General features: G+C 63.2%; 161 protein-coding genes, 1 tRNA gene and 7 pseudogenes (1 of these 169 cut by a window edge). 53 read left to right on the top strand and 116 right to left on the bottom strand.

Annotated elements, in window-relative coordinates:
- Together LPA36_RS21425 and LPA36_RS21420 are read right to left on the bottom strand one after the other, a co-directional pair.
- The coding region (locus tag LPA36_RS21425; protein ID WP_228881167.1) for an FAD-dependent oxidoreductase at window positions 1-143 on the bottom strand (143 nt) is incomplete at its 3' end.
- Window positions 144-256: 113 nt separating this feature from the next.
- Window positions 257-541 carry a hypothetical protein gene (locus LPA36_RS21420; RefSeq protein WP_228881124.1) on the bottom strand — a complete coding sequence of 95 codons (285 nt, stop codon included), beginning with the start codon at window positions 539-541 and terminating at the stop codon, window positions 257-259.
- 412 nt (window positions 542-953) lie between these two features.
- Here LPA36_RS21420 and LPA36_RS21415 point away from each other — a divergent pair, with 412 nt between their 5' ends.
- From LPA36_RS21415 to LPA36_RS21400, 4 genes are all read left to right on the top strand, one after another.
- A complete protein-coding gene (locus tag LPA36_RS21415; protein WP_228881122.1) occupies window positions 954-2,243 on the top strand; it encodes an MFS transporter in 1,290 nt (429 codons plus the stop codon).
- A gap of 79 nt (window positions 2,244-2,322) precedes the next feature.
- Complete coding sequence (locus LPA36_RS21410; protein ID WP_228881119.1) at window positions 2,323-4,068, top strand: GMC family oxidoreductase; 1,746 nt, start codon at window positions 2,323-2,325, stop codon at window positions 4,066-4,068.
- 86 nt (window positions 4,069-4,154) lie between these two features.
- Window positions 4,155-5,072, top strand: a complete 918-nt coding sequence (locus tag LPA36_RS21405; protein WP_228881117.1) for a TauD/TfdA dioxygenase family protein — start codon at window positions 4,155-4,157, stop codon at window positions 5,070-5,072.
- A gap of 34 nt (window positions 5,073-5,106) precedes the next feature.
- A complete protein-coding gene (locus LPA36_RS21400) occupies window positions 5,107-6,528 on the top strand; it encodes an aldehyde dehydrogenase family protein (protein WP_228881114.1) in 1,422 nt (473 codons plus the stop codon).
- Window positions 6,529-6,684: 156 nt separating this feature from the next.
- Here the strand turns inward: LPA36_RS21400 and LPA36_RS21395 are convergent, their stop codons facing one another.
- Both LPA36_RS21395 and LPA36_RS21390 read right to left on the bottom strand, forming a co-directional pair.
- Window positions 6,685-7,035 (bottom strand): BON domain-containing protein, encoded by a 351-nt coding sequence (locus LPA36_RS21395; RefSeq protein WP_228881111.1) that lies wholly within the window; start codon window positions 7,033-7,035, stop codon window positions 6,685-6,687.
- Between the two features lie 98 nt (window positions 7,036-7,133).
- A complete protein-coding gene (locus LPA36_RS21390; protein WP_228881108.1) occupies window positions 7,134-8,297 on the bottom strand; it encodes a porin in 1,164 nt (387 codons plus the stop codon).
- A gap of 344 nt (window positions 8,298-8,641) precedes the next feature.
- Between LPA36_RS21390 and LPA36_RS21385 the strand changes: the two genes are divergently transcribed.
- The 9 genes from LPA36_RS21385 (at window position 8,642) to LPA36_RS21345 (ending at window position 19,707) form a co-directional block, all read left to right on the top strand.
- Window positions 8,642-9,274 (top strand): DUF2889 domain-containing protein, encoded by a 633-nt coding sequence (locus LPA36_RS21385; protein WP_267478902.1) that lies wholly within the window; start codon window positions 8,642-8,644, stop codon window positions 9,272-9,274.
- Window positions 9,275-9,405: 131 nt separating this feature from the next.
- Window positions 9,406-12,240 carry a LuxR C-terminal-related transcriptional regulator gene (locus LPA36_RS21380; protein WP_228881104.1) on the top strand — a complete coding sequence of 945 codons (2,835 nt, stop codon included), beginning with the start codon at window positions 9,406-9,408 and terminating at the stop codon, window positions 12,238-12,240.
- 211 nt (window positions 12,241-12,451) lie between these two features.
- Window positions 12,452-14,329, top strand: coding sequence for a feruloyl-CoA synthase (locus LPA36_RS21375; RefSeq protein ID WP_228881101.1), 1,878 nt, complete (start codon window positions 12,452-12,454; stop codon window positions 14,327-14,329).
- A gap of 45 nt (window positions 14,330-14,374) precedes the next feature.
- The gene (locus tag LPA36_RS21370; protein WP_228881099.1) at window positions 14,375-15,514 is read left to right on the top strand and encodes an acyl-CoA dehydrogenase family protein; all 1,140 of its coding nucleotides are present in this window, start codon (window positions 14,375-14,377) and stop codon (window positions 15,512-15,514) included.
- Between the two features lie 30 nt (window positions 15,515-15,544).
- Window positions 15,545-16,729, top strand: coding sequence for a lipid-transfer protein (locus tag LPA36_RS21365; protein WP_228881096.1), 1,185 nt, complete (start codon window positions 15,545-15,547; stop codon window positions 16,727-16,729).
- A 25-nt stretch (window positions 16,730-16,754) separates the two neighbouring features.
- On the top strand, window positions 16,755-17,195 hold the full coding sequence (locus tag LPA36_RS21360; RefSeq protein WP_228881094.1) for a MaoC family dehydratase N-terminal domain-containing protein: 441 nt from the start codon (window positions 16,755-16,757) through the stop codon (window positions 17,193-17,195).
- Between the two features lie 12 nt (window positions 17,196-17,207).
- Window positions 17,208-17,624 (top strand): MaoC family dehydratase, encoded by a 417-nt coding sequence (locus LPA36_RS21355; protein WP_228881092.1) that lies wholly within the window; start codon window positions 17,208-17,210, stop codon window positions 17,622-17,624.
- A gap of 26 nt (window positions 17,625-17,650) precedes the next feature.
- On the top strand, window positions 17,651-18,475 hold the full coding sequence (locus tag LPA36_RS21350) for an SDR family NAD(P)-dependent oxidoreductase (protein ID WP_228881090.1): 825 nt from the start codon (window positions 17,651-17,653) through the stop codon (window positions 18,473-18,475).
- Window positions 18,476-18,630: 155 nt separating this feature from the next.
- A complete protein-coding gene (locus LPA36_RS21345) occupies window positions 18,631-19,707 on the top strand; it encodes an MBL fold metallo-hydrolase (RefSeq protein ID WP_228881088.1) in 1,077 nt (358 codons plus the stop codon).
- A gap of 71 nt (window positions 19,708-19,778) precedes the next feature.
- Here LPA36_RS21345 and LPA36_RS21340 read toward each other — a convergent pair whose 3' ends face one another.
- The 24 genes from LPA36_RS21340 to LPA36_RS21225 all read right to left on the bottom strand — a co-directional run bounded on the left by LPA36_RS21340 (window position 19,779) and on the right by LPA36_RS21225 (window position 48,653).
- Window positions 19,779-20,723 (bottom strand): electron transfer flavoprotein subunit alpha/FixB family protein, encoded by a 945-nt coding sequence (locus tag LPA36_RS21340; protein ID WP_228881086.1) that lies wholly within the window; start codon window positions 20,721-20,723, stop codon window positions 19,779-19,781.
- 10 nt (window positions 20,724-20,733) lie between these two features.
- Window positions 20,734-21,483 (bottom strand): electron transfer flavoprotein subunit beta/FixA family protein, encoded by a 750-nt coding sequence (locus LPA36_RS21335; RefSeq protein ID WP_228881085.1) that lies wholly within the window; start codon window positions 21,481-21,483, stop codon window positions 20,734-20,736.
- Between the two features lie 31 nt (window positions 21,484-21,514).
- Window positions 21,515-22,675: a CaiB/BaiF CoA transferase family protein gene (locus LPA36_RS21330; RefSeq protein ID WP_228881083.1), complete on the bottom strand. Its 1,161-nt coding sequence runs from the start codon at window positions 22,673-22,675 to the stop codon at window positions 21,515-21,517.
- A 144-nt stretch (window positions 22,676-22,819) separates the two neighbouring features.
- Window positions 22,820-24,376, bottom strand: coding sequence for an acyl-CoA synthetase (locus LPA36_RS21325; protein WP_228881079.1), 1,557 nt, complete (start codon window positions 24,374-24,376; stop codon window positions 22,820-22,822).
- 99 nt (window positions 24,377-24,475) lie between these two features.
- The gene (locus LPA36_RS21320; RefSeq protein WP_228881076.1) at window positions 24,476-25,270 is read right to left on the bottom strand and encodes a crotonase/enoyl-CoA hydratase family protein; all 795 of its coding nucleotides are present in this window, start codon (window positions 25,268-25,270) and stop codon (window positions 24,476-24,478) included.
- 51 nt (window positions 25,271-25,321) lie between these two features.
- The gene (locus LPA36_RS21315; RefSeq protein WP_228881073.1) at window positions 25,322-26,314 is read right to left on the bottom strand and encodes an acyl-CoA dehydrogenase family protein; all 993 of its coding nucleotides are present in this window, start codon (window positions 26,312-26,314) and stop codon (window positions 25,322-25,324) included.
- 26 nt (window positions 26,315-26,340) lie between these two features.
- Complete coding sequence (locus LPA36_RS21310; RefSeq protein ID WP_228881070.1) at window positions 26,341-27,498, bottom strand: acyl-CoA dehydrogenase family protein; 1,158 nt, start codon at window positions 27,496-27,498, stop codon at window positions 26,341-26,343.
- 42 nt (window positions 27,499-27,540) lie between these two features.
- Entirely contained in the window at window positions 27,541-29,109 is a 1,569-nt protein-coding gene (locus tag LPA36_RS21305; RefSeq protein WP_228881068.1) for an acyl-CoA synthetase, read from the bottom strand.
- Window positions 29,110-29,145: 36 nt separating this feature from the next.
- Complete coding sequence (locus LPA36_RS21300; RefSeq protein WP_228881066.1) at window positions 29,146-30,081, bottom strand: SDR family oxidoreductase; 936 nt, start codon at window positions 30,079-30,081, stop codon at window positions 29,146-29,148.
- A gap of 71 nt (window positions 30,082-30,152) precedes the next feature.
- On the bottom strand, window positions 30,153-31,340 hold the full coding sequence (locus tag LPA36_RS21295) for a lipid-transfer protein (protein WP_228881063.1): 1,188 nt from the start codon (window positions 31,338-31,340) through the stop codon (window positions 30,153-30,155).
- Between the two features lie 26 nt (window positions 31,341-31,366).
- The gene (locus LPA36_RS21290) at window positions 31,367-32,506 is read right to left on the bottom strand and encodes an acyl-CoA dehydrogenase family protein (RefSeq protein WP_228881061.1); all 1,140 of its coding nucleotides are present in this window, start codon (window positions 32,504-32,506) and stop codon (window positions 31,367-31,369) included.
- 100 nt (window positions 32,507-32,606) lie between these two features.
- Window positions 32,607-35,402, bottom strand: coding sequence for a LuxR C-terminal-related transcriptional regulator (locus LPA36_RS21285; RefSeq protein WP_228881059.1), 2,796 nt, complete (start codon window positions 35,400-35,402; stop codon window positions 32,607-32,609).
- 210 nt (window positions 35,403-35,612) lie between these two features.
- Complete coding sequence (locus LPA36_RS21280) at window positions 35,613-37,535, bottom strand: SMP-30/gluconolactonase/LRE family protein (RefSeq protein ID WP_228881056.1); 1,923 nt, start codon at window positions 37,533-37,535, stop codon at window positions 35,613-35,615.
- A 246-nt stretch (window positions 37,536-37,781) separates the two neighbouring features.
- Complete coding sequence (locus tag LPA36_RS21275; RefSeq protein ID WP_228881054.1) at window positions 37,782-38,171, bottom strand: nuclear transport factor 2 family protein; 390 nt, start codon at window positions 38,169-38,171, stop codon at window positions 37,782-37,784.
- Between the two features lie 64 nt (window positions 38,172-38,235).
- A complete protein-coding gene (locus LPA36_RS21270; protein WP_228881053.1) occupies window positions 38,236-39,114 on the bottom strand; it encodes an NAD(P)-dependent oxidoreductase in 879 nt (292 codons plus the stop codon).
- On the bottom strand, window positions 39,114-39,455 hold the full coding sequence (locus LPA36_RS21265; protein WP_228881050.1) for a YciI family protein: 342 nt from the start codon (window positions 39,453-39,455) through the stop codon (window positions 39,114-39,116). The genes LPA36_RS21270 and LPA36_RS21265 overlap by 1 nt, the downstream gene beginning before the upstream one ends.
- 4 nt (window positions 39,456-39,459) lie before the next feature.
- Window positions 39,460-40,326 carry an intradiol ring-cleavage dioxygenase gene (locus LPA36_RS21260; RefSeq protein ID WP_228881048.1) on the bottom strand — a complete coding sequence of 289 codons (867 nt, stop codon included), beginning with the start codon at window positions 40,324-40,326 and terminating at the stop codon, window positions 39,460-39,462.
- A gap of 101 nt (window positions 40,327-40,427) precedes the next feature.
- Window positions 40,428-41,486 (bottom strand): maleylacetate reductase, encoded by a 1,059-nt coding sequence (locus LPA36_RS21255; RefSeq protein ID WP_228881046.1) that lies wholly within the window; start codon window positions 41,484-41,486, stop codon window positions 40,428-40,430.
- 95 nt (window positions 41,487-41,581) lie between these two features.
- Window positions 41,582-42,379, bottom strand: coding sequence for a citryl-CoA lyase (locus LPA36_RS21250; RefSeq protein WP_228881042.1), 798 nt, complete (start codon window positions 42,377-42,379; stop codon window positions 41,582-41,584).
- On the bottom strand, window positions 42,379-43,875 hold the full coding sequence (locus LPA36_RS21245) for a class I adenylate-forming enzyme family protein (protein ID WP_228881038.1): 1,497 nt from the start codon (window positions 43,873-43,875) through the stop codon (window positions 42,379-42,381). The genes LPA36_RS21250 and LPA36_RS21245 overlap by 1 nt, the downstream gene beginning before the upstream one ends.
- Window positions 43,876-44,032: 157 nt before the next feature.
- Window positions 44,033-45,739: a GMC family oxidoreductase gene (locus tag LPA36_RS21240; protein ID WP_324250961.1), complete on the bottom strand. Its 1,707-nt coding sequence runs from the start codon at window positions 45,737-45,739 to the stop codon at window positions 44,033-44,035.
- 39 nt (window positions 45,740-45,778) lie between these two features.
- Complete coding sequence (locus LPA36_RS21235) at window positions 45,779-47,155, bottom strand: amidohydrolase family protein (RefSeq protein WP_228881036.1); 1,377 nt, start codon at window positions 47,153-47,155, stop codon at window positions 45,779-45,781.
- A 63-nt stretch (window positions 47,156-47,218) separates the two neighbouring features.
- Window positions 47,219-47,569 (bottom strand): BON domain-containing protein, encoded by a 351-nt coding sequence (locus tag LPA36_RS21230; protein ID WP_228881033.1) that lies wholly within the window; start codon window positions 47,567-47,569, stop codon window positions 47,219-47,221.
- Window positions 47,570-47,606: 37 nt separating this feature from the next.
- Window positions 47,607-48,653 (bottom strand): porin, encoded by a 1,047-nt coding sequence (locus LPA36_RS21225; protein WP_456095333.1) that lies wholly within the window; start codon window positions 48,651-48,653, stop codon window positions 47,607-47,609.
- Window positions 48,654-48,885: 232 nt separating this feature from the next.
- Here LPA36_RS21225 and LPA36_RS21220 point away from each other — a divergent pair, with 232 nt between their 5' ends.
- Window positions 48,886-49,659, top strand: a complete 774-nt coding sequence (locus LPA36_RS21220; RefSeq protein ID WP_228881029.1) for a GntR family transcriptional regulator — start codon at window positions 48,886-48,888, stop codon at window positions 49,657-49,659.
- A gap of 84 nt (window positions 49,660-49,743) precedes the next feature.
- On the opposite strand, the pseudogene LPA36_RS21215 reads toward LPA36_RS21220, so the two are convergent.
- Window positions 49,744-50,646, bottom strand: a pseudogene (locus LPA36_RS21215) (LysR family transcriptional regulator).
- 150 nt (window positions 50,647-50,796) lie between these two features.
- Here LPA36_RS21215 and LPA36_RS21210 point away from each other — a divergent pair.
- Together LPA36_RS21210 and LPA36_RS21205 are read left to right on the top strand one after the other, a co-directional pair.
- Entirely contained in the window at window positions 50,797-51,684 is an 888-nt protein-coding gene (locus LPA36_RS21210; protein ID WP_228881025.1) for a pirin family protein, read from the top strand.
- A 250-nt stretch (window positions 51,685-51,934) separates the two neighbouring features.
- Window positions 51,935-52,573, top strand: coding sequence for a hydrolase (locus tag LPA36_RS21205; RefSeq protein WP_228881023.1), 639 nt, complete (start codon window positions 51,935-51,937; stop codon window positions 52,571-52,573).
- An 81-nt stretch (window positions 52,574-52,654) separates the two neighbouring features.
- On the opposite strand, the pseudogene LPA36_RS21200 reads toward LPA36_RS21205, so the two are convergent.
- Window positions 52,655-52,864, bottom strand: a pseudogene (locus tag LPA36_RS21200) (porin); the annotation flags it as partial.
- Window positions 52,865-53,091: 227 nt separating this feature from the next.
- On the opposite strand from LPA36_RS21200, the gene LPA36_RS21195 reads away from it, so the two are divergent.
- Window positions 53,092-54,666 carry an FAD-dependent oxidoreductase gene (locus LPA36_RS21195; protein ID WP_228881021.1) on the top strand — a complete coding sequence of 525 codons (1,575 nt, stop codon included), beginning with the start codon at window positions 53,092-53,094 and terminating at the stop codon, window positions 54,664-54,666.
- 26 nt (window positions 54,667-54,692) lie between these two features.
- Here LPA36_RS21195 and LPA36_RS21190 read toward each other — a convergent pair.
- The 4 genes and pseudogenes from LPA36_RS21190 to LPA36_RS21175 all read right to left on the bottom strand — a co-directional run.
- Window positions 54,693-55,040: pseudogene (locus LPA36_RS21190) on the bottom strand (uracil-DNA glycosylase family protein); the annotation flags it as partial.
- A gap of 58 nt (window positions 55,041-55,098) precedes the next feature.
- Complete coding sequence (locus tag LPA36_RS21185) at window positions 55,099-55,251, bottom strand: DUF6496 domain-containing protein (RefSeq protein WP_228881016.1); 153 nt, start codon at window positions 55,249-55,251, stop codon at window positions 55,099-55,101.
- Between the two features lie 93 nt (window positions 55,252-55,344).
- A complete protein-coding gene (locus LPA36_RS21180) occupies window positions 55,345-55,605 on the bottom strand; it encodes a DUF6723 family protein (protein ID WP_228881013.1) in 261 nt (86 codons plus the stop codon).
- A gap of 77 nt (window positions 55,606-55,682) precedes the next feature.
- Window positions 55,683-56,201 carry a low affinity iron permease family protein gene (locus LPA36_RS21175; RefSeq protein ID WP_228881010.1) on the bottom strand — a complete coding sequence of 173 codons (519 nt, stop codon included), beginning with the start codon at window positions 56,199-56,201 and terminating at the stop codon, window positions 55,683-55,685.
- A 189-nt stretch (window positions 56,202-56,390) separates the two neighbouring features.
- Here LPA36_RS21175 and LPA36_RS21170 point away from each other — a divergent pair, with 189 nt between their 5' ends.
- From LPA36_RS21170 to LPA36_RS21140, 7 genes are all read left to right on the top strand, one after another.
- Window positions 56,391-56,996: a ParB/Srx family N-terminal domain-containing protein gene (locus tag LPA36_RS21170; RefSeq protein ID WP_228881009.1), complete on the top strand. Its 606-nt coding sequence runs from the start codon at window positions 56,391-56,393 to the stop codon at window positions 56,994-56,996.
- 50 nt (window positions 56,997-57,046) lie between these two features.
- Window positions 57,047-57,550, top strand: a complete 504-nt coding sequence (locus LPA36_RS21165) for a DUF421 domain-containing protein (protein WP_228881007.1) — start codon at window positions 57,047-57,049, stop codon at window positions 57,548-57,550.
- Window positions 57,551-57,795: 245 nt separating this feature from the next.
- Window positions 57,796-58,689: a methylisocitrate lyase gene (gene prpB, locus LPA36_RS21160; RefSeq protein WP_228881006.1), complete on the top strand. Its 894-nt coding sequence runs from the start codon at window positions 57,796-57,798 to the stop codon at window positions 58,687-58,689.
- A gap of 23 nt (window positions 58,690-58,712) precedes the next feature.
- A complete protein-coding gene (gene prpC, locus LPA36_RS21155) occupies window positions 58,713-59,882 on the top strand; it encodes a bifunctional 2-methylcitrate synthase/citrate synthase (protein WP_228881004.1) in 1,170 nt (389 codons plus the stop codon).
- 399 nt (window positions 59,883-60,281) lie between these two features.
- Window positions 60,282-62,879 (top strand): Fe/S-dependent 2-methylisocitrate dehydratase AcnD, encoded by a 2,598-nt coding sequence (gene acnD / locus LPA36_RS21150; RefSeq protein WP_228881002.1) that lies wholly within the window; start codon window positions 60,282-60,284, stop codon window positions 62,877-62,879.
- 77 nt (window positions 62,880-62,956) lie between these two features.
- Window positions 62,957-64,153 (top strand): 2-methylaconitate cis-trans isomerase PrpF, encoded by a 1,197-nt coding sequence (prpF, locus tag LPA36_RS21145; protein ID WP_228881000.1) that lies wholly within the window; start codon window positions 62,957-62,959, stop codon window positions 64,151-64,153.
- Between the two features lie 160 nt (window positions 64,154-64,313).
- Window positions 64,314-64,841 (top strand): hypothetical protein, encoded by a 528-nt coding sequence (locus LPA36_RS21140; protein ID WP_228880997.1) that lies wholly within the window; start codon window positions 64,314-64,316, stop codon window positions 64,839-64,841.
- A 66-nt stretch (window positions 64,842-64,907) separates the two neighbouring features.
- Here the strand turns inward: LPA36_RS21140 and LPA36_RS21135 are convergent, their stop codons facing one another.
- The 4 genes from LPA36_RS21135 to LPA36_RS21120 all read right to left on the bottom strand — a co-directional run bounded on the left by LPA36_RS21135 (window position 64,908) and on the right by LPA36_RS21120 (window position 71,405).
- Window positions 64,908-67,406: a glycogen/starch/alpha-glucan phosphorylase gene (locus LPA36_RS21135; protein ID WP_228880995.1), complete on the bottom strand. Its 2,499-nt coding sequence runs from the start codon at window positions 67,404-67,406 to the stop codon at window positions 64,908-64,910.
- A 32-nt stretch (window positions 67,407-67,438) separates the two neighbouring features.
- Complete coding sequence (locus tag LPA36_RS21130) at window positions 67,439-69,838, bottom strand: phosphoketolase family protein (RefSeq protein WP_228880993.1); 2,400 nt, start codon at window positions 69,836-69,838, stop codon at window positions 67,439-67,441.
- A gap of 611 nt (window positions 69,839-70,449) precedes the next feature.
- Window positions 70,450-70,866 carry a VOC family protein gene (locus LPA36_RS21125; RefSeq protein ID WP_228880991.1) on the bottom strand — a complete coding sequence of 139 codons (417 nt, stop codon included), beginning with the start codon at window positions 70,864-70,866 and terminating at the stop codon, window positions 70,450-70,452.
- The gene (locus LPA36_RS21120; protein WP_228880989.1) at window positions 70,863-71,405 is read right to left on the bottom strand and encodes a helix-turn-helix domain-containing protein; all 543 of its coding nucleotides are present in this window, start codon (window positions 71,403-71,405) and stop codon (window positions 70,863-70,865) included. The genes LPA36_RS21125 and LPA36_RS21120 overlap by 4 nt, the downstream gene beginning before the upstream one ends.
- 262 nt (window positions 71,406-71,667) lie before the next feature.
- Here LPA36_RS21120 and LPA36_RS21115 point away from each other — a divergent pair, with 262 nt between their 5' ends.
- Window positions 71,668-72,150 (top strand): SgcJ/EcaC family oxidoreductase, encoded by a 483-nt coding sequence (locus tag LPA36_RS21115; protein ID WP_228880987.1) that lies wholly within the window; start codon window positions 71,668-71,670, stop codon window positions 72,148-72,150.
- A gap of 169 nt (window positions 72,151-72,319) precedes the next feature.
- On the opposite strand, the gene LPA36_RS21110 is transcribed toward LPA36_RS21115, so the two are convergent.
- Window positions 72,320-73,219 (bottom strand): LysR family transcriptional regulator, encoded by a 900-nt coding sequence (locus LPA36_RS21110; protein ID WP_228880986.1) that lies wholly within the window; start codon window positions 73,217-73,219, stop codon window positions 72,320-72,322.
- A gap of 122 nt (window positions 73,220-73,341) precedes the next feature.
- Between LPA36_RS21110 and LPA36_RS21105 the strand changes: the two genes are divergently transcribed.
- From LPA36_RS21105 to LPA36_RS21095, 3 genes are all read left to right on the top strand, one after another.
- Window positions 73,342-74,496, top strand: a complete 1,155-nt coding sequence (locus LPA36_RS21105; protein ID WP_228880985.1) for an amidohydrolase — start codon at window positions 73,342-73,344, stop codon at window positions 74,494-74,496.
- 41 nt (window positions 74,497-74,537) lie between these two features.
- Complete coding sequence (locus LPA36_RS21100; RefSeq protein ID WP_228880984.1) at window positions 74,538-75,344, top strand: ABC transporter substrate-binding protein; 807 nt, start codon at window positions 74,538-74,540, stop codon at window positions 75,342-75,344.
- A 121-nt stretch (window positions 75,345-75,465) separates the two neighbouring features.
- The gene (locus LPA36_RS21095) at window positions 75,466-76,614 is read left to right on the top strand and encodes a porin (RefSeq protein WP_324250959.1); all 1,149 of its coding nucleotides are present in this window, start codon (window positions 75,466-75,468) and stop codon (window positions 76,612-76,614) included.
- A gap of 83 nt (window positions 76,615-76,697) precedes the next feature.
- On the opposite strand, the gene LPA36_RS21090 is transcribed toward LPA36_RS21095, so the two are convergent.
- The 3 genes from LPA36_RS21090 to LPA36_RS21080 form a co-directional block, all read right to left on the bottom strand.
- Window positions 76,698-77,270, bottom strand: coding sequence for a 2OG-Fe(II) oxygenase (locus LPA36_RS21090; protein ID WP_228880982.1), 573 nt, complete (start codon window positions 77,268-77,270; stop codon window positions 76,698-76,700).
- A 506-nt stretch (window positions 77,271-77,776) separates the two neighbouring features.
- Window positions 77,777-78,301: a hypothetical protein gene (locus LPA36_RS21085; RefSeq protein WP_228880980.1), complete on the bottom strand. Its 525-nt coding sequence runs from the start codon at window positions 78,299-78,301 to the stop codon at window positions 77,777-77,779.
- A 9-nt stretch (window positions 78,302-78,310) separates the two neighbouring features.
- A complete protein-coding gene (locus tag LPA36_RS21080; protein ID WP_228880978.1) occupies window positions 78,311-80,365 on the bottom strand; it encodes an alkyl/aryl-sulfatase in 2,055 nt (684 codons plus the stop codon).
- Between the two features lie 385 nt (window positions 80,366-80,750).
- On the opposite strand from LPA36_RS21080, the pseudogene LPA36_RS21075 reads away from it, so the two are divergent.
- Both LPA36_RS21075 and LPA36_RS21070 read left to right on the top strand, forming a co-directional pair.
- Window positions 80,751-80,890, top strand: a pseudogene (locus LPA36_RS21075) (carbonic anhydrase); the annotation flags it as partial.
- 211 nt (window positions 80,891-81,101) lie between these two features.
- Window positions 81,102-81,572, top strand: a complete 471-nt coding sequence (locus LPA36_RS21070; RefSeq protein ID WP_228880974.1) for a ribonuclease — start codon at window positions 81,102-81,104, stop codon at window positions 81,570-81,572.
- Between the two features lie 166 nt (window positions 81,573-81,738).
- On the opposite strand, the gene LPA36_RS21065 is transcribed toward LPA36_RS21070, so the two are convergent.
- From LPA36_RS21065 to LPA36_RS21055, 3 genes are all read right to left on the bottom strand, one after another.
- Window positions 81,739-81,924, bottom strand: a complete 186-nt coding sequence (locus LPA36_RS21065; protein WP_228880972.1) for a hypothetical protein — start codon at window positions 81,922-81,924, stop codon at window positions 81,739-81,741.
- 79 nt (window positions 81,925-82,003) lie between these two features.
- On the bottom strand, window positions 82,004-82,420 hold the full coding sequence (locus LPA36_RS21060) for a DUF1398 domain-containing protein (RefSeq protein WP_228880971.1): 417 nt from the start codon (window positions 82,418-82,420) through the stop codon (window positions 82,004-82,006).
- 57 nt (window positions 82,421-82,477) lie between these two features.
- Window positions 82,478-82,948 (bottom strand): MarR family winged helix-turn-helix transcriptional regulator, encoded by a 471-nt coding sequence (locus tag LPA36_RS21055; RefSeq protein ID WP_228880970.1) that lies wholly within the window; start codon window positions 82,946-82,948, stop codon window positions 82,478-82,480.
- A 489-nt stretch (window positions 82,949-83,437) separates the two neighbouring features.
- On the opposite strand from LPA36_RS21055, the gene LPA36_RS21050 reads away from it, so the two are divergent.
- On the top strand, window positions 83,438-84,565 hold the full coding sequence (locus LPA36_RS21050; RefSeq protein ID WP_228881158.1) for an aminotransferase class V-fold PLP-dependent enzyme: 1,128 nt from the start codon (window positions 83,438-83,440) through the stop codon (window positions 84,563-84,565).
- A 398-nt stretch (window positions 84,566-84,963) separates the two neighbouring features.
- Here LPA36_RS21050 and LPA36_RS21045 read toward each other — a convergent pair whose 3' ends face one another.
- From LPA36_RS21045 to tssB, 22 genes are all read right to left on the bottom strand, one after another.
- Entirely contained in the window at window positions 84,964-85,563 is a 600-nt protein-coding gene (locus tag LPA36_RS21045; protein ID WP_228880968.1) for a porin, read from the bottom strand.
- Between the two features lie 57 nt (window positions 85,564-85,620).
- Complete coding sequence (locus tag LPA36_RS21040; RefSeq protein WP_228880966.1) at window positions 85,621-86,802, bottom strand: hypothetical protein; 1,182 nt, start codon at window positions 86,800-86,802, stop codon at window positions 85,621-85,623.
- A gap of 14 nt (window positions 86,803-86,816) precedes the next feature.
- A complete protein-coding gene (tssA, locus tag LPA36_RS21035) occupies window positions 86,817-87,950 on the bottom strand; it encodes a type VI secretion system protein TssA (protein ID WP_228880964.1) in 1,134 nt (377 codons plus the stop codon).
- On the bottom strand, window positions 87,947-92,185 hold the full coding sequence (locus LPA36_RS21030) for a type VI secretion system protein (protein WP_228880963.1): 4,239 nt from the start codon (window positions 92,183-92,185) through the stop codon (window positions 87,947-87,949). The genes tssA and LPA36_RS21030 overlap by 4 nt, the downstream gene beginning before the upstream one ends.
- 37 nt (window positions 92,186-92,222) lie before the next feature.
- Window positions 92,223-92,975 (bottom strand): DotU family type IV/VI secretion system protein, encoded by a 753-nt coding sequence (locus tag LPA36_RS21025; protein WP_228880961.1) that lies wholly within the window; start codon window positions 92,973-92,975, stop codon window positions 92,223-92,225.
- Between the two features lie 68 nt (window positions 92,976-93,043).
- Window positions 93,044-94,408: a type VI secretion system baseplate subunit TssK gene (gene tssK / locus LPA36_RS21020; RefSeq protein WP_228880958.1), complete on the bottom strand. Its 1,365-nt coding sequence runs from the start codon at window positions 94,406-94,408 to the stop codon at window positions 93,044-93,046.
- A 138-nt stretch (window positions 94,409-94,546) separates the two neighbouring features.
- A complete protein-coding gene (locus LPA36_RS21015; protein WP_228880955.1) occupies window positions 94,547-95,038 on the bottom strand; it encodes a hypothetical protein in 492 nt (163 codons plus the stop codon).
- A 70-nt stretch (window positions 95,039-95,108) separates the two neighbouring features.
- A complete protein-coding gene (locus tag LPA36_RS21010; protein ID WP_228880953.1) occupies window positions 95,109-96,533 on the bottom strand; it encodes a dicarboxylate/amino acid:cation symporter in 1,425 nt (474 codons plus the stop codon).
- Window positions 96,533-97,231 carry a cysteate racemase gene (cuyB, locus tag LPA36_RS21005; RefSeq protein ID WP_228880950.1) on the bottom strand — a complete coding sequence of 233 codons (699 nt, stop codon included), beginning with the start codon at window positions 97,229-97,231 and terminating at the stop codon, window positions 96,533-96,535. The genes LPA36_RS21010 and cuyB overlap by 1 nt, the downstream gene beginning before the upstream one ends.
- A 9-nt stretch (window positions 97,232-97,240) precedes the next feature.
- A complete protein-coding gene (locus tag LPA36_RS21000) occupies window positions 97,241-98,521 on the bottom strand; it encodes a dicarboxylate/amino acid:cation symporter (RefSeq protein ID WP_228880948.1) in 1,281 nt (426 codons plus the stop codon).
- A gap of 22 nt (window positions 98,522-98,543) precedes the next feature.
- Window positions 98,544-99,461 (bottom strand): substrate-binding periplasmic protein, encoded by a 918-nt coding sequence (locus LPA36_RS20995; RefSeq protein ID WP_228880946.1) that lies wholly within the window; start codon window positions 99,459-99,461, stop codon window positions 98,544-98,546.
- Between the two features lie 94 nt (window positions 99,462-99,555).
- Entirely contained in the window at window positions 99,556-99,813 is a 258-nt protein-coding gene (locus LPA36_RS20990; RefSeq protein WP_228880944.1) for a hypothetical protein, read from the bottom strand.
- A 13-nt stretch (window positions 99,814-99,826) separates the two neighbouring features.
- The gene (locus tag LPA36_RS20985; protein ID WP_228880942.1) at window positions 99,827-100,213 is read right to left on the bottom strand and encodes a DUF4280 domain-containing protein; all 387 of its coding nucleotides are present in this window, start codon (window positions 100,211-100,213) and stop codon (window positions 99,827-99,829) included.
- 3 nt (window positions 100,214-100,216) lie between these two features.
- On the bottom strand, window positions 100,217-100,924 hold the full coding sequence (locus LPA36_RS20980; RefSeq protein ID WP_228880939.1) for a toxin-antitoxin system YwqK family antitoxin: 708 nt from the start codon (window positions 100,922-100,924) through the stop codon (window positions 100,217-100,219).
- A gap of 7 nt (window positions 100,925-100,931) precedes the next feature.
- Window positions 100,932-102,860, bottom strand: coding sequence for a type VI secretion system Vgr family protein (locus LPA36_RS20975; protein ID WP_228880936.1), 1,929 nt, complete (start codon window positions 102,858-102,860; stop codon window positions 100,932-100,934).
- A gap of 4 nt (window positions 102,861-102,864) precedes the next feature.
- Window positions 102,865-105,555 (bottom strand): type VI secretion system ATPase TssH, encoded by a 2,691-nt coding sequence (tssH, locus tag LPA36_RS20970; RefSeq protein ID WP_228880934.1) that lies wholly within the window; start codon window positions 105,553-105,555, stop codon window positions 102,865-102,867.
- An 11-nt stretch (window positions 105,556-105,566) separates the two neighbouring features.
- Complete coding sequence (gene tssG / locus LPA36_RS20965; protein WP_228880932.1) at window positions 105,567-106,676, bottom strand: type VI secretion system baseplate subunit TssG; 1,110 nt, start codon at window positions 106,674-106,676, stop codon at window positions 105,567-105,569.
- A complete protein-coding gene (tssF, locus tag LPA36_RS20960) occupies window positions 106,631-108,394 on the bottom strand; it encodes a type VI secretion system baseplate subunit TssF (RefSeq protein ID WP_228880930.1) in 1,764 nt (587 codons plus the stop codon). Before tssF ends, tssG begins: the two co-directional genes overlap by 46 nt.
- Complete coding sequence (gene tssE / locus LPA36_RS20955) at window positions 108,387-108,854, bottom strand: type VI secretion system baseplate subunit TssE (RefSeq protein ID WP_228880928.1); 468 nt, start codon at window positions 108,852-108,854, stop codon at window positions 108,387-108,389. The genes tssF and tssE overlap by 8 nt, the downstream gene beginning before the upstream one ends.
- Before the next feature lie 54 nt (window positions 108,855-108,908).
- A complete protein-coding gene (locus tag LPA36_RS20950) occupies window positions 108,909-109,391 on the bottom strand; it encodes an Hcp family type VI secretion system effector (protein ID WP_228880927.1) in 483 nt (160 codons plus the stop codon).
- Window positions 109,392-109,438: 47 nt separating this feature from the next.
- The gene (gene tssC, locus LPA36_RS20945; RefSeq protein ID WP_228880926.1) at window positions 109,439-110,950 is read right to left on the bottom strand and encodes a type VI secretion system contractile sheath large subunit; all 1,512 of its coding nucleotides are present in this window, start codon (window positions 110,948-110,950) and stop codon (window positions 109,439-109,441) included.
- Window positions 110,951-111,013: 63 nt separating this feature from the next.
- The gene (gene tssB, locus LPA36_RS20940) at window positions 111,014-111,577 is read right to left on the bottom strand and encodes a type VI secretion system contractile sheath small subunit (protein ID WP_228881155.1); all 564 of its coding nucleotides are present in this window, start codon (window positions 111,575-111,577) and stop codon (window positions 111,014-111,016) included.
- 623 nt (window positions 111,578-112,200) lie between these two features.
- On the opposite strand from tssB, the gene LPA36_RS20935 reads away from it, so the two are divergent.
- Window positions 112,201-112,899: a response regulator transcription factor gene (locus LPA36_RS20935; protein ID WP_228880925.1), complete on the top strand. Its 699-nt coding sequence runs from the start codon at window positions 112,201-112,203 to the stop codon at window positions 112,897-112,899.
- A 98-nt stretch (window positions 112,900-112,997) separates the two neighbouring features.
- Here the strand turns inward: LPA36_RS20935 and LPA36_RS20930 are convergent.
- Window positions 112,998-113,234, bottom strand: a pseudogene (locus LPA36_RS20930) (GNAT family N-acetyltransferase); the annotation flags it as partial.
- Between the two features lie 63 nt (window positions 113,235-113,297).
- Here LPA36_RS20930 and LPA36_RS20925 point away from each other — a divergent pair.
- The 4 genes and pseudogenes from LPA36_RS20925 to LPA36_RS20915 all read left to right on the top strand — a co-directional run.
- Window positions 113,298-113,465 (top strand): annotated as a pseudogene (locus LPA36_RS20925) (IS6 family transposase); the annotation flags it as partial.
- Window positions 113,455-113,700, top strand: a complete 246-nt coding sequence (locus LPA36_RS29615) for a cytosine permease (protein WP_407674314.1) — start codon at window positions 113,455-113,457, stop codon at window positions 113,698-113,700. The pseudogene LPA36_RS20925 and the gene LPA36_RS29615, both read left to right, overlap by 11 nt.
- On the top strand, window positions 113,697-113,846 hold the full coding sequence (locus tag LPA36_RS20920) for a hypothetical protein (protein WP_228880924.1): 150 nt from the start codon (window positions 113,697-113,699) through the stop codon (window positions 113,844-113,846). Before LPA36_RS29615 ends, LPA36_RS20920 begins: the two co-directional genes overlap by 4 nt.
- Before the next feature lie 70 nt (window positions 113,847-113,916).
- A pseudogene (locus LPA36_RS20915) lies at window positions 113,917-114,273 on the top strand (transposase); the annotation flags it as partial.
- Here the strand turns inward: LPA36_RS20915 and LPA36_RS20910 are convergent.
- The 7 genes from LPA36_RS20910 to fdnG form a co-directional block, all read right to left on the bottom strand.
- Window positions 114,244-114,339, bottom strand: a tRNA-Sec gene (locus tag LPA36_RS20910). The pseudogene LPA36_RS20915 and the gene LPA36_RS20910 sit on opposite strands and share 30 nt — an antisense overlap.
- A gap of 31 nt (window positions 114,340-114,370) precedes the next feature.
- Entirely contained in the window at window positions 114,371-116,293 is a 1,923-nt protein-coding gene (gene selB, locus LPA36_RS20905; RefSeq protein ID WP_228880922.1) for a selenocysteine-specific translation elongation factor, read from the bottom strand.
- Window positions 116,290-117,717 carry an L-seryl-tRNA(Sec) selenium transferase gene (gene selA / locus LPA36_RS20900; protein WP_228881153.1) on the bottom strand — a complete coding sequence of 476 codons (1,428 nt, stop codon included), beginning with the start codon at window positions 117,715-117,717 and terminating at the stop codon, window positions 116,290-116,292. Before selA ends, selB begins: the two co-directional genes overlap by 4 nt.
- Window positions 117,718-117,740: 23 nt before the next feature.
- Window positions 117,741-118,667: a formate dehydrogenase accessory protein FdhE gene (gene fdhE, locus LPA36_RS20895; protein WP_228881150.1), complete on the bottom strand. Its 927-nt coding sequence runs from the start codon at window positions 118,665-118,667 to the stop codon at window positions 117,741-117,743.
- A 696-nt stretch (window positions 118,668-119,363) separates the two neighbouring features.
- Complete coding sequence (locus tag LPA36_RS20890; RefSeq protein WP_228880920.1) at window positions 119,364-119,990, bottom strand: formate dehydrogenase subunit gamma; 627 nt, start codon at window positions 119,988-119,990, stop codon at window positions 119,364-119,366.
- Window positions 119,977-120,900 carry a formate dehydrogenase subunit beta gene (gene fdxH, locus LPA36_RS20885; protein WP_228880918.1) on the bottom strand — a complete coding sequence of 308 codons (924 nt, stop codon included), beginning with the start codon at window positions 120,898-120,900 and terminating at the stop codon, window positions 119,977-119,979. Before fdxH ends, LPA36_RS20890 begins: the two co-directional genes overlap by 14 nt.
- 10 nt (window positions 120,901-120,910) lie before the next feature.
- Entirely contained in the window at window positions 120,911-123,982 is a 3,072-nt protein-coding gene (gene fdnG / locus LPA36_RS20880; RefSeq protein WP_228880915.1) for a formate dehydrogenase-N subunit alpha, read from the bottom strand.
- A gap of 240 nt (window positions 123,983-124,222) precedes the next feature.
- Between fdnG and LPA36_RS20875 the strand changes: the two genes are divergently transcribed.
- Window positions 124,223-125,488, top strand: coding sequence for a YihY/virulence factor BrkB family protein (locus tag LPA36_RS20875; RefSeq protein ID WP_228880912.1), 1,266 nt, complete (start codon window positions 124,223-124,225; stop codon window positions 125,486-125,488).
- Window positions 125,489-125,939: 451 nt separating this feature from the next.
- Window positions 125,940-127,088, top strand: a complete 1,149-nt coding sequence (locus tag LPA36_RS20870) for a porin (protein WP_228881148.1) — start codon at window positions 125,940-125,942, stop codon at window positions 127,086-127,088.
- Between the two features lie 184 nt (window positions 127,089-127,272).
- Here LPA36_RS20870 and LPA36_RS20865 read toward each other — a convergent pair whose 3' ends face one another.
- The 14 genes from LPA36_RS20865 to LPA36_RS20800 all read right to left on the bottom strand — a co-directional run bounded on the left by LPA36_RS20865 (window position 127,273) and on the right by LPA36_RS20800 (window position 145,740).
- Window positions 127,273-128,157, bottom strand: coding sequence for a proteasome-type protease (locus tag LPA36_RS20865; protein WP_228880910.1), 885 nt, complete (start codon window positions 128,155-128,157; stop codon window positions 127,273-127,275).
- A gap of 140 nt (window positions 128,158-128,297) precedes the next feature.
- Entirely contained in the window at window positions 128,298-129,098 is an 801-nt protein-coding gene (locus tag LPA36_RS20860; protein WP_228880907.1) for a transglutaminase family protein, read from the bottom strand.
- Window positions 129,099-129,111: 13 nt separating this feature from the next.
- Window positions 129,112-130,062 carry an alpha-E domain-containing protein gene (locus tag LPA36_RS20855; protein ID WP_228880905.1) on the bottom strand — a complete coding sequence of 317 codons (951 nt, stop codon included), beginning with the start codon at window positions 130,060-130,062 and terminating at the stop codon, window positions 129,112-129,114.
- Between the two features lie 160 nt (window positions 130,063-130,222).
- Complete coding sequence (locus LPA36_RS20850; protein ID WP_228880902.1) at window positions 130,223-131,632, bottom strand: circularly permuted type 2 ATP-grasp protein; 1,410 nt, start codon at window positions 131,630-131,632, stop codon at window positions 130,223-130,225.
- A gap of 438 nt (window positions 131,633-132,070) precedes the next feature.
- A complete protein-coding gene (locus LPA36_RS20845; RefSeq protein WP_228881144.1) occupies window positions 132,071-132,517 on the bottom strand; it encodes an HU family DNA-binding protein in 447 nt (148 codons plus the stop codon).
- Between the two features lie 318 nt (window positions 132,518-132,835).
- A complete protein-coding gene (gene pdxR, locus LPA36_RS20840; RefSeq protein WP_228880901.1) occupies window positions 132,836-134,296 on the bottom strand; it encodes a MocR-like pyridoxine biosynthesis transcription factor PdxR in 1,461 nt (486 codons plus the stop codon).
- A 33-nt stretch (window positions 134,297-134,329) separates the two neighbouring features.
- Entirely contained in the window at window positions 134,330-135,268 is a 939-nt protein-coding gene (gene panE / locus LPA36_RS20835) for a 2-dehydropantoate 2-reductase (protein ID WP_228881142.1), read from the bottom strand.
- A gap of 141 nt (window positions 135,269-135,409) precedes the next feature.
- Entirely contained in the window at window positions 135,410-136,594 is a 1,185-nt protein-coding gene (locus LPA36_RS20830; RefSeq protein ID WP_228880899.1) for a thiolase family protein, read from the bottom strand.
- Between the two features lie 44 nt (window positions 136,595-136,638).
- Complete coding sequence (locus LPA36_RS20825; RefSeq protein WP_228880896.1) at window positions 136,639-138,090, bottom strand: efflux transporter outer membrane subunit; 1,452 nt, start codon at window positions 138,088-138,090, stop codon at window positions 136,639-136,641.
- Window positions 138,091-138,100: 10 nt separating this feature from the next.
- Window positions 138,101-139,690 (bottom strand): DHA2 family efflux MFS transporter permease subunit, encoded by a 1,590-nt coding sequence (locus LPA36_RS20820; RefSeq protein ID WP_228880894.1) that lies wholly within the window; start codon window positions 139,688-139,690, stop codon window positions 138,101-138,103.
- 19 nt (window positions 139,691-139,709) lie between these two features.
- Window positions 139,710-140,795 carry an HlyD family secretion protein gene (locus LPA36_RS20815; protein ID WP_228880892.1) on the bottom strand — a complete coding sequence of 362 codons (1,086 nt, stop codon included), beginning with the start codon at window positions 140,793-140,795 and terminating at the stop codon, window positions 139,710-139,712.
- Window positions 140,796-140,891: 96 nt separating this feature from the next.
- Window positions 140,892-141,317, bottom strand: a complete 426-nt coding sequence (locus LPA36_RS20810; protein ID WP_228880890.1) for a MarR family winged helix-turn-helix transcriptional regulator — start codon at window positions 141,315-141,317, stop codon at window positions 140,892-140,894.
- Window positions 141,318-141,379: 62 nt separating this feature from the next.
- Entirely contained in the window at window positions 141,380-141,802 is a 423-nt protein-coding gene (locus LPA36_RS20805; RefSeq protein ID WP_228880888.1) for a MarR family winged helix-turn-helix transcriptional regulator, read from the bottom strand.
- A 68-nt stretch (window positions 141,803-141,870) separates the two neighbouring features.
- Window positions 141,871-145,740: a helix-turn-helix domain-containing protein gene (locus LPA36_RS20800; RefSeq protein WP_228880885.1), complete on the bottom strand. Its 3,870-nt coding sequence runs from the start codon at window positions 145,738-145,740 to the stop codon at window positions 141,871-141,873.
- A gap of 499 nt (window positions 145,741-146,239) precedes the next feature.
- On the opposite strand from LPA36_RS20800, the gene LPA36_RS20795 reads away from it, so the two are divergent.
- Window positions 146,240-146,767: a DUF3331 domain-containing protein gene (locus tag LPA36_RS20795; RefSeq protein WP_228880876.1), complete on the top strand. Its 528-nt coding sequence runs from the start codon at window positions 146,240-146,242 to the stop codon at window positions 146,765-146,767.
- Window positions 146,764-147,201 carry a carboxymuconolactone decarboxylase family protein gene (locus tag LPA36_RS20790; protein WP_228880874.1) on the top strand — a complete coding sequence of 146 codons (438 nt, stop codon included), beginning with the start codon at window positions 146,764-146,766 and terminating at the stop codon, window positions 147,199-147,201. The genes LPA36_RS20795 and LPA36_RS20790 overlap by 4 nt, the downstream gene beginning before the upstream one ends.
- Before the next feature lie 76 nt (window positions 147,202-147,277).
- On the opposite strand, the gene LPA36_RS20785 is transcribed toward LPA36_RS20790, so the two are convergent.
- From LPA36_RS20785 to LPA36_RS20775, 3 genes are read right to left on the bottom strand one after another with little or no spacing between them, the layout of a single operon-like run.
- Window positions 147,278-148,168: a transglutaminase family protein gene (locus tag LPA36_RS20785; protein WP_228880872.1), complete on the bottom strand. Its 891-nt coding sequence runs from the start codon at window positions 148,166-148,168 to the stop codon at window positions 147,278-147,280.
- Window positions 148,165-150,783: a circularly permuted type 2 ATP-grasp protein gene (locus LPA36_RS20780; protein WP_228880870.1), complete on the bottom strand. Its 2,619-nt coding sequence runs from the start codon at window positions 150,781-150,783 to the stop codon at window positions 148,165-148,167. Before LPA36_RS20780 ends, LPA36_RS20785 begins: the two co-directional genes overlap by 4 nt.
- A 26-nt stretch (window positions 150,784-150,809) precedes the next feature.
- Window positions 150,810-154,286: a transglutaminase family protein gene (locus LPA36_RS20775; RefSeq protein ID WP_228880868.1), complete on the bottom strand. Its 3,477-nt coding sequence runs from the start codon at window positions 154,284-154,286 to the stop codon at window positions 150,810-150,812.
- A 295-nt stretch (window positions 154,287-154,581) separates the two neighbouring features.
- On the opposite strand from LPA36_RS20775, the gene LPA36_RS20770 reads away from it, so the two are divergent.
- Window positions 154,582-155,709, top strand: a complete 1,128-nt coding sequence (locus LPA36_RS20770; protein WP_228880866.1) for a zinc-binding metallopeptidase family protein — start codon at window positions 154,582-154,584, stop codon at window positions 155,707-155,709.
- Between the two features lie 86 nt (window positions 155,710-155,795).
- On the opposite strand, the gene LPA36_RS20765 is transcribed toward LPA36_RS20770, so the two are convergent.
- The gene (locus LPA36_RS20765; protein WP_228880864.1) at window positions 155,796-156,206 is read right to left on the bottom strand and encodes a phasin family protein; all 411 of its coding nucleotides are present in this window, start codon (window positions 156,204-156,206) and stop codon (window positions 155,796-155,798) included.
- Between the two features lie 370 nt (window positions 156,207-156,576).
- Here LPA36_RS20765 and LPA36_RS20760 point away from each other — a divergent pair, with 370 nt between their 5' ends.
- Window positions 156,577-158,001, top strand: coding sequence for a cytochrome P450 (locus LPA36_RS20760; protein ID WP_228880862.1), 1,425 nt, complete (start codon window positions 156,577-156,579; stop codon window positions 157,999-158,001).
- A 33-nt stretch (window positions 158,002-158,034) separates the two neighbouring features.
- Here the strand turns inward: LPA36_RS20760 and LPA36_RS20755 are convergent, their stop codons facing one another.
- On the bottom strand, window positions 158,035-158,571 hold the full coding sequence (locus tag LPA36_RS20755) for a carboxymuconolactone decarboxylase family protein (RefSeq protein WP_228880859.1): 537 nt from the start codon (window positions 158,569-158,571) through the stop codon (window positions 158,035-158,037).
- Window positions 158,572-158,781: 210 nt separating this feature from the next.
- Here LPA36_RS20755 and LPA36_RS20750 point away from each other — a divergent pair, with 210 nt between their 5' ends.
- Complete coding sequence (locus LPA36_RS20750) at window positions 158,782-159,396, top strand: ABC transporter ATP-binding protein (protein ID WP_228880855.1); 615 nt, start codon at window positions 158,782-158,784, stop codon at window positions 159,394-159,396.
- Window positions 159,397-159,435: 39 nt separating this feature from the next.
- Here the strand turns inward: LPA36_RS20750 and LPA36_RS20745 are convergent, their stop codons facing one another.
- Window positions 159,436-160,287 (bottom strand): alpha/beta hydrolase, encoded by an 852-nt coding sequence (locus LPA36_RS20745; protein ID WP_228880853.1) that lies wholly within the window; start codon window positions 160,285-160,287, stop codon window positions 159,436-159,438.
- A 165-nt stretch (window positions 160,288-160,452) separates the two neighbouring features.
- On the bottom strand, window positions 160,453-161,367 hold the full coding sequence (gene cynR / locus LPA36_RS20740; protein WP_228880850.1) for a transcriptional regulator CynR: 915 nt from the start codon (window positions 161,365-161,367) through the stop codon (window positions 160,453-160,455).
- A gap of 98 nt (window positions 161,368-161,465) precedes the next feature.
- On the opposite strand from cynR, the gene LPA36_RS20735 reads away from it, so the two are divergent.
- Window positions 161,466-161,750 carry a hypothetical protein gene (locus tag LPA36_RS20735; protein WP_228880848.1) on the top strand — a complete coding sequence of 95 codons (285 nt, stop codon included), beginning with the start codon at window positions 161,466-161,468 and terminating at the stop codon, window positions 161,748-161,750.
- 391 nt (window positions 161,751-162,141) lie between these two features.
- Window positions 162,142-162,918 carry a 2-oxo-tetronate isomerase gene (gene otnI, locus LPA36_RS20730; protein WP_228880844.1) on the top strand — a complete coding sequence of 259 codons (777 nt, stop codon included), beginning with the start codon at window positions 162,142-162,144 and terminating at the stop codon, window positions 162,916-162,918.
- Between the two features lie 76 nt (window positions 162,919-162,994).
- Here the strand turns inward: otnI and LPA36_RS20725 are convergent, their stop codons facing one another.
- Together LPA36_RS20725 and LPA36_RS20720 are read right to left on the bottom strand one after the other, a co-directional pair.
- Window positions 162,995-163,825: an MFS transporter gene (locus LPA36_RS20725; RefSeq protein ID WP_228880841.1), complete on the bottom strand. Its 831-nt coding sequence runs from the start codon at window positions 163,823-163,825 to the stop codon at window positions 162,995-162,997.
- Window positions 163,825-164,676: a class I SAM-dependent methyltransferase gene (locus tag LPA36_RS20720; protein WP_228880838.1), complete on the bottom strand. Its 852-nt coding sequence runs from the start codon at window positions 164,674-164,676 to the stop codon at window positions 163,825-163,827. Before LPA36_RS20720 ends, LPA36_RS20725 begins: the two co-directional genes overlap by 1 nt.
- A gap of 129 nt (window positions 164,677-164,805) precedes the next feature.
- Here LPA36_RS20720 and LPA36_RS20715 point away from each other — a divergent pair, with 129 nt between their 5' ends.
- Window positions 164,806-165,744, top strand: coding sequence for a LysR family transcriptional regulator (locus LPA36_RS20715; RefSeq protein WP_228880836.1), 939 nt, complete (start codon window positions 164,806-164,808; stop codon window positions 165,742-165,744).
- A 22-nt stretch (window positions 165,745-165,766) separates the two neighbouring features.
- Here the strand turns inward: LPA36_RS20715 and LPA36_RS20710 are convergent, their stop codons facing one another.
- Both LPA36_RS20710 and LPA36_RS20705 read right to left on the bottom strand, forming a co-directional pair.
- Window positions 165,767-166,096 (bottom strand): hypothetical protein, encoded by a 330-nt coding sequence (locus LPA36_RS20710; protein ID WP_228880834.1) that lies wholly within the window; start codon window positions 166,094-166,096, stop codon window positions 165,767-165,769.
- A gap of 248 nt (window positions 166,097-166,344) precedes the next feature.
- On the bottom strand, window positions 166,345-167,250 hold the full coding sequence (locus tag LPA36_RS20705) for a lysozyme inhibitor LprI family protein (RefSeq protein ID WP_228880832.1): 906 nt from the start codon (window positions 167,248-167,250) through the stop codon (window positions 166,345-166,347).
- A gap of 219 nt (window positions 167,251-167,469) precedes the next feature.
- On the opposite strand from LPA36_RS20705, the gene LPA36_RS20700 reads away from it, so the two are divergent.
- Complete coding sequence (locus tag LPA36_RS20700) at window positions 167,470-168,093, top strand: LysE family translocator (RefSeq protein WP_228880830.1); 624 nt, start codon at window positions 167,470-167,472, stop codon at window positions 168,091-168,093.
- Window positions 168,094-168,107: 14 nt separating this feature from the next.
- Here the strand turns inward: LPA36_RS20700 and LPA36_RS20695 are convergent, their stop codons facing one another.
- Entirely contained in the window at window positions 168,108-169,514 is a 1,407-nt protein-coding gene (locus LPA36_RS20695) for an aminotransferase-like domain-containing protein (RefSeq protein ID WP_228880828.1), read from the bottom strand.
- 167 nt (window positions 169,515-169,681) lie between these two features.
- Here LPA36_RS20695 and LPA36_RS20690 point away from each other — a divergent pair, with 167 nt between their 5' ends.
- Window positions 169,682-171,010: an aspartate aminotransferase family protein gene (locus LPA36_RS20690; RefSeq protein ID WP_228880825.1), complete on the top strand. Its 1,329-nt coding sequence runs from the start codon at window positions 169,682-169,684 to the stop codon at window positions 171,008-171,010.
- Window positions 171,011-171,048: 38 nt separating this feature from the next.
- Here the strand turns inward: LPA36_RS20690 and LPA36_RS20685 are convergent, their stop codons facing one another.
- A complete protein-coding gene (locus LPA36_RS20685; RefSeq protein WP_228880823.1) occupies window positions 171,049-171,573 on the bottom strand; it encodes a DUF6496 domain-containing protein in 525 nt (174 codons plus the stop codon).
- Window positions 171,574-171,763: 190 nt separating this feature from the next.
- Between LPA36_RS20685 and LPA36_RS20680 the strand changes: the two genes are divergently transcribed.
- Window positions 171,764-172,015 (top strand): hypothetical protein, encoded by a 252-nt coding sequence (locus tag LPA36_RS20680; RefSeq protein ID WP_228880820.1) that lies wholly within the window; start codon window positions 171,764-171,766, stop codon window positions 172,013-172,015.
- Between the two features lie 81 nt (window positions 172,016-172,096).
- Here the strand turns inward: LPA36_RS20680 and LPA36_RS20675 are convergent, their stop codons facing one another.
- The 9 genes from LPA36_RS20675 to LPA36_RS20635 form a co-directional block, all read right to left on the bottom strand.
- Window positions 172,097-173,305, bottom strand: a complete 1,209-nt coding sequence (locus tag LPA36_RS20675; protein WP_228880818.1) for an ABC transporter substrate-binding protein — start codon at window positions 173,303-173,305, stop codon at window positions 172,097-172,099.
- Window positions 173,306-173,452: 147 nt separating this feature from the next.
- Window positions 173,453-174,166, bottom strand: a complete 714-nt coding sequence (locus LPA36_RS20670; RefSeq protein ID WP_228880814.1) for an ABC transporter ATP-binding protein — start codon at window positions 174,164-174,166, stop codon at window positions 173,453-173,455.
- Window positions 174,163-174,960: an ABC transporter ATP-binding protein gene (locus LPA36_RS20665; RefSeq protein WP_228880813.1), complete on the bottom strand. Its 798-nt coding sequence runs from the start codon at window positions 174,958-174,960 to the stop codon at window positions 174,163-174,165. Before LPA36_RS20665 ends, LPA36_RS20670 begins: the two co-directional genes overlap by 4 nt.
- Window positions 174,957-176,879: an ABC transporter permease gene (locus LPA36_RS20660; protein WP_228880811.1), complete on the bottom strand. Its 1,923-nt coding sequence runs from the start codon at window positions 176,877-176,879 to the stop codon at window positions 174,957-174,959. The genes LPA36_RS20665 and LPA36_RS20660 overlap by 4 nt, the downstream gene beginning before the upstream one ends.
- Window positions 176,880-177,133: 254 nt before the next feature.
- Complete coding sequence (pcaC, locus tag LPA36_RS20655) at window positions 177,134-177,544, bottom strand: 4-carboxymuconolactone decarboxylase (RefSeq protein ID WP_228880809.1); 411 nt, start codon at window positions 177,542-177,544, stop codon at window positions 177,134-177,136.
- Between the two features lie 2 nt (window positions 177,545-177,546).
- Window positions 177,547-178,332: a 3-oxoadipate enol-lactonase gene (gene pcaD, locus LPA36_RS20650; RefSeq protein ID WP_228880807.1), complete on the bottom strand. Its 786-nt coding sequence runs from the start codon at window positions 178,330-178,332 to the stop codon at window positions 177,547-177,549.
- 5 nt (window positions 178,333-178,337) lie between these two features.
- Window positions 178,338-179,717: a 3-carboxy-cis,cis-muconate cycloisomerase gene (locus LPA36_RS20645; RefSeq protein ID WP_228880804.1), complete on the bottom strand. Its 1,380-nt coding sequence runs from the start codon at window positions 179,715-179,717 to the stop codon at window positions 178,338-178,340.
- 114 nt (window positions 179,718-179,831) lie between these two features.
- The gene (locus LPA36_RS20640; protein ID WP_228880801.1) at window positions 179,832-180,494 is read right to left on the bottom strand and encodes a 3-oxoacid CoA-transferase subunit B; all 663 of its coding nucleotides are present in this window, start codon (window positions 180,492-180,494) and stop codon (window positions 179,832-179,834) included.
- A gap of 13 nt (window positions 180,495-180,507) precedes the next feature.
- On the bottom strand, window positions 180,508-181,197 hold the full coding sequence (locus LPA36_RS20635; RefSeq protein ID WP_228880798.1) for a 3-oxoacid CoA-transferase subunit A: 690 nt from the start codon (window positions 181,195-181,197) through the stop codon (window positions 180,508-180,510).
- Window positions 181,198-181,600: 403 nt separating this feature from the next.
- On the opposite strand from LPA36_RS20635, the gene LPA36_RS20630 reads away from it, so the two are divergent.
- Together LPA36_RS20630 and folE are read left to right on the top strand one after the other, a co-directional pair.
- The gene (locus LPA36_RS20630) at window positions 181,601-182,521 is read left to right on the top strand and encodes a LysR family transcriptional regulator (RefSeq protein WP_228881139.1); all 921 of its coding nucleotides are present in this window, start codon (window positions 181,601-181,603) and stop codon (window positions 182,519-182,521) included.
- 58 nt (window positions 182,522-182,579) lie between these two features.
- Window positions 182,580-183,206 carry a GTP cyclohydrolase I FolE gene (gene folE / locus LPA36_RS20625; RefSeq protein ID WP_228880795.1) on the top strand — a complete coding sequence of 209 codons (627 nt, stop codon included), beginning with the start codon at window positions 182,580-182,582 and terminating at the stop codon, window positions 183,204-183,206.
- Window positions 183,207-183,225: 19 nt separating this feature from the next.
- Here folE and LPA36_RS20620 read toward each other — a convergent pair whose 3' ends face one another.
- The 4 genes from LPA36_RS20620 to LPA36_RS20605 all read right to left on the bottom strand — a co-directional run bounded on the left by LPA36_RS20620 (window position 183,226) and on the right by LPA36_RS20605 (window position 186,404).
- Window positions 183,226-184,137 carry a DMT family transporter gene (locus tag LPA36_RS20620; RefSeq protein WP_228880792.1) on the bottom strand — a complete coding sequence of 304 codons (912 nt, stop codon included), beginning with the start codon at window positions 184,135-184,137 and terminating at the stop codon, window positions 183,226-183,228.
- A gap of 115 nt (window positions 184,138-184,252) precedes the next feature.
- Window positions 184,253-185,071, bottom strand: coding sequence for an AraC family transcriptional regulator (locus LPA36_RS20615; RefSeq protein WP_228880790.1), 819 nt, complete (start codon window positions 185,069-185,071; stop codon window positions 184,253-184,255).
- 60 nt (window positions 185,072-185,131) lie between these two features.
- Window positions 185,132-186,058: a serine O-acetyltransferase EpsC gene (gene epsC, locus LPA36_RS20610; protein WP_228880788.1), complete on the bottom strand. Its 927-nt coding sequence runs from the start codon at window positions 186,056-186,058 to the stop codon at window positions 185,132-185,134.
- 112 nt (window positions 186,059-186,170) lie between these two features.
- The gene (locus tag LPA36_RS20605; RefSeq protein ID WP_090538000.1) at window positions 186,171-186,404 is read right to left on the bottom strand and encodes a hypothetical protein; all 234 of its coding nucleotides are present in this window, start codon (window positions 186,402-186,404) and stop codon (window positions 186,171-186,173) included.
- 284 nt (window positions 186,405-186,688) lie between these two features.
- Between LPA36_RS20605 and LPA36_RS20600 the strand changes: the two genes are divergently transcribed.
- Both LPA36_RS20600 and LPA36_RS20595 read left to right on the top strand, forming a co-directional pair.
- The gene (locus tag LPA36_RS20600) at window positions 186,689-187,144 is read left to right on the top strand and encodes a DUF3005 domain-containing protein (protein WP_228880786.1); all 456 of its coding nucleotides are present in this window, start codon (window positions 186,689-186,691) and stop codon (window positions 187,142-187,144) included.
- Window positions 187,145-187,381: 237 nt separating this feature from the next.
- The gene (locus tag LPA36_RS20595) at window positions 187,382-187,984 is read left to right on the top strand and encodes a short chain dehydrogenase (protein ID WP_228880785.1); all 603 of its coding nucleotides are present in this window, start codon (window positions 187,382-187,384) and stop codon (window positions 187,982-187,984) included.
- Between the two features lie 105 nt (window positions 187,985-188,089).
- Here LPA36_RS20595 and araD read toward each other — a convergent pair whose 3' ends face one another.
- Window positions 188,090-188,456, bottom strand: the 3' portion of a protein-coding gene (gene araD, locus LPA36_RS20590) for an L-arabinonate dehydratase (protein WP_228880781.1). 1,367 nt of this gene lie beyond the right edge of the window; 367 of the gene's 1,734 nt are visible here — the last part of the coding sequence; its start codon lies off the right edge, out of view; its stop codon occupies window positions 188,090-188,092.

Here is a 188,456-nt window from a genome sequence, read left to right as displayed (position 1 = left end):
CCCAGCTCGACGCCGGTCTCCTGGGCACGCTGCTTCAGACGGATCGCCGCGGACAGCCCGGCGGGGCCACCGCCGACAATTACCACGTCGTATTCCATTGATTCGCGCGGGTTCACGATATCGTCTTCAAGGATGGTCGGAATTGACACTGCGTGGGTCTCCAATACTTCTTGATTTGCAAAACAAGAGAACGCCGGGAGCGGGCGAATCGGCCTTAACGTATCACCCGTGGAAGCCACTAAAACCCAGCTCGCCTTCAGGCTGTCGATGCGACAGGGCCTGGCGTGCCGGATAAAACAGGCATGCGTGGGACGCTCATCGTCGCCCGCCTGATCTCCGGCGGAAATACGGACCAGGAACCATCTTCATGGCGGAAGAAAAAGATCGAGAGCTCACCGGACGCCCGCCCGGCCGCGACGCACACATAACGCCACCGGTTCGCGGGGGAGTGACTGAACATCGTCACGCGAGCCCGCATCGCCGAATCAGGTCCGAACCATTTTTCCACCAGACGGCGCAACGAGGTTTCACGGGTATTCACGGCCTCTCCTTTCAATCGGGCTGGCACAGCCTCAAATCGCGACGCTCGGCAGCAGGCGGCCTCGCCTTCGCGCTGGCAATCCCGCTCGACGTTTCCGGACGCCACAGTAATTCAACGCCCCACCGGCGCCACTACCCCGGTGGAGTGGAGCCCCCGTCGCGCGCGACACCGGCGACCTGAAGCGCCGGACGATCTGCACCCTGACAGAACAAGGTTTTCCCTGGACTACCTGTTCCGGGTGGTTTCGCACCCGCCCGGACCTCGTACCGTGACGCCATAAAGCCGGATTGCCGGGACGGGCAGTAAAGCACGCCTGGATAAGGACTACCGCAACTCACTTGTAGGGGACCAGAGTCAGTGCCTTGCACCCGCTCTGGTCGACCGCAAGCATCTGGTCGACAGGAGACAACCGATGACCGCTTCCCCCGATTTCCAGGCCAGGTCCGCATGGACGATGACCCTCCTGCTGACGGGGCTCGCCCTCATCAATTTCCTGGACAAGATCGTGTTAGGTCTCGTCGCGGTACCGCTCACGGCCGAGCTGCATCTCTCGCCGGAGAAATTCGGCCTTGTCGCCGGCAGCTTCTTCTGGCTGTTTTCAATCTCGACCGTGCTCGTGGGATTTCTTTCGAATCGCTTCCCCACCCGCTGGCTCCTGCTTGCGATGGGCTTGAGCTGGGCCGCGCTTCAGTTGCCGCAGGCGATGGCGACAAGCGCACTGGGGCTGCTGGTCTGCCGCGTGATTCTCGGCGCTGCCGAAGGCCCGGCCTTTCCGGTCTCCGTGCACGCGCTGTACAAGTGGTTCCCTAACCGGAAACGCAATCTGCCGGTCGCGATCATCAACCAGGGCGCCGCCTTCGGCATGTTGCTGGCGGGTCTGCTGATCCCTGTCGTCACGAGACAGTGGGGATGGCGCACGAACTTCATGCTGCTCGGCGCGATCGGCGTGATGTGGAGCGTGCTGTGGGCGTGCTTCGGTCGCGAAGGAACGCTCGGTAAGCAGCAAGCCGCGCCGCTCGGGCAGACACCGACGAAACGGCTGCCGTATCGCCGGATCCTCACCGACCGTTCGGTACTCTCCGTCTTCGCGTTGGGGTTCACGGCCTACTGGACGCTGGGTCTGAGCCTGACCTGGATACCCACCTACTTCGAAAAGGGGCTCGGATTCACCGGCGTCGAAGCCGGCCGGTGCTTCGCCGTGGTGGTTGCGACCGCGACGCCGGTGAATGTCGGACTGAGCTGGCTGTCGCAACGCATGCTCGCCCACGGCGTGTCGACACGCAGGGCGCGCGTTCATCTGATCTGTCTGTCGGCGGTGACGGGTGGCCTGCTGTACGTCGCGCTCATGCTGCTTCACTGGCTGCCGCTGCAGAAAGTCGCGCTGCTCGCCATGGCGGGCGCGCTGCCGACGTTGAGCTTCACGCTCGCGCCCGCGTTGCTCGCCGAAATGGTCCCGGACAGCCAGCGCGGATCGCTCGTCGCGATCCACACGGCGCTCGCAAGCCTTGGGGCCGCCTTCGCGCCAATCGTGATGGGTCGTCTGTTACAGACCTACGGCGGCGACAGCAGCCATGCCTATGAACTCGGCTTCACGGTGAGTGCCGCACTGCTGATCGCAGCCTCTCTCGCCGCCCTGCTCTGGCTTCATCCTGACCGCTCGCACAAGACCCTCAACCATTTCGGTACCCAGGCCCCGGCGTAACGGGTGCCCGGCGAATCGGGCAGTGACTGCACAACCGGCGCCATGCGCGCGCAAACCTCAAATCACGTAGAGAGACTCCATGACGAGACGTGGCAAGAACGCTCATAGCACAACGATCGCGGCAGAGTACGACTACATCGTCGTCGGCGCGGGCTCTGCCGGATGCGCTGTCGCCGCCAGACTGGCCGAAGATCTGTCCGTCACGGTCGCGCTGCTGGAAGTGGGACCACACGATCATCACATGACCGTATGGATGCCAATCGGTCTTGCCGGCACCGTGCGAAAGCCCGGCCCGCGCAACTTCGCTTACCACACGGAGAGCCAGTCCGGCCTGCACGGACGTCCATCCTTCCAGCCGCGCGGACGCGGCCTGGGCGGCAGCTCCTCGATCAACGGCATGGTCTATATCCGTGGACATCGCAACGACTACGACGAATGGGCGCGCCTCGGCTGCACCGGCTGGGGTTTCGACGACGTACTGCCCTATTTCCGCCGCAGCGAATGCAATCAGCGCCACGCAGGAAGCAATGAAAATCCGTGGCACGGCGGCGATGGTCCGCTGCACGTCAGCGATCTGCGCACGCCGAATCCGTTTTCCCATCGTTTCGTGCAGGCCGCGCAGCAGGCCGGTTTCCCGTTGAACGCCGACTTCAACGGCGAAGAACAGGAAGGCGCAGGCCTCTATCAGGTCACGCAATACAACGGCGAGCGCTGGAACGCGGCGCGCGCTTATCTGCACGGCGGCAACGCAAAAGATCCGGGCCTGAACGGCGGCCGCCCGAACCTTCACGTCCTCACGGATGCGCAGGCGCTGCGCGTTGTCATCGAGGACAAACGGGCGCGCGGCGTGAGCATCGTGCGTGCAGGCGTCGTGCAGACGTTGCAGGCACGGCGCGAAGTCGTCATCAGTTGTGGGGCATTCAACTCGCCACAACTGCTGATGGCGTCGGGTGTCGGGCCGGCCGAACATCTGCGTAGTCACGGGATCGATGTCATACAGCATCTGCCCGGGGTCGGTGAGAACCTGCAGGACCATCTCGACGTGATCGTCAACAAGCAGGTCAAATCCACCGACCTCTTCGGCTATTCGTCGCGTGGCTTTCTGCGGCTCGCGTCCGAGATGTGGCGCTACCGGCGTAACCGCAGCGGCATGGTCGCGTCGAACTTCGCGGAGGCAGGCGCGTTCGTAAAGAGCCGCCCCTCGCTCGCCATCCCGGACATCCAGCTTGTCTTTGTTCTCGCCCTGCTAGGCAACAGCAACATGGCCAAACGCAGCGAACTCGGACACGGCTACTCGTGTCACGCGTACGTCCTGCGTCCCGAGAGTCGCGGTCACGTGCGTCTGCGCAGCGCGGACATGCGCGATGCGCCGTCGATCGATCCGCGCTTTCTGTCCGCCGAAGCGGACCTCGACACGCTGGTGGCGGGCGTGCGCATCGTGCGCCGGATCTTCGCGCAGCAGGCGCTGGCCGAAGCGGGCGGCAAGGAACTGCTGACGGATGATTTCGGACCGGACGATTCGAACGAGGACGCGATCCGCGCGTTCGTCCGCAGTCACGCCGACAGCGTCTATCACCCGGTCGGCACGTGCCAGATGGGCATCGACGAAATGGCCGTAGTCGATCCGCAACTGAGGGTACGCGGAATCGAAGGCCTGCGTGTGGCCGACGCGTCGATCATGCCGACGCTGATCGGCGGAAACACGAACGCACCGGCAATCATGATCGGTGAAAAAGCCGCCGACCTGATTCGGGCCGCCCACCGTCAAACGCCCGCCAGCGAATTGAACCTGCGACCGGCGTACGCGCACGACGCGCAGACGTGAACCCGGCCTCAACTGCCTGAAACGTCCGCAGCGCCGCGCGCCTGACGCACGACGGTACCTGCGGGCCCACATCAATGGAGACATGCATGCAAGCAACAGAGATCGCCCCTGAAGCGAAGGCGGTTCGCGCCGGTTCGGACGCGTGGCCATTCGCCGTCGAACGCTATACGCCGACGATCGGCGCGGAGATTCAAGGCGTCGATCTACGCGATCCGCTCGACGACGCGACTTACGCTGCGTTGCGCCGCGCGCTGTTGAAGTACAAGGTGCTGTTCTTTCGCGACCAGGATATCAGTCCGGCACAGCACGTTGCCGTCGCAAAACGCTTCGGCGAGCTGGAAATTCACCCTGCGTTTCCGCATCATCCCGATCATCCGGAACTCGTGATACTCGGGCGCAACGATACGAAGCGCGGCCGCGAGAACCTCTACCACTCCGACGTATCGTGGCGTGAGGTTCCTTCGATGGGCTCCATGCTGCGATGCGTGCAATGCCCGGACGTGGGCGGCGACACCATCTGGATCAACATGGTTGCGGCTTACGAAAATCTCCCCGAGGACGTGAAGGCGCGAATCGCGAACCTCAAGGCAGCCCATGATTTCCTTCCGCTGTTCGGCATTTCGATCCCCGAAGACCAGCACGCTTCAATGCGCGAGAAGTTCCCGCCCGTCGAGCATCCGGTTGTGCGAATCCACCCTGAAACAGGTGAGAAAATCCTCTACGTCAACGAGGCGTTTACCACGCACCTGTCGAACTACGGTCGCGTGACCATGAAGGAATATCGCGTCGGCTTCGACTACAAGCTCGCGGAAATGGACCTCCTGCAGTATCTGTTCCGCCAGGCCCAGGCGCCGGAATATCAGGTGCGCCTCAAATGGCAGCCGAACACGATCGCCTTCTGGGATAACCGCTCGTGCCAGCATTACGCAGTGCAGGATTACTTCCCGGCCCCACGTCACATGATGCGCGCAACGGTGATCGGCGATCACCCGGTCGCCGCCTGAGTCCGACTGGACCCAAAGAACCCCTGGAACCGAAATGAAAACGTTGAACATCTTCTACATCGGCGGCGAGTGGGTCGGGCCGTCTGCCGGCAGCACGCAGATGGACATTGTCAATCCGGCCACCGAAGCGCTCACCGGACGGCTGACGCTGGGCACCGCCGAAGACGCCGATCGCGCGATCGCGGCAGCACGCGCTGCGTTTGCCTCCTGGTCGGAATCGAGCCGCGAAACGCGGATCGCGCTGCTCGAGCGGATCATCGAACGCTACCGCGCACGACTCGACGACATCGCAGAAGCGGTCTGCATCGAAATCGGCGCCCCCATTACGCTGTGCAAAAACCTGCAGGCTGCCATTGGACTCGCGCACCTTGAAGCCTCGCTGGAAACGCTGCGCCACTTCGAGTTCGAGACGCAGCACGGCAAGAGCTACGTGCGGCGCGAAGCGATCGGCGTCGCGGCACTGATCACGCCCTGGAACTGGCCGTTGAACCAGATCGTCGCCAAGGTCGCGCCCGCGCTGGCAGCGGGTTGCACAGTCGTGCTCAAGCCATCGGAAATCGCACCGCTCGACGCTGTCATCTTCGCGGAGATCATGCACGAAGCGGGTACGCCGCCTGGCGTCTTCAACATGATCTTCGGGGAAGGACGTAGCGTCGGCGCACGGCTGTCGTCGCATCCCGATGTGGACATGGTGTCGATCACCGGGTCGACACGTGCTGGAGTGGAAGTGGCGATGAGTGCCGCGCCCACGGTGAAGCGTGTAGCACAGGAACTCGGTGGCAAGTCGCCCCTGCTGATTCTCGACGACGCCGACCTCAAGGCTGCGGTGACGAGCGGCGTCGCGCAGTGTATGGCCAATTCCGGCCAGACGTGCGTCGCGCCCACCCGCATGCTCGTGCCGCGCGAGCGGTACGACGAAGCCACTGCGATTGCTGCTGCAGTCGCCAATAGCATCACCATAGGTGACCCTCGGGATCCGGCCACCCGAATGGGCCCGATCTCAAACCGCGCGCAATACGAAAAGGTGCAGGCGATGATTCGCGCCGGTATCGAGGAAGGCGCACGGGTCGTAGCCGGGGGCCCCGGCAAGCCGGAAGGTATCGCACAGGGCTTTTATGCGCGTCCCACCGTTTTCGCAGATGTCCGCAACGACATGAAGATTGCGCGCGACGAGATCTTCGGCCCCGTGCTTGTGATGATCCCGTACGACGGCGAGGAACACGGGATCGCGATTGCCAACGATACGGAATATGGTCTCGCCGGCTATATCGCGAGCAGCGATCCGGAACGTGCGCGCCGCGTGGCAGCACGACTGCGCGTCGGCTCGGTGCGTATCAACGGCGCGATGCTGGACATCACCGTGCCGTTTGGCGGCTACAGGACGTCGGGTAACGGGCGCGAGTACGGTCGCGAAGGGCTTGCCGAGTTTCTCGAGTGCAAGTCGGTCACGGGTTGAGATGTCGTGAAACGGGCCTGCTCATCAACGATGCGGGTTGAGATGTCGTGAAACGGGCCTGCTCATCAACGATGCGGGTTGAGATGTCGTGAAACGGGCCTGCTCATCAACGATGAGCAGGCCCTGATGTAACAGCAGGGACGCGCGGGACGCCGCCTATAACGTAGACAACGTCAGCGCATTCGTCACAGAGGTCACGCCCTCGACACCTTCGGCCGCCTGGGTCGCGAGACCTACCTGCGACTGTTCCGGCACCGTGCCTTCCAGTGTCACTACGCCGTTGCGCGCGCGCACGGTGATCGTCGTGGCCCTGAGCCCTTTAGTCTTGCCCAGCGCACGCACCACACTCTTCTGGAGCGCACGGTCCGCGGCCTTGACGGCTTTCGCATCCGATGCAGACGGTCGGCCTGACGCACCAGCTGCATCGCTACCCTGTGCGTGTGCGCCAAGCGATGCGAGAACGATTACCGCTCCAGCTGCCAGCCTGATTACCCTGTTTTGATTCATCGAAGTTTTCCTTTTGTTGTTCTCGAGCCGACCGGAAGCGGCTTCAGTAGCGCTGATGGGAGACGTCGCGTGGCGACGTCTTCCCGTAACGCGATCCGTCAGAAGCGATGCGTCATGCCGAGCGCCGCCATGACCTGCTTCGAACCGGCCGCGACACCCGGCACACCGGGCCAGCTCATGTTCGCCGTGCCGTTGTTCTTCAGGTAACCCGCGCGCATGTAAAGACTCGTGCGCTTCGACAGGCTGTGATCGACGCCCACCTCGATACCCGGCGTGTTGTCGTGCACGCCACGCACATTGCGCTCAACACCGGCGACCTCGATGACGTCCGCTGCGGTCGCCTGGATCGTCGCACCCAGTTCCATGATGCTGTACGAGTGCACCAGCGCGGAAACCGGGATCCGCACCGTTGGCGTGATCGTAACGAGCGCGCCTGCGGGCGCGTCCTTCGGACGGTTATACGAATAGTTGAACTGGAAGTTCACGATGCCGAGCCTGTAGGCCAGTGCACCCGTAAAGTGCTCCGTCGCCATCAGATCGAAGGTCGTCAACAGCGTCGGCGCCGTGGGCACCAGCGGCGCGGTCTCCTGCGAGCCGTGCTGGTACTGGTAACCAACGCCCGCGTAGAAGCCGTAACCCGAATAGTTCGCTGCGAGATCGAGCATCGCGCCCGAGCGGACCGGCACCGGTTGCGTCACTGTAGCCGGCAGCGCATACATCGCGTAGAAATGCGCGCCCCTCAGGTCGGGCGACGTGTAGACGATCGAATTGCTGGTTCGTCCCGACACGTACTGCGTCGCGAGCGTGGAACGGTCAGTGGCGCCGGCCAGGTCGGCGGCAGCAAGCGGCGACATCACTTCGTTGCCGCGGAACGGGTCGGTGAAGTAGACGGCCCAGAAGCTCGGCTGATATTGACGACCAAAGGTCAACGAGCCATACGTGTCGTGCTTCAGGCCGACCCACGACTGCCGGTAGAACATCGCGGTGCTGTCGGCAAAGAATGCGCCATTGTTGATGTTGTAGCCGTTTTCGACGTCGAATACCGCCTTCAGTCCATTACCGAGATCTTCGTTTCCCTTGAGACCGAACAGAGAACCGGTCGAACCGCCGCTTCGTACGGAATACGAATGATTTCCGCCGTTATCCAGATACTGCACGAACGTGTCGGCTACTCCATACAACGTCACACTCGACTGGGCCGCCGCTCCCCCGGCGGCAAGAATCAACGTGGCTCCGCAGATGCCCTGACTCATAAAACGCATGCGTGTCTCCCTTTTATGTTTACCGCGTCCGACGGACGCGGGTCTAGCAAACTCATACAGATGTGCGCCGGGATGACGGTCCGTCAAAGTCTGGCCGGCCTTTGCGGGCTCATATTGCAGGGACGTTCGCGCAGAAAACCTACCCAAACAGAGGGGGGACGGGAATACCCCAAGGGATAAAAGGAGAGCACTACACATCGTCCGCCCCCCGGCACGGGGGGCGGCACGTGGTCGCCATATCGATAGGCTGACTGATATCGGTCACTCAAGAACGAACAGACGCGGCATCGCACTACGTCGTCTGAACGTAATTCGACTTCCACCGGCCGAGCGGCTGCTTTTTCATGAGCGAGATATCTATGTCTGTCACTTCATCGAGTGCTTCAACACGGCGGTCTCTTCACACCCGCCGTATCGAATGCGTGGGTTACGAACGAAGCGACGGCCTGTTCGATATTGAAGGCAGCATGCGGGACACGAAAAGCAGCGATGCCGATCTGCTCTTCAAGACGGTCCCCGCCGGCGCACCGCTTCACGACATGCGTATCGTCGTCACTATCGACTCGAAGCTGGTGATCCGTCATATCGAGGCGCATACCAACGCGTCGCCCAGCCGCTTCTGCACGGAAATCAACGATGCGTACAGGAATCTTGAAGGCTTGAGCATCGGCGCGGGCTTCATGAAAGAGGTCAAGAGCCGGCTGACCGGTCCGAAAGGCTGCACACATCTGACCGAACTGCTCGGGCCGATCGCCACGACAGCCATCCAGACGCTGATGAGCCTGCGCAAGACGCCTTCCGACCCAGGCGAATCCGTTGACGGAAAAGAAGCGGACCGGGTGCATCCGATGGCCGACACGTGTTACGCCTGGCGCGCAGGCGGCGAGGTCGTGCAATTCGCGACGCAGCGCAGACGACAGATGCAGCAACGCGAAGCACCCACTTTGGATGCGCGTCACCTGCAAGAAGAGCGATAAATCCGGGAAGACACCACCCTGCCGCATGTGAAAACGTCAGCTGCGCTGCGCTACAATGTGCCGATTATCATTTCGTCCTTTGGCCCACGCCGACATGGCGCAAAGCCGGAGCGCGCAAGGCGCAGGTCACGATGCCGCAGAATTTCCCTCCCGCGGACCCACGCCGCTCCCCCGGCGCCGCCGCCGAATCCCGTAGCGATCCCCGATTGACTCCGCCGCGCAGCAGCGCTCGCATCGTCGCGCGTGAACGTCTTCTGACGCAGCTCCTTGACGCGCGGCGCAACCGTTGCATCGTGCTTCAGGGTCCGGCGGGCTGCGGCAAGACAAGCCTCTTGATCGTATGGCGCGAGGCACTGCTGTCACTCGGCTTCGATATCGCGTGGCTCACGCTCGTGCCCGAAGACAACGAACTCACGCACTTTCTCGACTATCTTGTTGCAAGCCTCGCCCAGGTCGACCCCGCGATGTCCCATGAAGCGGCGTTGCTGGGCGGTCGCGGCATGGACGACGAAACGGTCGAGCGCACGATCATCGCGCTTGTCCGCGGCATTGCCGCCCATCCGAACGATGTCGTCCTGGTGCTGGACGACCTGCATCACATAACAAGCCCGCGTCACCACGAAGCATTGCAGTGGCTGCTCGACTACGCGCCGGCCAACCTTCATCTCGTGTTCGTCTCGCGCGGCACGGTGCCGCTTTCGCTCGGCCGCCCGCGTGACCAGGGTCTCGTGCTGGAACTGGACATGCGCGACCTGCGCTTCAGCGCCGCAGAGTCCGAAGCGTTCCTCAAGGCGCAGCTGGGCCAGATCAGCCCGCGCGACGCACGGCATATGCATGAACTGACCGACGGCTGGGTCGCAGGTCTGCAGCTCTTTGCGATGCGCCTGAAGCGGAAAAAACAGGGCGGAACAGACGTCGCGGCAGTCGATCCGCCCAATCACGCGCAGCTTCTGGATGCCCGCGGATTCGCGGAGTATTTCGAGCGCCAAGTGTTGTCGCGCCTCGCGCCGTCCGAAGTGGAACTGCTGATCCGGATGGCAGGCTGCACGCGCGTATGCGCGCCGTTGTGCGTCGCATTGACGGGCGACGAACAGTCGCCTGCCGAAGTCCGTGCGCTGCTGACGCGACTCGAAAGCGACAACTTGTTCATCGCGCCCATCGAGAGTTCGGGCAGCGAGTCGTGGTACCGGCTGAATCCGCTCTTTCGCGAGACGCTGCTCGAACGCTTTCGCGCGCGCAGCGAGCTGCATCAACGCGAAGTGCATCTGGCCGCGTGGATCTGGTTCCGCGATCACGAGCAGCCCGACGATGCCGTACGGCACGCGTTACTCGCCGGCGAACCGGCAGCGGCCGCCGACCTCGTGTTGAGCGTCGCGCGGACGATGCAGATCAGGGGCGAGCTGCGCAAGCTGGTCGTGCTGATACGCCTCTTGCCGCTTGCCGAAGTGCAGGCGCGGATCGGCCTGCGGCTATGGATGGTCCATCTGCAACTATACGCACGCGAATTCGAGGCCTGCGCGGCGGACATCGCGCGCCTTCACGACGATATTCCCGAAGGCGACGCGCATTCGCGCTACCGCCTGATCCTGCTGAAGGCGGCGCTCGCCGTCCAGCGCGACGACACGCACGACGCGATGTCGGTGCTGCCGCAACTTCAGCAAATTCCGGTGCACGCCGACAGTCTCGCCGTGGGCGGCCGTAACAACCTGCTGTCGTGGATCTACATGCGCCGTGGCGAGTACGAAGAGGCACGGCGCGTTCAGAGCGAGGCGCCGCCACTCTTCGTCGACGGCGCGCCGCTCCTTGGCACGTCAGCGGGCGCGCTGAATGGCCGCTGCATCGCGGGGTTCAGCTACGCGCTGGAGGGCAAGTTCATCCAGGTCGAGCGCATCAGCCGCGACGTGCTGTTCGACGCCGACCAGCGCGGCAGCGCCGCCGCCGAAGCCGCGTGTTTTGCGGCGGCGCTGCTTGGCGAAGTGCTCTACGAGTTCAACGATCTGGAAGCGGCCCGCAAGCTGCTGGAAGACCGCGTCGATGTGCTCGAACGGGTGTCCATTCCCGACTCCGTTCTGCGCGTGCTGACCGTGCTGTCGGCGGTCCACTGGGCGACCGGGCATCACCTCGATGCATTTGCCTGGCTCGAACGTCTCGAAGAATATGCGTCCCAGTATGGGTTGTCCCGGCTCGTCGCCCATAGCGTCGCCGAGCAGATTCACCGACATCTGCAGGGCGGCCAGTTCGACGCAGCGGAAGCCGGCCTTGCACGTCTCGACATGATCGCCGGGCGCGCGGCTGCGACGTCGTCCGGAACCGTCGCGGAAATCCACGCGATGGCCGAACGCTCGCACATCAACTGGTGCATCGCCCACGAGGATTTCGACGGCGCGGCGAGCCGGCTTCAGGCACTGGTTCCGTTCTGCGAGGCGCGCGGCTGGCAGCGGCATGTCGCGCATTTCCAGATGCAGGCCGCTGTGGTCGATGCGCGGCGCGGCCGGGCCGACGCCGCGCGTCAGGCGGTGCTCGCCGCGCTGCGCCGGGGTCACCGGCTGGGTCTCGTGCGCAGCCTGCTCGACGCCGCCCCCGGCGCGCTGGACCTCATTGCCGACGTCGCGCAGGGCGAAGCGCATGATCCGGTTCTGTCCTTCTATGTGAACCGGCTTCAGGCCGCGCAGAAAGCCACAGCCGCCAGTGTCGCGCAGCCCGCGGCACAATCCGGTGCCCGGAGTGCGCCGCCCGCTGGCGCCGAGATGCTCAGCGAGCGCGAAACACGGGTGGTGGGCCTGCTTGCGCAGGCATTGCCGAACAAGAAAATCGCCCGCACGCTCGGCATTTCGCCGGAAACCGTCAAGTGGCACTTGAAGAACATCTACGGCAAGCTTGGCGTGACGAGCCGCGACGAGGCGGTCGCCCGTGTTCGCGACCTCGAACTGGGCTCGCCGGCCGCCGGCGGCGACGAAGCCGGCTGACGCGCCCACGTCGCCGCGTGGCCACCCCACCCCGCCGCGCCGCCCGTCGTCCCGACCCGCCTCGCTACCCACCTTGGGTGGTCCACTCCCGTCTCACAGCCACTATCCTGTAACTCAAGGGGTCGCACGTAGCCGTCGATGGCATGCGCACCTCACAAAACAAACGCTGGTGCGTGCCATGGCGCGCACTGAAGCTCAGGAGACAGGCGTAATGACTACGCTCATGGCTAGTGAATACACGGCAGCCCCTTACCGTCCCGTACGCTTTCCGGAACGGCGTCCGCGCGTCGAACGCCGCGCCGATGGCACGCTGATGCTCAGCTGCGCCAGTGCGCCCCCCGATATCGCGCAGACCAGCTTTGCGGATTTCATACCCGGGTGGGCCGAACGCCGCGGCGACACGCCGGCCTTCCGCGAACGCGATGAAAACGGCGCGTGGCGCTCGATCAGCTGGAGCGATCTCTGGCGCCAGGTGCAGACGGTCGCGTCCGGCCTGCTGGAAATGGGGCTCGGCGGGGAGCGCCCGCTCGTGCTGCTGTCGGGCAATTCGATCGAACAGGCGGTGCTGCTGCTGGCGGCCGAGTACGTCGGCATTCCCGCGGCACCGGTATCGCCGGCCTATTCGACGCTCAGCAAGAGCTTCGCCCGTCTGAAGGGCGTGCTTGAACTCGTGCCGCCCGGCGCTGTGTTCGTGCAGGACGCGAAGCAGTTAGAACGCGCGCTCGCGCTCCCCGAACTCGCAGTGCCGGTCATCGCCGTACGCATCGGCGAAGGCGCACAACGCGCATGGACCGACCTGCTGGCCGGCGAGATGACGCCAGCGCGCGTCGAAGCGGTTGCTGCGGCACACGCGGCCATTCGCGAGGACGATACCGTCCGCGTCCTGTTCACGTCCGGCTCGACGGGTACGCCGAAAGGCGTGCCGCTCACCTACAGCAACTTCAAGGCGGTCGCCGCCTACTATGCCGACAATCTCGGCTGGCTGGGTGAAACCCAGCCGGTATTTCTCGACTGGCTGCCATGGCACCACGGCCTGGGCGGCGTCCTGAACATCGGGCGTTCGATCCAGTTTGGCGCAACCCACCATATCGACGACGGCCGGCCGCTGCCGGGCCTGATCGAGCGCACAGTGCGCAACCTGCGCGAAGTCTCGCCGACGATCTTCACGAGCGTGCCTTCGGCGTGGGCCGTGCTGGCGGGTGAGCTCGAACGCGACCCCGTGCTGGCCCGCAGCCTCTTCGCCAATGTCGAGTACTTCGGCTACGGCGGCGCCAGCCTGCCGACAGACGTGTGGCATCGCATCCAGCGCGTGGCGGTCGAGACGATCGGCAAACGCATCGTCTTCTCGACAGGCCTCGCGTGTACCGAGACAAGCGGCATGGGCACCTACTGCGGATGGCCTGCCCCGGATCTCGGCAATATCGGCGGCCCGGTGCCAGGTTCCGAAGTGAAGCTCCTGCCGCTCGAAGGCGGTGATGGCCGCTACGAAATCCGCATGCGCGGCGCGAACGTGTTTGCCGGCTACATCGGCGATCATGCGCTCACCGCCGCTGCTTTCGACGAAGAAGGTTATTTCCGGCTGGGCGACGCCGTGCGCCTCGCGAATCCCGACGATGCCGGCGAAGGTCTGCTCTTCGCCGGTCGCGTGGTCGAGGACTTCAAGCTGACGAACGGCACCTGGGTGCGCACCGGCGCCGTGCGGCTCGGCCTGCTCGACCTGTGTGCGCCGCTCATCTCCGATGCGGTGATCTGTGGCCATGACCACGAATTTCTCGCTGCGCTGGCATGGCCGAACGTGGCCGCCTGCCGGCGTCTCGCGCCGGAACTCGCTCAACTCGATGTGGCTGCGCTTGTCGAACATCCGGTCGTCGCCACCGCGCTGCGTGAACGTCTTGCCAGCCAGAAGAACGGTGGCGCCAGCCGGACAATCGAACGCCTGATGCTGATGGCAGAACCGCCTTCCATCGACGCCAACGAGATCGCCGAGAAAGGCTACGTGAACCAGGCCGTGACCCGCATGCGCCGTGCGCATCTGATCGAGCAGCTTTACCACACCGAACCCGCAGCGCATATCGCCTGCACGCGATAACGTCATCAACGGACTTACGTCGCACTCACCATCAGGAATTTAGTGATGCAAATTACCCGCACCGTTTTTCGTGACGATCATGAAATGCTGCGCACCACGGTGCGTCGCTTCCTTGAGCGCGAGTGCGCTCCGAAACAGGCCGAGTGGGACAAGGCGGGGCGCGTCGACCGTGAGACCTGGCTCAAGGCGGGTCGCGAAGGTCTCCTGTGTCTCACGCTGCCGACGGAATACGGCGGCGGCGGCGGCGACTTCGGCCACGCGGCGATCCTCAACGAGGAAGTGAACCGCGCGGGTCTGAGTGGTCTCGGCTTTGGCGTGCACTCCGACATCATCGCGCCGTATATCGCGCGCATCGGCAACGAAGAGCAGAAGCAGCAATGGCTGCCGAAGACGTGTACCGGCGAAGCGATTCTCGCGATCGGCATGACGGAGCCCGGCACGGGTAGCGATCTGAAGGCGATTCGCACCACCGCCATTCGCGACGGCGACGAATACGTCATCAACGGCAGCAAGACGTTCATCAGCAACGGCCTGAACGCCGACCTGATCATCCTCGTCTGCAAGACCGACCCCAGCGCGGGCTCCAAAGGCGTAAGCCTGATTGTCGTCGAAGCGACCAGCGAGGGATTCCGCCGCGGCCGCAAGCTCGACAAGGTCGGCATGCATTCGCAGGATACGGCCGAGCTGTTCTTCGACAACGTGCGTGTGCCGGTCAGCAATCGCCTCGGTGAAGAAGGAAAGGGCTTTGCGTATCTGATGGGCGAGCTTCCGCAGGAGCGGCTCTCGATCGCGATCGGCGCAGCGGCAAAACTCGAAGCCTGTCTCGAACACACGATCAACTACGTGAAGGACCGCCGCGCGTTCAACCAGACCGTGTGGGACTTCCAGAACACGAAGTTCAAGCTGGCCGACATCAAGGCGCAGGCAACTGCAGTGCGCGTGCTGGTCGATCACTACCTCGCCGAGCACGTGCGCCGGCGTCTTACCCTGGAAGAAGCGGCGATCGCCAAGCTGTTCGCCACCGAATCGCTCGGCAAGGCGCTCGACGACATGGTGCAACTTCACGGCGGCTACGGCTACATGCTGGAGTATCCGGTGGCCCGGGCTTTCGCCGATGCACGCGTGAACCGTATCTACGGCGGCACGAGCGAGGTCATGCGCGACCTCATCTCCCGCAAGCTTTAATCCGAACATCCCATACCAAGGAGCAATGATATGACCCGTAACGTGTTCGTCGCCGGCGTCGGCATGATTCCGTTCAGGAAACCCGGCACCAGCGACACCTACGACGTAATGGGCGCCGGTGCAGTACGTCAGGCGCTGGCCGATGCCGGCCTCGACTACGCAGATGTGCAGCAGGCCTATGCAGGGTACGTGTACGGCGACTCGACCTGTGGTCAGAAGGCGCTGTACCACGTCGGCATGACCGGCATTCCCGTCATCAACGTGAACAACAACTGCGCGACGGGCTCGTCGGCGCTGTTTCTCGCGCGTCAGGCTGTACAAAGCGGCGCGGTCGACTGCGCACTCGCGGTGGGCTTCGAGTTCATGCAGCCGGGCGCGCTGTCTTCAAAGTGGAGTGACCGCAAGCCCGCGCTCGAACGCGCGCTGAATCTGGTCGACGAACTTGTCGATCGCACTGATCTGCCGCCTGCCATCCGCCAGTTCAGCGGCGCAGGACGCGCACATATGGAGAAGTACGGCACCCGGCTCGAAACCTTCGCGAAGATTCGCGCCAAGGCGAGCCAGCACGCCGCGCGCAATCCGCTCGCCGTATTCCGCAACATCGTGACGCCGGAAGACGTGCTGGCCTCGCCGACGATCTGGGAAGGTGTATTGACACGCCTGATGGCCTGCCCGCCCACTTGCGGCGCGGCTGCGGCGCTCATCGTTTCGGAAGAGTTCGCCCGCAAGCGCGGCTTGCGCACCAACGTGCTGATCGCCGGCCAGTCTCTCACCACCGACCAGCCGAGCACTTACGACAGCCGCGACATGATCCGCGTGGTGGGTTTCGACATGACGCGCTCGGGTGCACAACTCGCGTACGAACAGGCCGGTGTCGGTCCTGAAGACATCGATGTGATCGAACTGCACGACTGCTTCGCGCAAAACGAATTGCTGACCTACGAAGGTCTCGGTCTGTGCGGCGAAGGCCAGGCGGAAAAGCTCGTCAACGACGGCGACAACACGTACGGTGGCAAGTGGGTGGTCAACCCTTCGGGCGGCCTGCTGTCCAAGGGCCATCCGCTCGGCGCCACGGGCCTCGCGCAGTGCTACGAGCTGACCCATCAGATGCGCGGCACGGCTGATCAACGCCAGGTGGAAGGCGCGAGAGTCGCGCTCGCTCACAACGTGGGTCTCGGTGGCGCATGCGTCACGACCGTGTACAAGGCAGCGTAATACGCCTTCCGAAGGAGCCCTCGACATGATCGACAAGAAACATATCGGCAAGGTCATTCCCGCGTTTCGCACGGTGGCCGAAGCGGGCCACCTGCGGTTCTTCGCGAAGGCGACCGGCGAAACCAGTCCGGTCTACTTCGACGAATCGGCCGCGCGCGACGCAGGCCATCCGAACCTGCCGCTGCCACCCACGTTCCTCTTTTCACTGGAACTGGAGCAGCCGGACAGGCGCTGGCGCGACGAGATCGGTATTCAGGTCGCACGCATCCTGCACGGCGAACAGTCGTTTACGTATCACCGGATGGCTTACGCCGGCGACGTGCTGCTCTTCGAATGCCACATCGCCGACATCTACGACAAGAAGGGTGGCGCACTCGATTTCGTGGTGCGCGAAACACGCGTGACCAATCAGAAAGGCGAGCATGTGGCCGATCTGCGCAGCGTGCTCGTACACCGCAACGGTTGAGAGGAGACACGAATGAGCACATTGAACTTCGATCACGTCAAGGTCGGCGACACGCTGCCGCCGCTGACGCTCGCGCCCATCGACCGCACGACGCTGGCGCTCTTTGCCGGCGCTTCGGGCGATCACAACGCGGTTCACATCGACCTCGATTTCGCGCGCCGCAGCGGCATGCCCGACGTAATCGCTCACGGCATGCTTTCGATGGCGTACCTCGGGCGGCTGCTGAACTGCTGGGTCGATCAACGACAGTTGCGTCAGTTCGGCGTGCGCTTTGTCGGCATCACGCATCTTGGACACCAGATCACATGCAGCGGCCGGGTCGTCGAGAAATTCGAAGCCGACGGCGAGCGCCGCGTGAAAGTGGAAATCCAGACTGCCAATCAATACGGTGAACCGCGCGTCCTGGGTGACGCGGTGGTCGCCCTGTAATTCGCATCAGACAAGGAGACGGAAACATGGGAAAGCTTGACGGCAAGGTGGCGCTCGTCACCGGTTCGGGTCGCGGCATCGGCCGCGCGATCGCCGAGAAACTGGCGAGCGAAGGCGCACGCCTCGTGATCAACGACCTCGACGCCGAACCGGCGCACGAAACGGTCGAAGTGCTGAAGAAGATGGGCACGGAAGCGGTGGCCTGCGTGGGCAACGTCGGTGCACCCGACTTTGCCGACCGTTTCATCGGCACCGCGATGAACACGTTCAAGGGCATCGACATCATCGTCAACAACGCGGGTTACACGTGGGACGACGTGATCCAGAAGATGACCGACGAGCAGTGGTACGCAATCATCGACTGCCATATGACCGCGCCATTCCGCATCCTGCGTGCCGCGTATCCGCACGTGAAGGCGCTCCACGCCGCCGACAGGGAAGCCGGTCGCGAGGTGTACCGCAAGATCGTGAACATCTCGTCGACGTCGGCGCTCAACGGTAACGCCGGGCAGATGAACTACTCGTCGGCCAAGGCGGGGGTGATCGGCATGACGCGTGCACTCTCGCGCGAATGGGGACGCTTCAACGTCAACGTCAACTGCGTGGCGTTCGGCCTGATTCACACGCGCATGACGACGGCCGATGCCCATGCCGGCGCGACCGTGAAGATCGAAGGACGCGACATCCGCGTCGGCGTCAACCCGGAAGCGCTCAAGTCGCACGCGCAGCGCAACCCGCTCGGACGCGGCGGCACACCTGAAGAAGCAGCCGGCGGCGTCTACCTCTTCTGCTCGCCCGAGTCGAACTACATCACCGGCCAGACCATCGCGGTTGCCGGCAACCTGCAGTAAGTTTCGAGTCCCGGTTATCCGCCGGGATGGTGTCTTCGCTGGCATGCGTTTCAATGCATGCCAGCGTCCGCGTTTCCGCACATTGAGCGCGCATCTGCATTGCGTCGCTCACCCACCCGTCTCATCCGTTGGCCGATGTTTTCCGGAGCCAAACCATGATCGATGACACCCGCGTCGCGCCGTCCGGCAGCACGCTTTCTGCCGTGACGTATCCATTCGATTCGCCGCCTCGCCCTGGAGAAGTACTCGAAGTTGCGCCAGGTGTGCAGTGGATTCGCATGCCGTTGCCCTGGTCGCTCGATCACATCAACGTATGGACGATCGCGGACAGCGACGGCTACGCCATCGTCGACACAGGCGCGCGCACCGATGCCGCGACTGCGTTGTGGCGTCGCCTTTGCACAGGCTCCGACTTGAGCCGCCCCGTCACACGCGTTTTCGTCACGCACATGCATCCGGATCATGTCGGCATGGCAGGCTGGCTCACGCGTACGCTCGATTGCCGTCTGTGGATGACACGCCTCGAATACCTCAATTGCCGGGTCGCCGCTTCGGATACGGGCCGCGAAGCGCCCGACGACGGCGTGGACTTCTACCGCCGTGCAGGCTGGAGCGCAGCTTCCATCGGGCTGTATCGCGCCCGCTTTGGCCGGTTCGGGCAGCACATTCACGCGATGCCGGACAGCTTCCGGCGCTTGCACGATGGAGAGGAGATCAGGATTGGGGAACACATCTGGCGCGTGATTATCGGCACGGGACATTCGCCTGAGCACGCATGCCTGTATTGTCCTGAGCTGAAGCTGTTCATATCCGGCGATCAGGTTCTACCGCGGATTTCGTCAAACGTATCGGTGCATGCGCTCGAACCGGACGCCAATCCGATGGCGGACTGGTATGCGTCCATCACGAAACTGAAGGAACAGGTGCCGGACGATGTGCTGGTGCTGCCCGCCCACAATGACTGCTTTTACGGCCTGCATGCCCGCCTCGATCATCTGCGACGCAGCCAGGACCGCAGCCTCGAACGGTTGCGTCGGGCACTTGGCGAACCACGGCGCGTGGTCGACGTGTTCGGCGCGCTGTTTGCAAGCAAGGTCGGCGAGGAGGATATGCCGCAGATGAGCCTCGCGACCGGCGAAAGCCTCGCGTGCCTGAACTATCTGATCGGGCGTGGCGAAGTTCAATGCGCACTTCGTGAGGACGGGTTGAACTGGTATTCGCTGGTGTCGTAACAATGTGAAGGGGCCATCGCTGCGCAATACAGCGATGGCCCCTTCTTTCGCATTTCCTGCGCTGAAACGCGTCAGATTGCGTTCACCAGTTGCGGTACAGCATCAAACAGATCAGCTTCCAGCGCGTAATCCGCGATGCTGAAAATCGGCGCTTCCGGGTCTTTGTTGATCGCGACGATGACCTTCGAATCCTTCATCCCGGCCAGATGCTGGATCGCGCCCGAGATGCCGCATGCCACATACAGTTGCGGCGCGACGATCTTGCCCGTCTGACCGACCTGCCAGTCGTTCGGCGCGAATCCCGCGTCAACGGCCGCGCGGCTCGCGCCGAGCGCCGCGCCGAGTTTGTCGGCGAGCGGCGTGAGCACTTCGGCGAATTTCTCGCTGCTGCCCAGTGCGCGGCCGCCGCTCACCACAATCTGCGCATCGGCGAGTTCCGGCCGGTCGCTCTTCGCCACCAGGCACTCGACGAACGTGGAAAGACCGCTGTCCGTTACTGGGTCCACCGTGTCGATTTGCGCCGCGCCGCCTTCGGCCGGCACGGCATCGAATCCCGTCACACGCACAGTCAGCACTTTCACCGGGTCGCTGCTCTGCACCGTTACGAGCGCATTGCCCGCGTAGATTGGACGCTCGAATGTATCCGGGCTCACCACGCGTACGATCTCGGAAACCTGTGCGACGTCGAGCAGCGCCGCGACGCGCGGCGCCACGTTTTTGCCCGCACTCGTGGCGGGAAACAGGATGTGCCCATAACCCGCGGCAAGCGCGACGACCTGCGCCGCGATGTTTTCAGCGAGACCGTCCGCGAGGTGCGCCGCGTCCACGTGCAGCACGCGCGCGACGCCGGGGATCGCCGCGGCGGCGCTGGCGGCGCCGGCGGCCTGATGACCGGCCACGAGCACGTGAACCCCGGTGCCGCATTGCAGCGCGGCCGCCACGGTGTTCAGCGTGGCCGACCTGATCGAACCGTGGTCATGTTCAGCCACGACGAGTATCTGACTGGTTGCAGTCATATCGATTCCTTTAGATAACCTTGGCTTCGTTCCTGAGCTTCGCAATCAGCGTCGCGACATCGGGCACCTTCACGCCCGCGCTGCGTCCCGCCGGCTCGACTGTACTGAGCGTCTTCAGACGCGGCGCGACATCGACGTCCAGCTGTTCAGGCGTGACGACGTCGAGCGGCTTCTTCTTTGCCTTCATGATGTTGGGCAGCGTCGCGTAGCGCGGCTCGTTCAGTCGCAGATCGCTTGTGACCACCGCAGGCAGCTTGAGACGCAGCGTCTCCAGCCCGCCGTCGATTTCACGTGTGACGGTCGCGTATCCTTCCGTCACTTCTACGCTGCTTGCGAAGGTGGCCTGCGCAAAACCCGCGAGCGCGGCCAGCATCTGACCGGTCTGGTTGCAGTCGTTATCGATAGCCTGCTTGCCGAGAATCACGAGTTGCGGCTGCTCCCTGTCGACGAGCGCCTTCAGCAGTTTTGCGACGGCGAGCGGTTGCAGCTCGGCATCCGTCTCGACCAGAATGCCGCGATCCGCGCCGATCGCCATGGCGGTGCGCAGGGTTTCCTGGCAGGCGCCCGTTCCGCACGACACTGCGATCACTTCGCTCACCACGCCTTTTTCCTTCAGGCGCACGGCTTCCTCGACCGCGATTTCATCGAACGGGTTGATACTCATCTTGACGTTCGACAGCTCGACGCCCGAGCCGTCCGACTTCACGCGGACCTTGACGTTGAAGTCCACCACGCGTTTGACCGCGACCAATACTTTCATCTGTTGTCTCCTGAACTTTTTTTGGTGCCGCTCACGCCTCAGGCTGATAACCCAGACCGTGTTCACGCATGCGCTCGACGGCGGTTTCATCGAAGCCCCAGTCGCGCAGAGCGGCAAGACCACGTTCGCCGCGCTGCGGCGCAGGCTTCGCGATCGTCGAAGGCGTCGCGGAAAAACGCGGCGCGGGTGCGGGCTGAACCACGCCGGCCACTTCGACAAAGCTGCCGCGGGCACGATGCTGCGGATGCGCAGGCGCTTCCGAGAAACTCAGCACGGGCGCGACGCACGCGTCACCGCCTTCGAATATCAGACTCCATTCATCGCGCGTACGCGTGAGAAATGCCGCCGCAAAGCGCTCGCGCAGCACCGGCCAGCCGTTGCGATCGTGCTGGGCCGGCAGGCCCGCATCGGCAAGCCCGAGTTTCGTCAGCAGTTCGGCGTAAAAGCGCGATTCAACCGCGCCGACCGACATGTACTTGCCGTCCTTCGTGCGGTAGCTGTCGTACCACGGTGTGCCGCCGTCCAGCAGGTTGCTTTCGCGCTCCTCGCGCCAGTTGCCCGAGGCGAGCAGCCCCCAGATCACAGAACCCAGTTGCGCCGCACCCTCGATCATCGCGGCATCGACGACCTGACCTTCCCCGCCACGCTGCACGTTGAAGAGCGCGGCCACCACGCCGAGTGCCAGCAGCATGCCGCCACCGCCGTAGTCGCCCACGAGGTTCAGCGGCGGCACAGGAGGACCATCGGCACGGCCGATGCCCGACAGTACCCCCGACAACGCGATGTAGTTCAGATCGTGGCCGGCCCGTTCCGCGAGCGGCCCCGTCTGGCCCCAGCCCGTCATGCGGCCGTACACGAGACGCGGATTGCGCGCGAGCGCCGCCTGCGGCCCGAGACCCAGACGCTCCATCGTACCCGGACGGAAACCTTCGATCACGACATCGGCGCGCGACATCAGATCGAGCGCTGCCTCGACCGCCTGCGGCTGCTTCAGGTCGAGCGTGACCGAGCGACGGCCGCGGCCCGTGACATCGGCACGCTTGCCGTTCGTCTTCGGACCCAGATCCTGGGGAGGAAGCGGCCGGTCGATACGCAGGACGTCCGCGCCCATGTCGGCGAGCAACATGGCGCCGAACGGCCCCGGCCCGATGGCCTCGAATTCCAGCACGCGAATACCGCTCAATACACCCATCGTCCCTCCACTTTCTGTTTTTACTGACGACACGTACTCGCCGTCGCTGTTCACCGGCAACCGTCTTTCGACCGGTATTGCCCTGAATGGAAGTAAGCCAGAATGCGGGGGAAACCGGACCACCCCGACCGGGTGGCGAAGCGCTCAGTTGACGGCGCGTGTCCTGCCCGACCAGTACGGCGCGCGGATTCCGCGCTTCAGGATCTTGCCGGCGGCCGATAGCGGGAGTTGCTCGCGGAACTCGACGGTTTTCGGACACTTGTAGCCGGCGATGTGCTGGCGACAGTGTTCGCGGACCTCCTCCTCACCCAGCGTTGCGCCAGGCTTGCACACGATGACAGCGTGTACGGCTTCGCCCCACTTTTCGTGCGGGATGCCGATGACCGCGCACGCGGCGACCGCCGGATGGCGGACGATCACGCTCTCCACCTCCGCGGAATACACGTTCTCGCCGCCGCTGACGATCATGTCCTTGATGCGGTCCACGATGTAGAGATAGCCCTCGTCATCCATGTATGCGCCGTCGCCGGTATGGAGCCAGCCGTCGCGCAGCGTCTGCGCGGTTTCCTCTGGCTTCTTCCAGTAACCCGCCATGACGTTCGGCCCGCGCACGACGATCTCGCCGACCGTGCCACGCGGCACCACCTGGCCGTCGGCATCGACTACTTTCACCATCAGCCCCGGCAGGCCGCGGCCGATCGAGCGGTAGCGGCCGCCTCTGCGTCCCGCTTCGTCGTGACTGGAAGGCGAATTGGCCGAGATACTGGGACACGCCTCGGTCATGCCGTACGAATGCGCCAGTTCGACGCCGGGCAGGCATTCGATCACACGATCCAGCAGCGATTCGGGAATCGGCGACGCGCCGTACGTGAGACGTTTCAGGCTGGACAGATCGGTACGGGCGAAGTCCGGATGATTGAGCACCGCCTGGATCATGGTCGGCACAAGCAGCGTTTCGCTGACACGCTCCTCGCCAATTGCCTTCAACACGTCGCCCGCGTCGAACGCCGGGATGATCACATGCGCCTCGCCCGCGACGAACTGCACGAGCGCGCGTCCGAGCCCCGCGACGTGGAAGAACGGCGCTGCGTGCAGCACTGCGGTATCGGGCAGGGGCGCCGACTCGGCAATCCGCATGATCGACGACGACCACATGTTCAGATGCGTTTGCATCACGCCCTTCGGAAAACCCGTCGTGCCGCCCGTGTACATGATGCAGGCGAGATCCGCTCCACCGCGGCCGGCATCCCGCATCGGCAGCGACGACGCGATCAACGCATCGAACGAGAGCATGTCCGGCGGCGGTGCGGCATCGCCCGCATGGACCAGGACCGGCGCATTTCGCGCGAGCGCGCATACCTCCCGCGCGGCTCCGATGAAACTGTCGTCGACGATCAGGATGCGCGTCTCGCAATCGTCCATCGAATACGCGATCTCCGCCGCGCTCCAGCGCACATTGACCGGGTTCAGCACGCCGCCGCCCCACCAGACACCCATCGCGTATTCGAGGTAACGGTCCGAGTTGAGCGCAAGCATGCCAACCCGGTCGCCATCGGCCATGCCGAGCCCGCGCAACGCAGCAGCAAGGCGCGCCACACGGTCCGCGAATTCGCGAAAGGTCCGCTTGCGCCCCCTGAACGAAATCGCTACCCGGTCCGGGTTCTGCTGCAGCGAGCGATGCAGGCCCTGGGTCAGATACATGCTTGTCTCCTTCGCTATGTGTGAGCCTTTACGGGAGCCGCGCTGCCGAACGAACGCGCGGTGACGGTGCCCATGCACACCGGACGACCCGCACGCGCTTTATCCATTGAACGACGGCGGCCGCTTCTCGATGAACGCGGCGACGGCTTCGCGATGATCGGCCGTCTGATGCGAGAGCGTCTGATAAGCCGCCGACATTTCCAGCAGCGTATCCAGGCGGCAGTGCATGCCTTCGCGCAGGAGCCGCTTTGCAAGCCGTACGGCGTGCGGAGGATTGGCCGCGATCGAGCGCGCAAGGTCCTGCGCCGTCGCGAGCAACGCGTCGGGTGACACGATCCGGGAAACCAGATTCCATGCGAGCGCCTGCTGTGCGTCGATCATCTGCCCGGTGAAGGTCAACTCCGCCGCCCTCGACATGCCGATGATGCGCGGTAGCAGCCACGCGCCGCCGTCGCCAGGAATGATGCCGAGCTTCACGAAACTCTCGGCGAATTTTGCCGACTCAGACGCAATGCGGATATCGCACATGCACGCGAGATCGAGACCCGCGCCGATCGCCGCGCCGTTGACAGCAGCGATGACGGGCACCTCCAGATTGAACAGCGCCAGCGGCAATTGCTGGATGCCGCGTCGATAGTCCTGACGTACTTCCATGCCGGGCATGCTGCCCGATGCGTGCCGCTCCATGTCACGGATATTGCCGCCCGACGAGAAAGCGCTGCCCGCGCCGGTCAGGATCACCGCCCGCACCTGCCGGTCGGCTTCGATCCGTGCGATCGCCGTCAGGAACTCCTCGACTGCCGTATTGCCCGTGAGCGGATTGCGTCGCTCCGGTTCGTTCATCGTCAACGTGACGATGTGCCCGTCCTGCTCATACTTCAGAAATGTGTTCATGCTTGTGTGGACCGGTTCTGCTGCTTTAAGGGATTGCTGCCGACGGCGCGCTCATGCAGCGTTTCCATAGGGCGCCGTGCGTGCGAAGTCAGCAATCGTGGCGTACTCCTGCGTGAGGAGCGCGTTACCCACCATGCGATTCCAGAACGCCTCAGAGCCATCCGCCATGCGCCATTCGTGCATCCTGCGCGTGAAAAGCTGGAGATCGTATTCGGCGGTCACGCCGATCGCGCCGTGCAACGCATGTGCTGTCGACGCCACCAGCGGCACCGCCATGCTGGTGCGTGCCTTGGCGATTGCCGTCGCAAGCCGTTCGGGCACCACACCCTCACCGGAGAACGCGAGTTCGGCCGCCATGGCGGCTGATGCGACGTGCTGTGCCATCACACTCAACTGATGCTGCACAGCCTGGAATTTGCCGATCGACTTGCCGAACTGCGACCGGTCGTTGCAGTACTGCAGCGTCATGCCGAAGACACGATCCATTGCGCCGGCGATAGCCGCCGCATGAATCGCCGCGCTGAACAGCAACACTGCCTCTCCGGCCGACGAAAACGCGCCCGGCACAGCGGCAGCACGCCAGCTGAGCGTGCCAGCAGCGCTGCCGTGTACGCCACAGGGTTTGCGTTCTGCGCGGGTTGCGTCGAGCAGAACCAGCTCGCCATCGACATTCGCCAGCACGTGGTCGCACAGCATGCCAAACGGCACGTGGGACGCTTCCAGTGCACCGTCAGCACGGCGACGGCAGGCGCCGGCGAGCGTCGTCATGCCGCCTGGCACGGCGTCATGCAACAGCGCACGCGCCGCAATACTCTGTGCGAACGGCAGCGGCAGCGCATAACGTCCAAGCGCGGTGAAAACGGGTGCAACAACGGGCAGAGACAGTCCCGCGCCGCCGGCACTTTCCGGTGTCAGCAACGCCAGGAACCCGGCCTCTTCCAGCGCGTTCCACAGCGGCGACGCGGCGCCGCCTTTCTCGATGGCGCGGATGGCTTCGGGCGTCGCATAGTCGCGCAGGATGGCTTCGATGGCTTCAGTAAACATGCAGGTTTCTTCCTGATCCGGAGGAGTTAGCGCAATCCGAGGCCGCGCGCGATCATCCCGCGCAGCACTTCGCGCGTGCCGCCGCGCAACGAGAAAGTCGGCGAAATCTGGCTGAGGTACGCCACCGTGCGATAGAGCTCGGGATCGAACACCTGCGCGGGATCTGCGCTGATCACGGCTTCCAGTTGCGCGGGAATCGCCTGCTCGAACGCCGTGCCGATGTCCTTGACGAGCGCCGCCTCGACGACCGGGCTCTCGCCGCGCGCGAGCCGCGCGGTCACCGCGATCGACAGACAGCGCAACGTGGCCAGTTGCGTCACGAAGCTGCCGAGCAAAGCAGTTTCCGCATCGCTCGCGCCGTGGCGGCGCAGATGGTCGCGCCAGCAATCGAGCAGCACGACGCTTGAATAAAGCCGTTCGGGTCCGCTTCGTTCGAAGGCAAGTTCGGCGGTGACCTGATGCCAGCCGCCGCCCTCTTCGCCGATTAACGTGTCGTTCGCGAGGAACACGTCGTCGAAGGTGACTTCGGAGAAATGGGCGTCACCGGTGAGGTCGGTGATCGGCCGCACCTCGACGCCTGGCAGCGAAAGGTCGACGATGAACTGCGAGAGGCCCTTTTGCCGGTCCTCCGGTGCGCCCGACGAACGCACGAGCGCGATCATGTACTGGCAATGCTGCGCGTTCGTCGTCCAGATCTTGCGTCCTGTCAGACGCCAGCCGCCATCGCAGCGCACTGCACGTGTTCGCACGCTCGCGAGGTCGGAACCTGAGTCGGGCTCGCTCATGCCGATGCAGAAAAACGCGGTGGCCGCGCAGATTCGCGGCAGGTAGAAGTCCTTCTGCGCTTCAGTGCCGTAGCGCAGGATCAGCGGACCGCTTTGACGGTCGGCGATCCAGTGTGCGGCCACCGGCGCGCCTGCAGCCAGCAATTCCTCCACCAGCACGAAACGACGGAATGCATCCATGCCCGCGCCGCCGTAGTTGACCGGCAACGTCAAGCCGATCCAGCCGCGCGCCGCGAGGCGCCGGCTGAAGTCCGCGTCGAAGCCCATCCACGATCGGGCGCGAATGTCGGCCGGCGCCGCCGGCAGATTTCCAGCGAGGAAATGCTTCACTTCGGCACGAAAGGCTTCTGCCTCGGCGGGCAGCGATGTCAGGTGAAAGGCATCCAGCAGATTGCTCACGTCTCACTCCAGTTTTTTTTCAACGGGTACAACCGCTCGCGGCTACGTGGACGAACGCGTCGCCGGCACGTTGTAGCGCTCGCGCAGCGCCTGCTTGTAAAGCTTGCCTGTCGGCAGTCGCGGCATCACATCGATGAAGTCGATCGAGCGCGGCACCATGTAGCGCGCGACTCGCGTGCGCAGGTATTCCAGCAGCCGTTCCGCAAGCGCGTCCGATGGCGTGACGCCTGGCGCCGGTTCGACGATCGCCTTGACCTGTTCGCCCATCTCGGCATCGGGCACGCCGATCACGGCCGCATCGTGCACCTCCGGATGCACGGCAAGCGCGTCTTCAATCGCCTGCGGATAGATGTTGACGCCGCCCGAGATGATCATGAACGCCTTGCGATCGGTCAGATACAGAAAGCCGTCGCTGTCCACGCGGCCGATATCGCCGACCGCCGTCCACGTCGGATGGCGTGGATGCTGCGCGGCACGCGTCTTGTCCGGATCGTTGTGATAGTGGAACGGCAACTGGTCCCGCTCGAAATAGACGGTCCCGGTCTCGCCCACTGGCAATTCGTTGCCCTCTTCGTCGCAGATATGGATGACGCCGAGCAGCGCGCGACCCACCGACCCCGGATGCGCAAGCCACTCCTCGGTACCGAGCGTGGTCACGCCATTGCCTTCGGTCGACGAGTAATACTCTTCGATGATCGGCCCCCACCAGTCGATCATCTGCCGCTTGATCTCCTGCGGGCACGGTGCGGCAGCATGGATCGCCACCCGGTGGCTCGAGAGATCAAACGCGTTACGCACGGCGGGTTCGAGCCTGAGCATGCGGATCAGCATGGTCGGCACCCACTGGCTGTGCGTGACCTGGTAGCGCTCGATTGCGCGCAGTGCTTCGAGCGGATCGAACTTCTCCATGAAGACCACGGTGCCGCCGCCGAACTGCGTTTCGATTCCGTAGCCGAGTGGCGCCGTGTGATAGAGCGGCGCAGGCGACAGATACACGGTGTGCGCGTCAAAACCATAACGCTCGAATTGCGGACGACGCGCGGAGCCGGAGCCTTCCGTCACCCGTCCCTGGGGTTGTGCGCGGATGATGCCTTTCGGACGCCCGGTTGTGCCCGAGCTGTAGATCAGCGTTGCACCGAGCCATTCGTCGGCGAGGCGCTTCGCGGGATGGCGCTCCACGAGCGCCTCATAGCTGTCCCAGCCCTCAATCGTGCCGTCTATCATCAGCCGCAGACGGCACGTCGGCATCAACTCCGTCAGTTCCGCCGCAAGCTCGCGCATCGCATGCGAGCTGATCACGACCTGCGCACGGCTGTCCTCGATAATGCCCGCCGCTTCCGCAGCGGTCAGGTACCGGTTGACCGGCGTGATCACGAGACCCGAACGGAGCGCGGCCCAGCACACCTCGAAGCAGCGCATGTTGTTCTCGAGCACCATCGCGATGTGATCGCCGCGCCGCAGCCCCGCTGCGTACAGACACTGAGCGAAGCGATTCGACCGGTCATCGAGTTCCCGATATGTCAGGACCACGCCGCTCGTGCTGTTGATCGCGGCGGGTTTGTCCGGTGTCAGTTCCGCATGGTCGCCGAGATACTTCGGGGTTCCGCTCATGCACACACTCCTCTGAGGCGGGACAGCTTCAAGTGCTTACGCCACCGTCGCCGGCCGCTCGCCGGAGGTCAACGCATTCGGCGCAGCCTCTTCCACCAGCCCCGGGATCAGCGCGCCGAGTTCAGCTACGTCCCAGCGGCCGTCCTTTTCGATGCGCGGACCAGCATTCCATCCCTCCGCCACCGTGATACGACCGCCACGCACGCCGAATACCCGGCCTGTGACACAGCCGGATTCGGTGCTGCCAAGCCACGCCACCAGCGGCGCGACATTGCCGGCATCGAGCGGATCGAAGCCTGCCGGCGCGCCTGCGGTGAATTCGTCGCGCCGCGTCGCAAAGATATCTTCGGTCAGGCGGCTCATCGCGGTCGGATAGATCGCGTTCACGGTGACGCCGTAGCGCTCCAGCTCGCGCGACGCAATCACCGACATCGCCGCGATACCCGCCTTCGCCGCGCCATAGTTGGCCTGGCCCGCGTTGCAGTACAGCCCCGACGACGAACTGGTGTTGATCAGACGCGCGATGCGCTGACGTCCGGCCTTGGCCTCATCGCGCCAGTACGCGGCGGCGTGGCGCGAAGGTGCGAACGTGCCGCGCATGTGCACGCGAATCACCGAGTCCCAGTCTTCCTCGCTCATGTTGGCGAGCGTGCGGTCGCGCAGGATACCGGCGTTGTTGACCAGCACGTCGAGTCCGCCGAACGCGGAGATCGCGGTGTCGATCATGTTCTTCGCGCCGTTCCAGTCGGCTACGTCGTCGAAGTTCGCAACGGCTTCACCGCCGAGCGCCTCGATTTCCGCGACAACATCGAGCGCCGGGCCGCTCGCCGCGCCTGAACCATCACCCTTGCCACCCAGATCGTTGACGACCACTTTCGCGCCATGACGGGCGAACTCCAGCGCGTATTCGCGTCCGAGGCCGCGACCGGCGCCGGTAACGACGACCACGCGATTCTTGCAAAGCTGCTCCATGCGAAACCTCTGTCCAGGTTGCTACGTAAAGTTTGCGCGCGGCGCGGCACCAACGCCGCGCCGGTCTTCAATCAGTTCCTGCCATACAGTGTGACGACGCACGCGCCACCGAGGCCAAGGTTGTGCTGAAGCGCGAGCTTTGCGCCCTGCACCTGGCGCTGGTCGGCGGTACCACGCAGCTGGTGTGTCAACTCGTAACACTGTGCAAGACCCGTAGCACCGAGCGGATGTCCCTTGGAAAGCAGGCCGCCCGACGGATTCACCACGACCTTCCCGCCGTACGTGTTGTCGCCGTCGCTGACGAACTTCTCGGCGCCGCCCTCAGGACAAAAACCAAGCGACTCGTAGCAGATCACTTCGTTGTGCGCGAAACAGTCGTGCAGTTCGCAGACATCGATATCTTCCGGGCCGATACCCGCTTTCTCGTAGACGCTGTTCGCGGCCGAACGGGTCATGTGCGTGCCCACGTAATTAAGCATCGAAGGCGGATCGAACGAGGCAGGCGGATCGGTCGTGAGGGATTGCGCGACGATCTGCACATCCGTGCGCAGGCCATGCTTCTTCGCGAACTTTTCGGAGACGAGGATTGCAGCAGCGCCGCCGCACGTCGGCGGGCAGGCCATCAGACGCGTCATCACGCCCGGCATCAGCACCGTGTCGTTCATGACGTCTTCCGTTGTCATCTGCTTGCGAAACAGCGCTAGCGGGTTGTTCGCCGCGTGGCGGCTCGCCTTCGCGCGCACTGCGGCGAATGTCTCCATGCGCGTGCCGTAACGCTGCATGTGTTCACGACCCGCGCCGCCAAAAGTGCGAAGCGCCTGCGGAAGATGCGCGAGGTCGGCGGTCAGGCCGTGCATGATCGGCACGAAACGCGCGCGCGTTACCGGGCGGTCGTCCCAGTGCGACTTCAATGCGCCTGCCTGCATCTGTTCGAAACCGAGCGCCAGCACGCAGTCGGCATCGCCGGTGGCGATCGCCTGGCGCGCGAGATAGAGCGCGGTCGATCCCGTCGAGCAGTTATTGTTGACGTTGACGATCGGAATACCCGTCATGCCCACTTCGTACAGCGCCGTCTGTCCGCACGTGGAGTCCCCATATACGTAGCCGGCGAATGCCTGCTGCACCAGGTCGTAGGCAATGCCGGCATCGGCCAGCGCACGGCGGGTCGCTTCGGCGCCCATTTCGATGTAGCTCTGGCTCGCGCCCGGTTTGGCGAACTGGATCATCCCGACGCCGGCTACCAGTACTTTCTCGCTCATGATGCTTCCTCAAAAGGTAATCAGACTTACAGCCTGCGCGAGATGAGATCCCGCAGCACTTCGCTCGTCCCGCCGAAGATGCGCGTCACGCGCATGTCGGCGAACGCGCGGGCAATCGGATACTCAAGCATGTAGCCGTAGCCGCCATGCAACTGCACCATTTCGTCGATGCACTTCCACATCGCTTCGGTCGCGAACAGCTTCGCGATGGCCGCTTCCTGCAGCGTGAGCCTGCGCTCCATGTGCTCGCGAATGTAGTAGTCAACGAGCGTGCGAACCGCGACGGCCTGCGCCTTCACGTCGGCGAGCTTGAACTTTGTGTTCTGGAAGTCCCACACGGTCTGGTTGAACGCGCGGCGGTCCTTGACGTATTGCAGCGTCAGTTCGAGCTGCCGTTCGAGCTTCGCCGCGCAATACACCGCGATGATCAGGCGCTCCTGGGGCAGCTCTTCCATCAGGTGGATGAAGCCGCCGTTCTCGTTACCGATCAGGTTGGTCGCCGGCACACGCACGTTGTCGAAGAAAAGTTCCGCCGTATCGGCCGCAGCCTGGCCCACTTTCTCGAGCTTGCGACCACGGCGAAAGCCTTCACGATCCGTTTCGACCATGATGAGGCTCACGCCCTTCGCACCGGCGGACGGGTCCGTCTTGCAGACCACTACCACCATGTCGCAGTTCAGGCCGTTCGAGATGAAGGTCTTGCTGCCGTTGATGACGTAGTCGTCGCCGTCACGTACCGCAGTCGTGCGGATCGACTTCAGATCGGAGCCGGTACCGGGTTCGGTCATCGCGATGGCGAGGATTTTTTCGCCGCGGCAGATGGGCGGCAGCCAGTTGCGCTTCTGTTCTTCGGTGCCGAGCCGCACGATGTAGGGTGCGGTGATATCGGAGTGCACGGAATAGCTGAAGCCGGACACGCCCGCACGGTGCAGCTCTTCCGCGACGATCGCCGAATGGCCGAAATCGCCGCCGCCACCACCGTATTCTTCCGGCACGGTCACACACAGCAGACCTTCGCGGCCGGCTTTCAGCCACGTCTCGCGATCGACACAGCCCGCTTCGTCCCACTTTGCCTGACGCGGCAAACACTCGCGTTCGAAGAAACGCCGCGCGGTTTCACGCAGCATCTCGTGATCCTCGCGATAGACATTACGCTTGACTTCCACCGCACGCTCCTCATCGATTGATTGATCGGGCAACGCATACCGGTGTATCGGTCCGCTGCGTCAATGAATGGATTGTGCGCGGCGGTGGGTGCGAGCGAGCCTACCCCTGTGGAGTGGCAGTGGATGTCGGCATTTGCGAATGCGGCAGCGGCTTGCCGGCGCCGGCCTCGCGCATTCTTGCGACGGCGCCGTCACGGCCTGACACGTCCAGTTTCCGGTAGATGTTCTTCAGGTGCCACTTGACCGTGTCGAGTGAAACGTCCATCACGCGCGCAATTTTTTTGTTCGGCAGCGCCAGCGCAAGCAGGCCCAGCACTTCGTTTTCGCGTTCGCTCAGCGACAGGAACGGCACATGCGTCGCAGCCGTTTGTGATTCAACGGGCGCCGTTGCCTGCCCGGCGTCGATCAGCCGCTGTGCATGGAAGGCGAGTACGGGATCGAAGCCCTCCTCAAGCGGCAGTGCATTGAGAATCTGGCGGCATTCGCCGAGTTCGTCGAGCAGGCTGCGCATCAGTCCCAGCCGGTGACCCAGCCGCAACGCTTCAACCAGATGCTCGCGCGCGGCCTTGTCGTTGTGCCGCCCTTTCTCAGCGATCGACATCTGCATGCGCAGGCGGGCAACGCGGCACCAACGACCGCCCGCCTCGGATATCGCACGGAGCGGCTTGAGACGCGCCATCGCGCCATCAAAGTCGTTCAGATGCAGACACATGCAAATGCGCGCGAGATCTGCGCACACCTGGATCTCCCAGGCCGTGCTGCGCACCGCGCCGTCATAGCGTGCCGCGAGGGCTTCGCATCGCAGCAATGCCGTCTCGGCTTCGTCGAGACTTCCTTCGTCCAGCAGCCAGCGCGAGCGCAAACATAGCGCGTTCGCGAGGAGACGGTCTACGCCATGTGCCTTTGCGTAATCCTCAAGCCGTTCGAGGCAGTCGTATGCCTCAAGCCGTCGACCGGCGAACCAGTGCGCGCTCGCGAGCGCCACGAGCGCACGCAGGACCGTGTCCGGAATCGATACGCGCTCCAGCACATCGATGCGCTCTTCGAGCAGCCGGAATGCGGCATCGACATCGTTCAGTTCGTAAAGTGCCTCGCCAAGTAACGCCGCGGCCATGCACGCGATGCCGACATAGGCCGGCCCCTGTTTCTCCGCCTCGGCCAGCACGTCGCAAAAGACGCGCTCGGCGAGCAGCACCTGCCCTTCGGCAGCGTGCGTCATGCCGCTCATGCAGCGGCCGAGCAGGACACCACGCGGCGCGCCGCCGTGCAGCGCCCCCTCCTCCAGCACCTTGCGCGCCTGCTCATATTCGCCGCGAAGGATAAACATCCACGAGAGGATATTGCTGCGACCGGCATGCGTGAAATCGTCAGCGCCTGGGGGAATGCGCTGGAGTTCCGGCAACAGGGCCACAACCGAATCCGTATCGTCTCGCTGTAACGCGAGGCCGCCGCGCAGCAGCGCCAGTGCGTACCGCTGACGCGGGTCGGGCCGCTCGTTGCGGGATGCGATCTGCTGGATGCTCTGCGTGAGCGCGTCGGTTTCCCCTGCATACATCTGCAGGTACGCCATGATGACGCGCAGGTCGAAGCGCGCGCCAACCTGCGCTGGCGGCAGGCGGCGCATCAGGCCCGCAAGCTGGCCAAGTTCGCCTCGCGCGAGCAAATCGTGCGCGCACCCTTCCACGAGGTCGGCAGCGGCGTGTGCGTTGTCCGCCAGCACCGCCTGATGCACGGCTTCGTCGACGTAACCACGCGCACTGAGCCATTCCCAGGCCGCTGCGTGCAGTGCGCGCCGCTGCTCATCTGGCAGACCCGTGATCCTGCGTTGAAGAACCTCGCGCAGCAACGGATGCAGTCGATACCATGTTTCGCTGCCCTGCCCGACGCCGGTCTGCGTAATGAACAGGTTGTCGCCCTCCAGGCGACCGAGTCGCGCGGCGACGTCGCCATCGGCGCCGGTGTACCGCATCAAATGTGCGCACAGTGGCGCGCAGAATTGCTCGCACAGGGCCGCGCGGGTGAGCAGGAGCAGATTGTCGGGCGCAAGGCGCTCCAGCACTTCACGTTCGAAGTAGTGCGCGAAAGTCTCGGCATCGCGCACTGTTGCAGGCGTGAAGACTGCGTCTTTCCGCGTCTTGAGGTCGATGGCAAACAGTTGCAGGCCCGCGGCCCAGCCATCGGTCAGTTCGTGCACGACCTGCGCGTCGCGTTTTGCCACGTCGCCGAGTTGCTCACGCAAAAACCGCTCCGACTCCTCGGCCGAAAACCGCAGATCCTCGCGATCGAGTTCCGTCGCGAGGCCCTGCGCGCGCAGCCGCGCGAGCGACACCGGCAATGCGCGTCGCGAAGCCAGCACGACATGAAGCTGGGGCGGTGCGTAATCGAGCAGCCAGCGCAGCGCCTCCAGAATCCGGGCATTCCCGATGTGGTGGACGTCGTCGAGCATCAGGACCAGTTCGCGCTTGCGACGCCCGATGCCGCGCACAAGCGTGATCACCCAATGCTCGACAGCCCTGCCGTCGCTCCCGCGTCCGACGAGCAACTCCGCTTCGCGGACAATTGCCGGATCTACGCTCGCGAGGCTGGCGAGCAGCCCGCTAAAGAACGAGGTGAGGTCGTCGTCCTCGGGCACCAGCGATAGCCAGGCCACGTCGAAGTCCAGCGTCAGCATGGCCTGTCGCAGCGCGATCATGGTGCTGGTCTTGGCGCTGCCCGCCGGCCCCTGAATAACGACGCACCGCTGGCGTCGCGCTTCAAGGAGGCGCCCCAACAGTGCTTGGCGCGGCATCAGTTGCCGCGCTCCACGTGGCGGAGCCAGCCGCGTGCCAGTTACAGGCTCGATGGCGGGTCTGGGGGAGACGCGCTCTACTACTGAGGGTTCACCGGATTCGGACATGCTGAGAAAACGAAAGAGGCCAACGAACGTGCGCGCATGAAGCGACAGATAGCGTCGCCACGGAGCGCACTGGCAGCAGTATAGGAGTGCGCCGACATACTTCGGGTCATTTCGCGGCCCCCTACCCGATACGGGTGGGTGGCGGCGTCCGCCGCCACCCCCACGCAGAATCCGGCCCAAATGCTCCGGTTCCGCGCGCGGGGCGCGGGTTCAGCCAGGCGTCCAGCGATAAACGATGATGCTGGATTCGTTGTAGTTATCTTTCGTGATCACGTACTCGCCCGTCGATCGCAGATATGACCGGAGGCCGTACATCGAATCCACGTCATTGCCGACATCAACCTTACCCGCGCTGGTATTGGTCAACGTGATGGCGAGACTACCTGTGTTGAGATTGAACGCGTCGATGTTGGGCACGGTGTGCACGTATCCGACGAACAGATAGTTGCCGGCCGCCGTAATCGACTTGGGATTCGGGCTCGCGATGTTGATCACCGGATTCGGCGAGCTCTGGTTGCCTGCGCGCCAGCCGTGATACACCTCGATCCTCGTTCCGATCGACGTCCAGTCCGTGCTACCGCCAATGCCTTGCGCGAGGATCATCGTGTCGCTGCCGGCGAGGTAGATGATTCGCGTCATGGGTCTGATGGACCTCGGCGTGGAGTACGTCACAGGCGCGCCCCACGATGGCTTGCCGCTGGCATCGAAGCCCGTCAGCGGGTAGTAGTAGATGTGGTTCGTCCTGTCGAGGCCAGCCCAGATGTTCCCGTTGCTGTCGAGGCAGAATCCGCCGGTGACAGGTGCAGTCGTATTGAACGCGGCACCCGGCAGCGAGCCGTCCGGTATCGCGATGTAGCCGTTGGCCGCATTGAAATGGAAGAAGTAAAAGATCCCGGGGTTCTGGCCGGACGCCACAAGAATCCGGTTGGCCCCGACGGTCGCGAGGTGCGCGAAATGCTGGCCGCGCTGACCGTCGTTGATGTCGAGTCGTGGATCGGACGGATAGTCGACCGGATCGACCGTGTTCGCCACGAACGTTCCGCCCGCGCTGCCGGTATAGACGTTGAACCCGCCGTAGAAGTACGCGCCGTCCGTGCCGGGGTCCGGTGCCCCGTTGCCTTCGAAATTCAGTGCCTGAAGCTTCCATCGCAGGTTGCCCGAGCTGTCGTAGGCGTGAATGTCCGTGTTGCCGTTGCGGCCGAGATCCCAGGTGCCGCCCCAGGGATTGTTGAGCACATACAGATTGCCGGCCGAGTCCTTGCCGATGCCGGCCACGCGGGTGAACCGCTTGTCGCCGACCTGACCTTTGATGCCCGCGGTCGAGTCGAGATACCCGCCCCGAATACCGAACGTGCCAACCTGAATGGGTCTGCCGGCGGTCCTGAATATCTTGATGTTCATGTCAGGCCCCGAGTCGCCGGCCATGAGCTGTCGAGTGGCCGCGTCGAAATACAGCGCGGACGGCCGGGATGCAGCAGACATCTGGATCGTGTTCAAAGGCATGCCCGCGGGACTGAATTCGGCGATCGTGCCCGCGTTTTTCTGCGCGACCCAGATGTTGCCGGCGCCGTCCACGGCGAGCGCGCCTGGGCCCGCGACGTTGATATCCCGCTGCCAGACGCCGTCGGTGGTGAAGACGCGCACGCGATTTCCAGGGAAGTCGCTTGCATAGAGAAGCGAGCCCGACGTCGCGAGTCCGGTAACGACATCGGCACGCACCTCGGTCGTATCCGCGCTGACGGGAATAACGAGGTCACGCGTTTGAGTGGTCCGGTTGTATCGTCCTACCCGTCCACCGCCATCCGTTCTGCTGAACTGCAGGGCCGCGAAGATCGACGTTGCATTGCCCGTAATGGCGCTGCCCTGAAAGTCGTTGTGGAGCCCAATGGAACCTGCGCTCTGGCCATTCCGGTAGAGGGCGACGCCCCCTTCGTTTTCATCCCATAGCGATGCTGTATAGATAACGCCTTCGGGCGCCACCCACATGGAACGAGCGCCGTTACCGACGTAGGTGGTGCTCGTTCCGAACGTGTTCGCCAGCCAGTCGGTGGTGTACTGCGCCTGGCATTCCGGTGCAGTCGCCGCGCTGAGCACTGCGGCAGCGAATACGGCACAGACGCGTTGAATAACCATAAGCGATGTTCTCCTGAAACGTCTGGTCGCCTTGTCACAGGATGCGCATGCAACGAACGTGGCGCAACGCAGCGTCCTTGCGGACACTGTCCGATAGCATCATTGTAGTCAGTGGGGAGAAATGCGCTGGAGGCCGGTCGTCAATCGTTCGAGCGCACCGCGCCGGCATCGCGGCGATATGAACTGGTCGAACAGAAAATCTCCCCAGGCGCAACCGGTTGTGCGAACCGGAGCGCCCGGAGGCCGTCAGGCCGCCACCGGAATCGCGCCGGACTGCACGGCAAGCAGATGCCAGCCGTCGGGCTTGCGGACCCACACGGCGAGCGCGCGGCTCTCGAACGCCTTATGCACGCCACGCGTGATCATGCTGATCGCCAGTTTGCCGAACACGAGGACGATATCGCCATCCACCTGGTATCGCATCTCCGTGCGATCGATACTGCGGTAGTCCCAGACGCCCGTGCGCAGGCCTTCGATATAGCTGGATTTCGTGTCGGCGACGCCGGTCGAGTGCATGTAGACGAGCTTGTCGTCCAGTAGACGGTCGAGCACGGCAATATCCTTGCCCAGCATTGCCGCATATCGCTCGTCTTCGAGTTGCCGGACCGCTTCGACCGCCTGATCTGATTGGTTCATTTTATTGCTCCTGGATGGACACACCGACCGGCTTCTTCGCCGCCGGGGCGGTCTTCAATGCGTGCTAGATTTTCAGACCCGAGAGCCCGGCGATCACCTTCGCGCAGGCGAGGTAGTCTTCGTCACCCAGGCCGGAGGCTTCGGCGGCGGCCATGATCTGCTCGACCGCTGTTCCCAGCAGGATCGGTACCGTCAGATCGCGGGCGCCGTCGGTAATCAGCCGCAGGTCCTTGCGCATCTGCACAACGGTGAAGGCAGGCGTGAAGTCGAGTCGCTCGAGCGCATCGGCCTTCACTTTCAGATGCGGCGAGCCAATGGCGCTCGCGCTGATGGCGTCGAGCGCGACCTTCGGCTCGATGCCGCCCTTCGTGCAGAGTGCGTACGCCTCGCCCAGACTCGCGACGAGTGTGGTCACCATCAGATTGACGGCAAGCTTCATCACGCGGGCCTGCTCCGCGTCGCCCACCACGCGGATCGTCGAGGCCCATGCCGAGACGATCGGCCGGCCCCGCTCGACCGCTGCTTCGGGACCCGACATGAATGTCGTCAACGCGCCGTTCGCCGCGGCCGCGACCGACCCGGAAACCGGAGCACGCAGGTAGCCCATCTCCTGCGCGGCAGCACGCTTCGCGATGGCAGCGGAAGCGGCGACCGAAATGGTGCTGGTCTCGATCAGGAGCGCACCCGGTTTCGCGTACCGCAGCGCGCTTTCTTCGCCGGCCAGGATGTGCAATGCAACGGCGTCGTTGGGGAGCGAACTGATGATCGCGTCCGCATCGGCCACCGCGTCGTCAAGCGAAGTGACGACGTCGAGATTCAGACCGCGCGCGACAGCGCGACGCGCCTCGCTGACATCGAATACATGCACGACGTGTCCGGCCGCCGCGACCCGCGCGGCCATCGGTTCGCCCATCTTGCCGAAGCCCAGCCATAAAATGTTCATTACCCTCTCTCCTGCGCGCCCGCCGTGGGCTTTCCTTTCGCGCTGCCCGCCAGATACGGGTTCCCGCGACGCCATGCCCACTCGCGGATCTCCATCTGCGCTGTCAGTCCAGCCTGTGTATAGGGATCTGCCTTCATGAAGACCTGTACAGCGTCGATCGAGCCGGCCTCAAGTATCAGCAACGAGCCCACCTCGGCGCCCGTTTCATCGAGCAGCGGTCCGGTCTGAAGCACCCGCAAGCCGTCGGCGGCAGCATCGAGATGCACGACATGGCGCCCCTTCGTTTGTGCCCTTAGCGCAGTGCTGCCAGGATGATCCCTCGTGATAACGGCGACGAACATGGTGCTATTCCAACCGGGTGAGTACGAAGTCGTTCGCCAGTTCCCAGAAGGGTCCGCGAACACCAAACTGCTCCGCCGCGTCAGGCGAATCGTTGCGCCTGAACTCGCGGATCAGCGACGACTTCACTGCGAACACCACGTCCGAATCGAGATAGGTGTCTTCGGCGTCGAAGAGATGCGTGGTGAGCTTCCTGAAGCCGGGCGCCGACACGATCGCATGCAGGTGAGCGGGACGAAACGGATGCCGCGCCGTTGCGCGCAGCAACTCGCCGACCGGGCCGTCCGTCGGGATCGGATACGAAGTGGGCCGGATGGTTTTCATGAGAAATGCGCCGTCCGGCCTCGCGCGATACCAGCCACGCAGGTTGTCCTCAGGTTGCGACGTGTCCTGGATATCGTACATACCGTTCGCGTCGGTCTGCCAGATTTCGATCGTCGCGTCGGGCACCGGCTCTCCGTTAGCGTCGGTCACCCGGCCGTGAATCACGAGTGGCGTGTCGTCGCCCTCACGCAGCAGCACCGATTCGCCCCATTGGCGCTCGGGGGAGCCCGGCACATAAAACGGTCCGAGCACCGTCGATTCCGTCGCGCCCTCTTCGACGCCGGCACTGAGCATGTTGACAAGCGCGGAAACGCCGAGGTTGTCGGACAGCAGGATCATCTCCTGGCGCTTGTTATCGCTGATCTGGCCTGTCCTCGTCAGAAACTCGATTCCAGCGATCCATTCGGCCTCGGTCAGGCGCACGTCGCGCACGAACGCGTGCAGATGGCGGATCAGCGAATTCAGGACGGTACACAGGCGCGCATCCGGCGTGCTCGCGTATCGTTCAAGCACCACTTCCGTCAGTTCAGTTTCAGTCATGTTTCTCATAGCGTCTCCATCGCGTTCTAATTCACAGGTGTTGCATGACCGGGATCGCGTAATACATCGGTTTGCCGGTCGGCCAGGTTCCAGATCAGGGCGCGCGCGGTTCAACCGGGCGCTGCGCCTTCATAAGCACGCTGTAGCAGCGCGCGGATCGCTCCGCGTTCGAGTGGTCGCGGATTCGGATAGGGTGTTTGCGCCGCGAGATCCGCGGCGCGGTCGAGCGCGTCGGCCGGCATGCCAAGCTCCCGCAGCGAACGCGGCACGCCCAGCGACTGGCCGAGAGCATGAAGCCCGGCGACTGCGTCAGGACGTCCGAGCGCGCGTGCAATGCGAGCGATCGCGTGCGGCGCCGCCTCCGCGTTATATGCGAGAGCATACGGCAGGACGACCGCGTGCACTTCCGCGTGAGGCAGATTGAAACTGCCGCCGAGCGTATGGCACAGCTTGTGGTGCAGCCCCATCTGGACGTTGCCGAGTACCGTGCCGCACAACCATGCGCCATATTGCGCGTCGCTGCGCGCGTCGAGATCGGCGGGCGCATTTCGCAGACGCGGCAGCGCATGCGCGAGCGCACGAATGCCCTCCTCGGCCATCAGGCTGTAGACCGGATTGCCGTCCTGCGCGTACAGCGCCTCGGCCGCGTGCGCGATCGCATTCATGCCGCTCGTCATGCTCAGGGTTACGGGCAGCGCGAGCGTCAGTTCGGCGTCGTAGATGACGTGACGAGGCAGCACGCGCCAGTCGCGCCCGGTCTTCTTGATGCCGTCTTCGGTGATGCCGTACAACGGCGTCATTTCGGAGCCGGCGTAGGTTGTCGGCAACGCGACGACCGGCAGACCGGATTCCAGCGCGATTGCCTTCGCGAGACCGATCGCCGAACCGCCGCCGGCCGCGACGCAGCCATCGGCACCGAGTCGCCGGGCGGCGTCTGTCGCACTGCGTGCAACAGACGCCGGCACGTGCATGACCGCACTGGCGAGCACACCCGCACTACGTTCGCCAAGAATCCCGGCGATCTCTTCGCCAAGTGGCGCCTGCTCGGGCGTGGTCAGCACGAGTACGCGCCGCATCCCCGACCGGTCGAGTTCACGCGGCAAAAACTGACGACTGCCGGCGCCGAATACAATCCGGGTTGCATGGGCTTCGTGCACGAATGACTGCATGACTTGCATTCCTTGATTGATGTGATGGGCGGCTTGACGTGGCATTGGCGAAACTCGTCCGTGCGGTGTCACATACCGCCCGTCTGTGTACATTGTCAGACGGCGCCCTGTTCGTTGGCCTGTCGTTCGGGTGTCATTGCACGGTCGATCAGGTCCCAGATAAAGCGGCCCGAAGGCTCGCGCTGTTCCTCCGCGATATGGGCGATCAGGCCAGCCGCACGGCTCAACACCGCAAAGCCGCGCATCAACGCCGCCGGAATGCCGATGTCGCCAAGCACCGCCGCCACCGCACCGGTCGCATTGATCGTGATGTGACGTCCGGCTGCCGCATCCACTTCGGCGGCAAGCTGTTCGAGCGCCACGCAGCGCGCGCCGAAAGTGCCGCCGTCGCGGGCCAGTTGCAGCAGCGCGACGGCACGCGGGTCGTCCGGCTTGTGCAAATGATGGCCGAAACCGGGTACCGCCTCGCGCCGCGCACGGTAGTCCGTCGCGATGCGCTGCGCTTCGGCAGCGCCGTTTCCGGCTGCCGCGACGATCCGCTCAAGCAGTTCCGCAGCGGGCTCCATCGTGCCGACAAAGCGGCTCGCGACCGCCAGCAGGCCGGCCGCGACACCGGCCTGCAGATTCTCAGGCGAGCTTGCGTAGATCATCCGCGTGGCGATGACGCTCGGCGTCATGCCGTGTTCCATCAGCGTGACCAGCACCGCGTCGACAATACGGCGCTCGGCGGCAGTCGGCATCCTGCCGAAGGTCTGCTTCATGAACACGTCGACAAAACTCGCGCGGCCCAGCAGATCGCCCACCAGATCATCTTCGCCGTAGTAAACGGCGCCCGTGGTGTAGTGACACAGCGACGTGCGCGGGGCCGTCGATTTTGGATGTGGTGCGTCCATCAGTGGCTCCGCTCGTTGACGATCACTTCGCGAATCGCGGGCTTGAGCACCTTGCCAACCGCGCTGCGCGGCAGCGACTCGAACAGATGAACGTGCTTCGGCGCTTTCACCGAGCCGAGTTCCCGTTTGACGAGGCCAATCAGCTCGTCGACATCGACACTCATACCGGGGCGCAGTTGCACTGCCGCATGCACTGCCTCGCCCCACTTCTCATCGGGCACGCCGACCACGGAACAGTCGGCGATCGCCGGATGTGCCGAGAGCACCACCTCGACGTCGCCCGGATAGACGTTGAATCCGCCCGTGATGATCACGTCGCGAATCCGGTCGCGCAGGAACAGATAGCCGCGCTCGTCAAACACGCCTGCATCGCCGGTCCGCAGCCAGCCGTCGACGAGCGTCTTGCGTGTCTCCTCTTCGGCGCTCAGGTAGCCGCTCATCACAAGGTCGCCGCGCACGGCGATTTCCCCTTCTGCGCCCACCGGCAGCGGTGTGCCGTCCTTGCCGACGATAGCCACGCGCGTCATCAGCGAGGGCCGCCCCACCGACGCGAGATGTTCGCCCGTCATTCCCGCTGGGGGCAGGAACGTGATGATCTGCGGCGCTTCGGTCTGACCGAACGACGTGCACAGCACGGGTCCGAACACCGCCTGCGCAGCGCGAATCTGCTCGGGCCTCATCGGCGCGCCGCCGTAGACGAGATAGCGCAGGGCGGCGAGCCTTCGCGGCTCACGGCGCTGTTCATCCACGAGCGCGAGGATCAGCGTCGGCGGTGCGAAGAAGATCGTTGCGTCGTGCGCAGCGGCGGCATCGAGGAGGCCCGCGGGCTTCGTATGCTCCGGAAAAATCAGCGCGCCGCCCGCACCCAGCAACGGCAGCATGTACGTGGATGTTCCGTGCGTAAGCGGCGCGGCGACCAGATAGCGATCGTCGGGCGTGAGACCGAGTTCGTGAATCTGCGTCGCGATGTTTGCGTTCCATGCGCGCAGCGGCTGGATCACGCCCTTCGGAAATCCCGTCGTGCCACCCGTAAACTTGATCGCCTGCGCATCCTCGAGGCTCACGCCACCACGGGCATACGGGCCGAACGCGACCGCGCCGGTATCGCCGGCGTTGCGCGTCAGGTCGTCCAGCGGACGCAGCGGCGCCGGCACGCCCGCGAGACGCTCAAGCATGGCGGCGTCGGCGAGCACCAGCGACGGCCCAACAAACTCGACGATGCGCCGCAACTCCGGATCGCCGTTGCGCGGGTTGAGCGGCACCCACACCTTGCCTGCGGCGAGGATGGCAAGAATCGCCACGAGGTGATCCACGCTGTTCGCGGCGCCGACGCAGACGCGGCTGCGCGGCAGCGGATCGAGACGCGATAGCGCCGCCGCACGTGCCAGCACCTGCGCCGCGAGCGCGCCGAACGTCAGGTCGCCGGAAGGACTCACCACGGCGATCCGGTTCGGATGCCGATGCGCCGCGCGCCAAAGGAAATCAACTGGGTACATACGGACTTTCTCCCGGAATGAAATGGACGGATCGGGCCGCGCGTAGCGACAGTCGTTCAGTCCATAAAGACAAGAATACTTAATTATGTGAATGTTCGAACATTCGGATATACCCTGGACCATCAGGCGTTCCGGTTCCGAACCCGAGCCGGAGGGCTCAGTGCACTTCGGCGAAGGCGGTGTCGACCGGCACGCCGAGGATTCGGGCCGCCGCGTGTTCGGCAAGCATCACTGTCGGCAGGAAGGTGTTCGCGCTCGGGATCGCCGGCATCACCGACGCATCCACGACCCGCAGGCCGGCCATGCCATGAACCCGATAGTTGTCGTCCACAACCACCAGCGGATCGCGTTCGCTTCCCATCGCGCAGGTACCCACGGGATGACCCATCGGCGCAATCGACGACATCAGGTCTGCGTCGGAGAGGTTTGCGTTTCCGTGCGGCCCGACGAGCGGCCGCGCGTCCGGAAATGCGAGACCAAACGCGCGCCGCCGGACCGGTCCGGGCGAATTGAGCGCGGCCTTTGCGCCCGCGGCGATCAGTGCGCCGGTCATGCCGCCGCGATTGAACTGGCTGAGCGCCAGACCTGCGGGTAACAGGAACGCTTCGTTGTAGCTCGCTGCCACCGCCGGATCGCGCAACAGCCGCTCGGCGAGCCGCGCCGCCTTCAGGACGCGCGGAGCGTCGCGCGGGTCGTCGAGCATGCGAAAGTCGATGCGTGGATTGACGTGCGGACTCGCGCTCGCAAGCGTCACCGCGCCGGTGGAGAACGGCGTGTATAGCGCAGAGCCGACCATCGCCACATCGGTGCCGAACGATCGCGGGCTCACGCGCCCCAGCATGAACAGCATCAGGTCGCCGTCCGGACAGCCTGGCAGCCCCGACGACGCACGCAGGCCGGCGACCGCGAAGCGGCGCACGTGCGCCGCGAGACGGGCCCCGGGTGGCAGCGTCAGCGCGAAGAACTGGTACGCATGGTTCTGCAGGTTGCGTCCGACGCCGCGCAGGTCTGCCACTGGCTGGATGCCGAGCCGCGAAAGATCGTCCGCCGCACCGATGCCCGAACGCATCAGGATTGCGGGTGAATGGATCGCGCCCCCGCTCAGGACGACTTCACGCGCGTCGAGCGCGAACGTTTCGCCAGTGCGGATCGCATTGACACCTGTCACGCGGCGCCCGTCGAATCGCAGCGACGTCACGCAGGTACCTGACAGGATCGTGAGGTTCTCCCGCGCGCGCACTTCGCGGGTCAGATAGCACCGCGCGCTCGACGAGCGCGCGTGGGCATCGCAGCTTGCGGGCATGGCAAAGAAACCGTCGCCGGCCGTCGTGTTGATGTCCTCAGCAAACGGGAAGCCGAGACCGGCCGCTGCGTGCTCCATGCGCCGCACGAATTCCGGCCATTGCGCGCGCGGCGTCCGGCTGACCGGACATGCGCCGCGCGGTGCGCCGCCCATTGGACGGTCCAGGTCGTTCTCGACTTTTTCGAAGCACGCGGCGACCTCGTCCCAGCCAAAGCCGCGTGCCCCGTTCGCCGTCCAGCGCGCGTAATCGGAGGGCAGTCCGCGCAATGCGAACATTCCCATGATGCTAGAACCTCCGCCCATCACGCGCGCCTGCGGATACAGGCGCGGTGCCGCTCCGGCCACCGCAGTCGCTTCCAGTCCCGGCCAGAAGTAGTGCGGATTGAGCGTGGAACGCGGAAACGTGTCTTCGATGTCCGCGGGCGTCGCGCCGGGCGGCGTGTCGTCGCCGGCCTCGACGAGGACGACGCGATGCACGCGATCCGCCGAAAGCCGCGCGGCCAATGCCGCGCCGGCACTCCCGGCGCCCACTACGAGAAAATCCGTTCCTGCTGGTTCCACGCTGTCCCCCTTATCGACTGTTCAAGCCACCCGGCACATTCAGCGTGCCTGATACGGCGCGGGAATGAAGCGCTCGCCCGGCTTCACACCCGCTTTCGACAACACGTAGTCGCGCGAGCGGTTCAGCTCGCCAAGCACCTTGCGCTCGTCGATGCCGGTCAGCCTGCCGCCGCGCTTGACCACGCGCCCGGCCACCCACACGGTATCGACAAGCCCCGGATGCCCCGCGAGGACCACCGCGCCGACCGGGTTATTCAGCGGCGCCATTTCGAGGTTGTCCGCACGGATCATCACGATGTCGGCGTCCTTGCCCGGGGTCAGCGACCCGATCCGGCTGTCGAGCCGCAGTGCCTTCGCGCCGTTGATCGTTGCGAACTCGATCGCGTCCTGCGTATCGACCGGCAGGCGTTCCACCGAATAGCCGCCGCGGTCCGCGCGGTCGTGCGCCCAAGCGCGTTCGACGAGCAGCACCGTGCGCATCACCTGAAACAGATGGCCGCTGTTGCAGGTCGCGATGTCGATGCCGAGCGTCGGGCGCATGCCCACCTTCAGCAGCCTGCCGGTCACCGGCCAGCCGTGCCCCATCTGCAATTCGATTTCGGGCGTCATCGAAGCCGAGCATCCCGAGTCGGCCATCAACTGGAACTCGTCGTCGGCGAGCGAATTGCAATGCGAACAGATCACGTCTTCGCCGAGCAGTCCGTTCTCCGCCAGCCACGCGACCGGACGCCCCTTGCCCCACGCGCCATCGCCGACATGAACCGAAATCAGCGCATCGAGCTCACGTGCGAGCGCCCAGTCGTCGCGCGTGACGGCCTCGGTGGCGTACTGCGGGCCGCGCAATGCCATGCCGAGCTGCACCAGATCGTCCGACGACGAGAAGTGCTGCAGCTTGACGCGCCGCACGTCCTGCGAAGTCGGCAGATTGCTGACCGGCAGCCATTCTTCGTTCGAGTTGCCGTAGCACATGACGAAACGTCCGCGCGACGCCTTCAGCGCCTCGACCGCCGCATCGGTGTGCCCGGGCGTATTCATGTTGTGCGACCAGTCGAGCACCGTCGTCACACCGCCGTTCAGCGCTTCGTACGCGCCCGCGAGATTGGCGATGTAGATGTCCTCCGCGCGGAAGTGCTCGCCGAGCTGGCCGCGCACGCCCGCGAAGTACTGGTCGAGCGTCCAGTCCGCCGCGATGTTGCGCAGCGTCGTCTGCCAGATGTGCCGGTGCGTGTCGACCATGCCCGGCATCACGATCGTGCCCGTGCCGTCGACGGTTTCGGCACCGCCCGCGTCGAGTCCACGCCCGACCGCGCGTATTTTCGTGTCTTCGATCAGCACGTCGCAGTTGTCGACGTTACCGATCGCCAGGTCCACACTGATCACGCTCGCGTTACGAATCAAGGTGCGCTGTACCATCATCCCCTCCATCAAAAAATAAATAGAACTGCCGATCGTTTGCAAGCCTGCCCGCTGTGCGGCGGCTCACTGCCCGGCCGACTGCACGGTGAGCCGGTTCACCACCGCGTGTACACCTGCCACGCCCTCCACCACCTGCACGACGCGCGGAATCTGCTCGCCCGAGGGCACTGAACCGGCGAGCGTGACCGTCCCGCTCTTCGCCCGCACGAAGACGCGGCTCGCGTCGAGATCGCGCGCCTTTGCCAGCGTGCGCTGGACGCTCTTCGCCAGCATGTGGTCCGCGCGCGAAAGCGCATGCGCATCGCCTGGCGCGCCCGGCGCGACGGGCGCCGAGACCGGCTGCGCGTTTGCGCGAGGCCACGGCACTGTCGCAGCGGCCACGGCCAGCAGCATCAGGCGTCCACGAAAGTTCATCGGGTTCTCTCCTGCCTGCAACGCAGGCACCGGGGTTTCAGAAATAGTGAACGACGCCGAAATACGTCCCTTGCTGGCTGTGTCCACGCTCGGGCGGCGCATCGCTCACCTCGACTGGAAATGCCGCCTTGCCGCCGTTGAACATGCTGCCGACAGTTGCGTAAAGACCGGTCCGCTTCGACAGGAAGTAGTCGGCGCCGATCACGCCCAACGTGCCGCTGCCGCCGCCATGATTCACGTTCGCGTGATAGACGGCCGCGATCAGCTGCAGCGCGGCATCCACCTGATAATTGATGCCGAGCCACTCCATCTGGTTGCGCGTGGAGGCGGTGGGATTGGTTGCATCGGCGACGGTGTCTTCGCCCGACGATGCAATCAGGCTATACCCCGCATAGAATTTCGCGCTGCCGATCTTGTAGCTGCCGCCAATCAGATACTCACGCGAAGCGCCGTAGAGACTCGACAGTTTCCCGTTCGCATCCCGCAGGTCCTCGTACAGCGCGCGAAAGTCCAGCGCGCCGTTCGTATAGCTCACGCTGCCGCTCAACTGGTGATTCGCGCGGAAGTTGCCGGCTTCGTTGCCGAGCGCCGTCTGAAGACGGAACGCGAATCCACCGAACTTCGCCGAGTTGAACGTGATCGCGTTCGACCGCGGTCCCCAGTTGCGGCCGTAGACGAGCGTTTCGAGGCCCATCGCCTGCATCCCCGTCGGATCGATCGCCCAGCCTTCGCCATCCGTAAGACTCATCGCGCGGCCGAGGAGAATCGTTCCCCAGCTGCTGCCCGACAGACCGGCTACCGCGTACCGGTTGAACAGCCCGTCCGACACGCCGGTGCCGGACGTGAACATGTTTTCGAGGTTGAACACGGCATGCAGGCCTCCGCCTAGATCCTCGTCGCCTTTCAGGCCCCACATGCTGATACCCCACTGGTTACTGCCAAAGCGCAGCGCGTCGTTCGACTGCCCGTTTGCCGCCGCCACGTGGTTGACATAGTCGAGGCCGGCCACCACCCGCCCGTACAGCGTGACGGACTGCGCGTGCGCCCCGCTGAACGAGAACCCCATGGCCGCCGCCATCAACATCCTCTTCGACGCAATCAATTCGATCTCCAGTGTTCCTGCCGTGTAATGAATCCCGCCTGCCGCCTCTACATGCCAGCCTGATTTCGACCGGACGCTTGAACCGGACTGTATGATTCATTCAAATGTTCGAACATTCGTGAAAACCCGCGGGCTGTGCTAGGATTCTCTGAAGCGACGCTTTTTGCGTCTTTCGTTTGCCCGTTCACCCGCAACCCTTACCGCTATCGTTGCCATGACCGCTATCCAGGACGACGCCGTCGAAGCCGCCTTCGCGACCACCCAGCCCCGTCACGTCGATCTGGCGCGCGCGCTGATGCAGGACATCCGCAATGGCAAGCCGCCAGTCGGGGCGTTGTTGCCGACCGAAGCGGAGCTGTGCGAGACGTGGAATCTGAGCCGGTACGCGGTTCGCCAGGCGGTGCAGAAGCTGTGCAATCTCGGGATGATCAGCCGCCAGGCGGGCGTCGGTACGCGGGTCATTGCGGACCGCCCGCAGACGCGCTATGTGCAGTCGATGGATACGCTCAGCGATCTCGTGCGTTATGCGCAAGGCACGACGCTTCAGGTGTCCGCGCGCAAGACCATCCAGGCCGACGAGGCCCACGCTGCGTTGCTACAGGGCTCGCCTGGCGCGAAGTGGCTGCATATCGCCGGCGTGCGTCACGGGGGCGACGCTGCAATCGAGCCGATCGCGCTTGTCGACATCTATGTCGACAAGGCCTACAGCCAGCTTCCGGGGCTTGCAAAGACGCTCGATACGCCGGTGTACACGATGGTCGAAGAGCAGTACGGCATCAGGATGACGCGGGTCGAGCAGGAAGTTCAGGGGTGGCTGATCGAAGGGGAACAGGCGCGGACGTTGCAGGTGAAGTCCGGGTCCGCGGGGCTGCGCATCATCCGGACTTACTTCGTCCGCGACAAGGCGATCGTGGTCACGACCGGCATCCACCCGGCCAGCCGCTTCAGCTATTCAACGACGTTTCAGCTGACGCAGACAGCCGGATAGCGGTGAATGCGCCGGGCGCACGCCCACGCAAACCGCACGGTGCGTCACCGTGCCGTTTCGCTGCATCGCCACAGCCCGGCGGCCTCAGGTCTCTTCGATCTGGGCGAATCGCGCCGCCAGGAAGTCGATCAGTTTTCGCACCGAGGGCAGCAGGCCACGCCTTGAAGGGAATACCGCGTGAATAATGCCGCTTTTAGGTAACCACGCGGGAATGACCTTGACGAGCGCGCCGCTCGCCAGTTCGTCGCACACCATCATCAGCGGTAACTGAACGACGCCTGCACCCGCCACCGCCGCCTGTCTCAGGGCGATCATGTCATCGGTAATGAAGCGGGGCGTGTGGCGCACCGCCGCCGAGCCTGCAGGACCTTCGAGCTGCCATACGTGCTCTCCATACGGCGGACCGAAATCCAGACTCGGCAGCACAGCCAGATCGGCCGGCGCGGAAGGCACGCCGTACTGATCCAGCAACGCCGGGCTCACCACCAGACATCAGCTGCGCGCGCCCAGCACCTTCATCACGAGATCGCTGTCCTTCAGGGGTGGCGGTCGCACCCGTATTGCGACGTCGATACCCTCGCCGATCACGTCGACCGTGCGATTCGTCGCTTCGAGATGCACCGTGACACGCGGTGTTTGCGCCATGAAATCCGCCAGCATGGCGCCCACGCGCGCGTGCAGCAACGCCACCGGACAGGTCAGCCGGACAATGCCCTGTGGTTCGGAACGGTTGAGTTCGATTGCCTGTTGCGCCGCTTCCGCCTCGACCAGCATGGCCTTGCAATGCGTGTAGTAGCTCTGGCCAATTTCGGTGACGGTGAAACGCCGCGTCGAACGCTGAATGAGCCGCACGCCCAGGTGTTCCTCGAGCAGGGCAATTCGCCTGCTCAGGGTGGACTTCGGCATGCCGAGCGCCCGCCCGGCCGGCGCAAACCCCTGATATTCGACGACCTGCGCAAAGAAGTAGAGATCGTTGAGATCCTGCATCGGGTGCGTCCAGCGTTCCATTTATGAGACTCAGAGGATAACCCACGCCCCCTACCGGATGACGCGTGAGGCGCCTATCTTGTTGTCATGCAAACGAGGTCGAACCGGCCTTATGCAGCAAACAGGAATGTGGAATCAGGAAACGACACCATGAAGAGGATTCTCGGCTTGTACAGCAATACCGGCTCGCACTGGGTCGGCGACGGCTTTCCGGTGCGCACGCTGTTTTCGGACAACTCGGTGGGAAGGCATCTGAGCCCGTTCCTGATGCTCGACTACGCGGGACCCGCGCACTTCAAGCCGACCGCGCAGAAACGCGGCGTCGGCCAGCATCCGCACAGGGGCTTCGAAACCGTGACGATCGTGTATGACGGCGAACTCGAACATCGCGATTCTTCCGGCGGAGGCGGCCGCATCGGTCCCGGCGATGTGCAGTGGATGACGGCCGGCTCCGGCATCCTGCACGAGGAGTTCCATTCCGCCGCATTCGCAAAAAACGGCGGCACGCTGGAAATGGTGCAACTGTGGGTGAACCTGCCAGCAAAGGACAAGATGACGCCCCCGCGCTATCAGACTGTGCTTTCGGGTGAAATCCCGACGGTTGCACTGCCGGACGACGCCGGCCGCGTACGGGTGATCGCCGGAAATTACGAAGGGCACATCGGGCCGGCATCGACGTTCACCCCGATGGACGTGTGGGACGTGCGGCTGAACACGGGCCGCGTGACCCGCTTCACACTGCCCGCGGGCAGGTCAGTGGCACTTGTCGTCCTGCACGGGCAGGTGCGGATCAACGACGAAGAGACAGTCGGCGAGGCGCAACTGGCGCTGCTGGGACGCGAAGGGACAGAGGTGCAACTCGAGGCGACTGGCGACGCGACGGTGCTCCTCCTGAGCGGCGAGCCGATTGATGAACCGGTTGTCGCATACGGACCGTTTGTCATGAACACGACGGAGGAAATCCGTCAGGCGGTCGACGACTTCAACAGCGGCCGCTTCGGGAAGATGACGGCGGCCAGTGCGTTGCAGGACGCATGAACCTGTCGAAGTCATTAGCCGGAAAACGCATCGCCAGCCTCGAACGCGAGACCGGTGATGCGACTGCTGTACGCCTGTTCGATGCATAGGGCTCACGCCGGATGCGTCTACGCACCTATGGTGGTAGAGCCGAACGCGTGCTTCTGGCATCGAACAGATGTGGATGCAACAAGCCGTTTAGCGAAAGTCTCTCAAGCAGCACCCAAGGACTTTCGCAACGCCGCACTCAACATGAAGTGGAGAATCAGACATGGCTAGCGACCCGGTTCGCGATCCCGCAAGCGATCATCTTTTAACCCCGCAAAACGCGGCCTTTATCGTCATCGACTATCAGCCCGTTCAGGTCAATTCGATTGCATCGATGGACCGCCAGTTGCTGATCAACAACATCGTGGGTGCATCGAAGGCCGCGGTGGCCTATGGGCTGCCGATCGTGCATTCGACAGTCAACGTGAAGACCGGCCTGAACAAACCGCCGATTCCCCAACTTCGCGCGGTGTTGAACGACTTTCCGTCGTACGACCGGACGACGATCAACTCCTGGGAGGACGTTGAATTTCGCGCGGCGGTGAAGGCGACCGGCCGCAAGAAGCTGATCATGACCGCGTTGTGGACGGAGGCGTGCCTGACCTTCCCCGCACTGGACGCGCTGAAGGAAGGCTACGAGGTGTACGTCGTGGTTGACGCCGTCGGTGGGACATCGCTCGCTGCTCACGACGCTGCGCTGCGCCGCATCGAGCAGGCAGGCGGGAAGATGATCAGCGTTGCGCAGCTCTTCTGCGAACTGCAGCGGGACTGGTCGCGCAGCGAAACGGTGCCGGCCTTTATCGATCTCTTTGTCGAAACAGGCGGCACGGCGGGAATCCAGTTCTCATACGACCGTAGCTGAACATCCGGCACGACCCGCCCATTCCGTTCGCTTCGCGATTGGGCGGGCCGCGAAGCTTTTCCCCGGGCGCGATTGTGCGACGAAGGGATGCGTAAAGCCCGTGTCGCCGAGTGTTCCAGCTACGCCTGTCAGTGGCGCGACGAAGTCGGTGAGAAAGTCGTACTGACGGCCAGGCGACAACGTGCCGAACTGCTCACCGCTCAAGTCCACGTACGCCTGCCTTCCAAAGAACCGGCCATCCTGTCCCGGCTTTCCGTTCTGGATATTGAGTCCGTTCTCAAGAACGAAGATCAGTGTCGTGCACTGCAGGGCGCCGGCAAAGGTAACCGGGGTAAAGAGCGTTTTCGTGTCTGTTCAAAAGTTTCGGCATCCACAGCAGCCAGCCTGCAGGCAAAACACATCAGCTTGAAAAAAGTCCATTGCGGCCCTCAAATCACACGCCCTGGAGCCGCGGAATCAACCGGGATTCGACGAGGCACGCTTCATGCGGAGCACTGACATAGTCACCGGAGAATGCAATGTCCCCAGCCATTCATCAGGTTGCGCGCGTGGAAGACCTGCCCACCGGGCGCGGCACACGGGTATGCGTCAGGCACGACGGAAAAGAAGTCCCGCTTCTGCTGGTGCGCGACGGCGATACGGTGCGCGCATGGTCTGCCGACTGCCCGCACGCGGGTGCGCCGCTCGAAGAAGGAACGATCTGCAACGGACGGCTCGTTTGCCCCTGGCACAAGGGAACGTTCGACCTGAACGATGGCAGCATCGTCGAACCGCCACCGCTCAAGCCGCTTACGCGCTATGCGGCGACGGTGCGGGATGGAAACGTATTCGTCTCGCTCGAAACAGAAGAAGACGCACGCACGCAACGAATCAAGAACGGTTCGACCAGCAGGACGGTGCTGATTGCCGGTGCGGGCGCGGCGGGCGCGGCTGCGAGCGCAGCGCTGCGGGAAGCGGGTTTCGAAGGACGGATCGTGCTTGCGGGCGGCGACGCACGCGAGCCTTACGACCGTACGTCGCTTTCCAAGTTTGTCGTTGCGGGCGACATGCCTGTAGACGACGTGCCGCCGCTTCTCGACCCTGATTTTTTTGCCACGCAAAAGATCGAGCGCATCGAATCGCGTGTGGCACGACTCGATGCAAATGCGAAGCGCGCAGAACTCGACGACGGCACAGCAATCGATTACGACGCCGCGCTGGTGTGCACCGGCGGCACGCCGAAGCCGCCCGATATTCCTGGAACGAACCTGACACATGTGCACCTGCTGCGCAATCGCGACGATGCGCGCGCCATTCTTGCATCGCTCGATGATGCCGGCGCGCAAGGCGCGGCGAAGCGCGTCGTCATCGCTGGCGCGAGCTTTATCGGTCTTGAAGTTGCGGGCGGTTTGCGCAAGCGAAATATCGACGTACACGTTATCTGCCCGGCAGACGTCCCGTTCGCAAAGCAGTTCGGCGTGCGCATCGGCGAGAGGATCAAACGTCTGCATGAAGAAAATGGCGTGATATTTCATACTCGCGCACGTGTTAGCGCACTGAGGGGCGACCGTGCAGTGCGCGAAGTCGTGTTCGACACAGGCGAACACCTTCCCGCCGACGTCGTCATTGCGGCGACAGGCGTCACGCCCGCAACTTCGTTTCTCTCGGGCATCCAGCTGAACGACGACCGCAGCGTCACCGTCGATGCAGGCATGATGGCCGCGCCGGGTCTTTATGCGGCGGGCGATGTTGCGCGCTTTCCGTTGCCGCGCTCGCAGGCGCATGTGCGCATCGAGCACTGGCGCGTCGCACAGCAACTCGCGCGGGTCGCCGCCATGAACATTGCGGGTGAGCCGTGCGAGTACGTCGGCGTGCCCTACTTCTGGACATGGCACTACGAAAAAACCATCGATTACCTCGGCCACGTCGATGACCCGGATAGCGTCGAAATCGACGGCGATCTCGATGCGTTGAATTTCATCGCGTACCTCGTGAAGGATGGCGAGGTACGTGCGATCGTTGCGTGCGAGCGGGGGGACGCCACCGGCAGGCTTTCGGAAGCCATGCGCGAGCCGCTTACGCTCGAGGAGGCGCGCCGCATCGCTGAGGCGTGAGAAAGGTCACGAGACCGCGCGCGGAATCAGCCGGACTTTTTGCGGGAATGCCGCAGTTCGTTCGCAGTATGGAACGCCGCGACAATCGCGGCGTAGACCGCGCGACGCGTGTCAGGATCCGGTGCGCGCAAGGCAAAAGACGGATGCCACGTCGCAACAACCAGGTACTCGCCGTGCTCGATTGTTTTGCCAGGCGCATCCTGCAGGCGGACATGCGAATCACCGGGCACCGCTTTTAGCGCAGTCGCGCCCAATGAAACAATGACGCGCGCCCCCAGGGTGTGCAGCTCCTTTGCGAGCCAGTATTCACATGCGTCGATTTCGCGCTGAGCCGGTGTCTTGTGAATGCGGCGCTTGCCGCGCGGTGTCCACTTGATCGGCCATGATGGCTCAGCGCTTTCATCGTTCTCTCCGCCCACGAAGCGCAATCCGTTACTTGTCGCTCTTCTTTGGAATTTTCGCACCCGATTTGCGCGCCTGATTGAGCGCAATCGCTACAGCCTGTTTGTGCGGCTTCCCGTGCTTTGTTTCGGTTTTGATATTCCGCGACACCGTTTCCTTCGACGTTCCTCTCTTTAGCGGCATGATGCTCTCCTGTCGATGAAAGAATCCTGAACAGGTAGCCACATGGAAATGCGACTGCCCGAATGAACGGCAGCATACGGCGTGCCCGATTCACTATGGCTCGGGAGTGGAGATATCGTCTGCGATCAGTTTCTCGCCGTATTCTCTGGCAGCGTTGATGGCCTCATCCTTGGATTGAAACGGACCCAGTTCGGGTGCGCCATCAAACGGGAAAATGACGCGCCGGTCACGCCTGCGTACGACCCGCAAAACCCCGAAGTAACGCTCGTATCCCATGGTCCTGGAGAGCACGGATACCTCGTAATCTTCTCGAGACTTTGCAGGCGCGCCCTGGTTTTTTGCGGATTTGTTCATGGCCAGTCATTCGCGTTGCTGTCGTGGCGGCAAACCGTCTGGAACGTGGGCCTCCTGAAAGGCGCGGCGGAAGTCCCTCACTCTTGCGCGTGTGCTGGCTGCCCGTCGCGCTGTTTGAGTTCTTCCTGCATAGGGGCACAGTCGGTCTCCGCCGTTTTCGTTGAAAGCCTGAGATACGCTGCAGCCAGTCGCCGCAGTTCCTCTTCGGACGCGTCCTCAATGCCGATGAGCTGGTTGCTCGCGGCGCGGTGCGAAGACAACAACTCGTTCAGTTTGAGATGCAGCGCGACGCTGTCCTTGTTCTGACTCTGTTGAATCAGAAAGACCATCAGGAACGTTACGATCGTCGTACCGGTATTGATAACCAGCTGCCAGCCATCCGAGTAGTGAAAAATCGGGCCCGTGATGACCCACGCGGCAATCGTGAACACAGCCATGCAGAAGGCGGCTGGCGAACCCGCCCACCGCGTGACGAGGCTCGCGAACCGGTCGAACGCCCGCGTCAATGGGTGTCGGGTGGCGTATGCCGGACTCGATGTGTCTGGAACGGTGGCGAGTTCATCCGTTGGCGAGGGCGCCGCTGTCTGCGTTTCCATGTCCGCTTCCCCGAATCGATAGTGCATGGGTGGCAGCAACTTGCATACCCGCCCTGGCGCCCCGTCGCGTTGGCCGGGTGAGCCCGGGCCACGAAAGCCGCGGGCACACTTGCTGCTGGGTGTGATCACCATCGGATAACGCCGCGCTCATCCTGCGGAGGCGGCGCGTCGCTCGACAAGGGAGGAGCGTTGAAAACCATAACCATCAAAAGCCTGCGTCCCACCCAGCTGACGCACGGTCTGCGTGAAATACGTCAGAAGACCCGCTTCTATCAGTCGCTGACGGGTCATGAACTCAAGATGGCGATTGCGGAAAAGCCTGTTCCGGTCGTGCTGGGCCCCCACGGCTCGCCATTTGCCATTGATCATCATCACGTCGCAACGGCCTTGTGGCATGCAGGGATAAAGACCGTGCCTGTCGTGCTGGTTGCCGATCTGTCATCGCTGTCGTACCCGGCGTTCTGGTTGACGATGGAGAACCGTCGCTGGACGTGGCCTTACGACACGAAAGGTCAGCGCAGAAATTTCGCCGACATGCCCAGCCACATATGGGATCTCGCCGACGATGAATATCGAAGCCTCGCGGCCTCCGTACGCGACGCAGGCGGCTACGAAAAAACCACCGTGCCCCTCGAAGAGTTCAGGTGGGCGGATTTCTTTCGCACCTATCTGCCGTATCCAGGAACCGACAAGGAATTTGCTTTGGTAAAGCGACAGGCGCTCAAGCTGGCAAAAGGGGCAGCGGCTGCGGGGTTGCCTGGTTACGTCGGTAAAGCACGTTCCAGAGAAAGGTAAAGCCGCCCCTTTTCAGCAGGTCCGCATTCACCGGCCATGAGGAGGCAAACATGCAAGCGCTCATCGCACTGTTCGGCGAGGGCAAGGACCTCACTTCGTTCCAGATGGCGATGCGCGCGGCCGCGACGTTCGTTGCCGCGCTCGTCCTTATCCGCATATCCGGGCGCCGCTCGTTCGGACAACGCTCTCCGTTCGATTACGTCGTTGCGATCCTCCTCGGCGCGACGCTGAGCCGCGCCATTGTTGGCGCGTCGCCCGCTCTCCCGACCTTTGTGGCGTCGCTGGTCATCGTCGTGATACATCGCGCGCTCGCGTGGGCATGTGTGCGCTCGCGAGCGCTCGAATCGCTCGTCGGAGGCGTTGAGCGAGAGGTCTACCGCGATGGAAAATTCGACGAACGCGAAATGCTGGCCGCGCTCATTACGCGCACCGACGTGCTTGAGACAGTTCGACAGCAGCTCGGCACGGATGCTTTAGACCGCGTCCACAGCGCGATTCTTGAACGGAACGGCGAGATCAGTATTATCCGCACGGCCAAAACCCCGCGACCTTGAGCGATTGCCTGACGCAAACACGCCGACGTGCACAGTCTGGCTCGGCGAGGCCCGTACAGATCAGTCCGTCACGTGTCGATCATTTCATCTGGCGCCAATTTCCAATGCGAAATTGCACATTTCATATTTGAAATGGGACGCGACGCACCCAAAAACACAACTCTGTTAAAAATCAAAGACTTAAAATAATTTATCGCGCTGGCCCGAACCTTGCTTCTAAGAGTCCGATTTCAATCGGAGCAAGCATGAACACAGTCAGACGACCCCACAGTGCCGGCGCGGCTTTCCGCACGGCTGTCGCAGAAGGTCAACCGTTGCAGGTCGTTGGCGCAATCACGGCCTACGCCGCGAAGATGGCGCAGGCCGTCGGCTTCAAGGCCGTCTATCTTTCGGGTGGCGGTGTCGCCGCCAACTCGCTGGGCGTCCCCGACCTCGGCATCAGCACGATGGACGACGTGCTGACCGACGCACGCCGCATTACGGATGCAACCGACCTGCCGCTGCTCGTCGATATCGACACCGGCTGGGGCGGCGCCTTCAATATCGGTCGCACGGTCCGTTCGTTCATCAAGGCAGGCGTGGCTGCTGTCCACCTGGAAGACCAGGTGGGCCAGAAGCGCTGCGGACATCGCCCGGGCAAGGAAGTCGTATCCATCGAGGAAATGGTCGACCGCGTCAAGGCAGCAGTCGACGCGCGTACCGATGACCAGTTCGTCATCATGGCGCGTACCGACGCCGCCGCCGCCGAAGGCATCGACTCCGCCATCGAGCGCGCCGTTGCGTACGTCGAAGCGGGTGCGGACATGATTTTCCCCGAAGCGATGAAGACGCTCGACGACTACCGTCGCTTCAAGGCAGCCGTGAAGGTGCCCATCCTCGCGAACCTGACTGAATTCGGCTCGACGCCGTTTTTCACCACGAGCGAGCTGCGCGACGCGAACGTCGACATCGCACTCTATTGCTGCGGCGCCTATCGCGCGATGAACGCAGCGGCCCTGAACTTTTACGAAACGACGATGCGCGACGGCACGCAGAAAGCGGCCGTGCCGACGATGCAGACACGCGCGGACCTCTATCAATACCTTGGCTATCACGCGTACGAAGACAAGCTCGACGCGCTGTTCGCCGCGAAGAAATAATCCTTGAAGCTGGAGAAGACAACATGAGTGAAGCAGACAACAGCACACCGGTAACCGGTGCTTTCAAGCCGAAGAAATCCGTCGCGCTTTCGGGCGTGACGGCCGGTAACACGGCACTGTGCACGGTCGGCAAGACCGGCAATGACCTGCACTACCGTGGCTACGACATTCTCGATCTGGCAGGCGCCTGCGAGTTCGAAGAAATCGCCCACCTGCTCGTGCACGAAAAGCTGCCGACGCAGGCTGAACTGGCTGCCTACAAGACGAAGCTCAAGGCGTTGCGCGGTCTGCCCGCGAACGTGAAAGCGGCGCTCGAATGGATTCCGGCTTCGGCGCACCCGATGGACGTGATGCGCACCGGCGTCTCCGTGCTCGGCACCGTGCTACCCGAGAAGGACGACCACAACCTGCCGGGCGCGCGCGATATCGCCGACAAGCTGATGGCGTCACTGGGTTCGATGCTGCTCTACTGGTATCACTACTCGCACAATGGCAAGCGCATCGAAGTGGAAACCGACGACGATTCGATCGGCGGTCACTTCCTGCATCTGCTGCATGGCGTCACGCCGTCGAAGTCGTGGGTTGATGCGATGCACGTCTCGCTGAACCTGTACGCCGAGCACGAATTCAATGCTTCCACTTTTACGGGGCGCGTGATAGCAGGCACGGGTTCCGATTTTTATTCGGCCATCACCGGCGCGATCGGCGCGCTGCGCGGCCCGAAGCACGGCGGCGCGAACGAAGTTGCGTTCGAAATCCAGTCGCGCTACCAGTCTCCCGATGAAGCCGAAGCGGACATTCGTCGCCGTGTCGACAACAAGGAAGTCGTGATCGGTTTCGGCCATCCGGTGTACACGATCTCGGACCCGCGCAACAAGGTCATCAAGGAAGTCGCGAAGAACCTGTCGAAAGAAGCGGAAAACATGAAGCTCTTCAGCATCGCCGAGCGGCTCGAAGCCGTGATGGCCGACGCGAAGAAAATGTTCCCGAATCTCGACTGGTTCAGCGCCGTGTCGTATCACATGATGGGTGTGCCGACGGCGATGTTCACGCCGCTGTTCGTGATCTCGCGAACCGCAGGCTGGGCCGCGCACATCATCGAGCAGCGCGTCGACAACAAGATCATCCGACCCAGCGCGAACTACACGGGCCCGGACAATCTTCCGTTTGTGCCGCTCGCGAAACGTAGCTGAGTGAGCGAGGTTTCTCCTCCGTCGTGAGCGAAGAGAGCGCCGCGATGTAGTCTTGGCCTTGGCTCCGGTACCCCGTGCCAAGGCCGTTTTTTATATCACCCAGGGCCATTGCGCTCCTTGCGGAGCGGCGATGGCCCTGGTTTCCGATCCTGGACGCGGGTCGAAACGCGGCTTCTGAACTGCGGAGTCGCGATCGGCATCTGTAACTGTCGTTTCGTATAGCATTCCTGGGGGTAGACTCGAAGAACTTTCACCGGCATGCGCCGGGCCGACACGCCTGGAACGCCGGAAAAGCGAAGGTCTGCACCTGACGTGAAGCTTGACCAAGGCAAAGCGGAACGCGCCATCGAATCTGGCAGCGAACCGCCGCTGTCCACTATCGTTTTTGTCCCCAATATCATGAACACTGCGAACCGAAAACCTCTACCCGGCACCCAGCTTGATTTCTTCGACACGCGTGCCGCCGTGGAGGCAATCAGGCCGGGCGCCTACGCGACGCTGCCGTACACGTCGCGTGTGCTGGCTGAAAACCTCGTGCGCCGTTGCGACCCCGCCAAACTGAATGCTTCGCTCGAACAGATCATCGAACGCAAGCGCGAACTGGATTTCCCCTGGTTTCCGGCACGTGTCGTGTGTCATGACATTCTGGGTCAAACGGCACTCGTCGACCTCGCGGGCCTGCGCGACGCCATCGCGGATCAGGGCGGCGACCCGGCCAAGGTGAACCCGGTCGTGCCCGTCCAGTTGATCGTCGATCACTCGCTCGCCGTCGAATGCGGCGGCTTCGATCCCGATGCCTTCACGAAGAACCGCGCCATTGAAGACCGTCGCAACGAAGACCGTTTCGACTTCATCAACTGGACCAAGAAGGCGTTCAAGAACGTCGACGTGATTCCGCCAGGCAACGGCATCATGCATCAGATCAATCTGGAGCGGATGTCACCGGTTATTCATGCCGTGGATGGCATCGCCTACCCCGACACACTGGTAGGCACCGACAGCCACACGCCGCACGTCGACGCGCTCGGTGTGATCGCCATTGGCGTGGGCGGCCTCGAGGCCGAGAACGTGATGCTTGGACGCGCATCGTGGATGCGTCTGCCCGATATCGTCGGCGTGGAGCTGTCCGGCAAGGCGCAGCCTGGTATCACGGCCACCGACGTCGTGCTCGCCCTGACCGAGTTCCTGCGCAAGGAAAAGGTCGTGGGTGCGTATCTGGAGTTCCGCGGCGAAGGCGCGTCGACCCTGACGCTCGGCGATCGCGCGACGATCTCCAACATGGCGCCGGAATACGGTGCGACAGCCGCGATGTTCTTTATCGACGAACAGACCATCGACTACCTGCGTCTGACGGGCCGCGAAGACGCTCAGGTCGCACTGGTGGAAACCTACGCAAAAACAGCCGGATTGTGGGCGGATTCGCTGAAGGACGCCGAATACGAGCGCGTGCTGCGCTTCGATCTGTCGAGCGTGGTCCGCAACATGGCCGGCCCCTCCAATCCGCACAAGCGCCTGCCGACGTCGGACCTCGTCGAACGCGGCATCGCGGGTAAATGGGAAGAAGTGCCGGGCCAGATGCCGGACGGTGCCGTCATCATCGCCGCGATCACCAGTTGCACCAACACCAGCAACCCGCGCAACGTGATCGCCGCCGCCCTGCTCGCACGCAATGCGAACGCGCGCGGGCTGACGCGCAAGCCGTGGGTCAAGTCGTCGCTTGCGCCGGGCTCGAAGGCGGTGGAACTGTATCTCGAAGATGCGAAGCTGTTGCCCGAACTCGAAAAACTGGGTTTTGGCATCGTCGCGTTTGCCTGCACGACCTGTAACGGCATGTCGGGCGCGCTGGATCCGAAGATCCAGCAGGAAATTATCGACCGCGACCTGTACGCGACCGCCGTCCTTTCGGGCAACCGCAATTTCGATGGCCGCATCCATCCGTACGCAAAGCAGGCGTTCCTCGCTTCGCCGCCGCTCGTGGTTGCCTATGCGATTGCCGGCACGATCCGTTTCGACATCGAACGCGACGTACTCGGCACCGATTCCAGCGGCAAGCCGGTGTACCTGAAGGACATCTGGCCTGACGATGCGGAAATCGACGCCATCGTCGCGCAGAGCGTGAAGCCCGAACAGTTCCGCCGGGTCTACGAGCCGATGTTTGCCATCACTGCACAGAGCGGCGAACAGATCAGCCCGTTGTACGACTGGCGCGAAGAGAGCACGTATATCCGTCGCCCGCCGTATTGGGAAGGCGCACTGGCGGGCGAACGCACGCTCACTGGCATGCGCCCGCTCGCCGTCCTCGGCGACAACATCACGACCGATCACCTGTCGCCGTCGAACGCGATTCTGGCTAACAGCGCAGCCGGCGAATACCTCGCGAAAATGGGCCTGCCGGAAGAAGACTTCAATTCGTACGCGACCCATCGTGGCGACCACCTTACCGCACAGCGGGCAACGTTCGCGAATCCGACGCTCATCAATGAAATGGCGCTCGTCGAAGGTCAGGTGAAGAAGGGGTCGCTCGCGCGTATCGAGCCGGAAGGCAAGGTTGTGCGCATGTGGGAAGCGATCGAGACGTACATGGACCGCAAGCAGCCGCTCATCATCATTGCCGGTGCGGACTACGGCCAGGGTTCGTCGCGCGACTGGGCGGCCAAGGGTGTGCGCCTCGCAGGAGTGGAATCGATCGTTGCGGAAGGCTTCGAGCGCATTCACCGCACGAATCTGATCGGCATGGGCGTGCTGCCGCTGGAATTCAAGCCGGGCACAAACCGTACGACGCTGGGTATCGACGGCACGGAGACCTTCGACGTCATCGGCGAGCGCACGCCGCGCGCCGATCTGACGGTTGTGATTCACCGCCGGAACGGGGAACGCATCGAAGTGCCGGTTACGTGCCGTCTCGACACCGCCGAAGAAGTATCGATCTACGAAGCGGGCGGCGTGTTGCAGCGCTTTGCACAGGACTTCCTCGAATCGTCGAAGGCCGCAGCCTGAAGACCCGGCGACGAGTACGCTAACGCATCACGGGCGGTACGGCGACGTACCGCCCGGTTCTATCAGGATGACATTCCATGGCACACGCGCCTCAAATCAGAATACCCGCGACCTATCTGCGTGGCGGCACCAGCAAAGGTGTGTTCTTCCGTCTGCAGGATCTGCCCGGGGCGGCACAGGTTCCCGGCGCTGCGCGCGACGCATTGCTCATGCGCGTGATCGGCAGCCCCGACCCTTATGGCAAACAGATCGACGGCATGGGCGCCGCGACCTCCAGCACGAGCAAGACGGTTATCGTCAGCAAAAGCAGCAAGCCCGGTCACGACGTCGACTACCTGTTCGGGCAGGTCGCCATTGACGCGGCCTTTGTCGACTGGAGCGGCAACTGCGGCAACCTCTCCGCTGCGGTCGGGCCGTTCGCGATCAGCAGCGGCCTCGTCGATCCGGAGCGCGTGCCGGACAACGGTGTGGCCGTCGTGCGGATCTGGCAAGCCAACATCGGCAAGACCATCATCGCCCACGTACCCATGACGAAGGGAGCGGTGCAGGAGACCGGTGATTTCGAACTCGACGGCGTGACCTTCCCGGCTGCCGAAGTGCAGCTCGAGTTCATGGACCCGGCAGCAGAAGAGGAAGGCGCGGGCGGTGCGATGTTCCCGACCGGCAACCTCGTGGACGACCTGGAAGTGCCGGGTGTCGGCACGCTCAAGGCGACGATGATCAACGCAGGCATTCCGACCATCTTCGTGAATGCTGAAGCAATCGGCTACACAGGTACCGAACTGCAGGACGCCATCAACAGCGACCCGGCAGCGCTTGCGAAGCTCGAAACGATCCGTGCACATGGCGCACTACGCATGGGCCTCATCAAGTCGCTCGACGAGATCACAACCCGGCAGCACACGCCCAAAGTCGCCTTTGTGGCGAAACCGGCCGGCTATGTCGCTTCGAGCGGCAAGCACGTCAACGCGAGCGACGTCGATCTGCTCGTGCGTGCGATGTCGATGGGCAAGCTGCATCACGCCATGATGGGTACGGCCGCGGTTGCAATCGGCACTGCGGCGGCAATCCCGGGCACGCTCGTGAATCTTGCCGCTGGCGGCGGCGAGCGCAATGCCGTGCGCTTCGGTCATCCGTCGGGGACGCTGCGCGTCGGCGCGCAGGCGAGCGAGAGCAACGGCGCATGGACGGTGACGAAGGCCATCATGAGCCGTAGCGCGCGCGTCCTGATGGAAGGCTGGGTACGGGTGCCCGCGGCGGCGTCTGAGGACTGAAGGCAGCCACGCGCGACTCGGGCAGCGATGCTGTCCCGTGCCTGTTCCCAACGGCAGATGAACCACACGTCCGCAGGAGTTGTTCCGGCTCCCGTGTCAGGCAACTGGCATACGGCGGCTCCAGCGGATTCTGACGAAGCCAGCCCGTCAGGAGAGGAACATGAGCAAGCTCACCAGCACCATCAGGCATGGCGTTGCGGAGATTCTGCCGCCGACGCTCTTCTTCTTCGTCATCCTCCAGATCGTCGCTAACGTCATCTCCCTGCTTACACGCGGCAGCGTCATTCCGCTTCCGACGTTCTTCTCCGTGAGCGTCGCCGCCCTGATTCTCGGCAAATCCGTACTGCTCGCCAACATGCTGCCTTTCATCAACCGGTTTCCCGACAAACCGCTGATATGGAATGCGGGCTGGAAGACAGCGATTTACACACTCGTGGCGCTGCTCGTACGCTTTCTGGAGCACCTGTACGACTACTGGAAAGCGGGCTCCGGGCTGACTGCAGCCAACCACAAGCTGCTCCTTGACCTCAACTGGCCGCATTTCTGGGCTGTCCAGATCCTGCTGGTGACACTGATCGTCAACTACTGCGTGATGGCCGAGCTCGCGCGGTTGATTGGACGCGACAAGCTCCTCGCGATGTTCTTCGGCCCGGTGCCATGGAAGTCAACGGGACAGGCTGCTGGCTAGTTCGCCATCGGGCATGGTTCGAAACACCACGCTGCGACTTGTGCGGTACTGGCTTCGACTCGACTGTCAGATCTGATCGAGAGTGATCCTCACCGGAGAAATCTTCCAGATTCGCTCACAGTATTCGCCAATCGCGCGGTCCGACGAGAATTTCCCCGAGCGCGCCGTATTGAGGATCGACATGCGCGTCCAGCGAACCGGGTCCAGCCAGGCGGCGCTCACGCGCTCCTGGCACGCTACATAGTCGGCGTAGTCGGCGAGCACGAGGAACGGATCGACCTGTAGCAGGTTATTGACAAGCGGACGAAACACCTGCGGGTCACCGCGTGAAAAATATCCGCCAGCGATCAGGTCCAGCGTCTCACGTAACTCCGCATTGCTTTCGGCATGCCTCGCAGGCCGGTAACCTTCGCGTTTTACGCTGTCCACCTGTCCGGTAGTCAGACCAAAGAGGAAAAAGTTTTCGTCGCCGGCTTCCTCGCGGATTTCGACGTTCGCGCCATCGAGCGTTCCGATCGTGAGCGCGCCGTTCATCATGAACTTCATGTTGCCTGTGCCTGACGCTTCCTTGCCCGCGGTCGAGATCTGCTCGGACAGGTCGGCGGCCGGATAGATGAAGTGAGCGTTCTTCACATTGAAGTCAGGGTAGAACACGACCTTCAGCTTGCCATCCATCGCCGGATCGTTGTTGACCACTTCGGCAATGCCGGTAATCAGCCGGATCATCAACTTCGCCATCGCATAGCCCGGCGCCGCCTTGCCGCCGAAGATAAAGCAGCGCGGCACGTTACCCGGATCCAGGTTGCGCCGCAGACGCTGATAAAGCGTGATGATGTACAGCGCGTTCAGATGCTGTCGCTTGTATTCGTGGATGCGCTTCACCTGAATGTCGAACAGCGCGTCGGGATTCACGACGATGTCCGTGACATGGCGGATTCGCTCCGCCAGGATCTTCTTGTTCGAACGCTTGACGTTACGCCATTGTGCCTGAAACGCCGCATCGTCGGCATACGCTTCCAGTTTTCGCAGCCGCGTGAGATCGGTGACCCAGCCCTCGCCCACCGTCCTGTCGAGCAGGCTCGCGAGCTCCGGATTGCTGAGCAGCATGAAGCGGCGCGGCGTGACGCCGTTGGTGACGTTGTGGAACCGCTCGGGCCACAGTTCGGCAAAGTCGCGCATCACCGTCTGCCTGAGCAGCGTGGAATGCAGCGCCGCCACGCCGTTGACGGCATGGCTGCCGACGGTCGACAGATGCGCCATGCGGACCTTCTTCTCCCCGCTCTCGTCGATGAGCGACATGCGTGCGATGCGCGCCTCGTCGCCGGGATACGTTTGCCGTAGCGTGTCGAGGAACCGGCGGTTGATCTCGTAGATGATCTCGAGCGGGCGCGGCAGCAGTCCGCGAAAAAGCGGCAGCCCCCAGGTTTCGAGCGCCTCGGGCAGCAGCGTATGGTTGGTATAGGAGAGGGTACGGCACGTAATGTCCCACGCCTCATCCCAGGGGATCATCCGCTCGTCCACCAGCAGACGCATGAGTTCCGCCACTGCAATGGAGGGATGCGTGTCGTTCAGTTGCGTCGTGAACATGTCGGCAAAACGTGTGACCGGTTCGCCCTTCAGATCGAGAAGACGCATCATGTCCTGCAACGAGCAGGAGACAAAAAAATACTGCTGCGCAAGGCGCAGCCGCTTGCCGGCTTCAGGCTCGTCGTTGGGATACAGCACCTTCGAGAGCGTTTCGGAAATCACCTTCTCCTGCACGGCCTGGTAGTAGTCGCCGGCGTTGAAGTCCTGCAGATCGAACGACTCCACGGCCTCGCTCTTCCACAAACGAAGCGTGTTGCAGGTATTGACGCGAAACCCGAGCATCGGCGTGTCGCAGGCCACGCCCTTCACCATGCGCGACGGTATCCAGCGCACCTTATAGCGGCCTTGCGCATCGTTGCCACTTTCCGTATGACCGCCAAAGCCAACGTAGTAATTCACGTTCGGGCGCACGATCTCCCACGGATTGCCCTGTTGCAGCCATTTGTCGGTGACTTCGACCTGGCAGCCGTCGCGGATCTCCTGATCGAAGATGCCGAACTCATAGCGGATGCCATAGCCCACGGAAGGAATCTCGAGCGTCGCAAGCGAGTCCAGGTAACACGCGGCGAGTCTGCCGAGCCCGCCATTACCCAGGCCCGGCTCTTCTTCGAGCGCGAGCAGTTCGTCGAGATCCTGGCCAAGCTCGCGCAGGGCTGCGCGCACATTGGCTTCGATGCCCAGGTTGACGAGATTGTTGCCGAGTTGCGGGCCGATCAGGAACTCGGCAGAGAGATAGCACGCAACTCTCAGCTCACTCGCGGCATAGGTCAGGATCGTCGCGGCCCAGCGTGCGAGCATGCGGTCACGCACGGTGTAGGCCAGCGCCATGTACCAGTCGTGCGTCGTCGCGATGCCTGGCGGTCGAGCCTGCAGACAGACGAGATTGTCGAGTACGCCGCGCCGCAGCGCGTCGACGTCGAGCCCGCTGCGCGCGGATTCGTCGCTTCGGGTCACACCTGGCGTCGGGATGGAGGCCACCCTGCTTCCCCTCGGTTCATTGCGTCAAAAAGCTATTCGGGCCACACCCAGTCAGTGATCTCGGCGCGATCCGTGCCGTGCGTATGAGCATAGTTCAGGTTGCTGATGATGGCGTTCTTCATGTCTTCGCGCAGATGTGCGGTCCGGGCCTGCAAGCGTGGCACGCGGTCGAGCACGTCAATCACAAGGCTGAAGCGGTCGACCTGGTTGAGAATCGCGAGCTCAAGCGGCGTATTGATGTTGCCCTTTTCCCTGTAACCGCGAACATGAATGTTCTCGTGGTTGCGAAAGCGATAGGCGAGCTTGTGGATCAGCGCCGGATAGCCGTGAAAATTGAAGATCACCGGCTTGTCGACGGTGAAGAGGCTATCGAACTCGCGTGCAGTCGATCCATGTGGATGCTCACTCGCAGGCTGCATCTTGAAGAGATCCACCACGTTCACGAACCGCAGCTTGAGTTCAGGCAGCCGCTCGCGCAGGATCGCGGTCGCGGCCAGCGCCTCCTGTGTCGCGACGTCGCCACAGGAAGCCATGACAACGTCGGGTTCTGCGTCCTCGTCGTTACTCGCGCGTCGCCAGACACCCATGCCTTTTGCGCAGTGCACGATGGCTTCGTCGATCGTGGTGAACTGAAGATGCTTCTGCTTGTCCGCGACGATCACATTGATGCAATCGGTAGAACGCAGGCATTCGTCAGCGACCACGAGAAGCGTATTGGCATCCGGCGGAAGATAGACGCGCGTGACAGACGGACTCTTGTTCGTGACGATGTCGATGAAACCGGGGTCCTGATGCGAGAAACCGTTGTGATCCTGCCGCCAGACAGTCGATGAAAGGAGGATGTTCTGCGAGGACACGGCGGCCCGCCAGGGGACGTGATTCTTGCAGATGTCCAGCCATTTTGCATGCTGGTTGAACATGGAATCGATGACGTGGGCGAACGCTTCGTACGTATGAAAGAACCCATGTCGCCCGGAAAGCAGATAGCCTTCCAGCCAGCCCAGCAGCGTGTGCTCGGAGAGCATTTCCATGACGCGGCCGTCTGGCGCAAGTTCGCCTCCGTCTTCGTCCTCGGGCAGGAAGTCGCCCATCCAGACCTTCTTGCTGACCTCGTAGACTGCCTGGAGACGGTTGGATGCGGTCTCGTCCGGCCCGAACAGGCGAAAGGTGTTCATGTTCTCCCGCATGATGTCGCGCAGAAACTCGCCGAGGGGACGCGTGTTTTCGCGCAGAACCCTTCCGGCATGCGACACGTCTACCGCATAGGCGCGGAAATCCGGCAGTTTCAGCTCTCTGCGTAAGACCCCGCCATTGGCATGCGGATTGGCGCTGATCCGGCGTCGCCCTTCCGGCGCAAGGGCTTTCAACTCGGGAATCAGTCGCCCGCCGGCATCGAACAGTTCCTCCGCCCGGTAGCTGCGCATCCAGGTCTCCAGAAGCTCCAGGTTCTCAGGATTGCCGCGCACGTCGGAAAACGGCACCTGATGCGAACGCCACGATCCTTCAACCTTGTGTCCCCTGATCTCCTTCGGCCCGGTCCAGCCTTTGGGCGTACGCAGCACGATCATCGGCCACCGTGGGCGCTCGACCGGACCGCCAGCGCGCGCCTTCTTCTGGATCGAGCGGATCTCTGCAACGATGGCATCGAGCGTGCTGGCCATCTTCTGATGCATCTCTGCGTGGTCTGCCCCTTCGACGAAATACGGCTTGTAGCCGTAACCCAAGAAAAGCGCTTCCAGTTCTTCGTGACTGATGCGGGAAAGGATCGTCGGATTGGCGATCTTGTAGCCATTCAGGTTGAGGATCGGCAGCACGGTCCCGTCGCGCGCTGGATTGATGAACTTGTTCGAATGCCATGCCGTGGCTAGCGGTCCTGTTTCCGCCTCGCCATCGCCGATCACGCACGCCACGATGAGATCCGGGTTATCGAGCGCCGCGCCATAAGCATGCGACAGGCTGTAACCCAGTTCGCCGCCTTCGTGTATCGAGCCGGGTGTTTCCGGTGTGACATGCGAGCCGATATGGCCCGGAAACGAAAACTGCTTGAAGAACTTCTGCAAGCCCTCGGCGTCTTCGCTCTTGTCGGGATACACCTCCGAGTACGTGCCTTCCAGATACGCGGGCCCGAGGACACCCGGTGCACCGTGTCCGGGGCCGGCCATGAAGATGACATTGACGTCATCACGCTTGATGACGCGGTTCAGATGCGCCCAGACAAACGAAAGCGCCGGACTTGCACCCCAATGCCCGAGGAGACGATGCTTCACGTGCCCGGCCTTGAGCGGCTCTCGCAGCAGGGGATTGTCGAGCAGATAGATCATGCCGACCGAGAGGTAGTTACATGCGCGCCACCATGCGTCGATCAGTCGAAGCTCTTCGGCATCAAGTGGAGCGGTCTGCTGCGAAGCGTCCGGAGAGGGATGCTTGCCCATATCGGCGTCTCCTGATCATTGCGACGCTATTTCCGTGAAATGCGGGTCGTCACGGATACGTCACACCGGCGCTTCTTGATCTTGTCGGGCTGCGTCGCGCCTGTCGGCGGCCTCTTTTGCCGTCCACACTGCCATGCAAAAGCGGAGAGGGCATCAAGGCAGGATACGATATCAAGGCTGTATTTCAAGTGCGATCCCATCGACCGCCAGATTCACGTCTTAACGTGCTGATTACGTATTTTTTCCCGGCTTCCGCAGCTCGCTGTTTCCTGATCGTGTAACGATCGGCGAAATTGTTTCAGTCCGGTGCCTGACTCGCGCCGACTGTCGGGCACGGCATGCTGCCTGGCGACAACTCGCCTGCCAAAGCGGGAAACCTGATCGGGCGCTCCGCAATAAAATGAGCTCATCTTGAGCGCATGGAGTACAACGCGCCATGAAACGTCACACGGGAGCCGCCGGGCAAATGGACGATCTGGGTGTTATCCCTGCTGTCCATCAGGACTGCTGCGACGTTGAAGAAGCACGTCTTGTCGCAGGGCACGGCACGTCGGGAACGGCGGTAGCGCGGGCCAGCAATCTCCACCGGCGAGGCACACCGGATGCTGGCGCTACGTCGCGCTCCGCGCTGACTGGATCATCTTCCAGCCGTTGCCGGCAGGGTCGCGGAAACCGGCGTCGACGCTACCGAATCGCTCGACGGGCTCCTGGGTAAATTCCACGCCGAGGGCCTTCATCTGCGCGTAACTGGCGCGACAGTCGTCCACCGAGAGAACGAGAGGCGGCATGGCCCCCTTCGCGACCATGGCGCGCAAGGTCTGCGCGGTGGCCTCGTCGTGAATGGGCGGCCCGGGTGTGAACAGGCCGAGCTGGAATGAAGGTTGATCCGGATGCTGGACCGTGAGCCACCGGTAGGAACCGTTGCGCACATCCGTGTGAACACGGAATCCGAGTTTGTCGACGTAGAACGCGAGCGCTTCGTCCTGGTTGTCGACGTACAGGCCGACCACATTGATACCCTGATTCATGATTCCTCCGTGGTTGATGGCGCAAATGTATCTTTGGCCATGCGGCGGCGCTTCTCCAAAACTGCGATCGTGAGGTCGGGGCGTTGCGCGGCCTTCAGGACGCAGGCGGGTATGCGGTCGAGTTCCGGCATGTTGGCCCGTGCAACACGGCGCATCGCACTGGGGCTTTCGCCGGTGATATCGCGAAAGATGCGGCCGAAGGTGCCGAGGCTCTCCCAGCCGGTGGCGAACGCGATATCCGTGATGCTGAGCGCCGTGTCGCGCAGCAGCGTGGTGGCCTGTTCGATGCGCCGTGTCAGCAGATAGCGATGCGGCGGGATGCCGAAGGCCTGCTTGAAGGAGCGCGCGAAATGGGCTTCGGAGACACCGCTGATCCGGGCCAGCCGCTCGACGGGCCAGGCCTCGTGAGAGGCGGCGTCCATGCGGTCTTTGGCGCGCAGCAGGCGACGCAGGAGGGCCGGGTCTTGCAACGCATCGGCGCTGGCCGGTGCTGAAGGCGGAACGGGCGGCTGGACGTCAGGGGCTTTGTGAGCGGGCATGAGTTCCGGAGGCTGGCGGTATGCGCATAGTTTAGGCGCAACGGTGGTACGTCCGCTTCCGGAGAACACCGGGGGACGTGCGCGGCGGCTTCCAAAGCGGATGGTCTGCGTGGTTCGGTGCAGTTCAAGTCAATTCTGTCCTCGAAAAGCGGTAGTGGCATCAGCCTGGCTAAGAGCCGTCACGCTGACGTGGCTAACACACGCGGGACGGTCCATACTTGAAGCGTTATGCCTTCCTCCCGCCAACTGGAGAAGTGCCGCCATGAAGCTATTTACCATTGCTGTCCTGGCGGCCCTGCTCGCCGGGTGCGCCGCGAACCAAAGCATGTCAAACAATGCGCCAGCGTCGCGCACGGAAAACTGCAAGGCCACGTCGGATCAAGAGATTGCAGCGTTGTTTGATCGGTGGAATCAGTCGCTGCAAACCGGTGATCCGCACAAGGTGGTCGCAAACTATGCGGAGCGGTCAATCCTTCTTGCAACGGTGTCCAGCAAACCGCGCCTGTCTGTCGCGGACAAGGAGGACTACTTTCATTCGTTTCTGAAAGATCGCCCGTCCGGAAAGATTGACTTCCGCTACATTGAACTGGGCTGCAATTCTGCGGTGGACGCCGGGCTCTACACATTCACCTTCGCGAGAACGGGCGCGGTTGTTAAGGCCCGTTACACCTACACTTATCACTGGGATGGGACGCAATGGCTGATTACGAGCCATCACTCGTCGGTGATGCCGCCGAAGCCGTGACAGGAAACGCACAACACCGTGCCGATGCTGCCGGCGACGGTTTGATTTCGTCTCTCCGCATAATCCCTTGACGGATCCAGATGACCAATGCGCCAGGGTGCGAGCAAGCCACCGGTCGTGCGCCGCGTCAGCCCGCCAAACGTTTCGCCACGCGCCACCCGGGCAGGCGTCACGTGACGTCGACGTGTGCCCCGCCGCGCATGCAATCCACGAAGTACTCCGTACTTGCACTGAACACCAGATCCTTGCGATACATGAGCCCAAGCGTAAGTGGCGGCACGTGAGCATCAGTCGCGAGCCGCGTCATGTATCCCCGCTGAATCTGTTCATCGAGCAGAAAGTCTGGCCATACGCTGACCACGCCAGGCTCGCGCGCGAGTTCCCCATACAGGCGCTGCGACGTGCATACGCTCACACGCTGCGGTGCAGGCACAGTCCCAGCTTCGCAGAGCTCACGCCAGAACGCCGGCAAGCTCTCGCGTGTGTGGTTGTAGAGCCAGTGCGCGTCGACAAGCCGCGCAAGACGCTCCTCGCCCGTGAGTGGATCGTCGCGCGGCACCGCGAGCGACTGGGTGAACTGCCGCAGCGGAACCACGCGAAGCTCGGCTGTCACGTCGCTGTCTGCAACGAACGCCACGCACAGATCGAATGAGCCGTCACGCAGCCCGTCGATGATCTGGGTGGGCAGGCATTCATACACATTCAGTTGCGCGTGGGGCAGGCGGCTGCGGAATGCGCGCAGTGCGTCCGGCACCGCGATCGACGCGGCCAGCAGCGATACGCCAATCGTCAGCGTCCGGTCGGACGCCGATTTCATCTCTTCCAGTTCGCGCTCCGCGCGCGCGATCTCCGCAACGACAGTGCGTGCGCGTTTCAATAACGCTTCCCCATACGGCGTGAGACGAACGCCGGCGCCGCTGCGCACCAGCAGTTGCACGCCAAGGCGTGTCTCAAGTTCCTTGATGCTCTTCGTGACAGCCGGCTGCGACAGGTACAGCGCATCCGCTGCGGCCATCAGCGTGCCATGCTCCGCGATCGCCACGAGGATTCGCAATTGGGCCGTCTTCATGCTTCCGCGTTCCATAAGCATCCGCTATGGGTATAAGAAACTGGAAATTGACCGGTGGACGCCCTCGCCTAGTATGCGGACTCTGAACCAGCCGGTTGGCCGGAGTATACAAGGAGGCAATAGTGGGGACGAACACCATCGACGTCGATATCGATGAACTGGTTGCACTGAGACGCGACATCCACGCGAACCCGGAAATCGCGTTCGACGAGCACCGCACCAGCGAACTGGTTGCCGCCAGACTGATCGCCTGGGATATCGAAACATATACCGGCATCGGCGGAACCGGCGTGGTGGGTGTCGTGCGCGGCCGGCGTGGCGCCGGGCGCACGATTGCCCTGCGCGCGGACATGGACGCACTGCCGATGGAGGAGGAAGGCCGCCCGCTTCATCGATCGATGCGGCACGGTGTGTTTCACGGCTGCGGACATGACGGTCACACCGCGATGCTGCTGGGCGCCGCGCGCCACTTCAGCCGCAATCGGGATTTCACCGGCACGGTCGTGCTGGTGTTCCAGCCCGCCGAGGAAACCGGCGGCGGCGCGAATGCAATGCTCGCCGACGGGCTGGAAGAGCGTTTCGGCTATGACGAAATTTACGCGATGCACAATGCGCCGCATTTTCCGCCAGGCACGTTCGGTGTGCGCGACGGCGCGATGCTCGCATCGTGTGACGAAATCGCGATCTCGATTGGCGGTGTGGGCGGCCACGGTTCGTCGCCGGAAAAGACCCGCGATCCGGTAATGGCCGCGGCGCAACTCGTCTGCGCGCTGCAGACCGTGGTGAGCCGCTCGACCGATCCCGGCGCGATGGCGGTAGTGAGCATCGGCAGCATCCATGCGGGCAGCGCGCCCAACGTGATTCCGAGCCATGCGGCGCTGACCGGCACGCTGCGGACCTTCGACGAGAACGTCCGCGCGCTGGTAAAGGCACGCATTCGCACGATTTGCGAGGGCATGGCGATCGCGACCGAATGCACGATCTCCGTCGACTTTCTCAACAGCTCGCCCGCGACGGTCAATCATCGCGAGCAGGCCGAAGCCGCTGCCACGGTGGCGGCCGGCGTGTTTGGCGCAGACAACGTACTGCGCGACTTCGCGCCGCTCAACGGCTCGGAAGACTTCTCCGAATTTCTGTTGCGGCGGCCAGGCGCCTATGTGCTGCTCGGCCAGGGCGGCGTCTATTGCCATCACCCCGAATTCGATTTCAACGACGACGTGCTGCCGCTGGGCGTGCGCTTCTTCGTGGCGATGACGCATGCACGTCTGTCCGCCTGACTCGAACCCATTGACTGATCGACCCACTTGAGGAAAACCGGATGATGATCCATTCATTGCGCCCGCGCGGCGTATTGCTCACCCTCGCCTCCGCGGTGGCCATGGCGGCTGCGGCAATGACAGGCAGCACAGCGAGCGCGGCCACCCTGCGCTTCGGCACCGACCCGACCTATCCGCCTTATGAGTACAAGCTCCCTGACGGTAGCCTCGCGGGAATCGATATCGACATCGGCAACGCGTTGTGCGCCGCGGCTCACGTGCAGTGCGTCTGGGTGGAAGGCAGCTTCGACGGCCTGATCGCCGGGTTGCAGTCGCGCAAGTTCGATGCGATCAATGCGTCGATGGCGCCGACCGCACAGCGTCGCGCGGTGATGGACTTCTCGCAGCCGCTGTATCCAGCCGATATCCGGCTCGTTGTGGCGCGCAGCAGCCATCTGATGCCCAATGTGGCATCACTCGCCGGCAAGCGCATCGGCGTGCTGCAAGGCTCGACCCAGACGGCGTTCGTGAAGGCCAACTGGGAACCGCACGGCGTGATCGTGCGTGAGTATCAGGACCAGGACAGCATCTACGCAGACCTCGTGAACGGGCGACTCGACGGCACCGTCGTGGTCGGCGCGGCAGCGCGCCTTGGTTTTCTCAGCAAGCCACAAGGCGTGCGCTTCGAAGTCGCTGGCCCGCGCATTGAAGACCCCGCCATTCTTGGCGCCAGCAGCGTGATCGGCGTGCGCAAGGGCGACAGCAAAACGCTTCAGGCACTCGACGCGGCGCTCGCCACGATCAGGCAGGACGGCACACTGACACGTCTCGAACAGAAGTATTTCGGCCCGGATGCGGCGGGGAAGTAAGCAGCCAGCGGGACGCGCGAACACGCTACGGATGGCAGCACCGACACGGCGGCGGAACAGCCGCCCGGATATCCCGCGGCAGCGTCGTCAACAATTCTTATAAACAGGCACGAGACACAGATTGAAAACAACACTGATGGGAGCCTTCCTGCTCGCCGCGACGGCAACGACTGCACATGCGCAAGGCAGCGTCACGCTGTTCGGCCTGGTCGATGACGGGCTCAACTACACCAGCAACATCCGTGGCCACTCACTTTGGGAAATGGCGAGCGGCGATGCACAAGGCAGCCGCTGGGGGATCAGGGGCTCCGAAGACCTGGGTGGCGGAATAAAGGCGGTATTTCAGCTGGAGAATGGTTTCGACGTCAATTCCGGCCGGCTGATGGAGGGGGGACGCGAGTTCGGTCGCCAGGCGTATGTGGGCGTATCCAGCGCCAATGTCGGTACGCTGACGTTTGGTCGCCAGTACGACTCTCTGGTCGAATTTCTCGGGCCGCTGACGGCAAACGGGAATTGGGGCGGCTACCTCTTCGAGCATCCGTACGACAACGACAACACCGACAATTCGTTCCGGCTGGACAACGCGGTGCAGTTTTACAGCGCAAATTTCGCGGGCTTCCAGTTCGGCGCGACCTACGCGTTCTCGAACAATCCAGGCGAGTTCTCGACCAACAACGCACAGAGCGTCGGCGCGAGCTATACGAACGGTAACCTGACGGTCGCGGCCGCGTATCTGAATGTCGCGAATCCGGGCGCAAATGCGTTCGGCGCGGTGACCACCAACGACGCGGGCTTCATCGCCGCGCGCCAGCGCATATACGGTGCTGGGGTGAACTACCATCTCGATCAGGTGTTAATTGGCTTCGTGTATAGCCACACTGAACTGCGAGACCCCACCGCTTATGCGTACATCAGCGGATCGATCGTGCCGGATGGACAGCGTGTCTCGTCGCTCAAGTTCGACAATTACGAAGTCAACGCAAACTGGTACATCACGCCTGCCACGATGCTTGGCGCGATGTACGATTTTACGCAGGCGAAGCTCGATGCATCAGGCGGCACGTCGAAGCCGAAGTGGCATACGATCGGGCTGATGCTCGACTACAACCTGTCGAAGCGCACGGATATCTACGCGCAGACGAGCTATCAGCGGTCGATCAACGCCCACAGCGGTACGGCACTGGATCAGGCGTACACCGGCGGCGCCGACGATTCGTCATCGACAGAGAGGCAGTTCGTGGGTCGGGTGGGGATCCGGCATAAATTCTGACGCCTGCGTAACGAAGGCGGCATCGTGCGGCGCGCCGCCCGCGATCGTTCCATCCAGGTGGCAAGAACCCGCTAATCCTGAGATCACGGGCGGCGTCTGAACCATCCCGCGACCGACATGCGGTCGCGCGTCGCTGGTAATACTTCATGCAGCATGTCGGCGGATAGAAACACTGCGATCCGGCTGCCCACTGGCGAAATGTCCCGCATGCTCAAGCCCTCTGGATGTAACCGCAACGCACCGCCATCCTCAGGCAGCCAGTCCGCGTTCAGATAGACGATGACGGACACTGTGCGACTGTCGTCATCGCGAAATCGATCGCGGTGTCGCAGATATGAAGCGCCCGGGGGGTAGTACGCGAAGTGGCTTTCGTATTCTTCGAGTCCCAGGAAAAGCCCGCGATTCAACACAATGCGCAGCATTTCCATGATCGCAAGATACTGATCGCAGGCTTCGGACTGACCCGCCTCCAGCCATTGAATCTGGTCCCCGCGCACATCGGGCTGGAGCGAGCGCGCCGCGCCCTGGCTGACTCCCGCAAAGGTGAGCATCCCGGCCGTCGCAAGCGCTGCACATTCCAACCCTAGAGCGAGCGTCAAGCCCGGTGGGAAAAAATTGTCCTGTTCCGACCAGCCATGGTCATGAATGGCATCCACGATACGTTGGTGCCGCTCATCTCCGGGTGTATCGAAACACGCCGGCGAGTGTGATCGGGTCACTGCTGGTTCCTTCGAACGAAGGTGCTGGGGAGAAATCCGGACGGCCGTCCGAGGAAGGTATCAACAAGAATGCCTGATTGAGGCTCAGGATAGTAACACTGACTTTTCTGCGGCCGGCTCTCCGCGTGGCCGCCGCGCGGGTCCACACGTCCATCTGTGGAATAGACAGGCCCGCACTTTGAACTATTTTTCCTGATTGACCTGCTCAAGGGCGCTAGCGTCGGGCGGCGGGACGAGGTTAGCTGGCGTGCTTGAGCATCTGCTTCATGTCAACTCCGCTCTCACGCCGGATTCCCGATCGAGACCCCTAACGAATCATTCGTGCCAGTCGGCTCTCACCGTCCGCTCCCAAAGCACTTCAGTCCTTGCCCTGGCTGACAAGGGCGAAACGGCGCGGCTTCATCCAGAGTGACAAGCCGCCCCGACTTCCCTGCCGATGCGAGTCAATTGCCGACTTCGGCCGGCTCTGCAACCGCGAGCATCTTGGTAAGGGAGGCCGCGCAAGTCCTGGACGCATCGATCATGAAGAGCGAGTCTCGTAACGCCGCTTCAGTATCGAACTTACCGTCGAGCCAGGCACGCAGGCCGGCCTCGGACGTGACGATGATATTGCTGCGCCTTGCTTCATCGGTCGTCACCAGATCAGGCATCTCGGGAACAACATCCGGATCGAAGCCATTCGTGGTCGCGTGGAAAAAGCCCCACGTATCGTTCTCGATGAGGAGCACGTAAAAATCCGGCAGTGCCAGAAGTGCGTCTTCGCCGTGAGCGCCTTCGATACGCGCCTGCAGCAGGTTCAATGTCTCAACAGCGGACATTCGCATCCGGGCCGCTGAAAGCGCACCCTCCGCGGACTCGACAGGCTCCACGAGTCCAGACTCAATCGCCTTGCGGGTCTCTACCGCGACACTCAACGCGAGCGGATGGCCGACGCCAAACTCAATCTTGAAGTTGCAGATCGCGCACATGCTCTCACCTCAAGGCGTGACGATATTGAACCAGAAATCAAAGTTGTCGAGCCAGGAGACAAACTCACCGAGCTTCTGGCTGTTGCCATCAATCTTTGCGGTGCCCGTCATCACGAGCTTCTGCATATTGGTTTGCCCCATCATGATGCTGTTCAGGTCCGCACGCGTCATGGTCACCGTTGCATCCGCCGAATTCGAGGTCCTGTTCTTCGAGTAGTGCAACGCGCTGTTCTCGACACCCAGAACGCACTTCTCTTTCGTGTCCGTCAGAACGAGATTGAACGACGCCGTCTTTCCGTTTGCGCGGTCAGCGTTGAGCCGGATGCCAAGGTAATCGAGGAACATGTCGAGCGGCATGGCCTGGATGGTATCGGGGCTCTGTGGCGCTGGTGCCTGTCCTTTCCTGACACCGTTGCGCAATTCCATCGCACCCGTCAGGTAGAAGTTGCGCCAGGGTGCAGACTCCGACTGGTATCCCAGCTGCTCGTAAGCGTCCGCCAGCAGTTGTCTGGCTGCGGTGTTTTGTGGATCTGCGAACACCACATGATTGACGACTTCCGCGACCCATCGATAGTCGCCCTGGCTAAAGGAGTCGTGCGCCCTTCGCAGAACAGCGGCCGCCCCACCCATGTACTCAACGTAGCGTTTGCCGCTGTCGGTCGGCTGCAACCGGTGCAGGTTCGCGGGAACCCCGTCGAAGAAGCCGAGGCGCAGGTTGTACTGTGCAACGGCGTCGTGGTAGACCGTGCCGTAGTAGCTTCGACAATACCAGTGCTTTGCAAGGCTGTCCGGCAGGCGAATGGCCTCACCGATTTCCAGCGGCGTCTGGCCCATGTTCGCCATGCGCATCACCTGGTCGTGCAGGTAGCGATACATGTCGCGTTGCGCACCGAGGAACGCGTTGATGCGATCGTTGCCCCATGTCGGCCAGTAATGGGAGGCGAAGAGGACCTGCATATCGCCGCCGTACGTGTCGAGCGCCGTCTGAAGATACTTGGACCATAGCAAGGCGTCACGAACCTTTGCACCTCGCAACGTGTAGAGGTTGTGAAGCGTGTGGGTCGCGTCTTCGGCCGCGCAGAACGCCTTGAATTTCGGCAGGTAAAACATGAACTCGGACGGCGCCTCCGATTCCGGTGCCATCAGGACTTCGATGTCCACGCCGTCCAGAGACAACTTCTGACCGGTCTTCTCGGCGAACATCGTAGGCACGGCCAGTGTGATGGTGCCGACTGACGTCGTCTTGCCCAGACCGCCATCGACAATCCCGACGGGGCTGCGCGGCAACAGCGAGCCATACATATAGCTGGCGCGACGGCCCATCGCATTGCCGGCGATGATGTTCTCGCCGACGGCGGCTTCCGTAAACCCGACCGGCGCCACGATCTGCACCTTGCCGGATTTCAGGTCGTCGTCGCTGACGAGCCCGCGCACGCCACCATAATGATCGACGTGGCTATGCGTATAGATGACATGGGTGATGGGCTTGTCGCCGAGATGGGGGATGACGAGTTGCTTCCACACCGTCGAGGCAACTTCGGTCGTGATGAACGGATCGACGACGATATAGCCGCGATTGCCCCGGATGATACTCATCACCGAGAGGTCATATCCGCGAACCTGCCAGATACCGTCGACCACCGTGTAGAGCCCATGATTCATGTTGAGCTTGGCGTTGCGCCAGAGGCTCGGATTGACGGTGGGCGGCGCGTTGTTTTCCGCGCCGCCTTTCACGAATGCAAACTGCTGGAGGTCCCACGCCGGGAATTCACCGGCCCCCTTGATGACCACCGGCTCGGGAAGCGTAGCGACGAGCCCGCGTCTTGCGTCCTCGAAGTCCTGCGCATCCGCGAAAGAAAGGAAGTCCGCGTACTGCTTGTTCAACGCAATGGTTGCGGGCGTCGCGGGCTTGGCCGCGGATCCCGTTGAGCCTGGGGCAGCCCCTGTTTGCGCGAACGTCTCGCCAACGACGCCGGACAGCCCGGTCGCTACTCCGGCGACGGCGACGTTTTTCAGAAATGCCCTGCGCGCCCCTGTCTTCGCTGCGTCGTCTGATTCAGACATCACCACCTCCGATTAATTGAGTACAGCAGACACCGCCTGCCTTGTCTTCGGATTCCAACACTCGGGGAACTACGAGCTGCCAGCCCTGCATCAGCAATGTCCTGGCCTGTCGATCACTTCCAGCCGGCCGCTCGTTTCGATCACTGCGGCGAGACTGCAAAGCGTAAGAAGTGGGTGGCGGTTAGCAACACTGCTGCGATGTCCTGATAGATATTTGAGCGCATGCTGTCTTCTCGCAAAGTGGAGTGACCACAGAGGCGGGCTGCATACTTCTGTAGTGAACACCGACTGTAAACATAGGACAAATTTCCCGGCGTTTCACATTTTTTGTTCGCGACTGGGTCGCTCCGTGATTCGCTGAATCGGAAACAGCCTGTGGGAGACGATGCTGGGGCTGAAACCAGGTGAAGCGGCAGTAATCCGTAACGTCGGCGGCCGGGTCAACAAATCGTTGCTCGAAAAGCTGGCGGTGCTGAGCGCGTCGCGGAAGCAGCGGGACGCCCAGATGGTGCGCGCAATCTCATTTCTGTCTGCAGTATGAGATGAAGGATGACTTGTATCTGATTGCGGGGTGCCGCCATCGAAGAACCGCTGCCAGATGGAGCGCGAGTACGCGCCCAGGTTGCCGGGTAAAAAATTCCTGTTTCCGGACGAGCATTGATTCACTCTGGCATTAGCGATACTCTTCAATCGTCCGTGACCGTCGAATGCCAGTCAACCCGGAGACAATCGTTTCATGAAGCGAGCGTGGGCTTTATCCTGCATCCTCGCCTTGAGCGCGATCCTCGGTGGATGCGACAAGGACGGATCGCGAAACGCCACTCCGGAACCGGGCGCATCCGCGAGTCAGGCGCCGGCTCAGCCTGGGCAGGCCGCGAGCGACACGCCCGCCGCATCAGGCGTGCAGGGGCGGAACGCGCCGGCCACCGTCACCAGGGCGCAGTTGCCGGGGGAAGCAGCCGAAACACTGCACCTGATCAAATCGGGTGGTCCCTTTCCTTTTGGGGAGGACGGCGTCCTGTTCCGCAACAGCGCGGCATTACTGCCGGAGCATCCGCGCGGCTATTACCACGCATACACTGTTCGCACGCCCGGTCTGGCGGATCGCGGGCAGCGCCGCATCGTGTGTGGTGGACCGCGCAGGCAGACGGGCGACTGCTACTACACGGACGATTACTACGGCAGTTTCAAACGCATTGCAGAATAACTTGAGCCGAAACGTCGCGAGCCTCCTGTAAAACAGACGACGGACGTCGTGTTCCCGGAGACCTCACCGCGATGGCACGATCAGTGGCGCCGGTACGGGGACCGTCTTCTGCCACCGCATCCCGCTCATATCCGGTCGACCCGCCCCCGAACTGCGCCTCATCCCTTCATGTTTGCCTTGCTGCGCGCTGTTCGGGATACCACGACGTAAACTTCATCGCCGCGACAAGTGCCACGACCGTCGCGATCACTCCCGTCGAATGTGGCACTGCGGGCACGTAAGCCATCAGAATATCGGCTAGCACGAGCGCACCGAACGCGATAAAAGGGCTAAACGCCAGAAGAAGACTCATGTCGAACTCCAGTGGCCGGTCATTCACGCACGACGATCCACGGCAGCAATGGACCTCGCAGCTTTTCCAGTCTTCGCCGCTACTGACCGCCTGGCACCGGATATTCCTCGACGTATTTTTCATCGTGGCACCCGTAGTACGTCACGGTGCGCGCCATCAGGTCGACGTCGTAACGGACGACGCCCGCACGCCACGACGCCGCCAGAAACTCCGGAAACGAGCTCTCGCCTCTCTGATCAATCCGCAGCGCCTTCACGAGTGCGTGCTCGTCGAACGATGGCACATCAACGGCACCCGAGACCAGTGGCGTGCCCTGCACGACGACGGGCCCATCTTCTGTCAGGTACAGGCTCTCGCATGCAGGCAGGAACCACACATTGCGCGTCACCCCAGCGCGCCGAAGGGTATCAGCCAGGTAAGGAAATCCGCCCACTTTCGGACGGTTGGACATGGCACGCTGCTGCGCGGCCTTCAGATTCTCTATCGCCTTGCTCATTGCTACCCTCCTCATTGTGGAAATGCTGCAGCGCGAACGCGTGGCGAGTACCGCGCCTCAGTCCACGGGAATGTTGTGCATCTGATGGATATTGGCCAGCTTCTTCAGTAACGCTCGAAGCGTGGCTCGTTCATTCGCATCCAGAGCACCGAAAAAATACTCGTCGTTGCCGTCGGCAATGGTTGTGAGTTCGGGCAACGCCCGTTTGCCCTGTCGAGTCAGCGCGAGTAGTTGCACGCGGTTGTCTTCCTGACTCGTCGCGCGCGAAATCAATCCCTTGGATTGCAATTTGTCGAGTACTTTTGAAATGGCGCCGCGAGTCATGCCCATTGCGTCGGCGAGACCAGCGGGAGTCACGGTAGCCCCTTTCCCGATCTGGTTCAGTGCGACCCATTCGGCGACCGACAAGCCTTGCTCCTGCAACTCGCGAGCGAACGCGCCGGAAACATGGTTGGAAACGAGTCTTACCCAGTAGCCCAGATGCGTTTCGAGAACGGGCGCAGGCTGTATCGCAGTCGCAGGGTCCACGAAAAATTTCCTTCCATGTAATTTCCATGGAAACCATTATGATTTCCATGGAAACATTTGTCAAGACTTTCAGAAGATGGCCTGACGCGACCAGACTTCGAGGTCATCTCAACGCGACGACGAACCACTGAGGCCCGGCTGCGAGCGGACGCTCCCCGAATGTGCGTCGACGGGCAGCAATAACTTGTCCGCAGTGGCGTCTGGCCGACCAGCCTGCCTTTGTTGTACGCGTCACAGGATTCGTCGGTCTTCTTCATGGCACACTCCCACAAGAAAGACGGGAGTTTCATTTTGTTACCACGCTTCGCGGCAAAGGTTCACAATCGTGCCGATTGTTGCCGCTGGAGCAACCCGGGCGGCGTGGCTCGACGGCTGATTCATGCCGAAACCTGCTGGATGGGTCACGGGCATTTCGGCCGATGCCGTTGCAGGTGGCTTTCGTTAGAATCTGTTTTCGATTCCTTTATTCGTCTATTACCGGAGGCGAACGTGCCAGGCTTACTCCCCGATGTCGATCGCGAGGGACTCCTCGAATATTCAGTCGTTTACACCGACCGATCAATCAACCATATGTCGCAGCTCTTTCAAGGCGTCGTACGCGATATTTCCGGTACCCTGAAAAAGGTCTACAACGCGAAATCGGCGATTGTCGTCCCGGGCAGCGGGACCTTCGGCATGGAAGCCGTCGCGCGGCAGTTCGCGACGAACAGGAAGTGTCTGGTCATCCGCAATGGCTGGTTCAGCTTCCGCTGGTCGCAGATTTTCGACATGGGCAGCATTCCGTCTGAATCGATGGTGTTGAAGGCGCGTCCGGTCGAACAAGGAAGGCAGGCCGCCTGGGCACCGGCTCCGATCGAAGAAGTGGTCGCTGCGATCAGGGAAAACAGGCCGGATCTGGTCTTTGCGCCGCATGTCGAAACCGCATCCGGGATGATGCTGCCTGATGCGTATTTGCGCGCTGTGTCCGACGCTGTTCATGACGTTGGCGGCATGTTTGTACTGGATTGCATCGCCTCCGGTACGGTCTGGGTGGATATGCAGGCCAGTGGCGTCGATGTCCTGATCAGCGCGCCGCAAAAGGGATGGAGCGCGTCACCCTGCTGCGCACTGGTCATGCTCAGCCCTCTCGCCCGCGAAAGAATCGACGCAACAACCAGCACCAGTTTCGCCTGCGATCTTCGCAAGTGGCTGCAGATCATGGAAGCCTACGAGAACGGCGGGTTCGCTTACCACGCCACGATGCCCACGGACAGTCTCGCGACGCTGCGCGACGTCATGAAGGAAACCGAGGCATATGGCTTCGACAAAGTGAGAGCGGAGCAGGTTGAACTCGGCAAGCGCGTTCGCTCACTCCTGGAGGCCAAGGGTTTCAGAAGCGTGGCGGCCGAAGGCTTTCAGGCTCCGGGCGTCGTGGTCAGCTACACGGACGATGACGGCATACGATCGGGCAAGAAATTCGCCGATGCGGGCTTGCAGATCGCGCCCGGGGTTCCCCTTCAATGCGACGAGCCTGCGGACTTCAAGACCTTCCGCGTCGGACTATTTGGCCTGGACAAACTGCATGACGTCGATGGCGCGGTCGCCAGGCTCGCAAAGGCGTTGGACAGTATTCTTTAGGGTGCTTTTCCGGAGCATGTGCGCATGGCACGCCCTCGCAACCCCATCGGCAGGAAGACTCCGGAACCTGCCGGAATAGCTATGCGCACGCTTCGTGCCATTACAGTCGTTCAAGTCAATCGGTTCGCCCCTTCGACAACGCGTGTCTTCAGGGTCCGTGGCCATTCGCATCCGCGGGATGGCCGGAACCGCTAGCGCCTGCGGACGGTTTTGCTGCCTTGTGCGCGCTTGCCCTCCGGGTTGCGACCGATTCCCGTTCGGGTCAAGGCGCGGATGTTCGTATTGCGGCCACAAACCCGGGAATCGTCGCATCAATTTCCGGCTTGGTGACCCGTGCATCTCGCCGTCTTTTCCGCATATGGGACTATCTCACGCTCCATTCCGATCCATCACGCGGATCAAAACCTGTGCCGGATTCCGACTATGAGAAGCTCCTGGTGAGATGTCCCCGGATCGGCGTACGAATCCGCGATCACAGCCTGTGCCGCCCCACTTCCGTTCGAACCGGATGCATGACCGTAACTCGCCGACGCGTAGAGATCGGTACGCTTGCCAGGAAGGTAGTCGGCCGCAAGCGTCAGCTGATGACAGGTTGCCGATGAGTCACCATGCGACTTCAGGTAGTCGTATCCCAGTTCGAACGAGGTCGCAGGCGTCGCCTGCCAGAAGACAAACACCTCGCCGTTGTTATAGCGCTCCGCTTGCGAAAATGTCGAGAAGCCGTCCGGCAAGTACCCGGAGAAACTGTAGTACCCACCGACCGTCACATTACCCGCATTGAATGCGACTCCAGTTCGCGCAATGTTGAACCTGCCTGCACTCGAGTACGCCGAATTGACGGGTGTAAAGAAGATGCCCGTTGCGCTGCCTGTTCCTCTTGTCGATTGAGCGCCGTTTCCATTATCGGAACGGAAGTATCCGCCAGCAAGCGTGAGCGGACCCGCAGCATAGTTTGCTGCAACGCCAACCGGGTATTGCCCGGTCAGACTGTCCGACACCTTGCAGGCATCTCGATGGCCCGGCAAAGGTCGGCCCAGAAACGCGTGCGCAGCGAATCAGGTTATCCGGCTCGGCCTGCCATTCGGGTTCCTCAGGAATTCGCTGGCGTAATAGCGGTGCTCCTGCTTGACGCCGTCGACCCACACATAAAGATTGACAATCGCCCACGCGAGATTCAGCCCTTCACTCGCGAGGACATCGAGACAGTTATGGAGATTGTCGCGCGTGGGCTTGTAGTGACCGCTGTTGTTGTCGATCGTGCGCAGCACGCCGTCTCTGATTACAAGGGTGCCCGCGGAAATCACGTCCTTGCCCGCATTGAAGGACGAGTGGTTGAAAAACATCGCATCGCCAAGCGGATCGGCGTCCTTGGTGAAAAGCGTTCCGTAACTATCCATCGCGTACGCCGTCACCTTGAACTGATGCGTCGTGATCTTCTGGTCGTTGCTGTCGTATAGCGCCCCGTCCGGTCCGACCATCGCGATGTATTGCAAACGCTCGGACTTGTTCAGATAGTTCACGTCGCCCGACGTCATGTTCAGCCGGCCGATTTCGTCGAGAATCTGGAAGTCGTCGAGCGTCAGATTGTGAACATCCTTCGCGGCGACGGCGATCGCCTGATCGCGTCTTGTGCGGTCACGCGGAAGCGAAATCGCCTGGTTAGCCGCGAGACCCTTGGTGAGATAGTCATGCGTGGCGTGCACGCCGCTGCCGGATATCGCCTGCGTTTTGTTTGACGTCAGATATGAGAGACGCTCGTTCTGATAATCGGCGCCCATTGGCTGCAGGGGTCTGACGTTCGGCGCACGCGCGCCCAGTTGCACGCCGGAACCGAGTACGGCCAGCTTGTGCTTGTCGAAATGGAGCCGGCCGCGCAGGTCAGCGGTCATGATGCCGAGGGCCTGCAAACGCGCGTAGAGTTCGCGCACCGCCTCGGTACCCAGATTGGCGATCGCAGTCCTGCGCGCGATGAACAGCGTTCGCACTTCTTCTGTATGAGTGAAGGTCGTGGTGCGGAACTCCGACTTGCCCCGCTTTAGCTTCAGCCAGTCCTTGCACGCGATAACGATATCGTTAAGACGGGCGATTTCGCGGGTCGAATTGGCCGTCCCGTTCATTTCTTTCCAGTACGCTTTCAATGCGGTATCCACCGCCCGGATGTTGCTGCCACGCGCTCTCAACATCGCATAGCTCTTGTCCGTCGCGGTTTTAAACGCCTGGTATTGAGTGTTCAGCATGTTCCAGATCTCCGTTAGTCGAGTCCAAGCATCGACAGATAGCGGCTAACACCGCCTTCTTCACGCGCGACTTCGCGCATCAGTTCGGGAAGCGGCAGACGCCCCCACACCACTGCACGCTTGAGCAGATACGGGGTCGGGCTATGGGGTTCCTGCTGCGCCAGATAGTCGGCGATCCTGGCCAGCATCTGATAAGCGTGATCGCGGCCCGCGATCGTTGCGTCAAAGGCGACCGTCTCCGCGCACGCAAGCCGCGAATCTGGCGCTGCCATCGGGACATCTGCCGCGGATAACGGCATGAGCGCGCCGGAGGCGGCAACCTGCGATGCGGGCGGCTCGCCTGACGCCTCCATACCCTGCACACCCTGCGGCCCGAGCAAAGCGGTCACCGCACGCAGCAGGCGCTCGAGCGCCGCCGACACCCGCGCGAGACTCGGGGCCGAGTCGCCCAGACGCGCATCGACCGATGCGGCGAGCGCGGCCCACTGCACGCTCGCCGCCTCCAGCTGCCGGTGCATATGAACCAGCGCCGTACGCGCCGGCCGCAACGCCGCCGCATTCAGAATCAGCTCACGGGTGAGGACGGCTGCGCCCTCGTCGTCCTCCACTGCGGGCGCGACCGCGCTGCGCTCCCAGCGATCGAGACTGATCGTCTCGGGCTCGTTCGCATCGATCATGAGCAACGGCACATGCAACGACAGCACCTGCGGAAATACTTCGTTGGTCCACGCAAACGGCGCGCAGCGCGGGTCCACATCGCCGTCTTCGATTCGCGGATGCGCGCTGTCCCAGTAGCGCTCTGCCAGCGCCGTCATCAGACGCGTGCCCGCGAGAAAACCGTCGACACCATGCAGCTGCGTCCACGCTTCGCACAACCACGCAGCGAGCTGAAAGTCCTTGCTGCGATGCTGAAACGCGTCGCTGCACAGGGAAGCGACGCGCTTCCAGTCAGCCTTGACGAGCGGCCGCTCCCATTCGCCCATCGGCAGCGTGTGGTCGTCTTCCTCGCGCGCGTTGCGGATCGCCTGATACAGCGGGTCGTAGCGCAACGCGAGGCCGGCCGGATCTTCGCCGGGCACGGCGGCGAGCAGTGCATCGGGATCGACCGGAAACGTCTGCGCCAGGTCTGTCGTGTGGATCGCGTTCATAGGGCACTCCATTCGGGCGCGCGTGTCGGGAAACTGCGCGGCCAGGGCAATGGCGTCTTGCGACCGGCGGGCATCAGCGTGACGCGCAGAAAGACCCGCCCTCGCGACTCTTTGGGCAGCAACGGCGCATCGGTCGGGTTCGCCGCGCCAAGCGGAAATTCAAGCCGCAGTAACTGCGACGCGGCATCGGCGCGCAAGCTCGAATCCGCCACACGCTGGCGCGAAATCGCCGTAATCAGCGCCCACGGATCGTTGAACTGCCACGTCAGCGTGCGGCCATCGGTCGACAGCGCGCGCTGCTGCGGATCGTTAAGCGCGACGAGCGGCGAGTCCTTCGCGAAGCGCAGCGTCAGCACCACGGGCATACCGTAGTCCCAGTGCAATGGATGAGGCGCATCACGCATCGACACGCTCTGGGCGCCGAACGTCAACGTCCAGTCGATCACCTGATTGCCGGCGATCTCGCCGTCGCGACTCGCGCGGAACTCTACGCCGACGTCATAGCCGGTCGGTGCGCCGGCGTCCGACGGATAGAGCGGCGCGAGCAGCGTGCGCACGTGGTTGAAGTTATCGACGAACTGACGCACCGGCACCCCGGCCACGTTGCTGCGTACGCCAGTCGTACCGCGCGCTGCGACAAACGTGGCCGATACGCCCTGGTAGCGTTTCAGCACGCCGCCGAGTTCGCCGAAGTCGGCGCTGGCGGAGCCGTCCTCGCGCACGGGAATCGCGCCGCCGAACGGTTGACGCCCGGCGACCGAGCGGTTGAATGCCGTCGAAAAGTCACCCCATTGCTGGCGCAGGTCGAATGTGTAGCCGCGGCTGCAGGTCGCGAGCAGCTTGTCGTAGAGCTGCGCGTGGCGCTGCGCGAAGTAGTCGTCGCCGCCGCTCGCGGAAGGACGTGCGGCGAACTTCTCCATGCAGCCGCCGTCGCCCTGCTCGGCCGCTACCGTCTGCACGAACTGCTCGAGATTCAGCAGACTGCTGTTGGGGTTTTTCAGCTGGTATCGCTCCAGATCGCGATTGATGGCCTGCCAGCGCTGGGCAAGCGGCGTCGCAAGATCCGTTGCATCGAGCGCGGCCAGATAAAACGATGCCTCGTGCCCGAGCGCCAGCGCACGTGCGGACTGCTGCGCGAGATAAGGCGCGAGCCCCGCCGCATCGGGCACACCAAAGGCGGCAACCAGCAGCGAACGCGGGGGCCGCACGCCGTCGGACGTCGCCGCGGGCCGCGTTGCGTAGAGCTCGGCCTGCGTCAGCGCGTCGTCGACCGCGCGCAGATGCGCGAGCGCGTCGCGCGAGACCAGCATGTCGAGGTCTTCGATGCGCGCGTTCGCGCCCATCTCGGCCAGCATCGCCTTGATCCTGACGAGACGCGCATTCGCTGCGTCGAAACTTGCGCTGTCCGGATCGCCCTGCACGGGTGTCACGGTCGCCGCAGCAGCGACGGCGTCGGTCGCAAGGCGCGCGAACTGCATATCGAGCGCCTGCCCGATCGCGGGCTGAGCGGCCGTGGGCAAGCCGGTCAGCCCTTCCGCCAGGAAGCGCTTGCGCGTGTCGCCAAGCGTCAACGCCTTGTCGAGTTGCGCGCGGTCCCACACGATCACCGCGCCCTCCGGCAAAACCGGCAAAGCAAGATCACGCGGTGCGGCCATGAACGGCTGGTTCAGGAGCGCCGTCAGACCGTCGCGCAGTGCAACGCGCCCCGGTGCAAGGGCGTAGCGGCCGTCCTTGTCGAGCCACACCACGCCGCTGTCGGGGCCGCCGAAACGCTGCACCAGTTCGCTTCTGAACACCTGGAACGCGGTGCCCGACCGGTCGCGATCCTGCGCGACGATCTCGGCGCCGATCAGACGGTTTTGCGCGGCCTGCGCGAACAGGCGCTCGTATACCGGACCGGGCGAAAACTGTTCGCGCCGCATCCATGCGCCCTTGCCGGCGGCGAGCAGATCCTGCTGCGCGTTGATTCCCGCGACGATCGAACGGTAGTCCGCCGTCATCTGGCCGGCGTCGCCACCGGCCGTACCGGCGAGCGACAGATTGCCGAGATGATCCTTCACCGCGCGTTCCGCGACGAGCAGCGCATTGTTCCTGAAGAGCCGGTCATCGAGCCGCTGCGTGCCCTTCTCGAACGTGCAGCGCACCGGCTGTTGCAGGACCGCCAGACCGGTGCCGGTCAGGGTGGTAGCGTCGCCCGCGTAGCTCCGGCCGCCGTCGGGATCGCGATAGAAAAACGGCAGGCTGCCCGACACGTTGCCCTGCAGTTCCGCGCCGAGCGTGTAGCGCACCACAAGCCGGAGCGCTTCGGCATTTCGGGGGTCGGGCCGCTGCAGCTGCTGCAACGCGCGTAAGGTCGCGTCGAGCTGATCGATTGAACCCACGTAGCGCTGCATCGCCCGCAGCTCGGGCAGGTCGTCGACGGAAAGACTGCCTGGCTGTCGCTGGGCTGAGTCCATGCCTTCCGGCGCGATGCAGTCGTCGCCGGTAATCAGCTGGCCGCTGGACGGATCGCGGCCGACGCCCGTCAGCTGGCTCACGCGCGCAAGCAGTTCGCGCTGGATCGCGGTGACCGCGACATCGCCGAACGCCTGCTCGAAGCGGTCCCGCACGCGCCGGTCGAGATCGTCGAAGAGGCTCCACGAACCCGGCATGAAGAACGACGACGAGGTCTCGGCCGCGAGCCGCTGGTTCATCGCGATCAGCGAGAGCGCCTCGCGCCGGTACCAGTCGGGCGACAAATCCTGCGTATGCTGCGCGGCCATCGCGCGCTGCTGCCCGACGCTGTGCAGTTCGCCAAGCGCCGCCACCAGTTCGACGTTGCGGTAGTGCAGTTGCCAGCTCGCCGCGACGAGGCCGATACCCCAGCCGCCGAGCAGCACGATACCGCCCCAGCGCAACGCCCGGTGCACCACTGGCCGTGACAGATGCTGCGAACGCGACGGCCGGGTCAGCCCGTATTCAGCGAAGATTTTCTTTTCGAACAGGTCGCGCAGAAACGCCGGCTGGAGCATCAGCTCGTTGAGCATGTCGCCGGCTTCGTTGCGATCGTTGCGATCGTGACGGTCGCCGCGCTCACCACCCGCGCCGAAGAGCGGTTCGACGCGATTCGCACGCTCCTCGTACAGCACCAACGCGTCACGCGTCGACCCGTCCAGCGCGCCACGACCGTCGGCGTCGGCCACGAGGGCTGCATCGAGACCTTCGCCTGCGCCAGCTGCGTCGCCGGTCAGCGCGACGCCGTCCTGCGCAATTTCGCTGCTGTCGCCCGTGAGATAGATACCGCGGAAGAAGAACGGCTCGTGATATGCGCTCGGGCGCAGCAGTTCTTCCACATAGCGTTGCAGTTGCGCACGCAGGCCCTCGATACGCGAAGGCAGCATCAGAAACGCGCGTGCGTCCTGATCGCCCGGCGCGAGCGCGAACAGCTCAGCGGTCGCATCGGAGACCGCGCCTGTCATGCAGGCCATCGCGGTGTCGATCCAGTCAGGCTGATATGTCGTCGACAGGTCGTACGGCGAAGACCAGCCCAGCATGCTCGAGCGCATCGACTCGGGCAGCGCCCGCGCGAACGCGGCAAATCCAGGCAGCGCCTCGCAACCGGTCACCACGACGTAGACGGCGAAGCGCACCGCGAAGCGGTTTTGCGCGAGCCACAGCCGGCGGTGCGCAAGTTTCGCGCGACGCACCAGTTCGAGCTGCGCATCGGTGTCGCCGGCCAGCAGCATGTCTGCCGGCACGGTCACGACGACGCTGTCGAATGGCCGTTGCGGACGATAGCTGCGGCACAGGCCGAGGAATTCGTCCCACGGCTTTTCGTCGCCGTCGTCGTCGGGCGAGCCGAGCCACGCGGCCTTGATGTCGATCACCACGCCGCGGTCGAAGAAATTCCACGCGATGCCCTGCGTCGACGCCGCGCTCGACGCATCGGCACCCAGCGCGCTCGCCACACCGGATTGCGCGATCGGCAGCGGCTGGCGTTCGTCGCCTTCGTTGAGCACCATGATCCACGGCACGTTGTAGCGCTCCGCGCGCGACGCGATATTGCCTTCGATCAGTTCGACCGCCTGACGGAACGCCGTGCGCAGCGAATCCGAGCGCAGACGCACGATCTTGCGCTCGCCCTCCGGCTTCGTTCGCGCGCCATGTGCGGCGAAGTAAAGCACCGCGCCCAGCACGACACAGACAACCAGCGTCAGCACGCCGATCGATAACAGGAAGAGATTGCTCGTCAGCATCGACGTCTCCCCGCATGCTTCATCTGAAGGATTCGCATCACGGTGCGCCTCCCACCAGTGTGTCGGCGCGCAGCGCGTCGCGCACCGGCCACGATTGCCATAGCCACAGCACCTCCGAGATCGCCAGGAGCGACACTGCGGTGAGGACGAAGATCACGGTCCAGCGTGTGACCGTCGGCAGCTTGCGCGGCGCGATGTGCGACAGCGTGCTTGAATAGGCGGCGTCGACCAGCACGCGATCGCGGCCGCCAGGATCCGGCCTGCGCTGGTAGACGAATTCGTACAGCTCCTCGCGAAAGCCGCGCAGGCGCGCGTCGGTCTCCACGCCGCGAAACCGGCCGTGAAAACCGAGCGCCAGCGCGAACAGATACAGCCGAGCGAGGTTGCGACGTGACGGCTCGCGATCCGAAAGCAGCTGCTCGATACGCGTGAACACGAGGTCACCCGCGACGTTCGTGCGAAAGAGCGTCGATTCGAGTAGATACGCGCTCCAGTGCGAGCGCCCCGCCCACGGCGTGTTCAACAGGATTTCATCGGCGAGTACGGCCTTCAGATAGCGCGCGTCCGCGACGTTCTCCATGTCGAAGCGTGTGCTGTCGCGGCGCGACTGCAGCGTCTGGATTTCAAGCAGATTCAGCAGATGCCGGTGCACCCCCTGCGCGGCGGCTTCGGGATCGGTATCGTGTGCCTCGGCAAGACGCGTCTGCACGCTCATCAGTTCGCCGATGAACGCGCGGAACTGGGTAGCGATGAGATCGTCGTCCTGACTGTCGGGTCGGTAGCGTGCCATGCGTTTTATCAGCGTCCTGTTACCTGTTCTGTCACCTGTGGGTGCCCGTGTATCCAGCGTCGTCGTGGCTACGCGTTGCCGGCGGCCGACGGCAACGACGGCGACCCGCCTTTCACGAACAGCAGCATTTCCTGTGGCCGCTGCGCATTCGCACCCTCGTTCGGATTACCGATCACCAGCAGTTCGTCACCGTGGATCAATGCAGGATCGGCTTCGATCTCGAACAGCAGATAGCCGGTTCCCGAGCGCACGCCCAGATCGTCCGCGTGTTCGACGACGCGCCGCGATGCGCCCAGCACACGCCGGCTGCGCAGCGACGGATAAACCGGCTGCGAGCCGATCACCGCGCCCGCCATCCACGTAAGCAGATCGCGGTCGGACTGGCCGCGCAGACCGATCACCAGACGCTCGCCCGTCCATTCCGTCTGCAGGCCGATTTCGAATGCGCCGTGGCTGAACAGGAACTTGTGCTCGTGATATTTCTCGCTCACTTCGGAGACCGACTCGCGCAGCGCGCGCAGCAGCGGCGTGAAGATCGCCTGCGGATCGGCGTGGTCGTAGTCCTGCGGCACGGGCGGCATGCCGCCTGGCCGGAGCATGCTCAAGGAGCCGAGCAGCGACGTCAGCGCGAGATACAGCGTCAACGGATGCAGATGCGGCGTGCGCAGCACGGCTTCCACGAAGGGCAGGTCGCTCAGGAGACAACGCAGCCGCTCTTTCAACTCCAGCTGGGTCAACCGGTCGTCGGTCTTCGACGAAGGAATGGTCATCTGCCGCGCGACGAACGCGGCCTTGCCGCGCAACTGGCCGAGGAGCGCAGCGACACTCGTCCACAACGGGTTGTCGCGGCTCACTTCGAGTAGCGGCGGTAGACGTTCGCCGAGCCGCACGACCTCGTTGTCCTTGTAGACCGAACCGATGCACATCGACACATGCAGCGCCGAAGGACGCTCGCCCGCGACCAGCGTCAGATTCGGCAGTTGCCGCGGGATATCGGCGGGCGGTGCGTCGGACACCTCGTCCTCGACGGGCGCGCCGCGCGTCGAGCGGAACCGTCTGACCTGCGCATCGCGGCGCATCGTGCCGGCGACGGGCAGCGCGAGATACAGATCGAGCGCGCCTTCGGCGATCCGCTCCGCCAGCGGCGCCAGCGAAAGCTCGAGCGAACCGTGGCCATCCGCCTCAGCGGAGTAAGCGACCGCCGTGCCGTCCGGCATGATGGCTTCGAGTTCGAGCACGCGCACGAGGCCGGTGGGCAGCAGGCCGTTGTCGAGCACGAGGCGGCGCACACCCCAGCTGAACGGCGCAGCCGCGAGCGTCTGCCATGCGACGAGCGAATCGAAGCGCGCCGACATCAACTGGAAATGTTGTGGCGCGAGCAGCAGCCCTTCATGCCACTCGACACGATCTACGACGTTCATCGCTTCATGCATGGGAAATCGTCCTGATAAAGCCTGAGGGACCTGAGAGGCCCGGGGGGTGAGACGCGACGCGGATCGTTCGCCACGAGGCCAGCCGCATGTGGCCGTATAAAGCACAACGGACGGCGGAAAAAGCACATCGCGGCATGTTCACTGTGTGTCCGAGACGGAAAAGGCTGTGCTATCCAGCTGCACGACGAGCGTGCCGCCGAACTGCTGGATCCGCACACGATGAGCGCCCGCCTGCGGGTAACCGGCGAAGACGAAGGCGCCCGCCACCCGCGCGCCGTCGAACGTCTCGCCGGACACATCGAGACGTTGCCCCGGCACCAGCTCCCAGCTTTGATAGCGCAGCCCCTTCGGGAACGATGCAGCGAGGTCCGCCCGGCCGTCGAACCACTTCGACGCGGGCAACGCGGTGATACGGTCGACGAGCGCATCGTCGGTCACGAGCACGACGTCGACCGCGACGGGGCTGTTACCGTTGACGTCGTCGCTGGCGATCAGCGTCACCTGTTTCCACTTCACCTTGTCGCCCTTGAAGCTCAGGAACGACGGCACCGCGCAACCGGCCAGCGCGCAGGCAGCGATCATCACGAGCAGGCAGGCGGCCGTCCTGCGCAACGTGTACGCACTATTCATAGAAAGTCTCTCCATCCACTGGCCCGCGTAGCGGCGTTAAAACATGGGGATCCGGGGAGCGGGAGCCGTTTCATCTCGCCCCCACGCCGACACCCATCAACACGATGAGCGACGCGGCCATCAGCGCGCAGCCCACGGCCAGCGCCAGTTGCACGCGTGAAAACGAAAACTTCAGCACGGCGCCGTGCGGATCGGGCGACATTGCATCCACTGGCGCGACGCGCTCAGACGGCAAACCCGCCGACACCAGCGCGACCACCGCGCAGGTCGAGACGAGACTCAGCACATTGCGCGGGCCGTCACAGATCAGATCGATCGCGATAAAAAGCGCGCCCGCCGCTTCCACCGGCAATTGCAGTGCGGACAGCACAATCGCCGCATAGCCGACCGTGCCAAGCCCGTTCTGGCCCGACGAAAGAATCGCGGCGACGGTCGAGCCCACGGCGATGAGCACGATGTCGGCGGGCCCGATCGGCCGGTCGTACAGGTTCGCGACAAATACGGTCGCCAGCGCGAAATACAGCGCGGAACCCGCCCGCACGAACACGGAGCCGAGCGGCACGACGAGCTCCACTACACCGCGCGAGAAACCGAGCCGCACGCTCATCGCCTCGAGCGTATGCGGGATCGGCGCGGTCGCGCTGCCCGAGGTCAGTCCCACGAGCAGCGGCGCCTTCAGGTCGGCCAGTACGCGCAGGAACGGCAGACGCGCGATCCTGGCCATGACGGCAATCGCCACCACGCACAGCACCAGCGCCAGCCCGATGAAGTCGAGCAGAAAGCTGCCCATGGCGAAAACGGTCGCACGCTGTGTGTGCATCGTCAGATGCGCAGCCGTGCCAAACGCGAGCACGGGGATCAGCAGGTTCGCGTACTCGATTACGTGTTCGAGCGCGCGGTAGATGCCCTCGAACACGTTGGTCAGCATGCCCGTCTGTTCGCGCGAGAGCGCCGCGAACGCCATGCCGAAGAGGATCGTGCCGGTCAGGATGCCAAGCGTATGGCCTTGCGCGAGCACGCGGTAGAAGTTGTCCGGCACGACGTCGCTTAACGCAAAGCCGATGCGTGACGGCAATGCCTCGGCAGCACTGCTGGCGAACAGTGTCATCGGCACTTCACCGCCGCTGCCCGTGCTCTCGAGCACCAGCGTGCCAAGCTGGGTTCGCGCTTCATGCGACAGTTGCGCACCCGGCGCGGCGAGCAATCCCAGCATCGTGCCGCCCGCCGCGCCCAGCGCGACCAGCACCACGGCGACCGCGAGGATCGTGCCGGCGCGCACGGCCGGACGCGGCAACGCGAGCACCTGACGCAAGCCGAAAAACGTGGCGACGACCAGCAACGGCACCGCCGCCATATTCACCACCGCGAGATAAAGCTGCCCGACGACCCACGCGAGCGTCGATGGCGCTTCGGAAACCGCGCCGGTCACGCCACCGGCGACGAGGCATAACAGAAGCCCCGGCGCGCTGTTGGAGAGTTTTTTGAGCGCGTTCATCAGAACCTGTTCCAGCCGCGTTCGGTCGCATACGCGACCGTCGCGCGGGCAAGTTCGAGCGTACTGTCGATCAGCGTGAAGCGCGTCTCGCCGAGTTGCTGCGCGGCCACCGGAATTTCGGTGCAGCCCATGATCGCCGCCTGCACGCCGCTACCGGCCAGCGCGTCAAGCACGTCCGCGAGCGCGGCCGAACCTTCGGCAAGCCGCCCTGCCTTGATATCGCGAATACAGGCGTCGAGCCCGAGTTGCGTCGCATCGTCGGGTACGACAGGTTCGATATCGCGCGCAGCGAGCGCCTGCTGATAAAACCCGGACGCGAGCGCGCCGCGCGTCGCCAGCACCGCCGCGCGCGAGATACCAGCCGGCACGGCGTCCACACAGGTCTGCGCGATGTGAAGGACGGGCGCCGCGCTGCGCGCGCACATCTGCGCGTACCAGTGATGCGAAGAATTGCATGGGATCGCGATCAAGCCCACCTCGTTACCGTTGAGCAGGTCGATTCCCTTCAGCAGATAAGGCAGAGGCGCTTCGTCGCCGTTCAGGATCGAGCGCGAGCGGTCCGGAATCTGCGGCAGATTCGCCACCATCATCGGCACGTGCTGCTGGTCGCTTTCGGCGCAGGTGAGGCTGATCACCTTCGCCATGAAGTCGACCGTGGCAAGCGGCCCCATCCCCCCAAGTACGCCGATCATTGTCATGACGCGCGCCTAGATCTTCAGGGGCCGCGGGCAGATCATCGACACGGCCGCCGCATTGCCGATCACGAGGATCAACGTGCGCAACATGTCGCAGACAGGATCGACCGCGAGGAAAAGAATAAAGGCCGCCTCGAACGGCAACTGCAGATACGCGCAGGTCATGCCGATCAGCGAGACAGTCACGAGGCCGGTCATGCCCGCCGAGGCAAAACCGGCCAGCACGGAAGCGAGCAGCACCGTGCAAACCTCGACCACGCCAAGCGTATGACCGTAGAGCTGGGCGATGAAAAGCGTGGCGCAGACGTAGTACACCATCGGTCCGACGCGCAATAGCGACACGGCGAGCGGTACCAGCAACTCGACCCGCGAGCGGGCAAAGCCGAGCCCGTCGACGAGCGTTTCGATCATGCTCGGCATGCACGCCGCGCTGTTGCGCGTGGCCAGCGCGAGCGCGAACGGCGCGCGCAGTGCGTCGAGCGTCACGCCCAGCCGCTGGTTCGAGCGTTTCCAGATCACGACGACCGCCAGTACCAGTAGCAGCACTGCCGTCACGAAGAAGGCGATGACGAACTGCAGCATCGCGTGCAGCGGCCCGACGCCCGACTTGCCGAGTTGCGCAGCGCTCATGCAAAAGAGAATCAGCGGCAGCGGATAGCTCAGCCAGTGCATCAGTTTCTGGCAGGCGTGATAGACCGTCTCCAGCGACTGGCTCAGGCCGACCGAAATACGCTCCGGCACACGGCCCACGGCGAGGCCGAACAGCAGCGCGAACACCAGCGCCTTGAGTGCGTCGCCGTTGGCGAGCGCCGCGAAAATGTTGGTCGGCACAAGGCTCGTCAGGACATCCGTGAAGCTGAGCGACTTCGGCGGGATGTCGGTGCCGTACAGGCTCATCACCGTGTCGCTGGAGGTTGCGTCTCCGCCCACCATCACGCCGAACGTGTGCATCGTGCTGCTCGACAGGTTCGCGCCCGGATCGAGCAGCAGCAGCACAATCGCGCCGACCACCGCGACGATCGCCGATGCGCCCGCGAACACCGTCACCACGCGCAATAGCAGGCGCGAAGCGCCGCCGTCACGAAACAGCCGCTGCAGACTGAAGATGACCGCCGAGATCATGAACGGCAGCGTCGTCATCTTCAGCAGATCGACGTAGATATCGCTCAGCACGACGAGGCGCTGCGATTCGCCGGGAAAGAGCAGGCCCGCCGCGCCGCCCAGCACGAGGCTGCCGATCACGATCCACGGGTTGAGCACCAGAGCGTAGATCTTGCTGGAATTGAGTGTCATGTGCCGGATCCGGTTGGCGAGATCAGTAACTGGGTGCCTGCAGAACGGCGGCGACATCAAGCCGCTTCGCGCGATCCGCAAGGAACTGGTTGACGAATGCGAGCAGCGCCGGCTCGGTGATATTGACAGCGACGGCCAGCGTGTCCTCAAGGTCTTTCAGCGTCACCACGCGCAGGCGCAGCGACGCGGTCGGATCGCTTTTTAGCACGCGTTTGACCTCGAACTCGTCGCGAAACGCGGCGGTGATGTCGCCGTCGTTCAACGCCTTGAGTACCGCTTCCCATGTCGGGTAACTCATCAGTTTCGCGTGCGGAAAGTTGCTCAATGCGTATTCCGCGTATGACGACTTTTCCACCACGCCGAGCGTGCCGTCGTAGGCGCGGATCACTTCGGGTACGGGGCGGCCATGCGCGAGCTGCGCGAACTTCACGCGATTGAGCAGCAGCGCGCGATTGAGCCGCAGATAGGGCTCGCTGAAGCTGATGATTTCGGTGCGCGGCAACGTGCGCGACAGTTTGCTGACCGCGAGGTCGGCCTGGCCTTTGGCGAGCAGGCCAACGACGCCGTCGAACGTCTTCGCGTCACGGTTGAACCGCACTTTCACGTTGAGTTTGTGGGCGAGTTCCTTCGCGAGGTCGATGTCAAGGCCGACGAGCTCTCCGTCGTGCTGTTCGAAGAACGGCGGCTGGTCGACGCCCAGCACCGCGACCACCAGTTCGCCCCGGTTGACGATGCGCGCGAACGCCGGCGCGAGCAGGCGACCGTCGGGCATCTGCACGAGGCCCGTCGATGTCAGGACCGGCGCGGGTGCAGATACGGCCGCGGGCGCAGGTACGGCCGCAGGGACGCGCGCGGCAGGTGCCGGAGGTGCGGCGTCCGCGGCGAGCGCGGGCGCGCCGGCGCTCGCGACGACGAGCGCCAGGCCTGTCGCGCAAGCCATCGCGACGTGCGTTCGAAGGACTGCGGCGACACGTCGCCGGCAGTGTGAGGCAACAGCTGAAATGAATTTCGCAAACGACATGGGGCGGCCGGTCTCAGTTCGTCGAAGAAGAAGCGGGAAGCGACGCGACGTCGCTCGTACCTGTCTGCTGGGTCTGTGCGGGCGCAGGCGCGACCGCCGTCGTCGTGGCCATTGGAGCGGCAACATTGACCGCCGGCTCTGCGGATACACCCGGCGCGGCGAAGCGCACGCCGATCTCGACGCCCAGCAGGAAGAGGAGTGCGCATAACAGCACGGCACAGGTAACGGCAATCGTCACCATGCGCGAGGTCATTGAAAAAGCGTATTGCATCGTGTGTCTTTCCTTAGGGAACCATTGTGTCGACCTGCGCGGGCATCACGATCTGGATCACGCCGCCCCACGCGCACATCAGCTTCGACGTGTTCTGCAACGCCGGCTGGCTGCCAATCAATACCGTGGGCGAGCCCGGCGCCCACGGCGCGGATGTCATCGGAACGCACGGCATTGGCGTGAGGACGCCCAGCGCGGCGGCCGTCGCGGCGGCGACCTGCGGGTTACCCATGCAGTTGCACATGCCGAACGGCGCGACGTTCACGATCGGGGCGTGGTCCATGACGCAGGCAAGCGGTGCGAGACCCGTCACGCGATTCACGGGCAGCACCGACAGCACCCCAGGCGCGGCGCCAAAGCTGCATTGCAGAGCGCTGCCGGCGGTAATCTGGATGCCCATGGCCTACCCCCTCACCCAGCGCTCGATGCGCTGCGTCAGACGCGGTGCGTCCGCGACATCGCTGTTAGCGAGGAGAGAGCGCCACGCGCCCTGCGGCTTGCCCTGCACATAGCGGCGTTCCTGCATCACCTGGCCATCCGCCGCGTAGCGGCGCGCGGTTCCATGCAGCAGATCCGCGCGATAGGGCGAAACCTGCGACAGCGCGCCGTCTTCGGCGTAGTCGAGCGTTTCGCCTTCGAGCACACCCAGCCTGTACCGCGCACGACGCACCACCACACCGTCGTGCATGAAGAGCGCTTCGCCGTCGGGCACGCCCTTCACATAGTTCACGCGCGACGTAGCGAGGCCGCCTGGCGCGTAGGTCAGGCTCTCGCCGTGCAGTTGTCCCAGCGCGTAGTGCTGGCGGCTCGCGATCGCGCCTTTTTGCCACTGGGTGACGAGGCCGTGCAGCTTGCCATCCACGTAGTGCGATTCGAGAATCGGCGCACCGGACGCATCGAATGCACGCAACGGCCCGGACAGCACGCCAAGCGCGAACATGGCGTTCATCAACACCGTGCCGTCGGTCCCATAGCGCACCATCTCGCCGTGCTGCACGTCGCCGGCAAACGACATCCGGGTGACGAGACGCCCCGCGTTGTCGTGCACATCGACGATGCGCATCGCGCTGGCGGGTGACCCGGAATGGGCGAGAGAGGGGGCGGCGTTCATCGTCGTTCTAGTTGAGCTTGATGAGCGAGCCTTTCAGCTCGAGGATGCCGCCGCTTTGCACCGTATGCGCCGCACTGGCTTTCTGCTGGACCTCAGGCGCGTCGTTGGTCAGCGTGGCGCCTGCCTTGTTCGTGAGCGTCGTGCCCGCCTTGTTGTCGAGCGACGTGCCGGCCTGATTCAGCAGCGCCGCGCCCGACTTGATCGTGACCGATCCGCTGACATCGATCACCAGATCGCCGCTCACCTTCAACTGATAGTTGCCCGTCACGCTCTGCGTGAACGCTGCGTGATTCGTATGCGTTTCGTCGCCGGTTACGTCGAGCGCGCGCGTGCCCTTTACGTTGTGCGTTTCGTTGCCCGCCTGCACGTCGACCGTGCGATCGCCCTTTTGCAGCACGTGGGTTTCGGCGCCCGCTTTCACCGTCGTCGCAAGCGCGTTTTCGATCTCGACGGTCATGTCTTTCTGCGCGTGGAAATACAGCTCCTCCGAGCCCGACTTGTCTTCCATCCGCATTTCGTTGCCCGCGGTGCCTTCCTTCGACGTGCGCGAACGCATGACGCTCTGCGTCTGCAGGCCGGGCAGTGCGACGGGCAAGGTCGACTGCAGGTTGTAGACGCTGCCGGTGACGAGCGGCCGGTCCGGATCGCCGTCGACATAGCTCACCACGACCTCGTGTCCGACGCGCGGCAGAAAGAGATGCCCCCAGCCCTGTCCAGCGGACGACTGCACCACCCGCACCCAGCACGAACTGTTCTGGTCGGCCGTGGCGGAGCGGTCCCAGTGAAACTTCACCTTCACGCGGCCGTAGGCGTCGGTCCAGATTTCCTCGCCGGATGAACCGACCACGGTCGCCGTGTGCGTGCCGGCCACCACCGGCCGCGGCGTCACGAACGGCGCACGGAACGGCACCGTCTGCGGAAAGACCTCGAATTCGTTGCTGTATGCACCATTCGACGCGGAGTGCGTCACGGAACGCACGACGTACATCACGTTCAGCGCGGCGCTGGAATGACCCGCGAGCGTGAACGTCGTGCCCGCAGCGAGGCTGTAGCAGACGCTGCTGCCCGTGCCCGTCTGCTGATCGACGGATTGCGCGGCCGCACGTATCGCGGCCTTGCGGGTTGCGTCGGCCGCGTCGGCGTATTTGCCTGGATAGACATACTGCTCGCCCGCGGAGGCCGCCGCCGCGCTGTTCGCTGCGGCGCTGGAGGTTTGCGCCGTCAGATAGTCGTAGTCTGCGAACACCTGCGCGGACGCGCCCAGTCCCTGAACGAGTTCGAGGCGGCTGACGGCTTGCACCGCGGCATTGCTCATTGCGCCTGTGCTGACATGCAGCGTCGCGCTTTCCGCCGCGCCCGTTTGATGCGCCGACGGGGCGTCCGCCAGCACCATCGTGTGCACGCCGTCGGCGAAGGTGAAGAAGTAGAACATCCCTTCTTCCTCCATCAGCCGCGAGATGAACGAAAACGGGCTTTCGTCGAATTGCACGCAGTATTCGCGCACCGGGAAGGCCGCACCCGACAGCCGAAGCTCATAGGCGATGCTGAACGCGCCAAGAATCTGTTCGATGATCGCGAGCGCGCTCAGATTCTGATAGATCGCCCGGTTCCGGCCGAGTGTCAGCAGCATCAGCGAAGGTGCCATTTCCGCCGTGTAGTAGCCGTACTTCAGGTCGGCTCCCGCATTCACGAAACGCGTGACGATGCCGTTGAACCAGCGTTGCGGGCCGGTGGGTTGCTGCAGCGTCACCGTGACTTTCCTGCCCACCAGCACCGACGCATCGAGCGCCATGTCGAACGAGCGCATGCGCAACTGGAAGCGGAACAGCTCGGAGATCGCCTCGCGCCCGGCGAAGCCGTCCAGCAGCAGCACGTCCGTGCCGAGCGGCGTGCTGATCGATGCGAGACATCCCGTCTGGCTGGCGCTGGAATACATCGGCTCAGACCTCGTCCGTCGACAGGAAGTGGAAACCGACGTTGCCGGACGCGTCGAGCGAGAGATGCACTCCGCCGAACGCGGACTCCATCGAAATGCGTTCGAGAATCTGGCGTGCCAGTTCCGGCAGCACCGATTGCGTCAGAATGTGATCGACATTGCGCGCACCGCTATCGACCTCGGTGCAGCGCTGCGCGATCGCTTGCGCGAGTGCGTCGTCCCACGTGAGACGTGCATGATGATTGCGCTCGAAGCGTTCGGCCAGCCGCGCCAGCTTGAGTTCGACGATCGAGACGATCTGCGCGTCGCCCAGATGGTAGTAAGGCACGAGCGTCAGACGGCCAAGAAAAGCCGGACTGAAACGTGCGAGCAGCGCCGGACGCAGCCGCTCCACCAGTTCGGCCGGCGGCGGCCGCCGTCCGCCCTGGCTCGCCTCGGTGATCACGTCCTGCGCCGCATTCGACGTAAGCAGGATCACCGTATTGCGGAAGTCGATCGGCACGCCTTCGCCGTCTTCCATCACGCCCTTGTCGAACACCTGGAAGAACAGTTCCAGCACATCGGGATGCGCCTTTTCCATCTCGTCGAGCAGCACGACGCTATACGGGCGACGGCGCACGGCTTCGGTCAACGTGCCGCCGCGTCCGTAGCCGACATACCCGGGCGGCGCTCCCTTCAGCCCCGAGACGCTGTGCGCCTCCTGAAACTCCGACATGTTCACGGTGATCATGTTGCGCTCACCGCCATACAGCAGATCGGCGAGCGCGCAGGCGGTTTCAGTTTTACCCACGCCGCTCGGCCCAACCAGCAGGAACACGCCAACCGGCTTGCCCGGATCGTCGAGGTCCGCGCGGAACGTGCGAATGCGGCGCGCGATGGCATCGAGTGCTTCGTCCTGACCGACCACGCGCTCCGCGAGCTTTTCCTGCAGATACAGCACCGTGTGCAGTTCATCGGCCAGCATGCGGCCAACCGGAATGCCGGTCCAGCCTGCGATCACATTGGCAACCACCGCCGAACTCACGCACACCGGCACCATTGGCTCATCGTTCTGCACGGCTTCGAGGCCTTTTTCCAGCCGCGCGAGATTCGCGCCGAGCGATTCGCCGTCCTCGTCTTCGCCGATGCTGTCCGCGTTGTCGAGAAAGCGCGCGATCCGGCCGCGCCACGCGATGATTTCGCCAACCGCGCGTTTCTCGGTGACCAGTTTTTCAGTCAGACGCTGATGGCGGGTACGCGCATCGTCGAGCTGGCGGCTGGTCGCCGCAATCGCATCGGCGCGCTCGATGCCGGTCGCCGCTTCGTGACGCAGGATGCGCAACTGATGCGTGGCGCCGTCGATCGTGCGCTCCAACGCTTCGATTTCTTCCGGCATGCCGTTCTGCGCCACCGCGACGCGCGCGCAGGCCGTGTCGAGCACGCTGATGGCCTTGTCCGGCAACTGCCGCCCGCTGATGTACCGATGCGACAGCTTGACCGCGTCACGCACCGCGTCGTCGAGAATCTCGACACCGTGATGCTGTTCGAGCTTTTGCACCATGCCGCGCAACATATCGACGGCGACCGCTTCCGAAGGCTCTTCGACCTTCACGACCTGGAAGCGCCGCGCGAGCGCCGGATCGCGTTCGATGTACTTCTTGTATTCGGCCCACGTGGTCGCGGCAATCGTGCGCAGTTCGCCGCGCGCGAGCGCCGGCTTCAGCAGATTCGCCGCGTCGCCCTGCCCTTCGCTACCGCCTGCACCGATCAGCTGGTGCGCCTCGTCGATGAAGAGGATCACGGGGGTGGGCGACGCCGCCACTTCGGCAATCACCGATTTCAGCCGGTTCTCGAATTCGCCCTTCACGCCGGCACCCGCCTGCAGCAACGCCAGATCGAGCGAACGCACCGACACATTCAAGAGTGCCGGCGGCACCTCGCCACTCACGACGCGCTGCGCGAAGCCTTCGACGACCGCCGTTTTGCCGACGCCCGCCTCGCCGGTCAGAATCGGATTGTTCTGGCGACGCCGCAGCAGCACGTCGATCAGTTGACGGATTTCGCTGTCTCGCCCACGGATGGGATCGATCGCGCCTTCGCGCGCCAGCGCCGTCAGGTCGACCGTGTACTGTTCGAGCGCCGAACTCCGTGCACCCGCCACAGGCGCCGCGCCCGGCATGGCCGGTACTGCGCGTGACGATGCTGCGGTGCCGGACGTCGCGGCCGGTTCGCGCGCGCCGGCTTCAGCGGTGTCGACGAGCAGCGTCGGCAATGCGTCGCGCAGCGCCGCGCGTGGAATCTTCAGCAATGCAGGGGCCGACTCCAGCAACAGGCCACGCAGCGCCTCGACTTCGAGCAGCGCGAGCACCAGTGTGCCCGAGCGGACCTGCTGTTCGCCGAGCAGCATCGAGCTGAGCAACCAGGCTTCCTGGAAGAGCTGCGAGAAGTTCGGCGAAAGCGCGGGCGTGCGACCGTTGCCGCGCTTGAACTGATCGATCGCCGTTTGCAACTGCGATGCAAGCACCTCTCTCGCGACATCGAAATGCGCGAGAATCGCCTGCAGATCCGGCGCATTCGATTCCAGCAACTGCAGCAGCAGATGCTCGACGTCGACGTTGTAATGGGTTTGCCGCACGCAAAGCTGTGCGGCCTGCTCCATCGCGCGCCGGCATTCAGGATTAAGTCTGCCCAGCAAGGTTCGAATATCGATGTCCATAGGTCTCGACGTCAGGAGGTCTGCCGGGTGGCGGCACGCGCGGCCGGTGCCGCTGCGGGAGATGCCACGCGCAGCGCGAATCGCACGGGCTCGGGCCGGCGCGCGCCCGCAAGCCAGGAAGTCCAGCCCAGCCGCGCCGCAGTCCCTTTACCGCCGCCCACCGCGGCGCCATGCGGCGAGGACGCGTCGCGTTTCACGTTCAGTACGATCTGCACGTCGATGTCCTGCTGCACGTAGCTGTGGACAAGCCAGGCCGCAAGCTCATGATCGCGACCGCCGGGCAACAGGCCTGCAATCCGCGCGAGCGGCAGGTCGTCGAACTGGATCTGGATACCCGCGGCCTGATCCCACGTGCGCCGCCCCACCGCGTGCATGCCGCCAAGGCGTGTCGGTGCGTGCATGCCGCGGCCCGTGAGGCGCGCCGTGTCCGCTTCGTCCAGCTCGCGCCAGGCGCCGGTGAACTGCACGCCACGCGCTTTCAAACCGAGGCGCTCGGACAGCATCATCAACAGCCCCGCCATCGAACGCGGTGCGCCGCCGAGCACGCCTGCGTGGCGCGTCCAGAGTTGCGCGCCGTGCGGGCCGCGGGTGCCGCTGCGCAAACCAAGGTTACTGAGCGCATCGAGACATATCGAAGACGCGCTGGTTCGGGGCGCCTCGACGTGCAGTCCCGGCGCATGCTTTCTGCGGCCGCGATGCAAAAACGACAGAAACCGGTGGTTGAAAATGTCGAGCAGATCCGCCATTGCATGGTCGCGCGCGGCGCGACTCGCCAGCAGCATCTCGGTGTAGGCGATCGGCAGCGGGCCATTCGCGCCTGCGAGCGTGAAGGCCGGCGTCGAGAGCGTGTATGCACGGGCCTCTGCATCGGCTTCGCCATCCGCCGCTGCGCTTCGCGCCTGCACCGAACGGACGTCCGCGCCCTGGAATGCCATCGTCACGAAACCGGACAGCCGCACGGCTTCGCCCGCGCCGTTGCCGTGGCCGAGCGGCTGCGCGCCCGGCACCGCGCGTTCGAGCAGACTGATCGCCTGGAACAGGTCGAAGCTGTGAGGGCGCGCGATGAGCGTGGCGATCAAAGCAGCGACTGGTAGCCCGTCATTGGCTCCCATTGCTTCCATGTCTCGTCTCCACGGCGCACCACCAGCCGCACAAAGGAATTGACCGTCGTATAGAGGGCGAAGAAGCGCGCGAGGACGGCGCCCATCAGCAGCGGCGAGCCACCGACGAAGGCGTCCGCGTCGAACTCGACGGAGACTTCAGTGCCGCGACAGTAACCACGCCACGCGTCGCTGCCGACATACGCGGTGACACTGCGCGCCTGAACGCTCTTCAGGCCGCCGATCTGATCCTGTTCGCGGGCGCTGCCCGAAGCGAAGAGGCGCAACATCTGCTGTACCTGCGCACGCCCGGTCGCGCCGCTGACGAGCGCGCCGTGATTGAGCGTCAGAAGCGACACGAGCTGCCAAAGCGACTCGCCGTCGAGCGGCGGCGTACGCTGCACCGTCGGTTCGTATAGGCACCGAACGTTGGCCGTGTTCGACACATGCTCGACGCTGATCCGCGCGCCGACCGGCACCTGCTCCGCGAGTCGCCGGTTCGTGCACAGCACCTGCGCATAGACCACCGGCTGGGCCAGGCGGCTGGACACGTCGCCCGTCTCCACGAGGCTCAGATACATGTCGGTGCCCGACAGGTTCGCGCGCATGCTGCGCTCGCGGCGCGCCGACCAGAACATGCCCATGTCTTCCGACGCCGCATCGCCAGCGGCGGAAAACGGCGGTACGATAAACGCGCGGTCGGCGGAAGGATCGGACAGCGTCACCGAACTGATCGAGTGAATCTCCGTCATCGCTTCACGCCGCTGGTCCGCCACCAGCCGGTGTTCGTAGTGGCGGCGATCGAGCACTACAGGTTCGGTCGTCTGCAAAAAAAGATTGATGGCCGGCGTGCAGCCGAGCGCGAAATGACTGGCTTTCAGCATGCCGGAGCCGCGCTGCGCACGCTTCAGATGCAGCATGATTTCGCAGCTGCGTGCGCGGCCGAGGCTGCCGCGCGGCAGCGTCAGATCGAAGAAGTGAAACTTGCGCGGAAACGCAAAATACTCCTGCATCAAACCGTAAGCCGGCTGCGCGTTCGGCGGACGCGGCAGCACGTTGTCGTCCTCGCCGCAACCCACCTCGCGCCAGGCCGAAGCCGGCAGCGTGCATGCGGGCGCGTCCAGCGGCTTCACCGATACACCGTCCACGCCGACCACCAGCAGCTCGTAGAGCGGCATCGTCACCATCCAGTCGCCATGCAAATGGATGCGCAATGTCGTCAGTTCGAGTTCGGAAAAGTCCACGCCGTCCTTGCATTCGAGCGTGAGGGCCAGCGTCGTGTCGTCCGCGAAACGCGCGCGCGTGATCGCGACGGGCCACAACGTGGCGTCCCACGCCGTGCGAAACCGGCAGACTTCGCCGCTTTCCATGCGCGCCTGAAGACCCGTATGCCGCGGCACCCGAAAGCCCGCTGTCACCTTGCCTTGCGCCGGGTCGAGATCGAACTGCACGACGGTCATCGCGGGCACAGGCTGCACGAGCGACGGACACACGTTGTCGAGCAGCAGGGAGGCAACTTGCGGGAAGGTCTGATCCAGATCGCGATGCACGCGCGCGGCGAGAAACGCCGTTGCCTCGATCAGCCGTTCCGTGTGCGGATCCGGCGATTCGGCGCCATGCAGCGCAAGGCGTGAAGCCACCTTCGGATAACGCTGCGCGAACTCCGCGCCCTGCGTGCGCAGGTACGACAGTTCGCGTTTGTAGTAATGCAGGATGTCGTCGGACGCGGTGTCAGTCATGGTCCGTCCCGTGCAGATCGGCCGATGGCTCGCCCGCCGCCGAGAGTTCGAACGCCACGCGTGCGAGCCCCGTCGCCATACGCAGATCACCGCTTACCAACATGGCGGGCTGCGCTGACTGCGCGGCGTTCCCTGCGAAGCGAACCGTCACGTTCGCGAGCCTCGGCTCGAACAGCGTAATTGCGTGCTGGATGGCGGCGGCGATCGCGTCGCGATCACCGCCTGATTGAAGCGAGCGCGCCGAGAAATCGGGCACGCCATAGTCGATCACCGTGCCTTCGCTGGTTGCGAACGCATCGAATGCCAGACGCGAGCGCGTGCCGAGGAGCCGCCCCAGTTCGCGGGCAACGGATTCGCGCAGCGCGTCGCCTTCCAGCCACTGCTCATGCGAAGGCGCAGCGTCGCCGGCAACGAGGCGCTCGAACAGAGGCATCGGTGAACCGTTGATGATTGCCAGCATGACGCAGAACTCCCCGCTACGCTTTCGTTGCCCGGCCTGCTACACGTGCCGTCTTCAGGATGAAATCGCTTCGTTCTTCGCCAGGTCCCAGCCAAACGACGTGGTGCCCTTCTTCGATGAATCCACGTTCTGCTGCGTATATTCCGCCGTGACACCGGTGAAATGAATCGAAAAGGCATCCTGCATTTCACCGCCGCCCGACGAGTTGATCATCGAGATCATCGCGTTTTTCATCACGTACTTCATCTGCAGCATGAACTCGCCGTTTTCGTTGCGGCCAATCAGCAATGTGGCGTCGCCAAGCTTGGTGCCTTGCGCGCACGCCGAATACAGCGCGGTTGTCGACTGGTCGCTGTACTTGGAGAAACTGAACTCGGAGAAATTCGGGCGGCCCATGGTCCGCTCCGTATTCGCCGAATCAACGCCGATCGACAGCGTGATGCCTAGCGCAAAACTCGTCAGGATAATCTTGTCCTCGTATCCCTTGATAGTCGAATTGCCTTTGACGTCCTTGATGTCAAGAATGATCGTATCCATGAATTCCGTACCTCAGTGCTTCGGTTATAAGGGGCAAACGGCGGGCGTCAGGCCGCAGCCGCAGGCAGTTCGGCGACGAGCCGAAGCGAAGCCGTCAGTTCTTCCATCTGGAAGTGCGGCTTCAGGAAACAGGTTGCGCGGTACGCACCCGGCTTGCCCGGCACTTCGGTCACGTCCACGCGTGCTTCGCTCAGCGGAAAGCGCGCCTTGGAGGCTTGCGATGCCGCCGGATTGATCAGCACGTAGTCGGCAATCCAGTTGTTCAGGTAGTTTTCGACCTGACCGCGTGTCTGGAAGCTGCCCACCTTGTCGCGCATCATCACCTTCAGGTAGTGCGCAAAGCGCGACGCCGCGAGCACGTATGGCAGGCGCGCCGACAGTTGCGCGTTCGCGTTGGCTGCATCCTTGTTGAAGAGCTTCGGCTTGTTGGCCGTCTGGCTGCCGAAGAACGTCGCCGAGTTGGAGCCCTTCGAATTCACGATCGCGATGAAGCCGAGGTCGTTCAGTTCCTTTTCGCGGCGGTCGGTGATCGTCACCTCCGTCGGGCACTTCAGCGCGACGTCGCCTTCGTCGGTGCGGTACGTGTGCGCGACGAGGCCGTCGACCTTGCCGCCGCCCTCGACGCCACGGATCGCCGTCGACCAGCTATACATCGCGAACGAGTTCGTGATGCGCAGGCCGAGCTGGTACGCGGAGTTCGCCCACAGATACTTGCCGTGATCGGTGCCGTCGACGTCTTCTTCGAAGTTGAAGTTTTCGACCGGCTGCGTGTTCGCGCCGTACGGCAGGCGCGCCGCGTATGACGGCAGGACCAGCGACACGTAGCGCGAATCTTCCGCTTCACGGAAGCTGCGCCACGTCGTCAGCTCGGCGCTTTCGAATACCTTCGACAGGTCGCGCGTCACGCCCAGTTCGGTGAACGACTTGATGTCAAAGAGGCTCGGCGCGGCCGATGCGATGAACGGCGCATGCGCGGCCGCCGCCACCTTCGAGATACGTTCGAGCAATGCGATGTCCTGCGGGTGACGGCCGAACGCGTAGTCGCCGATCAGCAGCGAATACGGGTAGCCACCGAACGTTCCGTACTCTTCCTCGTAGACCTTCTTGAAGAGCACGCTCATGTCGTGATCCACCGCCGATTCGAGATCCTTCAGCAGTTCTTTTTTCGTCACGTTGAGCAGGCGCAGCTTCAGGTTCTGGCCTGTCTCAGTGCCATATACCATGTCGTGCAGGCCCGTCCACGATGCTTCGAGCGTCTGGAAAGCCGGATCGTGCATGATTGCGTTCAGCTGGTCCGACAGCAGACGGTCGATCTCCGCGACGCGTTCGTTGATCGTCGCAACGAGGCTCTTGTCGGGGCTCGTGCGCATGCCTTCATCGAGCACCTGCGAGGCGAGCTGGCCGATGAGCTGCTTCGCGTAGCCGCGCTGCGACGGCTCGATCGCCATGTTCCCTTCTTCAACGATACGTTCGAGAAGGCTCAATTCGCTGTGCGTCGTGACGACAGTACCCGTGGTCGATTCGGTGGCCGCGCTATTCGCGGCAGGCTTCGTTGCCATTCTGATCACCCTGGTGGAAAGTGTGTGCGGTTGCGTTTGCGGCAGGAGCGGCGATACGCCGGATCACTCGGATGCGGCTTCTTCCTGCTCTGACTGCTGCGGCTGCTGTGCCGGCTGTGATTGCGGCTGCGCGTGGCCGGCGTTCGCCTGGCTTTGCACCTTTTTCAGCTCGTCGGCGTCCTTGACGATGCGCTCGAGGATCGAATCCAGCTCATCGTTTCCGTCCAGCTTGCCGAGCAGATCGCGCAATTGCTGACGCGCTTCAAGCAGCTTCGCAAGACGCGGCACCTGGCGCACCAGGCTTTCCGGATGAAAATCCGAGAACTGGTCGAAGTTCAGTTCGATCTTGAGGTTGCCTTCGCCCTTCATCGTGTCCGGCACCGAGAGGTCGAGGCGCGGGCGGATCTTGCCCATGATTTCGTCGAAGTTATCGCGATCGATCTCGACGAAGCGGCGCTCTTTCAGCTTCGGCAACGGCGCAGATGGCTGCCCGGACAGATCCGCAAGCAGACCGACCACCATCGGCAGCTCGCGTTTTTCAACCGCGTCGCCCACCTCGACGTCGTACGTAATCTGAACGCGCGGCGGCCTGTTACGACCCACCCATTTTTGCAGACTGTTCGACATAAAACTCTCCGGAAAACGCCTAAAAAACGTTTGATGAATAGCTGAACCCCACGCGCGCCGCTCATCTATTCGGGCACGATGGAATTCGCCATAAAACGTAATTAAAAAAAGGCAAATAAAGGATGCGCAGGCCATGGACCGGACAGGTAGATGGCGCTCGCAGCTCATTTGCACGATCAGGTAATGCGGCTACCCTTCCGAAGGGTTTCGCGGTGCTGTCAGGAGATAACAGGCCGCACTGTCGAGCGCCGGTAGCGTACCGCTTGCACTCGCCCCCGCGGTTTCACCCTGCCCGTCGAGGTGCCGTGGTCAGCGGCGACGGTTCATCAGGGAAAAACCGAAACTATTTTCAATAGAGATTTCTAAACGCTACTGCCAGCTCTTTTTTCAAGTCAGGAACTGTGATGAATTTAAACGGAACGCTGAATGCCCGGCAATACCTGATATCAGGTATTTGGCTATCCTTTTTTTCACGCAAAAGCCGCGCACACAGTAGAACTCACTGTTTTCAGGTATTTGCTTTGCAGGGTTTCTGTGTATAGTGGCGTCGAATCTGCTGCGGGACGCGCTTCGCATCGAAGCACCCCAATAAAAGCAGCAGCACCTCCTGAGACCCGCTATCCATGATTGCAGATCCTATCGAGTCGCGTTTGCGACGGCTGCTTATCGTTGGACATGATTCCCTCACCCAGATCCGGCTGCGCGCCATTTTTGCGAGCCTCGGCTATGCCCACCGGGACGCGCTGTTCTTCGCGGACAGCATCGCCGAGACGGCCGGACTGCCGATCGACGATACGTTCGTGCTGGCATTGATTGCCGGAGAATTGCCCGATGGCGCCACGCTCGATCTGATCCGCAGCCTGCAGGATCGTCAACGCGGACTGCCGGTTGTCGTGATAGCCGAGCAGCGCAATGAACTCGATATTCTGGCGATGCTGCACGCGGGCGCGGCAGGTTATGTGCTCAAAAGTCGGGATGATGTGGAGTTGGCTCTCTACATCCGCAGCGCGCTGTGCGGCGGCACACCTATCGACCCGTTCGTGGCGAGGCGGCTTCTCGATGTGCTCAACCGCGCAGGCAGGATGCTGGTGCCACCGGTGTCGAGTGAGCCGGCCGTCCCGCCGAAAAGCAGCCTGAGCGCGCGGGAAACTGAGATTCTCGATTTTGTCGGCAGAGGGTTGAGTAACCGCGAGATTTCCTGCCTCCTGTCTCTTTCCACGTTGACCGTGGAATCGCACCTTAAGAATATTTTTCGGAAGCTGGCGGTAAAGCGGCGTACGCAGGCCATTCTTGAGGCGCGTGCACGGGGGTTGTTGCCTTAGGGCGGGGAAAGCGGAGTGCGAATGCGCTTCTGAGCTTGCGGCTGCCGACGATGGAGCGAAACATGACGCGGCCCAACCATCCTGGACGTCGGCCAATGCGCCAATTTCTGCTCGAACATCGCTTCCACCTCGGGCCACTCTGAATCGGTGATGCTGAAACGCACAGAGTTGCGTTTCCTGCCGTCCGGCATGATTCGTTCGTTGCGAACGATACCATCCTGCGTCGCACCGATACGCAGAATGGCCGCTCTCGATTTTTCGTTGGGTTCGTCGGTCGTGAACCGTATCCGTACGCACTTCATAATTTCAACCGCGTGAGTCAGCGGGAGATATTTGGGACGCTGTCGCAACAAGGCGTCAAGGTAAAATTTGGCTAATGGAAATTGCTGGCGACCGCGATGGCCAAGACGACGAAGACGCCACGCAAGACGTTGCCACCTGGCATCGGGAAGGTGATGAAGCGACTGCACTATCCGCTCGATGTAATCCTGATGTGCGTGCGGTGGTACGTGGCTTATTCGCTGAGCCTGCGAAACCTCGAGGAAATGAGGCGGCATCGTTCTCTTTACGCTGCCGTGGCATTTCTATAGTTCGCCGACCGCAATCAACTGCTTTGCCGGCACGATCGGCGGCGTTCCCGGACCGCTCTACGGAATCATGGTGGCGGACTATGACTTCGTCAAACGGCAGGAAATCAGACCCAACGATCTCTATTCGGCTTTGGCAGGCGGTCGCTATTACTACGCCCACGGATGGAATCTCGCGGCGGCAGGGGCGCTCATTCCGTCTGCCATTTCATGAGTCTGGTACCGGCGTTCGATTTCGTCGGCCCGTTCAACTGGTTCTTCTCTGCCGCAGCGGGCGCGATGCCGTACACGGCGCTCGTCAGAAAGTCTCGACGCATGCAGAGCGCTGCGCAATTTACCGCCAGTCAGCTTAGCGAGTGAACGCGGGCACCCCTCGTTCGACGTCGCTCCGCATGCGTGGGCGGAGTGTCGTTTCGACGACGAAAGGGACATGGCTAAACCCAAACTCGACGACGAACTTTGGGCACTCATCGAACCGTTGCTGCCTCCGGCGAAACCAAGGCGAAGCCGTTATCCAGGGCGCAAGCCGCTCGATGATCGTGCGCTACTCTCGGGCATCCTGTGCATCCTGCTGACGGGCGTGCGCTGGAACCTGCTGCCTCGTGAGATGGACTGCGGCAGCGGCATGAGTAGCTGGCGCCGTCGGCGCGACTGGCAAGCCGCCGGCGCCTGGGATCGGCTGCGCGAGGTCCTGCTCGCAAAGCTACGCGAGGCCGACCGGATGGACTGGTCCCGTGTCGTTGTCGATTCCTCCTTGTGGCGGAAGGCCGCCGGAGTCGAACCGACCAGGGAGTGTCTGACACCCCCTACTGGGTTTGAAGCCCAGCCGCACCACCGGATGCGAATGCCTTCCTTCGGTAAACTGACCACGCACCACGCGACGTCTAAAACCCATCGAGCAGGCGACTGTCGATACGCAACAGATGAACATCGCGGTGGAAGCGAGTATATCCAACGCGATCAAAGAACTCCAGAATCTGGATTGACCGCTTGCGGCCAAGCCCCGTTGCGTCGCGAAACGCTGCGGCATTCACCTTGCCTTCATGCAATCGGGCAATTTCGCCCACGATGTTTGCCATCTCGCGCACAACACCATGGTGATAAAACAGATCGCGCACGACCTGGTGCACGTCGCCTTGTCGCGCGAGTTTTCGCATCAACTGCCTGATCCGTTCCTCGGATTCGCTCAACTGGCTCGCAAGATCTCGAACCCATGGTGGATCGAAGCGTCCTTTCTCAACCAGTGGCAAAAGAAGAACCGCGAGCGCCTGTTCAGATTCATCGAGCGTCACCGCGTGGTCCGGCAAATGCAGCCAGGGGCCGCTTCGGACGATCGCATGGTCCGTCAGCATCGTCTCGATCAACGCGCGCCACAATGAATCGTGCCATAGCGGCGCTGCGATTCGTCGCAGACGTGCCGCGTCTGGCCCCTGCTCGTCGGGCGAGCGCGCATGAAAACGCCTCAAGGCGTCGAGGGTCCGCTGCTGCATGTCTTCGATATGCCGACGCAAGACGATGAACGCATCGTCGGCCGTCTTGCCGTGAAGCGGTATTTCGATTGCGTCGTCAGGCAATTGCAGCGCGTGTAATGGCAGGCCCGTGAGATGCATGAGCGTGGAGCGCTGCATACCGCGTGGCGATTGCGCGAGCATCGCATCGATGCGCGCTTCGTCAAGCCATGCCGTCAGCGCATCGAGCCACGCGCGGCGCTCCGGCGTACGACGTTTGCGCCCGGGGCCAAACGGATCGAGCACGCGACCGCCGCCCACGGTACGCGTCGCCTGCGCGTTGCGCACGACGAAGCGATCGCCCGACAGCGCGACGAGTGGCCTGTCGAACACAAGTTGTACGCGTGCGCGGCTGCCCGCAACCAGATCGTCGCCATCGAGTAGCGCGACGTGCGCAACCTGATGCGTCGTGCCCAGGTGAACGTGCAACGGCGCCCAATGCTGCAACGTGATGCCTGCCCCCGGTAGCAAGGTCAGTTCGACGTCGAGCCGTTCCGATGTTGCGGCAAGACGCGCATCGACAATCCAGTCGCCGCGGGAAATGGCGTCCTTGTCGATGCCGGCGAGATTCAGCGCACATCGCTGACCCGCATGCCCGAGATCCGTCGCGCGGTTCTGCGCATGGATGCTGCGCACGCGCACTGGCACGCCCGCAGGCGCGAGCAGCATGGTTTCACCCGTCGCGACCTTGCCTGAGAAAACGGTCCCAGTGACAATCGTGCCCTGCCCGGCCAGCGTAAACACACGGTCGACGGCAAGACGAAACAGACCGTCGTCACGACGCGCACTCCACTGGGTCGCGGTCGAGCGGAGATGGGCATTCAGTGCAGCCACGCCCGGATCGTCCGCCCGCGTCGCGTTGGTTTCGAAGAAGGGTGCATCGGCCAACGGAGTCGGTGCGAGAAACGCCGTGATTTCACTGCGAACTTCCGCCAGTCTCGCGGCATCAACACGATCGATCTTCGTGAGCGCGACCGCGCCGCGCCCGACGCCGAGTAGTTGAAGGATCGCCAGATGCTCGCGCGTTTGTGGCATGACGCCGTCGTCCGCTGCAATCACGAGCAACGCGAAGTCGATACCACAAGCGCCGGCAGTCATGGTGTGGACGAGCTTCTCGTGTCCCGGCACGTCGATCAGACCGAGCACATCGCCATTGTCGAGCGGAGTATAGGCATAGCCAAGTTCGATCGAAATGCCGCGCGCTTTCTCTTCCTTGAGACGGTCAGTATCCACACCCGTCAACGCGCGCACGAGCGTCGTCTTGCCATGATCGATATGACCTGCGGTGCCCACGATCACGCGCGCAACTCCGCACATTGGGCGATGAAGCGCGCTTCATCCCCGGCTTCGAGACAACGCAGATCGAGCCGGAGCGCGTCGTCCGCAATACGGCCGATGACTGGCCTGGGCAGTGCGCGCAGGCTCTTTTCCAGTTTTAGCAGCGCACTGCCGCTGCGCTTGCCGGACACACTGCGCACAACAAGGCCATACCCCGGCAACTGGTCGACCGGCAGCGCGCCGCTACCGATCTGGCTGAACACCGGCTCGATGGATACGCTATACCGTTCGCCCAGTGCCTGTTGCAGGGCCGGCATCACACGCTCGGCGGCGGCACGTATTTCGGTTGCGGGGCGTGTGAGCAAACGCAGCGTCGTCAGACGTTCACGCAGAAATTCCGGCGCCTGATAAAGGCGCAGCACGGGCTCTAGCGCCGCAAGCGTCAGCTTGCCGACGCGCAATGCGCGCTTGAGGGGATGCTTCCTGATCCGTGCAATCAGGTCTTTGCGCCCGGCGATGATCCCCGCCTGCGGTCCGCCTAGCAGCTTGTCGCCGCTAAACGTGACAAGGTCGGCGCCAGCGGCGATCGTCTCGCGTACGGTTGGCTCGCGAGGCAGCCCCCATTGCGCGAGATCGACAAGCGTGCCGCTGCCTAGATCGACTGCGACCGGCAGGCCATGCGCCCGCGCGAGCGGCGCGAGCGCATCGAGTTCGACCGCTTTGGTGAAGCCATTGATTGCGTAGTTGCTGCAATGCACTTTCATGAGCATCGCCGTGCGCGCGCCGATCGCTTCCTCGTAATCCTTCAGATGCGTGCGATTGGTCGTGCCGACTTCGCGCAGCCGCGCACCGGCACGGCTCATGATGTCGGGGATCCGGAACGCGCCGCCGATCTCCACCAGTTCGCCTCGGGATACGATGACTTCTTTCCTTGAAGCCAATGCAGCGAGCGTGAGCAGTACCGCGGCTGCGTTGTTGTTCACGATGGTGGCAGCTTCGGCGCCCGTGAGCTCGCAGATCAGGTCGTCGATGAGATCGTCGCGATCGCCGCGGCTCCCTGCTTCCAGATCGAATTCGAGGTTGACGGGGTGCGTCATTGCGTCGACGACGGCGCGCACGGCGGCGTCAGGCAACAATGCGCGACCGAGGTTCGTGTGCAGCACGGTGCCGGTCAGATTGAACACGGCACGCACGTGGCTTTGCGCGCGTTGGGCGAGCATGCGGGCGACGTCGCTGGCGATATCCGCCTCGTCGAGCGAAGCGGCGCTCGCGCGCACCGGTTCCGACTGGATCTGTTTGCGGCGCTCGTCCAGCGTCGCGCGAACGGCGGCCAGCACCTGGGTACGGCCGTATGCGTCGATGGACGGTTGCATGAGCGCCGACGACATCAAGCGCTCGACTGAAGGCACGCGCGCCAGTAGCGCGTTCAGTCCGATACCCGACACTTCGCTCACTCGCAGTTCTCCGCTTAAGCCCCGGACGGCAGTTCCGGCCATAGTAGCGGATTCGGCGCGCTGCGTTGATAACCGGCGTCGTTCATGAGCAGATCGAGCGTCAGACTGGCGAGATCGTCGGCGAGCGGTTCGATGTCGTAGTCCTTTTCCTGGTAGCCGATCTTTCGATACGTGCGGCATTCGTCGCACGATTCGGCCTTAAGCGCGCCGTTACCGCCTTCGATTCCGTGATACGCAATGCCTTTGGTGGAATCGCAGTTGGAGCATTTGGCACGAACCATGTGCCATTCGTTGGCGCACAGACCGCATTGCAGATACCGGTAGCCCTGATACTGCCCGCCGACCCGCACGATGCTTGCCACGGGCAGCGACCCGCAGACCGGACAGACGCCCGGCGTGTCGATATAAGGGATGTCGCGCTCATCGATACGACTGGCGAGGTCGGTCCATACGACCTGGAGCGCCGCCATGATGAACGGCGCGGCTGCGGGTTCGATTTCGTTATACCGATACGAGAGGATGGCGTCGGCCTGTGCATCGAGGTCGGGTTTTGATTTTGCGCGAAGCGTGTCGATGACTTTGGCCAGTGGCGGGGTCATGGCGCCGGCGGATTCGATGCTGTCCAGCAGAGCGTAGAGGAGGGTGTGCCATTCGTGGTCGGCCGGCTGCGCCGGGATCAAGGGCATTGAGTGTTCCTGCGCCTGCTTGATCTTTTCTTCCGACGGCATCGGGGATGTGGTCTTTTCTATCAGCTTTTGCTGCGCGTCTGCCAGTGATGCCATCAGAACGATGTAGCCGGCGATTGGGTTTGCGTCAGCGAGTTTGCGCAGGCGCGCCGCTCTCACCGCAAAGGTTGTTGCCCGTTCGGGCAGGCGATTGCGGGGAATGGCTGTCTGGTCCAGGGAGGTTATTTCGTCCGGGGACAGGATTCGGTCGGGCATACGGTTTTCTCTTTTTTCCTGGTTCTTTTCGTTATTTCTGGATTTGCTTTTTAGTCTTTCCTTGTATTCGTGCCGAAGCTGGGTTTTTGCTTTGGCCTTTCCTTGCTTTGCTTTTGGTCTATTAGCGTCGCCCCTGTGCGGGGCGGCACCTACTTTTCTTTGTCCTTGCCAAAGAAAAGTAGGCAAAAGAAAGGCGCTTCGACAACTCACTTCTTCCAGGTGTGTCATTCCCGGGGAATGGCAACCCATGAAGTGTCGCCCCGCGCTTCACACGCTATAGGTCCCCGCGCGATTGCGTCCCTCGCACAGCACAGTCAATGACAAAGCACTCATCCACCCAGCTCCGCTTCGCGTCGCCGCCGGGCATAACACCCCCATCGGTCGGTCCGACCCAACCGCGACGCACACAGTGCGAAGCGGCGTGGATGACTGCCTTGTCACGAACGCAGAATGCGCGCGGGATGCAATCGCGCGGGGACCAATGTTGTATAACAGATGATGGCGACACTTCATGGGTTGCCATTCCCCGGGAATGACACACCTGGAAGAAGTGAGTTGTCGAAGCGCCTTTCTTTTGCCTACTTTTCTTTGGCAAGGACAAAGAAAAGTAGGTGCCGCCCCGCACAGGGGCAACGCTAATAGACCAAAAGCAAAGCAAGGAAAGGCCAAAGCAAAATCCAGAAAAAACAAAAAACCCTATTTAACACTCTCCCGAAACCACCGCGGATGATGCTTCCGCGCCCACCCATATGTAACAGTCCCCCGCACCATAGCGCCGATGGAACCCTTAACCCAAAGCGCAGCATAAATATGAACAACAACCCCACAGATAAGCACAAACGCGGCAAGAGCATGCACAACAACCGCGAAGCGGATCACCTCAACTGAAAAGTAAAACGAAAAATACCGCCTCCAGATAACAATTCCGCTGCATAGCAGCAAAACCAGACACGCCACCATGACGAAAAACAAAAGCTTCTGCCCAGCGTTATAACGCCCGATCTCGGGCAAGCGATCCTCGCGGTTAGCAAGCACATCGTCGATCTGCCTGAGCCACTGCATGTCGTTCTGGTCAAGATAGTTGTGATGCCAGAACCTCAACGCAAGAATGAGAAACGACACAAACATCACAACACCCACAAACGGATGCAGAATCCGCGTCCATTGCCCGCCGCCGAAGAGCGCCGACATCCAGAACATCGAAGGATGAAACATCGCCAGCCCGGAAAGCGCAAGCAATACAAACGTGATCGCGGTAATCCAGTGATTCGTCCGCTCGTTCGCCGTGTAACGTACGATCAATCCCGGTTCATCGTGTCTCATCAGTGTGCTCCCTGATCCGGCGTGCTTCGTCCTGAGCGGCCAGTTCGTCCTCTTCGCTCACCTCGTTCGGACCCACACGTGTGTAATGGAAGAACCCGGCCAGCGCGGTCAACGCAATGCCCGCCACGGCCAGCGGCTTCGCCAACCCCTTCCAGAACCGCACCATCGGACTGATCCTCGGATCGTCAGGCAAGCCGTGATAGAGCGACGGCCTGTCGGCGTGATGCAGCACATACATCACATGGGTGCCGCCAACCCCCTCCGGATCGTAGAGCCCCGCATGCTCGAACCCACGCTCCTTCAGGTCGACAATCCGCTCGGCCGCGTGCTGCTTCATGTCTTCCTTCGTACCGAACACGATCGCGCCAGTCGGACAGGTCTTCACGCACGCCGGCTCCTGCCCCACAGCCACGCGGTCCGAACACAACGTGCACTTGTAGACGCGATGGTCCTTCTTCGAGAGACGCGGTATGTTGAACGGGCAACCGGTTATGCAATAGCCGCAACCGATGCAGTTCTCCTCATGGAAATCGACGATCCCATTGGTGTACTGCACAATCGCACCCGGCGAAGGACACGCCTTCAGACAACCCGGATCCTCGCAGTGCATGCAGCCGTCCTTGCGGATCAGCCATTCAAGATTGCCCGCCGGGTTCTCGTATTCGGTGAACCGCATGACGGTCCACGAATGCTCGGTCAGGTCGCGCGGGTTGTCATAGACGCCAATGTTGTCGCCCACCTCGTCACGCAGGTCGTTCCACTCCATGCACGCTGTCTGACACGCCTTGCAGCCGATGCACTTCGTCACATCGATCAGCTTGGCTACTGTGCCGGTCACGGGTTCGCGCGCCGACGGCGAAGGCACCGTGGTCGCGGACTGGCGTTTGATATCGAGTGATTGCAGTGCCATGTCGCGCCCCCTAAGCCTTCTCGACCTTCACCAGGAACGACTTGAATTCAGGTGTCTGTGAATTCCCGTCGCCCACCACGGGCGTCAGCGTGTTGGCAAGATATCCGGGTTTCGTCAGCCCCTTGAAACCCCAATGCAACGGAATACCGACGGTCTGCACTTTCTTGCCGTCGATCATCAACGGCTTGATGCGCTTCGTCACGACGGCAACCGCCACGATATGCCCGCGGTTCGACGACACCTTCACACGATCGCCCGCCACCACGCCCACTTCTTTAGCGAGGTCCTCGCCAATCTCGACGAACTGCTGCGGCTGCACAATCGAGTTCAGGCGCGCATGCTTGGTCCAGAAGTGAAAATGCTCGGTCAGACGATACGTGGTTGCCGTGTGCGGGAATTCAGGTGCCTTGCCGAACGCGGCGCGATCGTCAGGGAACACGCGCGCGGCAGGATTGCTCGTCGCCTGTTGATTCTGCGGATGCAGCGGGTTGTAGCCGAGCGGATTCTCGAACGGCTCGTAATGCTCAGGAAACGGTCCCTCGTTCATGCCGTCGCGGGCGAAGAACCGCGCCACGCCCTCCGGATTCATGATGAACGGCCCCATGCCGTTTTCGGGCGGCTCGTCGGCCTTGAAGTCAGGAATGTCCGCACCGGTCCACGCCTTGCCGTTCCAGCCGACCAGCTTGCGCGTCGGATCGAATGGCTTGCCGTTGAGATCACACGAAGCGCGGTTGTACAGGATGCGCCGGTTAGCCGGCCACGCCCACGCCCAGTTCAACGTCTGACCAATGCCAGTCGGGTCCGAGTTGTCGCGACGCCCCATCTGGTTGCCCGCCTGCGTCCACGCACCGCAGAAAATCCAGCAGCCGCTCGCGGTCGTGCCGTCGTCTTTCAGTTGCGCAAAGCCGGACAACTGTTCGCCCTTCTTGACGAGCACCTTCGTCGGATCTTTCGGATCGGTCTGGTCGGCCAGCGCGCGACCGTTGTATTCCATCGCGAGTTCTTCCGGCGTCGGGCTCTCCGGATCGGAGTAAGACCACGTCAGATTCAGAATCGGATCGGGATACTTGCCGCCCTGCTCCCTGTAGGCCTTGCGCATGCGCAGGAAAAGCCCGGACATAATCTCCAGATCGCTCCTCGCTTCGCCCGGGCCCGCGGCGCCCTGCCAGTGCCACTGCAACACGCGGCTCGAACTCACGAGCGATCCGCGTTCTTCCGCGAAACACGTGGTGGGCAAACGAAATACCTCCGTCTGTATTTTCGACGCGTCCACATCGTTGTATTCGCCGTGGTTCTTCCAGAACTCGGAACTTTCGGTGGCAAGCGGATCCATGATCACAAGCCACTTCAGTTTTGCGAGCGCCGCCGAGCTCTTCGCCTTGTTCGGCGCAGCAGCAAGCGGATTGAAGCCCTGCAGGATGTAGCCATTCATCTTGCCCTGATTCATCAGCTCGAAGGCCTGCAACAGGTCATACGGCTTGTCGAGCTTTGGCAGATAGTCGAAGGCGAAGTTGTTTTCCGCTGTCGCCGCGTCGCCCCACCACGATTTCATGAAGCTCACGTGGAACGCGCGATAGTTCTTCCAGTAGCTCAACTGGTTCGGCCGCAATTGCTGCGTCGCGCGCTTCGCGATGTATGCGTCGAAGTCCTGTTCGCCTTCATTGGGCAACGTCATGTAGCCTGGCAGCAGGTTCGACATCAGCCCAAGGTCGGTCAAACCCTGGATGTTGGAGTGCCCACGCAGCGCATTCATGCCGCCGCCCGCGATACCGATATTGCCCAGCAGCAGTTGCACCATTGCGCCCGTACGGATCATCTGCGCGCCGACGGAGTGATGTGTCCAGCCGAGCGCATAGAGAATCGTGCCCGCACGGCCGGGAACCGCAGTCGTGGCAAGCATTTCGCAGACCTTCAGGAACTTCTCTTTCGGCGTGCCGCAGGTCTTCTCGACCATCTCCGGCGTATAGCGCGAATAGTGCTGCTTGAGCATGTTGTAGACGCAGCGCGGATCCTGCAGCGTCGGGTCGACCTTCACGAAGCCATCGTCACCACGTTCGTAGTCCCACGTCGACTTGTCCGGGTACCCATGTTTTTCCGCGTTGTAACCGGAATAGATGCCGTCATTGAACGCGAAGTCCTCGCGTACGATGAACGGAAAGTCCGTGTAATTCTTCACGTACTCGTGCTGGATCCTGTCGTTCGTCAGCAGGTAATTGATGATCCCGCCGAGGAATACGATGTCCGTGCCGGTGCGAATCGGTGCGTAATAGTCCGCCACCGAAGCCGTGCGCGTGAAACGCGGATCGACCACGATCAGACGCGCCTTGCGGTGCGCCTTTGCCTCGGTGACCCACTTGAAGCCGCACGGGTGCGCCTCGGCCGCATTGCCGCCCATCACCAGGATGACGTCCGCGTTCTTGATGTCGACCCAATGGTTCGTCATCGCTCCACGGCCAAACGTCGGGGCAAGACCTGCCACCGTCGGACCGTGTCAGACACGCGCCTGGTTGTCGAACGCGAGCATCCCGAGACTGCGCGCCGTCTTGTGGGTCAGATACCCCACTTCGTTGCTGCCTGCCGAAGCCGCCAGCATGCCGGTGGTCAGCCAGCGGTTGACCTTCTTGCCGTCTTCCGTGGCCTCGATGAAGTTCGCGTCGCGATCTTCCTTCATCAGCTTCGCAATGCGGTCGAACGCTTCATCCCACGAAATACGCTGCCACGTGTCGGACCCCGCAGCCCGATACTCCGGATGCGTGAGGCGGCTCGGGCTGTGGATGAAGTCGATCAGACTGGCACCCTTCGGACACAGTGTGCCGCGATTGACGGGGTGATCGGGATCGCCTTCGATATGGATGATGCTGGAGACGGCGTTTTTCGCGCCATCGCCCAGCCCATACATCAGGATGCCGCAACCGACGGAGCAATACGGACACGTATTGCGCGTTTCAGTGGTTCGCGCCAGTTTGTACTGCCGGACTTCAGCGAGGGCGGCGTCCGGGGAGAAACCCATCAGGGCCAGGCTCGATCCGGCCAGCGTGGTCGCTGTCACCTTCAGGAACTGGCGCCGGGACATCTGGAGCATGATCGTCCTCGCCTTGTGTGGGGGTACACAAAAGTATATGTGGTTTGTCGCGCTGTCACAGCCCTGGTAACACGGGACAAGAAAAGAACGCGACTGATTGATGCATCCCGGGCAAGCGCCAGGCAATCGCACTGCGTTGTTATAGTGGCGGGCATAGGGATTGCGGCACTGCACACCGATACGGGAGCCGCGGGCTTGCGGCAGCTGCAACCGGCAACGTTCCTGCGACGAAGGACGACCATGGATACGCTTTCCACCGACAAGCTGCAGACCGTGGCCCGCAAACAGGCATCGTGGGCGGTCGGCGCATTCAAACAGTTCGCGGAAGATCGCTGCGCCGCGATGGCCGCAAGCATCGCGTTCTACGCGGCGTTTTCACTCGCGCCGACGCTCGTCATGGTGATCGCCGTCGCCGGCTGGTTCTTTGGTGCGGACGCGGCGCGCGGCCAGCTCTTTAACCAGGTTCACGGCGTGCTCGGCGACGACGCGGCAGCCGCCGTTCAAACCATCGTTCAAAACGCACATCACAGCGGCAGCGCGGGCGGCATCGCGGCCATCATCTCGTTCGTGCTGCTTGCGGTCGGCGCGTCCGCAACGTTCTCGTCGCTCAACAGCGCGCTCAATATAGTGTGGCCCGCAACGGGGCCGCGTGCGTCCACCGTGATCGCGCTCGTGCGCGTGCGGCTGATTTCGTTCGGGCTCGTGCTGGGCGTCGCGTTTCTGCTGATCGTTTCGCTCGTGCTCGATGCGGCGATCACGTTTATAGGCAACTGGCTGCTCGGCGACTCGCCATACCTCGTGGTCGGCAACCTGCTGCAGCTCGGCGTCGGTCTGCTCGTGCTCGGCGTCGCGTTCGCCGGGCTGCTCAAGTTTCTGCCGGATGCGCCCGTGCAGTGGCGCGACGCGCTGGTCGGCGGACTGGTCGCGGCCATTCTGTTTTCGGCAGGCAAGAAGATGTTCGCGCTCTACCTTGCGCACGCCGGCATGGCCAATACGTTCGGCGCGGCCGGGTCGCTTGCGATCCTGCTGATGTGGCTGTACTTCTCGGCGGCCGTACTGCTGCTCGGCGCGGAATTCTCGGCGGCTCGCGGGCGCCTGCATGATCCGCGCGGTCCGTGGGCGTTCCAGGACGAAACGCCGCCTCCCGGAAGCCGGGCGATGCTGGCTTCGGTGATGGCGAGCTCGACGATGCCTGCTGTCGTGTCGAGCCGCGCGGCGAAGCACGATGCATCCGTGGCGGCGACCGATGCGCGCGTGGCGACGCTGCGCGCCCTGGCCGGAGCGCCGGAAGAGTCGCCAGCGAAGCCCCGACCTTCCGCGTCTGCGGCGGCGCTGCGCGTCGGCCGCTCGATGGCGCGAGCCGAAACGCGCGCCACCCATGCGGCGGCCGGGACGATCGTCCACGCGGAACGCTACATCCGGCGGCATCCGTGGGGATCGATGGCCCTCGCGGCTGCGGCCGCGTTCGCGCTCACCACATTCGCGGGACGACGTGATGGCCCCTGAGACACCAGACACTGAAACCCCGACGAAACCGGCCGGAGTCAGTCCCGGCAAACAACATTAAGCGGAGCCACAAGCCGCCGCGTGGCGACGCGCAATTGACACCGGACCGCCTCCTCCTGGCGAACCCCGAAATCCCCGTCTGTATCGACCCCAAAATTTTCAAATGGTCATACCACGCCAACCATTTAGTCGACTTATTTACATTTGACCAACGATTGAGCCGCTATTTTGAGCAATTACGCGCGATCACTGCTATTGAAACAACAATATTGCGCAGTCAACGATTTAATATTGCCAAATCCGCAATACTGGCTCGCAAGCTTTATTTACAAGGCTTCTGGCCCTGTGTCACTTTTTAGAGACACTCATTTTTTTTCAGTTCTTACGTTCGGACACACTGCGCTATTCTCCAATCCGCAACAACTAAACCAATCATTTGCGTGGAGAAATGATGAAACGATTTGCACTTTCGACCCTCTCGCTGGCACTGCTTGGCACCGCGGGTGTGGCGCACGCTCAAAGCAGCGTAACTCTTTATGGCGTGCTGGACGACTCGATCCAGTACGTTTCGAACGTTGGCGGTCACAGCCTGTGGAACATGGCTGCAGGTAACCTGCAGGGCAATCGCTGGGGCATGAAAGGCTCGGAAGATCTGGGCGGCGGCCTGAAGGCGATTTTCCAGTTGGAAAACGGCTTTAACCCGAACAACGGCGGCCTGGGTCAAGGCGGCAAGATGTTCGGTCGTCAGGCGTACGTCGGTTTGACGGGCGACTCGTGGGGTACGGCTACCATCGGTCGTCAGTACGATCCGGTGGTTGACCTGGTTCAGCCGCTGACGGCTGACAACTACTGGGGCAGCACGTTCACGACCACGGGCGACGTCGACAACAACGACAACAGCTCGCGTACGAACAACGCTGTCAAGTACACGTCGCCGGTCTGGGGTGGTTTCCAGTTCGAAGGCATGTACGCTCTGGGCGGCGTAGCAGGCTCGACGGGTTCGGGTCAGACGTGGTCGGGTGCAGCAACGTACGCAACGGGTCCGTTCGCTGTCGCTGCTGGCTACATCCGCATGGACAACTCGTCGTCGGCTATTGCACGCACGGGCTGGACCGGCACGTCGGACGCTACGTTCGACAGCATCGTGAACTCGGCCTACGCATCGGCCAAGTCGATCGGCATCGCATCGGTTGCGCTGCAATACGTGGCAGGTCCGTTCACGTTCGGCGGCCGTTACAGCAATGCACAGTACAAGCCTGATGCACAATCGGGCTTCGGCACGACGCAGAAGTACGACGTGGGCGCTGGCTTCGTGAACTACCAGCTGACGCCGGCAGCACTGCTCGGCTTCGGCTACACGTACACGCACGGCAAGGGCGACTCGAACGCGACGTACCACCAGATCTCGCTGGGCGGCGACTACAACCTGTCGAAGCGCACGGACGTCTACCTGGTCGGCGCATATCAGCATGCTAACGGCAATCAGCGTAACGATTCCGGCGACCTGCAATCGGCAGTCGGTTCGGTGGCTGACTATGGTTTCAGCTCGACGAGCGACAACCAGACGATCGTCAGCCTGGGCATCCGTCACAAGTTCTAAGCATCGAACCTGTCACGTAGCTCTAGCAGAAGCTGCATAAGAACCAGCCGCAGGCGCAAGCCGGCGGCTGGTTTTTTTACGTCTGCTTTACCCGCAGCCAGCGGCAAAGCCCACGTTACCAATGCAAAAAAGCCGGACCGGGTCCGGCTTTTTTGCATTGCAGCGGCGTTGCAGCGTTGTGTAACTAGCGCTGCTTCCTGTGGGCGTCGGCCTGCGCAAGCGTCTGCGCCGGCCGTACTTCGGTGCGTCCGGCTACCACGTCGGCAGCGTCCTGCTGCGATACCACGGGCGCGCCGCCACGCTGCCGGTGCGGCACGTCACCCGAGTTTTCCCATGCCGGATCGGGAATCGCGCTGAACACCTGACGTAACTGCTCGCCCCACGTACGGTGAATCATCTGATAGTACGCATTGTCCTGATCGACTGAGACGAAGCGTGTGACACGAAGCGCATCCTTCTCGTAGACCAGCAGATCGAGCGGCAGCCCGACCGAAAGGTTCGAGCGGAGCGTCGAATCCATCGAGATCAGCGCGCACTTGGCGGCCTCGTCGAGCGGCGTGGAAGGAATCAGCACGCGGTCGATGATCGGCTTGCCGTACTTCGACTCACCGATCTGGAAGTACGGACAGACGCTCGATGCCTCGATGAAGTTGCCGGCCGAGTAGATCATGAAAAGACGCGGCGCCGAAGCCGCGCCGTTTTCGGCGGACGCGATCTGCCCGCCCAGAATGAACGCGCAATTGAAGTCGACGCCGAATTCCTGCAGCACCTGCGCCTCGCGCATGTACACCTGACGCACCGCATCGCCGACCACGCGCGCCGCCTCGGGCATCGAGGACGCCGTCCAGAGCGTCGGTTTGCCGGCCTCTACGGGCTCGCTGAGCGTCTGCAGAACCGCCTGGGTCAGCGAGAGATTGCCGGCGCCCAGCAGCACCAGCACGCGCTCGCCGGGCTGCTCGAACACGGACATCTTGCGCGCCGTGCTGATGTGATCGACGCCCGCGTTGGTGCGCGTGTCCGAGAGAAACACGAGCCCTTCATCCACGCACATCGCCACGCAGTAAGTCATGATTGCCAACCTGGAAAACGACGGAACGCCGTTATTGTAATGCGCCGGCACACCGCCTCTAACGCGTCTTCCGGTATTACGGCGCGAGAGCGGCCTTTATGAAGGCCGCCGCGCCTCCAGGATGCAGATTTCCCGCATTTCTACTGCGGCGTCTGTGCGCTGACCGTCACCGACACGTTGAGCTTTTCCTCGCGGCCGCCGATCCGTCGTCCGCGTACGGGCGACGCCGCTTCGTAGTCGCGCCCGACAGCAAGCCGGCAGTAGATCTCGCTCGCAAACGCCGCGTGCGTGACATCGACGGACGTCCAGCCCACACCATCGATCCAGACATCGACCCAGGCGTGACTCGCGCCATGCTCGACATCGCCCGGCTCGATATAGCCGCTCACGTAGCGCGCCGGCACCCCGCGCGCGCGGCAGCAGGCGAGCATCAGATGCGCGTGATCCTGACAGACGCCCTTGCCGAGCGCGAGTGCCTCTGCTGCAGTGCTCGTGACCTCGGTGACGCCTGGCTGAAACTGCACCCGCTGCATGATCTGCTCCGACAGCGCGATCAGCGAAGCCGGCGTATTGAGCGAAGGCACCGAAGCCGCGAGTTCGCACACGGCGGCATCGCAATCGGTCAACGGCGTCGAGCACGTGAAGTGCTCGAGCGGAATCGGGCCCACGCCATCGGGCAGCAGGCCATTGACGAGGGGGAACGTGTCCACTTCGCCCGATACACGCACGCGGATCTCGCTATGCGGCTTGTTCAGCACGAGTGTGTGCAGCACGTTGCCGTAGGCGTCGAGCGTGGAATCGAGCTTGCCTGGCGCGTCGAGTGTCCAGCGTCGCACGACCTGGCCGCCGCCGCTCGCGGGCGTCAGGCGCAGTTGCTGGATCGAATAGTGGACCGTTGCTTCGTAACGGTACGAGGTATCGTGTCGAATCGTGAGGTACATAGATCAGGCTCCGTCAGGCAACCGGCAGCATCAGATAGGTGCGTGCCACCAGTCCGCCGAGTTCGAACACGCGGGCAAGGAACTGCGTCAGATACGCGTGCAGTCCCGCCTCGAAAATCTGCCGGATGTCGGAATACACGAGCTCCGCGCGCAGCTTGCCGGCAAAGCGCTCGCATTCGTTCGATCCCGACGTGCGCAGCATCGCGAGATTCGTGCACACGCCTTCGAGCGAGGCGAGCAGCGACCGCGGCATCTGCTGGTTCAGGATCATCAGTTCGACCACGCGCGCGGGCGTCACGACGTCGCGATACACCTTGCGATAGATTTCGAGCGCCGAGACCGAACTCAGGATCGACGTCCAGTAGTAGAAATCTTCAAGCTGTCGCGCCGCGTCGCGCGAATTCGGTTCGACATCAGCGAAGCGCACGTCGAGAATCCGCGCCGTGTTGTCGGCGCGCTCCAGAAACGTGCCCAACTGAGTGAAGAAAAACGCGTCGTCCTGTAGCGCGGTGCCGAGTGTCACCCCGCGCGACAGATGCGAGCGGAACTTGACCCATTCGAAGAGCGTCACCGGATGTGCCATCAATTGTCCGGACGAAGCACGCTCGTTGAACTCGAGCCACGTGTCGTTGATCGTCTCCCACCATTCCGTGGTCAACGTGCCGCGCACGGCGCGGGCGTTCTCGCGCGCCGCCTGCAAACACGAATAAATGCTCGAAGGATTGGTGGAATCGGCCACCATGAAGTGCAGCACATGTTCGCGCGAAGGTTCGTCGTAGCGCTCCGCGAACGCGCCTTCGAGTTCGGAGATACGCAGCACGGAACGTTGCGTACGCGCTTCCTGTTCCGGCGTCTGCGGCAGCAGCAGCGCCTTCAGGTTGATGTCGAGCATGCGGGCGGTGTTCTCCGCGCGCTCCATGTAACGGGCCATCCAGAAGAGATGATCGGCAGTGCGGCTTAGCATGACGGCTTTCCGTTATCGATGAGCGCATGGCCTCGATGCATTGAGGCTTCAGGCCTGCGCTGGTTACCGGGCATTTTCCGTTTCTCACCTGTCACCGGCGCTACACGCTGCCGGTGCGGTCCTCACTGGTTGCAGATGCAACGACCCGCAACCACCCATTTCAGTCGACCATCCACGTATCCTTGGTCCCGCCACCCTGCGACGAATTGACGACGAGCGAGCCTTCCTGCAACGCGACACGCGTCAGGCCACCCGCCACCATCGTCGTCGTCTTGCCGGACAGCACGAACGGCCGCAGATCGATGTGGCGCGGCGCAATGCCGGATTCGACGAACGTCGGACACGCTGAAAGCGCGAGCGTCGGCTGCGCGATATAGCCCGCCGGTCGTGCGATCAGACGCTTGCGGAAGTCCTCGATTTCAGCGGCGGTCGAAGCCGGTCCTACCAGCATTCCGTAGCCGCCCGCGCCGTGCACTTCCTTCACAACGAGTTCGGGCAGATGCGCGAGCGTATAGGCGAGATCGTCCGGCTTGCGACACTGGAACGTGGGGACGTTATTGAGGATCGGCTTTTCGCCGAGGTAAAACTCGATCATCTCCGGGACGTACGGATAGATCGACTTGTCGTCGGCGATACCGGTGCCCATCGCGTTCGCGAGCGCAACGCGGCCGGCACGATACGCCGTGAGCAGACCCGGCACGCCGAGCGCGGAATCGCTGCGAAACGCGAGCGGATCGAGGAAGTCGTCGTCGACGCGGCGGTAGATCACGTCGACGCGTTTCGGCCCCTGCGTCGTGCGCATAAACACGTAGTTGTCGTCGACAAAAAGATCCTTGCCCTCGACCAGCTCGACGCCCATCTGCTGCGCGAGGAACGTATGCTCGAAGTACGCGGAGTTGTACATCCCCGGCGTCAGCACGACGACAACCGGATCGTCGACGCCCTCAGGCGCCACCGAGCGCAGCGTATCGAGCAGCAGGTCGGGATAATGCGCGACCGGCGCGATACGGTTCTGCACGAAAAGCTCCGGGAAAAGCCGCATCATCATCTTGCGGTTTTCCAGCATGTACGAGACGCCGGACGGCACGCGCAGGTTGTCCTCGAGGACGAAGAACTGGCCGTCGTCACCCGCGCGCACCACATCGACGCCGGCAATATGGGCGTAAACGCCAAGCGGCACTTTCACGCCCTGCATTTCCGGCCGGTACTGTGCGTTCGTATACACCTGCGCCGCCGGCACGATACCGGCGCGCACGATGTTGCGGTCGTGATAGACGTCGTGAATGAACAGGTTGAGCGCCTGCACACGCTGGCGCAGGCCGGCTTCGAGGGTCTGCCATTCGCTGCGCGGAATGATGCGCGGAATCAGGTCGAAAGGAATCAGCCGCTCGGTACCGGACAGATCGCCGTTAACCGCGAAAGTGATGCCTACGCGCCGGAACAGCAGGTCTGCTTCGGCACGCTTGCGGGCAATCGCGTCCCCGCCCTGCTGCACGAGCCAGCGCTCGAACCGCGCATAGTGCGGTCGCACGGCTTCGTCGTGATGACGCATCTCGTCATAGCATCGCATGTCACGCCCCGCTCTTTTTGTCGGATAGAAGGCGAATGCGCTGCGCATTCGGTGTTCGACAACCCACTGTTTCAAGCAAGCGCTATGCCATTCGCTTCACGCTGAAATCGGGCGGCGGATGCACCCAAAGTGCGCATCTGGCAGGCATGGACGACGTCCCCATCGTACCGCTGCGTCGACCGGTGCGCTACTGCGGTGCATCCTGACGCGGCGGCATCAATGCCGATTGTGTGACAAAAGCGCGGGACGGACGGTGCGGCGGCAAGCAGACGCGCGGCCGTTCCGGTCGCGCCGACGCAAAAAGCGCAGCGAAAGCGCGCAGAAAACGCAGACGAAAAAAATCCCCATGGGCTCGGCGCCCACGGGGACTCTTTTGCAATGCGTTAGACGACTGGCCATGACCGCCGCCCGAAGGCGCCAGTCACGACGCAATTCGCCTTAGCCTGCTGCTGCGTCTTTCAGCTTCTTCAGCGCGCGGGCCTTGATGCGCACGCTAGCCGGCTTGGCCGGGAACCAGCGCTCTTCACCCGAGAATGGGTCCTTGCCGAAGCGGCGCTTCTTCGCCGGGACAGCCTGAACAACAATCTTCAGAAGACCGGACAGCGTGAATTCGCCAGCGCCCTTCTTGTGCACTGCGCCGAGGATCGTATCTTCGAGCGCAGCCAGAACAGCCTTGGCAGCCTTCGGTTCGACAGCAGCACGTTCTGCGACGTGTGCAGCCAGCGAGGCCTTCGTGAAGGTGTCCTTGATCGGCGACGCTGCGCCGGACGCCTTCACGGCGACCTTCTTAGCTGCTACTTTCTTCGCAGGCACTTTCTTCGCTGCAACCTTTTTGGCCGGTACAGTGGCAGCCTTCTTGGCCACCTTTTTTGCGGAAGTCGGCATGTTTCTCCTACCTGTTGTGGTCAGTGAATGCACTGAAGGGCACGCGGTATGCGCACGCTTCAACGCCGGATTCTACAAGCGCTCCAGCGTTTCGCGCGAATCTTTTGTGCATGACATCGCAGGTTTGTTGCGTGGCGCTGACTCCTCAACACATTTTGACGCCTGTTTTAGCGGCTAAAACGTATTTTGGGGATCACGGCGCGCATGCCTTCGAGAGTCACGTAAACACCAGGCCAAAGCGGAAACCGGCCACTCGATGACAGGCTATTACATGCGCTCTCACGCAAACGGGCACCTGAATCAAGGAGTTTTCGACGATCAGCCAGAAAGCTTCGGCATCAGTTTCGCAAGCGCGGTGAGCGCCGTGTCGATCTGTTCGACGCCGATGCCGCCGTAGCCGAACATCAGGCCGGGTTGCGCCTTCTCGCGCACGTGGAACGGCGCGAGTCCGTAAAGCCCAACCGATACGGAACGTCCTGCCGCCACGACCGCGGCCTCCGAAATCGGTGGCCTGATCCTCGCGGCGAGGTGAATGCCGGCGGTCGGCACGATCGGCTCGAACCACGGCGCAAGCCCGTTTTGCAGATGTGAAAGCAGCATCGCGCGCCGTGCCGCATAGTGTTTATGCATGCGCCGAAGGTGTTTCGCGAAGTCGCCGTTGAGCATGAACGTGGCAAGCGCGGTCTGCGTCAGCGTGCAGCCGTGCCAGTCGCCGACCTGCCGTGCGCGCCGCAACGGGCCCAGCAGCGAGGCTGGCGGCACGACGTAGCCCACGCGCAGTTCGGGGAAAATCGTCTTCGAAAACGTGCCGACGTACGCAACGAGACCTGCGCGGTCGAGGCTTTTGAGCGGCTCCATCGGCCGCCCTTCGAAGCGGTATTCGCAGTCGTAGTCGTCCTCGATGATGACAGCGCCGCGCTGTTGCGCCCATTCGAGCAGTTCGACCCGGCGCTCCAGACTCATTGGCATGCCGAGCGGAAACTGGTGCGAGGGCGTCACATAGACGATGCGCGCGTTCTTCGGCAGGCGGCTCACAACGAGACCCTGTTCATCGACGGGGACCGGCACGACCTTCGCGTCCAGCGCCACGAAACACGCGCGCGCCGGCGGATAGCCGGGGTCTTCGATTGCAACAGTGTCGCCGCGACGCAGCATCACGCGGGCCACGAGATCGAGCGCCTGCTGCGCGCCCTGCGTGATGATGACGTCGTCCCAGTTGCTGACGACCGCGCGGTTGAACGCCAGATAGCGCGACACGGCAAGCCGCAGTTCCTGTTCGCCGGCGGCGTCGTGATAGGTGCCGCGGCCGCGCGACTGCACGCGCAGCGCGTGGTTGATGCAGGTACGCCACACGTCGAAGGGAAACAGCGATTTGTCCGTCACACCGCCGACAAAGTCGAGCGTGACGCGGGCATCCGGCTGCGGCAACGCCAGTGGTCCCGCCAGTTCGTCCCACACTTCGCGAGCCCGCGCCGCCGGTTGCATCTTCGCCGCTTCGGCGGCTTTCGCGTGCGACGATTTTTCGCCAGGCAGGCGCTGCAGGCCGTCGGACACAAACGTGCCGGAACCCGCGCGCGCCGACAGAAACCCTTCAGAAAGCAGACGCTCGAACACGTCGAGCGTCGTCTTGCGCGATACGCCGAGCTGCGTGGCGAGATCCCGCGTGGACGGCAACTGCGTGCCGCCCGTGAGCCGTCCTTCGACGATGCCCGCACGCAGCTGTCGATAGATCTGCCCCGCCAGATCCTGGCGCCCCTGAATCGTGATGTGGATATCCATCCGGCTGGCTACCTGAAATAGGCCTGCGCGCGATTATGCCTCGCGCGCCTGGCGCGCTTCGTAAGCCTTCAGATGGTTATACGCAAGACGCAGCAGCGACACGCGCGCGTCATCATGCTGCGCGGCGCCGCCCCGGCGGATCAGGTCGCCGAGAATGTGATCGGCCTCGATGCGCGAGCGGTTCTCGACGTCGCGCAGCATCGAGGCGGTCAGCGGCGAGCCCGCCGCGAAGAGCGTGTCGCTCACCCGTGCGACGAAATCGTCGCCCAGCGGGTAGCCGTTGTGCGCCGACACCGCGCGCCCTTCGGAAAGCAGGCCTTCAATCAGGCGCTTGCCGTCCGGTGCCGCCAGAATCTCGCCGATGGAAGCGCGAAAGAGGCAGGTGCTGGCCGCGAGCGTCGAGAGGAATACCCACTTCGCCCACATCTGCTGAAGTACCGCATCGCTCAACGCAACGTCGAAACCTGCACCCTGTAGCGTCGCATCGATGGCGCGGGCGCGCTCCGTCGAACCGCCGGCAAGTTCGCCAAATGTGATCGACTGCAGATCGTTCAGATGCACGATTTCGCGCGCGGCGTTGAGCGTCGCGGCGATCACGCACTGGCCGCCGAGCACGCGCGCGGTGCCGAATTGCTCCGTCAGCGTGTCGATGTGCGCCATGCCGTTCAGGAGCGGCAGGATCGCCGTATCGGGTCCGACGAACGGTGCGAATGCCTTCACCGCGTCGTCGAGGCTATACGCCTTGCAGCTGAGCACGATGAGATCGAACGGTTCAGCGGTGTCGCCAGCCTGGATCGTCTTTACATCGCGCAGCGTGAGATCGCCGCGCGGACTGCGGATGACGAGCCCCGCGCGCTTCAGTTCCTCTGCCCGCTGCGCGCGGACCAGAAACGTCACGTCGCGTCCCGCCGCAGCGAGGCGTCCGCCGAAATAGCCGCCCGTCGCACCCGCGCCTACAACCAGAATTCGCATCATGTCTCCTTGAGATCAGTCGTGTGGCGCGTGCGCGCCGTCGGTCTGCCTGCCTTCCTGCCTTTGCATACGGAAAATACAGCAAAGTATCGTGGGATGCAGGGACGCGACGCACACGCTCCACGGCGTTTAAAGCAGCGCTTACAGCGCTTCGAGCGCGAGCGCGATGCCCTGACCGCCACCGATGCACAGCGTGACCATACCGCGCCGCAAACCGTCCCGACGCATCGAATGGATGAGCCGCGTCGCCAGCACCGCGCCGGTCGCGCCGATCGGGTGACCGTGCGCGATCGCGCCGCCTTCCACGTTGATGATGTCGTCAGGCAGGCCGAGTTTTTGTGCGACGGCGATCGGCACGGCGGCGAACGCTTCGTTGATCTCGACGCGTTCGATATCGCCCAGCTTCCAGCCGGCCCGCTCAAGCGCCATCTGCATGGCGGGCACGGGGCCGAGGCCGAACATCCCCGGCTCGACCGCTGCCACGCCGTACGCCACGAGCCGCGCGAACGGTTCGATACCTTGCGCTTCCGCGTAGCCACGTTCCGCGACGATCATCGCAGCCGCGCCGCTGTTCAGGCCGGGCGCGTTGCCCGCAGTGATCGTGCCGTCGGGGCGAAACGCGGGGCGCAGCTTCGCGAGAATCTCGACCGTGGTGTCGCCGCGCGGCTGCTCGTCGCGGGCGAAAAGCACGGGCCCTTTGCGTCCCTTCACTTCAATGGCCGCGAGTTCGGCTTCGAACGCGCCGCGCTCCTGCGCCGCGACAAAGCGTTGCTGCGAGCGCGCGGCCCAGCGGTCCTGCGCATCGCGCGTGATCGAAAGCTGCGTGACGAGGTCTTCGGTATGCCAGCCGGAATGCTCGCTGGAAAACGCATCGACGAGGCCGTCGCGCAGCATGCTGTCGTAAATCTGCGCGTTCCCCATGCGGTAACCATGGCGAGCGCCTTCCATCAGATACGGCGCGCGATCCATGTTCTCCATGCCGCCCGCGACCGCGACGTTCCCCAGTCCCAGCGCGATTTCCTGAGCCGCGGAGACGACCGCCTGCGCGCCCGAGCCGCAGACGCGATTGACGGTCAGCGCGGGCACGGCCACCGGCACGCCGCCGCCGATCGAAGCCTGGCGGGCCGGGTTCATCCGGTTGCCTGCCTGGATCACGTTGCCCATGACCACCGACGACAGCGACGCCGCATCGACGCCGCTGCGCCGCAGCGTCTCGCGGACGGCGGCCGCGCCGAGATCCGTAGCGGGTACATCCTTCAACGAACCGTTGAAAGCGCCAATCGGGGTTCTCACCGGATGGCTGATCACAATTTCACGTGTACTCATGGTCGATTTCCTGGTTGAGGTTGAAACCTGACTTCGGTCGCTGCTCAGCGAGCCGCAGTCGACGGCGCGCCAGCACTCGCGACATCGGCGAATTCCTGCGTATCCCATCCGCCGCCGAGCGAGCGGTACAGCGCGACCGCGGAAAGCGCGTGCTCGCGCTTCGCCTGGTTCAGCGATTCCGAGTCCCGCAGATACGCTTCCTGCGCAGCGAGCACATCGAGGAAGCTCGACGCGCCGCCCTTGTACAGCTCGCTGGAAAGACGCAGCGCCTGGCTGGACGCATCGAGCGCGCCGGAAAGCCGCTGAACCTGCTCCGACGTGCTGACGAGATCGCTACGCGTATCCTCGATTTCCTTCAGCGCTTCGAGCATCGTCTGACGCAGGCCGAGTTGCGATTCGCGCATGCGGCTTTCGCTTTCGTCGATGCCCGCGTTGATCCGGCCGGCGTTGAAAATCGGACTCGTCGCGCTCAGGGCCGCGCTGAACAGGTTGTCGGTGAGCGTCGGCAGCCCGATATACGACGCGGCAAGCAGGCCATCCGAAAGCGACAGCTTGAACTGCGGATAACGCTGTGCCTCCGATACGCCGACTTCCGCCGCGCGCTGCTCGACGCCCGCATACGCGGTGCGCACGTCCGGGCGACGCAGGAGCGCCTCCGAAGGCAGCGTCTGCGGCACGCTCTGCGAAGGCACGGGAATCGCCTGTGCGTTCGCGAGCAGCAGCCCATCGACGCTCTCCGGCGTGCGGCCCGAATACACCGCAATCAGGCTGAGCTGATGCTGGATCGTCGACTGCACGCGCGGGATCTGCGCCTGAAGATCGGACAGCTGGTTCTGTGCACGTGCGACGTCGAGCTGCGTTGACAGACCGTAGTGCAGGCGCTCCTGCGTCAGACGCAACGCGCGGCTGCGGATCTGCTCGTTATCCTTGACGATCTGCATCTGCGACTGCGCCCAGCGCAAATCGATATACGCGGCCGCCGTATTCGCGGCGAGCGCGAGGCGCAGTTCGTTCAGCGCTTCCTTGCGGCCCGACACCTGCGCCTGCGCCGCGAGGAGCGCAAGATGCTCGCCGCCGAACACGTCGGGCGTCCAGCTTGCCGCGAGGCCGATGCCCGCCTGGCGCACGTAACCGAGCGGCGGCGGCGTGTTCTGACGGGCATCGGAAGCGCCCGCGACCGCGTCGAGTTGAGGCAGCAGGTCGGCGTGACGCTGCGTCGCGATCGACTGCGCCTGCTTGACCCGTTCCGCCGCAACCTGCACGTCGAGGTTGCCGTCGAGCACGGACGTCACCAGTTCATGCATGACAGGGTCGCCGAAGCTGTTCCACCACGCGTCCGGGTTCACGGACGCCTGCGGTGCCTCGACGCTCCACGCATCGGGCGCGACGGTCTGCACCGTTTTCAGCAGATCGGCATGGGTTTCGGGCTGCACGGCGCAGGCGGCGAGACTCAGCACGGCGATGCCTGCCAGAGCCTTTGCAATGATCGATTTCATGTCAGGTACCTTAGTGAGCGTCGGGAGGCGGCGCGGTGTTGCCGAACGGGCGCGAGAACAGCACGCTGGCGAGTCCCACCACGAAACACAGTGCTACCGCGAGGAACGCGTCGGAGAAAGTGAGCACGAGCGCTTCGCGCATCAGCAGGCCGTGCAGAACGTCGAGACCGGCACTCACCGCGTTGAGCGCGTCGCCGCCCACAGCGGCCAGATGCGCCGCCTGTTGCTGGAGCACCGCTTCGATCACCGGACGGCCCGCCGTCACGTGTTCGTCGAGACGCTCGTAATGCAGGTTCAGACGGTCGTTGAGCATCGTGCTGGCAACGGCAATGCCAATCGCACCGCCCAGGTTACGCATCAGGTTGAAGAGGCCACTGGCCGATTTGAGCCGCGACGGCGGCAGCGAGCCGAGCGCCATCGTCACAATCGGCGGAATGCAGAACTGCTGGCCGATACCGCGCAGCGCCTGTGGAATCAGCAGTTCGTGCCAGCCCCATTGGTTCGTGAGCGGCACGTACAGATACAGGCCGACGCCGAAACACACCAGCCCGAACACCATCAGCCAGCGCATGTCGATAAAACGTGCGAGCAGCGAATACGCCACCAGCGCGATCAGCTGGAAACATCCGACGGAAAGGAGCGCAAGCCCGATCTGCAACGAGTCGAAACCGCGCACGCGGGCGAGAAATACCGGCGTCAGAAACACGGCGCAGAAGATGCCGATGCCGGTAATGAACGACAGCAGGCTGCCGATACCGAAGTTGCGAACCGCGAGCGCACGCAGATCGACGATCGGCTCTTTTGCCGTGAACGCATGAACGAGGAACAGGAACCCGCAGATACCGCAGATCCACGCGCAGGTCAGGATCACGTGATCACTAAACCAGTTTTTGCGCGGGCCTTCTTCGAGCACGTATTCGAGGCAGCCCAGAAAGCCCGACATCAGCGCGATGCCGAGGTAGTCGCCTTTTTTCAGCAGCGAGAGATCCACGTCGTCGATGTGCACGAATTTCGGCACCAGCACGGTCACGAGAATGCCCGGCACGAGGTTCAGGTAAAACAGCCAGTGCCACGACCACTGCGATGTGATCCAGCCGCCGATCACAGGCCCGATCGTCGGTGCCAGCGAGGCAAGCGCGCCGATCGTCGTGGATGCGACCAGCCGCTGCTTGCCGGGAAACAGCACGAATGCCGTGGTGAAAACCGTCGGAATCATCGCGGCCCCGAGCGCGCCCTGAAGCCCGCGAAACAGGATCATCGAGTTGATGTCCCACGCGAGGCCGCACAGCATGCTCGTGATCGTGAAGCCGAGCGCCGATGCTGCGAAAAGCCAACGCGTGGAAAACACCCGCGTGAGCCAGCCCGACATGGGAATCACGAGGATTTCGGCGATCAGATACGACGTTTGCACCCAGGAGAGTTCGTCCTGGCTGGCCGACAGACCGCCGCCAATGTCCCTGAGCGAGGAAGCGACGATCTGGATATCGAGCGTCGCCATGAAGAACCCGAGGCACATCAGCGCGAACGCGAAAGCTTTCGTACGCATCGGCTGGTCGGCGGGGTTGGCGGGTCGCGCGGTGTGCGCGTGGCGGTGGTTCATGATCGGCTCGCCTCTGGTTTTACGCGTGAGCTGCGAGATGAACCTTGACCGTTGCCGAGAGGCCTGGGCGAAGCACGCCCTGCATCTCCTTCGGCACGTCGAGGCGGATACGCACCGGCACGCGTTGCACGATCTTCGTGAAGTTGCCGGTGGCGTTTTCCGCGGGCAGCACGCTGAATGTCGCACCCGTTGCCGGCGCAAGGCTTTCGACGACGCCGTGGATCTCGCCGTTCGATGCATCCAGTTCGACGTCGACGCTGTCGCCGACGCGCATCTTCTTCAACTGGTCTTCCTTGAAGTTGGCGTCGATCCACAGGCCGCTCGACGGCACGACGGTCAGTAGCGAAATACCGGTATTGGCAAGCAGGCCGACGCGCGCGGTGCGGTTGCCGACGTAGCCGTCGATCGGCGAGCGGATCGTCGTGTATTCGACGTTGAGCGCCGCGACGCGCTGCGCGGCCTGCGCCGTCGCGATGCGCGCTTCTGCATCGCCGATCTGCGCGTCCAGCACCACTAGCTGACGTTGCGCCGCGATAAACGCGGCATTGCTGCGATCGACAGCGGCGTGCGCCTTGAGCAGGTCCGCGTCGGCGCGCTCGACAACCTGGTTCGACACGGCGTCGTCTTTCACGAGTTCGCGGTAACGCGCCTGGTCGGCTGCGCTGCGCGTCAGCTCTGCGCCCGACGCCCGTACTTCGGCGCCCTGCTCGTTGATCGTCGCGAGCTGGAGCGATTTCTTCGCCTGCAACTCGGTGACCGCAGCTTTCGCACTTTCCACTTCGGCATCCGCCTGCGCAAGCCGTGCGTCGTAGTCGCGTGCGTCGAGGCGAATCAGCACCTGGTTCACATGCACGTGTTCGTTGTCTTTCACCATCACGTCCGTCACGAACCCATTCACCTTCGGCGCCATGACGGTGACGTCGCCGCCGATATACGCGTCGTCGGTGGTTTCGACAAAGCGCCCGGCGAAGAACCAGTACGATCCGGCCGCAACCAGCACGACGAGAACCGCAATGACCGCAAGCAGCATCCACGGGATGCGTCGGGCGGGATTGGCACGATCCGCGGCGCTGGCGGGTGCGATAGTCGAAGAAGTAGTGGACATGTTGATATGTGCGTATGCACTTCGTTGCCTGAAAAAAATCGGCGCGGAAAACGTGCGCCGGCCGATGCTGCTGCCCGCTTCACGCGGGCGTCGAATCTAGTCCCGGGTCATCGCAAACAGTTCGCGTCGCAGCGCTTCCGCACGCTCCGGCCCAAACCGCTTTTCGAACTCTTCCTGCGCGGCGTACCAGTGATCGCGCGCTACGAAAAGCCGCGCCTCGCCTGCGTCGGTCAGGCCGATCGACAGTTCGCGCCGCTCCGGTCCGCGCGTTTCGCTGAAGACGAGTCCATCGCGACGCAGCGGCTGGATGGCGCGCACGAGCGTCGTGCGCTGCATCACCATCTGGTCGGCCAGCTCCTTCATCGTCGCGCGGCGGGCGCGCCGGATCCTGCCCATGATGGAAAACTGCGTCGTCGTCAGACCGACCTTCGCGAGATGCCTGTCATAGAGTTGCGAGACGTAGCGCGCCGCCTGGCGAATCGCGAAACAGTCGTCTTCCGTGGGAAATAACGTGGAATCCATTTTCAAGTGCGTATGCACACATTAAGACGCAACAACGGCAGCCTGATACATCGCGCGCGCCGTTATTCCGTGATATCGAACAGTTCCGAGCGCAGCGCTTTCGCGCGCCCCCGGCCAAAGCTGCTTTCGAATTCGTCCTGCGCGGCGCGCCAGGCAATGGCGGCCTCGTCGAAGGTTTTCTCGCCCTTGTCGGTCAGGCTGAACAGAAACGTACGGCCGTCATGCGCGGCCGGCTCGGTGGATATGAGACCGTCGCGCTGCAAAGGCTTCACTGCGCGAACGAGCGTGGTGCGATCCATGACCATCGCGTCCGCCAGATCCATCATGGTCAGGTTCGGCGTGCGCGCGAGCTTGGCAAGAATCGTGAAATGCGCCGCCGACAAACCCACAGCGGACAAATGCCGCTCGTAAATCTGCGTGACGTGCCTTGCCGCCTGCCGCAGGGCAAAACAGTTGCATTCGTCGTAGGAGATTGGCCGGTTCATAAACACGAATATAGCTGTGCATACGCACACTGTCAAATTTTTTCATCGCGTGCTGCCGCGACTGCACGTTACGTGCGTTGCGAGAGCACGCGCCGGTAGGCATCCGGGCTCACCCCGACCCTGCGTGTGAAGGCGCGCGTGAAATGCCGCTGGTCTGCAAAACCCGCTTTCATCGCGACCCCGCCAAGCGAAAGCTGGCCGTCCTGCAAGAGCGTAATCGCCCGACGAACCCGCTGCGTCTGGAGCCACTGGTTCGGCGAGAGTCCCGTGCTCTTTTTGAACGCCCGAACAAAGTCCGTCGGCAAAAGATCGCACGCGTCTGCGAGAACGGCGAGTTCGACCCCTTCGACATGCTTCGCATCCATCAACTCCTTCGCCGCGCGCTCCTGCCACGGAGCAAGCCCACCCCTGCCCTCCGCCTTCATGACGCGCACGCCGCCGTAGTTCAGTACAAGGTGCGTGCGCAGCGCGAGCAGTACATGATCGACGAACAGCTGGTTGGTATCGCGACCGGCGTGCAGCGCCGGGAGCAGGCTTTGCCCGAGGCTGTAGATCACAGGATCGGCAACGAATTCGCCGTCGCGATGCCGCAGGTCGCCCATGGAACGAACGCCGAGTTCTTCCGACAGTTCGACGAGCGCCGCACGCGGGATATAGAAGAACATTGGATGAAACGGCTCGGTCAGATAGGCGACAGGCCGCTGTGTCAGGTCGTAGATATGCGAGGTGCCGGGCGTGATGGGCTTCACCGGAACGGAACGCCCGTCCATCCACAACTCGTGATACTGCACCGCGCGCAGCTGCAGGCCGATCAGGAACGAGTCCTCAGGCGGGATGTCGCCGCTAAAACCGAAGTCCGTGTGGTCACACCACAGTTCGGTGACTTCGAGCCGGTGACGCCCACTCGTGGACGCAGTCAGCGTCGGCGGATTCATGAGACTGAACGCCTTGCCAAGGCGCGCGCCGATGCCATCTTCACAGGGCAGGATCTCTTCACGGTGCACGCCGGCCGGTTGCCGGTGACGCCGCATCACCATCGAGTGCCGGCCGGACCGGCGCATCAATCCAGGCGTTTCCGCCTGGCGGGACAGCGCTTCGACATGCGCGGCCAGATCGTCGCGCAACGCACACGCGTGGGCGTAGTCGTCGAAGCGCGCGCTGGCAAGGTCGTTGAACGCCGCGAGCGTGACGTCCAGCAGATTCAGCGCGGACGCCGTCTTGCCCTCGTCGCGCCAGAGCTTTGCGAGGCTCACCACGATCCTCAATTCGAGTGCCTTCGCGCCCTGCTCGCGTGCGCGGGCAAGCGCGGCTTCGAACGTGGCGCCCGCCTCCTGAGGCTGCCCGGCGATGCGCTGAAACTCGCCCTGAATACGCTGCAGCTCGCTGAAATACCACAGGTCGTGTTTGTTCTCGCAGCGCGCGATCGCGGCCTGAAGCGTCTCGCGCGCCTCGTCGGGCAATCCGGCACGGCCAAGCGCGAGCGCAAGCTGCGCAGCGTGGAAGCTCACATGACAGCCAAAGCCCAGCGCCTGCAGATCGTTGATCGCGTTGCGGAACTGCGCGATCAACGAAGTCGATACGTTCGTCTGCGACGCAAAGTGCAATTCGAGGCAACCGCTGCTCGCGCTCCAGACCGACAGATCGTGTCGCGCGCAGATGCCGCGCAACGCCGCGAGATTCGTCTGCGCTTCCTCGCGCTCGTTCAGGAACAGGTTCAGCGGCACCACCGCTTCCGTCAACACGTAGCACAGCACGAGTTCATGACCCGATTCACGCGCGGCTTCGAGCGCGCTACCCGCGACCGTCTTTGCGTCTTCGAGATGGCCTTGCAGCCACAGCACGCGCGCGTACGTGGCCTGCGCGGCAATGCGGTGATCCACGCGAAAACCGATCGTGCGCCATTGATGCTTGTCGTAGTCATACTGCGACAGCATCTGCTGAAGATACGTGCGGGCGCTCGTCTGGTTGCCATAGAAATGCAGCGATACCCCCACGACGCGCTTAGCCAGCACCAAAAGCGTTTCACTCTGCTGCTGCCCCGCGACTGACATGAAACGTCGCGCGAAATAAAGCGCCCGCCGGCCCTCGCCGCCGAACTGCGCGGAATTCCACAGACCAATCAGCGCACGCGCCTCGAAGTCGCGATTGCCCGCCTTGACCGCGAGCGTCAGGACATCGGACCACGCGACGTGTGTCTCGCCAAGCGGGCCCAGCGTGTGCGAACGGCTGGCCGCAAAGGCGGCGAGCAGACGCATGCCGGCCACTTCGTTCGTGAGACTGAGTTCGTTCATGAGCCCGAGCACCTGGCTCGAACGCTGCCGGCATTCGTTGATCGACGACATGTCGTAAAGACCGGGAATCACGACTGCGGCCAGAGAGATTCCGAGCGAGAGACTGCCGCGGCTCGAGAAACACCAGTCGAGCGCCGAGCGCGCGTTATCGAGCGCGAACTGCACGCTCTCAACCCAGCTCGCAGAATCGAATTCGCTACGCCGCTCCAGCAGCCCGTCAAATACGCCGAGAAAATAGCGCGCGTGCTGCGCAAGGACGAGGTCAGCTTCGCCCGATTCCTCGAGCTTCTGGCAGGCATACACACGCGTTGTTTCGAGCAGGTGGTAATGCTTTTGCGGCGCGTCGGCGCTCGTCAGAATCAGCGACTTCGCAGTCAACCCCGTGACGGCGTCCCTCAGCACGTCGCTGCTCAACGCGCTGTCGCCGGCGACGGCCGTTGCGGCGTCCAGCGAGAAATCGCCGATAAACGCGCCCAGCCTGCGCAGCACCCGTTGCTCGACGCTGCCGAGTAGCTGGTAGCTCCAGTCGAGCGTCGCCTTAAGCGTCTGCTGTCGCAGCGGCGCCGTCCGGAAGCCGCCAGTGAGAATACGAAAACGGTCGTGCAGTTCGGCAGCCAGCACCGCGACGCCGAGCGAAGCGGCGCGCGCCGCCGCCAGTTCGAGCGCAAGTGGAATACCGTCGAGACGCCGGCAGATCGTGCCGACCAGGCTCAGCGTGTTGTCGTCGAGCGACGCACTGAACTGATGGCCGCCCGCACGGGAGAGAAAGAGCTGCACGGCGGGGCTTTCGAGGATCGCGTTGCCATCGTCGTCCGGTTTCGGTACGGCGAGCGTCGGCACGAAATACACGAACTCGTCGGCGACCCGCAACGGCTCGCGGCTCGTCGCGATGACGCGGATGCCGGGGCGCGCGTGGATCAGCGCCTCGCACGCCACAGCCGCATCGCGCACCAGATGCTCGCAGTTGTCGAGCACGATCAGCAGGTTCTGGTCCGACAGCATCGCGGCAATACGCGCAATCGAACAGTCGCCACCTGGCGGCTTCACGCCAAGCGACGACGCCACGACGTCCGTCAGAAAGCGACTGTCGACGAGCGAAGCAAGCGAGATCACGCGCACGACGACACGGCTCGACGCCACCAGCGTGCTGGCCGCTTCGAGCGCCAGCTGGGTTTTGCCAATGCCACCCGGCCCGACGAGCGAAACAAGTGCCGACGTGCCGAGCGCCTCGATGACTTCGGTCACAGCCTGCTCATGCCCGAACAGCGGCGACGGGCGCGACGATGAGTTCCGCTCGAACGCAGCGGGCATGGCAAGGCGACGTCCAGCAGGCGCCGCGGCGGGTTCCGTTGCGTCAGGATCCGGACGTAGCAGACGGTAGCCCCGACCAGGCACCGTATCGATGAGGTCGCGCGACTCGCCCAGCGCCTTGCGCAGCGCGGAAATGTGCACCTGGATGTTGTTCTGCTCGACAACCGTGTTGGGCCACACCGTGCGGAATATCTCGTCGCGGCTCACGACCTGGCCATGGGCCGCCACCAGCAGTTCAAGAATGTCGAACGCACGGCTTCCCAGCACCTGGGATTTACCGTCGACGAGAAGCTCGCGCCGATCAAGCGAAATCTCAACGCGGCCGATTTGCATCATCTCTCGCTCCAGACTCTCGGGGTAGGGATGCAGGTGTGTGCTTCATCGCCCGAACCCTCGATGAGGCTTCACGCGCCGCGCGCAGGCAACCAGCAGCGGCGAAGCGAATCCCCTGACAAAAACGGGGCAGAGCGAAGTACCGGACTGGTGGATGTCCTGAATCTCTTGAGGCTCTCATGAGATCACCTATCTTTTTGTTTGTCCAGCCATGGACCCGCGCAGGCCCGCATCAGCGCTGCGTCTCCCGGCAAGTGTGCCCCTGCTTCACGACGCTGTCGCGACAGCACGGGCGTCGGAGCGCCCCGCGTGAGCGTTGCATGCCTCACATGCGTCCGACCGGTCTTATTCTGCCGGGTCGCCCTCCTTTAACGCACGTTAATTCACAACACTTAACTTGTCGGGTGGTCCGCAAATCACAAAACTGGGAACACGACGGGCCATTTTTCGATGGCCACCTTTCCTCTGTTTTCAGGTTCGCGCCGCGACCGGGAGACGCATCATGCATACCAAGTCCTACACGCAGGACCCGTGGTCGCAAACCCTCAGCCTGCTGGCCAGGCTGTCGTCGGACTCGGCGAGCGCACTCCCGAAGCCCGACTACCGGCGTGACCGCAAGCAGCGTCGGGCGCTGGTGGGCGTGCTCGCATTGCCGGGTGCGGGCGCACGCATCCGTATCGTCGAGCGCCCCGACCCAGTAACCGCGACGATCGCGTGGTATGACCCGACCGTCTGTCACTACGGCGACCAGACGTGGCGGGCTTCGGTCGCGCGGTCTTCAGGTGTCTGCGCGGTCAGCGGGCTTGCGATCCGTCGGGGCGACGCGATCTATCGCCCCGGCAGCGGCAGGCCGTCGCCACGCAACTGCAACGCGATGATCCTCGCGCGCTTCGTCGAGGAACCGGCCGACGCGCTGATGCCGGCCAGGTTGCCGGCTGCGTCGCCGGAGCAGATGAACGAAGCTGCCAGCGCCAAACCGTCTCGCTGCGCCGCATCGGAGCATCATCTTTCAGGGAGAACCCGGACATGACTGCACGCCTCGATTTTTATAAAGCCAACCCGGCCGCGATCAAGGCACTCCTGGCAGCGGAAGAGCGTCTCGTCGGCTCGAAGCTGGAAAAGTCGCTGACGGAACTCGTGCGCCTGCGTGCATCGCAAATCAACGGCTGCGCGTATTGCGTCGACACACACACGGCCGATGCGCGCAAGGCAGGCGAAACCGACCGGCGGCTCGCAGCCGTCGTCGTGTGGCGCGAGACGCCGTTCTTCACGGCACGCGAACGCGCGGCGCTCGAATGGACCGAATCGCTCACGCGGGTTGCGGACACCCATGTGCCGGACGCGAGCTGGGAGCAGGTGAGGCCGTATTTCAGCGACGAGGAAATCGTCGACCTCACGCTGCTCGTTGCGACGATCAACACGTGGAACCGCTTCGCGATCGCGTTTCGCAAGACGCCGGTTTGATGAAGGTGGGCGCGCGAACGTGCGTCCACGAAAAGCTCGACGGTGAAGCGGCACATGCCGTGGTGCAAGCGCGCGCTCAAAGCGCGAGCACGCTCACGCCCACTTCGACGCGATGTGCGCCGCCGCCCAGAATCATGCCGCGCAGCAGCGAAACGTCGCTGTAGTCGCGGCCGGTTGCCAGCGTCACGTGATCCATGTCGGCGAGCACGTCGTTGGTCGGATCGAGATCGATCCAGCCGCTGCCGGGGCAGTAGACGGACACCCACGCGTGCGACGCGTCCGCCCCGATCAGCCGCGGCTGCCCCGGCGGCGGGTCGTTACGCAGGTATCCGCTGACGTAACGCGCGGGCAGGCCCAGTGAGCGCAGACAGCCGATCATCACCTGTGCGAAATCCTGGCATACACCGCGCTTCAATTCGAACGCCCGTTCGGCCGGCGTATCGAACATCGTCGCCGACGGCTTGTATTCGAAGTCGGCGTGGATGCGATGCATCAGGTCGACCGCGCCCGCTGCGACTGGCATGCCCGGCGGAAAACTCCACAGCGCGTATTCGCGCAACGCCGGGCGCAGCACAATATTCGGCGAAGCGAAGCAGAACTCCACCTCCGGCCTGAATGTGCCGCTCGCGGCATAGCGCAGCGCGTCGGCAACCTCGTCCCATGCGGGCGTCGATTGCGGGTCGAGCGACGTCCAGCGCGGCGTCAGCTGCACCGTCGTTTCACTCACGAGTTGCAGGCGCTCATGCGGCGTATCGAGCGCGAAATACAGCACGTCGTTGCCGAACGCATCGATGCGGCTGTGCATGTACGAAGGCGTCGGCTCGATGCGTTCGGTGTGGTTCACCACGCGCTGCCATTCGCAGGCGAGCGGCCGGATGGTCGCCAGATGCTGCGCCGTTTCGACGAACGTCGAATAGCGATACGTTGTGCGATGCGACACCGAGAGGACAGTATGCGCGGCCGTCATGACGACACCCGCAGCGCGAGCGTATTGGCGTGACTGAAATAGCGCGCGCTGATTTCATTGGCCGCGAGCGCGACGAGCGCGTTCAGTTCATTGCATACGTCGATGAGCTCGGTATGGACGCCGTCCGCGTCGGTAACACACAGGCGTTCGAGCGACGGCAGGGAATCCGTTGGGCGCAGCAGGCCAGAAAACGTCGCATGGCGCGAGCTGCCGGCGGCGACCGTGATCTCGTCGAGCTTGCGGGACAGGCGTTCATAGACACCGTACAGCCCGCGCGGATTGGTCGGCTCGACCACCAGCAGGTCGAGGAGCGCAGGCACTTCGAACCGCCCCGGATAGAGCGAGCGGTACGTGAGCGTGCTGTCGAAGAGTTGCAGCAGCAGATCGAAGCCGGCGGGCGTCGCGAGCTGGCGCCCCTCGGCGACGACGCGCAGATACGCGGTCATCGACGAGACGCGCTCGATATGTCGCCCGACGAAGAGTAGCCGCCACGCTTCGTCGCGTGTCATCCGGTCGCCCTGCGCGCCGCTGATCGCGGAGAGCTGCGTCGACAGATGCTCCAGCGCGTTGATCAGCGTGACGCGATCGTAGCGGTCGTGCCGTGGCGCAGTCGCGCCGCCAAAGAGTGAAGCCGATGCGGGCGTCGCCGGTGAAGGCGTCAGCGTCGTCAATGCGTCGCGGAAGCCGTTGCGCGCGGCGACAATCGTGCGCCAATGGTCGCTCGAAAGGCGGCCGCGAATCTCGCCGCTCGCGCGCGCCTGCGAAGCCAGGTTCTGCCCGATGCTGGCCGCGCCCGTGTGTTCGTTGAGGTTCGCCACGAGCGTGCGTTCGAAGGTCTGCGGCGAATGCTGCGCGAGCATGTCGACCTGCGGCACGAGCCCGCTTTGCAGCGCCAGTTCGACGAGCGTCGAGAACATCGCGTCGCTGTCGCTGTTTTCCAGCGAGCCGAGAATCAGACGCAGCAGACGCACGTTGTTTTCGGCGCGCTCGCCGTAGCGTCCAGACCAGAACAGGTTTTCCGCCGCGCGGCTCGATACCGTGCGGTGTTTGCGCGCGAGGTCACCGGGTTTGATCGGCGAAGGCAGCAGCGAAAACGTCGAGAACGGCTGGCTCGACAGCACCCACGTGTCGACGCTGCTGCCGCCGAACTGCATCGATACCGTGCTTTGCCGTTCCGCCGCGAGACGCGTGAAGCCGCCCGGCATCACATGCCAGCCGCCGTTGAAATCGGCGATCGCGAACACGCGCAGCACCGAAGGCCGGTTGCCAATCGTGCCTTCCTCATAACGCGGCGTGCACGAATACGGCAGCGGCTGCTGGACCGTGAACGCGTCCGGCATCGTTTCGATGCGCTCGCGCCATGCATCGAGGCGCTGCGCGCCGAGCGCCATGCCGGGCGCGCCGTCGCGCTGCGATTCGGGCCACGTCGGCACGAGGAACGCCGAATCCTGCTGGGCGAACGCGTTCGCGCGCGCGGCGTCTTCGCCACACCACCATGTCGGCACGTCGGGCAGCACGAGTTCCTCGCCGAGCAGCGCTTCGGCGATGCCCGCCATGAAGCCGTGCAATGCGGGCGATTCTGCGAAACCCGCGCCCGGCACGTTAGATACCACCACGTTGCCCGCACGCATCACCTGCAGCAGGCCGGGCACGCCGATCGTCGAATCGGCGCGCAGTTCGACCGGGTCGCAGAATGCGTCGTCGAGACGGCGCAGCACGACGTGCACGCGCTCCAGCCCTGCAAGCGTCTTCAGATACAGCATGTCGTCGCGCACCGTGAGATCCTTGCCCTCGACAAGCGTCACGCCGAGATAGCGCGCGAGGAACGTGTGCTCGAAGTACGTTTCGCTGTACGGTCCGGGCGTGAGGAGCGCGATATGCGGCGCTTCGTCCTGCGCGCCGCTCATCGTCGCGCGGGCCAGTTGCGCAAGCGTGCCGACGAGTTGCGAGAACGACGGCGCGAGACGGCTCACGCGCATCGCCCGGAACGGATCGGTGAAAAGACCCGATACGATCATCCGGTTTTCGAGCGCGTAGCCGAGGCCGGACGGCGCCTCAGTGCGATGGGCCATCACGGTCCAGCAGCCGTTCGGCGCACGCGCGAGGTCGATGGCGACGGACTGCAGGTACTGGCCACCAGGCGGCACGTAATCCTTCACCGCCCGCAGATACCCCGGATGACCGAACACCAGCGCGGGCGGCAGCAGGCCGCGCTGCAACAGCGTCTGCTGACCGTAGACGTCCGCCACGATCGCGTTCAGCAAATGCGCGCGCTGCATGACGCCGCGCTCGATTTCGGCCCATTCGTCTTCCGCGATCAGGAACGGCAGCAGGTCCAGCGACCACGGACGCGATTCGCCGTTGTCGGCGTACACGTTGTAGCTGATGTCGTTGTCGCGGATCTGCTGGGCGACCGAAGCGGCATCCTGATCGAGGTCCGCGACGCCGTCCTCGCCCAGCAGCTCGAAAAACCCGCGCCACGGTTCGCGCAGCGCTCCCGACGCGTCGCGCATCTCGTCCCAGTGTCCGTCGCGCACGGGCAACGCACGCAGGAGCGCGAGCGCGTCGGCGAGACCCGCGTTCGGCTCGAAGGGAAAAGTCGATTGAAAAGCCAAGATCGTGTCGCGTGTTGTTTTTCAGGTCACCAGTAGCGTAGATCCAGCGTGAAGGGAAATTCCAGGCTGCGCTGCGGCGCTTCGACCGAAAGCGGCCCTGGCGTGTGGCCGATCGTAAAGAAGCGCGCGCGCCGCCGGCTCTCGGCTTCGTACGCGTTCACCGGGAACGTCTGGTAATTGCGTCCACCCGGATGAGCGACATGATACTGGCAACCGCCAATCGAGCGCCCCGTCCACGTATCGACGATGTCGAACGTGAGCGGCGCATCGACGCCGATCGTCGGATGCAGCGCCGACGGCTGCGACCACGCGCGATAACGCACGCCGGCCACCTGTTCGCTGACGCGGCCGGTCGGCTGCATCGGCAAAGGCACGCCGTTCACGGTAATGACGTGACGATTTTCGTTGAGCCCGAGCGCGCGCACCTCGATCCGTTCCACCGACGAATCGACGTAACGCACGGTGCCGCCAGGCGACCCTTCTTCGCCCATCACGTGCCACGGCTCCAGCGCGCTGCGAATCGTCAGGGAAATGCCGCTCGTCGTGATTTCGCCCACCAGCGGAAAGCGGAACTCGAAATGCGGCGCGAACCACGTCGTATCGAAGGCGAAGCCAGCCGCATTGAGATCGGCGATCACGTCGTCGAAATCCATCTGCACGAAGGTGCCGAGCAGAAAACGGTCGTGCAGTTCGGTGCCCCAGCGCGTCAGGCGTGTCGTGTACGGCTTGTCCCAGAAGCGCGCGACGAGCGAGCGCAACAGCAGTTGCTGCACGAGGCTCATGCGCGCGTGCGGCGGCATTTCGAAGCCGCGCAGCTCCAGCAGGCCGAGGCGCCCTGTCGGGCCATCGGGCGAATACAGCTTGTCGATGCAGAACTCGGCGCGGTGCGTGTTGCCGGTCACGTCGATCAGGATGTTGCGCAGCGCACGGTCGACGAGCCACGAAGGCAATTGCCAGCCGTCACGCCCGCCGAGCCGGTCGATCTGGCGTTGCAGCTCCAGAAACGCGAGTTCCAGCTCGTACACCTGGTCGTTGCGTGCTTCGTCGACGCGCGGCGCCTGGCTTGTCGGCCCGATAAAGAGGCCCGAAAACAGGTACGAGAGCGACGGATGGTTGTGCCAGTACGCGATCAGGCTCGCGAGCAGGTCGGGGCGACGCAGGAACGGGCTGTCAGCGGGCGTCGCGCCGCCCAGCACGAAATGATTGCCACCGCCGGTGCCCGTATGACGGCCGTCGAGCATGAATTTCTCGGTCGACAGCCACGTTTCGTGCGCGGACTGATACAGGTATTCGGTGTGATCGACCAGCTGATCCCAGTTCGACGCCGGATGGATGTTTACTTCGATCACGCCCGGATCGGGTGTCACCTGCAGCATCTTCAGACGTGCGTCGCGCGGCGGCGGATAGCCTTCGATGATCACCTTCATCTGCAGCTCGTCCGCCGTGGCCTCGACTGCGGCGAGCAGGTCCAGATAGTCGTCGAGCGCCGTAAGCGGCGGCATGAAAACGTGCAGCAGCTTTTTGCCGCTGCCGAACTTTTCCGCTTCCACTTTCGGCCCGGCTGCGCGCGCCGGATCACGCGCCTCGACGCACAGTGCCGTGCGCGCAATCCAGCTCGCGGATTCTCCACGCTCCGGCATGCGCTCCGCGTCGCGGGCCCAGGCGGCCGAGTCGCCGTCGCCCTGAGCCGCGGGCCCGCTACCCTGCGAAACGCCGCTATCCGCGCCGAACGCGGCGGCCACGGCCGGTGTGACTGGCCTGAACGTCGCGCTCGCGTCGTACTGCATCCGCAACTGCGCCGCCGGGCGCAGCGGCGCGGGCGGCGCAAACGGATCGTGCGTGTGTTGCCACGGGTAATCGGTCGACGAAACCCACGGCAGCGATTCCAGCGGCAGGCGATAGCCCATCGGCGAATCCCCGGGGATCAGATACATGCGCTGGTCGCGGAAGAACCACGGACCGCTTACCCACTTCGGTCCGTTCATCGGCGTGTGGCTCGTGCGTGCGAGCGGCATGACATAGCCGGTCACACTCGACAACCCCTCGTCGAACACACGACGTAGACGTACACGTTCAAGTTCGTCGTCGAGTTTCGATTCGAACGGATCGACGTTGACAGGCAGACGGCGCTCTCGCCACAGGTAATACCAGGTGTCTTCGTACCCCGGCTGGATCGTCTTCGTGTCGATCGAGAGCTTGCCGGCAAGATGATGGATGAAACGCTGCGCGTCTTCCGCGGTGTAGCGACCCGGGTCGCGCTCATCCGCGAAGAGCGACGGATCGTGCCAGCACGGCTCGCCGTCCGCCCGCCAGTAGAGCGACATCGCCCAGCGCGGCAACTGTTCGCCCGGATACCACTTGCCCTGCCCGATATGCAGAAAGCCGTTTGCGCCGTAACGCGTGCGCAGTTTGTCCATCAGCGCGACCGCGTAACTGCGCTTGGTCGGGCCGAGCGCGTCGGTGTTCCATTCGGCGGCGTCGAGATCGCGCACGGCGACGAAGGTCGGCTCGCCACCCATCGTCAGACGCACGTCCATGTCGGCGAGCTGGCGGTCGACCTGCGCGCCCATTTCCAGCACGTCGGACCACACTTCTTCCGTATAGGGTTTTGTGACGCGGGGTGTTTCCAGCACGCGCTGGATCGACATCGTGTGCTCGAACTCGACTTCCGATTTGTCGACCGCGCCCGAGATCGGCGCGGCGCTTCCCGGCTCTGGCGTACATGCCACCGGAATATGGCCTTCGCCCGCGAACAGCCCGGAGGTCGGATCGAGCCCGATCCAGCCGGCCCCCGGCAGGAAGACTTCGCACCACGCGTGCAGGTCGGTGAAGTCGACTTCCGTGCCGCTCGGCCCTTCGAGTGCTTTCGTATCCGGCGCGAGCTGCAGCAGGTAACCGGACACGAAGCGCGCGGCGAGCCCCAGTTGGCGCAGCGTCTCCACCAGCAGCCAGCCGGAATCGCGACACGAGCCCGACGCGTTGACGAGCGTTTCTTCCGGCGTCTGGACACCCGGCTCCATGCGGATCAGATAGCGGATGTCGCGCTGCAGACGCTGGTTCAGCTCGACAAGGAAATCTGCCGTCACGCGCGGCGTGCGGTCGATGCTCGCAACGAATTCCGCGAAACGCGGCGTCGGCGCGCGCTTGACGCGATACGGCGCCAGTTCGAGCGCGAGGCCCGGTTCGTATTCGAAGGGAAACTTCTCAGCGGAAGGTTCGAGGAAGAAATCGAACGGGTTATAGACGGCCATTTCCGCGACGAGATCGACCGTGATCTTGAACTCGCGCGTTTTCTCTGGAAATACCAGCCGGGCCTGATAGTTGGCGAACGCGTCCTGCTGCCAGTTCGTGAAATGCTCTTCTGGCTCGACGCGCATTGAATACGACAGGATGGGCGTCCGGCAGTGCGGCGCCGGCCGCAGGCGCACGACCTGCGGCGAAAGCGCGACCGGACGGTCGTAACGGTAATGTGTGACATGGGTCAACGCGACACGTATAGACACACCGGACTCCTGCGCAAAGGATGGCAGCCGCAAAAAGCAAGCTTCATGCCGTTTGTAGTGAGACCTTCCCGTCGCGCCGATCAAGGCGGGACGGCTGATCCGGACGGTTCCGGACAATACGACCGGTGCAATTCCGCTTTACGCACCAAAGCGGCGCAGCGCTCATGCCCCATCATGCACATAATGCGTGAGAAAGAAATGTTCGGCGACACAAGCGGCACGGAGATTGCGTCGAGTGACGCTTCCCGGCGTAACGGCAATCCGCTTCCGTCTTCCACTATTTAGCTGTTGAGATATGAAAACCTTCCATTGCAACCGGTGCTCACAGTTCGTCTTCTTTGAGAACGTGCTGTGTGAACGCTGCAGCGCGTTGCTCGGTTACGTGCCCGGGCTCTCCGAAATCAGCGCTTTCGAGGACGCAGGCGAAGGCGAGTGGCGCAGCCTGCATCCGCGCGCCGAAGGCGCCTTATACCGCCAGTGTCACAACTTCGCAGTCGAGAAAGTCTGCAACTGGATGATTCCGGCCGATTCGCCCGACACGCTGTGTGCCGCCTGCCAGCTGACCCGCACGATTCCCAACCTGAGCGCGCCGGACAACAGGCTGTACTGGTTCCGGCTTGAGACCGCCAAGAGACGGCTGCTGTATACGCTGGCGTCGCTCGGACTTGCGGTCCAGTCGCGGCAAGACGATCCCGAACACGGTCTCGCGTTCGAGTTCCTCGAAGACGGCGGCGACGGCGCGCAGGTCATGACGGGGCACGACAACGGGCTCATCACGCTGAATATCGCCGAAGCCGACGACGCCCATCGCGAACGCGTGCGCAGCGCCATGGGCGAGCCGTACCGGACGCTGCTCGGGCATTTCCGGCACGAAAGCGGACATTACTTCTTCGACCGTCTGATCGAAGGCACGCGCTGGGTCGAACCGTATCGCGCGCTGTTCGGCGACGAGCGCGCCGATTACGGCGAAGCGCTCGACGCGTACTATCAGAACGGGCCGCCCGCAGACTGGGGCAGCGCGTATATCAGCGCATACGCCACGATGCATCCGTGGGAGGACTGGTCCGAGACGTGGGCGCACTATCTGCTGATCGTCGATGCGCTGGACACGGCCGCGTCTTACGGCCTCGCGCTCCTGCCCGACAGCCCCGACGAGCCCACGCTCACCGACGCCACGCCCGTCGAGGACGCGAGCTTCGATAACCTGATGAAGCGCTGGTTTCCGCTGACGAATGTGCTGAACAGCCTGAACCGCAGCGTGGGCGTGGCGGACGGCTATCCGTTTACGCTCGCGACGCCCGTCATCGACAAACTGCGCTTCGTGCATCGTGTGATCGCATCGCCCGTGATCAGGGATGCTGCGCGCGGCGAACCAGCAACTGCTTCAGACACGCCGGCAGACACCGCTCAGGACGCGCCTTAAGCGATCCACGTAGACGAAAAAGGCCGCGACAGTCGGACTGTCGCGGCCTCTTCCTGTGTGACCTGCGCGAAGGCGAATGCGCGCGTTTACTTCTTCTGCTGCATCAACGTCCGGAGTTCCTCGACGTTTTCCTCAACGCGCTTCTGGATGACCGCATACGACTCGGCCTGCGACTGATACGCGGCCTGCGCGAGCTGCTGCATGTTCGCGAGCGCCTTATGGAGCGTCTGCTGCACAAGCTCAGCCGCCTGCGGCGAAGCAGCGCCGCCCGTGGAAGCCAGCGCCTGCAGTTCGGTCAGCGTGGTACGCAGCATTTCGCCCTGCTTCTGCGCAAGCGACTGCATGCCCTGAAACGCTGTCTGGTTGGCCGTGACGAGTGCCTCGACATCCTTGCGGCGCGCTTCCATGATGGCGGGCACGTCGAAGCCGGGCAGCTTGAACTGCTCAAGCATTTTGGTGAATTCGCCAAACGGATTGGCGGCGTCGAATTTTTCCATGCTGGATCCCCTCCCGGGACGTGTGAACATACAGCCGGTGCGTGGGCACTCAAGCAACCCGCCCACGCAGGGCGGCCGACCTTTGACATGACATGGCGCGCCACTTCGACACCGCCGGTACCTGCAAGATAACGGGTAACGGGGACATGTCGGGGCCGCGTCCCTGGATCATGCGCTTTCTGTCTGCATTGCGCCAGCGTACGTTCTGCCGCGCACAGGCATGCGGTGTTCCGGCGGCCGGCGATCCGGCGGCTGGCGATCCGGCGGCCGGCGATCCGGCGGCATATCGGCAATTGCGGCCCGATGTTCTATTCTCTGTATCTGGCGTGACGCGCCCGATACTCAGGCGCCGCCATGAGAGGGCCACACAATGAATGCAGCGACAAGTCATGCGACCCGCATGCGGCAGGTTGCCGATCTGCCTTGCCCGAAAGGTCTGCCGTTGATTGGCAATCTGCACCAGCTGGTGCCCGAAAAGCTTCACCTGATCCTGGAGCGCTGGGCCGAAACGTTCGGCACGCCGTACAGGTTCCAGATAGCAGGAACGCCCGTTACTGTCTGGACCGATACCGAGCTTTGCCAGAGCATCATGCGCGAGCGTCCACACCGCTATCGCCGATATTCGACGCTCGAATCGGTGCTGGAAGAAATCGGCTGCAACGGCCTCTTTTCCGCCGAGGGCGCCGCGTGGGAACCGCAACGGCGGCTCATCATGCAGGCCCTGTCGATTCCGCACATCAAGGCGTTCTACCCGACGCTGGCGGCAATCACTGAACGCCTGCGCGTGCGCTGGGCGCGCGCTGCGGAGCACGGCAGCGTGATCGAAATGACGGAAGACCTTAAGCGCTATACGGTGGACGTGACCAGCGCCCTCGCGTTCGGCGAAGACCCGCATACGATCGAAAAAGACCGCGGCGTGATTCAGGAACATCTCGCGCTGATCTTCCCGATGCTGATGACGCGCATCAACGCACCCTTCCCTTACTGGCATTACGTCCGGTTGCCGCGCGACCGGCGCGTCGACCGGGCGCTCGTCGAAGTGCATCGCTATGTGCGCCAGATGATGGAACGCGCGCGCACCCATATGCGCGACGAGCCTTCCGACACACCGCGGAACCTGCTCGAAGCAATGCTGAAAATGCGCGACCAGCCCGATTCCGGCATCACCGACGACCAGGTCGCGGCGAACGTGCTCACGCTTCTGCTCGCGGGAGAAGACACGACCGCCAATTCGATTGCATGGGCGCTCCTCTACCTCGCCGGCGACAAGCCGCTGCAACAGCGCATGGCCGACGAAGCGCGCGCGGTACTCGGCGCGTCGCCCATCTGTCCAGATTACGGCTTGCTGAAGTCGCTCGATCTCTTCGAAGCGGTATGTACCGAAGCCAGCCGCCTGAGGCCCGTGGCCGCGATCAATTCATTCGAGCCACTGGAAGACGTGTGTCTGCAGGACGTAGCGTTACCCGCGGGCAGCAAACTCTTTTTCCTGAACCGGCCGGCCATGCTCGACGCACACAATTTTGCCGAGCCGCTGAAGTTCGATCCGGACCGGTGGCTGCATCAGCGCGATGCCGCGCATGGCGCACATGAAATGCGCGCCTATCTGCAGTTTGGCGCCGGGCCGCGTGTGTGTCCCGGACGGCATCTGGCAGGCGTCGAAATGCGGCTCGTGCTGTCGATGCTAATGGCGAATTTCACGGTCGATCTCGCAGTCGACCCGGACACCATCGAGGAAATCTCCGCCTTTACGATGGTGCCCAGTTCGATGCCAGTGAAACTCGCCGTGCGGCGTTAGTGCTTGCCGCCGGCTCAAGCCCGCGTACGCCGGTTATGCGACGGCCGGAAAATCGACCGTCGTGTCGTTCACGCGGTTCACGAGGTTCGTGAACGTGATCGACGCAACGGCCAGCAGGATTTCGACGACCTGGCGTTCGCTGTAGCCGGCATCGCGCACAGCGTCGAGTTCAGCAGCCGGCACGGTGCCGCGCGTATTCACCAGCGTGCGAACGAAGCGTACCAATGCGTCGCGCTTCGCGTCGCCGGTTGCGTCGCCGGCGCGGACCTGCTTCATCGCTTCCTGCGAAAGGCCCGCGAACTTGCCCATCAGTGTGTGCGCGGCGATACAGTAATCACACCCCGCGACTTCGCTGACAGCGAGCTTGATGGTTTCGACATCGGCCTTTTCGAGGCTGCCGGCCGAGATGACGCCGTCGACACCGAGCATTGCGGCAAGACCTGCGGGGCTGTGCGTGCCGATCGTGGCGTACACGTTCGGTACCTTGCCGACGGCCTTCTTGATGGCAGCGAATACGTCGGCGGCGGCGCCGGTTGCTTCAGCGGGGTTGATGGCGGAAAGACGTGACATGATTGACTCCTTGAATGTTGGGTTTCATCTGCTAGCCATGTCGTATGGCATGGAAGTCAGTTTAGGCAGATGAAGTGAGTTTATTAATGCCCCAACACGTCAAGTTCATGCTCAATCGGCTCACGCCGCTCGCAGGCTGAACTTCACCCGGCATTCCGCCCGAACGCAAAAAAACCGGCGCGGTGTCGCCCCTTTTGAACCTTGCTACTCATGCTTCGATTCGAAAACCTTTGCAAACGCTACGATGAGCACATCCTTTTCCAGGGGCTGAATTTCAGCGCCGGTTCAGGATGCGTCGCACTGGACGATGAAAGTGGCAGCGGCAAGTCGACGCTGCTGGGCATCCTCGCTGGAACGATTCAGGCCGACAGGGGCGAGGTGTGGATCGGTGGTCACTCCCTGCGCGATTTTCCCCGCGAGGCGAAGTCCGCTATCGCGTATGTACCCGAAGACTGCATGACGTATCCGGATCAAACCGGACGCGCGTATCTGGACGACGTCGCTTCGATACGCAAGACAGCGGTGACAGGCGACATACTCGAACTGGCTGACCGCTTCGGCCTGACGCCGCATCTCAACAAGCGCTTCGAACAGATGTCGTTTGGGACGCGCAAGAAGATGTTCCTGACAGCAGCCGCTCTCGGCAACGTCAAGGTCGTCATCGCAGACGAGCCCGTCGGCGGACTGGATGCCTCCGCACGTACCGTGCTGGTCGATCTCTTCAGGACGCTCGCAAATCACCGCACGGTGTTTTTCTCAAGCTACGACGCGGACTTTTCCCGCGCCTGCGAAGCAAAAGCAGTCACCTTCGCGGACCTTGGATAGATCATCGCCATTCGAAAAAAGGCACACGCATCGAAAACGTCAAGCATGCGCTGCCGGCGACTCCGCGGCGTCGTGCTGAAATGAAGTGGCGAAAAAGAGAACCTGATACTGGATCGAGTTAGCCCAGTATTCCCACGTGTGGCCGCCCGGACGTTCCGCATAATCGTGTGGCACACCCAGTTCAACGAGCCGTTCGTGCAAGGTACGGTTCGATGCGACTAGCGAGTCGTCGACGCCGCAATCGATCGTCAGTGCAATATGGGCTCTTTCGAAAATGCGCGCGTTTTCGACAATCGCCTTGCTGTTCCAGAACGCAGCGTGACGAGCGGGGTCGCCGAACACGCGGTTGATACCAGGCTCGTCTTCGCACGCACGCGGATCCACCGCGCCGCTGATACTGCCCGCCGCGCCAAACGCGTCAGGCCGGTCGAGCGCGATGCGCAACGCGCCGAAGCCACCCATGCTCAACCCGGTAATCGCGCGCGCCTGTCTCGTGGCAATCGTGCGGAAATGCGCGTCAATGTAGGCGACCACTTCGGTTCCCACATACGTCTCGTAGCGGCTGCGTGGATCCGCAGGGCTGTCGATATACCAGCTCTCGTGACCGCCATCCGGCATCACGAGAATCACATGATAACGGTCTGCGAGCCGGCCAATCTGTGTGTTGGCGGACCAGTCGGTGTAGTCGCCACCCGATCCATGCAACAGATAAACCACGGGATAGCGGTCGGCATCGGTGCCATGCCCGTACGCGTCAGGCAGCACGACCGTCGCATCGAACGATTTGTGCATGGCCGCGCTCGGTATCGCGACAATCCTCGATTGGTACGCCCAGACCGGATTCGTTAGAAGCAGCGTCAGAATGAGCCAGAATGCACGAGCCGTATTCATATGATGTCGCTCCAGTCCTTCCTGCCTGTCCGCAAGGGGCGCCCGATACACGGCGGCGAAGCGCTTTGGAAGACTTTAGCAACGGCGACTTACAGCCAAATTTCAATGAAGCATACGGTTCTGTTAGCGTCGAACCACTATCTGGTCCGCGTACGCTCAATGCATTCAATGCGCGGCGGCGTTTAGCGACGACAGCATGCCTGTCTCCAGCATAACCCTGAGCGTCGCCGAGAATGCAGTGGCAGCCGCCGTCTGGTACGCGCCTTTGCGCCGCAGCAGCGCGACGGTTCGCGACGGAAACTTCGGCTCGATCGTCACGTAGTTCAGATCGCGATGCTCATACTGAAGCGCGCTGGGCAGCAGTGTCGCGACGCTGCCTTTGCGCACGATCTTGAGCAACGCACTGATCGAATTCGCCTGCATCGCCACGTTGGGTTTGAATCCTTGCGACTCAAAGTAGCTGTCGACAAAAAAGCGCGACACGAACTGTCCGCTCAGCAGCGCCAGAGGCAATGTCGCAAGTTTCCTGCTTGTAATGGACGCGCGTTTTTGTGCGAGTGGATGGTCGCTGCTCACGATCAACGTGATCTGCTCCTGAAACAACGCTTCGGATTCGATATCGTCCGAGCGGATGTCGGTAAATCCGATTGCCAGGTCGATGCGGTCATCGCTCAAACCGCTTTCGATGGCTTCCAGTGCCATTTCTGCCAGCTCGATCGTAATGCCCGGATACGTCGCATGAAAACGATCGATGACGGGCGCAATCAGGTATTCGGTGAACGTCGGCGTGAACGCGAGCCGCAGATGCCCGCGCGACAGGTCGCGCACATCGTGCAAGGCACGCTGGCCCGCTTCGAGATCCAGTAACGCGCGGCGCGCATATTCAATGTAGGCGCTACCGAAGTCGGTCAACTGAACGACGCGGCCGCTGCGGTCAAAAAGCTGCCCGCCAATCTCGTCCTCTATTTGACGTATCTGCTGCGACAGCGCGGGCTGCGAGATATGCAGGCTGTCAGCCGCACGCGTGAAATTGCGATGTTCGGCGACCGCGAGCAGATAGCGAATGTGGCGGAGTATCACTTGCGTCTCATAAGTTTTACTTATTGGGGTCATTCTAAACCGGTCTTGGACTCTATAGGCGCCGGCGACCACAATGGTCAAAACCAACAGGATTTCGTATGCAACTCCTTATCGTCGCCTTGATCGCTGCGTTGTCTTTTGGGGCAATGACGACGTATCTGATCGCCCAACTTCTTACTGACGACATGGTGGAGCAGTCCGCGCGCCACGGCCGTTACGCATATCTCGGCGAAGAAGACAGCGATGAAGACGAGCGGCCAGCCCGACGAGGCAGGCGCCTTGCGGCACTGCGCCCGGCGACCGTTTCGATCCGCGCTGACGGATATGCTTCCCGTCGGACAAACCGGCGCCATACGCTGGTGCAGGCACGCCACAACCGTTAGACACACCCGCATCGACCGGCGCAGTACAAGGCGTCGGCGCTGCCTCGCCTTGTTTGTCGACACAGGCGGCGATTTCCCCGTTCGCGCACCTGAGCGCGACTCTCTCTGTTGGCTCCCACTTCTCCTGAACGACTACCGCCGCGGTGTACCCGCGCCCACGAGCCGTTATGATCGGCGTCATGGACTCCATTCCTGCGGGCTGGCGCACTGGGCGCGCTGGCGTTGACTTCCCTCTCCGGTTAAACGAACGATGGACCGAATCGATGCGATGAAGGCAGCCTGAGCATTTCCACGCCCGCTCCGTGATCTCTCCACGTCGCCCCTCGACTACACTCGCAATGCGCCCGATCGTCGTTGCACCCGGACAACTGCCTTTCTTCCTGGAATGCCCATGCCACGCTTTGCAGCCAATCTGACGATGATGTATCGCGAGCACGCGTTTCCCGACCGCTTTCGCGCCGCCGCGACCGACGGTTTTAAGGGCGTCGAATTCCACTTTCCCTATGACTATCCAGCGGCCGAACTCGCTGCGCGACTGAACGCGAGCGGCCTCAAGCAGGTGCTGTTCAACGGGCCGCCAGGAGACCTGGCCAAGGGCGACCGCGGGCTGGCGTCGCTCCCCGGTCGCGAGGATGAATTCCGGCGCAGCGTCGATACAGCGCTCGACTACGCGCAGGCGCTGGGCTGCAAGCAGATTCATCTGATGGCGGGCATCGTCGCCCCCGATGCCGATCCCGGCCAGCATCGCGACGTGTATCTGAAGAACCTCGCGTACGGCGCATCACAGGCAGCGATGCACGGCGTCACGGTCATGATCGAGCCGATCAATACGCGCGACATGCCGGGCTATTTCCTGAACCGCCAACACGACGCGCGGCAGATTTGCCGGGAAGTGGGTGCAGCCAACCTCAAGGTCCAGTTCGATTTTTATCATTGCCAGATCGTGGAAGGCGACCTGACCGTGAAGCTCAGGGAAATGATGCCGGACATCGGCCATATCCAGATCGCGAGTGTGCCGGATCGCCATGAGCCCGACTCGGGCGAAATCAACTGCGGCTATATCCTTCGCCTGCTCGACAGCCTCGAATACGCGGGCTGGGTCGGCTGTGAATACGTTCCCGCAGGCAACACTTCTGACGGGCTCGGCTGGCTGCGTGACTGGATGTAGCCGCCCGGGCTGAGGCGCTCGACGGCACGCCAGTCCTGTCGACTGTTGTCACGCGCATTGAAGGACAGGACGGTGATCAGCCCGCGCGCCTTCGGATCAGCTGACGCAGCGACAGCGCGTGCAGCAGGATCGAGCCTGGCACCACGAAAGCAGGCGTCAGCACGTCGGGATAAGCGCCGGCGCCGATGCTCGGCACGCCAGGAACAATCAGCTGGAACCGGCCAGGAGAGGTGATCATCCCCAGGGTAATCGCGACGGCGAGGTCCGCGAGACCGAAGATGTTCCAGGCGATCGCCGCCTTCCGCCCTTGAGCAGTGCCGCTCGACAGGGCGATTGCCGCCGGCACGGCGAACAGTCCGGTCAACACGTCGCCCGTTCCCGCAGGCAACGCGAACACGCCGGGCAACTTTCCATGCATCCAGGCGGCGAGCGCCCAGCCGCCGAATACCCGATAAAGCTGAAGCGCGACCAGCCAGGTCGCCGGCATCGCATCGAGCACCTGCCCCACCCGCTTCGACAACAGCAATAGCGGCGCGCCGATCATCACCGGCAGGAAGATCGCCAGCGGCAACAACGGCAACGGCGAAGTGCTCGTGCGAAAGACGCCATTGACGGCCGCGCTCCAGGCGACAGCAAACCAGAGCGTGTACGGGATCACGAACGCCAGCCACGTTGTAAGGCGCTGGCCTGGCGTCAGGTCGGCGCTTTCGAGGCCGAGCCACAAACCGGTCGCGACAACCACGTGGACCGTCAACTGGTGGACCATGACCGGAACGCCGCTCGCCGGGATACCCGGCTGCCAGTAGATCAACCCAATCCACAGGACCGTCAGCGGGACAATCCAGAGCAGGCTGCGCCAGGCGGGACGCGGCGGAACGATACCGGCAGTAAGGGAGGCGGTGTTCATCAGCGGCTCTCCATGTGAATGCGGCCCTTCGTGGGCGCGGCCTCGAATACCGCAGCGAGAATACCGAGTCGGCCTTCCAGGAGATTTCGGCCCAGGTTGGCGGAAAGCTGTGCGAAGTCCGGCCCCATCACCACGCCAGGATTCGGTGAGGGCGGCGGACCCGACTCACGCAGTTGCGTGATCCAGGACTTCGCGGCCTCGGTGTCGTCCTGCCATGCAAGCGCGCTGAACCCGGCTGTTTCGATCGCGTCGCGTGTTGCGTCGGCGGTCAGGAGAAAGCTCGTGGCCGGGGTTCGCGCCCAGGGAACGGGGTAGTGCACCTCGCTGCCGTTTGCGACGACGTCGAACGTCACAAACTTGCCGCCCGGCTTCAGCACACGCCGGATCTCCCGATAGAGTCGTGCGCGATCGGCGATGTTCATCGCCACATGCTGCAGCAATACGACGTCAAACCCTGTGTCGTCGAAGGGAAGGTCCAGCGCACTGGCGGTGTGAAACGACACCTGTTCGCCTTGTCCTGTGCGTTGTGTGAGATAACGCGCGGCCTCCACGAACGGTTCGCTCAGGTCGATACCCGTCACGCGACAGCCACAGGTTGCAGCCAGAAAACGGGCCGGCCCGCCCACGCCCGAGCCGACGTCCAGCACCGACATGCCGGCGGTGATGCCGGCCAGTCTGGCGAGCTCGGCGGTGGCAGCAACGCCGCGGGTGTGGAACTGGTCGAGTGCAGCCAGTTGCTGCGGTGTGAGCCGCTGATCCTCCGGCCCAAGGACCGTGAGCGCGATCTTCAGCCGCCCGGTGAGTCCCGTCGCGCAATAGTGATCCCGCACGTCATCGAGTACATCAGTCATTGCAAATTCCTCCACGGTCCTGGCCCATTGTTCAGGGCTTGCAACTCGGCATCGGGCGATGCTTCGTCTACAGGCACAGGTGTACCATGGCCTCTCGCGAGCGACTATTCATCACAATGTTGACGGGCTATGAAGCAGAACTTCACAGTCAGGCAGGGCGCGCTCGATGGCGTGGAGGTGTTCCTGAGCATCGCCCACCATCGCAGTTTTCGCCGGGCAGCCGCAGAACTCGGCGTGACGCCGTCCGCCGTCAGCCAGGCGGTGCGGGTACTCGAAGCGCGCATTGGCGCAGCGCTTTTCATACGCACCACGCGGAGTGTCGGCCTGACCGAAGCTGGCGAACGCTTTCTTTCGCGAGCAAAACCCGCCTTCGAGGAGCTTGTCGCCGCGAGTGAGGTAGCACGCGGACTCGGCCAGCGGCCCGCCGGACTGTTGCGTCTCTCAGTGCCGCGCGCGGTGGTGCCAATCCTCCTCGAACCCCTCATCGCATCATTCTGTGAGGCGTATCCCGAGGTCGAAGTGGAGATCGCCGCAAGCGCGGAACTGGTCGATCTCGCGGCGGAAGGGTTTGACGCCGGTATCCGGCTCGGTCAGTTCGTCGACGCCGACATGGTCGCGGTGCCATTGACGCCTCCGCTTCGTCTTGTCATCGTCGGAAGCCCCACCTACTTTGCGCAACGTAACCGGCCGGAGAGCATGGACGATCTGCGTCAGCACGCATGCCTGCGACGACGGCGATCCAACGGTTCGCTCGCGCCATGGTCATTCAACGACAACGGGCACGCACTCGAGATTGCCGTATCGGGCCCGCTCATCGCGCATGATTTTCCCACCGTGCTGGGTGCGGCGGTCGAAGGGATAGGCCTCGCCCAACTCCCTGAGCCGATGGTCGCCGAAGGCCTGCGAGAGGGCAAACTGGTCCACGTGCTGGAGTCGTTCGCGCCGGTTATACCCGGCGTGTTTCTCTACTATCCAGACCGCCGGCAAATCATGCCGAAGCTGCGCGCCTTCATCGACCACGTAAAGAGCCGACCACTGGGCCATGGCGCAGCTCCGGATGCCGGATGACGACTGGCCTCTTTAGCAGGTGTTAGTGGCCAGCGGCCGGCGAGACCACGCTCGGTGTGGCCAGCGTATTGTTGCTCCTGGGAGCGCTGGTGCCAGATGTCGAATTGCTGTTCGTGCCACTCGGCAAGCCCGAGTTCGGGGCCCTGTTGATCATGCCGCTGTCTGAACGGGTATCACCTGGCGTGCCGTAGCCGCCCGTTGCGCCGTTCATCGGGTTCACCTGGTTCGCCGGGCTGGCCGTGCTGCCCGACGACCCGCTGCCGTTTGAGCCTGCGGCCGTCTGCGCATAGACGCCGCCCGACAGCGTGAGTGCCGCGATAGCCGCGACAAGTGTGTTGATTGCCTTGCTCATGTTCCGTCCCTCCTTGATCAGACTGGAAAACAGGCGCAGACGATTGCCGCCTGCTTGACCATGAGGGCAGCAATCACTGTGCCTCGTGCTTTTATCTGCATTCAGACGATGTGCGTCGCAGCGGCTTTCGTCTGCGCGTGCTCGGGATCTCGACATACGCCGCGCGTGTCAACGCACGTAACTTCCCTGCGAGACGGCCTGCTTCCCGTGCATCGGGGATGTGCTCGATTCAGGCGCTTGCGACCTGATCACGACCGCGTCCGCTTCAGTTCATCGATACGGAGCCGGTAGCTGCGTACCAGACAGGCTTTATCGCCACACGCGTTGCGAGAATTGCGCAGCCACGCGCGTTGATCCTCTTTTAATCGCGTCTTGCTGGCCGATACTTTCATCTGTTGACCATAGACATTCGCGAGTGTCTTATCGAGTTCGGCAAGTTCTGCATCCCCGCATACAAGCTGCGCCTGAACGGAGATGAGCTTGCTGCAATCAAAACTATGCATCAATGCAGCCTTCGTCCCGGGTTGAGTTTCCAGCAACCCTGGCTTGCATAGCCCCTGTAGCGATTGACAGGCGACGTTGCGCCCGACCCATGCCATGTCTCCCGCACCGTATTGCTTGACGAATCGATTGATGGCTGCGTGGCTTACGCCTCTCTGCATTGCATTTGCCGCGATGATCTCGTTGCAAAGCGAGTCCCCGGCGTAGGTTCGCCCATCGCGCCGGTAGCAACTGTGAAAACCGAGCAGCCCGGTGCCAGCAACACTTCGGCGCTCGCCGGAAGCGAACAGGATCGAAGCGCAGGCGGACGCGCACCTGGCATTGTCCGGCACCGCTGTATAGACGCGTACTTTATCCATTGCATCGACGACCCGGAAAGCTGCCTCCACATTGCCTCCGGGACTGTTCAATACCAGGACGACGCGTCCTTCGGCATCACGGTCAGCCCTTTTGGCGAACGCCAGAAACTTCTCTGCGTCACCGTCCTGAATCCGCCCTTCCCCGATGATCATTTTCAGGTCGAGTTGCGGTTGGTGATAAATCCTGAAGTCCATCCCCGGCGCCGCACCTGGAAACATCAGCACAGTGAAACAAAACCAGGACATCAGCCGCTCGATCAAGCGTTGCGCTGCCGGATGCTCAGTGCCGCGCATACCCTTCTCCTCGGAACGTCGGAAGCACAGCCTCGAATTTGCCACGAACGCTGCGACCTGCGGTTGCAATCCAGAAGCAGTCGTTGTTGAGGGCTTGAGATCCGGCGGCGCAAACAGTCACCTGCAAGCCGTACCGGGTAGCATCTCGCGATCTGTACCGGTACTGTACCGGATGCTTCCGATAGACTGCATCAACAGTCACCGAATCCGGAGCCCGTCATGCCACTCGACATCCTGCTGACGCTCAGCGCCCTGCCCGCCGGCATCATGTTCGCGCTCGTCACCAGCATCACGCCTGGTCCGAACAACACGATGCTGCTGGCGTCCGGCGTCAACTTCGGCTTTCGCCGCACGGTGCCGCACCTGCTTGGGATCAGCGCGGGCGTCGCGCTCCTGATGCTTTCCGTGGGATTCGGGCTTGGCGAGGCGTTTCGCCGCTTTCCGATGTTTTACACCGCGCTCGAAGTGGCGAGCGTCGTGTATCTGCTGTATCTCGCATGGAAAATCGGCACGTCGGGCGAAATCCAGGCGCGTAAGGGCGAGCGCCGGCCGATGCGTTTTTACGAAGCCATCGCGTTCCAGTGGATCAACCCGAAGGCATGGATGATGGTGCTGACGGCGGCAACCACCATTCATCTGAGCACGGATTTCGGCTTCAACGCTCTGATGATGGCGTTGGTGTTTTGCGCGATCGGATTTCCCTGCATCTGCGTGTGGGCCGCATTCGGCACCAGCCTGCGCCGTTTCCTGTCGAACCCGCGCTGGCTTCGCGCGTTCAACATCGTGATGGCTTCGCTGCTCGTGCTTTCGATGTATCCGATCGTGCTGCATCTGCTCGGCTGAACACTGCGAAACCGCTAGCGGATACCATCGATAAACCGCCACAGCGCATCATCGTTTGAATACGGCACGTTGAAGCGGAACCATGCGGTGGGCGCATCGTCGGGACGAAAATACGAACCCGGCGCGAGCCAGATGCCGTCGCGCAGCGCGGCCGTCGCGATTTCGGCGGCCCGCTCCGGTTCGACCGGAAGCTTCGCCCAGAGAAAGAGCCCCGCGCGCGGCCGGTGAAACAGTTCGAGGCCGGCCGCGTCGACGCGCTCCTCGATCTGTATGTGCGCTGTTTTCAATCGCTCGTTCACCGTTTCGACGTGCCGCGCGTGATGACCTTCGAGCAATACCTTGTCCACGATCCGCTCGATCGATTCCGACGACGTCAGCCCCACCGCCATCTTCGTACGCGCGAGTTCGCGCAGCACGTCGCGCTCCGCGACGACATATCCGCAGCGTAGCCCCGGCGTCACCGTCTTCGAAAAACCGCTCACGTACAGCACGCGGTGCAGTCCTTCCATCGCGGCCAGCAGCGGCGCGCCGGCCGGCGCAAGCTCGCGGCTGACGTCGTCTTCGATCACCCACATGCGTTGCCGTTCGGCGATCTGCAACAACCGGAACGCCGACGCCATGCCGAGCGTCGTGCCGGTCGGATTTTGCAGCGTCGTGTTCACGAACATCGCTTTCGGCCGGTGCACGGCGACAAGCTGTTCGAGCGCGTCGGTATCGAGTCCGGCCGGCGTGCGCGGCACGCCATGCACGTTGAGCCCGGCCAGTTTGAGGATCTGCAACAGGTTGCAGTAGCCGGGATCTTCGACCAGCACGGTATCGCCCGGACGCAACAACGTGCGCACGATGAGGTCGAGCGCCTGCGTGGCGCCCTGCGTGAGCAGCACGTTCGAAAGATCGACGGGCAGACCGCGCCGGTCGAGCTGTTCCGCGACGCGCTCGCGCAGCGGCGCGAATCCATACGGATGACCGTAGTCGGCGAGACGCCCGGGCGGCACGCGGCTCATCGCCCGCAGCGCGTGCTGAAGCCCCGGGCCGTTGACCCATTCGTTCGGCAGCCAGCCGCAGCCCGCCTTGATCGGCACCGAATGATCTGCGTAGACGTCCGAGAGCAGCCACGTCGCAGTCAGGCTGGGCGGCTGCCAGTCGCTCGCGCTCCTGCGCGCCGGTGGCGCGTCGAGCGTCGCGACCCGGTAGCCGGAGCCGCGTCGCGCCACGACCAGACCCATCGAAACAAGACGGTTATAGGCCTCGGTCACGGTGAACGTGCTGAGACCCTGTGTCTGCGCCAGCTGCCGCACCGAGGGCAACAGCGCGCCAGCGCGCAGCGACTGCGATTCGATCGCTGACGCAAAGCCGTGTACGACCTGCTCGACCAGCGTCGACGCACTGCGACGGTCACGTTCCAGCTGAAGTTCGATCATGACGAAGAAGGTAATGCGCTTTTAAGAACCACGAAGGGATCACGCACGCGCCACAACAGTTGGCGCTGAATCACCAGCACAGTTACCAGCGCAGATGAGTCAACTGTCTATGCCGCCATTAAACCGCGAGCGCTACAGTTTCGCTACCACTTCGAGGAGAAAAACCCATGACTTCGCGCCCCGTCATCGACGATCTGTCGTCTTTCTGGATGCCGTTTACCGCCAATCGCCAGTTCAAGGCGGCGCCACGCCTGCTGGAATCGGCCAAGGGCATGTACTACCGCACGACAGACGGTCGCGAGGTGCTGGACGGCTGCGCCGGCCTGTGGTGCGTGAACGCCGGCCACAGCCGCGACGAGATCGTCGCTGCGATCACGAAGCAGCTTTCCACGCTCGACTTCGCGCCGACGTTCCAGATGGGCCATCCGCTCGCATTCGAAGCGGCGGCGAAGGTGGCTGAGCTGATGCCGGAAGGCCTCGACCGCATTTTCTTCACGAACTCGGGTTCGGAATCCGTCGATACCGCGCTGAAAATCGCGCTTGCGTATCACCGCGCGCGCGGCGAAGGTCAACGCACGCGTCTGATCGGTCGCGAACGCGGGTATCACGGCGTTGGTTTTGGCGGCATCTCGGTGGGCGGCATTTCGCCGAACCGCAAGACGTTTTCGGGCGCGTTGCTGCCGGCGGTCGATCATCTGCCGCACACGCATAACCTCGAACACAACGCGTTTTCGAAGGGTCAGCCGGCGTGGGGCGCGCATCTCGCCGATGAGCTCGAACGTATCGTGACGCTGCATGATGCGTCTACGATTGCGGCTGTGATCGTCGAGCCTGTCGCGGGTTCGACGGGTGTGCTGATTCCGCCGCAAGGCTATCTGAAGAAATTGCGCGACATCTGTACGAAACACGGCATCCTGCTGATCTTCGACGAAGTGATCACGGGTTTCGGTCGCCTCGGCAAGGCCACGGCAAGCGAATACTTCGGCGTCACGCCGGACCTGCTGACGATGGCCAAGGCCATCAACAACGCAGCGATTCCGATGGGCGCGGTCGCGGCAAGCCGCACGGTTCACGACACGATCGTGAATAGCGGCGCGCCCGGCGCAATCGAACTCGCGCACGGCTACACGTATTCCGCGCACCCGGCTGCCACGGCCGCCGCCATCGCGACGCTCGATCTGTATCGCCGCGAAGACCTGTTCGCCCGCGCCGCCTCGATGGCGCCGAAGTTCGAAAGCGCCGTGCACGCGCTGCGCGATGCGAAGCACGTGAAGGACATTCGCAATCTCGGCATGGTCGCCGGCATCGAACTCGACACGCGCGACGGCGCGCCGGGCGCGCGTGCCTATGAGGCATTCGTCAAATGCTTCGAAGCGGGCGTGCTGATCCGCTTCACGGGCGATATTCTCGCGTTCTCACCGCCGCTCATCATCGAGGAAGCGCAGATCGACCGCATTTTCAGCACCGTTCGCGAGGTGCTCGCGACTGTGCAGTAACGTGTGACGTGTCGCGCGCCGTGAGGCGCGCTACACGTCTAGTGATGCGCACGGGCGGCCCTTGTATGGGCCGCTTTTTTTGCGGCTGCTGAACGGCCGGTCGCGCCTTTGGTCTGCGCGGCTTTCTTCGCCGCGGCGGACCGGCTCGCTGCCGGCCGACGGCTGGCCGCCGATTTCGCCTGTTTCGACAACGCCTCCTTCGTTGCGCCCTCGCCGCTCTCGCGCTTGAGCGCGGCGGTCGTGGCACGGGAACGCGTCGATTTCGACTCCGCGGTGGAGGATTTTGCGGCGCCCGGGTGACGCTTGCCAGCGGCGCTATCCTGAGCCGCCTTCCTGCGCGTTGCTTCGCTGGTCGAGCCCTTCTTCGGCGCCTTGAGTGCAACGCCCGCACGACGCGCTTTCGAGAGGCCGATCGCGATGGCCTGCTTCGCCGATCTGACGCCGTGCCTGCCTTCCCGCACGCGATCGACTTCTTCCTTCACGAATTCGCCGGCCTGGGTGCTCGCCGACTTTCCTGCGCGTTTGTCCGCTTGCGCGCGCGCGATGGTTTTCCTTTCAGGCATGACAGTTCTCCAGGGTGAGGATTGTCACTCCGGGGAAGCAACGCATGTGCCCGTGGCTCCGCCGCGCGCCGACTCAACAAAGAGTGCACGGCCCTGACGCAGCGCCTATTGTTAAAGGGAAGCCAGGGAGAAACAGAGGAAAAAGCGAAAGAAAAAGGCGCTTCAGACTATCTATACCGGAGACGCAACCATGAAACCACCGGCTATACGTGCTGGCACGCATATCGAAGGGGTCCACTGGATCGCCGAGTACATCGAAACGGCTCACGAAATCCGCCTGTATCGCGAAGGCCAGGAAGTGGATGTTCACAACGCTCCGTCCGCGCTCTTTGGCGACGAAGAAAACGCCGGTTCAAAAAACGGCGCCGATCATCGCGCCGCCGAAGCGGCCGTTCTCGCGTATCTACGCCACTTCGTCGCCGAACACGATCACGAGGAATAGCGCAAGGTTGAGCGCTATCCCCGGCATTACGCAGAAGACCTGTATCGTCACCGCGTAATGCCGTGCCCGATTCGCACCTGACTATTCCGCAGGGCGCAGCTTTTTCACGTCCGCATCGGACGGTTGCACGCTTGCGCCGTCGATGTAGCGATACGACGTCATCACGCCCTTGCCGTCCTTCACGCCCGTCACGCCGACGTACGCACCCATCGTCGACTGGTTGTCCTGGGCGCGAAATGTGATCGGCCCGAACGGCGTGTCGACGCCGAGGCCCTTGAACGCAGCGGCCAGCTTGTCAGGATCGGTTGAGCCTGCCTTCTTCAGTCCGTTTGCAATCGACATCAGCGCCGTATAGCCCACCACGGATCCGTTACGCGGATAGTCGTGATACTTCGCCTCGTAGGCATCGACAAACTTTTTGTTCGCTGGCGTATCGATCGAATACCACGGGTAGCCTGTGACGATCCAGCCCGTCGGTGCTTCGGCGCCAAGCGGATCGAGATAGTCCGGTTCGCCCGTCAGTAGCGACACGACGCTGCGATCCTTGAAGAGACCCCGCGTATTGCCTTCGCGCACGAACTTGCCGAGGTCTGCGCTGAACAGTGCATTGAAGATCGCATCGGGCTTCGCATCGGCGAGTGCCTGCGTGACCGCGCCAGCGTCGATGTTGCCAAGTGGCGTGGCCTGTTCAGTGACGAACTCGACATCGGGTTGCGCGGCTTTCATCAGCTTCATGAACGTCGCAACGGCCGACTGCCCGTATTCGTAGTTCGGATAGACCAGCGCCCAGCGCTTCTTCTTGAGCTTCACGGCTTCCGGCACGAGCATCGCGACCTGCATGTACGTGGAAGGACGCAGACGGTACGTGTATTTGTTGCCGTCGGCCCAGACGATCTTGTCGGTCAGCGGTTCGGCGGCCAGGAAGAAAATCTTGCGCTGCTTCGCGAAGTCGGTCAGCGCGAGGCCGGTATTCGACAGAAACCCGCCGAACAGCAGTTGTACCTGCTCGCGCGCGATCAGTTCCTGTGCAACGCGGATCGCGTCGCCAGGGTTGCCGTTGTCATCACGCGAGACGACTTCGAGCTGTTTGCCCAGCACGCCGCCTGACGCGTTGATCTGGTCGAGTGCGAGATTCCAGCCGTTTTTGTACGGCCCAAGAAACGCGGGTTGCGCCTTGTAGCTGTTGATTTCGCCGATCCTGATCGTCTGCTGCGCGCTCGCACCGAGCGCGGTCAACGAGAGCGTCAACGAAACCGTCATGCGTGTGATCCATCCTGCGCGCGTGGCCATTGCCTGTTCTCCGTTATCGGTATGTGGTGTGAATGCTGCGAATCCGGGGCCGTCTTTCAATGCGGAAGCGCGCCTGCAGTCGCGCCAGCCCGGCATCGTACCGGGTTTTGCGGGCGCGCACCCGACGCGCGCCGGCTGCGGTAACAGTCAGACGCCAAGCCAGGCGCGCCTCGCGGCTTCATCTTTTGCGAGTTCAGCGATCGCGCCGCTAAAGCGGATGCGGCCTTTTTCAAGCACGTACGCACGGTCGCTGACGAGTTCGGCGAAATGGAGATTCTGTTCCGACAACAGGATCGACATGCCTTCGCGCTTCAGTTCGAGAATCATGTTCGCCATCTGTTCGACGATGATCGGCGCGACACCTTCCGATGGTTCATCGAGCAGCACGAGCGAGGGATTGCCCATCAGGGTGCGGGAAACGGTGAGCATCTGCTGCTCGCCGCCGCTCATCTGGCCGCCTGGGCGGCCGGGCATTTCGCCAAGATTCGGGAACAGGCGAAAGAGTTTCTCGGGGGTCCATTCTGGCGCGCCATCGCGCGGCGGCTGGCGGCCGGCATCGAGATTTTCCATCACCGTGAGATCGGAAAACACACGTCGGTCTTCCGGCACGAACCCCATGCCCATCCGCGCGATGCGATACGGCGGCAACGTCGAGATATCCGCGCCGCGAAACGTCACCGAGCCCTGCTCGCGCGGCAGAAGGCCCATGATCGCTTTCATCGTCGTCGATTTGCCCGCGCCGTTGCGGCCCATCAGCGCAACCACTTCGCCGCGTGCGACTTCAAGATCGATGTCGAACAGAATGTGCGCGCGACCGTAGAACGCGTTAAGGCCGGACACTTTCAGCATCGGCTCGCTCATTGTCGCGCTCCATCTGAATCCGCGTCGGCAAGCAGCGTGCGTTGCTCGAATGTCCTGCCTGCGCCCAGATAGACTTCCTGCACACGCGCGTTGTTACGGATCGCGTCCGCGCTGCCTTCTGCGATCAGCCTGCCGCGCGCAAGGACGATCATTCTGTCTGCGTAAGCGAACACGACGTCCATGCTGTGCTCGGTGAACAGCACGCCGATCTTGCGTTCGGTGACGAGGCGTCTCGTCAGTGCCATCAGGTCGTTGCGCTCTTCGGGCGCCATGCCGGCGGTGGGTTCATCCATCAAGAGGAGCCTCGGGCGGTTCGCGAGCGCTATCGCCAGCTCGACGCGCTTGACGTCGCCATAGGCGAGCACACCGCATGCGCGATGCGCGTCCGCTGCCATGCCGACCTGATCGAGCAATGCCATCGCTTCTTCCTCAAACCACGACGACGCCGCTTTCCACAGCCCAAACAGTTTCCGCTCGCGCGAGACGAGCGCCATCTGCACGTTTTCGAGCACCGTCATCGAGTTGAAGGTCGCGGCGATCTGGAACGTGCGCCCGACGCCCAGCCGCCAGATGTCGCGCGGACGCCTGCCAACCAGTTCATGGCCATCGAAAACGATCGAGCCGGAAGAAGGCCGCAACTGCCCGTTCACCATGTTGAAGCACGTCGATTTGCCGGCACCGTTCGGTCCGATCAGGGCGACCAGTTGCCCTGCTTCGACACCGAACGACACACCGTCGACAGCCATCAGACCGCCAAACGATTTCGACAGGCCCGAGACGCGCAGGAGGCTCACAGACCCTCCGTGGCCGCGGCGCTGTTCTTCGTGCTGTCGTCAGCATCATCGTTGTCGAATCGATCGCGGATAAAACCGGCGATCCCTTGCGGGAACGCGATTACGAGCAACAGGATGGCGAAGCCAAGCAACGCCTGCCAGTAGTCGGTCTGGCGCGCGACGGTATCCTCGAGCCATGTGAATACAGCCGCGCCGACGATCGGCCCTGTCAGCGTCTGGAGACCGCCGAGCAGCACCATGACGAGTCCGTCGACAGAGCGGCCGATGCTGATGACCTCCGGCGAAATCGTGCCCTTGGAGAACGCATAGAGCGATCCGGCAAGCCCGCAGAAGAGCGATGCGATCACGAATGCGGCCCATTGCACACGCTTCACATCAATGCCAATTGCCTCCGCGCGCAGCACGGAATCACGCGACGCACGCATCGCGTATCCGAGCGGAGAAAACAGCATCCGGCGCAGCAGCCAGACGCCCAATGCGGCGCACACGAGCGTCAAGTAGTAGTACGCGACCGGCGACGACAGCCAGCTCGACGGCCACAATCCCAGCACGCCGTTGCTGCCGCCCGTGACGTCATCCCACTGGAACACGACAGACCAGACGATCTGTGCAAAAGCCAGCGTCAGCATCGCGAGATAAACGCCCGAGAGCCGCACGCAGAACCACCCGAACACGAGCGCGCCGCCCACGGCAAGCAGCGGACCGAGCACCAGGGCGGCCTCCATCGGCAGATCGAGAACCTTGAGAAACAGTGCGGCACCATAAGCGCCGAGCCCGAAATATGCCGCATGCCCGAACGAATGCATGCCGCCGGGCCCCATGATGAAATGCAGGCTTGCCGCGAACAGCACGGCAATCAGGATTTCGACGAGCAGCACCGGCATATAAGGAAATGCAGTTGCGGCAAGCGGTGCGAGCGCAAGCACTACAAGCGCAACGACGGCCAGCGCGCGTAAGCGTTTGCCTGCGGGCCGCAGCGGCGCTTCAGCGGCGGCCATGCCGCGAACCGCCGTCGTGGCGCGACCCAGCAAACCCCACGGACGCACCACCAGCACAATCGCCATCACGACGAATTCGGCCACGAGCGTGAACTTGCTGAGCGATAGATCGATCCCGCCAATCGACACATGACCGATGCCGATACAGAGCGCCTTGATCTCCGCGATCAGGAGCGCAGCGACGAACGCGCCCGGAATCGAACCCATGCCGCCGACCACGACGACAACGAACGCATTGCCGATCGTCTCCAGATCCAGCGAGAGATTCGCCGACATGCGCGGCACCTGCAAGGCACCCGCCAGTCCGGCGAGAAACGCGCCGACAAAGAACACGCCGGTAAAGAGCCATGCCTGATTGATGCCGAGTGCGCCGAGCATCTCGCGATCCTGCGTGGCCGCCCGCACGAGCGTGCCCCAACGCGTGCGCGTCAGCGCATACCAGAGCGCCAGCAGCACCAGCGGGCCCATGACGATCAATGCAATATCGTACGTCGGTAATGTATGGCCGAGCAGATCGATCGCTCCGGCCAGATGCGGCGCGCGCGGACCGAACAGGTCCTGCGGCCCCCAGAGCCACAGCGCCGCGTCACGGAAAATCAGCACAAGTGCAAACGTGGCGAGCAGATGGAACAGTTCAGGTGCGCGATAGATACGCCGCAGAACAACCACCTCGACCAGTGCACCCAGCACGGCGACGACCAGTGCAGCCGCCACGACCGACACCCAGAAGCCGGCCGTCGTGGCGCCAAAGCGGCTCGCGATGCTGTACGCCACGTATACGCCGATCATGTAGAACGAGCCGTGGGCGAAATTGACGATCCGCGTCACGCCAAAGATCAGCGACAGTCCCGCCGCGACGAGAAAGAGCGCCGACGCGTCGGCCAGTCCGTTGACGAGTTGTACCAGCAGATTGGAAAGCATCGTTGCCCTTGACGGCTTCGCGATTCAGCGCCATTCAAGCGCATCGGGAACGTTCAGTTGAACAGGAACGTCAATGGCGAATTTTATCAGCGCAAGCCGTCTTCGGCCTTGAACGCACTTGCCGGCAGGGCGCAGGCAGGCGCAAACGGTCGATCCGCCTGGATCGACCGCTTGCGTGGCGATGTTGCGATGCGCGCGCGGCACATGCTGGAGATGCCGGCGTGTGGCGCGGGAATTGCCGCGTACGCGGGCTTTTAAGGCTTTTCCGCCGAAGCACCCGCAGCGGCGGCGTCTTCTTCGCGGAACAGTCTGTCCGCAAGATGGAACGCGGAATTCGCGGCCGGCACGCCGCAATAGATCGCGGTCTGCATCAGCACTTCCTTGATCTCGTCGCGCGTGACGCCGTTGTTTTTCGCCGCGCGCAGATGCAGGGCCAGTTCTTCGCTGCGGTTGAGCGCGACCATCATCGCGATCGTCAGCAGGCTGCGCGTGTGGCGCGGCAGCCCTTCACGCGTCCAGATCTCGCCCCACGCGTAGCGCGTGATGAAGTTCTGAAACTCCGTCGTCAGCTCGGTGCGACTGGCCAGTGACCGGTCGACGTGTGCTTCGCCCAGCACCGCGCGACGCACACCCATGCCCGCTTCGTAGCGTTCGTCATCGGTCATCGTTACTCCGCCAGAAAGTCGAGCACGGTCTTCGTGAAGACGTCGGCCTGCTCGATGTTGGAAATGTGCGAGGCGTCGAGTTCGACATAGCGCGCGCCTGGAATGGCTTCCGCGAGCTCGCGGCCCTGCGCGGGCGTCGCGGCAAGATCGTGCGTGCCGGAGATCACCAGCACCGGCAACCGGATGCCGGGCGCTTCCGGACGCAGATCGGTGGCGTCGATCGCTTCGCAGTTCGATGCGTAGCCTTCGTTGTCCGTATGCACGAACACGTCGCGAATCTGCGCGAGCATCAGCGGCTCGCGCTCGAAAAATCCCGCCGTGAACCAGCGCGGCAGCACGGCATCGGAGAGCGCCAGCATGCCTTCGCCACGCGCGCGCGCCGCACGCGGCACCCACACTTCGGGCGAACCAATGCGCGCCGCCGTGTTGCACAACACAACGCGATTCAGCCGGTCAGCATGGCGTGCCGCCAGACCGACGCCCGTCAGGCCGCCCATCGAAAGACCGCAGAAATGCGCGCGGTCGATCTTGAGCGTGTCCATCAGGCCGATCACGTCGCCCGTCAACTGTTCGATCGTGTACGGACCTTGCGGCGCAGCCGAGTGCCCATGGCCGCGCGTGTCGTAACGCAGCACGCGAAAGTGCTTTGAGAACGCGGCAACCTGCGGCGTCCACATCGACAGGTCGCTGCCGAGCGAATTGGAAAACACGATCCATGGGGCGTTGCTGTTCTGCTCGCCGTCCACACGATAATGAAGCTCGGTGCCGTTCACTGCGGCGTAGGGCATCGCCGTTACTCCTGATGGTTGGCGCGACCGGTGCGCGCGGTGTAAAGCGCCAGCGCGGCGTCCACATACGCGTGCGCCTGGCCGACATACTGTGCGGGGTCGAGCAGCCGTTTGAGCTGCACGACCGGAAGATGCTGCGTGACATTCGAATCCGCGGAAAGCACGTCGAAGAGCGATTTGCCGGACTGCACGGCCGTTTTCGAAGCGCGCTCGACAAGGTGATGCGCGTCGAGCCGGCCGATTTTGTCGCCGAGCGCGAGCATGACGGCTTCGCCGAGAATCAGCCCATGCGTGACTTCGAGATTGGCGGCCAGCCGCTCGATATTGACGTCGAGACCCGCGGTGATCTGCTCGATGTTCGCGAGCGCGCCGCCCGCGAGGCGCGCGAGGTCAGGTAACGCGTCCCACTCGGCCTGCCAGCCGCCAAGCGCGCGTTCGTGCTCCTGCACCATCCCGCCCAGCACCGTTGCGACGAGCCCCGGTGCACGTGCCGCCGCCGTCAGTACGGCTGCGCAGCCGACGGGATTGCGCTTGTGCGGCATCGTCGATGAGCCGCCTTTTCCGGCGGCAACCGGTTCGCCGAGTTCGCCGAGTTCGGTCTGCATCTGCAGCGAGATATCACGCGCGATCTTGCCAAGCGTGCCGATCAGCATGCCGAACACGGAGGCCGTTTCCGCGATGCGATCGCGTTGCGTGTGCCACGGCAAGGTGGGCACGTGCAGGCCGAGGTCGCTCGCCAGTGCCGCGGTAACCGCCGGCGCCGCATCGCGCAGACTCGCGAGCGTGCCTGCGGCGCCGCCAAACTGCAGCACAAGCACGCGCGCACGCAACGCATCGAGCCGCTCCTGATGACGCAGCAACGCATCGAGCCATTGCGCGAATTTCAGGCCGAGTGTGATCGGCAGCGCCTGTTGCAGCCACGTGCGGCCGATCATTGGCGTCGCGCGATGCGTGCGCGCGAGCGCGGCGATCGCGTCGCAGGTGGGACGCATCATGGTGTCGAGCAGATCGAGCGTATCGCGCAGTTGCAGAACCGTCGCGGTATCGATGATGTCCTGACTCGTCGCGCCCCAGTGGACGTATTTCGACGCTTCGGCATCGGCCGCTTTCACGCGTGCAGTCAGTTGCTTGACGAGGGGGATCGCGAGATTGCCGCCGAGCGCGGCGTCGCGGGCGAGCGCGTCGGCGTCGAGCTGATCGGCGTGACACGCCGCTTCAATCGCGGCCACAGCCGCCTGCGGAATGACGTGATGCGCCGCCGACGCGCGCGCAAGCGCCGCTTCGACGTCGAGCATCCGCTGTAGCGTGGCGCGCGGCGACCAGAGGTCGTTCATCGGCTGCGTACCGCAGATGAGGCCCGTCAGACGGGCGCTGGCTTCGAGCATGGTGGCTTCAGCAATCGAAGAAAGGAACAAAAACCGCGAAAAGCCGCGGCGCAAACGAAGCGCGCGGCGCGAGGCGTCATTGTCACCGGGCGCCGCGCGACCGTCACGCCGTTTTTATGCTGCGCTGGCGGCTGCCTGCGTGGCATTGATGAGCGGAATGCCCGTCAGCTTCTGCAGCTCGTCGAAGTCGATATCGGAGAAGATCTCGCGCACGGCAAGCCCTTCCGGCGTCACGTCGATCACGGCGAGGTCGGTATAGATGCGGTCGACGCAGTTCACGCCCGTGACCGGATACGTGCATTCGGCGGCGATCTTGCTTTCGCCCTGCTTCGTCAGATGTTCCATCATGACGTAGACCTGCTTCGCGCCGATCGCCAGATCCATTGCGCCGCCCACAGCCGGAATGGCATCGGGGGCGCCGGTATGCCAGTTCGCGAGATCGCCCTTTGCCGACACCTGGAACGCGCCGAGCACGCAGAAGTCGAGGTGGCCGCCGCGCATCATCGCAAACGAATCGGCGTGATGAAAATACGCGCCGCCCGTCAGCAGCGTGACATGCTGCTTGCCTGCGTTGATGAGTTCGTCGTCTTCCTCGCCTTTGGCGGGGGCCGGACCCATGCCGAGCAGGCCGTTCTCGCTGTGCAGGAAGATTTCCTTGCTCGCGTCGAGGTGATTGGCCACGAGCGTCGGCACGCCGATGCCGAGGTTCACATACGCGCCTTCGGGGATATCCTGGGCAACGCGCTTTGCCATTTCATCGCGGGTCAGTCGTTTCATGTTGTGTCTCCTCTCAGGCCGCAGCGGTTTGCGGGGCGGCTTGCGATACCGCGATCACGCGTTGCACGAAGATGCCGGGGGTCACGATCACTTCCGGATCGAGTTCGCCAAGCGGCACCACTTCCGATACCTGCGCGATGGCGACTTTCGCCGCACTGGCCATGATCGGACCAAAGTTGCGCGCTGTCTTGCGATACACCAGATTGCCCCAGCGATCACCCTTGAGCGCCTTGATCAACGCGAAATCGGCATGCAGCGGCGCTTCGAGCACGTAATGCCTGCCATCGATCAGGCGCGTTTCCTTGCCTTCGGCGAGCTTCGTGCCGTAGCCCGTCGGTGTGAAGAAACCGCCGATGCCCGCGCCCGCGGCGCGAATGCGTTCCGCGAGGTTGCCCTGCGGCACGAGTTCCAGTTCGATTTCGCCCGCACGATAGAGCGCGTCGAACACATACGAATCGGTCTGGCGCGGGAACGAGCAGATGATCTTGCGAACGCGCTTCGCCTTCAGGAGGGCAGCAAGGCCGATGTCCCCATTGCCGGCGTTGTTGTTGACGATCGTGAGTTCGCGCGCGCCCTGTTCGATGAGTGCGTCGATGAGTTCGGACGGCATGCCCGCCGTGCCGAAGCCGCCGATCATGACCGTGGCGCCGTCATTGACGTCGGCGACCGCCGACTGAAGTGATTCGAAAATCTTGTTGATCATGCCAGTTCCCTGTTGGACGCCTTGCGCCGCGCTGCTTCAGGAAGCTGCATGGCACCGTCTCCGCGTCGTGTTGACTGCGCGCTACCGGGTTCCCGATACGCGCCACATGCCCGCTATGTGCTGGTCTGCCCGCGACTGCTGTTTTGTCAATTTGTTCTATATGCGAACAACGATTCGTTTAGCGAACGTTCCGGTGCATTATGGTCGGCGTGCTGGCGGCTTGTCAAGATAGAGCCTTCCATCATCTACCTTGCGTAGCAAAAGGCAAGGTAACGAACCGGCGGAACCGGGACGTCGCGCCGGGAGCCCGTGCAGTCGGGGCGTGGGCGCTTTCCCCAATATACGGCACGGCGATTTTGAAGTTACGGTGTATACGTCATACCGATACTGGCCCGTGGCCGCCATGCCTGAACTCGATCTGAACCTGATCCCTTATCTCGTTGCGATGGAAGACACGCGCAACGTGAGCCGCGCCGCGGAACGTCTGGGCGTGAGCCAGCCGCGCGTGAGCACGGCGCTAGGACGCCTGCGCGAGTACTTCGGCGATCCGCTTTTCGTACGCACGTCGCGCGGCATGGAACCGACGCCGCGCGCGCTTATGCTGATACCGGCCGCACGCGACGCGCTCAGTCGCATCGAAAGCGGACTGATCGATTCAGAAGACTTCGATCCCGCGACATCGACGCACACGTTTTCGATCGCGCTTTCGGACGTGGGCGAGATCGTGTTCCTGCCGCGCCTTTTGCAGGTGTTCGCGCAACGCGCACCGCACGCGAACCTGCGCTCTGTGACGCTCACGCCGGCGCATGTCGAACGTGGACTCGAATCGGGTGACGTCGATCTCGCCGTCGGGTTTTTCCCGGACCTGTCGGGGAACAACTTCTTCCAGCAACGGCTCTTCACACACCGCTTCATCTGTCTGATGCGCACGGGCCATCCGCTCGCGAAGACGCTGACCGTCGAGCGGTTTATCGCCTGCGGACATGCGGTCGTGCGCTCCGAAGGACGCAGCCAGGAAGTGCTCGAACAGTATCTGGAGAAAAAGCGCATTCGTCGGCGTGCCGTGCTGGAAACGCCGCATTTCATGAGCCTGCCGTTCATTCTCGCGCGCACGGATCTGATCGCGACAGTGCCGCACGCGATCGGCTTCGCGTACGTGACGGAGCATGCGTCGATCACGATCGTCGAGCCGCCGATGGCGCTGCCGCGCTTCGATTTGCGCCAGCACTGGCATCGCAAGTTTCATAACGACCCGCGCGTGGGCTGGCTACGCGGCCTTGTGTCGGAGCTGTTCAACGATGCGATGGACGAATGGCCCAAGTGACAGGGTTTCGCAAAACATGGAACAATGACCGGCAGACATGAACTGACAGGAGCGGTGGATGACTAAAACAACGAAAACTGACGAGGCGTCCATGCGTCCCACGCGCGAAGAAGCGGAAGCAGCGGTTCGCGTGCTGCTGCGCTGGGCAGGCGACGATCCGGCGCGCGAAGGCCTGCGCGACACGCCGTCGCGCGTGGTGCGTTCGTACGAGGAGTTTTTCGCCGGCTACACCATCGACCCGAAGGAACTACTGTCGCGCACATTTTCCGAAGTCGACGGCTATGACGAAATGATCGTGCTGAAGGACATCCGTTTCGAAAGCTATTGCGAGCATCATATGGTGCCGATCATCGGCCGCGCGCATGTGGCCTATCTGCCGGAACATCGCGTCGTAGGCATCTCGAAGCTCGCGCGCCTCGTCGATGCGTTTGCCAAACGTCTGCAGATCCAGGAAAAGATGACCGTGCAGATCGCCGATACGCTCAACGAAGTGCTGCAGCCGAAGGGCGTCGGCGTGATTCTCGAAGCGTCGCATCAGTGCATGTCGACGCGCGGCGTTCACAAGGCCGGCGTCGCGATGGTCACGTCGCGCATGCTCGGCACGTTCCGCACCGATCCGTCGACACGGCGCGAGTTTCTGTCGATCGTAGGAAATGCGTCGACGGTGAGTGTGGCGAATACCTGAGGTTGCGGCGCGCGTGCTTTCACGCGCTCGCGCGCCTTCGTCCGCGTACCAGGCCATCCATGCTCGCCAGCAGCACGGCGCCCAGCACGCAGGCCACACCCCCGAGTTGCGCGGCGCTCACGGGCTCGTGCAGCAGCCACGCGGCAAGCGCAACCGAGGACACCGGTACCAGCGCAGTCGTCAGGCTCGCTTCCGAGCCGCTGATCCGCGCGGCGCCTGCGTACCAGAACACGAAGCCGGCGACCGTCGGCACCAGCGCGTAGTAGACGACGCCGGCAATCGCCGCGCTGTCGACGTGCCCGCGCCAGGGCGCTTCAAGCAGCGCCGGCACGACGGCCACCGCAAAACCGATTCCGCTCATCAGCGCCGAGAGCTGCAACGCCGGGACCGGGGTCGACAGCTTGCGGTTGAGCAGGATGAACAGCACTTCGCAGAAGACCGCCGCAAGTACGAGCGCATCGCCCACCAGCGCGCGGCTGTTCCTCGCGCCTTCAAGGTCGTCGAGGCGCACGGTGCAGGCCAGCACGCCGGCCGTCGCGAGCAGGATCGCGCCGATCAGCGCCGCGCGCGGACGCTCGCCGAAGGCGATCATCGCGACAGCTGCTGTTACGGCCGGCAAGGTACCCGCGATAACGCCCGCATCGGCGGCTGACGCGAGCTTCATGCCGCTGATCAGGAACACCGTATAGCCGACGCTGCCGGCGCCCGCCTGCGCGATCACGAGCATCGTGTCGCGCCGGTTCAGGCGCGGGAACCTCGCGCGACGCACGCGCATGATCGCAACGAGCAGCGGAAACGCGATAGCGAAGCGCAATGCCGTCGCGCAGAAGGGCGGCAGGCCGGCTGCGATCGTCTTGCTGACCACCACGGTGCTGCCCACGCCGATCATCGCCAGCGCGCAAAAGAGATAGCCCGTCGTGCGTGAATTCATGCCGTGTCCTTTGTCCGTTGGAATCTGGACGCAGCGTAAGTCACGCGCGGGCGCGGGTCTTGAATGAAATTGCAGCGCGCGATAAAGGCATCGCGGCCGTCCGGAGGAATGACGCTCAGGTACGCCGCGTCGCCGCCGCGTAGCTCGCGGGTGTAACGCCGAGCAGGCGCACGAACGCGCGCGTCATGTGGCTCTGATCTGCGAATCCCGCGCCGGCCGCGGCATCGGCAAGCGCGCTGCCGGTCGCGATCAGCCGGCGCGCGAGCGCCACGCGCCGCTGCATCCGGTACGCGTGCGGCGGCAAGCCCAGTTCCTGCGCGAAACCACGCAGCAGCTGGAAGCGGCTCATTCCGGCTTCGGACGCCAGATCGGCAAGCGTCAGCGAGGACGCAGGATCGTCGTCGATACGCACCTTCGCGCGCGCGATCGGCGCGGCTGGCAGGCGCGGTACCGCGAGCGTCGTATGGTGCGCGCCGACATGGGCGAGCAGCGCGACGAGCGCCTCGTCGCGCGCCATGTCGCACGTGCGCGCCGCATCGTCGACTGCCGCTGCAAACAGGTGTTCGAAACGTCTCTTCAACACCGGGTCGTGCGTGACGGGCTGCGTAAGCTCGACGTCACGCAAAAACGTGAGCGTGAGTTCGGCCGCCGCCTCGAACATCAGCGAAGGGGCGAAGTAAAGCATGCGCCACGCGCGGCCACGCTCGTCGAGCGGGCTGCCGTCATGGACTTCGCCGGGATTGCAGGTGATCACGTCATTGACGCGCGCTTCGACCGGCCCGCGGCCGCTCGCCGAACGCTGCCCGCCGCGCACGATCACGCCGATGCCGAAGCCGTCGTGCGAATGGCGCGGAAAGGCATGCGTCGTTTCAGCGACCGTCGCTTCGAGTCCGTCGATTGCACAGCGAACCATCTGGACGCGGCCGCGCTGCATGGGGAGCTCAGTTGCCGGGCCGGCGCAGGCCGCAAACACGCATGAGCGGACGCGGCGACATCAGCGCTTGCCCTCGTCGCTGCGCTCGCCTTCGCGGATCTTGCCCTGCGACACGCTGCTGCCCGGCGGCACGCTATGGGTGAGCCACACGTTGCCGCCGATCACCGAGCCCTTGCCGATCGTCACACGCCCCAGGATCGTCGCGCCTGCGTAGATCACGACGTCGTCTTCGACGACCGGATGGCGCGCGTTGCCCTTCACGAGCAAACCGTCCGCATCGGCTGCAAAACTTTTCGCGCCGAGCGTCACGGCCTGGTACACACGTACGCGCTCGCCGATGATCGCGGTCTCGCCGATCACCACACCCGTGCCGTGGTCGATGAAGAAACTCGGGCCAATCGACGCGCCCGGGTGAATGTCGATGCCGGTGGCCGAATGTGCGATCTCGTTGATGAAGCGCGCGAGGAGCGGCACGCCGAGCCGGTGCAATGCGTGTGCGAGACGGTGATGCGTCATCGCGCCCACGCCCGGATAGCACAGCAGGATTTCGGTGATGTGCTGCGCGGCGGGGTCGCCCGCGAACGCAGCCTGGATATCGCTTACGAGCAGCGCGCGAATGCCGGGCAACTGCTTGCCAAATTCGCGTGCCACATCGAACGCGTGCACGCTCAGTTCGGCGTCGGGCGTCTCTGCGTATTCCGGCAGAAAGCGCAACGCGCGGCGAATCTGTTCAGCGAGCAGCCGCAACGTGCTTTCGAGCGTGTGGCCGACGTAATAGTCGACGCTTTCATCTGTCAGGTCGGGCGCGCCGTAATGCGTCGGAAAGAGCGCCGCGCGCAGGCCCGCGACGATATTGATCACACCTTCGCGCGAAGGCAGTTCGCGAATGCCGCGCGGGTGGCGCGTTCGATGCAGTTCTTCGCGCGACGCCCGCAGTTCGGCGACGATCTGTTCAAGACCCCAGTTGTGGGAAGACACGTTTGACATGAGGACGGCGCCCGCACGGAGCTGCGGTTCGAAGTGAAGTGTCCCCAAGATTACCGCGTTTTTTGTCTGCCCGCGCAACGTCCACCGGGACGGCGCCCAGGCCGCGCGGCAGTCAGATCGTCACGCTGCTCGCATCGATCCAGCGCACGGCCCAGTCGCGCGCGTGGGCTATTGCAGAGGCTTCGTCGGAAAAGCGGAGATCCACGGGAAAAAAACGGTTGGCGACGAGTTCGCCGTCGCTCGAACGCGAGATCACGACATAGGGTTGATACATGCCGTCGCCGGAACGCGCCGGCGCACAGTTCAGCAAGTACCCGCGATGTGTGAATGCAGCATCGAAGTGCATGAAGTCACCCGCCCTGACTGCCTCGTAGATGATGTGAGCGACGCGCGGTGTTCTGTACCAGCCAGCCCACCGGCGGCTGTTCTTCGTTACGCGCCATCTCGTTCGGACTAAGATCATACTCTGTAGAAAATGCGTGTTCTACGGAAAAAAAGCAAAAAATTACGGGACGCGCGAACGACCTCGACGACGCCCTTATACGTATTGAAAGTGCGGCTGCCGGAACGGGTCTTGCTGGGAGAACGGGAAGACGTTTCACCCGATTGTTCCTGAATGGAGGTAGCGTGATGGACAACACCGACTTGAAGAAACCGCATGGCGACGCTTTGCCTGCCGCGGCCAGAGGGCCGCTTAGTGCGGAGATGCATAACGATCGCACGCACGACAGCACCGTCGATACCGACGGCAAGAATCGCGAAGCGGCACGAATTGCCGGACACGGCGCGATCAGTCCGGACGAAATGACCTGCAGCAATGCGTCGCTCGACGACAGCGTGCCCGACATGCTCGGCGAGATCGCGGGCTTCGACAGCCGCGTGGGCGGCAACCATCTCCTGCTGGCGCTCGAACCGGGATGCACGCTGATCGACAAAGGCATGACGGCCCCTGAAAAGCCCTATGACCTCGACTATCAGTTTGACGACCCGCGTGCGGCTGGAGACCGTCAGCACCGTGGTCGCATTCATTACGCGCTGAACCATTTGCGTCCGGCCCGCGTGATCGAACTACAGCGCGGCAAGTAGGCCTCGCGCGTCTCTTTGTTTGATTTTCCCGCGTGTCGCTTGCGGCACGCGGGGTCTTGTGTTGAACACGCGTTTGACCTGCACACGCCGCAAGACCAGTTTCGCCGCTACGCGATTGCGAACTGTCAGTTTCGACACTTCGTGCCTCGTACCTCTTTATCGCAACCGCATGCGCGACGACAATCGGGGTTAGCCATTCCCTCGATTTCCCCATTCCTCATTTGTGGAGTATCAGCAATGAACAAGGTTGTCGTAATTGGCGCCACGGGCACGCTCGGCAAGGCCGTCGCCGGAGAACTGAAGGCGCGCCACGAGGTCATCGAAGTCGGCGCGACGCGCGGCGCCTATCAGGTCGACAGCACGGACCCCGCCAGCGTCGAGAAGCTCTTTCGCGAGATTGGCAAGGTTGACGCCGTCGTGACGACGATCGGCAAGGTGCACTTCGGCCCGCTCGCTGAAATGACCGTGGAGCAGTTCTGGGTCGGTCTGCGTGACAAGCTGATGGGTCAGATCAACGTCGTCCTCGGCGCGCATCAATACGTCAACGACAGCGGCTCGTTCACGCTGACGAGCGGCATCCTCGCCGAAGAGCCGATCCGTCTCGGCGCGAGCGCAACTACGGTCAATCTGGCGCTGGAAGGCTTCGTGCGCGGCGCGGCGATCGAGCTGCCGCGAGGCATCCGCATCAACGTGGTAAGCCCGACCGTGCTTGAAGAATCGATGGAAGGCTATGCGCCGTTTTTCCGCGGCTTCGAGCCGGTGAGCGCGAAGCGCGCCGCACAGGCTTATCTGCGTAGCGTCGAAGGCGCGCAGACCGGCCGGGTTTATCGCGTCGGATAATGAACGCACGCGGCGTTCCGTCGCGCGTTTTTAGTCATGTAGTTCACGGGACGGCTGTCGTGTTCCCCTGGCGGGATGAGACAGCCGTCTGCGCATGAGCCGCGCTCAGTGTATCTCCGGCTCGTCTTTCGCCTGCGCGCCGCCGCGTTGCAGGAAGTCGAAGTCGCAGCCCTTGTCGGCCTGCAGCACGTGGACCTGATGCATCGCGCCGTATCCCCGCTCGAAGCGCGGCGCCGGCTGGACCCACGCGGCCTTGCGCCGCGCGAGTTCATCGTCCGGTACGAGCACGTTCAGCCTGCGTTGCGGCACATCGAGTTCGATCAGGTCGCCCGTGCGCACCAGCGCAAACGGTCCGCCGATGAACGACTCCGGCGCGATATGCAGCACGCACGCGCCATAGCTTGTACCGCTCATCCGCGCGTCGGAAATGCGCACCATGTCGCGCACGCCTTTTTGCAGGAGCTTCTTCGGA

It is taken from the genome of Paraburkholderia saeva (assembly GCF_907164555.1).
GTDB classification, from domain to species: domain Bacteria; phylum Pseudomonadota; class Gammaproteobacteria; order Burkholderiales; family Burkholderiaceae; genus Paraburkholderia; species Paraburkholderia saeva.
This window is presented reverse-complemented; position numbering and strand designations above follow the sequence as displayed.

Bases quoted from the DNA above. Each gene is read 5' to 3' on its own strand.
- LPA36_RS21415 (WP_228881122.1), top strand. From the start codon at position 954: ATGACCGCTTCCCCCGATTTCCAGGCCAGGTCCGCATGGACGATGACC.
- LPA36_RS21410 (WP_228881119.1), top strand. From the start codon at position 2,323: ATGACGAGACGTGGCAAGAACGCTCATAGCACAACGATCGCGGCAGAG.
- LPA36_RS21405 (WP_228881117.1), top strand. From the start codon at position 4,155: ATGCAAGCAACAGAGATCGCCCCTGAAGCGAAGGCGGTTCGCGCCGGT.
- LPA36_RS21400 (WP_228881114.1), top strand. From the start codon at position 5,107: ATGAAAACGTTGAACATCTTCTACATCGGCGGCGAGTGGGTCGGGCCG.
- LPA36_RS21395 (WP_228881111.1), bottom strand. From the start codon at position 7,035: ATGAATCAAAACAGGGTAATCAGGCTGGCAGCTGGAGCGGTAATCGTT.
- LPA36_RS21390 (WP_228881108.1), bottom strand. From the start codon at position 8,297: ATGCGTTTTATGAGTCAGGGCATCTGCGGAGCCACGTTGATTCTTGCC.
- LPA36_RS21385 (WP_267478902.1), top strand. From the start codon at position 8,642: ATGAGCGAGATATCTATGTCTGTCACTTCATCGAGTGCTTCAACACGG.
- LPA36_RS21380 (WP_228881104.1), top strand. From the start codon at position 9,406: ATGCCGCAGAATTTCCCTCCCGCGGACCCACGCCGCTCCCCCGGCGCC.
- LPA36_RS21375 (WP_228881101.1), top strand. From the start codon at position 12,452: ATGACTACGCTCATGGCTAGTGAATACACGGCAGCCCCTTACCGTCCC.
- LPA36_RS21370 (WP_228881099.1), top strand. From the start codon at position 14,375: ATGCAAATTACCCGCACCGTTTTTCGTGACGATCATGAAATGCTGCGC.
- LPA36_RS21365 (WP_228881096.1), top strand. From the start codon at position 15,545: ATGACCCGTAACGTGTTCGTCGCCGGCGTCGGCATGATTCCGTTCAGG.
- LPA36_RS21360 (WP_228881094.1), top strand. From the start codon at position 16,755: ATGATCGACAAGAAACATATCGGCAAGGTCATTCCCGCGTTTCGCACG.
- LPA36_RS21355 (WP_228881092.1), top strand. From the start codon at position 17,208: ATGAGCACATTGAACTTCGATCACGTCAAGGTCGGCGACACGCTGCCG.
- LPA36_RS21350 (WP_228881090.1), top strand. From the start codon at position 17,651: ATGGGAAAGCTTGACGGCAAGGTGGCGCTCGTCACCGGTTCGGGTCGC.
- LPA36_RS21345 (WP_228881088.1), top strand. From the start codon at position 18,631: ATGATCGATGACACCCGCGTCGCGCCGTCCGGCAGCACGCTTTCTGCC.
- LPA36_RS21340 (WP_228881086.1), bottom strand. From the start codon at position 20,723: ATGACTGCAACCAGTCAGATACTCGTCGTGGCTGAACATGACCACGGT.
- LPA36_RS21335 (WP_228881085.1), bottom strand. From the start codon at position 21,483: ATGAAAGTATTGGTCGCGGTCAAACGCGTGGTGGACTTCAACGTCAAG.
- LPA36_RS21330 (WP_228881083.1), bottom strand. From the start codon at position 22,675: ATGGGTGTATTGAGCGGTATTCGCGTGCTGGAATTCGAGGCCATCGGG.
- LPA36_RS21325 (WP_228881079.1), bottom strand. From the start codon at position 24,376: ATGTATCTGACCCAGGGCCTGCATCGCTCGCTGCAGCAGAACCCGGAC.
- LPA36_RS21320 (WP_228881076.1), bottom strand. From the start codon at position 25,270: ATGAACACATTTCTGAAGTATGAGCAGGACGGGCACATCGTCACGTTG.
- LPA36_RS21315 (WP_228881073.1), bottom strand. From the start codon at position 26,314: ATGTTTACTGAAGCCATCGAAGCCATCCTGCGCGACTATGCGACGCCC.
- LPA36_RS21305 (WP_228881068.1), bottom strand. From the start codon at position 29,109: ATGAGCGGAACCCCGAAGTATCTCGGCGACCATGCGGAACTGACACCG.
- LPA36_RS21300 (WP_228881066.1), bottom strand. From the start codon at position 30,081: ATGGAGCAGCTTTGCAAGAATCGCGTGGTCGTCGTTACCGGCGCCGGT.
- LPA36_RS21295 (WP_228881063.1), bottom strand. From the start codon at position 31,340: ATGAGCGAGAAAGTACTGGTAGCCGGCGTCGGGATGATCCAGTTCGCC.
- LPA36_RS21285 (WP_228881059.1), bottom strand. From the start codon at position 35,402: ATGTCCGAATCCGGTGAACCCTCAGTAGTAGAGCGCGTCTCCCCCAGA.
- LPA36_RS21280 (WP_228881056.1), bottom strand. From the start codon at position 37,535: ATGGTTATTCAACGCGTCTGTGCCGTATTCGCTGCCGCAGTGCTCAGC.
- LPA36_RS21275 (WP_228881054.1), bottom strand. From the start codon at position 38,171: ATGAACCAATCAGATCAGGCGGTCGAAGCGGTCCGGCAACTCGAAGAC.
- LPA36_RS21270 (WP_228881053.1), bottom strand. From the start codon at position 39,114: ATGAACATTTTATGGCTGGGCTTCGGCAAGATGGGCGAACCGATGGCC.
- LPA36_RS21265 (WP_228881050.1), bottom strand. From the start codon at position 39,455: ATGTTCGTCGCCGTTATCACGAGGGATCATCCTGGCAGCACTGCGCTA.
- LPA36_RS21260 (WP_228881048.1), bottom strand. From the start codon at position 40,326: ATGAGAAACATGACTGAAACTGAACTGACGGAAGTGGTGCTTGAACGA.
- LPA36_RS21255 (WP_228881046.1), bottom strand. From the start codon at position 41,486: ATGCAGTCATTCGTGCACGAAGCCCATGCAACCCGGATTGTATTCGGC.
- LPA36_RS21250 (WP_228881042.1), bottom strand. From the start codon at position 42,379: ATGGACGCACCACATCCAAAATCGACGGCCCCGCGCACGTCGCTGTGT.
- LPA36_RS21245 (WP_228881038.1), bottom strand. From the start codon at position 43,875: ATGTACCCAGTTGATTTCCTTTGGCGCGCGGCGCATCGGCATCCGAAC.
- LPA36_RS21235 (WP_228881036.1), bottom strand. From the start codon at position 47,155: ATGATGGTACAGCGCACCTTGATTCGTAACGCGAGCGTGATCAGTGTG.
- LPA36_RS21230 (WP_228881033.1), bottom strand. From the start codon at position 47,569: ATGAACTTTCGTGGACGCCTGATGCTGCTGGCCGTGGCCGCTGCGACA.
- LPA36_RS21225 (WP_456095333.1), bottom strand. From the start codon at position 48,653: ATGTTGATGGCGGCGGCCATGGGGTTCTCGTTCAGCGGGGCGCACGCG.
- LPA36_RS21220 (WP_228881029.1), top strand. From the start codon at position 48,886: ATGACCGCTATCCAGGACGACGCCGTCGAAGCCGCCTTCGCGACCACC.
- LPA36_RS21210 (WP_228881025.1), top strand. From the start codon at position 50,797: ATGAAGAGGATTCTCGGCTTGTACAGCAATACCGGCTCGCACTGGGTC.
- LPA36_RS21205 (WP_228881023.1), top strand. From the start codon at position 51,935: ATGGCTAGCGACCCGGTTCGCGATCCCGCAAGCGATCATCTTTTAACC.
- LPA36_RS21195 (WP_228881021.1), top strand. From the start codon at position 53,092: ATGTCCCCAGCCATTCATCAGGTTGCGCGCGTGGAAGACCTGCCCACC.
- LPA36_RS21185 (WP_228881016.1), bottom strand. From the start codon at position 55,251: ATGCCGCTAAAGAGAGGAACGTCGAAGGAAACGGTGTCGCGGAATATC.
- LPA36_RS21180 (WP_228881013.1), bottom strand. From the start codon at position 55,605: ATGAACAAATCCGCAAAAAACCAGGGCGCGCCTGCAAAGTCTCGAGAA.
- LPA36_RS21175 (WP_228881010.1), bottom strand. From the start codon at position 56,201: ATGGAAACGCAGACAGCGGCGCCCTCGCCAACGGATGAACTCGCCACC.
- LPA36_RS21165 (WP_228881007.1), top strand. From the start codon at position 57,047: ATGCAAGCGCTCATCGCACTGTTCGGCGAGGGCAAGGACCTCACTTCG.
- prpB (WP_228881006.1), top strand. From the start codon at position 57,796: ATGAACACAGTCAGACGACCCCACAGTGCCGGCGCGGCTTTCCGCACG.
- prpC (WP_228881004.1), top strand. From the start codon at position 58,713: ATGAGTGAAGCAGACAACAGCACACCGGTAACCGGTGCTTTCAAGCCG.
- acnD (WP_228881002.1), top strand. From the start codon at position 60,282: ATGAACACTGCGAACCGAAAACCTCTACCCGGCACCCAGCTTGATTTC.
- prpF (WP_228881000.1), top strand. From the start codon at position 62,957: ATGGCACACGCGCCTCAAATCAGAATACCCGCGACCTATCTGCGTGGC.
- LPA36_RS21140 (WP_228880997.1), top strand. From the start codon at position 64,314: ATGAGCAAGCTCACCAGCACCATCAGGCATGGCGTTGCGGAGATTCTG.
- LPA36_RS21130 (WP_228880993.1), bottom strand. From the start codon at position 69,838: ATGGGCAAGCATCCCTCTCCGGACGCTTCGCAGCAGACCGCTCCACTT.
- LPA36_RS21125 (WP_228880991.1), bottom strand. From the start codon at position 70,866: ATGAATCAGGGTATCAATGTGGTCGGCCTGTACGTCGACAACCAGGAC.
- LPA36_RS21120 (WP_228880989.1), bottom strand. From the start codon at position 71,405: ATGCCCGCTCACAAAGCCCCTGACGTCCAGCCGCCCGTTCCGCCTTCA.
- LPA36_RS21115 (WP_228880987.1), top strand. From the start codon at position 71,668: ATGAAGCTATTTACCATTGCTGTCCTGGCGGCCCTGCTCGCCGGGTGC.
- LPA36_RS21110 (WP_228880986.1), bottom strand. From the start codon at position 73,219: ATGAAGACGGCCCAATTGCGAATCCTCGTGGCGATCGCGGAGCATGGC.
- LPA36_RS21100 (WP_228880984.1), top strand. From the start codon at position 74,538: ATGATGATCCATTCATTGCGCCCGCGCGGCGTATTGCTCACCCTCGCC.
- LPA36_RS21085 (WP_228880980.1), bottom strand. From the start codon at position 78,301: ATGTGCGCGATCTGCAACTTCAAGATTGAGTTTGGCGTCGGCCATCCG.
- LPA36_RS21080 (WP_228880978.1), bottom strand. From the start codon at position 80,365: ATGTCTGAATCAGACGACGCAGCGAAGACAGGGGCGCGCAGGGCATTT.
- LPA36_RS21070 (WP_228880974.1), top strand. From the start codon at position 81,102: ATGAAGCGAGCGTGGGCTTTATCCTGCATCCTCGCCTTGAGCGCGATC.
- LPA36_RS21065 (WP_228880972.1), bottom strand. From the start codon at position 81,924: ATGAGTCTTCTTCTGGCGTTTAGCCCTTTTATCGCGTTCGGTGCGCTC.
- LPA36_RS21060 (WP_228880971.1), bottom strand. From the start codon at position 82,420: ATGAGCAAGGCGATAGAGAATCTGAAGGCCGCGCAGCAGCGTGCCATG.
- LPA36_RS21040 (WP_228880966.1), bottom strand. From the start codon at position 86,802: ATGCTGAACACTCAATACCAGGCGTTTAAAACCGCGACGGACAAGAGC.
- tssA (WP_228880964.1), bottom strand. From the start codon at position 87,950: ATGAACGCGATCCACACGACAGACCTGGCGCAGACGTTTCCGGTCGAT.
- LPA36_RS21030 (WP_228880963.1), bottom strand. From the start codon at position 92,185: ATGCTGACGAGCAATCTCTTCCTGTTATCGATCGGCGTGCTGACGCTG.
- LPA36_RS21025 (WP_228880961.1), bottom strand. From the start codon at position 92,975: ATGGCACGCTACCGACCCGACAGTCAGGACGACGATCTCATCGCTACC.
- tssK (WP_228880958.1), bottom strand. From the start codon at position 94,408: ATGCATGAAGCGATGAACGTCGTAGATCGTGTCGAGTGGCATGAAGGG.
- LPA36_RS21015 (WP_228880955.1), bottom strand. From the start codon at position 95,038: ATGAATAGTGCGTACACGTTGCGCAGGACGGCCGCCTGCCTGCTCGTG.
- LPA36_RS21010 (WP_228880953.1), bottom strand. From the start codon at position 96,533: ATGAACGCGCTCAAAAAACTCTCCAACAGCGCGCCGGGGCTTCTGTTA.
- cuyB (WP_228880950.1), bottom strand. From the start codon at position 97,231: ATGACAATGATCGGCGTACTTGGGGGGATGGGGCCGCTTGCCACGGTC.
- LPA36_RS21000 (WP_228880948.1), bottom strand. From the start codon at position 98,521: ATGACACTCAATTCCAGCAAGATCTACGCTCTGGTGCTCAACCCGTGG.
- LPA36_RS20995 (WP_228880946.1), bottom strand. From the start codon at position 99,461: ATGGCTTGCGCGACAGGCCTGGCGCTCGTCGTCGCGAGCGCCGGCGCG.
- LPA36_RS20990 (WP_228880944.1), bottom strand. From the start codon at position 99,813: ATGCAATACGCTTTTTCAATGACCTCGCGCATGGTGACGATTGCCGTT.
- LPA36_RS20985 (WP_228880942.1), bottom strand. From the start codon at position 100,213: ATGGGCATCCAGATTACCGCCGGCAGCGCTCTGCAATGCAGCTTTGGC.
- LPA36_RS20980 (WP_228880939.1), bottom strand. From the start codon at position 100,924: ATGAACGCCGCCCCCTCTCTCGCCCATTCCGGGTCACCCGCCAGCGCG.
- LPA36_RS20975 (WP_228880936.1), bottom strand. From the start codon at position 102,860: ATGTATTCCAGCGCCAGCCAGACGGGATGTCTCGCATCGATCAGCACG.
- tssH (WP_228880934.1), bottom strand. From the start codon at position 105,555: ATGGACATCGATATTCGAACCTTGCTGGGCAGACTTAATCCTGAATGC.
- tssG (WP_228880932.1), bottom strand. From the start codon at position 106,676: ATGGAAGCAATGGGAGCCAATGACGGGCTACCAGTCGCTGCTTTGATC.
- tssF (WP_228880930.1), bottom strand. From the start codon at position 108,394: ATGACTGACACCGCGTCCGACGACATCCTGCATTACTACAAACGCGAA.
- tssE (WP_228880928.1), bottom strand. From the start codon at position 108,854: ATGCTGGCAATCATCAACGGTTCACCGATGCCTCTGTTCGAGCGCCTC.
- LPA36_RS20950 (WP_228880927.1), bottom strand. From the start codon at position 109,391: ATGGATACGATCATTCTTGACATCAAGGACGTCAAAGGCAATTCGACT.
- tssC (WP_228880926.1), bottom strand. From the start codon at position 110,950: ATGGCAACGAAGCCTGCCGCGAATAGCGCGGCCACCGAATCGACCACG.
- tssB (WP_228881155.1), bottom strand. From the start codon at position 111,577: ATGTCGAACAGTCTGCAAAAATGGGTGGGTCGTAACAGGCCGCCGCGC.
- LPA36_RS20935 (WP_228880925.1), top strand. From the start codon at position 112,201: ATGATTGCAGATCCTATCGAGTCGCGTTTGCGACGGCTGCTTATCGTT.
- LPA36_RS20920 (WP_228880924.1), top strand. From the start codon at position 113,697: ATGAGTCTGGTACCGGCGTTCGATTTCGTCGGCCCGTTCAACTGGTTC.
- fdhE (WP_228881150.1), bottom strand. From the start codon at position 118,667: ATGCCCGACCGAATCCTGTCCCCGGACGAAATAACCTCCCTGGACCAG.
- LPA36_RS20890 (WP_228880920.1), bottom strand. From the start codon at position 119,990: ATGAGACACGATGAACCGGGATTGATCGTACGTTACACGGCGAACGAG.
- fdxH (WP_228880918.1), bottom strand. From the start codon at position 120,900: ATGGCACTGCAATCACTCGATATCAAACGCCAGTCCGCGACCACGGTG.
- LPA36_RS20875 (WP_228880912.1), top strand. From the start codon at position 124,223: ATGGATACGCTTTCCACCGACAAGCTGCAGACCGTGGCCCGCAAACAG.
- LPA36_RS20870 (WP_228881148.1), top strand. From the start codon at position 125,940: ATGAAACGATTTGCACTTTCGACCCTCTCGCTGGCACTGCTTGGCACC.
- LPA36_RS20865 (WP_228880910.1), bottom strand. From the start codon at position 128,157: ATGACTTACTGCGTGGCGATGTGCGTGGATGAAGGGCTCGTGTTTCTC.
- LPA36_RS20860 (WP_228880907.1), bottom strand. From the start codon at position 129,098: ATGTACCTCACGATTCGACACGATACCTCGTACCGTTACGAAGCAACG.
- LPA36_RS20855 (WP_228880905.1), bottom strand. From the start codon at position 130,062: ATGCTAAGCCGCACTGCCGATCATCTCTTCTGGATGGCCCGTTACATG.
- LPA36_RS20850 (WP_228880902.1), bottom strand. From the start codon at position 131,632: ATGCGATGCTATGACGAGATGCGTCATCACGACGAAGCCGTGCGACCG.
- LPA36_RS20845 (WP_228881144.1), bottom strand. From the start codon at position 132,517: ATGCCGACTTCCGCAAAAAAGGTGGCCAAGAAGGCTGCCACTGTACCG.
- pdxR (WP_228880901.1), bottom strand. From the start codon at position 134,296: ATGGATATCCACATCACGATTCAGGGGCGCCAGGATCTGGCGGGGCAG.
- panE (WP_228881142.1), bottom strand. From the start codon at position 135,268: ATGCGAATTCTGGTTGTAGGCGCGGGTGCGACGGGCGGCTATTTCGGC.
- LPA36_RS20830 (WP_228880899.1), bottom strand. From the start codon at position 136,594: ATGAGTACACGTGAAATTGTGATCAGCCATCCGGTGAGAACCCCGATT.
- LPA36_RS20825 (WP_228880896.1), bottom strand. From the start codon at position 138,090: ATGAAATCGATCATTGCAAAGGCTCTGGCAGGCATCGCCGTGCTGAGT.
- LPA36_RS20820 (WP_228880894.1), bottom strand. From the start codon at position 139,690: ATGAACCACCGCCACGCGCACACCGCGCGACCCGCCAACCCCGCCGAC.
- LPA36_RS20815 (WP_228880892.1), bottom strand. From the start codon at position 140,795: ATGTCCACTACTTCTTCGACTATCGCACCCGCCAGCGCCGCGGATCGT.
- LPA36_RS20810 (WP_228880890.1), bottom strand. From the start codon at position 141,317: ATGGATTCCACGTTATTTCCCACGGAAGACGACTGTTTCGCGATTCGC.
- LPA36_RS20805 (WP_228880888.1), bottom strand. From the start codon at position 141,802: ATGAACCGGCCAATCTCCTACGACGAATGCAACTGTTTTGCCCTGCGG.
- LPA36_RS20800 (WP_228880885.1), bottom strand. From the start codon at position 145,740: ATGATGCAAATCGGCCGCGTTGAGATTTCGCTTGATCGGCGCGAGCTT.
- LPA36_RS20795 (WP_228880876.1), top strand. From the start codon at position 146,240: ATGCATACCAAGTCCTACACGCAGGACCCGTGGTCGCAAACCCTCAGC.
- LPA36_RS20790 (WP_228880874.1), top strand. From the start codon at position 146,764: ATGACTGCACGCCTCGATTTTTATAAAGCCAACCCGGCCGCGATCAAG.
- LPA36_RS20785 (WP_228880872.1), bottom strand. From the start codon at position 148,168: ATGACGGCCGCGCATACTGTCCTCTCGGTGTCGCATCGCACAACGTAT.
- LPA36_RS20770 (WP_228880866.1), top strand. From the start codon at position 154,582: ATGAAAACCTTCCATTGCAACCGGTGCTCACAGTTCGTCTTCTTTGAG.
- LPA36_RS20765 (WP_228880864.1), bottom strand. From the start codon at position 156,206: ATGGAAAAATTCGACGCCGCCAATCCGTTTGGCGAATTCACCAAAATG.
- LPA36_RS20760 (WP_228880862.1), top strand. From the start codon at position 156,577: ATGAATGCAGCGACAAGTCATGCGACCCGCATGCGGCAGGTTGCCGAT.
- LPA36_RS20755 (WP_228880859.1), bottom strand. From the start codon at position 158,571: ATGTCACGTCTTTCCGCCATCAACCCCGCTGAAGCAACCGGCGCCGCC.
- LPA36_RS20750 (WP_228880855.1), top strand. From the start codon at position 158,782: ATGCTTCGATTCGAAAACCTTTGCAAACGCTACGATGAGCACATCCTT.
- LPA36_RS20745 (WP_228880853.1), bottom strand. From the start codon at position 160,287: ATGAATACGGCTCGTGCATTCTGGCTCATTCTGACGCTGCTTCTAACG.
- LPA36_RS20735 (WP_228880848.1), top strand. From the start codon at position 161,466: ATGCAACTCCTTATCGTCGCCTTGATCGCTGCGTTGTCTTTTGGGGCA.
- otnI (WP_228880844.1), top strand. From the start codon at position 162,142: ATGCCACGCTTTGCAGCCAATCTGACGATGATGTATCGCGAGCACGCG.
- LPA36_RS20725 (WP_228880841.1), bottom strand. From the start codon at position 163,825: ATGAACACCGCCTCCCTTACTGCCGGTATCGTTCCGCCGCGTCCCGCC.
- LPA36_RS20720 (WP_228880838.1), bottom strand. From the start codon at position 164,676: ATGACTGATGTACTCGATGACGTGCGGGATCACTATTGCGCGACGGGA.
- LPA36_RS20715 (WP_228880836.1), top strand. From the start codon at position 164,806: ATGAAGCAGAACTTCACAGTCAGGCAGGGCGCGCTCGATGGCGTGGAG.
- LPA36_RS20710 (WP_228880834.1), bottom strand. From the start codon at position 166,096: ATGAGCAAGGCAATCAACACACTTGTCGCGGCTATCGCGGCACTCACG.
- LPA36_RS20705 (WP_228880832.1), bottom strand. From the start codon at position 167,250: ATGCGCGGCACTGAGCATCCGGCAGCGCAACGCTTGATCGAGCGGCTG.
- LPA36_RS20700 (WP_228880830.1), top strand. From the start codon at position 167,470: ATGCCACTCGACATCCTGCTGACGCTCAGCGCCCTGCCCGCCGGCATC.
- LPA36_RS20695 (WP_228880828.1), bottom strand. From the start codon at position 169,514: ATGATCGAACTTCAGCTGGAACGTGACCGTCGCAGTGCGTCGACGCTG.
- LPA36_RS20690 (WP_228880825.1), top strand. From the start codon at position 169,682: ATGACTTCGCGCCCCGTCATCGACGATCTGTCGTCTTTCTGGATGCCG.
- LPA36_RS20685 (WP_228880823.1), bottom strand. From the start codon at position 171,573: ATGCCTGAAAGGAAAACCATCGCGCGCGCGCAAGCGGACAAACGCGCA.
- LPA36_RS20680 (WP_228880820.1), top strand. From the start codon at position 171,764: ATGAAACCACCGGCTATACGTGCTGGCACGCATATCGAAGGGGTCCAC.
- LPA36_RS20675 (WP_228880818.1), bottom strand. From the start codon at position 173,305: ATGGCCACGCGCGCAGGATGGATCACACGCATGACGGTTTCGTTGACG.
- LPA36_RS20670 (WP_228880814.1), bottom strand. From the start codon at position 174,166: ATGAGCGAGCCGATGCTGAAAGTGTCCGGCCTTAACGCGTTCTACGGT.
- LPA36_RS20660 (WP_228880811.1), bottom strand. From the start codon at position 176,879: ATGCTTTCCAATCTGCTGGTACAACTCGTCAACGGACTGGCCGACGCG.
- pcaC (WP_228880809.1), bottom strand. From the start codon at position 177,544: ATGACCGATGACGAACGCTACGAAGCGGGCATGGGTGTGCGTCGCGCG.
- pcaD (WP_228880807.1), bottom strand. From the start codon at position 178,332: ATGCCCTACGCCGCAGTGAACGGCACCGAGCTTCATTATCGTGTGGAC.
- LPA36_RS20645 (WP_228880804.1), bottom strand. From the start codon at position 179,717: ATGCTCGAAGCCAGCGCCCGTCTGACGGGCCTCATCTGCGGTACGCAG.
- LPA36_RS20640 (WP_228880801.1), bottom strand. From the start codon at position 180,494: ATGAAACGACTGACCCGCGATGAAATGGCAAAGCGCGTTGCCCAGGAT.
- LPA36_RS20635 (WP_228880798.1), bottom strand. From the start codon at position 181,197: ATGATCAACAAGATTTTCGAATCACTTCAGTCGGCGGTCGCCGACGTC.
- LPA36_RS20630 (WP_228881139.1), top strand. From the start codon at position 181,601: ATGCCTGAACTCGATCTGAACCTGATCCCTTATCTCGTTGCGATGGAA.
- folE (WP_228880795.1), top strand. From the start codon at position 182,580: ATGACTAAAACAACGAAAACTGACGAGGCGTCCATGCGTCCCACGCGC.
- LPA36_RS20620 (WP_228880792.1), bottom strand. From the start codon at position 184,137: ATGAATTCACGCACGACGGGCTATCTCTTTTGCGCGCTGGCGATGATC.
- LPA36_RS20615 (WP_228880790.1), bottom strand. From the start codon at position 185,071: ATGCAGCGCGGCCGCGTCCAGATGGTTCGCTGTGCAATCGACGGACTC.
- epsC (WP_228880788.1), bottom strand. From the start codon at position 186,058: ATGTCAAACGTGTCTTCCCACAACTGGGGTCTTGAACAGATCGTCGCC.
- LPA36_RS20605 (WP_090538000.1), bottom strand. From the start codon at position 186,404: ATGCACTTCGATGCTGCATTCACACATCGCGGGTACTTGCTGAACTGT.
- LPA36_RS20600 (WP_228880786.1), top strand. From the start codon at position 186,689: ATGGACAACACCGACTTGAAGAAACCGCATGGCGACGCTTTGCCTGCC.
- LPA36_RS20595 (WP_228880785.1), top strand. From the start codon at position 187,382: ATGAACAAGGTTGTCGTAATTGGCGCCACGGGCACGCTCGGCAAGGCC.